A 230,686-nucleotide genomic window follows, 5' to 3' on the forward strand; every position below is an offset into this window, starting at 1 on the left:
ATCCCGAGCGCGGCGGTGTTCTCGGCGATGGTGCGTGAACAGCCCAACCGCAGCCCGATCTCGGCCAGCGCGTTGTTGCCGCAATCGTGGAAATCGCCGTTGCCCAGTTGCACGTCGCGTTCGATCCAGGCCTCCCACAACCCCGCACAGGCGCTCACCTTCCGGTAGGCGGCCCGATTCTCGATGACCGCGTCGGCGGCCAACTCGGCCAACACCACCCGATCCGCCTCGGTGGCCGCCGTCGAAGAACTCCCCCTACCCCACATACCAAGATCATACCCGAACAAACGTTCGAGTGCCATAAGAGAGTTGCCTTGAAAGTTGGCGTCGGTTTTGAAGCGGCCGTACGGCTGGAATTCAACCGCCGAAACTCTTGACATGCCTTCCGTAAGTTGATACTAACGGTAAGTGGCAACTTACGAGGCTGTGTTCGATGCTCTCGGACACACCACTAGGCGGGAGATTCTGGAACTGGTCCGGCGACGACCGTCGTCGGTTCAGGAACTGGCCGACCAACTGCCCATCAGTCGGCCGGCGGTGTCGCAGCACCTGAAGATTCTCGGCGACGCAGGGATCGTGTCAGCAAGTTCCCTGGGAACCCGACGGGTCTACTCGGTCAACAAAGGCGGCTTCGAGGTGTTGCGGCAGTGGCTCGACATCATGTGGCGCGATGCGTTGGATTCCTTCGTTTCGTTTGCCGATAGTTATCCCGAGGAAGGTGTGAAATGACAACGACTGCAACGGATGTTCGACGCGGGGTCACCGTATCCGGTTCACCCGAGCGAGCATTCGATCTGTTCACCAATCACATGGCGCAGTGGTGGCCCGCGGATCATCACCTCGCCCAATCGCCAGTCACCGCAATGACTGTGGAACCACGGGTCGGCGGCCGGATCTTCGACACCTGCGCGGACGGCACTGAAAGCGCATGGGGGCAGGTCACCGACTGGAATCCGCCGTCGGGCTTTGCATTTGCGTGGATGATCACCGCTGACTGGCAACTCGAGAGCGACGTAGAGAAGGCATCGCGGGTCTCGGTGACATTCACTGCGGAAGACGGTCGAACCAGAGTTACGCTGGTGCACAACGAGTTTTGGCGCCTCCGCGACGGTGGCGGCGCCATGGCCGCGGCCGTCGGTGATGCAAGCGGGTGGGGAAAGGGCCTAGAGCTCTTTGCCGAATACGCGGATCAGCGTGACGGTTGATCGCGCGGGGTCCCCCACATGTTCCGGATGAGTACCCACAGCTGTTCTTCATCCGGTTCCACCCCGGCTCGCAGTTGTGCTGCGCCCCGGGCGTCGCCGGCGCGCAGCACCGCCGCCGTTGCCGACACGAGCAGTTCACGATCGCAGCGCACGGTGATGAGCCCGATCTTCACGCCGTTATCCACAAAGTCGTTAATCCAGACCAGAAATGCGCCCTGTTCGCGCAACAGAAAGGCAGGGTTGATCAGCGCTAGATCGTTCGGGTTTTCCGCCACGTGCCGGCGCAGCTGATCGCCAACGGCGGCTAGCGCAGACCAGTACTCGGCGGCGGTCTCGACGGGCTGCCAGGTGCCGAGAACGCTACCGAGCCGAGACCCGACGTCGTCGAGCACCGTGTTGAGCAAATCCTCCCGACCGTCGAAGTAGTTGTACGCGGACGTCTTCGAGATGCCGGCCGCAGCGATGATCTGGTTGTAAGAGGCGTGGTCGACGCCCTCTTCGGCGAAGAAGCGGGTAGCCACATCGAGGATTCGCCGCCGCTCAGCGTCGGGTAGGCGGGTGAATCTCGGTAGCGGCACAATTGCCATCCTAGCAATTGTTGACTATTCGTGCGTACTATAGGTGTGTACTGCTGGTACACGTCGGCCGACGGAAGAGGTGATGACATGCAGCGCCTAACGGACCTTGTCATTGAAACCAAGGCGCTGCAGAAACGCTTCGGCGATTTTGTCGCGCTCGACGGGCTTGATTTATCGGTTTCCGCCGGAGAGGTGCATGGCTTTCTGGGGCCGAACGGCGCGGGCAAGTCGACAACGATCCGCATCCTGTTGGGGTTGGTGCGTGCGACCGCCGGCACGGCCAGAGTCTTCGGAGCCGACCCGTGGACAGCTCCCAGCGGCCTTCGCACGCGAATCGGCTATGTGCCAGGCGATGTCTCGCTGTGGCCTCGATTGACCGGTGGCGAGTGCCTCGATGTTCTTGCGGCTGTGCACGGTGGGGCGAATCCCCGCCGTCGTAAGACGCTGCTCGAAAGGTTCGATCTGGATCCGACGAAGCTCAGCCAGGACTATTCGAAGGGCAACCGGCAAAAGGTCGCTTTAGTAGCGGCTTTCGCGACCGACAGCGAATTGCTCGTTCTCGATGAACCAACATCAGGCCTCGACCCACTGATGGAGCAGGTATTTCAGGACGTTGTTCGTGAACGCGCCGACGAAGGCGTCACCGTCTTGCTGTCCAGCCACATCCTCGCCGAGGTGGAGGCGCTGGCTGACCGGGTCAGCATTATCCGGAGCGGCCGCACGGTATCCACGGGAACACTGGCCGAATTGCGGCGGCATTCCGCGACGCGGGTTCACGCGGTGACTGATCGGGAACCGATCGGTTTGGCCGCCATGCACGGTGTCGACGCCGTCCACGTTCAGCCGCACAACGGCGCGCATTCGGTTGCTTTCCACGTTGATTCGGCCGCTGTGCCGGATGCCTTCGCGGCGCTGCAAGCGGCCGGACTGGTATCTGTGACGGCGCAGCCGCCCAGTCTTGACGAGGTCTTTCTGCACAATTACGAGCGCGCGGGGGCGAGCGCATGAACGGATTCGCCACCATGTTTTCGGTGTCTTGGCGGACCAACCGTCGCGTGCTGTTGGCCTGGATCATCGGACTGTCCGCCGCCTTCGTCGCTAGCGCGTGGTCACTGCACGGTCTCTACGACACACCCGACAAACTCGCGACATACGCCAAGGCCACTGCCGCTGGTAGCGCGCTGTACGCGATCAATGGCCGCCCACACGGGCTAACCACTATCGGCGGTGTGATCGCCTACGAATTCGGATTCATGAGTGCAATTGCCTTTCCGCTCATGGGAATTCATTTGATGGTCCGAATGACTCGGGGCGAGGAACGGGCCGGTCGGCTCGACTTGCTTCGTGCCGGAGACATTGGCCGATCGGCCCCCGCCGCGGCGGCGCTGACCCTCGTCACCGCCGCCTTCTCCGTCATTGCTGGGACGATGGTGCTCACCCTCTCTGCTTTGCACGTCGGTTGGCCGGCGGCCGCTCTGTATCCGATATCGCTTGCGGTGCTTGGCTGGTGGTTCGCGGCGCTCACCGCAATGGGTGCACAGTGCGTGGCGGCTCCGAGGATGGTGACCGGAATTGGGTTGGGCGCACTGGTGGGCGCGTTCCTGCTGCGTGGCATCGGTGCTGTTCGTCACGATGGCACCGTCTGGTTTTCCCCGATTGGTTGGGCGGAACAGACCACGCCATATGACGGCCCGCGCTGGTGGCCGCTATTGCTCGCGGTCCTGACCGGCGCCCTGTTCATCGCCGCGATGGTGCGGCTCGTTGCCAGGCGCGATGTGGGCCAGGGACTGTTTGCCAGCCGTCGCGGCCGTGCCCACGCGTCGCAAGCAATCCTGAATCCCGTCGGCTTGGCCGTACGCCAGCACCGCGGTCCGATCATCGCGTGGTGCGTCGTCACCGCCCTGGTAGCGGTTTCGTTCGGCGCCCTCACCCAGGGTGTGCAGTCGATGATGTCCGACAACGACACCCTGCAACAGGTATTCGGCACCGGCGCGAGTTCGGCCGACGCATACCTGGCCTTCACGATCGCGTTGCTGGCGTTGATGTGCGCGGCGTTCGGGGTACAGGCGGTCGGCAGTGTCGCCGACGAAGAAGGGGCCGGCCGACTCGAGTCGTTGCTAACGGGCAACGTTTCGCGATCTCGTTGGCTACGTGCGCAGGTCCTGGTGATCGGCTGCGGCCTGGTGGTGGTCGCGCTCGTCGGCGGCCTGGCGCTGGGGGTCAGCGACGCGATCGCGACGACGGACTCCGGTGCCGTCGGACGCCTGTTGTGGTCGACGCTGGCCTATGTCCCCGCCGCGGCGAGCGTACCGGCGCTCGGCGTGGTGGCCTACTGTGGCCGCGCTAGATACGTATCGGCCGGTTGGATGGCCTTCATTTTCGTCGCGGTGGTCGCGACGCTCGGCGATGCGCTGCAGTTGCCCCAATGGGTGCGCGACGTATCGCCGCTCACCTGGATCGGGAGGGTGCCGGGCGCCACGGTGGAATTGACGGGTGTTGTCGGGGCTGCGGTGTTGACGCTGGTGTTCGCCGCGCTGGCGACGGTCGCCTTCACCCGTCGCGACGTGAGCACGGGGTCATCTGGCCTGCTGCACCGCGGCAGGTTGCGAGTCGATCATGCGATGGCATAGGACGGAGGTATGGCTGACGGCACCGAGGAGAGCACGCTCACTGTTGTCCTGGCGTTCGTCGCCAACTTCCTCATCGCGGCCGCCAAATCGGTGGCTGCGGTAATCACCGGCTCCGCGTCGATGGTCGCCGAAGCCGCACATTCCTGGGCGGACACCGGCAACGAGGTCCTGTTGGTCGTCGCCAACCGGCGTTCTCGGCGACCCGCAGACGCTCGCCACCCCCTCGGCTTCGGTCGCGAGGCATACGTCTGGTCCATGTTCGCCGCGCTCGGACTGTTCGCACTCGGTGCTGGGGTTTCGGTCACTCACGGCATTCAGGAATTGATGCATCCGGAGCCGTCGTCTGACTTCTTCGTTGCCTACATCGTTCTCGGTGTCTCGTTCGTGCTCGAGGCCGTGTCGTTTCGGCAAGCGGCCACCCAACTGCACGCGGAGGCGCACGAGGTCGACCGGACGCTGCTCGAGCACGCGCTGCGGACGTCGGATCCCACGACGCGTGCGGTGTTCGCCGAGGACGCTGCCGCGCTGATCGGCCTCGTTCTGGCCTTTCTGGGGATCTTGCTGCATCAGTTGCTGGATTCCCCGGTACCCGACGCTCTCGGTTCCATCGCGGTCGGAGTTTTGCTCGCTGTGGTGGCGATCATCCTGATCGACCGCAATCGGCGCTTTCTCATCGGCGAAGAGGCGTCGTCAACGCTGCGGACCGCCACGATCGCGACGCTTCTCGACTTTCCCGAGGTGGAACGGGTCACATTTCTGCGGATGGAGTATCTGGGTCCGCGCCAGGTGTACCTCGCCGCTGCCGTGGATCTGGTCGGCGATTTCGCCGAGTCCCGCATCGCCGAGACGCTGCACGAGTTACAGGAGCGATTGGAAGCCAGCCCGCGGATTGTGCGCGCCATGCTGAGCCTGTCCCGCGCCGGGCAACCGAGCATTGTCGGCTGATCACCAACCTATTTCGGCTGATATTCGGTGACCGCAGTCACAAAAAGTCTGTGACGCGGACAACGAATAGCAACAAATTTGCTTGCAATAGCAAGCAGGCAGATAGCGGGCTTGACCAGGTATTTTACACCCAACATTCAGGATAATTAGTTTTGCTAGTGGTTGCCGCCACAGTGCGCAAACCTCCAGATATGGCTCCAGAAATTTTAGAATTGATGCAGTTCGAAGGCCGAACAGAGACGGCCAGCGTAATGCAAATCGAACACGAGTGAATATCAACAAATTGATTCTCGTGTAAATCCAACAAGAACCTTTGATTTGCATATCGTCGCGCACATCGCGGCGGCACGGCGCTGGTCGTACGAGGAAAGAAAGGGTTCGACCCCATGAGCGCCATCGTCACCACCATCAAGCGCACCGCCACTGTCGCTGCTGCCGCTGCCGCGGTCACCGCCGGCTACGGCGCCCTCAGCGGTACCGCGTCGGCCGCCACCGTCCAGCAGTGGGACCAGGTCGCGCAATGTGAGTCGGGTGGTAACTGGTCCATCAACACCGGCAACGGCTACTACGGCGGCCTGCAGTTCTCGCAGAGCACCTGGGCGGCCAACGGTGGCACCGGCCTCGCGAGCCAGGCGTCGAAGGAAGAGCAGATCCGCGTCGGCGAGCGCGTCCTGCACAGCCAGGGCAAGGGTGCCTGGCCGGTGTGTGGCCACGGGCTGAGCAGCGACGCCGACCCGCAGTTTGCCCCGGCCCCCGCGCCGGCGCCGGTCGACCCCAACCTGCTCGCCGTCATGAACGTGAGCAACCAGCTCGACAAGGTCGCCACCGACCACGGCGTCCCCGTCGATGTATCGGGCATGGTGGCCAACGCGACCAAGCACTGATCACCCCGCTTTACGTGCCCGGCTTCCCAAGAGGGAGCCGGGCACGCGGCGTTTCACCTCGGTACCGTCAGGTGGTGCGCGACGTTCTGGTCGAGACCCCGACCGGCTCGCTGGCTGTCCGCGACTACGGCGGTGCCGGTCCACAGGTGTTGCTGCTGCACGGCGCCGGCCACAATCTGGAGATTTGGCGTCACGTCATCGAGGCGATCGACGGTGCCGCCCGGGTCGTCGCAGTGGATCTTCGCGGACACGGTCAGTCCTGTGTCGACGCGTCGTTCACATTGGCCGATCTGGCCGACGATGTGCACCGGGTGTGCACCGCGCTGCGAATGGACTCGCCAATTCTGGTCGGTCATTCGCTCGGCGGATGGGCCGCGCTAGCCGCCGCGTCGGGCGCCGATATCACTGCCTTGGTGGTCGTCGAAGGCCCCGTGGTGGCGATGCGGAAGCTGTATGAAGCGCTCGACCTGCCGCCCGGCTACGGCCTCGATGAACTTTCCACGAATGAATTCCACGGTGACGACGCGGCGTGGCGGAAACGCGTGGATAAGTTGAGCGAACCCGGCTCGGTGGGTCGAGCGGTTCTGGAACGGGCCTGCCTGCGCGGATCGGACGGATTGCTGCACTCCCACCCGCTGACGGACGAATTGCTCGCCGCGCAGCGCTGCACGTGGCAGCTCGATCCGGCCGTCGCCTACCAGCATGTCGATGCACCGATCAGGCTGGTGCTGGGCACCGAGGTGGACGTGCCACGGCCGCGGCGGTACGCGAAATTGCGCCGCGCGGCGCTCGATGACTTCGACCGTGTGCAGGTCACCTGGCTTCCCGGCGGGCATCACCTCCCGGTCGACTGCCCGCAGGCGGTCGCCGATGTGGTGCGGTCGACGTTTCCCGGCTGACCAACCCGGGAAAGCGACCCAGCGGAGGTGATCGAATGACCCACCAACGCGTGGTCATCGTCGGCAGCGGATTCGCCGGGTTCGAATGCGCCCGGCGGCTGAGCCGGATCGTCCGGAAGTCGGGGGCGGACGTGAAAATCACCCTCGTCACGCCGCACGACTACATGTTGTATACGCCGCTGCTACCGGACGTCGCCGGCGGGCTGATGGACCCGCGATTCGTGGCGATCCCGCTGATCAACGCGATGCCTGAGGTGGAATTGTGCATCGGCGCTGCCACGGACGTCGACTTCGACGCACACACCGTGCACGTCGACATGGTCGGCTGTGATCCGCAAGAGCTGGCGTGGGATCGACTGGTGCTGACACCGGGATCGGTTACCCGCCTCTTCGACATCCCCGGGCTGGCCCAGCACGCCCGCGGCTTGAAGACCGTCGCCGAGGGCCTGTACCTGCGGGAGAAGTTCCTGCGACAGCTCGAACTTGCCGATATCGAATCGGACGCCGAGGCTCGCGCCGCTCGCCGCACAGTGGTGGTCGTGGGTGCTTCCTATGCGGGGACCGAACTGGTGGCCCAATTGCGTGCGATGGCCGATACCTATGCCCATCGGCGCGGGTTTTCGCCCGACGAGATCCGGTTCGTGCTACTCGACACCTCCAAACGCGTCATGCCGGAGGTCGGCGAAAAGCTGAGCGACAAGGTGCTCGACGTACTGCGCGGCCGGGGCGTCGACGTGCGCCTGGAAACGTCGCTCGAGGAGCTCTCCGACGATCACGTCGTTTTGACCGATGGAACCGTTGTGCCCACGCACACCGTGGCATGGGTCACCGGGGTAACCGGCGCACCGATGCTGGAAAAGTTGGGCCTGCCCATGGAAAAGGGCCGCCTGCGAGTCAACGCGGACCTCAGCGTGCCCGGCCAGTTGGGCGTCTTTGCAGGTGGCGACGCGGCTGCTGTTCCGGACGTCACCAAGCCCGGCTCTATCACCCCGCCGACCGCCCAGCACGCCACCCGGCAGGGCAAGACGTTGGCCCGCAACGTCGCCGCGAGCCTCGGCATCGGGCGGGCCAAGAACTACAAGCATCGCGACCTCGGCCTGGTCGTCGACCTGGGCCCGCGATTCGCGGTGGCCAACCCGCTCGGCGTCCACCTGTCCGGTCGCACGGCGAAGGCGGTGACGCGGCTGTACCACGTTTATGCGGTGCCGCGAGCCACCAATCGATGGGCTATCGCGATGACCTATCTGACCAACCTGGCCGCGCCGCGGCCGCTCACCATGCTCGGCCTGGTCGAGGAGAACGAGGCCAACTTTGCCGCCAGCGAGGGAATCCCGACCGTGGGACGCTAGTATCCGCCAACCTCCGATGACGAGACGCTAGCTGCGGGCGAGGGCACCGACCTTCGCTGCCGCCGCTCGGCCATCCACCAAGCCCTTTTCGAAGAACGCCACGCGCTGGGATTCGTCGAACGCCGAAAGCGGCGGGATGGGCCGTTCGGGTCGCAGGAGTTCGGTGCGCACCCCGCGGTCCTCCAGATCGTCGAGTTCGCGGGCGGTGGCCCGATCGGAGAATCGGCCGGCCCAGTCGTCGCCCCCGAGCGGACTGATGACCAGCACCGAATCAATGTCTTCGGGCAGCAGGTCTGCGCTCGTCGGCGACCACAGGCCGCCGTCGACGTAGCTGCTTGCGCCGATGGTCACCGCCGGGAAGATGCCGGGCACCGCGCACGAGGACGCGACGACGGGCAGTAAATCCACGGCGTCGTCGACGGACCACAGTCTCCGTTCGCCGGTCCCGGCGTCGATCGAGACGATGCGCAGTTTCGGCGACCAGTCGAGCGGACCGATGATGTCGGCAAACATGCCCAGCCACGCTTCTTCGGTCATGGTCAACGAGCGGGCGGCAATCTCCGCGATGGCCGCGGCCGCCGTGGGATCCATGAACTGGATCGGGCTCCAGCGGGTGAGCACCTGGAGGTTGGCCATCGCGCTGCCCTTGGTCATGGGCTGACCCGACATCCGCAGCGGCGACTGCTCGCCTGCGATGTAGCCCTTCAGCGACGAAGGATCGGGACCGGACAGCAGCAGGCTGCCGACGATCGAGCCCGCCGACGTGCCGAGGACTATGTCGGAGTCCCGCAGGTTTACGCCTGCCTCGTGCAGACCGATGACGACGCCGCACTCCCAGGCCAAGCCGGTCAGACCGCCGCCGGCCAGGATGAGACCGAACGGCATCAGCCGTTGAGCCGCTGCTTGAGCGCCTCGAACTCATCGCGGATGCCGGTCGGCAATTTGTCCCCGATGAACTCGAACCACTCTTCGATGAGCGGGATTTCTTTCTTCCATTCTTCGACGTCGACCTTCAGCGACGCGTCGACGTCATCGCGATCCACGTTCAGACCGTCGAGGTCGAGGTGCTCCGCGGTGGGCACATTGCCGATGGCGGTGACCTCGGCGTCGGCCTTGCCCTCGATGCGGTTGACGATCCATTCCAGAACCCGCGAGTTCTCGCCGAAGCCCGGCCACAGGAATCGGCCGTCGCTGCCACGGCGGAACCAGTTGACGTAGAAGATCTTCGGCAACTTCTCCGCATCCGCATTCTTGCCGAGGTTGATCCAGTGGTTGATGTAGTCGCCGACGTGATAGCCCATGAATGGCAGCATGGCCATTGGGTCGCGGCGCACCGTGCCGACCTTGCCCTCGGCGGCGGCGGTCTGCTCAGAGCTCATCGTCGCGCCCATGAAAACGCCGTGCTGCCAGTTCAGCGACTCGGTGACCAGCGGGACCGTGGTCTTGCGGCGACCGCCGAAGAGGATCGCCGAGATGGGCACGCCCTGCGGGTCGTCCCACTCGGGAGCGAGGATCGGGCACTGCGACATCGGCGTGCAGTAACGCGAATTCGGGTGCGCTGCTTTGGTGTCCGTCTCGCGCAGGACCCAGTCGTTGCCCTTCCAATCGATCAGGTGATCGGGCTCGCCCTCGAGGCCCTCCCACCACACGTCGTTGTCGTCGGTGAGCGCGACGTTGGTGAAGACAGTGTTGCCCGCTGCGATCGTCTTCATCGCGTTGGGGTTCGATGACCAGTTGGTGCCGGGGGCGACACCGAAGAACCCGTACTCCGGGTTCACCGCGTAGAGGCGGCCGTCCTTGCCGAAGCGCATCCAGGCGATGTCATCACCGAGCGTCTCGGCCCGCCATCCCGGGACGGTCGGCTGGAGCATGGCCAGGTTGGTCTTGCCGCAGGCGCTCGGGAAGGCCGCGGCAATGTAGTAGTTCTTGTTCTCCGGCGAGATCAGCTTGAGGATCAGCATGTGCTCGGCGAGCCAGCCCTCGTCGTGGGCCATGGCCGAGGCGATGCGCAGTGCGTAGCACTTTTTGCCCAGCAGCGCGTTGCCGCCGTAGCCGGAACCGAAGGACCAGATCTCGCGGTCTTCCGGGAAGTGGGTGATGTACTTCGTGTCGTTGCACGGCCACGGCACATCTTGCTGGCCCGGTTCCAGCGGCGCCCCCACGGAGTGCAGCGCCTTCACGAAAGGCCGGTCGGTGCCCAACTTGTCCAGGGCAGCCTTGCCCATACGGGTCATCACGCGCATGGAGACGACCACATAGGGCGAGTCGGTGATCTCGACGCCCAGCTTCGGGTCCTCGGCACCGAGTGGTCCCATGCAGAACGGCACCACATACATCGTGCGGCCGCGCATCGACCCACGGAATAGCTCCGTCAGGGTCTGGCGCATCTCGGTCGGATCCATCCAGTTGTTGGTCGGACCGGCGTCGGATTCCTGCCGAGAACAGATGAACGTGCGCGACTCGACGCGTGCGACGTCCGAGGGGTCCGACAGCGCCAGGAACGAGTTCGGCTTCTTGCGCTCGTCAAGTTTGCGGAAGGTGCCCGCCTCGACCAGTTCTGCGGTCAGTCGGTCCCACTCGGCGTCCGATCCGTCGGCCCAGACCACCTGGTCCGGCTCGGTGAGTTCGGCCACTTCGCGCACCCAAGCCAACAACTCGGCGTGCTGCGTCGGTGGCGTGTCGGACGCCCCCGCCCCACGGGATTCACTGTTTCCGCTTTGACCTGAAATGGTCGCTGAGGTCATCAAACTCTCCTGGCTGGGGCCGAATCGTTACATAGCGTGGCCTGCACCTACGATTCGATTTCCCCCTGGTTTGGCCGGGGGTTTACCCACACCTGCCGCAGGCGAAACCGATGCAGCGGATGCGGACACCGGGGTTCCTTAGACCTAGAGGTTAACTCTGTGCTACGGGACCTTGGCGTTCGGGGCGAGTGCACTCACCCCGCTAGGTGCACGCCGAGCTATTTATCCAGCCTACCGTGGTCCGATTGGACCCAGTGGCCGACGCCATCCGCCTCGCCGCGCAGCTCCCAGGCAGCGAACTCGCCGCTGCCACTCAACAGCGTCACATGATCGACGACCTCGTCGTGGTCGAGATCGGTTGCCACGATCAAGCCGCCGTGCGAGTCCATCGTCAGCGTGTCGAGAACGCCGTCGCCGTCGATGTCCTGGATCGGATTGTGCAGTGCCACCGCGCCGAGATCGTCGAGCGACGAATGGGCGTCGAGGGCCGCGAGTTCGGGTAGCGCAAACTCGTTCGACGTCACCATGTTGACGGCTCCTCTCCGCGACCTATTGCTTAACCCTTCTGACGCGCCAACGCCGCGATCGGTTCCGTAAGAATCTGCAGATCTCGTTCGCAAACGGCCAACCGGCCGGCGCGTTTCGCCGCGATCTCGCGCAAGCGCCCGTCGAGCGCCGCGAGCCGTGCGTCAATGCGCTCGGAGTTGCGGGCGGTGATTTCCCGCAGACGCGCGGTCAACTGCGCTTCTGTCTCGACGACCAGCGCCTGCACGCGATGCTCGAGGTCCGCCTTCGCCGTGACGAGAGTGTCGGCCGCCCATTGCTGCACGTGCGCCCGGTCGGCCAGCTGCGCGCGTGAGCGGGCCAGCCACCACGCCGCGAAACCGCCGAGTGCCAGCGAGACCGGGATGGTTGCAATGTCGAGTGCTGGGATCATCGACAACGGCGACACCACCAGCCGGCTGACACCGACCCCGGCCGAGGCGCCGAACGCCACCATGACGCGGTCCTCGATTCCGCGGTGCCGCGGTTGCGGTGCGTCCAGGGCGAGCGCTTCGACGGGCTCGGGCAACCGGAGGTCGGCGGCAATCTCATCGAGTGCCGCGACCTGTTGCAAGCGGCGCACCGCCGCCTCCTCGACGGTCGTCGTCAGCTCGGTGATCGTCTCTTGCAGCCGTCGGGGATATGCCCTCAGTGCCCGCCGATTCGCGCGGGCAATCTCGGCCCGGCTTGCCGTGTGTGCCGCGCGGACGCGATTTCCGATGTCGTGGGTCAGCTCGCCGCGGGCTAGCTGGAGCTGCGCTCGTAGTCCCGCGATGGCGTCCGCTCGCGCACCGTCACGACCGGCCAGCACGGCGGCGCGCTCGGCGCGGAGCGCCTGTGTTTCCTCGTCGCGCTGGGCCGCCGCCATCGCGGCCCGGATTCGCTCGCGGGTCCGCGCGATGAGTGCTTCTTCCGCCACCTGCAGACGACTATCCCGAGTCTCGCCGGTCTGTTCACGCAGCTCCTGCGCGATGGCGTCGAGAAGTTCGCGTATACCGCTGTGCGCCAGCACCCGATCCGAGTGCGTGTTCGCGAGTTGTCGCGCGGTGCGGGCCAGCCGGGCGGACACCGGCCACAGTCGTGCGTCCGGGTCAACCTGCGTTCGCAGGATTTCCAGGTTTCGCGCGGCGACCGCACGCCAATCGCGATGCGCATCGATCTTGTTCATTGCATAGAGCACTGGGCCGCGGATGTTCTCCGCCGCCCGCAGCGTGTCGCGGCCGATCGGCGCGGCGGCATCAACAAGTAACACGAATACGGCGGCCTCGACCGGCGACGTTGCCCAGTCCAATTCGGGTGCAAGCAATCTCAATTCGTGCTCGAGTTCCGTCTTGCCGACGCCGCCTGGGCCGGCAATGTGGACCGCCAGTGTTGCGGGGTTGCGAACCCAAGCGCGCTGCAGCCCGTCGAGTCCTTCCGGATCCCAGCGCTGTACGACCGCCTCGACTTCTGCTGGGAGCGGTCGCGTTTCACCCATGGCATGCCTGGAGAATCCGACTGCCGGCGGCGCTGCGCAGGAACTCTTCGATGTCGTCGCGGCAATCACCACGTGCGGCGAGCCGGGCCAATTCGTCGAGGAGCGTCTGCGCCCGCCGCTGCGCATTGCGCCGTAGCTGCCCGGCGAGTGCAGCGCGCGCCGCTGGAACGCCACTTGCGCCGTGCATGACTAGGAGCAGTGCGTCCGCATCCAGCGTCGGCTCACGGCGCAGCGTGTCGATCGCGCAGCCAACTCCGAAGAAATCCCAGCGATCGAGCAGGGCTCGTCGAGCCGATGTCGGCACCGCAACGTCGGCATCAACAAAGAGGTCAGGCGAGAGCAGCAGGATCGGGTCGTTGCCGTCAGCGAGCGTGCGAAGAGAGTCCACCTCCGACGGCGTCAACCGTTGCGCCACCGTCGCCGCGGCTGTGCTCGCCACCAAGGGGACCGTCGGCGAACCGGTGCACTCGGCAATCGAATCGGCTCGGGCCGCAGCGGCTGGCCACCCACCAGGTATGGCGTCCGCCTTGTTCAGCACGATCAATACCCGCTCGTGTTCCACCAGAGCCGCCCGGTCCGCCGGTTGGGCGGATTCGGCAAGGACGTAGATGACCAGATCGCCGTCCAGCGCCGGCGCGGCTCCGTCGGGATGATCCGTGGTGGCAATCTCGGCACCGGCACAGTCGAGTGCCCGTGCCACCGACGAACGGCCGACGCCCGCACGCCCGGCGATCTGCACGCGCAGCGGTCGCAGAAAGTCGTCGACGACCGCTGTCGCCGACGAAGCCGATCCGGAATCGTTGCGCTGCAATCGCGTGATGAGCTGCTCGAGCTCGCTAGTCCCCACCGTTTCCCCCTCCGGTGCGGTCATTGTTGCAGGCGAATACTTGGTCGCACGCCACGGCACCAAGCGGCATGCCTCAACAACAATCAGCAGGCCCAGGTGTCACACACGCCCGTTCATGCGTGACAATTGACGGGTGAACGACGCCGATCCAGCCGCTGTCGACGAGCAGCGCCGCGGCTCTCGGCTCCATCCACGCGTCACGAGTTTTCGATCGCGCCGCGGGTCGCTGACCGACGCCCAACAGCAGGCCTGGGACCGGATGTGGCCGCGCATCGGCCGCGATGTCACCGCCCCAGACTTCGGTTCGTTCGCCTCGTGGTTCGGCCGCGATGCACCGCTGATCCTCGAGATCGGCTCCGGCACGGGAACGGCGACGGCAGCGATGGCGCTAGCCGAGCCGCACGTGAACCTCGTCGCCATCGAGGTGTACCGGCCCGGCCTGGCTCAGCTGGTGCAGCACATCGAGCGGGAAGACATCGGCAATATCCGGTTGCTGCGCGGCGACGCGGTGGAAGTGCTGGAGTCCCTGGTGGCTCCGGAATCACTCACCGGCGTGCGCGTATTCTTTCCGGATCCCTGGCCCAAGGCCCGGCACCACAAGCGGCGGCTCCTACAGCCGCCTACCGTGGCGCTCATCGCCGATCGGTTGCGTCCCGGAGGTGTGTTGCACGTCGCTACCGACCATGCGGACTACGCCTCCTACATCCGATCCGTCGGCGACGCTGAACCCCAGCTCACGGCCCTGGACTGGGAGTCGCCGATGACGCACGAGCGGCCGGTGACCAAGTTCGAACGCAAAGCCCACCGGGCGGGTAGCGCCGTCACCGAGCTGATATGGGGGAAGATCGGAGCATGACCCTCAGCGAAGCGCCGCCTGAACCGATGTCCGTCGGCGACGTCCTCGGCGCCCCCAGCGGCGACGGCCGCGACGTGCGCCGAGTGTTGCTGGTGTGGGACGCGCCCAATCTCGACATGGGCCTAGGGGCGATTCTCGGTGGCCGGCCCACGGCCGCGTACCGCCCGCGCTTCGACGCGCTTGGTCGTTGGCTGCTCGCCCGGACTGCAGAGATCTCGGCCGGGGCGAAGGGCCAGATCGAGCCGGAGGCGACGGTGTTCACCAACATCGCCCCCGGCAGCGCCGATGTGGTGCGGCCGTGGGTGGAGGCGCTGCGCAACGTCGGGTTCGCTGTCTTTGCCAAACCCAAGATCGATGAAGACTCCGACGTGGACAGCGACATGCTGGCCCACATACAGTTGCGCGCTCGCGACAACGGTCTGGCCGGCATCATGGTCGCCTCCGCCGACGGGCAGGCATTCCGGCTACCGCTCGAAGACATCGCCGCCACCGGAGTTCCGGTGCAGGTGCTGGGTTTTCGTGAGCACGCCAGCTGGGCGGTCAGCTCGGAGACGCTGGAATTCCTCGACCTCGAAGACATCCCTGGCGTGTTCCGGGAACCGTTGCCCCGGATCAGCCTCGATTCTTTGCCCGACGAGGGCGCGTGGCTGCAGCCGTTCCGGCCGCTATCGGCACTGCTCACAGCCCGTCCGGGAGTGGCTTAGTGTTCACGCGCTGGGGAGGGCTGGTCTACCGGCTGCGCTACACCGTCATTGGCGTGATGGTGGTGTGCTTGCTGGCGCTCGGTGGGTACGGCCTGGGACTGTCGCGCCACTTGAGTCAGAGCGGCTGGGATGATCCGGGCTCGCAGTCATCGCAGGCGGCCCAGCTGCTCGACGCCACCTACGGTCGCGATCACACGGCCGATGTCGTCGCGATCTACACGGCGCCACCGGGCAAAACGGTGGACGATCCGGTGTTCGCGCAGAAGATCAAGGACAACCTCAACAATCTGGTACGGCAGTACCCGGACCAGATCCTCAAGATCAACGGTGGCTATTACAAGACCGACACCGGTCAGCAGTTGACCATCGGCACGGTCGACAAGTCGCACGAGCACGCGATCATGAGCATCGCGATCAAGGGCGACACCGATACCGAGCAAGCGCAGAACTTCACCGATGTCGAGGACGCCTTCAACATCCCGGGCATCAACGTGCAACTGGCCGGACTGCAACCCGTTGCGGGCGGCCTCAACGCCACCATGCAGGCCGACGTGCACCGGATGGAGATTCTGGCGATTCCCGTGGTCGCCATATTGTTGTTCTTCATCTTCGGCGGCATCGTCGCCGCGGCACTGCCGCTGATCATCGGTGGCCTCACGGTGATCGGCGCGTGGGGAATCGTCCGGATCATCACCAACTTCACCGAGGTCAACGCCTTCGTCCTGAGCGTGGTGTCGCTGATCGGGCTCGGTCTGGCCATCGACTACGGCCTCTTCATCGTCAGCCGGTTCCGGGAGGAACTCGCCGAGGGGTACGACACCGCCACCGCGGTGCGTCGCAGCGTGATGACGGCAGGGCGCACCGTGGTGTCGAGCGCGACGATGATCGTCGCCAGCCTCGGCGGCCTGCTGATCTTCCCGCAGGGCTTCCTCAAATCCGTCGCATACGGCGCTATCGCCACGGTTGGCCTGGCCGCGATATGCGCGATCACAATTTTGCCGGCGTTGCTGGGCATCCTCGGCCGCCGCGTCGACGCGCTCGGTCTGAAGTTCTTCCGCAAGACCAAATCGACCGAAGAAATCGAAAACGGATTCTGGGGCAAGCTGACCCGCTGGGTGATGAAGCACCCGCTCAAGGTGACCATTCCGATCGTCATCGGGCTGTTGCTGCTGATCATTCCGGTCAATGCCATCCAGTTCGGCGGGATCAGCGAAAAGTATCTGCCGCCGGATAATTCGACCCGGATGGCGCAGGAAGAGTTCGACAAGCTGTTCCCGAACCAGCGCACCAACCCCATCAAGCTCGTCGTCGAGACGTCGAACACGCTCGATGTCGGCAAGGTGCTCTCGGAAGCGAACAATGCGCCGGGTCTGGTCAGCGGCGGCTTCCAGTTGCCCACCACGCCGACCAAGGACAACCTGTGGGTGCTGCAATCCGGCCTGCAGGACACCGACCACGCCAAACCGACCATCGACTATTTACGCAGCATGCCGGTGCCGGCCGACGCGAAGGTGATGGTCACCGGAACGCCGGCGATTCAGCAGGATTCGATCACGGCGCTGCTCGACCGGATGCCGCTGATGATCGTGATCGTCCTGGCGGTGACCACGATTCTGATGTTCCTCACGTTCGGATCACTGGTCTTGCCCATCAAGGCGGCGTTGATGAGCGCCCTCGGGCTGGGGTCGACACTGGGCATCTTGACCTGGATCTTCGTCGACGGTCATGGCGCCAAGCTGCTGAACTTCACGCCCGGCCCGATCATGTCGCCGGTGTTGGTGCTGATCATCGCGATCATCTATGGTCTCTCGACCGACTACGAGGTCTTCCTGCTGTCCCGGATGGTGGAGGCGCGCACGCTCGGCGCGAGCACCACCGAGGCCGTGCGGGTGGGCACCGCACACACCGGCCGCATCATCACGGCGGCCGCGTTGATCCTGATCGTGGTGACCGGCGCGTTCGGATTCTCCGACCTCGTGATGATGCAGTACATCGCCTACGGCATGATCTCGGCGCTCATCATCGACGCAACCCTGATCCGCATGTTCCTGGTGCCGGCGACCATGAAGTTGCTCGGCGACGACTGCTGGTGGGCGCCCGCGTGGCTCAAGCGATTGCAGGAGAAGCTCGGCCTCGGCGAGCCCATCCTCGAAGACGAGCGAATCCATGGCGAGGTGCCCGACCTCGGGGCGCAATTGCCCACGCAGGCCTTCCCGGTCGGAACGTCCGAGCCACGCACCGAGCCCTTCGGGCGCATTGCCGCACCGTCACGCATCAAGCCGCCGCCGCAGGCGAACCAACCGGCTCCCCCGCGGCCGTCGAGCACGTTCCCGGTTCCGCCGCGCCAGCCCAGCGCCCGGCCGACGCCGCCGGCGGAACCGGAATCCGCTGCGCCGGAAACTGGGCGCGAGGAGATCGCCAATTGGTTGGCGGATCTGCGTCGGCCCAAGGATCGGGTGAGCAATGGCGCTGCCGCGCCGGAGCCGGCCGAGGCCGAGCAGCCGACCGAGGTCGTCCCAGAACATCCGGCCCCGAACGATGCGGAGACCGTCGACGAACGGGGCCGCCACCATCGCAGCGGCGGCGGCCCCGGTCTGACCGTCAGCGAGTTGCTGAAGCGGCAGAATCCGAGCTGACCTTGCGGTCGCCACGGCTCGCCAGCGACCGCGCATAACGGGTGCCGGCAGCCAGCAACAGCAGACCGACGGCCAGAAACGCTCCCGCCCGCAGCAACCCGTCGAGGGTGGCCAGGTCGAACAGGAACAGCTTGGCCACCGCGGCGGCGACCAGCGCCAGCCCTGTCCCGAGCGCGGCATGCGCGTTCGCCGCCGTGCGCTGGCTCCACAACACCATTGCGATGCCGACCAGCATCCACACGATCGTCGCCAGGCAGTGCCCGACCGTGAAGCCATCGGTACCGCCCACCGCGACGCACGCCGCAATGATCGCGGCCGAGGCGGCGTAGAGGCCGGCGATGGCGGCAGGCAGGCAGACCGCCTCGGCGTTCGCCCGGGCCACCAACCCGAGGTGTAGCGCCTGTCGCACGAGCAAAGCCAGGGCGCCGACACCAAGGAGGCTGGCCAGAATCGTGGACACCCCCAGCACGGCTGCCGCACGGTCTGCGGTGACCAACGCGTCGGGAGCGACCGCATCCAGGTAGGCGACCATGCCGCCCAAGGCGAACGCCAGACCCATGAAATACGCGCCCCGAGCACGCTGCTGGAACGAGACGGCAAGGAACGCGACACTCACGGCGAACAGCGCAATCGGCAGTGTCTCGGCGCGAGTCACGACGACGCAGACATTGAGCAACGCCAACCCGGCGACGGCGGCGGCAATCCTGATGTGCGAGGCCAGCTTTGAATACGCGCCCAAACCCAGCATGGCGGCAGCGAGCAGACCCTGCACCGCCACGGTCACCTGGTGGTCCACCAGTACCGGAGATCCCAGCAATGGCAGCGCCGAAATGGCGAGCATCGTGCTTGCCGTGACATCGGTGGCCACCCGGCGAGTGGCGGCAACGCCAGACACGGCGCCGATCGCCGCGACAACAATGCACGCCACCAGCAACGCAACCCGGTGCTCAGTGCCGCCATTGATGAGGTGTTCGCCCAACGCGAGCAGCAGGGCAATGACGACCGGGGCGGTCCGGGCAATGTGCACGTAGGACCAGTCCCGCAGCAACTGCACAGGCGCACAACCGAATTGCAGCACCGCCAGGAACGCGATGAGGGGGATCGTGATCCCGTCGGTGAGCGCCGGTGCCAGGACCGCTACGCCGCACAGCACGAGCACCGCCAGCCACTGCGAGCGCCAGCTCACCGCGAGTGCCATCCCGCACGCGGCGATCGCCAGCGCGATCGCTAGACCGACGGGTGCGGCCAGCCAGCCGTAGAACACAGTCATCGCAACAACATCCAGGTAGCCGCCGGCAAAGCCGGTCGCGGCCATGGCAATTCCACCAACGTTGCCACCGGGCCGAGTGCGCACCCGTTGCCCGATGCAGACCAGCGCCGCGGATAGGGCAGCGCCAGCGCCGACCCGAACCGCGGGCCCGAACAGTCCGGCCTGCGCCGCCAGCACCAGCAGCAACACGACACCGACGAGCGTGACGCCCGCGCCCGCCACAGCCAGCAGGCGGCTGACAACGCCCTCGCGCTGCCACCACGGCGGCCGGCGGACCACCGGTTGGGTGGGCGGCCACGGCCGCGGCGGTACGGGTTGTGGTGCTGGTTGTGGCCAGGCGCCCGGCGGGGGCGGCGCATAGCCGGGCACCGGCGGCGTGTGGCGCAGTTGGTTGCCGAGCATGTTCAACTCGGCACCAATTCCATCCACTCGTCGAGCCAACGCCGCGAGTTCGCCCGACATCCACTCCAACCGGGCGGGATCGATCAACGGTCCACTAGTCATGCCCAAAAGGCTGCCGGGTGACGGCCGACCGCACATGAGTAGTGCTACTCGAGTACGCCCTCGGCAACTACTCGTCATTCACCCCAGCAGGCGGCGAAACGTCGAACCGAAGGGGTACTTGGCGGTGATCGAGCCGAACCGCAAGCGGCCGAAGACAACCAGATGCAGCGGGCCCATCGGCGGCCCGGTGCGAACCCGGTTGTCGGCGCTGGCGCCCATCAAATGCAACGCGTTGAGGTTGACGGTTGCGGCGTCGGGAACGATGAGCGTGATGCCGCTGCAGTAATCGTCAACGATGATTTCGACCACCTGCGTCTGCATCACTGCGGCTGTGAAATCCAGGGTGACGCCGCAGAGCCGGCTGTTGAGGTACAGCCGGGGCGGGACATTCCACGGACCCTTGCGGGTCACGCTGGACAGGCGTCCGCGAATCACGGCGTCGCCGGTGATGTCCGAAACGGGACCGGCCGCGCGTGGCGCTTGCGACCAGGTCTCCGCGGGGCCGTCACCGATCAACCGCATTCCGGGCAGGTCGACGAGTACTGAATTCAGCTCACCGCGGGTCTTGGCGGCCAGCGCAGTGTCCATTCGTTCGGTGAATTCACCAAGCGACAACATGCCCTGGCCCACCGCGCGCTGCAGTAATCCGCCCACGTGCTCACGTTCGGCGTCGGACACTCGCATATCCCGTGCCTGCATGATGAACAGGATAGGAGGTCTACTCCAGTCCCTGCTCGAGCGCGTAGCGCGTGAGTTCCACGCGGTTGGCGAGTTGCAGTTTGCGTAACGTCGCCTGGACGTGGTTCTCCACGGTGCGATGGCTCAGCGACAGCCGGGCAGCAATCTGCTTGGCCGTGAGCCCCTTCGCTACCAACCGCAGCACCTCCGTTTCCCGGTCGGTGAGTGCTGGGCCGGATTCGTTTGGAGTACTAGCCATTCGCCGATATTCGCCGAGCACGAGGCCGGCGAGGCCCGGCGTGAAAACGGCTTGCCCAGCTGCTGTTGCCTGCACGGCGGCGAGGAGTTCTGCCGCCGATGCGCTCTTCACCAGGTAGCCCGTGGCGCCAGCCTTGACCGCTTCGAGGACATCGTCACGCTCGTCCGAGGCCGAGAGCACGAGAACGCGGCTCTCGGGCGAGGCGGCGAGCACCTCTCGAGTCGCGGTGGCGCCGTCGCCGTCGGTCAACCTCATGTCCATGAGCACCACCTGCGGCCGCGTGGCTGCGGCGCGCCGCATCGCGGTGTCGACGCCGTCGGCGGTGGCCACGACGGACATCCCGGCGTCGGCGAGATCTCTGGCCACGCCGTCACGCCACATCGGATGGTCGTCGACGACCATGACGGTGATGGGGCTACTCACTTGCCGCGCCTTTCACGTATTGGTTCGGGGCACTCGCAGTTCCCATTCTGTGCCCCCACCCGGTTCGCTCGTCACGGTTGCCGTGCCGCCGAGCGCGTCGACGCGCCCGATGATCGACTTGGCGATACCGACGCGACCCTGCCCGCGGGCCTCCGCGATCCGCCCGGGAGCCATGCCGACCCCGTCGTCGCGCACGCTCACGATCACCTCGCTGCCCAGATCCTCCAGCAGCACATAGGCTTTCGCCCCGGGACCGGCGTGCAGCTCGACATTCGCCAGCGCCGCGCCGACTGCCGCCGCGATCTCGCCGCCCACCCATCGGCCCACCAGAACAGGCTCTCCTGGGGTCGAGACCACAACCGCCGAACTTGCCTGGCTACGCAGGAGCCCACCCAGGTCGATGGCAGTGTCGGCCATGGCCACGCGCGTGCCCTGCTGGGAGATCAGTCGCCGCAGAGCTACCTCCTGCTCGCCTGCCTTCTCCGCCAGTTCCGCGGCCGCGCCGCCAATGTCATTGCCACGTCGCCGCACATACGCCAGTACTTGCAGGACGCCGTCGTGCACCTCCCGGGCCAGCCGCTCACGCTCGGCGGTCGCGGCGGAAAGCCGGGTGGCGCGCTCGAGCTGGCTGTGCGCGCGGCGCGCGGTGTTGGCGGCCAGTCCGATCGCCAGTCCCACCGAAATCAGGATCGGCGCAGTGGCGTCGGCCCACAGGTCGAACTCGAGACGGCTTCGGACCACGGCGCTGACCGCGGCTATCACGACTCCCGACAATGCGCCCACGAACGGGCCGCCCAGAATTGCCGCGGAGACAACCGCATTGGTCGCCCACAAGGTGGTTGGGAACGTCTGATGGGTGCTGTACCAGTCGTGTTCGGCCACCGCGCGGGTGGCGATCATCAATCCGATGACGACCACTTGATCCGCGGCCACCAAATAGCGATAGGGCAGGAAGTTACGAGTGAATGCCATCGCGCAGGCGCCCGACCAGATGGCCATCACGGCGATAAAGAGCCAACTCAGCCGCGGCCGCGTGTAGTTGCTCACCGCCACGAACTGGTACCCGACGGCGTAGCCGAGAGTGAGCAGCCGAAATACTCCGGCGGCGCGCCAGAGTGGGGCCTGGACGCCGTCAGTCGCGAGTGCCGACCTCACCGCGCGCCTTGTCATTCTCCGGTTCCGGCTCGGGCTCGGGCTCCGGCTCCGGGTTGGGATCGCCCGCCCGTTCGTCTGGGTTATCGGGCTCGGCCGTGTACATCGGTTCGGCGGCCGCCTTTTGCTGCTTGCGGAGGATCTCCTCAGGGTCCTCGGCCAACAGCGAGCGCACCGCCGTGTTTGCCATCGCTACCAGCGGCACCGCGAGCAGACCGCCGGCGATCCCAGCCAAGACGATGCCGGCCGTGATGGACAACACCACGGCGAGGGGATGGATTCGCACGGCGCGGCCGAGGAACAACGGTTGCAGCACATGCCCTTCGAGCTGCATGACCGCCACAATGATGCCGAGCGTGATCAGCGCGGTGATGAAGCCCTTGGTCATGAGCGCGATGAACACGGCGATGAACCCCGTCAGGAAGGCACCGACGATCGGGATGAATGCGCCGATGAAAACCAGCGAAGCCAGCGGCAGTGCCAGCGGCACCCCGAGGATGGCCAGACCGGCACCGATACCGATGGCGTCGACAGCGGCCACGGCGACCGTGGCCCGCACAAAGCCGACCAGCGAACGGAAGGCGGCACGTCCGGCGATCCGCACCCGGCGCCGCGCCGACGTGGGGAAGATCCGGGTGACGAACTCCCAGATCTGCGCGCCGCCATAGAGGAAGAAGATCAGGATGAACAGCGTCAGGAACGCGCCGGTGAACAGTTCGCCGATGGTGGTGGCCGTCGCGATCGCGCCACTGGTGATGGAGTCCTGGTGGGATTGAATCGTTTTCACCAGCGAATCACCCGCGTGGTCGATCTGCTCCTGCTTGAAATGCAAGGGGCCGTGGGTGAGAAAGTCCTTGATTTGGTCGATGCTGTGGGTGAATTGATCGGTCAGCCCGGGCAGGCCGTCGATGAACTGCTGCACCACGAACGTGAGGATGCCGGCGAGCACCCCGATCGATCCGAGGATCGATACGAGCACCGCGAGCGATCGCGGCAACCCATGGCGGTCCAGCCAATCCACCAGCGGCACCAGCAGCGCGGCCGCCAGCAGCGCCAGCGCCAGTGGGATCATCACCGTCCAGAGGCGCAGGATCACGTGCCCCAGGACATACACTCCAGCTGCCAGCACCAACAGGCGCCAAGTCCACTCGGCGCCGACCCGCACCAGCGGATGCACCGAGTCAGCAGCTGACCGATTCGTACTCATTGTCGCGAGCCTAGTGCTCCCGCGCCGATCATCGGACACTGCGAACCGCAGTACCGTTAAATTGTTGGGGTGTCAGCGCCCATGGAAGCCGTCCGACAGACGTTGCACACGCGCTGGCCGCTCTATGTGACCTCGATGCTCGCCGCCAATGGGTTCGGCGCCGTCCTGGTTTATGCGTTCATTCGGCACGGCCTGCCGGTTCCCGAATCGGCGACGCTCGTGCAGGATCGCGACCAGAATCTGATCGCCTTCATGGTCTTGCTGGGCGTCGGTGGCGCGATCAGCCTGGCCTGCTCCGCACTGATGCTCAAACCCGTGGTCCGATGGCAATTGCGCGGCGGTCCGCCGAGCCGGCGCGAGCAGATGGCGACGCTGCATGCGCCGCTGCGGCAAGCGATCGTGCACCTGGTGCTGTGGCTGATCGGTGGCACCACGTTCGCGGCGCTCACCATCTCCGCCACTCCCGAACTTGCTGCGGCCGTTGTCATTACGATCTGCATGGCCGCCATCGTGGTGTTCGGCTTCAGTTACATGCTGGGCGAACGGATTCTGCGTCCGGTTGCGGCAAAAGCGTTGAGCGAGGCCGAGTTCGACCGGACGCTCACGCCGGGCGTCGGCACCCGCATGGCGATGACCTGGGGCCTGGGCACGCTCGCGCCGACCTCGGCGATCGTGCTGCTGTGCGTCACCCAGATTTCGACCGACCTGCAGTTCTCCTCCCGATCGTTGGCCATCGCAATCCTGCTCTTGTGCGGCGTCGTGATCCTGCAGGCCTTCGCCCTGTCCATGCTCACCAGTGCGAGCATTTCCGACCCGATCAGCCAGCTGTCGCGCGCGATCGAACGGGTCCAGGAGGGCGCTGACGACGTCCAGGTCGAAGTGTTCGACGGCAGCGAGATCGGCCGGCTGCAGGTGGGCTTCAACCGCATGATGGAGGAGGCGGCCGAGCGGCGGGTGCTGCAGGAGCTTTTCGGCCAACACGTCGGTGAGGATGTGGCGCGCCGCGCTTTGCAGTTCGGCACCGAACTCGGCGGCGAGACCCGCTTCGTCGCAGTGTTGTTCGTCGACATGGTCGGCTCCACCGCCGCGGCCGCCGAGCGCCCGCCGGCCGAAGTGGTGAGCCTGCTCAACGAGTTCTTCCGGGTGGTGGTCGAGGTGATCGACCGCCATCACGGCTTCGTCAACAAGTTCGTGGGCGACGCGGCCCTGGCGATCTTCGGCGCGCCGCTGGACCGCCCGGACGCGCCGACCGCCGCGCTGGCCGCGGGCCGGGAGTTGCGGGTCGAGCTGGAGAAGGTCGCGGGTCTCGACATCGGCATCGGGGTCTCGGCCGGGCTTGCCGTTGCCGGCAACATCGGCGCCGCCAACCGGTTCGAGTACACCGTGATCGGTGATCCGGTTAACGAGGCATCGCGGCTCACCGAGCTGGCGAAGGACCGGCCGAGCCGGGTGCTCGCGTCGGCGAGCGCACTGTATTTCGCGGATGCCGAGGAACAGGCGCACTGGGAACTCGGTGACGAGGTGCAGTTGCGGGGCCGGCGCCGCAAGACGCACCTGGCCTGGCCCATTCAGGATTAGGGATGGGGCGCAGGCGGTTGGTTAGGCTACAGCCTGTGGCACAGCTTGGAGCGGATCCGCCGGCTGCGCGCGTGCAGCGCCGACGCGGCCGTTTCTGGTGGCTCAAGTGGGTCGCCGGTGCCGCGCTGCTTGCGCTGCTGATCGGCGAAGCGGTCTATCTGTGGCCGCGCCTGCACGAGTCCTGGCGCGCGTTAACCGAGATTCATTGGGGCTGGGTGGCCGCGTGCATTTTTGCGCAGGCTTTTTCGCTGAGCGGCTACGGCCGGATGCAGAAGCAATTGCTGCACGCGGGCGGGGTGTCGGTGAGCCAGCGCCGGTCGGTGTCGGTGATCTATGCGTCGACGGCCATGGCGGTGACGCTGCCCGCCGGTCAGGTGTTTTCGACCGCGTTCACCTACCGCGAGACACGACGCTGGGGGGCCAGCCCGCTGGTTGCGTCGTGGCAGCTGGCCATTTCCGGCGTGATCGCCGCGGCCGGACTCGCGTTGCTCGGCGTGGGCGGCGCTGTGGTGGTCGGCGGCCGGGTGAGCCCGTTTACGCTGATCGTGTCGCTGGGCGGCGTGATAGCGCTGATCTGGGCCATCCGCTATGCGTCGTCGCACCCGAACTCGATCGAATCCGCGGTGCGCTGGGTGTTGCACAGATACAACACGCTACGCAAGAACGCTCCCGAAACCGGCATGGACCGGGTCCGCGAGGTGCTGGATCAGCTCGAGTCCGTCAAGCTCGGCGCCGCCGATGCCGCGTTGTCCGGGGTCTGGGCGTTGATGCATCGGGCCGGCGACGTGGCGTGTCTGGGTTTGGCGTGCATGGCCATCGGCGGTGATCCGACCTGGTCCGGCATCCTGATTTCGTTCGCGGTCGGCAAGGCCGTGGGCACTATTCCGTTGGCTCCGGGCGGCCTGGTGCTGGTCGACGCGACTTTGATTGCGACCCTGACGTCGGCAGCGAGCCTGACCGCGCCGGAGGCGGTGGCCGCCGCCTTCGTCTACCGCGGCGTGAGTTTCATCCTCGTGGCCATCGTCGGGTGGATCGTCTTCCTCTTCCTGTTCCGGCGGCACCAACGCGAGAACCTGAAGTTCGACGTCGAGATGGAACGCCGTGAAGTTGGGCGCAGCGAAAGCGAACGCCGGGCGTCGAAGCGGCTGCGGGGCGAAGGCATCAGCTAGAGACTCCAAATCCCCTGTGCGTGTTTTTTCACCGCCCGCGGTGAAAAAACACGCACAGGCTACGCGAGTGGCTGCTGTGATGCACATCACGAAACCACGGGGAAGCATTCGGACCGCAGTCCGGTTAAGCTAGTTGTAATTGAGACTTCAATTAGATCATCGAAGGAGCAACCACATGGGCGCCAAGACTGCCGTACCGACTCTGACCGCTGGCACATGGGCGATCGACCCCAGCCACTCGCAGATCGGCTTTTCCGTTCGGCACCTGATGGTCAGCAAGGTTCGCGGCCGGTTCACCGACTTCTCCGGCAAGCTCGTCATCGGTGAAGACGGCACCGCGCACGCCGAGGCTGAGATCAAGGTCGACTCGGTGACCACCGACAACGATCAGCGCGACGCGCACCTGCGTACTCACGACTTCTTCGGCGCCGAGGAGTTCCCGACAGCCACTTTCAAGTCCACCGGCTTCCGCGTCGACGGTGAGGACTTCGTCGTCGACGGCGAGTTCACCATCCGCGGCGTGACCCGACCGGTCAGCCTCGAGGTCGAATACCTCGGCACCAGTGCCGGCATGGGCGCCGGCGAGGTTGCCGGCTTCGAAGCGAAGACCGTGGTCAACCGCAAGGACTTCGGCATCACCATCGAGATGCCGATGGAAGGTGGCGGCGTGGTGATCGGTGACAAAATCAACCTGACGCTCGCCGTCGAGGTCGTCAAGCAGAGCTGACCGGACCTGTGAACACCCGCACGACACTGAGGTTGTGCGGGTGTTTTGCGGTTACCGTCAAGGGCGTGAAGAAGCTACTGCCGGCGTTCGCCGTCGACCTCGTCTTGGTGATCATCTTCTGCGCTATCGGTCGGCGCAGTCACGAGGAGGCCAACGCACTTGGTGGACTCGTGCATACGGCATGGCCGTTCGTCGCGGGATTGATCGTCGGCTGGGCAGCGGTCGCCGCGGCCACGCGAGGCGCTTTCGACGGCTCATCCCTGGTGCCAGTAGGTATCGCGGCCTGGGCCGGAACTCTGGTCGGCGGCATGGTCTTGCGCGTGATCAGCGGCCAGGGCACCGCCGTGACTTTCATCATCGTTGCCGGCGTCGTGCTGGCGATTTTCTTGATCGGCTGGCGGATCGCGGCAACCGTTCTGGCGCGACGGCGTGCCGCGACGCGGTAGCCCCTACTTCGCTCGCCACACAGACATAGTTGTCGATCGCGGTCTCTCCAGACCCGAATAGGCTCCCGATATGAGTGAGCAGACCGCGGCACCACCAAAGCCCCGCCAGCGCACCTTCTTCGGCCAACCGTTCGCGTTGGCGAACCTGTTCGGCGTCGAGATGTGGGAGCGGTTCAGCTTCTACGGAATGCAGGGCATCCTCATCTACTACCTATACTACACCGCCGCCCAAGGCGGCCTTGGCATTTCGGAGTCTGCGGCAGCAAGCATCGTGGGCGCCTACGGCGGCACCGTCTACCTTTCGACGATCATCGGCGCCTGGATTTCCGATCGCCTGCTCGGCGCGGAGCGGACGCTGTTCTACAGCGCGGTCCTGATCATGTTCGGCCACATCGCTCTTGCCATCCTGCCCGGCCTGACCGGCGTGGGCGTCGGGCTCGTTCTGGTCGCGGTCGGCAGCGGCGGGCTGAAAGCCAACGCGACGTCCATGGTCGGCGAACTCTACGACCCACCGGACGATGAAGATCCCCACGCGGCCGAGGAACTCGCCAGCCGCCGCGATGCCGGGTTCTCCATCTTCTACATGGGCATCAACCTCGGCGCGTTCGTCGGCCCACTGCTGACCGGCCTAGCCCAGGACAAGATCGGCTTTCACGCCGGATTCGGTTTGGCCGCAATCGGAATGGCGCTGGGGCTGATCCAGTACACCGTTGGCCGCCGATACTTTCGCGGTATCGGTTCGCGCGTGCCCAATCCGCTGCCGGCAGCCGAGCGAATCCGATGGGTACTGATCGCCGCGGTCTCGGTGATTGTCATTGCGGCACTGGTCCTCAGCGGCGTCCTGACCGCGAGCAACCTGTCGAACGTGGTGGTCGGCGCCACGGTCGTCGCCGCCGTCGGGTATTTCGCGGTGATCCTGGCCAGCCGACAGGTGAGCGGCGTGGAGCGCAGCCGCGTCGTCGCGTTCATTCCGACGTTCATTGCCAGCGCGGCGTTCTGGTCGCTGTATCAGCAGCAGTTCACCACGGTGGCGGAGTATTCGGATCAGCGGCTGAACCGCAATGTGTTCGGGTGGGAGTTCCCGGCGTCGTGGGTGCAGTCCATCAACCCGGTGTTCATCATCGTCTTTGCCGGTATTTTCGCCGCGATGTGGACGAAACTCGGTGAGCGCCAGCCCAGTACACCGATCAAGTTCGCCATCGCCAACATCATTATGGGGCTGGCGTTTCTGGCATTCCTGCCGATCTCGGGTGGTGGCGCAAACAGTGCTCCCCTGCTCGCGCTCGTCGGCATTCTGTTGCTGTTCACCTTCGCGGAATTGCTGCTCTCCCCAGTCGGCCTGTCGTTGGCGACGAAACTGGCGCCCAACGCCTTTCAGACGCAGATGGTGGCCCTGTTCTTCCTCTCCGTGGCGCTGGGCACCGCGATGGCCGGCAGCCTCGCCGGCCGCTACAACCCGCACGACGAGGTCCCGTATTTCACCTGGATCGGCCTCGCGTCGGTCGCGGTCGGCGCGGTCACCGCAGCTCTTTCGCCGTGGATCCGCAAGCAGATGGCCGGCGTTCACTAGTGACGCTGGCCCTTCCCTGCGAGTAGGGGTCCTCCCTACGCGCTAGGGTGCGCCAGCGACCGGAACATCCTTGTCACCACTTTCGCTGCCTGGTCGCGGCTGTCGGCGTCCTTGACATAGACGGCGAATGCCAGATCGCCCCGGATCCCGACGAACCAGCGGTCCTTGCCGCTCGCGCTCGAGACGCCGATGACGTCCTGATAGTCGCGCACTGGTTCGGACTCGGGCGCGGACAGCCCGTCGCGGAGCATGGCGCGCAGTCGCTGCGTGACGTCGGCGCGCAAGGGACCGAGGGGCGCGTCGGTGCTGGCCGGCCGGCCCTTTTCGATCATCGGCACGGCGGTGCCGCCACGCGCTATCGATGCGGCCAGCATCGCCAGCCCGAAGGGGCTCACGGTCATCGGCGAATTGTTGTGCGTCGCAGTGAGGCCTTTGCCGCCGCCGGGAACCGCTCCCGTCACTTCGTTGAATCCAGGGATCTTGTAGTCGACACCGACGCCTAGCTTTTCGCCCTCCGCAGCGATGTCGCTGGCGGATACCTTGTCGGGCGTGGTTCCCTTTTCGACCGCCGCCGCGGCCTTGAGCAGGTCGGCATTGGATCCGATCGGATACTGGCCGGTAAACGCGATCGGTCCGATCTCGTCGGCCTGATTGTCCTGCGCCGCCGCCAGCACAGCCCCGGTCGACGGCTGGATCGCGACAACAGCCGACGGCGTCGCCACACTCACCGCGGCGTCTTCGGCCGCCAACTGCAGTTTGGGATCGAGCGTGGACGCGATGTCGGGTCCGGGCGGACCTTGGTAACCGGCCATCTGCCTGGGCGGTGCACCGTTGGGCTGCGTCATCTGCACGGACCAGCCCGCCGTGGCGTCGCGGTTGGCTTGCCACGCATTGCGCAACCCGTCGAGGATCGGCGAATCGATGCGGCGGTCCGTCGTGATCAGGCGAGGCTGCTTTTCCACGACCACGCCGGGGATCGATTCGAGTTCCGGGCCGAGGATGGCGAAATCGTCGTCACGCAGGCTGACGGCCGTGATCGGCTTGCCGCGGGCGACGACGAGTTGCTGCATCAGCGACTGACCGGTGATCAGCGGCGCCACCGGTTCGATCGCCTTGGAGACGGCCGCCGTGGACGTGGCCGGATCCGGCATTCTGGCAGGGTCGAGAGTGATCGCGTTGATGGTCTGTTCGGCCATCATGACGTTGCCGGTGGCGTCGAGCACCCGCGGCGGCGGCGCGTCGGTGCGCACCAACTGCACCGTGCTGCCGTGGCCGAGCCCGGGCATCACGACCGAGGGGTCCCAGGAAATGCGCCAGCCGATAGCGAGCTTGCGAACGCTGCCCTGAACGTCGTAGGACCAGTCCTTGTTTTCCCCGAAGTGCCAGGCGGCGTTGAGGGTGAAGAAACCGGACTGGTCGTCGAGACCGATGAACTGGGAAACCTTGTAATCGAGTGATTGCGGATGCAGCCCGTCGAACATTTGCTGAATCGTTGCGGTCGCTGCGTTCGGATACGAGGTCAGGGATGCTGCCCCGGCCACGTCACGACTGTCGAGCGCCTCGGTGAACTTGTCGACCAGCGCTTCCGGCTCGCTCGGTCGGTCGATCAAACTACATGCGCCCAGTCCGGCGGCCAGAATGGTCGCGGTCCCCAACGCGACCGCGCACCTGGCCTTCGTCCGGCGCGACATCCGATTCCCCACGGCGACATTCTCCAGTCTTGCCACCATCGCAACAAGCACGTTCACGAGGGCGATGCAATCATGACCACGTCGGATGGCGCACCAACACGCCGAGCCATTTCGAGACCGTTATCTGCTCCTCGACGAAGAGTTACCAGCCTGTGCCCCGGCATTTTTCGCGATCGAACCGCAGAACTCCTTGCCCGCGGCCTGCTTTCCAGACCGATCACTGCCACCCCATCGGTAACACCAGCCTCGGAACTGCCGCGGAAAATGCGAGCTGAGTCACACCACTTGTTTGCCGGATCGTTATGGTTACGACGGCGATTCACTATGGATTAGCCCGCAGAAAGTCACCGGCCGCCAAGACGGCAGGCGTCGAGCTCCCGGCATCAGCGATAAAGACCGCAAAAGCCAGATCTCCACGAATCCCGACAAACCATCCGTGCGCGTCATTGCCGGCGCCGGATTCGGCGGTGCCCGTCTTGCCCAAGACATCGGGTATGTCGCGAAGTTGCGTGGCCGTGCCCGCGGTGACCGTTTCCCGCATCATCGTCCGGATCTCCGGCGCGATGCCGGCCGGCAGTGCCGCGGGCAGTGGCTTCGCGGTGGTCGATTGGCCCTGGATCAACGTCGGCATCGGCACCGAGTCGTGCGCGATCGTGGCGGCGACGAGCGCCATGCCGAACGGGGAGGCGGTGACTTTCCCCTGGCCGATGCTGGCCTCCACTCGGGCGGCCGCGGTCGGCGCGTCGGGCACGTTGCCGGTCACCGTTGTCGCGCCCGGAATGGTGTAGTCGGAGCCGAGGCCGAGTTGGCCGGCAGCCTTGGCGAGTGCGTCGGAGGGCAAGTCGACGGCGAGTCGGGCCATCGTCGTGTTGCACGACTTGGCGAACGCGGTGTGCAGCGGTACCTGACCGAGATCGAAGTTGTCGTCGTTGGGGATCGTGCGCCCCTCGATGTCGGCACTGCCGGGGCAGGCCAGCACAGTGTCCGGCGTGACCTTGCCGGCCTCGAGGGCCGCGGTGGAGGTGACGATCTTGAACGTCGACCCGGGCGGATAGAGGCCGGTCAGGGCGATCGGCCCGTGTGCGTCGGCGGCATCGTTCTGGGCGATGGCGACGAGGGCGCCAGTCGACGGCGTGATTGCGACGATCGCGGCCTGTTGCGGCAGCTTGGCGATGGCAGCGCGGGCAGCCTTCATGGACGCGATGTTCAGGGTGGTGGTGATGTCCGGGGTCGGCTTCGGATCCTGGCCGGTCAGCGGCGTCGTCGAACCGTTGGAATGCACGGCCTGCACCGACCATCCGGCGCTGGCCTGGTGTTGGGTCTGCCAGAGATCCGCGAGACCGTTGAGAGTTGGCGAGGCCAGGTCGCGATCGGTGGTCAGCAGCCTACGTTGTTTGCTGAGCGTGACTCCCGGTTGTGCGCGAAGCGCGGCCTCGATGGGCGCGATGTCGTTCTCGCGCAAGGTGACCGCGGTGATGGTCTTGCCGGCTGCGAGTTGGCCGGTAAGCGATGGCGCGGTGATGCTCGGCACCACCGGATTCAACAGCGCCGCAACGGCTGTCGCGTTGGCCTGTGGTGCGAGGTTGACCAGGGTCACTACCTGTTCGGTCATCAGTTGCGCGCCGGTGTTGTCGAGTATCCGGGCAGGCGCGGCATACGTCGAGATGAGCCGCAGCTTGTCCCCGGCACCTAACTGCGGCACGAGAATCGAAGGCGCCCAGGTGATTTTCCAGTTGCCACTGCTCTGCACGGCTTGTGCGGTGCTGGTGAAGCGCCAATTCCGTTGCGGAGTGCCGAGATTCCAGTCCACCGCGAAGCTGACCTTGCCGGTTGGGTCGGCGTGGGCGACCGCGAAGTGCGTTTGCTTGGTCAGCGCGTCGAATGCCTGGCTGATGGTGGTGCGGGAAGCGGCCGGATCGGTCGTCAGGTCCGCGGCGCGCTGGGCGTCACCGCTATTGAGCGCGTCGGCGAATTGCTGGGCGACGGTCTGGGGCTGGTCTTCGCTCTTGATGCAGGAACTCAGCAGCGCAACGAGCAACAGGCAAGCGGCGAGCAGGACGGGAATGCGGCGCGACTTCACCAGACTCGGCACAACTGACGATGATGCCGCAACGCCGGTTCGTTAGGTATTGCGGACTGTTTGTACGTGCGTAATCTTGTAATCATCATTACAACGCAACATGAGGAGTAGCCATGATGTGCGCAACCCGCGGCCGCGGATTCGGACGCCCGGGCGGGTGGCAACAGGCCGATGTGCCCGATGCCTCCGACGCCGCAGACTGGTTCGCCGGCCGGCTGCCGGACGATTGGTTCGCCGGACCCGCGAACGTCGAAGTCGACCGGGAAGAAATCGTCGTCACCGGCGAACTGCCGCAAACCGAAGAATCCTCCGAGTCGAAAACCGCTGGCCGCATCGCGCGGTTCCGCGAATCCACCCGTTCGGCCCGCATGCAGATCGCCGACGAGGCAGAGGCTCGCTACGGCCGAAAGGTCGCTTGGGGTGTGCGGGTCGGGGACTCGACCGTCATGTTCACTCACCTCGCGGTACCGGTGATGACGCGGCTGCGTCAGCCCGAACGCAAGGTCCTCGACACTCTCGTCGACGCGGGCGTAGCCCGCTCCCGCGCCGACGCGTTGGCCTGGACCGTCAAACTGGTGGGCCAGCACACCGAGCAGTGGCTCGACGAACTTCGGGAGGCGATGCGCAAGGTCGACGACCTGCGGGCAGAAGGTCCTGACCTGTAAGCCGGCCGGTGCCGCATGATGTGCTTGTGACAGTACCGCCGCAATCGGCGCATCCACGGCGTCTCCGGGGTTCTGTGAGGAATTTTCCGACGATGCCGACACCGCCGCAACGCTTCCCGCGTGATCGTGCTGTGATCGGCAGCGGTATCGGCGCCTGGCGCGCCCAGCAGCAGCCCAGCCCACAGGTGTCGGTGTCGAGATGGTGGCAGACGCGTCACAGGGGCCGGTTCAGTGGGAGATTGACCCAACTGGGCGCCTGTGGGTCGAGCACCAGATGTTGGGGTTTGAGTTGGGATTCAAGGAGCAGTGCCGGGATCATCATGCCGCGCGGGAAGTTGGCGGCGTAGATGTCCACCCGCAGACGATGCCCGGGTTGCAGCACGGCGTCGGTGGGAACCAGGGCGATGTCGAGGGTGGTTGGCTGGCCGGGAACGACGGGTTGGCGATCCTCGAGAGTCAGCACGTGGAACGGGGCGGTGTAGTCACCGTCAGCGGAACGCTGGCTGCGGCCGTCGTCGACCTTGCGCAGCGACGCGGTCAGTTGCCCGCTGGTCAGGACGCTCGAGTTGCCGTCGGGGGCAACATCATTGAGGGTAGCCGACCAGTATCCGTCGGTGGCGTCGAGGACGGTGTTGAGGTGCACGTTCACCGGGCCGGAGATCAGTGTCGGGGCGGCGACGGGTCTACCGGTGAAGGTCAGGGCGGCGACTTCGGCGGTGCGTGAGTCCTTGTAGCAGGCGTCGATGATCTGCAGGCCGAAGAATCCTGCGGTGCCCTGCACCCCGTCGCGGGAGCAGATGGTGGACAGCCCCGGCGCCGCGGTGAGTGTCGTCCGGTCGGTCGGTGGTGCCGAACCGAGCGAGCCGTCATGGGCGACCGTGCCGGTGGTGCCGCTCGGGTCGGCTGTGAGGTAGTGGCGGGTGTAGGTCATACCGGGGCGTGGGAACCGGTCGGCGGTGGTCCAGTTCCCGCCCTGCTGCCACATGGTGACCGGGCTGTAGCGGTCGATGCCGTTGTCGATGTCCTTGAGCCATTTGTCGAACCAGGCCCGCTGCAGCACGTCCACACGCGGTGGCGCACCGGGTGTGCCCAGGCCGGAGGTGGCATCGAGGTGGTACCAGTCGCCCATGATCAGCTTCTTGCTGCTGGTCGGCAGCGGAATCTCCTGGATGATTCTCGGTTCGGAGTTGGCGAAGATGTCGTGCCAGCCACCGATCACAAATGTCGGTGTGGTGATCCGTTCGGGATGACCGGTGAGACCGGTGCGGAAGTAGCCGTTCGGGTCCAGGTAGCTCTTCAGGTTGGGCGGGATGTTGTCGACGGAGGTGACGGTCAGGGCTTGCAACATCGTGTCGATGAAGGTGATCGGGCTCGCCACCCGGTCGGCCAACCATTTCCAGTCGAACCGTCCGGTCGCGATCGAGGCCAGGTCGGGAATCCACTTGCCGATGTTGATCAGCGCCGCCCACGCCGGGACGAAACCGACATCGAATCCACCGCCGGGTGCGACGGTGTCACGCAGGAGGTCGCTGCCGGGCACGATCGGGAAGATCGCCTGTAGGCCCGGCGCATGGTGCTCGGCCGCCTGTAGCTGGTTGATCGCGGAGTAGGAGATGCCGCTCATGCCTATCCTGCCGTTCGACCACGGCTGCTTGGACGCCCACTGCACGACCTCGACGGTGTCCTGTTGTTCCCGCTCGCCGAACGCCTGCCACACGCCCTGAGAAAATCCGGTTCCGCGCACATCAACGACGATCTGGGTGTAGCCACTGCGGACCAAGTTAGGGTCGGCGGCGAAGGTCCGCCCGACGCCGCCGGACAGAGCCCGGATCTGTTCGCCCAGGCCCGACAGTGGCGTCCCCCGCAGATCGAACAGGTCGAACCGGTTCATCAATGTCACGAGCGCGTCGTAGAGGACAGGGATCGACACCGCCGAGGTGGCCAGCATCGATGCCAATTTCGTGTAGGGCGTCAGATTCACGATCGTCGGCAGCGGGGTCTGCACGATCCGGCCCGCCGCGTCCATCGGCCGGTACACGTTGGCCTTCAGCACGGTGCCGTCGCTCATCGTGATCGGCACGTCCCAGTCGATGTGGACGCCCGGATACTGTTGCGGGCCGTCCTCGGTCGCGGTCCACCGCGCACCGTCGGCCCCGCCGGTCGGATCCGCAGACGCTACCGGGGTCACGCTCATCCCGACCGTCACCGCGGCCGCCACCACCGCCGCAACCATCTGCCATATCCGAATCGACAAATGTGCAGCCATGACCCGGCCCCTTACTCGCTGAAGAAAACATTCGCGTACCCAACTAGTCGGGTACAGTAACGTTTGTCACTGTGGATGGCAATCAGTGGGCGGTGCCATAGCGTGGATCAGCCCCGAATAACGGAGTTCGCCGATGACTGTCGAGACCGCCGAGATGGGTCTTTCCAGTGCCCGCGCACGGTTGCCGCACGGACCGCACCGGCTCACCCGCGCCGAGGTCGCCGAGTCCCAACGTCGCCGGCTGTACAGTGCGATGCTCGAGGCCGTCGCCGAGCGCGGCTACAACGCCGTCACGGTCGCCGATCTCGTTGCCCGAGCGCAGATTTCGCGTCGAACGTTCTACGAGCTGTTCGATTCGAAAGAGGAATGCTTCGCCGCTTCCTTCGAGGTGATCATCAAGATTGTGCCGCGCCGCCTGACCGCAGCGATCCGATCCGCGGGACAACTCGAATGGCGTGACCTCATCCGCGCATCTCTGGCCGCCTACCTCGACTTCCTCGCCAAAGAACCCGCGATCGCCCGCGCACTGCACATCGAAGCTCTCATGGCCGGTCCGTCGCTCGTCGACTACCGCAAGCGCATGATGGCGATCTTCGCCGACCGGATGCGCGACGCCCGCGACATCGCTGTACGACACGGTCAACTGACCGGTCAACTACCCGACGAGGTCTACGCCTTCCTGATCGGCGGTATCGACGACCGCATCCGCGACTGCTTGCAGACCCACGGACCCTCAGCCCTGCCCGCACTCGAACCGTCGCTGACCTCGATCGCCTCGACACTCCTGGCCAACGGAGGCGACCTGAACACGCCATAGGGACTTCGTCGTCGACCAACTGTCGCGCTGCGCGGTTTGTGAACCCAGCGGCTTGTGTGGGCTGGTACGGCCGAGACCGCGTGCATTCGTAGCCGAGCCGGGCTTTTTAACTAGATAGCCCATGCTGGCAATGCCGATTCCTCAATTCCATGAGCCGTACAATGTCTTTACTGGAATGGAGATCTGGTAAAGTGCGTTTGGCCGACAGGCATGCAGTGCCCGGGGAAGGAGAGTGAGGATGGCAGTCGATATCCAGCCACGCGCTTCGGGGGACGACGCCTACGCCAACCGTGCGCAGAACCTACTCAAACGCATGGCGATCGAGGCGACCGTCGAACTCATCCGAACCGTCGGTTGGGCCAACATCCGCATGACCGACATCGCCGCCAAGGTCGGGGTCAGCAAGCCGACCCTCTACAAGCACTTCGGTTCGAAAGACCATCTGGCGAGTGTGTACCTCGACCGCGAGATCGACGGAATGATCGAGGTCGCCGCGGCCGCGCTCAACCGTTACCCGGATGACCCGGAGCGCGCGCTGCGCGAGGGCCTGCGTTCTGTCATCGAGTCGTTCAGCTCCAACCCGGTCCTGCGGTCCATACTCGCCGATGACGCCGCCGCGGCCCTGCTTCCGCTCGTGGCGACGCACGGCCAGCGGCTGCTGCGGCGCGCTGCGGACGCTTTTGCGCCGATCCTCAACAACGCGATCCCCGGGCTCGACCCCGCCGACTCGCGTGCCTTCTCCGACGCGATGGTCCGCATCCTGATCTCCCACGCGGTCCTGCCGTCCTCGTCCGTCGACGACAGTGTCGACCTGATTTTGCGCGTCACCGTCCCCGTCCTGAGAACCCATCGACCGACCAAGTAACCAGCCCCTCAACGCCGAGAGGAACACAATGATCACCCTGCCGAAAATCACCCGCGAGCAGTTCGCGGCCGACCTCGAACCAGCCGCCGACTACGGCTTCTTCGGGCCAGGCTCGGTGACCTGGAAGGTCTGGAGTTACCCGACCTCATACATCCTCGGGTTCGTCCGAGCGGTCACGATCGAGCACCTCGACCCGAACCTGACTGCCGCGGTCGTGGAGTCAGGGGGCGTAAAGTATCGCCCGCACACACGCTACGGCCGGACCCTGCGCTACTTCGCAATGGTCGCATTCGGCGCCACCGAACCGACGGCAAAAGCTGCCGATGTCCTGGTGAAAGTGCACTCCAAGGCGATCGGCACCGACCCGGTCACCCAGCATCGCTACGACGCGAACAAGCCGTCGTCGCAGCTGTGGATCCACATGACCGCCTGGCACTCGATCCTCTACTGCTACGAGAAGTTCGGCCCGGGCCGCCTCTCCCCCGAAGAGGAGGCGCAATTCTGGGAGGAATGCGCCCGCGCCGCCGAACTGCAGACCATCGACCCCGACACCGTGCCCCGCACCCGTGAGGACGTCATCAAGTACTTCGACGATTGGCGCCCCCATCTCTGCGCATCGGAAGCGGCCCGGGACATGGTCGACTTCATCCTGCACCTCGAGGTCGCGCTCCCGCCGGACCTGGCGAAGTGGCAGAAGACCGCGTTCCTGCCGATGTCGCGGTTGATCGCGCTCGGGGTCATCGCCACGTACCCGCAGTACATGCGCGATCTGTTCGGCATCAGCCAGAGCCCGGCTGTCGACCGGCTCATCACGCCGATCATCAAGAACCTGCACACGCTGATCGACCGATCGTTGCCCCTGAAGTTCTGGCTCATGAACTTGCTCGCACCGCAGGCGGTGCCAGTCGCCGCGCCCGCAATCCTCGGCATTCCGGCCGTCAACCCGATCACTATGACCCCGCGCGAGGCCCAGCAGAAATACGGCTTCGACATCCCCAGCGAGGCGCACAAGCGTATGCGCGCCAAACAGTACGACCGTGTCTTCAACAAGGGGCTGGCACCGAGCGACGACGGATTGCTGGAGTCCGAGATCCACATCGGAAACATGAATCCGGCCGAACGCAGCGCCTGAGACCCGAATTCCAGTGCCGCGTCAGCCTAGGGTGTGCCCGCTGTGGGCGCCACGAATACGGAAGTAACGCAACGGTCGGTGCCCTGCCGCCCAGCCTCGCCATCGCGGCTCGTCAGCGAACAGGGGACAGACGTGATGCTCGCCGAAACACGAGGTAGCCGGTGTTGAGTCTGGATGCGCACAACAGCCGGGTGGTGTACGGGAATTCCGCGATCAGGTTGAGTCGCCGCGAGTTCGATGTGTTGGCGCTGCTGGTGCGGCATCGAGGCCGGACTATCGACAAAAACGAAATTCTGCGTCGCGTGTGGGGTGATTATTACGAACCGAACATCGTCGAGGTCTACATCAGCTATCTCCGCCGCAAAATCGATGTGCAGTTGGGAACCGAGTGCATCCACACCGTGCGTGGGATCGGCTACCGATTCAGCGACACCCACCTGCCGCCGGCGCCCTGACATGGCTCGTTGCCGGTACCGTGCGTCGCCGACACACCGCGTGCATCGATGGGGCGCCCGTGGGGGACGCGGCGATGAGCCGAAGTCATCGCTCCACGACATGGTCGCCGTACGCGGTGCCGCGGACCCGTGACCAACTGTGCGCGCCGTACAAGGCATCGGGACCGTAGAGGCGGTCCTGCGGGCGTCGATGATCGTCGAACGCCTCCGCGACGAATACGAAACCGCACGAATGAAGCTGGCGCGACGGCCATCTGCGCACAACAAACGAAAGGTAAGGCTCGCCAAGTGAGCGAACGCATCACCCTTGAAGTCGTCGATGGCATCGCCTATGCGACCCTCAACCGCCCGGACAAGATGAATTCCCTCGACTTCCCGCTCATCGAAGCGCTGGCGTCGGTGCCGGCGAAGATCGCCAAGGACAAGTCGATCCGGGTGGTCATCCTCAAAGGGGCGGGTAAGGCGTTCAGCACAGGAATTGATTTCGCCACGTTCAAGGACACCAAGAAGACCCTCACCAGCTTCGCGAAGCTACCGACCCAGACCACGAACCTGTTCCAGAAGTGCAGCTGGCAGTGGCGGGAGCTGCCGGTTCCGGTGCTCGCGGTGACGCACGGTCATTGTTACGGCGGTGGTATTCAGATCGCTCTCGCGGCCGACTTCCGATTCACCACTCCGGACTGCAAGTTCGCGGTCATGGAAGGCCGTTGGGGGCTGATCCCGGACATGACCGGTTCAGTGACCCTGCGTGAACTCCTGCCCATGGACCTGGCCAAGCGCCTCACGATGACCGCCGAAGTCTTCAACGGAGTCAAGGCCAAGGAATACGGCCTTGTCACAGAGGTCAGCGATGACCCGATGGCGAGCGCGGAGGCGCTCGCCAAGGAGCTCATCCAGCGTTCGCCGGACGCCCTCGCCGCCACGAAAAAGCTCTTCCACCAAACCTGGACCGAGTCGCCGCGCTCGGCGTTCTGGACCGAAACCGTTCTTCAGGCGCGACTACTGACCGGCAAGAACCACCGCATCGCGCGGTCCGCCGGGGCGAAGAAGGAACCGCCGACGTGGGTCACCCGAACTCTCGACTGACCAACGTAGGAGCCGCCAGAAATAACCGATTGAGGAGATGTACCGATGCCTTCTAGACCGCATGTGCCGGATGATGATGTGCTTGTCACAGGTCACGACGCGCTCGCCGCCGAACTCGGTGCAGCACCACCCGCTGGACTGGCCGACTTGCCCGACGCCTACGCACAGCGGTTGGCCGACACCCTGGCAACGGCCCGGAAGTCGCAGGCCGCCGAGCTTGCGGCCGCTACCACCGAGGCGCTCCGGCATGTGCCGCGCCCGCTGCGCGGGACGGTGCGGAAGGTGGTCGGACTGTGAGTTCGCTCGCGACGCGCGCGGAGATAGCCAAGCTCGCCGCACTGCTCGGCACCTCCCCCGAGGACCTTTCCTATCTCGAGCCTTTCGATGCGGTGACGCTGCGAACACTGCGTGAGCAGGCGACCGACCGGCTTTTCGACGCGGACAAAGGCCGCCTCCTCGGCCTGGCCAAGGCGAGCAAGTTGGTGCCCACGGCGTTGACGGCGAAGATCGCGGAGCACGTTTTCGCGCCGGCGCTGGCTGCTCGGGTTGCCGACCTGGTCGAACCGGCGCGCGCCGTGGACATGGCCAAACGGCTGCCGCTGTCGTATCTGGCCGATATGACCCCGCATCTGGATCCGCGGCGGATCGACACGCTACTGGCCAAAATGCCGATCGACCTGATCCGCGGAGTGGCCCGAATTCTGGCCCAGCGCGGCGAATACGTGACCATGGGTCGGTTCGTCGGTCACCTCGACACATCGGCCATCGAGGCAACGATCGACGAATTCAGTGATGAGGACCTGTTGCGCACCGGGTTTGTCATGGAACAGCCCGAAATGTTGCCCGAGATGATCCGGATCCTGCCCGAGGAGCGCCTCCGAGGCGTATTCCGCACGGCCTACGAGCAGCAACTGTGGCCCGAGGCGCTGAACCTGCTGGACTATCTCGACGACGCGACGCGCGGGCACATGGCAGATGTCGCCGCCGGCGAAGAGGATGCGGTGCTCAATGGGATGGTCGCCACCGCGCACGAACAAGGACTGTGGGACGTCGCCCTGCCGGTGGTCCGCTCGATGAACCCGCAATCGCGGCGCAGGTTTGCCGAGCTGTCCAGCTTCGAGGACCCGGAAGTGATCGACCGTGTCGTGCGTACGGCCGCATCCGAGCACCTGTGGGTGGAAATGCTGCCACTCGTGCCGTTGCTGCCGGTGCAGGCTCGGCGCGAAGTCGCCAGGGTGGCGCTCGGCCTCGGGCGCGAGGTTCACGACCGTGTGCTCGCCGACGCCTCCGAGCACGACCTGTGGGCGCCGCTGGTCACCCTCGCCGCGGCGATGGGCGACGACGTGGCGTGGGAAGACCTGCCCTGGGACATCGGCGAAATCGTGGCTGGTCTCGATGAGGCAGAGATGGACACCTTCCTGTCCAACGTTGCCGAGGCGGATCTCTGGGCAGAGGTCCTGGCCGTCGCCGGGCGCGTGCCGGACGAACAGGTCACCCGCATAGCGCGCCAAGCTGTCGCCATGGACGTGGACGCGATCATCAGCCGCGTCGTCGTGGCGGCCGATCGCACGGGTCTGTGGCGGCAGGGACTGGATCTGCTGGCGCGGTTGGACGACGCCACGCTGGAGGAATTGGCCGCGCCCGCCGCGGATCTATCGCCGGACCTGCGCCGGCGGGTCGTTGATGCGGCGACGGAGCTGGGCATGCTGGATCAGCTCGGCGCGGTCGGCGTTGCGCTCGCGGCCGGCGTCACGGATCCCCGAGTGTCGCCGGATCAGTAGTACGGTTTCTCCCGTGGCAGCACACGGACCGATCCTCGTCCTCAACGGGCCGAACCTGAACATGCTCGGCACGCGGCAACCGGACGTCTATGGCCGGGACACTCTCGATGACGTGTTGGAGCTGTGCAGCCGGACTGCTGCTCGGCTAGACCGCGAAGTGGTTGCCTTCCAGTCGAATTCGGAAGGCGAGCTGATCGACCGGATCCATAAGGTGCGCGGATTCGAGTCTGGAATTGTGATCAATCCCGGCGGGTTGACCCACACCTCGGTCGCGCTGCGCGACGCGTTGGTGATTCCTGAGGTGCCGATCATTGAAGTGCATATCAGCAATGTCTATGCGCGCGAAGAATTCCGGCATCATTCGTACGTGTCGCCGATCGCCACGGCGGTGATCTCGGGGCTAGGGATTCACGGCTACGCGGCGGCGATCGAGCATCTGGCGCGGATTACGTAGCGCTGACATCACGGGCGATGCGTTGCCCGATGCCGCGCAACAACTCCGCTGCGTTCGCCATCGACTTCGTCTGGTCTGGCTCTCGCTCCGCGAGCGAGTAGCAGGCATCGAAACCGTACTCTCTCAAGACTCTTGGGTTGAGAGCACACGTTCCAGCGACCGCGATCACGCGCGCGTCGGCGGCCCGGGCGGCTCTGCTCACGCCGAGCGGGGCCTTACCGGCCAGCGTCTGGGAGTCGATGCTGCCTTCGCCGGTGATGACCAGATCGGCGCCGCGGACCCGCTCGGCAAATCCGATGACGTCGAGCACCACGTCGATTCCGGGCCGCATCGCGGCGTTCAAGACCGCTAACCCCGCAAACCCGGTGCCGCCGGCCGCGCCGGCCCCAGGTTGTTCGCGGAGACCTACGCCGACCCCGCCACCCCCCGTGCGTGTTTCTTCACCGCCCGCGGTGAAGAAACACGCACGGGACCCGACGGCCTTCTCGACCACGTCGGCCCAGCGGCGCAGTGCCGATTCGAGCAGCGTGACGTCGGCCGGTGTCGCGCCCTTCTGCGGTGCAAAGACCTTCGCCGCGCCGCGCGGGCCGAGCAGCGGATTGTCTACGTCACAGGCCAAGACGAATTGGGCCCGTCGAACCCCGGGATGCAGGTGCGTCAGGTCTAGCCGGGACACTTTTGCCAATCCGGCGCCCCCGCGCCCGATCGGATGGCCGTTCTCGTCGGTGATCACCGCACCCAGGGCCTGCAGCATTCCAGCACCACCGTCGGTGGACGCGCTCCCGCCGAGGCCGATTATCACCTCGCTGCTCCCGCGGTCCACTGCGTCGACGATGACCTCGCCGAGCCCGAAGGTGCTGGACCCCAACGGCTCTGGTTCGACTAGCGTTGCGAGCCCGACCGCGTTCGCCAGCTCCACGACAGCTCGGCCGCCACGAATCGCGTACTCGGCGGTGGTCGGCAGACCGGTCGCCCCAGACACCCGAACCGGTACGCGCTGCCAGCCCGCGCCGAGCGCCGCCGCGACGGTCCCGTCGCCGCCGTCCGCGACCGGAAGCTCCTCGACCCGCCAATCCGGGCGAACGTCCACGATGCCGCGGGCAAGGGCCGACGCCACTTCCGCCGCGGTGAGTGAGCCCTTGAACTTGTCGGGTGCGATGAGAACCCGTGCGTGTTTCTTCACCGCGGGCGGTGAAGAAACACGCACGGGAGGCGACCGCACCACCGGGAGCGGCCGGCTACCCGAGCAGCCCCTTGGCGATGTGCGTCACCTGCACCTCGTTCGATCCCGCGTAGATCATCAGCGACTTGGCGTCCCGGGCGAGTTGTTCCACCCGATACTCGGCCATGTAGCCGTTGCCGCCGAAGAGCTGCACCGCCTCCATGGCCACCTCGGTGGCCGCGCGCGAGGAGTACAGCTTCATGGCCGACGCTTCGGCCAGCGAGATCGGCTTCCCCGCGGCGGTTCGTTCGATGGCGGAGAACACCATGTTCTGCACGTTGATCCGGGCGATCTCCATCTCGGCCAGCTTCAGCTGGATGAGCTGGAACTTCCCGATCTCCTGGCCCCAGAGCTTGCGGCTCTTGGAGTACTCGATACACAGACGGTGGCATTCGTTGATGATGCCCAATGCGAGCGACGCAATGCCGATGCGCTCGGCGGCAAAATTCTCCCGCGCGCTGGCCTTGCCGTCATTGCGAGCCTGGTCTTCGGTCTCACCGAGCAGCCGGTCGGGCGTCAGTCGCACGTTGTCGAAGAAGAGCTCACCCGTCGGTGAGGAGTTCATCCCCATCTTCTTGAACGGCTTGGATTGGGTCAGCCCCGGCATACCCGAATCGAGCACAAACGCGAGCACCTTGCGGTCTCTTGGATCGGCGGCCGCGTCGTCGTTCAGCTTGGCGTACACGATGATCACGTCGGCGTACGGGCCGTTGGTGATGAAGGTTTTCTGCCCGTTGAGCAGGTAGTCCGCCCCGTCGCGCTTGACTGCGGTCTTCATTCCGCCGAATGCGTCGGACCCGGAGTCCGGCTCGGTAATGGCCCATGCGCCAACCTTCTCGAACGTCACCAGGCCGGGTAGCCAGCGCTTTTTCTGCGCGAGGGTGCCGCGGCTGCGGATGGTTCCCGCGGCCAGGCGGAGGCTCACACCAAGCGAAGCGACCAGGCCCAGGCTCACCCCAGCGAGTTCGCTATTGAGCACCACACCCATCGACCCGGCTCCGCCCAGCATGCCGCCGGACCCCTTCGATGACTCACCGGATTCCTCCGCGGCCAGCGAGCGCTCCAGTGCCTCCTTCGCCATTGCGTCGATTCCAAAGGTGGCGAACAGTTTCCGGATCAGATCGAACGGCGGTAGCTCGCCGCTTTCGAGTCGGTCCACGTTGGGACGGACTTCTTTGTCGATGAACGTGCGCAGCGCGTCGCGAAACATCAGGTCGGTGTCGGACCACTCGTACATGCAGCCAAATATAGAACAAGTTCTCATTTCGTTATCGCGGTGACGCTCCAGTTGCGGCCCAACCAGGGCTGATTTCGTACCCAAGCGGCGACAACTGGCGCGTCACCGCAACCAGGCGTCGTAGGTAGGCTCAGGTCATGAACACTCGGGTCGAGAAGAAGGCCGAACTCAACCGTTTCGAGGTGTATGTGGACGATCAGCTCGCCGGCCTGGCGGCCTACGAGAACGCAGGTAGTAATCGCGCCTTTACCCACACCGAGATTTATCCGCGGTACGAGGGGCAGGGCTTGGCGAAGGTGCTCATCGCCGCGGCGTTGGACCAGACCCGCGAGGAGAAGTTGGGCGTGCTGCCGTTCTGCCCGTTCGTGCACCGCTTCGTCGGCAAGAACGACGAGTACCTCGCGCTGGTGCCGGAATGGGCGCGTGACCGCCTCGGCCTGCCAGCCGCCTGATCAGTACCGCGCGATGGCGCCGTCAACCGCGGCCTGCAATCGGGTGCGCACCATTCGGGCAATGTCGCCAGGTCGTTCCGGCAACTCGTCGGTGGGCGTGTCGATGAAGAAACTGGCCGAGCGCACCTGTTCGCGAGCCGGTTCGGTGGGCACGCCGGGACCGTAGCTGACGCCGATGAAGACGAACGTCGGTGCCACCCCGAGCTTCATGGCTCGCGCGGTGATGTGGCCGACGCCGCTGCCGACGGCCTGGACCTGCGCCGGGTCGACGTCGTTGCAGGTGCCTTCGGGGAAGATGGCGAGGTCGTCGCCGCGGCGCATCCGCTCGGCGCAGACGTCCATCATTCGCTGGCCGGCGGCGTTAACCTGGCGGATCCCGTAGTTCTTGCCACGGAATACCGGAATCGCGCCCATCATTTCCACGCGCTGGCGCTGCTTGGGATCGATGAACAGCTCGTCCTTGGCCAAGACCCGCACGCGACCGATGGTCGGTCGCAGTGGCGACCGCCAGGCCACTGCCGCCACCGTGTAGGGGTCGCGCTGCGTCAGATGGTTCACGAGGACGACGAGTCGGCGGTCGCTCTTGACCAGTTGCGCCAGTTGTTGCTGGACGCCGTCGGCATAGCTCACGCGGGGTTGATATCGGCGGGCCAGCAGCGCGTAGGCGCTCATCGCGAGTAGCCGATTCTGCTTGTGCTCGAGGTAGTAGTCGTAGACCGCCTCAGCGTTTTCGAGGCTTACCTCCGGTTGGGCCATTCGATAACTGTACGGTGCGCGGTTTAAACCTGGCTACGGACAACGATTTTGCGTTGCGCCCTGGAGTCGGCAATGAAACCTGTTGTAGCACAGCACTATTCTTGGCCGCTGAGCTTGGGCCGTCGCATCTGTCCGCGACGACACTTTCTTGGTATTCCCTCAGCCAAGTTGCGCGCCGCTTGCCCGCGGTGCTCGTACTCTGGTTAGCAGACCCTCGTGTCGTTGACGACGGAGTCGGACCGGGCCGCTTATGCGGGAGGAGGATGCCATGGCTGCGCCTGCTGTGCCGCACATCGACATCCACCGCGGCGGCGACCGCATGAAGACCCGGGTGTCCTGGCTGGATTCGAAGCATTCGTTTTCGTTCGGCGAGCATTACGACCCGGACAACACGCACCACGGCCTCTTGCTGGTCAACAACGACGACATCGTCGCGCCGGGTCGCGGCTTCGATACCCATCCGCATCGCGACATGGAGATCGTCACCTGGGTGCTCGAAGGCAGTCTGGTGCACCAGGACTCGCTCGACCACACCGGCGTGATCTATCCCGGACTGGCCCAGCGGATGAGCGCCGGCACCGGCATTCTGCATTCGGAAAAGAACGACTCGTGGCGCCTGGGCTTACACGGAAATGGGGCCGGGAGCGAGACCGAACCGGTCCACTTCATTCAAATGTGGGTCGTGCCCGATCAACCCGGAACCGATCCCGGTTACCAACAACTCGAAGTCGATGAGGCCCTGCGCGGCGGCAGCCTCGTTCCAATCGCGTCCGGAATGGACAAACACCGCAACGACAGCGCCATATCGATCCGTAATGCCCACGCCGCGTTGCACGTTGCCCGAATGGTCCCGGGCCGCCCCGTCGTTGTCCCCGAGGCGCCCTACGCGCACTTGTTCGTCGCGCGCGGGGTGGTGGACGCCGAAGGCATCGGGCGTCTTTATGCAGGTGATGCTGTCCGCTTGAGCCACTCCGGTGGGCAGCGCCTGATCGCCGAGGCGCCGGCCGAGGTGCTCGTCTGGGAGATGCACGCGCGCCTCGGTGGTCTGCGCTAGCCCACCGGAAGCAGGGCCCCTACTTGCGTCAGGATGCAGCAAGGGGGCCACTGCTTCCAGCAGGTAAGTAAAAGGCCGTCCCCTAAGAGCTATTGCGCCCACTGCTCGCTACCGAGTACTCTATTTCGAGTATTAGGATGTGAGTATGCCGCGCCGGACACTGTCGAACCCACTCGCTTTAGCCGTGCTGAGCTGCCTGTTCGAGCGTCCGATGCACCCGTACGAGGTGTCCACGACACTGAAACGCCGACGCAAGGACGACAGCATCAAGCTCAACTACGGGACGCTGTACTCGGTGGTCGCGTCGCTGGAAAAGCGCGGCTTGATCGTGGCGGAAGGCACCTCGCAGGAGGGCAACCGGCCCCAGCGCACGGTCTACGCCATCACCGCCGACGGCGAGGATCAACTCGTCGACTCCCTGCGCGAATTGCTGTCGACCCCGAGCAAGGAGTATCCGGCGCTGGAGGCCGCACTCTCGCTGATGCCGGTATTGCCACCCGAGGCGGTGGCAACCCTGCTGCAAGACCGTGCCGTACGACTGGCCGGCCAGATCGCGGCCCTGGAAGCAGAGGCGGCCGAGGCGGTCAAGCTGGGACTGCCGCGACTGCTGGCTATCGAAAGCGAATACGCGTTGGCGATACTGCGTGCCGAACGCGAGTTCGTCGACTCCCTGCGCGCGGACATCGAGAGCCGCACGCTCGGCGGCTACGACTTCTGGGCGCGCCTGCACGAACTGCGCGCCGCAGGCGTCACCCCCGGTGACATCCAGGAAAACCCAACCAAGTACTTCGCAAAGGAGGACGTCGACTGGATCGCTCGGGTCAACGAGGCGATTCCAACCCCTGAGTAACGAACGTGGCCCGCGTGCTGCAACACCCGGGCCACGCCCAACCTCGAGTCGACCCGCGAACGGGTCTCGCCACTACAGCGGTTTCTCGAAGCGCACCACCACTGTAGTCGCGGGCACAGCAGTTCGATGGGTGACTCTTTTCCCGCAGCGCCCTGCGCTGCATTCGAAGGAGTGCATTGTGACTACCACCCGCATCGCGGTCGCCTCGGCCCTCGAGGCCGTCGACCTGGTCAAGACCTACCCGACGGGTCGCGGCAAGCCGCCCGTCAAAGCCCTTGCCAGCTTGAGCTTTTCAGTTCAGCCGGGCACCGTTTTCGCGCTGCTCGGGCCCAATGGCGCCGGCAAGTCGACCACCGTCAAGATTCTCACCACGTTGGCGCGACCGGATTCCGGAACGGCCACCGTCGCGGGTTTCGATGTTACGGGCCAACCGGATAAGGTGCGTCGCGCCATCGGCTTCGTAGCCCAGAAGCCGGTCACCGACCCGATGGACACCGGTCGGGAAAACCTGGAACTGGCCGGCCGCATTCACGGGCTCTCTCGCCGCGACGCGCGCGCCCGGGCGACGGAGCTGCTGGACCGCTTCGACCTCGCCGAGGCCGCCGACCGCCTGGTCAAGACGTACTCGGGCGGGATGGCCCGCAAGCTCGACGTCGCGCTCGGGCTCGTGCACAGGCCGCAGGTGCTGTTTCTCGACGAGCCGACAACCGGCCTCGATCCACAGGCACGCACCCAGATGTGGCGCGAAATCGAGCGGCTGGCCGCCCACGAGCGGATGACGATCCTGCTGACCACGCACTACCTCGATGAGGCGGACCGGCTCGCGGCCCGGTTGGCCATCATCGACCGCGGTCGCGTGGTCACCTCCGGCACGCCGGACGAGCTCAAGAGCGAATTGCAAGGCGACACAATTCTTCTCGAATGCCTGCGAGACGAACAGGCGGGTGCCGCACGAAACGCCTTGGGCAGGCTGGACCTCGGTGAGGTCACGGTCGAGGGACGAGTCCTGCGGGCGCGGGCCGGCAGCGGCGCCCGGTTGCTACCAGCCGCCCTCGCGGCGCTCGACAACGCGGGCGTCACGGTTGCGGCGGCAACGGTCGCCCGGCCCTCGCTCGACGACGTCTATCTCAAGCACACCGGCCGCACATTCGCCGCGGCCGGCAACGACACCACCGCTAACGAAGGAATCCCGGCATGACCACCGCATTCATCACCCAGTCCACCCTGCTGACAGCCCGTTCCCTACGCGGAATGCGCAGGGTCCCAGTCTTTCTCGTCATGACGATCATCCAGCCGATCATGTGGCTGTTGCTATTCGGTCAACTGTTCAAATCGGTGGTAGCCATTCCCGGCTTCGACCCGCACGCCGGCGACTACCTCGAGTTCCTCACCCCGGGCGTGGTGATCATGACGGCGCTGTTCGCGTCTGCCTGGGCGGGCACCACCTACGTCCAGGACTCCGAGCGCGGCGTGATGGACCGATTGCTCACCTCACCGGTCAACCGCGGAGCAATGATGGTGTGCACCTTGGCTTATCAGGCGGTGACCACCATCATCCAGACCCTGATCATCTTCGTCATCGCCTACGCCGCGGGCGCCCGCTTCCCGGGCGGCGTGGGCGGGATGTTGCTCACCATCGTTGCGGCGACGCTGCTTTCGCTCATCTTCGCGGCACTGTCCAACGCCGTCGCACTGCTCACCCGGCAGCAGGAGGCGCTGATCGGAATATCTCAGTTGATCACACTGCCGTTGATGTTCCTCAGTTCGGCGGTGATGGACACGTCGCTGTCCCCGTCCTGGGTGCAGACCGCGGCGCGCTACAACCCGGTCGAATGGGCCGTGATCGCATCGCGGTCGGCGCTGCAGTCGGATCCGAACTGGTCGGTGGTCGGGACCCGACTCGCGCTGCTGGCGGTCGTGGCACTAGTCATGGGTGCGCTGTCGACCAGCGCTTTCCGCGTGTATCAGCGCAGCGCATGAGATCTAGGCCAGCATCTTCGCGGCGTACCAGTCCGATTCGTCGCGCACGCCGGGCAGGGCGAAGAAGTATCCGCCGCCGAACGGTTCGACGTAGTCGACCAGCGGTTCACCCTTGAGCCGGGCTTGGATCGTCTCGAACTGCCGCTCGACGTCCTGCTGGAACGCCGTGAAGATGTGACCGGCCGAAATATTGCCGTTGGGGTCGATGCCGAGGTCGTAGTTGTAGGACCGGCGGATCAGCCGCTGGTTGGCCGTTTCGGTGGTTCGGGGATTGGCAAGGCGCATATGCGAATCCAGTGGAATGACCGATCCCTTCGGGTCGGCCGCGAAGTTCGGGGTGTCGAATTCGGCATTGCCGTCCAGTGGGGCGCCGGAGTCGCGGCGGCGGCCGAACATACGCTCCTGCTCGTTGATGGACACTCGGTCCCAGAACTCGACGAGCATCCGGATCAACCGGACCACGTGGTAGGTGCCGCCGATCGCCCAGGCCGGCTCGCGCGGGTCATCGACCCACACCAGACTCGATGCATCTCCGCCGGTCGGGTTTGCAGTGCCGTCCTTGAAGCCCAACAGGTTTCGTCCCGTACCCGTCGGTCGTGACGGTGACGCATATCCCTCGATCTTCCAGCGCAACTGCATCGCACCCCGGGTGTGCCGAGTGATGTCGCGAATCGTGTGGTGAATCGTGTCGGGGCTGTGCGCGCACATCTGCACGAGCAGATCGCCACCCATCCAGGCGGGATCAGGGGTGTCGTCGGGGAATATCGGCATCGGCTTGAGCACGCGCGGCTTGCGGTCGGCCAGCCCGAACCGATCATCGAAAAGGCTGGCGCCGACGCTGACCGTGAGCGTCAACCCATCGGCCGGAATGACCGGCCCGAGCACGTCGTTGTCCGAAGGCGGCTGGGCCACACCGAGATTGGGTGGGGTGCCGCCAGCGGTCAGGAAGCGTGCCCGAGCGGTCAGGGTCTTGAACAACCCGGCCAGGTCTTTGCGGTCGCGCGCAATGACGTCGAAGGCCGCGTAGCAGGAGAACGCCTGCTTGTACGACGGGCCGGGGGTGAGGATGCCGGCCTGGTTGACGCCATGAAAGGGGTAGGAGGGCGGGTTCGCGGATTGTGGGGTGGCAGTGCCGTCAACCTGGGCACCATGCACCAGCGTCGCCCCGGTGATCGCGGCGCCGGACACGCCGACCGCGGCGCCCTTGAGGAAGTTTCTGCGGTTAACGTCCATGTCTTCTCTACTTAAGTTCCTTCGTCGACGGTCGGTGCGGCAGTCAGTGCTGCAGCGGCACCTCGAGCAGGTTGGGAACGGAGGCGAGGGTTTCCAGCACGGCCCCGAGGGCGCCGGTGACCTCTTGCCTCGCGCGCAGCGGCGTCTGCGCCGGGCTCATCCAATCGCCTTGCGGTGAGCGGGTTTTCTGCAGTGCCTCCGCCAGCGTGTCCAGTTGTTGGTTGATCGTGGCGAGCAGGTGCGGGCTCCGAGCGTTGATCAGCGGCGCCAGTTCGGCCAGCACGCTGCGGGTGCCGTCGATGTCGGCGCTGGTCTGCGCGTACGCGGCCCCGGCGCCGAGATCGTCGTTGCCGGAAAGGTGGTCGCGCAGCGCGTCTTCGAGGATCTCGTGGGCGCGGATCGGCAGGTTGGTGGGATCACCGGCTATGTCGGTGCTGGAAAGATTGGCGCTGATTGCCTCGATGTTCTGGCCGAGCTTGTCGAGCACCGGCAGCAACTCCGCCGCCGATTGACCGTGCCACAGGCCGTATTCCACGCGATGCAGGCCCGTGAAGTCCGGGTCATTGACACCGCCGGGCAGCCCATTGGGCAAGCCGTCCACGGCCGTGCCCATGTCGCCGAAGCTGTTGTAGGACGCACCGACCCGTTCCCAGGTCATGGCCGCCGTCAACCAATCCGCTTTGGCCTGATCCGTGTTGCCCGCCGCGACATCGGCTTGCAGTGCACTGACCTGGCCACGCAGCGCCTCGAGCTCGGACCGCGCGTAGTCCTGGTAGGCGTTGTTCGGCGGGGTCAGGTCATCGACGCTGACCGGTTTGACGGCCATTGCCGCGGTGCTGTCGGTGCTGCCCGATACCTGAGCCGCCGCCGACGTCCGGGCCGGTTCACCGGCGAGCATGCACTTGATGGTGTAGGTGCCATCGCTCAGCGTGGCCGTCATGTCGGCGGTGGTCGCCGGGCCGAGGGTTTCGATTTCGGCGACTATCGCGCCGCTGGAATCGACCAGATTGATCTCGCCGGCCTTCGACGAGTGGTTCGTTACCGAAATGGTGCGGGTGCCGGCCTCGACACCGTGCCAGTCGGACGCACAGTCCTTCTCGGTCACCGAGACCGCCAGGTTCTTGCCCGATTTCGACCCGGGCAGCGCGGCAATGACGATCGCGGCAATGGCGATCGGAACGATGACCAGCACCCCGGCGGTGAGCCACAGTCGTTTGCCGGCTCGCTCCTCCCAGCGGGCGAAGGCCGGAACGAGCGGCGCACGCAGGCGGCTGCGCGCCCTTTCCCGGCCGCCGGAAGCCGCGGCTTGGTTTGCGGGGGCGGTTTGCCGGCGGCCGGCGGCAACGAACGCATAGGTGACCACCACCAGGTAGCACGCCCAGGCGGTCACCTGCAGCACCGTCATCCGCACGTTGAGTTCGGTGACGCCGATGATGAGAGTGGCCCACCACGATCCCGCGTCGATGTGCCCACTCAGGTCGAAGGCGACCCAGTTCTGCCCCGGCAGTAACCCGGCACTCTGCAGGTCGCCGAGCCCGTAGGACAGGACGCCGGCCGCGATGATGATCAACAGAATCGCGGTGCGGGAGAAGAACTTCCCCAGGTTCAGCTTGACCGCGCGCCGGTAGAGCAACCAGCACAACGCCACCGCGATCGCGATGCCGATCGTCGCGCCGACAATCGGAGCGATGGTCTGCCCGGACGCCTTGGCCGCGGTCCACAGGAACAGCGTCGTCTCCAGACCTTCGCGCCCGACCGCGAGAAAGGCCGTCAGCGCCAGCGCTCCGGCGCCGACCTGGAGCGCGGCGGCCACCTCGCCGCGAATCCGGCTCGACAGCTGAGCCGAGGTTCGGCGCATCCAGAAGATCATCGCCGTCACCAGCGCGACCGCCAGCACGCTCAGCGTTCCGCCGATGGCTTCCTGCAGCCGACTCGACAGTTCGCTCGTCGAGATCGACAGCACCGCGGCGAAGCTGAACGCGAGCGACAAGGCGCCCAGCACACCCAGCCACACGGGCGCGGCGGAGACGCGGGTATCGCCGTCGGCGGACTTCGCGACGGCGGCCAACAGAATGGTGACGATCAAGCCGGCCTCGAGGCCCTCTCGAAGCCCGATCAGCAGGTTTGGTATCGCATCAGCCCACAGCACTTATTTAAGGTAATCCATACCTAATTCAAGGTGTTAGCCCGAGTGGCGACCAGACGGGAATGTCCGATTTTTCACCAGGTGACTCGGTCGGCGGTCACTGTCCGGTCGGCATACTGGACCAATGACCGCTGAGTTGACTAATCACCAGGCAACCAACTCCGACCGCCACTCCGGTATCGACCTGCGCTTTGTCGACAGCGCGACCAGGGTTCAGGACGACCTGTTCGGCCACGTCAACGGCCGCTGGCTGGCCGATTACGAGATTCCCGCGGACCGTGCGGTCGATGGCGCCTTCCGGACGCTGTATGACCAGGCAGAAGTCGACGTGCAGCGCATTATTCAAGAGGCGCATCAGGCCGACGGTGCGGATGCCCAGCGGATTGCCGATCTATACGAAAGCTTCATGGACGAAGCCGCCGTCGAAGCCGCCGGTCTGGATCCGATTGCCGCCGAACTCGCGGCGATCGCCAACTGCACCGATCGCGACGAACTTGCGGCGGTGCTCGGGCGGCTGCAGCGGGTCGGCGTCGGCGGCGCGGTGGGACATTACGTCGACACCGATGACAAGGACTCGACGCGGTATCTGGTGCACTTCACCCAGTCGGGTCTCGGTCTGCCCGACGAAAGCTATTACCGCGACGACGAATACGCCGAGACTCGCGCGGAGTATGTGCGGCACATGTCGCGGATGTTCGCACTGGCCGGTCTCCCGGATGCCGCGCAGACGGTCTTCGAACTGGAAACCAAACTCGCTGCGCAGCACTGGGACGTGGTGCGCCGCCGCGACGCCGAACTCAGCTACAACCTGCGCACCTTCGACGCCGTGACCGGCGACAACCCCGGTTTCGACTGGCACGGTTGGGCGCGGGCGTTGATGAGCACCGACGACGGCGACCTGGTCGCCCAGCGGCTGGCCGAAGTAGTGGTGCGTCAGCCCAGTTTCCTCGCCGGTTTCGCCGAACTGTGGCGCAGCGAGCCGCTCGACGCCTGGCAGGCATGGGCGCAGTGGCGGGTCGTGCGTTCCCGGGCGCCCTTCCTCACCAAGGCGCTGGTCGCGGAAAACTTCGCGTTCTACGGGACGACGCTGACCGGCGCCGAGGAGAACCGGGAGCGCTGGAAGCGCGGGGTTTCGCTCGTGCAGGATCTGCTCGGCGAGGCCGTCGGAAAGCTCTACGTGCAGCGCCACTTCCCGCCCGAGTCCAAGGACCGCATGGTCGAGCTGGTCGGCAACCTCATGGAGGCTTATCGGCGCAACATCAGTGACCTGGAGTGGATGAGCCCGGCGACCCGCAAGGCGGCGCTGGCCAAGCTGGAGAAGTTCACCCCGAAGATCGGCTATCCGAGCAAGTGGCGGGACTATTCCGGCGTCGACATCTCGGCCAACGACCTGGTGGGCAACTACCGCCGCGGCTACGCGCACGAGTACGACCGCGACCTGGCCAAGCTCGGTGGTCCGGTGGACCGCGACGAATGGTTCATGACCCCGCAAACGGTGAACGCCTACTACAACCCCGGGATGAACGAGATCGTCTTCCCGGCCGCGATTCTGCAGCCGCCGTTCTTCGACCCCAACGCGGATGACGCGGCCAACTACGGCGGCATCGGCGCGGTGATTGGCCACGAGATCGGGCACGGGTTCGACGACCAGGGCGCCAAGTACGACGGCGACGGCAACATGATCGACTGGTGGACGGACGACGACCGCACGGAGTTCGGCAAGCGCACCAAGGCGTTGATCAACCAGTACGCCGAGTTCGAACCGCGCGCATTGCCCGGTCACAAGGTCAACGGCGAGTTCACCATCGGCGAGAACATCGGTGACCTCGGCGGGCTGTCCATCGCGCTGGAGGCCTACAAGATAGCGCTGGACGGCGCGGACGCGCCGGTCCTCGACGACCTGACCGGGTTGCAGCGGGTGTTCTTCGCCTGGGCGCAGATCTGGCGGACCAAGGCCCGCGACGCGGAGGCGATCCGTCGGCTGGCCGTGGACCCGCACTCGCCGCCGGAGTTCCGGTGCAACGGCGTCGTCCGCAACCTCGACAGCTTCCACGAGGCGTTCGGCGTCCGCCCGGGTGACGCGCTGTACCTGGACCCTGCCCAGCGCGTCAGAATCTGGTAGTTCGCCAAAACGCCGCGCGCGACTTTGCGTGTATGCGCGCCCCTCAGGTGGGGCGGCACCGCAAAACCGCGCGCGGCGTTGAAAGCTGAACGTCAGGCGTTCTGGATGGTGACCTGGTCGCCGACCTGAACGTTGTCGAAGTACCACTTCGCGTTGTCTGTGCTCAGGTTGATGCACCCGTGGCTGACGTTGCGGTGGCCCTGGTCATCGACCGACCACGGGGCCGCGTGCACGTACACGCCGTCCCACGTCAAACGGGTGGCGTAGTCGACCTTGACCCGGTAGCCCTGCGGCGAGTTCACCGGCACGCCGTAGGTAGACGAATCCATGATCACCGTCCGGTCCTTCTCCAGCACCGGGAAGGTGCCGTTCGGTGACGCGTGGCCGGGCTTGCCGAGGGAAGCCGGGAAGGTGCGCACCACGTCGTCGCCGACCTTGACGGTGAACGTGTGCGCGGCGGCGTCGGCGACGCCGGTGAAGCTGTTGCTGACGTTGAAGTGCGAGCTGTTGCCGTCGGCGTTCACCGTGACGGAGGTGCCCCGCGGCCAGTAGTCGTTGGGCACCCACTGCAGGAAGCTGTCGTTGACCCACTGGAAGTGGCCGGCGACGTTGTTGGACGAGGTGACCTGGACCGAGTTCTCGGCGGCCGTGCGGTCGGTCACCGGGCCGCGGAAGTGGATGTCGACGGCACGCTTGCCGCCCACGACCTCACCGTTGCCCGGGGCGATGCCGGGTGCCTGGATGTTCGACTGCGGGAACGGCACCACCGGCGGCTGGCCGGCGGGCGGCGCCGGGATGATGGCGGGGACACCAGGGATGTCCGGTCCGCCTGGCCACAGTGGTTCCGCGACTGCGGGCGTTGCCAGCACCATGCCGGCAGCCGCTGCTACGGCGAAACCCAGTGCGGCGCGTCGGATGCGACTTGCTGCCATCAGTACCCCTTGCTCTTCTTGTGGCGGACGGCTCTCCTTGTGGAGAGCTGAGTGCAAACTCCGCCTCTGAGACCATTTCGTAATCTGGCCGCCAATCATTAACACACACTGCGGCGGCCTCAGCCAAACCAGAATGCCCCCCGAATTGATGCTTGGGGGTCGGATGTGACGATTGTCAATATTTGAGCCGGAAATTTGATCTTTGTTCACCCGGCTGTTTGCAGTGACATTACGTCGAGCAGTAGCGGTCGTCGTGACCGGGTCGCAATACCGTGCGGGACGGCCGGTGGGATGGGCCGAACCCGATCAGGAGCGGGCAGGGCAAGCCTGGATTGGCTCAGAATCGTCGCGACGACGATCCGCATCTCGTACTCGGCGAGAGTGGCACCGATACACCTGCGGTGGCCGCCACCAAAGGGCGCGAACTCGAAGGGTGTCGCCCGCTCGGTATCGAATCGGTCCGGATTGAAGGCGGCGGCGTCACTGCCCCACGCCGCGGGGTCGGTATGCAGCAGCGGCAGCGCCACCCCCGCGACGTGGCCTGCGGGGATTCGCTGACCGCGCACCTCGAGTGGTTCGGTCAGCTGGCGCAGCACGATCGGCACCGGCGGGTGCAGCCGCAAGGCTTCGTCGCAGACGGCCCCGAGCAGCGGCAAGTCGGCGAGTTGCGCGGGTTGAACGGAATCGACGTGCTGGTCCAGTTCGCCGCGCACTCGGTCCAACAGCAGCGGGTCGCGATGCAAGCGGTACAACGCCCACCCCACCGCGGTGGCGGTCGTTTCGTGACCGGCAATCAGCAGCGTGACCAACTGTGCGCGCAGTTCCGGACGTGCTGCGCCGGCGGCGAGCAGCGAGCTGGCGATGTCACGACCCGCCGTCGCCGGGCGCCGCTGCGCGAGGTCCGCGTCGAGAAGTCCGTTCAGACTGTCGCGGGCGCGGCAGAATCGATCCCAGCCCGATCGCCCGAAGAACCGCTGGCGCAGTGGAGGTAGGAACATCAGCGGCCCGGTGTAAGCATTCAGCAACTCGCTGACCGCACCAACGTATTCGGCCCGCCGCCGGGCGTCGTCGACGCCGAGTACCGCCTCGAGGATGACCCGCAGCGTGATGGACCGCGCCGCGGCACCGACCTCGACCCGCCCGCCGGGCCGCCACCGTGCGGTCTCCGCACGGGCGGCCGCGGCGATGATGTCGGCGTAACCGCGAATCTGCGCGCGATGAAACGCCGGACCGAGCAACTTGCGCACATGTTGGTGGGCGGCACCGGACAACAGGATCAGTGACGATGAACCGACCAGTGGCGCAATGGGATTCGGAGTGGGCGGTTCGAGCGACTCGAGGGGCGCGCGAAATATCTCCCGCGCGCCATCGGGGTGTCCGGTGAACCAGACCGGCGGCAGCCCGGGGAAGCGCACCCGAAAGGGATCACCGTCGTGGGCGGCGCGCCAGCGCAGATAACCCTCGGGATTGCCAATCGCGGCAACCGTGTGGAGCGCGTTGCGCGCCTGCGTACCGATCACACCTATGCCACGAGACGTCGCGCGTCGTGGTTCAGCTCAGCTCGCCGGCTTCGATCCGAAAGCCGATCTTGAGCGTCACCTGCGTGTGCGCGACACGCCCCTCGACGATGTGCCCGCGCGTTTCGACCACCTCGAACCACTCGAGGCTGCGCACCGTTTCCGCCGCCCGTGCCACGGCGTTCGCGATAGCGGCGTCCGTGCCCTCGCTGGAGGAGCCGACAACTTCGATCACCCGATAGACATGATCACCCATGCCGAGCATCTTCCTCCCTCAGTGCAGTTGCCACACCCCGATCGCGGTGGACAAACACGCCAGTCCGGCCAGCGAATTCCAGGCGAACGCCGCCGGCCCCTGGCAGATCACGCCTTGGTCGGCGTTCGCCACCAAGGACTGCGACGGTCCGAAGGCCAGCGCAAGCGACAGCGCGCCGTTCTCGACCGAAGCGATGGCGACGCTTCCCTTTCCGATTCCCAACGCGGCCGGGAAACCGCCGCGTCCCTGGCTGGCGCCGACGCCGCCGTCGCCGCCGATGCCGAGCGCGTGTGCGCCGAACTCGCCCTTGGCGTAGCCGACCCCGTCGAACGCGAATGCAGCGGCCTGGCCGGTGGCATCCGCCTCCGAACCGCATGCGGACCGGTCAACGATCACTGTCGATTGCTGACCGCTGTTACTCACACATTGCAGCGGTTGGGCGTTCGCGCCACCGGGCGCCACCGCGGCTGCAGTGCACGCGGCCGATGCGCACACCAACATTGCCGCGGTCCGGTTGCCGCCTAGGCGCATGATCCCCCCTCCCCTAGCGGACCAATATGCTCGACAGTACCCGTATTGGGCCCGCCTGAATCCGGGGAAATGAGTGACGAATTCGCGTCAGTTCTTGGCCGCGCGCCTGCGCCTGCTGGCTACTCGGTCGGCTCCCGCTGAACTCACTGCCTGGCCACCGCGCTCGCGGGACGCATAGGATTTCGACAGACGGCCCGCGTACACCGACGATCTGCTACTTCACAGCTGAATCGAGCCACCGATGCGTTTGATGTCCCCAACAGACTCGGTCTTCCTGCTCGGCGAAAGTCGCGAGCATCCCATGCACGTGGGTGGACTGCTGCTGTTCGAGCCGCCGCCCGACGCGGGCCCGGACTATGCACGCATGGTGTACGAGGATGCGCTGGCGCAGACCGAGTCCACTCGGCTGTTTCGCACCCATCCGGCCAATCCCGTTGGCCTGCTGGGAACTGTCGCCTGGACCACGGACAAAGAACTTGACCTCGATTACCACATCCGGCACAACGCCCTGCCGAAGCCGGGCCGCGTGCGGGAGTTGCTCGCACTGGTCTCCCGGATGCACGGCTCACTGCTGGACCGGCATCGGCCACTGTGGGAACTACATGTCATCGAGGGCCTCGAGGACGGCCGAATTGCGCTGTACACCAAGGTGCACCACGCCCTTGTCGACGGCGTCTCGTCGATGCGACTACTGCAGCGCTCGCTCTCGGAGGATCCGGACAAGCGTGACTGTCCCCTGATGTGGTCGCCGAGCGGTCGCCATCGACGCAACGATGTTTCCGTCGACCCGGTCGAGCTACTGCGCTCCGGTGCGGCGATATTGCGCGATGCCGCGGGACTGGCTCCGGTGACCGCGCGCATCGTCAACAAGGCGCTCAACGACAAGGATCTGGTGCGTCCGCTGCAGGCGCCGCACACCATGTTCAACGTCGGTATCGGCGGCGCTCGCCGATTCGCCGCGCAGTCGTGGCCGATCGATCGCTGCCGGTCCGTCGCCCGATCGACCGGCACCAAGCTCAACGACGTGGTGTTGGCGATGTGCGCGGGAGCGCTGCGCGAATACCTCTTGGAACGCAACGCGTTACCGGAAGATCCGCTGATTGCCGCGGTACCGGTGTCGCTGCATTCGCGGCGCAACAGCAACGACGACGGCGACGGCGGCGGAAATGCCGTCAGCGTACTGCTGTGCAACCTTGCGACCGACGTCGCCGATCCCCTCGACCGGCTCGCGGCCATCAACAATTCGATGAACCAGGGCAAGGACATGATGGCCGGGCTGACGCAGTTGCAGGCTACGGCCGTCGGTGCGGCCAGCATTGCCTCGCTCACCCTCGCGCAGCTGCCTGGTCTGGCCGAGCACGCACCGGCGTCGTTCAACCTGTTCATCTCCAACGTGCCGGGTCCCAAGGAGGAGATGTACTACAACGGCGCGCGGCTCGACGGCTTCTACCCGGTGTCCATCGTGCTCGACGGGTTCGCGCTGAACATCACGCTGACCAGCCGAGCCGGATACCTTGACTTCGGCCTGATCGGTTGTCGGCACAGCGTGCCGCACCTGCAACGGCTGCTGACTCATCTCGACGATTCGCTCACGGAGTTGGAGAAGGCCGCCAGTTGACCGCAGAGGCCCGGTTGCGAGGAGAAAGGTGCATGCCATGACCGAGAGTGTCGACATCAAGCCGCGCAGCCGGGATGTCACCGACGGACTCGAAAAGGCCGCCGCCCGAGGCATGTTGCGGGCCGTCGGCATGGGCGACGAGGACTTTGCCAAGCCGCAGGTGGGCGTCGCCTCGTCGTGGAACGAGATAACGCCGTGCAACCTGTCGCTGGACCGGCTCGCAAAGGCCTGCAAGGACGGCGTTTTCGCGGGCGGCGGTTATCCGCTGGAATTCGGGACCATCTCGGTTTCCGACGGCATCGCGATGGGTCATGAGGGCATGCACTTTTCGCTGGTATCGCGCGAGGTCATCGCCGACAGCGTGGAGACCGTCATGCAGGCCGAGCGGCTCGATGGCGCGGTCCTGCTCGCGGGTTGCGACAAGTCGCTGCCCGGAATGCTCATGGCCGCAGCACGTTTGAACCTTGCCAGCGTGTTCCTCTATGCCGGGTCGATTCTGCCCGGGGTCGCCAAGATGCCCGACGGCACGCAACGCGAGGTGACGATCATCGACGCGTTCGAGGCCGTCGGTGCCTGCGCGCGCGGGCTGATCACGCGCGCGGACGTCGACGCGATCGAGCGCGCGATCTGCCCGGGCGAAGGTGCCTGCGGCGGCATGTACACCGCCAACACCATGGCGAGTGCGGCTGAGGCACTGGGCATGTCGTTGCCCGGCAGCGCGGCACCGCCAGCGACCGACCGGCGCCGCGACGGCTATGCGCGACGCAGCGGGCAAGCGGTGGTGGAACTGTTGCGCCGCGGCATCACCGCGCGTGACATCCTCACCAAGGAGGCGTTCGACAACGCGATCGCCGTCGTCATGGCGTTCGGCGGCTCCACCAATGCGGTGCTGCACCTGCTGGCCATCGCCGCCGAAGCCGACGTCAAGCTCTCCCTCGACGACTTCGTCCGCGTCGGCATGAAGGTTCCGCACTTGGCCGACGTGAAGCCGTTCGGCCGCCACGTCATGACCGACGTCGACCGCATCGGCGGCGTGCCGGTGGTGATGAAGGCGCTGCTCGACGCGGGGCTGTTGCACGGCGACGCATTGACCGTCACGGGAGCGACCGTCGCGGAGAACCTGGCGGCCATCGCGCCACCGGATCCGGACGGGAAGGTTTTGCGGGCGATGTCGGCACCGATTCACCCGACCGGTGGGATCACCATTCTGCGCGGCTCGCTGGCCCCGGACGGCGCGGTGGTGAAGTCTGCAGGCTTTGATTCCGATGTATTCACCGGCACGGCAAGGGTTTTCGACCGGGAACGGGCGGCGATGGACGCGCTCGAGGACGGCACCATTACGAGCGGTGATGTCGTCGTCATTCGATACGAGGGGCCGAAGGGGGGTCCGGGGATGCGCGAAATGCTCGCCATCACCGCGGCCATCAAGGGCGCCGGCCTGGGCAAGGATGTCCTGCTGCTCACCGACGGCAGGTTCTCCGGCGGTACAACCGGGCTCTGCGTCGGTCACATCGCGCCCGAGGCGGTCGACGGTGGTCCGATCGCGTTCGTCCGCGACGGTGACACCATCACCCTGGACGTCGCCAACCGAACTCTCGACGTGGATGTGAGCGAACAAGAATTCGCCGCCCGCCGCGAGGGCTGGTCCCCGCTGCCGCCGCGCTATACCCGGGGCGTGCTAGCCAAATACGTCAAGCTCGTCGGCTCGGCCTCGGGCGGCGCAGTCTGCGGTTAGTGGAGATGAAGCGCCGGTGAGGACCCGCAGCGTAGCGAGGACCGGAGCCGGTGCGGAATCGACCGGGCGTGACCGAGCAGCGAGCCATCACAGCAACAAGTAACGCGCGGGGCCTGCTGGCCGCCGCGCGTTACTTGTAGGTGCAGATCGCCGCTGTCAGATCGGGCGGTACCCGGACCCGACCCCGCCGCGGGCATTCATGTCGCCCAGGACTGCGTTGATGTTGGTGCCGACCTCCGGGCCGATGCAGGGGGTGGCCAGGTAGGCATTGACCATGCCCACCAGTGTCGAGCCGATGACCACCGGTGAGCCGGAGTCCCCCTCGACCACACAGACCTGGCTCCAGGTCTCTTGGTTGGTGTTGAAGACGTCGCCCCACACGATTCCGCAGGTGTTGCCGGTGGTGCGGCCTTCCTTGCAGACGACATTGCCGAACTGGGCCGGGTTGCCCATGCCAGTGATGGTCACGTGGCCGACGTGATTGACCGGGATGACAGCTGCAGGGTCGAACCGGATGACCGCATAGTCGAGATCATGGTTGGAGTAGACGAAGCGGCCGACAACCTCGCGGTTGTATTCGGCTTTCACCACCGCACCAGCGTCACCGCAGTGGCCGGCGGTCAGGCCGACAAGATTGCCGGCACCATCGTGGCCGATGGTGGTCAGCGTGCACTCGAATTCGTCGTCGATGATGATGCCCGAGCCTCCGCCGAGGGTTGAAGGTGCAGGCGCGGCCGCGGCGCCGCCCACCCCGACAAGCGCCGACGCTGCACCCACAGCCATGACCATCGTTGCTAGCTTCTTGAACATTTCCCTCCAGACGTCGATCGCACCCTACCAACAAGTTGCGCTTGCTGAAGAACGGTGATCTGAGAGGGCATCTCTGACGGTTCGCCGTTCGTCGTATTTGGTATCGGTGGTGACATTTGGGTGTTTTCCCAGGTACCGCCGATGCCGGAAAATCTGCTGAAGATATCTGTACGAATGACAATGTTGTTTCACCTAGTTTTCGATCGGCAATTCTTCGCGCACCCGCAACTCGCAGAGGAGCTAGCGATGGCAACCCACGACCAGGCGGCGCAAGTCCTTTCCGAACTCGAGCCGCTCCTGCTCGGTGGTCGGTCCCGGCTGAATCGCAACGAGGTTGCCGCCGCGGCCGGCGTACCGCTGGAGCGGGCTGAGAAGCTTTGGATCGCACTGGGTTTCCCGCGGGCTGAAGGCTCCGAGGAACGGCGCTACACCGATGCCGACGCGGAGGCGCTGCGCACGGCGCGACGACTCGTCGAGGAGGGGGTAATCAGTGCGGATCTCGAGGTGGCGGTGACGCGCACGATGGGGCAAGCGATGGCCCGCCTCGCCGAATGGCAGGTCGACGTGGTGGTAGCCAACGTGCTGCGAGACCTCCCGAGCGAGGAGTCGACGCAACGCGATGCCGATGAGGTGCGGCGCCGGATATCGGAAGTCACCGCCGCCGTGCTGCCCGCACTTGAGAGCCTGCAGAACTATGCCTGGCGCCGGCACCTGCTCGCGGCCGCCGATCGGTACTTCGCGAGTCAGGACGATCAAGCCTCAGAACCGAGCAGCCGAACCCTGGTCGTCGGGTTTGCCGACATGGTCGGTTACACCAGCCGTACCCGGCATTTGGCCACCGATGAGCTGACCCGGCTGCTCGAATCGTTCGAGTCGACAGCCACTGAAACGATCACCTCGGGCAAGGGGTGGGTGATCAAGAACGTGGGCGACGAGGTGATGTTTGCCGCCCACGAGCCCGCCGATGCCGCTCGAATCGCCTTGGCGCTGCAGGCCGCGCAGAGCGCGGTCGAAGACGTGCCCGAGCTCCGCGTCGGTCTCGCCTACGGTCCGGTGCTGACCCGATTCGGCGATCTCTACGGCTCCGTCGTCAACATCGCGGCCCGGCTGACCGGCGTCGCCCGGCCCGGGACAATCCTGGTCGACGACCAGCTCGCGGACGCGTTGGCTGACAATCCGGAGCTCTACTTCCGGCACTTGCGCCCGGTACCGGTGCGCGGATTTTCCCGGTTGCACGCGCACGTTCTACGCAGAAAAGGCCAGTAGCCGGGCATAAAAACGAACCGATCGCACGATAAGTTCCCTGAGAACTTTCGGGAAAGTCCGATTAGTACACGGTCCACTCGTATGATCCAACTCACGCGCGGCAGTTCGTCGTGTCCAGGGGCACGGTAGGGTGCCCTGACGCTACACCGCCGCTAGCTAACAGCCGGCGATCAACTTCGAGAGGGGTCGATGCGCGTGCACGCGACGGATAGTCCACCCAAGCAGTCCTCGGTGTCGGCGGCCGCGGCTTGGACGAAGGACTACTGGTCCGATCATCCGAAGCGGTCCATCGAGACGTTCGGTCGCCAGATCACCATGGGCGGACAGGCGATTACGGAACTCGTCGTGGACATCTTCCGACGAAAGTTCCCGTTCAACGAGTTCGTTAAACAGTGCGCCTTCATGAGCAGCGTGGCGGCGGCGCCAACGCTGCTGGTCGCCATCCCGATCGGTGTCATCATCGGCATCCAGGTCGGCGCGATCGTCCAGCAAGTCGGTGCATCGTCGTTCACGGGTGCGGTCAACGGTCTCGGCGTCATCCAGCAAGCGGCGCCGCTGGTGACTTCCCTGATGATCGCCGGTGCCGTCGGGTCGGCCATCTGCGCCGACCTCGGGTCCCGAACCATCCGCGAAGAGATCGACGCGATGAAAGTGATGGGCGTCGACCCGATGCACCGCCTGGTCGCGCCGCGGTTGGCCGCGGCCATGCTGGTCAGCACCCTGCTGTGCGGGTTCGTGGTCTTCGTCGGCTTTATCACCGGCTACATGTTCAACATCTACATGCAGGCCGGCACCCCGGGTGCGTACCTGTCGACGTTCGCGTCCTTCGCGACGGTGTCGGACCTGGTGTGTGCGCTGATCAAGTCGCTGATCTTCGGCTTGCTTGCCGCCATCATCGCCTGCGATACCGGACTCAACACCCGCGGCGGTCCCGGTGGTGTGGCCAACTCGGTCAACTCGGCCGTGGTGAACTCGGCGTTGATGCTGTTCGGTGTCAACCTGATCATCACCCAGGTCTACAACGCGATCTTCCCGGCTCAGGTGGTGTGATGAGTCAGACCTCGACATACGTTCCGCCGCTGCTGCGGCCGTTCCAGGCGCTCAAGAGCATCGGTAACGGACCGAAGAACCTCACGGCCCGCGCGGGCCATCAGGTGTTCTTCTTCTTCCGGGCGCTTGCCGCTATTCCGCTGGCACTCAAGCAGTACCGCAAGGAAGTGCTGCGGCTGATGTCGGACTTCGCGTGGGGCAACGGATCTCTGGTGGTCGGTGGCGGCACGGTGGGAATCATCGTGATTCTCAGTGCCTTTGGCGGCATGACGGTGGGCATCCAGGCCTACACCGGTCTGAACCTCATCAACATGGGTCCCATCACCGGCGCGATCTCGGCGTTTGCGAGCACCCGTGAGCTCGGGCCGATGCTGGCGACGCTGGCATTCGCGGCCCAGGCCGGCTGCCGCATGACCGCACAGCTGGGCTCCATGCGCATCGCAGAGGAGATCGACGCGCTCGAATCGGTGGCCATCCGGCCGATGCCGTACCTGATCAGCACCCGCGTGTTTTCGGCCATGGTCGTCATCGTGCCGCTGTACGCGCTGGGCCTGGCCGTTTCCTACCTGGCCTGCCGATTGACGGTGACGCTGATCAGCGACACCTCCTCGGGCACGTACATGCACTACTTTTACCAATTCCTGATATCGACCGACGTGTTGTGGTCGCTGGCCAAAGCGGTCATCTTCGTCATGCTGACCACCTTCATTCAGTGCTATTACGGCTACTTCGCCGCCGGCGGTCCGGAAGGCGTCGGTGTGGCCGCGGGCCGGGCGATCAAGATGTGCATCATCATCGTCGTCTTCGCCGACCTGTTCATGACGCTGGCGATCTGGGGCATCAACCCAGGCATCCGGATCTCGGGGTGAGAGGCCAACAATGATTATCGATCCGAGTGGGCGCGGACCGACGATGAAGCAGTTGGTCATCGCCGGAATCGCGTTGTTCGTGGTGGTCGGGGTGGCGCTGTGGCTGTTGGGGCTGCGCTACACCGGGCATTTCCGCAGCGACATTCCGGTGACCGCGCGGCTGACCACCACCGGTGACGGTCTGCCCAAGGACTCCGACGTCAAATTCCGTGGCGTGCTGGTCGGCAGCGTCAAGGACGTCAAGGTGACGGCTAACGGCGAGGTGCAGGACGTCGGCCTCGAGATCAAGCCGCAGTATATCGACAGCATTCCGTCCACGGTGACCGCACGGGTGGTGCCCAGCAACATCTTCGCCGTCACCTCGGTGGAATTGCTCGACAACGGTCCCGGTCCGTCGCTGCACGAGGGCTCGATCATTCAAGAGGACCACAGCAAAGGCACTGTCGCACTGCAGGACACCTTGACGGCACTGCGCAACGTCATCACCGCGATCGACCCGATCCGGCTCGGCCGCGTGCTCGGTACCTTGGCCGACGCGCTCGACCCGAGCGTGCGCGTGCCCGGATCCTCGATCGTCCGGCTGGACCGGTGGCTGACGTCGGTCGATGCAGCGATACCCGATCTCGGAACGTATCTCGGCAACTTCGGTACCGCGTTCCAGGCGCTCAATCAGTCGGCCCCGGAATTGGTTGACTCACTGAGTCAGTCGGTGATCTCGGGCGCGACTATCGCGGCCAAGCGTGGCCAGTTGGCCAACCTGTTGTTCGACGGCTCGTTGACACTGGACTCGACAAACAACCTGTTCGCGCGAAACCCCAACTCCGGCAAGGAAGTTGTGCAGGGACTCGACCCGATGTTCAATGGTCTGGCCAACGACCCGGAGGCAATCGCGCAAACCGTTCCGGCGCTGCAGACCGCCCTCAACAACCTGGGCACCGCGTTCCGGTGGGGCCCGAGCAACAAGGTCTCGCTGTCGATCGATCTGAGCTTCACGCCGTTCCAGCAGTATTCGGCCGCTGATTGCCCCCGTTACGGCAACATGACCGGACCAAGCTGCGCGACGGCGCCGCCGACGGGTTCGTTCGGCGTGTTTCCGCCGGGATTGCTGCCGCGTCGCCTCGACTCGGCCGGACCGGCGCCGGTGAGTGTGCCGACCATCCCGCCGGTGAGCATTCCGGGCCTACCGCCGCTTCCGGGCATACCCGCACAGGGCCCGCCGGCCCACCCCGGACCGGCACCGGCTCCGGCTCCCAAGCCGTTCGCCGGGACTCCGCTGGAGGGCCTGGTGCCGTCGATACCTGGGCTGCAGCACCCGGCGGCGGCCAAGATCGAGCCGGGGTCCTACCTGGGTCGCGACGCGGTCGCCGCGATCGTCGGAGGTAAGCCCGAGTTCTTGCAGTTCGTGCTGCTCGACAATGCGGTCGCGGGGGGCTCGGTGCAGGTCCGGGACACCACTCCGGCTAATGACGCCCCGGGCGAGTCCGCAGCGATGCAGGAAGGCGGGAACTGACGCCGATGAGTATCAAGAAGCCGCTGATCGGATTCACCCTTTTTGCGATCGTCTCGATCCTGGTGACCTGGGTCGTGTGGTCGACCCTGGAACGCTCCGTCGAGGGTGGCACCAACGACTATTCGGCAACTTTCTCAAATGTCTTGGGCCTCAAGAACGGTGACGACGTGCGCATCGCCGGTGTGCGCGTCGGACGGGTCCAAAAGGTGGAGCTCGACGACAAGAACAATGCGAAGGTCGATTTCGTCGTTCAGAACGACCAGCATCTCTACCGAAACACCCAGGCGCAGATCCTTTATCAGAACCTGATCGGTCAGCGCTTCCTGGCGCTGGAACCGGGCAAGGGTGGCGATAGCAGCCCGCTCCCGGCCGGCAGTTCGATCCCGCTCTCGCAGACCCAGCCGTCCTTCGACGTTTCTGCGTTGCTCGGTGGTTTGCAACCGCTGTTCAGCGTGCTGCAGCCGGACCAGATCAACTCGTTGTCAGCCACGTTCATTCAGGCGCTGCAGGGCGACGGGGTGTCGCTGAGCGCGTTCGTAACCCAGGCGGCCGCGCTGGCCGAGACGTTCGGCCAGCGTGACGTGCTGATCGGCGACGTGATCGACAACCTTAACGGCGTAGTCAATGGGCTGGCCAAGCGCAGCGACGATCTGGACACTTTGATTACCCAGACGCGCTCGTTGATGTCGGGCCTCTACGCTCAGGGCAAGCTGCTGGAGAATTCGACCGAACGGGTGGCCAATGCGGCCGACGCCCTTGTCGACATGATGGGCAAGATCAAGCCGACGCTGAAACGCGCCCAGGATTCCACAACCCAGGCGATCGACCTGCTGGTCGCCACTGGTCCGGCACTGGACCAGGCCGCACTCGATCTGCCGCGGGCCGGCGTCGACCTTTCGCGAGTCACCGGCCAGGGCGCGTATCTGAACATCTACCCCTGCTCGCTCGACATATCGCTGTGGAATGTGTTGTTCCCACGAGGGTTGTTCAGCCAAATCGGAGGAAACTCGCACACGGAGGTCTGTCGATAATGGCTCGCAGAATTCCCCGGCCGAACTTTCACGGCAATCGATATTTCTGGCTCGGAATTATCGGCGGCATTGTCATCATCCTGCTGTTGGTCGGTTCCAGCCTGTTCAAGACTGCTGGCATCGGCAAGCAGTCGGTGACCGCCGAGTTCGAGCAGGCCGCCGGAATGCGCGTCGGCGATAAGGTCAGGGTGGCCGGTGTCGAGGTGGGCAAGGTCAGTGGCGCCAAGATCGACGGCGACCACATCGACGCGACGCTGAGCGTCGACAAGAAGTTGAAGTTCGGGCCGGACGCGCACGCAGCGATCAAGATTTCGACAATCCTCGGATTGCATTACGTGGAGCTGCAGCCCGGCGACGGTTCCGGCCTGCCCGGGGATCGAATCCCGTTGTCCAACACCTCGGTTCCGTTCAGCCTGTCGAAGGTCGTCATCGATCCGAAGTTCCCGCATCAGTGGAGTCGGGTCGAGGACATCAACACCGAGCAGTTGGCGCAGGCGCTGAATGTCCTCAACGAGCAGTTCGGCGACTCGCCGACCATGGTTCCGCAGGCGCTCGACAGTGTCGGCGCGCTGGCGAAGGTGATCGACAAGCGCCACGATCAGGTGCAACAGCTGCTGCAGAACCTGGACTCGGTGACCAAGGTGCTCAGTGACAACCGCAATGGACTGATGCTGATCATCAACCAGGGTGGTGCGATCACCAAGGCGGTGCAGGATCGCGGTCAACTGGTCCAGGGCTTGCTCAACAACGTCGGAACGCTGTCGCGCCAGTTGAAGGACATGGGAATCGACAACAACGGTCAGTTGGGTCCGTTGATCACCCAACTCGACACGATTTCGCAGGGGCTGGAAAAGAACCGCGACAACTTGAACAACATGCTGCAGGTGTTGCCGCCGACGGTGCGCCAGCTGACCAATGGCTTTGGCAACGGCCCGTACCTCGACGGCTATCTGCCGTGGTTGTTCCCGGATAACTGGCTGTGCTTTGCCAACGTCGTGAAGGGGTGCCAGGGATGAGTGCGCGACGATTGCGCCAGGTCGCCGGCGTGTGCGTGCTCGCCACTGTCGTGGCGGGATGCTCGTCGGGCAGTGGGCCGTTTAGCAACGCCACGACGGTCACCGCCGACTTCGAAAATGTTGCGGGCATGTACGAGGGCAACTCGGTGGACGTGCTCGGTCTGCCGGTCGGAAAGATCGACAAGATCACGCCAAAGGGCAGCTACGTCGAGGTGCAGATGTCCTTCGACAGCGGCACGAAGGTGCCGGCTGACGTGATTGCGGCCGAGGTGTCGCCGTCGGTGATTACGGACCGGCACATCGAACTGACACCCGCCTACTCGGGCAAAGGCCCGACGCTCGCCAACGGCGATCACATTCCGCTGGAACGCACCCGCACCCCGGTGGAATTGGACGAGGTACTCAAGACCGTCGACCAGATCGCCCAAACGCTCAAGGGCTCCAAGGAAGACGGCCCGCTGGCGGCGCGCATCGCGTCGAAGATTCTGGCGGACGGCAACGGCGAGAAGCTGCAGCAGACCATCAAGGCGCTGTCGGATTCGCTCAAGATCGGGTTGGACAACCGCGGTCCGGTGGCGCACGCGATTGTGCGGCTCAACGAGGTCACGCAATTGCTCGCCGACAACGACCAGTCCACACGGGAATTGAGCTACAGCCTGACCCGGGTCTCCACCATGCTGGCCGACCAGGCACCCGGCCTGCAAGCGGTGCTCGATCAGCTCACCGCGTTCCTCAACAACACCTCGACCGTGCTGGGCAGCCACCAAGGCGAGCTCAGCGATGCGCTGACGCGGCTCGGTTCGACGACGGATCTGTTGAAGCAGAACGCCCGCCAGCTCAAAGAACTCGTGGACGTGTTGCCGTTGATGGGTCAGAACATCGCGAACGCGGTCGTTCCGCAGACCCACGAGTTGCGAACGCACGTGCTGACCGACAAGTCGTTGCTCGACAACGAGACGATCAGCCTGTTCTGTGAGCGGGTGCAGCTGCGTGCCGATGGATGTCGGACCGGAAAGATCCAGGACATGGGCCCGGACTTCGGGCTTACCGCCGCGATGTTGGGACTGACCAAATGAATCTCAGGCGAATTCATGCGGTTTCCGCGCTAGTGGTTGTGGCAGGCCTCGGGTTGACCGGCTGTGGGGTGAACGCGCAGAACCTGCCGTTGCCCAAGCCGGGAGTGCCGAGCGATTCCTACACCTTGCACGTGATTTTCAAGAGCGCGCTCAACCTGCCTACCAGCGCGAAGGTCAAGGTCGCTGGTGCTGATGTGGGTGCTGTCACCGACATCACCACCAAGAACTTCCAGGCCGACGTCACCGTCAAGATCCAGAAAAACGTCCAGCTCCCCGACGGGACCACCGCCGAGCTGCGGCAGGCCACCCCGCTCGGTGACGTCTTCGTGTCGATGAACATGCCGCAGCGCAAGCCCGGCGACCACCTTCTGCAGGACGGCGACACGATCGGGATCAATCAGACGACGGCGGGCGCCACCGTCGAACAGGTGATGACGGCCGCTTCGACGCTGATCAACGGTGGTGTGCTGACCCAGGCCGCCAACATCGCCGATCAGTTGAGCTCCATGGTCACCGGGCACGGTCCGGTCCTGTCGCACCTGATCGTCGAGATGACCGGGGTAATCAAGAGCCTCAACGACCGCACCGACCAGCTCGACCTGTCGCTCAACCAGCTCGACGCCATCCTGGGTACGGTCAACGATCGCAAGACCGAACTGGCCAGCGTCGCCAACACGTTGCCGCAGGAAGTCGGTGCGATCGGCGAGAACAACCAGGCCATCGGTGCGCTGCTGGCCCGGCTGGCGGTCACCAGCGATGCGCTCGGAGACTTCTCCCGTACCACCGGCCAGAACCTCGATGACATGCTGTCCGGCGTCGATAAGTTGATGTCCGGCATTGCGCGGTGGGGCAACAGCCTCGGCGGTGCCATGGACGCGTTGCACAGGGTGCTTCCTGGCCTGGATTCCTCCACCAAAGGCAGCTCGTTGGCTGCGCTGCTGACCCTCCAGTACCTCAGCATCGGGGCTCTCAGCGACCCCAGCGGTAGCCGGCTACCCAATGGATCCGACGTGACGGGGCTGGTCGTGAGCATGACCGAAGTGCTCCAGCACATCTATGGCCGGATTACGGGAGGTCACCGATGAGGGGCATCTTCAGGCACAAGACGCTGCTGTCGAGCCTCGGCCTCGTCTTGATGCTGCTGCTGGGCACCGGCTACATCTTGGTCAAGGTCACCCGTATCAATCCGCTGCGCTCGACCTACCACGTCACGGTGGACCTCGATCGATCCGGCGGCTTGCAGCCGAACAATGACGTGACCTACCGCGGCTACCGCGTCGGCAAGGTCGATTCGATGGGGTTCACCGACAAGGGCGTTTACGCCAAGGTCGAGATCAACTCCAACTACAAGATCCCGAAGCAGGGAATCGTTGCGGTGCAGGCGTTGTCGGCGGCCGGTGAGCAGTACATCGACTTTCGGCCGGAAACCGACCAGGGGCCGTACCTGACCGATGGCTCGGTCATCCCGTACAGCCCGGCGAAGATCAAGACGCCGGTGCCGATGTCGGAGGTGCTCGACAGCACGACGCACCTGATCAACGAGATCGACCCGAAGCGCTATTCGATGATGGTCGACCAACTCGACATTGCGCTCGCTGGCGGTCCCGTGCAGTTGCGCACGCTGATGCAGGGCGCCAGTATCGCGATCGCTGGCCTGGACACGTACCTGCCGCAGACCACCAGCCTGATCTCGAATCTCGGCACGATCATGGAAACCACCACCAACGCGCAGCCGGACTTGGGCACGTTGACGCGGAATTCGAAGGTGATCTTCGACCAGCTCAATAAGGCAAACGCCGAGTTGGCCAAATTCCTCGACTCCAGCCCGGGGTTGGTCAGCACTCTCGGTGGAACGGTCGACAAGATCAGTGATCCGGCGACGAAACTGTTGGGCAACTTCGTCGCGATCGCCAAGGCCGGTCAACTTCGCACCCCCGCCATGACCGCGCTGTTCCCGGCACTGCGCGACGGCATCGCCGGACTCGGCACCACCATCCGAGAGGGCGACGTCAAGATCCTGGGCGACATCTGGGTGCAGCCGTTCTGCGACTACGCCTCGACGCCGACCGACCCGACGCAACCCTCACCGACCACCAGCATCCGCGTCTACAACTACTGCCAGACCGGGATCCCCGGGCTGCAGATTCGCGGCGCGGCGAACGCACCGCGGCCGCCGGGTGACGACACCGCTGGCCCGCCGCCGGGCGCAAACCCGAACGCGGTATCCCCACCGCTGCCGGGACAGTGATGTCGGGAATGGCGACGTCCGAAAACACGAGGTACGGGATTATTAGGTACCAGCGACGACGTGTCCTCCGATAGGGCACCGCAGCGTCGGTTCGCTCCAGCGGGCATACTCGCTGGAGCGAACTGCTGCACTATCCGGGTGCGGTAGCACCGTAAATCGGGTGCGGATCCGCACCGTGTCCACAAATGGAAAGCCTGAGAATCTTCGATGTTTGGCAAGAAGGAAAATCCGGACCGCGAGCCTTCGAAAGACAAGTCGGCCGCCGAGGCGGCTGGCGAGTCGGGCAAGGAACCGGTGACCGACGCGACGGACGCGGCGGCAAAGCCGGAGCCGGCCGCAGCTGAGACCGCAGGTGAAACGGCTGGCGTCAGCCCGGGCGCTCCCGATCCCGAAGTTCCGGCGGAGGAGCCGGAGACCGCCGAGGCGGAGACGTCTCGCAAGCGGTCGCCGCTGCTGAAGTTGATCGCGGCGGGCGTGGCCGGCGTTGTCTTCGTTGCCGCTGTGGTTATCGCGATTCTCGCGTCCTGGAACTGGAAGAAGCTGCACGACGAGAAGCAGGACGGTCAGGCGGCCAGTGCGACCGCGTGCGAGTACGCAAAGAAGCTCGCCACCTACGACTACAACAACCTCGACGCGTTCTTCAAAGGCATCCTGACCGGTGTGACGGGCGAGGCCAAGCAGCGTTTCGACGAGACCAGCAAGAGCGAGGATCTGAAGAACTTCCTCAAGCAGGCCCAGGTCAAATCGCAGGTCGATGACACCGAGTGCGGCGTGAAGTCGGTCGACGGCGACAACGTGACGGTCGTCATCTCCATCACTGGCAAGCAGGGCAGCCTCGGTACCCAGGGCCAGATGGTGCCTCGCCAGATCGGCGTGCTCGCCACCCTGCAGAAGGTCGACGGGCAGTGGCTCGTCAGCAAGCTCGACGCGCCCTTCTTGCAGCAGTAGGCAAGCTTTAGAAAAGCGTCATCGCCGCCGACTCGGTACCGGCTTCGGTCGGGCCCGGCTCGGCGGCGATCGTTTCGGCGGCGGTGATTGTCTCGGCCGCGGTGATTGTCTGAGTGGTTGCGGTCAGGTCGGCGGCCGCGGCCCGCGCGGCGTCTCCTGCGAGTGCGTCGGCTTGCTCGTTGAAGTAGTTGCCCACGTGCCCACGCACCCAACGGAATCGAACCGGGCCGCTCCGCTTGGAAATGGCGTCATCGATCTCGCGGATGAGTTCCAGATTGCGCACGGGCGCACCACCAGCTGTTCGCCAGCCGCGCTTCTTCCAGCCGGCCAGCCACTCCGACGAGCACTTGATCGCATACTGCGAGTCACTCTCGATGAGGAGTGGCTCGGTACCGGGATGCGCAATCAGGGCGGCCAGAATCGCGCGAAGTTCGGCGATCTGGTTGGTGCCGGTTGCTGCGCCGGCGCTCGCGCTTGACCCGGTGTGGTTGACCCAGGCCCAGCCGATCGGGCCGCCGGGGTTACGCAGGCAGGAACCGTCGGTGCTGACCATGATCACGATCATCGACACTACCGATCGAGGCCGACAAAACTGATTCAGCCGCGCGGGCCCACTATTAGCTGGCCAGCACTTCCTGCGACGGCGCTGGCTTGCGGTGCAGCTCGAGTGTCTTGGAACCAAGCGCCGGGTCGGTGACGGTGACGATCACGCCGTCTCGATCGACGTCGAATTCACTGACGACTTCGGTGTTCGGATCGTCTCCGGTCGACGGTCCTACTCCACGCAACCAGTTCGAGATTCGGTCGAGAAGATTTGTCGCAAGTTGCATGTCGTAGACACGGCCGGGCACAACGGCCGACTCGGTCCTGCGAATCGTCTCCGTGACGTTCGCCGGCACGCTCTCGACGAGTTTCTGCTGGACCGGAGCGTCGGCTGAGGTCGACGCCGCGGGCGCGACGGCATGTTTGGTTCCGTCCAGTTGCGGGGTGGCGGCGTGGACCTGTCGCGGCGGGCGTAGGTCGAACGTAAAGGTCTGGTCCGGCGCGGGGCGCCCGAGGTCGGAAAGCACGATCGACGCAGCCGCAGCCGTCAGCGCCATGCTCGCCACGCTGGCGAGCGCAACCGCAGTGTTCCGGATGCGCGACACGTTTCCTTCCTTTCTCTCGGGGGCGAGGGTCATTACCAAAGGTACGGATATTTCGTGGCGGTTTGCTATTCCCAATCACTGAACGAGACGAGCATCACGCCCCCGGGGCAAGTGGCCTGCCGGCGCAACTAAACGAACGAAACTTCGCCTGAGAGACGGATTCCCGTCGATGAGGGCGAGTCTTGTTCGATCCGTACCGGCCGCCGCCGAAGCCGACCGAAATTAACAAGCACGCACGCTTGATTTTTTCTAACGACGGTGTGATGCTGGTCGCTGACGCCGAAGCAGACGTAGCTGTCGGCATCCGCAGCGGGGCTTTCCGAGGAGATGTAGTGGCGGATCTCGATTCGATACTTGACGACCTGAATGACGAATGCGCGGACCTTGACCGCCTGGTTGCAGGCATTCCCGCGGCCGAGTGGGGCGGGAAAACCCCGGCGGAGGGCTGGACGATTGCGCATCAAATCGCCCACCTGATGTGGACCGATCGAGTGTCGACGCTGTCTGCGACAGATCCGGCGGCATTCGCCGACGTGGTCAAACAGGCTTGGCAAAACCCAACCGGATTCGTCGATGAAGCCGCGAACGAACTGGCGCAGACGCCGCCCGATCGATTGCTCAGCGATTGGCGCCGGGCGCGTCAAGACCTGATCAACGCACTGCGCAACGTCGAACCCGGCCGCAAGTTGGACTGGTTCGGCCCCCCAATGAGTCCCGCGTCGATGGCCACGGCTCGAATCATGGAGACCTGGGCGCACGGCCAGGACGTCGCCGACGCGCTCGGGAAGCAACGGCAGCCGAGCGACCGCATCCGGCACGTCGCTCACATCGGCGTCCGGACCCGCAACTTCGCCTACAGCGTGCACAACCTGACTCCGCCGGCCGAGGAATTTCGCGTCGAACTAACCGCGCCGAGCGGCGAAATCTGGACTTGGGGGCCGGCGGACGCCAACCAACGGATCACCGGCCCGGCGCTGGACTTTTGTCTGCTGGTCACCCAACGCCGTCATCCCGACGACCTCGCCATTGTGGCGGAGGGGTCGGACGCAGCCCAATGGCTGACCATCGCCCAGGCCTTTGCGGGCGCACCGGGAACCGGCCGGGCGCCAGGGCAATTCACCAACACAGGCCGCGATGAGGAGGTGGCACACCAGTGACCAGGCTTGCCGCCGACCCGGACGTCATCCGGATCGGCAACTGTTCAGGGTTCTACGGAGACCGCATCAACGCGATGCGCGAAATGCTCGAGGGCGGCCAACTCGATGTGCTCACCGGCGATTACCTCGCCGAGCTGACCATGCTGATTTTGGGTCGCGACCGGATGAAGGACCCGAACCTCGGGTACGCCAAAACCTTTGTCCGCCAGATGGAAGACTGCATGGGACTGGCGCTGGACCGCGGGGTGCAGATCGTGGTCAACGCGGGTGGACTCAACCCCGCCGGGCTTGCCGCTCGGCTGCGGGAGGTCGCGGACAAGTTGGGCCTCGACGCGGCGATCGCCCACGTGGAGGGCGACGACCTCACCGCCCGCGCCGCCGACCTTGGGCTGGGCAATGCGTTGTGCGCCAATGCCTATCTCGGCGCGTGGGGAATCGTGGAATGCCTCAACGCTGGCGCAGATATCGTGGTGACCGGTCGGGTGACCGATGCGTCGGTGATCGTGGCGCCTGCCGCCGCGCATTTCGACTGGGGACGTACAGATTATGACGCCCTCGCCGGTGCAGTTGTCGCCGGACACATCATCGAATGCGGCACCCAGGCGACCGGCGGTAACTTCTCGTTCTTCACCGAAATTCCGGACCTGACGCGTCCGGGTTTCCCGATTGCCGAAATTCGGCGCGATGGCGCCAGTGTGATCACCAAGCACGAAAACACCGGCGGCGCTGTCACTGTCGATACGGTGCAAGCGCAGATCATGTACGAGATTCAGGGCGCGCGCTACGCCGGACCGGACGTCACGGCACGCATCGACTCCTTCGAACTCGTCCAGGTCGGACCCGATCGGGTCGAGGTGCGCGGCGTCGTCGGCGAACCGCCGCCACCACAACTCAAAGTGTCACTGAACACCCTCGGCGGCTTCCGCAACGAGATGGAGTTCATCCTCACCGGTCTCGACATCGAGGCCAAAGCCGAACTCGCCCAGAAACAATTGGAGTCGTGGCTGCCCGTGCGGCCCGCCGAGCTGGACTGGACTCTCGCGCGGCTCGACCGTCCGGACGCCGAAACCGAAGAGCAGGCCAGCGCTCTGCTGCGGTGCGTGGTTCGCGACTCCGACCCGAACAAGGTCGGTCGCGCATTCTCCAACGTCGCAGTGGAGTTGGCGTTGGCCAGCTACCCGGGGTGCAGCTTCACATCGATGCCCGGCAACGGGTCACCGTATGGAATCTTCACCCCCGGTTACGTCGACGCGTCGGAGGTGCCGCACGTGGCGGTCCTGCCGGACGGCACCCGCGTGGACATCGAGCAGGTCACGGATACCGCTGCGCTGGAAGAGGTGCCCGCGCCGCCGCTGCCAGAACCGTTGCCAGCCGGTGAGACTCTTCGGGTGCCGTTGGGCACCATCGCGCTGGCCCGCAGCGGCGACAAGGGCGGCAACGCCAACATCGGCGTGTGGGTCCGCACCGACGAGCAATGGCGTTGGCTGGTGAACACTTTGACCGTCGACGAGGTCAAACGTTTACTACCGGAAACGGCGCCGCTGACCGTGACCCGCCACGTGCTGCCGAAGCTGCGGGCCGTCAATTTCATCATCGAAGGACTGCTCGGTAAAGGCGTTGCCTACCAAGCTCGCTTCGATCCGCAGGCCAAGGGTCTCGCAGAGTGGTTGCGGTCCCGTCACATCGACATTCCAACGGAGCTGCTGCCATGAGTGTGTGGGACACCCCCGAACGAAAAGAACTGCGCACCACCGTTCGACGCTTCGTCGAGCGGGAGATCTTGCCCGAGCTCGACACCTGGGAGCGGGTCGGCGAACTGCCCCGCGAACTACACAAAAAAGCGGGTGCGCTGGGACTGTTGGGCATCCAGTACCCGGAATCGGCCGGCGGTGCCGGTGGTGACGGCATCGATGCGGTGATCGTCTGCGAGGAGATGCACCAGGCCGGTGCCTCCGGTGGCCTGTTCGCGTCGCTGTTCACCTGCGGAATTTCCGTGCCGCACATCATCGCATCGGGCAACACCGACCATATCGACCGTTGGGTGAAGCCGACGCTCGCCGGCGAGAAGATCGGATCGCTGGCCATCACCGAGCCTGGCGGCGGCTCCGACGTCGGGCACCTCACCACCAGCGCGCGCCGCGACGGTGACCATTACATCGTCAACGGCGCCAAGACCTTCATCACGTCGGGTACCCGCGCGGACTTCGTGGTTACTGCCGTGCGCACGGGTGGCCCGGGCGCTGGCGGCGTTTCACTGTTGGTGGTGGAGAAGGGCACGCCCGGTTTCACTGTCGCCCGCAAGCTCGACAAGATGGGCTGGTTGGCCTCGGACACCGCCGAGCTTTCCTACCAAGACGTTCGGGTTCCGGTGGAGAACCTGGTCGGCGCAGAGAACACCGGCTTCTACCAGATCGCGCAGGCGTTCGTCAGCGAGCGGGTCGGCCTTGCCGCCCAGGCTTATTCGAGTGCGCAGCGATGCCTCGACTTGACCGTGCAGTGGTGCCGGGACCGGGAAACGTTCGGGCGGCCGCTGATCAGCCGACAATCCGTGCAGAACACGCTGACCGAAATGGCGCGCCGGATCGACGTGGCCCGGGTGTACACCCGCCACCTCGCCGAACGCGCCGCGGCCGGTGAGACGGACCTGATCGCCGAGGTCTGCTTCGCCAAGAACACGGCCGTCGAGGCCGGCGAGTGGGTCGCAAACCAGGCTGTCCAGTTGTTCGGCGGCATGGGCTACATGCGCGAGTCCGAGGTCGAACGTCAGTACCGGGACATGCGGATCATCGGAATCGGCGGCGGCACAACAGAAATTCTGACCGCCTTGGCGGCCAAGCGATTGGGCTTCCAGTCATGACCCCTCAGTGGCGAGCCGGTGGTTATCGAGACCACCACTCGACATCCGCCCCGATAACCACCCGCTCATCGGCAGGAGCATTGTGAGCACGATACGTTCAACCCTCGATCCAGCTACACCTGAATACCAGCAGGCCGCTGAAGCCATGACCGCCAAGCTGACGGAGGTCGAGGCCGAGTTCGCCAAGGCGATCGCCGGTGGCGGACCCGACAAGGTCGCCCGACACCGCAAGCGCGGCAAGATGACCGCGCGCGAGCGGATCGAACTCCTCATCGACGAGGACTCACCGTTTCTCGAGCTCTGCCCACTCGCCGCGTGGGGCAGCGACTTCCACGTCGGCGCGAGCACTATTGCCGGCATCGGCGTGGTCGAGGGCGTCGAGTGCATGATTGTGGCACCCGACCCCACCGTCAAGGGCGGCACCTCCAACCCGTGGACGCTGCGAAAGACGCTGCGCATCAACGACATCGTCCGCGAGAACCGGTTGCCGGTGATCTCACTGGTCGAGTCTGGCGGTGCGGACCTGCCCACCCAGAAGGAAGTCTTCGTTCCCGGCGGCGCCCTCTTCCGCGACCTCACCCAGGCGTCGGCAGCCGGAATCCCCACCATCGCGCTGGTATTCGGCAACTCGACCGCGGGCGGCGCCTACATCCCGGGCATGTCCGATCACGTCGTCATGATCAAGGAACGCTCCAAGGTGTTCCTCGGCGGGCCGCCGCTGGTGAAGATGGCCACGGGCGAGGAATCCGACGACGAATCATTGGGCGGTGCCGAAATGCACGCGCGCACGTCCGGTCTCGCCGACTACTTCGCCCAAGACGAGCAGGACGCAATCCGCGTCGGCCGCGCGATTGTGAAGCGGCTGAACTGGCGCAAGCAGGGCCCGGCCCCACGGGCCGAAGTGATCGACCCGCTCTACGATTCGGAAGAACTTCTCGGCATCGTGCCGACCGACCTGAAGATTCCGTTCGACCCGCGCGAGGTCATCGCCCGGATCGTCGACGGCAGCGACTTCGACGAATTCAAGCCGCTCTACGGCAGCAGCCTGGTCACCGGCTGGGCCGAACTGCACGGTTATCCCATCGGCATCCTCGCGAATGCCCGCGGCGTGCTCTTCTCCGAGGAATCGCAGAAGGCCACCCAGTTCATCCAGCTGGCCAACCAGACGAATACGCCACTGTTGTTCCTGCACAACACCACCGGTTACATGGTCGGCAAGGAGTACGAACAGGGCGGCATCATCAAGCACGGCGCGATGATGATCAACGCGGTGTCGAACTCCAAGGTGCCGCACATCTCGGTGCTCATGGGCGCGTCCTACGGTGCCGGCCACTACGGCATGTGCGGCCGGGCGTTCAACCCGCGCTTCGTGTTTGCGTGGCCTAGTGCCAAATCGGCGGTCATGGGCGGTGCCCAACTCGCCGGCGTCATCTCGATCGTGAGCCGGGCCGCTGCGGAAGCTCGGGGCCAGGCGTTCGACGAGCAGGCCGACGCTGGCATCCGCGCGATGGTCGAGGCGCAAATCGAGGCCGAGTCGCTGCCCATGTTCATGTCCGGTCGCATCTATGACGACGGCGTGATCGATCCCCGCGACACCAGAACGGTATTGGGAATGTGCCTGTCGGCCATCCACAATGCCCCGATCAAGGGCGCCGACCGCTTCGGCGTCTTCCGGATGTGAGGCCGGCTATGACGACGATCACTTCTGTTCTCGTGGCCAACCGCGGCGAAATCGCGCGCCGAGTGTTCGCCACCTGCCGCCGCATGGGCATTTCCACCGTCGCAGTGTTCTCCGACGCGGATGCGCAGGCGCCGCACGTCGCCGAGGCCGACGCCGCGATCCGGCTGCCCGGCAACACGCCCGCCGAGACCTATCTGCGTGGCGACGTGATCATCGCCGCCGCGCAGGCCGCTGGTGCCGACGCCATTCACCCTGGCTACGGGTTCCTCTCGGAGAACGCCGAATTCGCCAAGGCGGTGCAGGCGGCGGGGCTGACCTGGATCGGCCCACCGGTCGCCGCCATCGAGCAGATGGGCTCGAAGGTCGAGTCCAAGAAACTCATGGATGCCGCCGGGGTGCCCGTTCTCGCCGAACTGGATCCCGCAGAGGTCACCGAGGCGCACCTGCCCGTGCTGATCAAGGCGTCGGCCGGCGGCGGCGGTCGCGGCATGCGGGTGGTGCGCGAGCTCGACCAACTCACCGACCAAATTGCTGCGGCCCGCCGCGAGGCCGAGTCGGCATTCGGTGACCCGACTGTGTTCTGCGAGCGCTACCTGGAAACCGGACGCCACATCGAGGTCCAGGTGATGGCCGACACCCACGGCAATGTCTGGTCGGTGGGCGAGCGCGAGTGCTCCATTCAGCGTCGCCACCAGAAGGTGGTCGAAGAGGCTCCGTCGCCGCTGGTCGAACGCATTCCCGGGATGCGGGAGCGGCTCTTCGAGGCCGCGCGGTTGGCCGCCGACGCCATCGGCTACGAAGGCGCCGGAACAGTGGAATTCCTGGCGGATGAAAAGGGCGACTTCTTCTTCCTGGAGATGAACACCCGCCTGCAGGTCGAGCACCCCGTCACCGAGTGCACCACCGGACTCGACCTGGTGCGGCTGCAATTGCAGGTGGCGCAGGGCCGTCGGTTGCCGGTGGAGCAGCCGCCGTTGCGCGGCCACTCGATAGAGGTCCGGCTCTACGCCGAAGACCCAGCGCACGACTGGCAACCGCAGAGCGGCATTGTCGAGCACATCGAGATCCCGCAGACTGCCGCGGAATTCACGCTTCTCGAAGAAGCCGGGATTCGGTTGGACAGCGGCGTGGTCGACGGTTCGGTCGTCGGCGTGCACTACGACCCGATGCTGGCCAAGGTCATCTCCTTCGCTGAGACCCGTGACGAGGCCGCGTTTCTGCTGGCCTCGGCATTGAGCCGAGCCAAGATTCACGGCCTGGTCACCAACCGTGACCTGCTCGTGCGGGTGCTGCGCCACCCGGCGTTCATCGCGGGCGACACCGACACCGCCTTTTTTGCCACGCACGGCTTGGACAAGCTCTCAGCACCCCTGGTCACCGAAGCTGACGAGGAACTATCCATTGTTGCCGCAGCGCTGGCGGACTCGGCGGCCAACCGGGCATCGGCCCGCGTCGACGCGGGCCTGCCGAGTGGATGGCGCAACATGCCGTCGCAGTCGCAGGTCAAGTCGTACGAAAGCCGAACCAGCGGTACCCACGAGATCAAGTACCGGGCGACGAGAACCGGCTACGTGATCGAAGGCCACGAGGGGCTGACGGTCGTCACCGTTGAACCGGATCGGGTGGTCCTGGCCGTGCCCGGCGAGAACGGTCTGGTGCAGCGACAGTTCAGCGTGGCGCGCTACGGCGACCTGGTGTGCATCGACTCCGCGCTCGGTCCGGTGGCCGTGCGGCGATTGCCAAGGTTCATCGACCCGACCGAGCAGGTCGCGGCCGGATCACTGTTGGCACCGATGCCCGGCAGCGTGATTCGCCTAGGCGCAGCGATCGGTGACCAGGTCACCGCCGGCCAGCCGATCCTGTGGCTGGAGGCGATGAAGATGGAGCACACGATCGCCGCCCCCGCTGACGGACGGTTGAGCGAACTCAATGTAACCGTGGGACAGCAGGTCGAGGTTGGTTTCGTGCTGGCCGTCGTGGAATCCGAAGAGACGCAGGAGAATCAGGAATGAGTTTTATCGAAACCGCCGAGCAGAAGGAACTGCGCGCTGCGGTGGCGGCGCTGGCGGACAAGTACAACTACCGCGACTACGTCCTGCCCAAGGCCCGCGCCAACGAGCCGCTGTCCGAATTGTGGGACGAGGCAGGAAAACTGGGCTTCCTCGGTGTGAACCTGCCTGAGCAGTACGGTGGCGGCGGCGCCGGGATCTACGAGCTCGCCCTGGTGCAGGAAGAGATGGCCGCGCACGGCGCCGCGCTGCTCTTGGTGGTGGTGTCACCGGCGATCTGCGGCACGATCATCGCCAAGTACGGCACCGATGCGCAGAAGGACAAGTGGCTAACCCGGCTGGCTGACGGCTCGGCCAAGATGGCCTTCGGCATCACCGAGCCCGATGCCGGGTCCAACTCACACCAGATCACCACCACGGCGCGCCGCGACGGCGAAGACTGGATTCTCAACGGCCGCAAGGTGTTCATCTCCGGCGTCGACCAAGCGGATGCGGTGCTGATCGTGGCCCGCACCGAGGATGCCAAGACCGGAAAGCTCAAGCCGGCGCTGTTCATCGTGCCCACCGACACCCCGGGTTTCATCGCGCAGCCGATGGAGATGGACATCATCGAGCCCGACCACCAGTTCACGCTCTTCTTCGACGACATGCGGCTGCCCGCGGAGGCGTTGGTAGGCAAGGAGGATGCCGCGCTGGCACAGTTGTTCGCCGGACTCAACCCGGAGCGCATCCTGGGCGCAGCCATGGCGGTGGGCATGGGTCGCTACGCGATCGACCGGGCCGTCGAGTACGCCAACGAGCGTCAGGTCTGGAAGACCACCATCGGTGCGCACCAGGGTATTTCGCATCCGTTGGCGCAGGTGAAGATCGAGCTCGAGCTGGCCAAGCTGATGATGCAGAAGGCTGCGGTGCTCTACGACAGCGGCGATGAGTTCGGCGCGGCCGAGGCGGCCAACATGGCGAAATATGCTGCGGCCGAGGCGAGTATCAAGGCGTTGGACCAGGCGATTCAGACCCATGGCGGCGCCGGCCTGACCAAGGAGTATGGTCTCGCGTCGATGCTGGCGGCGGCCCGGATCGCGCGCGTGGCCCCGGTGAGCCGGGAAATGGTGCTGAATTTCGTTGCCCAGCACAGCCTCGGGCTGCCAAAGTCGTACTGAGGTGAGCATGAGTACTACCGAAGCGCTGGTCCAATACCAGGTCGAACAAGGTATCGCGACGATCACCCTCGACTCGCCGCACAACCGCAACGCAATTTCCTCCCGCATGCTGGCTGAGCTGCAGCAGGGCTTCCACGACGCGACCGAAGACACCGCAGTGCGTGCGATCGTGTTGACGCACACCGGCAATACGTTCTGCGCGGGGGCCGATCTCAGCGAGGCGGCCAATTCCGATCCCGAGACCGCGGCCAACGAACGCACCCGCGCGGTGATCGGCCTGCTGCGCGGCATCCTCGAGCTCCCCAAGCCGGTGATCGCGCAGATCGACGGCAACGTCCGCGCGGGCGGGATGGGCATAGTCGGAGCCTGTGACATCGTCGTCGCCGGCCCCAGCAGTACGTTTGCGCTCACCGAGGCACGGGTCGGGGTGGCGCCGTTCATGATTTCGCTGACCGTGTTGCCGCGGCTGACCTCGCGCGCGGCGAGTCGCTACTACCTGACCGGCGAGAAGTTCGACGCGGCAACCGCGGTGGAGCTCGGTTTCGTGACGATTGCCGCCGACGATCCGGCCGCCGAGGTGGCGCGACTGTGCGGTGAACTGCGTAAGGGCTCGCCGCAGGGTCTGCGAGAATCAAAGCGATTGGTCAATGCGGCGATGCTCGAAGAGTTCGACCGGTCCGCAACCGAACTTGCCGATCGCTCGGCCCGCTTCTTCGGCACCGAAGAGGCGCGCGAAGGCATCATCGCCTTCCTCCAGCGCCGCCCGCCGAGCTGGGCCCAGTAGAAAGGTGAGTGACGTGACCGCGTCGGTTCGCGAACCCAAGCAGGATCGCAGTCGCGTCACTCGCCAGCGTCTGCTCGAGGCGACCATCGATTGTCTGGCCGAGATCGGCTGGAGCGCAACGACGGTGGCGGTGGTCGCCGAACGCGCCGGTGTTTCACGTGGAGCGGCGCAGCATCACTTCCCCACCCGCGAGGATCTGATCACGGCGGCACTGGAGTTCATGTTCGACAGCCGGATCCTGTATGCGCTCGACGAGACGCGGTCCCTGGGCGACAACCTTTCCGGACCGGCCCGGACCGAGGCGGTGGTGGCGGGGTTGGTCGATTCCTACACCAGCACGTTTTTCAAGGCGGCGCTGCAGGTGTGGACCGCGGCCGCCGCCGATCCGACATTGCGGGAGCGAATCGTTCCGCTGGAGGCGAAGTTTGGTCGGGTCGCGCACCGAGTGACGGCCAAGGCGCTGGGCGTGGAGAAATCGGACAGAGCTGCCAATCAGTTGGTGCAGGCCACGCTCGACCTGGCCCGCGGACTGGGTCTGGCCGACGTGTTGACCGATGACTCGGCGCGGCGGAACCAAATCGTGAAACAGTGGGCGGCGACCCTGCACGAGGCACTTTACGCATCAAAGGAGTGACGATGAGCAGCGTGCCGATGGATCTCGGATCGTGGATCGCTCGCCGCGCGGCGGCGAGCCCGCACCGCCCGGCGATCGCGTTCGATGGCGAAACGGCGACCTACGGCGAAGTGCTCGACCGCGTCGACAGACTAGCCGCGGCATTAGCAACCGGCGGGGTGAAACCCGGGGACCGGGTGGGCTATCTCGGTCTCAACCATCCCGACTTCCTGGTGACGCTGTTTGCCGCGGCGCGGGCCGGCGCGATCTTCGTGCCCCTCAACTTTCGGCTCACCGGTGAGGAACTGAGCTACATCCTCACCGATGCCGGCGTGCACACGCTGATCGCGGATGCCGACCATACGGCGGTGATCGACCAGATCCGCGGCGACGTCGGCCTCGCGCGCACCTTCGCGCTGACGCCGACACCCGGTTGGGAGACGCTCGACGACGTGATCGCGGCACAGGCGCCCATCGACCAACCGCAGCACCCGCAAGCGGATGACGTCGCAGTCATCATGTACACCTCAGGCACCACGGGCCGGCCCAAGGGCGCCATGCTCACCCACGGAAACCTGTTCTGGAACAACGTCAATGCGCTGTTGTCCTTCGACATCAGCCAGAGCGACGTCTCGCTCGTGTGCGCGCCGCTCTTCCACATCGGTGGCCTGAACGTGACCACGCTGCTGACCCTGCAAAAGGGCGGACAGATCGTCTTGATGCGGGCCTTCGACCCGGCTAAGGCACTGGAGCTGATTGCCACCCATCGGGTCACCACCATGTTCGGTGTCCCGGCGATGTTCCTGTTCATGAGCCAGGTACCGACCTTCGCCGACACCAACCTGGCCAGCGTGCGCTACTTCATCTGTGGCGGCGCTCCGGTCCCGGAGGCGTTGATCACGCTGTACGGCGAGCGTGGCATTCCATTCGCGCAGGGCTACGGCCTTACCGAGACGGCGCCGCTGGCGCTGGTGGTGCGCACCGACGAGGCGGCCGAGCGGATTGGTGCCGCCGGCCACCACGTGCTGCCGCTGTCGGACGTGCGCCTCGTCGACGCGGACAACAATCCGGTCGGCCCCGGCGGTCGCGGCGAGATCTGTGTGCGCGGACCGCAGGTGATGAAGGGCTACTGGAACAACCCGGATGCGACCGCCGCGGCCATCGACCCCGAGGGCTGGTTCCACACCGGCGACGTCGGCCGCATGGACGACGACGGCTTCGTCTACGTGGTCGACCGGGTCAAGGACATGATCATCACCGGCGGTGAGAATGTCTACCCGGCCGAGGTGGAAAGTGCCTTGTATCAGCATCCGGCCATCGCGGAGGTCGCCGTGTTCGGGCTGCCGCACGAGAAGTGGGGCGAAGCCGTCACTGCGGTGGCCGCGCTGAAGCCGAATACCAGCCTCACCCTCGACGAGCTGCGGGAATTCGCTCGTGAGCGGCTGGCCGGCTACAAGATTCCACTGCGCCTCGAGATCGTCGACGCTCTCCCGCGCAATCCGGCCGGCAAGATCCTGAAGTATCAGCTGCGCGAAGAGTTCGGCGGTTAAGTTCGCGTCTTATGTGGCCGGTTCGCGTCCCGGGCGTGGGGAGCCAACGGTGTAGCCGGGTAGCGAATGCGCGGCCGCCAACGGGGCATACTCACCGCATGGCCCGCGGCGAACACCCGCAACGCACACCGTTTTATGGTGCGCTGATGATGGTCGCGGCATGGATCAGCTCCGGCCTGGCCACGGCGTACGACGCCCCGGCGGCCGTTCGCTACACCATCTACGGCATCTCGGTGCCGGTCGTGGCGATCGGCTTCTTGATGACCTTCCGTGACCTTTCTTGATCCGTTCACAGGAAGTTGACAGGCTGGGCACAGGTCCACGACGCTTCCGGCGTCGATACTCGTCGCCGTGACTGTGACGACCATAGAACCGCCGATCACCGACCCGAGCGGTCAAGAACCAGTTGACCAGCCTCGGTTCTGCGGGCTTTCCCAGCGGGCGTGGGAGCGCATCGGCCTGATCGTGCTGCTGGCGGGCACTGCGTTCGCCTACCTGTGGAACATCACTATCAACGGGATGGGCAACACCTTCTACGCCGGCGCCGCGTGGGCCGGCTCGAAGAACTGGGAGGCGTTGCTCTTCGGTTCGGTGGACACCGGAAACTTCATCACTGTCGACAAGCCGCCGGTGTCGCAATGGGTGATGGGCTTGTCCGGCCAGATCTTCGGCTTCAGCAGCGCGAGCATGCTCGTTCCGCAAGCGCTCATGGCCGTCGCTGCCGTCGCCCTCCTCTACGGCGCGGTCAGCCGGGTCAGCAGTCGAGGTGCTGGCCTGCTCGCCGGGACGGTGTTGGCTGTCATGCCGGTGGCCGCGCTGATGTTCCGGTTCAACAACCCCGACGCGGTCATGGTGCTGCTCATGATGGCCGGCGCCTACTGCACGATTCGCGCGTTACAGAAGGCCAGTCCGGCCTGGTTCGCGCTGGCCGGCGTGGCCCTGGGATTCGCTTTTTTGGCGAAGATGCTCGAAGGCTTGATGGTGTTGCCGGCGCTCGGCATCGCCTACCTGATCGTTGCTCCCACGACGTTGCGCAAGCGGATTCTGCACTCGGCGGGCGCATTGGCCGCGTTGGTCGTTTCGTCAGGCTGGTATGTCCTGCTGACCATTTTGTGGCCGGCATCGTCGCGCCCATACATGGCCGGTTCGACGGACAACAGCTTCATGAACCTGGTGCTGGGTTACAACGGGTTCGCGCGCATCCTCGGCCGTAACCACGGCATGCCCGGCGGCGGCCACGGAATGCCGGAGAACTTCCACCTGCCCAAGGGTTTCGAGCTTCCGCATCACGCCGGACACGGCGGATTCGGTGCGGGCGCCACGGGCGTGAGCCGTCTGTTCAACGGCGAGATTGGCTTCGAGATCAGCTGGCTGCTACCGGCGGCACTGCTGTCGTTCGTGTTGGTGCTCATCGCCCGCGGTCGTAGTCCACGCACTGACCTGGTTCGCGGTGCCGCGATCGTTTTCGGACTGTGGCTGCTGGTCGACGGCGCGGTCTTCAGCTACATGAACGGCATGTTCCATGCCTACTACTCGTTGGCCGTTGCCCCGGCGATCGCCGGTCTGGTTGGCCTCGGTGTGCACGAGATGTGGTCGGCGCGCGATCGTGCGCTGGGCCGCTACGGCAGCGCCGCGCTCGTGCTGGCCGCGGGTGTCTGGGGATTCGTGCTGCTGCAGCGAAATTCGGGCTGGTTCCCATGGTTGCGCTGGGTCATTCTCGTGGTCACGATTCTGGCCGCGGTGGCTCTTGCGGTGTCGAGCATGCGCCGATTCTCGGTCGGGTTCATGGCGCTTGGTCTGGTGGCCGGGCTGGCCGGTTCGACTGCGTACGCGGTGGCCACGCTCGGACAACCGCACACGGGTGGCAGCCCGTCGGTGGGTCCGGCGGATTCGGACGCCGGTATGCGGGCGTTCGCGGCCTTCTTCGGCGAGGGCTCGCACAATCCCGCCCTCGACGCGATGCTTGGTGCGACGCACACCAAGTGGTCGGCCGCCATCGACCGGTCATCGTCGGCTGCGGCGCTCGAGCTGTCCAGCGACACCGCCGTCATGGCCATCGGCGGGTTCATGAACGACCCGGTGCCGACGCTGGCGCAGTTCCAGGACTACGTCCGCAACCACGAGGTCACCTACTACATCGTGCAGGCGCGACCCAACCTCCCGGGCATGCCGCAGCCTGGCAAGCCCGCGAAGGGCGACGCGCGCGGCGGCGAAAACTTCAGCGCGATGCTGGACCGGTTCGGCGGGCATCAGGACATCGCGGACTGGGTGGCCGCGCACTTCACGCCGACCACGGTGGGCAGCGCGACCGTGTACGACCTGACGAAGTACCACTGACTGACACCCGTCACCCCCAACCCCCTGTGCGTGAATTTTCACCGCCCGCGGTGAAAATTCACGCACAGGGCACGGGGCCCCAACGGCCCATCAGGCGGTCCGGCGCGTCAGGGGTGCCACCACCCTGGCGGTAAACGCCTTTTCGATCAGCGCGGCGACGTCGACGTGCCGCAGCGCCACGATGTCGGGTCGCGTGAGGACGGAGTTGACGTAGTCGGCGATCTTTTCCGCGGCGAAAACGCTGACGTTGCCGAACTTGTCGAGCACCCACGAGGGCAGGTCGGTCGGCAACAGATTCGCCGTGACGTCGGCCGGTAGCAATGGTTCGACCTCGATAAACAACCCGCATGGCGCTTCCGGCAGGAGCTTGAGCCGGACTGGCAGGTGCACCAGCAGCGTGAAGCGGGTCATTGCGCCCGCGATACCGAGCTGGACGCGCAGCCGCACGGTCGCGGACATCTCGATGTCCCAAGTCGGATCCTCGGCGGGCGCGGTGGCGATGGATTCGATGACAGCGACCGCGCTCACCGTGCCAAGACCGACGGGCCCGATCGCCAGCGGCCCGACTTGGATGCGGTCGCCGATCACCTGAGCCAGGGCGCTGCCGATGCGCTCCGGTGCCGCCGCCGCGATCAAGACCCGCGACACGAACTCGGAATGCGTAATCGCCTGCGCCGGCGGCGGTGTCACGACGTGCGGCATCGCAACCTGCGGCATCGCAACCCGGCCTGCGCTCATCTGCACTACCTCCGCGCTGCGATTACCCACGGGCACAACGGACAAACCCGTCGGTCACCGCCACGCGAGCCGGCGATGCAACCAGCTGACGACGATTGTCACGCCGACAATTGCCCAGGCCGCCAGCGCAACACACAGGAACACCAACGACACCGTGGACAAAAACGGCAGATCGAGCTCGCGTGCGCTGTTTCGCGTTGTCACCGAATACATTCCGAGCGGAAAGACCGCCGACCACCAGGCGGTGTCGATGCGGGTGGTCCAGTGGTGATCGCGCATATACAGAATTTCCCCGACAATCAGGACGGGAATCCAGGCCGTGGCCACGACCAATGTCACCACCGTGACCGCCTTGATGACGTCTGTGAGTGTCGCTGCCGCGCTGGCTGATTCGAGCGCGAAGACGAACTTGTCACCAGCGAGGGTGGCAATGGCCAGCCCGCCCATGAGAATCCACGCGTCCGGGGTGAAAAGCGCGGGAATGGAACCCTCTCGCCAGACCCGCCATAGGATCAGCGACACCACCACGATGTAGGCCAGAAGCGCCAACAGCCAAGCCGCGCCCGCTATCGCGAGCACGAAGGTGACCGAAGTGTCCGAATACAGGTCGCTCGCAGTGATACACAGCCCCGCAGTGGCCACGGTGGCGAGCAGCCAAGCGCCGCGGGCGCGATGGCGCAGGTAGGTGTGTGAGTGCCGGTGCACCGCACGAATGAGCATGACCGCCAGCACGATCCAGGCAAGACCGGCGACGACGAGCACCGCGGCCACCCATGCCGATTCGTGCGGCCAGCGCGCACCGAGAACCGCACACGCGGCGACGAACGTCAGCGCCCGCAGGTCGTTGGCCGGCATTCGCCGGCTGCCACTGAAGGGCGCCCGTCCGCGTGAGACGCGCAGCAGACCCGCAACCACGAGCCCAGCGAAGGCCGCGACCGCAATCGCGGTCAACACCTGATCGAGGGTCCGCCAATCCTGGTCGCGGGCAGCAATTGCCACGATCCCAGACGCCATCACCACCGCAAACGAGTCGGGCGGAAGGTCTGGGATGGGCAACCGAAGCGAGCGCATCGTGGTTGACGATAGCCACGGATGCGCTCGCGCTCGGTGAAATCAGCTACCGTGCCCTGCGGTTTGCTTGCGTGACATGCGGTCCCGCAGCCGGTTCAGCAGCGTCCCGCCACGTGTCTGCGTCCCGCCGCGTGCATCCGTCCCGCCGCGTGTGTCCGTCCCGCCTTGCGTCGCGGCAGTATCGCGCGCGGACGCCGGTTCGTCGGCGCGGTGGGTAGCCGTCGGCGGGGCCACCCGTTCACCGCCCGCCGCAGGTGCGGCAGCCGCGGCTGTGCTGGGGCCCGCTACCGGTGCCTCGCCCGGATGCGCGTGGCGCACTGGCTCGGCAACTGCGGACTCGTGCCGCGCCACCGGTCCACGACGGGCAACGGCCGGCTCCACGGTCTGGGCGTAGGCAAGGTCGCGCACGCTGCGCACCGACATCCGACCAAGGACGAACGCCGACAAGAAGATGATCGCCGCACCCAAACCGGTGAAGTAGCTGATGATCAGCAGCGCGGTCTTCCACGCGCCGGTGGCCACCGGATCACCGATGGAGCCAAGTCCACCGATCGGCCCCGCGAAGGTGTATCCGATCACGAACCACGCCCCCGAAGCGGCTGCAAGCCAGCCCGCGAAGTGTGCGACCGCGCGGTTGGCGGTTTGCAACAGAATCAGGCCGGCAAAGAACGTCACCGCACCGGGCAGAACTTCGAGCCAGCCGCGCGCCGACGTCCAAGTCCATGCGACATCGGGCGTATATGCCCAATGCACCAGTGGTCCGATGAACGGAATGAGCGCACCCCAAATACCAAGCAGAACGAGCAAGAACCCACTTACCGCGCCGCGGCTACGAGGAATGCGCACCATACCGCCGCGCGGGCGTCCTTGCCGATGGACATCAACCATGACGATCCTCCAACGGTGTCCCTCCCCGGGGCTTTTGCCATCCGGGGTATGAGATCGGAGTACCCACAACGCGTATGAGGTAACGGCATGGGTTTATTGGATTGCTCGCTGCGATGCTCAGTAAGGTCTCCGCTCGGATCCGATTGCTCGCTGCGACCTGCGCTCCGCTCCTCGCTCCGCTGCGATGCTCACGAAGGTCTCCGCTCGGCCCGATTAGGAAGCTTCACTAGCGGGTAGGTGCTCGGTGTGAGCGAGCCCGTAGCCAAACAGTTGATCGCCGATCACTTGGTTTCCGGTGAGCCGGAACCCGGCAATGAAATCGCTATCCGCGTCGATCAGACGCTGACGCAGGACGCCACCGGGACGCTGGTGATGCAGGAACTCGAGGCCATCGGCCTCGACCGCGTCAAGACCGAGGTGAGCGTCCAGTACGTCGACCACAACTTGCTGCAGGCTGACGAGAAAAACGCCGAAGACCACGCCTTCCTGCGGTCCGCGTGCCGTCGGTACGGGCTGTGGTTCTCCAAGCCCGGTAACGGCGTTTCGCACCCGACTCACATGAAACACTTCGGCAAACCGGGCAAGACGCTGATCGGCTCCGACTCGCACACGTGCGCCGGCGGTTCGCTGGGCATGCTGGCGATCGGTGTCGGCGGCCTTGAAGTGGCCATGGCCATCGCCGGTGAACCGCTCTATCTGCGGATGCCAGAGATCTGGGGCATCAACCTGGTCGGCGAGTTGCCGCCGTGGGTATCGGCCAAGGACGTCATCCTGGAAATGCTGCGCAGGCACGGCGTCAAGGGCGGACTCAACCGGATCATCGAATACCACGGTCCCGGTCTGGCCGGACTGACCGCGATGGACCGCCACGTCATCGCCAACATGGGCGCCGAGTTGGGTGCCACGGCAACGGTTTTCCCGGCCGACGATGCGGTGCGCGAGTTCCTGCAACAGCAGGACCGAGCCGACGACTTCCGTGAGCTTGTGGCCGACGACGACGCCGAGTACGACATCACCGACGAGATCGACCTATCCGAACTCGTACCGCTGATCGCGAAACCGTCCTCACCTGGGAACGTGGTTCCGGTGAGCGAGGTGGAAGGCACGCCGGTCAGTCAAGTGGTCATCGGCTCATCGGCCAACCCCGGTCTACGGGACTTCGCGATCGCGGCCGCGATGGTGAAGGGCCGGCAAACAGTCGATTCGGTGAGCTTCGACATCAACCCGAGTTGCCGGGAGATCTTCGCGGACCTCACCAAGATGGGCGCCACCTTCGACCTGATCTCGGCGGGCGCGCGCATCCACCAGTCGGGGTGCATGGGCTGTATCGGGATGGGACAGGCGCCCGCGTCGGACACGAATTCACTGCGGACGATGCCGCGTAACTTCCCCGGCCGCAGCGGCACCAGGGAAGACTCGGTGTGGTTGTGCTCGCCCGAAACCGCTACTGCCGCAGCGCTTACCGGCACGATCATCGATCCCCGCCACCTCGGGGAGAAGCTGAGCATGGACTACCCGAGCCTGCAACTGCCCAGCCAGCCCACAATCGACACCGACATGCTCACCGCACCGTTGCCGCAGGAAGAGGCCGAGAAGGAAGAACTGGTCAAGGGCCCCAACATCTCCGCGTTGCCGGACTTCGAACCGCTGCCCGACCGCATAGAGGCGCCGGTGCTGCTCAAGCTCGGCGACAACATCTCCACCGACGAGATCTCACCTGCGGGGGCGCGGGCGCTGCCGTTCCGCTCGAACATCCCCAAGCTCGCCGAGTTCACCTTCACTCAGGTCAACGAGGACTACCCGCAGCGTGCGAAGGACCTGAAGGACGCCGGCGGCCACATCGTGGTGGCGGGCGACAACTATGGCCAGGGATCCTCGCGCGAGCATGCGGCCATCACGCCGCGCTACCTCGGGCTAAACGCCGTGATCGCCAAGTCGTTCGCCCGAATTCACTGGCAGAACCTCGCGAACTTCGGCATCCTCGCGCTCGAATTCACCAACGACGAGGACTATGACGACATCGACGAAGGTGACACCCTGGTCCTCGAAGGATTGCGCGAGTCACTCCCCGGCGGTCCGGATCTGCAGGTGCACAATTCGGACAAGGACCACTCCTATGCTGTACGGCATCGGCTATCTGATCGACAGGTCGAGGCCGTGCTCGCGGGCGGCCGGATTCCGGTGCTCGCCCGCAAGCAGGATGAGGACGGTGACGACTAGCGCGGGGAGGTTTCGGTGCTACCGACCGGCAAATGTGCGCTGGTCACCGGCGCATCCAGCGGTATCGGCGCCGAGGTAGCCGCCCAACTCGCTAGTCGTGGCGCTTACGTGCTGGTGCACGGTCGCGATCCGGACCGCACCCGCGAGGTTGCCGACCGGATCGGTGGCGCGGCCGTCGCCGCGGACCTCGCGGATCCGGGCGGCCGTCAGCAGCTCGTCGAGCAAGTGCGTGAGGTGTGCGGCGCCGTCGACATCCTGGTCAACAATGCCGGGGTCGGCTGGGCAGGCCCGCTCACCGATATGCCGGTCGAGCGCATCCGGCATATCGTCGAAGTGAACCTGTTGGCGCCCATGGAGCTGACCCGGATGTTGCTACCCGACATGATTCGGCGGGTTCAGACCCACATTTGCTTCGTCACTTCGGTGGCGGGGCGTACCGGCGTGGCCGGGGAAGCCGCGTACGCAGCGACCAAGGCCGGCGTGGACGCGTTCGCGGAAAGCCTGCGCGCCGAGGCGGCCGGGACCGGATTGCGAGTCGGCGTGGTGGTGCCGGGCGTCGTGGACACCGCCTTCTTCGCTGCGCGCGGGCGACCGTATGACCGCGAGCGACCGCGTCCGATTCCGGCCGACGCCGTCGCCCGCGCGGTCGTCCGGCAGATCGAAACCGGGCGCGCCGAGGCCTGGGCGCCGCGCTGGCTACGGGTCGCCCCAACTGTCCGGGCACTGGCGCCGAGCGCCTACCGGCGGCTCACCGACCGCTTCGGGCAGTCGATTCGGCTCGGCGACGCGGAGGCCCGTAAGGTGCCGCCGTGATCATCGTCATCGGGCTGAGCGTGCTCGCCGCGTTCCTGTTCGCGGCGGCGGCGTACTTGCAGCAGCGCGCGGCTCGTGCGGTGGTCGCCGTAGACCCGTCGGCGGCGTGGGTGCCGGGGATCGGTGGTTTGGTGCGGCGGCTGCTGCGCAGCACAACCTGGCTGCGCGGTTGGCTGACCAACCTGTGCGGCTTCCTGACGCAGGCGGGCGCGCTGCATCTGGGGTCGGTGGCCGTGGTGCAGCCGCTGATGTCGACGCAGCTGTTGTTTTCGCTCCCGTTTGCTGCGGCGGAACAACGCCGACGGCCGAGCCGGCGGGACTGGCTCGCCGCGCTGGCCGTCTCCGGCGGTCTCGCGCTGCTGCTCACCACGCAGGGCGCCGCGCCATTCGCAGGCGATCCCCGGCGCGATCGCATCATCCTGTCGGTCGCCTCGGCCGCGGTGCTGGTCGTCATCCTGGCGCTGATCAGCACTCGTTTCGCCATCCAGACCGCCGCACACCTGGTGGCGATCGCCGCGGGCTTGTGCTTTGCGATGAGTGCCGTCTTCATGAAGCTGACCATGACCGACCTGGTGGACCGCGGGATCGGCGCCACCGCCACCGACTGGCCGGGGTATTTGTTGGCTGCCTCCACGTTGACCGGTTTGTTGCTCGAACAGGCCGCATTCGCCGGTGGGCCACTGCCGTGGGCAATCGCGGCGATGAGCGTGACCAACCCGGTCGCGAGCTACATCATCGGAATGCTGGCGTTCGACGTGAAAATTCCCACGGATCCGGGATCTCTTGCGGGCATGGTCGGGGCACTGACGTTGATAGCGGTAGGTGTTGCGGGACTGTCACATTCGATGCTCGCCCTGTCCTTCTACGCCAGCGGTGATCACAAAATTGACACAACTTCACCCGCGATAAATGCGCCGAGAGCGCCTATCATCTAGTTCAACCGCCGTCGCCTAATGCAGATCCCTGGTAGCTAATGCTTATTGAGAACCAACCGCGAGTAATCGAAATCCCACATCTCCCGGCGGCCGCAAAGCACAGCCTGCGGCTACTTCTGGAAACGGTTCTGGTTCCGACGGCCTTGCTCTACGCGTGCCTGCACACCGTTGGGGCTTTTTGGGGATTTGTCGCGATTATCGGTTGGTGCGTAGCAACTTTGGCGGTCCGCTGGGTCACCGAGCGCCGCCTGCCCGGCACCTTGGTCTTGGCATTCGGAATTGTTGTCGCACGGTCTTGCACGGCAATGGCTTTATCGAGTGTTTACATTTATTTGCTGCAGCCGGTGGTCGGTTCGGCAGTAATGGCCGCGCTGTTCCTCGGTAGTGCCGCCGTGGGCCGGCCCATCACGCTCAAGCTCGCCCAGGACTTTGTGACGTTGCCCGCCACCTTGATTCATGATCGAAAAGTCCGGCGTTTGTTCGCGCAAATCTGCGTGCTCTGGGGTTGCTCGCGCCTGCTCGACGCCGGCATGAGCCTCGGCGTGCTGCACTGGGGCGTCGACGCCGGTCTGTTGTCGCGCGGTGTGCTCAGCGGCCTGCTGACCGGTCTGACGATCTGCGTCTGCGCCTACTTCGGCTGGACCCGGCTGCACCGCAATCACGGCGTCGTGTTCCGCCGCGCGACGATCTGACCACGCGAGCCGCCAGCAACCCGCCGCGTCAGGCCGAGCCTGATCACACCGGCTGTGTTATGACGGAATGGTGGGTGCCAACACTGCGCTAGCCCAACCAAACCACGTCCAGCCGACGTCTGCGGCGACGCAACCAAAGCTGGTGCTGTGGCGGGACGTGCTCGTTGCGCTCGTGGTGTTCGGGTTCTACGCCGTGGTCCAGACGCTGGGTGGCGCGGTCCGCCGCGCCCAGGCCGATCAGCACGCGGCCGACCTCATCGGCATCGAACGCACGCTGCACATCGACATCGAGCGCAGCCTCAACGATTGGCTGGCCGGTCGGGGCTGGCTCGCCACGGCCGCCAATTACGAGTACGCGTTCACCTACATCGCCAGCGCGCTGATCCTGCTCGTGTACCTGTACACCCGCCGACCCGACGCGTATCCACGAGCGCGCGACTCGCTGCTGCTGCTCAACGTGCTCGGCATCGCCTGCTTCGCCCTGTATCCGGTGACCCCGCCGCGAATGCTGGAAAACTTGGGTTACGTCGACACGGTCAGCAACGGGCACACCTGGGGGTCGTGGGGCTCGCCGATGGTGGCCCACGCCAATCAGCTCGCCGCGATGCCGTCGCTGCATGTGGCCTGGGCACTGTGGGTCAGTGTGGTGCTGGCCCGGATTGCCGGCGGTCTGCTGTTTCAATTCATCAGTGCGATTCACGTGCTGCTCACCTGCTACGTCATCATCGCGACCGGCAACCACTTCGTCCTCGACGCCGTCGGTGCGGTTGTCTTTGTCGCGGTGAGCGTGTGGATCGTCGATCGCTGGTACGACTGGCGGGCGTCGTCGGCGTCGGCCATCTCGCCGGCCGACGCCTTCTTTCTCTACGTCGAGGACACCGGCGCACCGCAGCACGTCGGCGGCATGGTCGTGCTACGCCACCACGATCCGAACTCCGGGCCGACGCTGGCCGCGGTCCGCGAACTGGTTCGCAACGAGCTCAGCGCGCTGCCGCGGTTTCGGCAGCGGGTGGAGTTTCGTTCCCGCTGGCGCCGACCGCGTTGGGTCGGTATCGACGAGATCGACTGGGATTGGCACGTCATCGAACGCGATGTCGGTCCGCAGGCCGGCAACCCGGGGTTGAGCGCGGTCGTGGCCGAGCTGGCCGCGCAGCCGATGCCGCGCGACCGGCCGCTGTGGCGGATTGTGTTGGTGCACGGAATTGCGCCGGGACAGTCGGGCTTTCTGTTCCTCGTGCACCATGCGGTCGCCGACGGCATCGGCACGGTGCTGCAGTCGATGCGACTGCTGCGGCCGCGCATCACGCTGGGCGCGCCGTCGGAACCCGGGCCACCTCACGGTCGGCTGGCCATGGCAGCGCGAGCGCTGAAATTGGACACCGCAGCGCGAGCGCTGAAATTGGACACCGCGACCCGGGCCCTGAAAATCGCCGCGGCGGTCGCCGTGGGCATCGGCCAACTCGCCACCGACGGCAGTCCAGCACGGCGGCTGCCGGCAAGTTCCCGACTGCGAGACTTTGCCGTGTCCCCGCTGGAACTGGCGCGGTTGCGGGCTGTCGCTCGCGCTCATCAGGTCGGCGTCACCGACGTGTTGATCTGCCTGGCGGTCACCGCGGCTGTGTCCGTGCAGCCGCGCCTGCCCGAGTTGGTCGGCGGGACCATCCGCATCGCGATTCCGCGCATGGTGCGCGCGGCGACGAGCGAAGCGGAGGGAAACTTCACCGCGGCGGTGATGATCGATGTCGAGCTTCGTGATGAGCGAATCGAGGATCGGCTGCGGCGGATCCACTCCTCCGCCAGGCAACTGCAGTCCCCGACCCGCGCTCTCGCGGCGAGGTTCGTGATGGCGCAAGGCCAACGAATTCTGCCCGAGCCCGCCAAGCGGTGGTTCGCGCAAACCGTCTACGGCGCGAGCACCTTCCATGCGATCGTGTCCAACATGCCCGGCCCGAACCAGCAGTTGACGCTGGTCGAGGAGCCGATGGACCAGGTGTATCCGATCCTGCCGCTGGCCCCTGGCGCACCCTTGGTGGCAGGTGCATTGAGCTGGAACGGTGTCCTCGGTGTCGGTGTGGCGGCCGACCCGGTGTTGCTCGATGCGGCGAAGGTCGCGTCCGAAATCGAATGCGCGCTCACCGAGTTGGAGGCCACCACCGGTGATTGGTCAGGGAGCTCCCCATTCGAGCGCGAGGAACAGGCGGGCGCGGAATCGCGCTGAGTCGAGGTCGGCGCCGAACAGTTCGCGTAGTTGGTTAATGCGGTAGCGCACGGTCTGCGGATGAATGTGCAGGTCGTTGGCGATGGCTTGGCGGTCGCCCATGTGCCGCAACCAGGCCGCCAGGGTCTCGATCAAGCGCTCGCGCGCGCCCTCGGTCAGATGCTCGAGCGGGGCGAGCACCTGTTCGCGCAGCAGGCCGAGCAGGCGCTCGTCGCGGTTGGCGATGATGGTGTCGAGGTGGTCGCCGGTGAACACCGGATTCTCGGGAATGATGCCGCGCTGATGCAGGTGCATGGCCAGCGCAGCAAGTCCCATGCTCGCCGGCAACAAACGCAGCGGTACGGTGTTGCCGACCACGGCGCCAACCCCGGCCAGTCGTCGCCGTAACCGTTCGCGCTGGCCCGGAGCCCCGGCGTCGGGAACAATCATCCCGTAGCACTCGGGCCGGCGAATCGGCAGACAGGACATGTCCAGCAGGTCCAGGGCGCGGCAGGCGTCCGGATCGTCCACCTCGACGATGACGACGGCCGCCGCCTTCGGGAGCCGCCAGCCCGCGCTCTCGGCCGCAGCCCGGATCTGCACGTCATCCGCCCGGTCCGACAGCAGCAACTGGGCAAGTTGTTCGCGCTGGTGTTCGCGCGCCGCGCTGGCAGTGGCCTGCTCATGGACGTAGCCGCGTGCAGTGTTGGCCGAGAACTGGTCGACGAACATGAAGACCGCCTCGGCCAGCGACGCCAGGATGTGCGGCGCAAGCTCGAGTTCGAGCGCCGTTGCCGAAACGTGATGCCATGCGGCCCGCGCGCCAACCTGATAGGCAGCCAACAACTCCGAGAGTTCCCGGCCCTCCTGGAACTGTCGACGGCCGATCTCCTCGAGTACCACCTCGGCCTGGGAATCGCTGTCGGCGGACTCCGGCGCCGCGGCGACGCCATAGTGCGCGATATCGACCAAACGCCGGATGAAGACTGTTGCCGCATAACGAATCTCCGGGTGATCGCCGTCTAGAAATTCGGCAAAATCTGGGTAATCGATCGCCAAATGTTGGCGGACTTCAGCCAGGATGAGCGGCATCCGCTGTTCGAGCGCCCAGCCAAGATCATCGAGAGTCCGAAGATTCGGATCACGCGCGACTGTCACATCGGTGGTAATACCCACGAACCTAGCACTCCAAGCGATGAATTTGTCTGTCGCTGATAATTTTACGGCCCGGAAATCACTCCGTACCGAGCAGATTTATCCTCCAGGGTCGGGTGACCATCGGGTATGGCGATCGTGCGGGTCCCAGCCCATCACTCGTGTCCGCCGCAGCCCGCAGTGGCGGCGGCGGGTGGACAGTTCCGCGACCGCGAAAGCGGTGAGAATTTCCCCGTTGCGCTCCGGATGCTGCCGTCGGCGCGGCGGCGAGATCTACAGGCGGTGTACGCGGTGGCCCGGTTGATCGACGAAACCGGTGACACCGCACTCGGTGGACTGACGCCGACGCAACGCAGCGACTCCTTGATTGCCTTGCGCGAAGATCTCGCTCGGGTATGGACCGGTTCGCCGACGCATCCGGTACTGGCCGCGCTGGTGCCGACCGTCCGAGATCGAGGGTTGCAGCCCGAACCTTTCGAGCAGCTCATCGAGGCGAACCTGCGCGACCAGCGCATCACTCGTTACCAAACCTTCCCCGAATTACTCGACTACTGCCGGTTGTCCGCGAATCCTGTTGGACGCCTTGTCCTGGACATCTTCGGGCAGTCGACTCCCGACGCGGTACAACTTTCGGATCGGGTCTGCACCGCGTTGCAGTTGCTCGAGCATTGGCAGGACGTGAGCGAGGACTGGCACAGCGGCCGGATCTATCTGCCGAGTGAGGATCTCGACCGATACGGGGTGAATGAGGCTGCCCTGGGCGAGCATTCAGCGAATCCTGCGCTGCGTGAGTTGATGCAATTCGAAATAGCTCGAGCATCGGAGCTCTTGGACTCTGGCGCCGCGATCACCAGGCAGCTGACCGGGTGGGCCCGATTGGCCGTCGAGGGTTATGTGTGCGGCGGCCGAGCGACGGTTCGCGCGTTGCAGCGTACCGGCGGCGATGTGTTGGCTTGCGAAGCGCGACCGCGGAAAACGGATCTTTTACGGGCATGGGTGCAGCTGCGTCTGCGCGAGACGCGAGGTGGGCGATGAGCATCATCGACAGTTCCGAAATCGGTCCCGCCTATGTGGAGTGCGAGCGAATCACCCGCGAGCAAGCCAAGAACTTCTTCTACGGAATCAGACTGTTGCCGCCGCCCAAGCGCGGAGCGCTGAGCGCGGTCTACGCCTTGGCCCGCCGGATCGACGACATCGGCGACGGCGACCTGCCGGCCGCGCGCAAGGTGGCCGAGCTCGAGCGAACCCGCAAGGCATTGCAGCAGTTGGTCGACAACTCCGACCCGGTCCTCGCCGCGGTCGGCGACGCCGCCCGGCGCTTCCCCATTCCGCTGTCGGCGTTCGACGAACTCATCGACGGCGTCAGCATGGACGTGACCGGGGCCACCTATGAAGACTTTCCGCAGCTGGTGCGGTACTGCCGGTGCGTTGCCGGTTCGATCGGCCGGCTGTGCCTGGCGATCTTCTCCGGCACGTCCGACCCGACTGCGGCTACCTACGCCGACCAGCTCGGCATCGCCCTGCAGCAGACGAACATCCTGCGTGACGTCCGCGAGGACCTGAGCAACGGCCGGATCTATCTGCCCCGCGCCGAGCTGGCGCAGTATGGCGTCGATTTGATGCTCGACCCCGACGGCAATCTGGCCGACCCGAACGCCCGGCTGGCGGCGCTGCTGCGCCACGCAACCGCGCGTGCGGAGGACTGGTACTGCCTCGGCCTGCGGCTGCTCCCACTCTTGGACCGACGCAGTGCCGCGTGCTGTGCGGCGATGGCCGGCATCTATCGCCATCTGAACCGGCGGATCGGGTCAAACCCGGTTCTCGTGTACGACCGGCGGCTGTCGCTGTCGGCGTGGGAGAAGAGCCGGGTAGCCGCGCGGGCGCTGGCGGGAGGCTCCGCATGAGCGGTCACCGACAGCGTGTCGCAGTGGTCGGTGGCGGACTGGCCGGCATCACCGCTGCGCTGCACGCCGCCGACGCGGGGTTCACGGTGGAACTCTTCGAATCCACCCCCAGGCTCGGCGGACTCACCCATTCGTTCAAACGCGGCGAGCGCTGGGTCGACAACGGCCAGCACGTGTTTCTGCGCTGCTGCACCAGGTATCGGGCGCTGTTGAACCGCCTCGACGTCGCGCACCTGGTGCGACTGCAACCTCGGTTGGACATCACCGTGCGCGACGGCGACCGGGTGGGCCGGCTCAACCGATCGGTGCTGCCGGCGCCACTGCACCTGGCGACGGCCCTGGCCCGGTATCCGTGGCTGTCGATGCAGCAAACGGCGCTGTTGGCGCGCGCGGCACTGCTGCTGCGCAACGTGGATGCCGACGATCCGCGCAACGATGCCCAGACCTTCGGCGCCTGGCTGCGGCGGCACGGGCAGCGGCCAGGCACGATCGACGCGGTCTGGGACCTGATCGGTATCGCCACGTTGAACTGCCGCGCCGAAGACGCTTCACTGGCCGCCGCTGCCACGGTGTTCCAGCTCGGTTTGCTCAGTGACCGCACAGCAGCGGATATCGGGTGGTCCACCGTCCCGCTGCAGCGACTGCACGGTGATGCCGCGACCGCCGCACTGGAGTCCGCCGGCGTGACCATTCAGCTCCGGAACAAGGTTCGCAGCCTTGCTCGCGAAGGCGAGGGGTGGCTGCTCGGCAATGGTGGTGCAAGTGGGGCACAGCGCTACGACGCGGTAGTGCTTGCCGTGCCGCCCGACGCCGCCGAGCAGCTTCTCCCGTCGGGCGCGGTATCGCTGTCGTCCGGCTGGGCGGCGGGGCTCGGTTGCGCGCCGATCGTGAACGTGCATGCCGTTTTTGACCGGCCGGTACTCGACGAACCCTTTGTCGCGACCGTTGGCAGTCCGGCGCAATGGATTTTCGACCGCACCGAAATTGCCGGTGAAAAGCGCGGCCAATACCTGGCTGTTTCGGTTTCGGCCGCCGGGGAATTCGTGGGCATGACCAATGCGCAACTGCGGCAATTGTTTCTGCCGGAATTGTCCAGAATTTTGCCGCGGGCGCGTTCGGCCACGGTGCTCGATTTCTTCGTCACGCGCGAGCGCTGTGCCACGTTTCGGCCGGTCCCCGGGACGGCCGCCCTGCGCCCGCAGGCGCGAACGGCGTTGCCAGGGCTCTACCTTGCGGGCGCATGGACGGCAACCGGATGGCCCGCGACGATGGAAAGCGCTGTGCGAAGCGGAGAATCGGCCGCGGCGGCGCTTGTTGAGGAGTGGGGCGGCACCTCGATGGGGCGCCGACGGATTCGAGAGGTGGCACTATCGTGACCGCAACCTTGTCCAGCATCGAAATGGGTACCGGAGCGGTACTCGACACCTTGCATGACGCGGTGGGCAGGCTTGATCCCCAGCTACGGCGGATCGTCGGCTATCACTTTGGCTGGTGCGACGAGAACGGTCAGCGAACGGAGGCCAATGGCGGCAAGGGCATTCGTGCTCGGATGACGCTGCTGGCCGCGGCCGCGGCAGGTGGCGATCCGGTGGCTGCCGCGCCGGGTGCAGCGGCCATCGAACTGGTGCACAACTTCTCGCTCGTGCATGACGATCTCATGGATCGCGACACGATGCGCAGACACCGCCGAACGGTGTGGTCGCTGTGGGGCGACACGGCAGCGATCCTGGCCGGCGACGCGATGCTGTCACTCGCCCACGAAATACTTGCCGAACACCCTGTTGGTCACGCGGACTCGGCTCAACTGTTGCTCGCGCGCACCACCCGTGAGCTGATTCGCGGCCAGATACTCGACGTCGCGTTCGAATCCCGCTCCGACGTCACGGCCGCCGAGTGCTTGGACATGGCCGCAGCGAAGACCGCGGCGCTGCTGTCGGCCGCTGCCGCCATGGGCGGGGTGTATGCCGCCGCATCACCGGAAGTTGTTGCTGCACTGTCGAACTTCGGCCGCCACGTCGGTGTCGCCTTCCAGATCATCGATGACCTGCTCGGCATCTGGGGAGACCCGCACGTCACCGGCAAGCCGGTGTACTCCGACCTGCGCTCCCGCAAGAAGACGCTGCCGATCACCTGGGTGATCGAGCATGGCGGCGAGCACGGGCAACGGGTGCAGCGCTGGCTGACCGACGGGCACGATCCGACCGAGCCGGACCTGCGGGCCACAGCCGAATTGGTCGAGGCCGGCGGCGGCCGCGACTGGGCGCGCCGAGCGGCCCGCCGGGAGGCCGAACGCGCCGCGCAGGCGCTCGATGCCATCCCCGAACTCCGCTTGCGCGCAAGCGAACTCATCGTCCTTGCAGATCGACTTGTAGACCGGGAGGCATAGTGAGCCAGCCACAACTCGCCGACAGCGACGGTGACACTGGTCGCGCCGCAGCAGCACGCGACGGTGACACTGATCGCGCCGCAGCAGCACGCGATCGTGCTGTCGAGTTCTTGCGGGGGCTGCAGGACCCGGAGGGCTGGTGGAAGGGTGAGCTGGCCACCAACGTCACCATGGACGCCGAAGACCTGCTACTGCGTGAGTTTCTCGGCATCGGCTCCCCGCAGGTGCTGGAGGAAGCATCGCGCTGGATCAGGTCGCAGCAGCGCGCCGACGGCACCTGGGCGACCTTCGAGGGCGGTCCGGCCGATCTGTCGACCACTGTCGAAGCATGGGTCGCACTCCGTTTGGCCGGCGATGACCCGGCCGAGCCGCACATGGTCTCGGCCGCGCAATTCGTGCGCCGCGCGGGCGGCGTGGAGAACAGCCGAGTGTTCACGCGAATCTGGTTGTCGTTGTTTGGGCTGTGGTCCTGGGACGAGGTGCCGAGCCTGCCCCCGGAGCTTATCTATCTGCCAAAGTGGTTCCCGCTCAACATCTACGACTGGGGTTGCTGGGCGCGCCAGACCGTGGTCCCGCTGACGATCGTCTCCACCATCCGCCCGGTGCATCCGGTGTCGTTCGGCATCCGCGAACTGCACGCCGGCTCCGGTGGCGCACGCAAAGGCGGCTTCCTGCCGGACATTTCGATATCCGGAATCTTCCGGCAGATCGACCGTGGGCTGCACCTGTATTCGCGAGTGCCGGTACATCCAATGCGCGGAATTGCGTTGCGACAGTGTGCGGAATGGATCGTCGCCCGCCAGGAAGCCGACGGCGGCTGGGGTGGCATTCAGCCGCCCTGGGTCTATTCGCTCATTGCCCTCAAGCTCATGGGATATCCGCTCGACCATCCGGTGATGCGCGCCGGCATCGATGGCTTGGACGGCTTCACGATTCGTGAGTCGACGCCGCAGGGCACCGTCCGCCGGCTGGAAGCATGCCAATCTCCGGTGTGGGACACGGCCCTGGCGCTCTACGGATTGCTCGAGGCCGACCTCGATACCGACGATCCCATGATCGTGCGATCCACCGACTGGCTGCTTACCCAACAGATCGACGCGCCTGGCGACTGGTGCGTGCGGCGGCCGGACGTACCATCGGGCGGCTGGGCATTCGAATTCGCCAACATCAATTATCCAGATACCGACGACACCGCGATCGTGGTGCTTGCGTTGCAGCGGTTGGGATTCCGTCCCGACTGCAAGGAGGCCGTGGACCGCGCCGTCGAGTGGGTTATCGGCATGCAGTCCCGCGACGGCGGGTGGGGTGCGTTCGATGCGGATAACACTCGCGCGCTGGCCACCAAGCTGCCGTTCTGCGACTTCGGCGCGGTGATCGATCCACCGTCGGCTGACGTCACCGCACACGTGGTGGAAATGCTGGCGGCGGTGGGCCTGGCCAAGGATGTCAGTTGTCGACGCGGCGTGGACTGGCTACTGCGACATCAGGAGCCCGACGGTTCGTGGTTCGGGCGCTGGGGCGCCAATCACGTGTACGGCACGGGCGCGGTGCTGCCGGCACTGACCGCCAGTGGAATGGCCCCGGATGCCGAGCCCATTCGGCGGGCCGTGCGCTGGCTGGTCGAGCACCAGAACTCCGACGGTGGTTGGGGCGAAGATCTGCGCTCCTACCGGGATCCGCGGTGGATCGGGGTAGGCGCGTCGACGGCGTCGCAAACCTCCTGGGCGCTGCTGGCCTTGCTGGCCGCTCGCGAAGATGGACCCGCCGTGCAGAACGGCATTCGCTGGCTCATCGAGCAGCAACGCGACGACGGCGGTTGGGACGAAGATCTGTTTACCGGCACGGGATTTCCCGGCGATTTCTACATCAATTATCACCTGTATCGGCAGGTTTTTCCGATCTGGGCCTTCAACCGCTACCTGGAGAGGATGCAATCATGACCGGGGTTGTGTGTACTCCGCTGCGTAGCGAATGGGCAGCGCTGCACGGTCACATCACCGCGCCCCTGCTACGGACCGGCCGCGGACCGAGTAGTTGGCGCAATTCCTTTGCCAGTCCGGTGCTGGTTGCCGGAGTCGCTGGCGCCCTGGACAATTCGCTGCATCCGGGCGATCTGGTGGTGGCCACCGAGACCCGGGCGGCGGCGATAGGCAGCCCAGTTCGGTTGGCTCCCTTGCTGTACGGTGCGGCAAAGCGACGCGGCCTGCCGGTGCGACGCGGCCCGATCGTTTCCGACTACCGGGTGGCCCACGGTGCGCGTCGCGACGCACTCGCGGTCACCGGTGCGATCGCCGTGGACACCGAGTCGGCGTTTCTTGCGGCCCATGCGCCGCACGGCAAGACGGCGGTCTTGCGGACGATCGTCGACACTCCCACGGCGCCCTTGTTGCGGCCGGCGACCATGGCGAACGGCATCCACGCGCTGCGCACGCTGCGCGCGGCCGCGCCCATCATCGATGACTGGGCCCGGGCCACCGGGGATCGGGAAATCATTCTGGCCGCGCCCCGTTCCTTCTGCGCGGGTGTGGAACGGGCCATCGACATCGTGGAGCACGCGTTGAGCAAGCACGGCGCCCCCGTGTACGTGCGGCGCCAGATCGTGCACAACTCGCACGTGGTCAACGGCTTACAGCGGCGGGGCGCCGTCTTTGTCGGCGAGGTCGACGAGGTGCCCGAGGGCAGCGTGCTGGTGCTGGCCGCCCACGGCGTCGATCCGCAGGTCCGCGTCGACGCGGCCGAGCGGTCGCTGCGGGTCATCGATGCCACCTGCCCGCTGGTCGCCAAGGTGCACACCGAGGTTCGGCGGTTCGCCGACCAGGGCAACACGGTGCTGGTCATCGGTCACGCCGAACACGAGGAGGTGGTCGGCACCCGAGGGGAAGCGCCCGGCCAGGTAATAGTTATCGCCAACGTCGAAGAGGCCGAGCAGGTTTCGGTGCCGGACCCGCGGCACGTCGCCTACGTCACCCAGACCACCCTGGCCGTCGACGAGGCCGAGCAGATCGCCGCGGTCCTGCGCAAGAGATTCCCCCTGATCATCGCGCCGCGCACCGACGACATCTGTTATGCCACCACCAATCGTCAACACGCGGTGCGCGAGGTGGCGCGCGACTGTGACCTGATGCTGGTGCTCGGTTCGGAAAACTCGTCCAATTCGCGGAGATTGGCCGAGGTCGCCGAGGACTGCGGCGTGGAATCGCACCTGGTCGACGACTGCGGGTCGGTTGACTTGGCGTGGCTGCATGGCAAGAGCCGCATTGGAATTACCGCCGGCGCATCCGCGCCGCCGGCGTTGGTGGAAGAGCTTATCGCCGCGCTCTCCGGGCTGGGGCAAGTCCATGTCCGCGAGCAACGCGTGGCCGAAGAACGCATTCGTTTCATGATGCCCCGGGAGGTGAGTTGAGTGGCAATGCCACTTCATCAGTCAATTCGTCTTGGCACCTACCTTGCCAAGCAAAAGCTGTTGCGACGCGAGAAGTTTCCCATTCTCGTCGAGCTGGAACCGCTGTTCGCCTGCAACCTGAAATGCGCCGGGTGCGGAAAGATTCAGCATCCGCACACGCTGCTCAAGCAGCGGATGCCGGTGGAGCAGGCGGTCGGCGCGATCGAGGAATGCGGTGCGCCCATGGTGTCCATCGCCGGGGGCGAACCGTTGATGCACCCGCAGATCGATGAGATCGTCCGCCAGTTGCTGGACCGCGGCAAGATCGTGTTCTTGTGCACCAATGCGGTGTTGCTGCCCAAGCACATTCACAAGTTCACTCCGCACCGGAACTTCTCCTGGATGGTGCACCTCGACGGTCTGCGCGAGCGGCACGACGCGTCGGTGTGCAAGGACGGCGTGTTCGATCAAGCGGTTGCCGCGATCAAACAGGCCCAGGCCGCCGGGTTCCGGGTGATGACCAACACCACCTTCTTCGATATGGACAGCCCGCAGGACGTTATCGACATCCTCGACTACCTCAACGACGATCTGGGTGTCGACAACATGCAGATCTCGCCCGGATATGCCTATGAGAAAGCCCCGGACCAGGAGCACTGGCTCGGCGTGGATCAGACGCGGGAGTTGTTCCGCAAGGCGTTCGCGGACGGCCGGCGCAAGAAGTGGCGGCTCAACCACTCACCGTTGTTCCTCGACTTCCTCGAAGGCAAGGTCGACTTCAAGTGCACGGCGTGGGCTATCCCGTCGTACTCACTCAAGGGCTGGCAGCGGCCCTGCTACCTGCTCGACGACGGATACGCCAAGACGTACAAGGAACTGATCGAGGACACGGACTGGAACGCCTTCGGTCGTGGAAATGACCCACGCTGCGCAAACTGCATGGCGCACTGCGGATATGAGCCCACGGCAGTGGTGGCGACGCTCGGATCGCTACGGGAGACCATCAGGGCAGCGGTCGGGTCCTAGGACTTCATCACCAACCGCGAGATCGCGTCGGTGGCCTCCTTGATCTTGGCTTCGGCCTCGGGGCCACCGGCAACCGCCGCATCGACGACGCAGTGGCTGATGTGGTCTTCGAGCAACCCCATCGCAACGGCCTGCAGAGCCTTGGTCATCGCTGAGACCTGCGTCAGGATGTCGATGCAGTACTTCTCTTCCTCGACCATTCGCTGCAAGCCGCGCGCCTGACCCTCGATACGCCGGAGCCGCTTGAGGTAGTCGTCCTTTGCGCTGATATAGCCGTGGCTGTGGGTCATTGCCGCTCCTGACCAGTGAGATCCTCCGTCAAGCATACCCGCACCCGGTACCCGTGACGGCCCTGTCTTCCCGCGTTTGGGACCACTCTTCGGTTAGAGTACGGCTCGAGATGGCCGGAAATTGGTGGGGTAGACGGGCTATGGTGGCGCTGGTCTGCGCCGGTTTGCTCGCTGGATGCGCGCGCTCCGCGGCGTCCGAAGGTGCCTCCCCGCGCCCGGCTGCGGCACCTGCGCCCGCACCGCTGCTGCTGCCCGGCGGAGGCACGCAGGTATTTCCGAAATTTCGGGTCGTCGCCTACTACGGCACCGCCGGCGGACCTGGGATGGGTGTGCTCGGCTCCCAGCCGCCCGATCAGATTGCCGATCGCCTCAGCCAGGCGGCCGCCGCGTTCGCGACGCCCGGGCGTCCGGTGCAGCCGGCGATGGAGTTGATAGCCACCATCGCCGATCGGGCACCCGGCCCGGATGGTTCATACTCGCACAGCATTAACCCAGCTGTGGCCTGGGACTACTTGAAGGCCGCCCGGGCGCACCGGCAGTTGCTCATTCTCGATCTGCAGCCCGGCTATCGGGACTTTCTCGCACAGGCTCGGGAATGGGAACCGCTGTTGGCGCAGCCCGACGTGAGTCTCGCGCTGGATCCGGAGTGGCGAATGTCGGCGGGCGGTGTCCCCGGGATGCAGATCGGTCAGGTGTCTGCGGCCGAGGTGAACACCGTCAGCGCCTGGTTGTCCGGATTGGTACGCACGCACCACTTGCCGCAGAAACTGTTTGTGCTGCATGAATTTACGCCTGACATGATCACGGACATTGCCGCGGTGGCGGCCCATGCCGAGCTGGCGGACGTTCAGCAGCTCGATGGATTCGGCAGCTCGGCGGTCAAGATCGCCAAGTACCGGGATCTAGGGCGTCCGCAGCAATTCCACCTCGGATTCAAGCTTTTCTACACCGATGACATCGGGCTGTTGCCGCCGCCGGCGGTTTTGGGGCTGGCGCCTCCGCCCGATTACGTCAGCTATCAGTGATCCTGTCGCATTGACGTGGGCATTCGGGGTACTCGCCCGTTATGTCCACTGAGCGCTTTCCAGAACCCGGTTCGTCACCCGATCTCGAGCCCGGCGGTGGGGTTGCGCCCGGCGCGACGCCGCCCGAGAGTCCGCAGACGGCGGGGCTGTCCGCGTCCGAGCCGCGGACTCGGCACAACTTCCCGCCCACCGGCGGCTTCGCTCTCGTGCTGTCGGTGCTGCTGGCCGTGATCTTCGTCGCGGTGATTATCGCGCTGATAGTGACGCTGGCTTGAGTTAACGTCGCTGGAGTGATCCCTTCGTTCGTCGACTGGTCCTGGTGTGCCGAGCGCGCCGATGAACTTGTCCTCGCGGATGTCCGCTGGTACTTCGACAAGCCGGGACTTTCCGCATACGAATCGGGACACATTCCCGGCGCGGTGTTCATCGATCTCGACCGAGATCTCGCTGGAGCGGCGGGAGGTGTAGCAGGACGGCATCCACTACCGGAGCCCGACGTGTTTGCGGATGCAATGGGTCGCGCGGGAATCGATGGTCGAAAGCCCTTGGTCGCCTATGACGATGCTGGTGGCGTCATCGCAGCGCGATTGGTCTGGATGCTACGGGTCCTCGGCCACGACGCTGCGTTGCTCGACGGCGGATTGCAGTCGTACCCAGGCGCTTTGGAAACGGCGGCGCCGATGGTTGAGCCCGTCGCATTTTCGGCGTGTCCATGGCCGCCGGATGTCGTTGCCTCGATCGACGACGTCGCCGCCTTCGGTGGCGTTTTGCTCGACGCGCGGCCACGCGATCGGTTTCACGGCCTGGGTGCTGATGTCGATCCCCGCCGCGGTCATATCCCCGGAGCTGTCAGCGTGCCGTGCCGGGAGAACCTCGACCCGTCCGGGCGGCTGCGGCCTCGCGACGAGTTGCGCGCAATATTCGAGGCTGCGGGCGTCGACGGCGAGCGCGCAGTCATCTCTTATTGCGGGTCCGGGGTCACTGCCTGCCATAACCTGCTTGCTCTGGAGCATGCGGGGCTCGGGTCAGGGAAGTTGTTTCCCGGTTCATGGAGCGGCTGGAGCGCCGACCCGCGGCGGCCGATCGAATAGCTGGCCTCGAATGAGGCGGTGTATCGTTGGTGTATGACACGCACCAATATCGACATCGACGACTCGGCGTGTGAAACGATCATGCACCGCTACCACCTCGCCACTAAGCGTGAAGCGGTCAACTTCGCGCTGCGAACCGTCGCTGCCGAAGCCCTCGATGTCGACCAGGCCCGTCGCCTGCGCGGGTCAGGGTGGGACGCGGACCTCGACGAGCTACGGACCAGTCGCGTCGGATGATTCTGGTAGACACCTCTGCCTGGGTGGAATTTCTGCGGGATACCGGAAGCCCGGTATGTCTTCGCGTCGATGAACTTCTCACCGCCGAAATCGCGACGTGCCATCCGGTTCGCATGGAGTTGCTGGCAGGTGCACGCAACGACCGACACCTTCAAGACCTGCGCGGACTGTTGGCGCGTGCCGCGTTACTCGCTACGCTGCCCACCGACTATGAAGATGCCGCAGCGCTCTATCGCGCGTGTCGCCGAAAGGGCGAAACGGTCCGCAAGTTGATCGATTGCCTCATCGCTGCGCACGCGATCCGGTCGGACGTGCCGATCCTGCATGCAGACGCGGATTTCGACGTCCTCGCCCGGCATACCGAGCTCGTGATCGACAAGGCATCGAGCGGCGAATAATGACGGCCAGTTTCGGCCTCGCCGAAGTCGGTAAGGGCTCGGCATCGGTGAATCGAGGTCTATGTGCTCAGGCTCCAGTTACGGCCGAAAAGGCGCGCAGATTGTCTCGGATGACCGCGACTGGAGCGCCACCGCAATCGCTCACAGTGAACAGGCTCACGGAACAATCGGGCACAACCGGGGGTTGAGTAGGTGACGCTCAACTTCGAAAGGTTGAACCTGTGACCGAATCACTGCACTTACCAGTGCTTTTTCTGACCGACCCGGTGGTTCTGCCGGGAATGGTGGTGCCGATCGAACTCGACGAATCCGCGCAGGCCGCCATCGACGCCGCCAAAGCCGGCAGCGACAGCAAGGTGCTGATCGCGCCACGGCTCGAGCAGGGCTACGCCTCTTACGGCGTGATCGCCGAGATCGAGCAGGTCGGACGTATGCGCGGCGGCACACCCGCGGCAGTGCTGAAGGCCATCCAGCGCGCCAAGATCGGCCACGGCGTGACCGGCCCGGGCGCCGCGCTATGGGTCGAGACCGAACCTGTGGAAACCCTCGCTGCCGATGGACGGACCACCGAGCTTGCGGCCGAATACAAGAAGCTTGTGGTTGCCGTGCTGCAGCGTCGCGAGGCCTGGCAGATCATCGACGCAATGAACCGGCTCACCGACCCGTCCGCAATTGCGGACACGGCCGGCTATGCGCCGTACCTGACCGACGACCAGAAGCGCACACTGCTGCAAACTCCCGACGTCGCCGAACGGTTAACCCTGCTCATCGACTGGACCAAGGCCTACATCGCCGAGGCCGAGGTCACCGAGAAGATCAGCGAAGACGTGCGCGAAGGTCTGGAGAAGACCCAGCGCGAGTTCTACCTGCGCCAGCAACTCAACGCCATCCGCAAGGAGTTGGGTGAGGGTGAGCCCGAGGGAGCCGAGGACTATCGCGGCCGCGTCGAGGCCGCTGACCTGCCCGACGCTGTCCGGGAGGCAGCGCTACGCGAGGTCGGGCGGCTCGAGCGGGCCAGCGATCAAAGCCCGGAATCTGGGTGGATCCGGACCTGGCTCGACACGGTCCTGGAATTGCCCTGGACCGCGAAGACCACCGACAACACCGACGTCAAGGCTGCCCGCGCGGTTCTGGATGCCGACCACCACGGCCTCGATGAGGTCAAGGACCGGATGGTCGAGTACCTAGCCGTTCGTGCGCGGCGCGCCCAACGCGGTCTGGAAGTCGTGGGCGGTCGCGGTTCGGGTGCCGTCATGGTGCTGGTTGGCCCGCCCGGTGTCGGCAAGACGTCGCTGGGTGAAAGCGTCGCGCGGGCGTTGGGCCGCAAGTTCGTTCGCGTCGCCCTCGGTGGCGTGCGCGACGAGGCCGAGATCCGGGGCCACCGCCGTACCTACGTCGGTGCGATGCCGGGCCGGGTTGTGCGAGCCATCAAGGAAGCCGGATCGATGAATCCGGTTGTCTTGCTGGACGAAATCGACAAGGTCGGTTCCGATTACCGCGGCGACCCCGCGGCTGCGTTGCTCGAGGTGCTGGATCCCGCGCAGAACCACACGTTCCGCGATCACTATCTGGACCTGGACCTCGACTTGTCGGACGTGCTGTTCATCGCGACTGCCAATGTGATGGATACGATTCCCGGCCCGCTGCTGGACCGGATGGAGCTCATCACCGTGGACGGCTACACCGAGGATGACAAGGTTGCCATCGCCCGCGACTTCCTGCTGCCGCGGCAGCTCGAACGCGCGGCGCTGACGGTGGACGAGGTCAGCTTGACCGATGAGGCGCTGCGCGAGATGGCGGCCAACTACACGCGCGAGGCCGGCGTCCGCCAGCTCGAACGGTTGATCGCCAAGGCGTTGCGCAAGGCGGCAACGCAATTGGCGGGAGCGGAGCCTGCGGAGCGACCAGACGAGACAGCGATCGTCATCGGGGTCGGCGAGTTGAAGGAGTATCTCGGACGACCGCGGTTCACCCCCGAGTCGGCGGAGCGGACCGCCGTTCCCGGTGTCGCAACGGGTCTGGCCGTCACCGGACTCGGTGGCGACGTGCTCTTCATCGAGGCGAATGCCACCGACGGCGAGCGTGGACTGAAGCTCACCGGGCAACTAGGCGACGTGATGAAGGAGTCGGCGCAGATCGCATTGACCTACGTCCGCTCGCACCTGGCGCAGATTGGTGCCGAAGCCGGCTCGCTGGATCGCGAGATCCACGTGCACGTGCCTGCCGGAGCGGTGCCCAAGGACGGACCATCCGCGGGCGTCACCATGGTGACGGCGCTGGTGTCGTTGGCCTTGGGCCGTAACGTTCGCTCGGATGTGGGCATGACCGGTGAGGTGACGCTGAACGGTCGGGTCTTGCCGATCGGTGGGGTCAAGCAGAAATTGCTTGCGGCCCAGCGTGCGGGCCTGAAGACGGTCTTCATCCCGGCCCGCAACGAACCAGATCTCGACGACGTTCCCGCCGACGTGCTGGACGCTCTGGACGTGCGTCCGGTCAGCGATGTGCGCGAGATTCTCGCCTACGCAATCGAGTCTGCTGACGAAGGAGCAGTTGCCGCGGCGTAATTCCAGTTGAGCGCGTTGTTGTTCAGGACGCGACGGGCGTACCCGCCTGAACAACAACGCGTTCGGTCGGCTCCTCGATAACATCCGGGTCGCGTCGGCGCCCCTCCCACCACCGACAGACCAGAATCGCGATGAGCGTGTAGACCCAGCCCATGGCGATGTCGATGAAGTAGTGCTCGCCGCCGTAAATGAGCGTGAACGCCATAGCCAGCGGATAAAGCACCAATGCCATCCGCGCCCAGCGGTAGCGGACGTAGGGCCACACCGAAATCAGCACAAGCAGCGAAAATGCGGCATGCAGCGACGGCATGGCGGCGACCGGGTTGCTGTGCGCAGAGAGCCACACCGTGCTGGTGTCGAGCGGCACGACGCCGAACCCGAAGCCGGCGACCCGACGCACCGGTTCGATAATCACGGCTCCGGCCGACGCGTACCACGGCGGCGCTGCCGGGAGCAGCACGTAGGTCACCAGACCGAGGTAGGAGAGCACCAACACTCGCCGCATGTACTTGGCCCACACCGCGCGGGACCGCACGTAGAACACCGCGCCCAAGACCCACGGCACCACGAAGTGCGTCGAGTAGACGATTCCGGTGAACACCGTCCACCACGGCGGTTGCCCGCTGGACGGCAGCAGATGCTGCTGCAACCACACCGTCGGTATGGTCCCGTCGAACAGCCACCGTTCCACCGCGGCCGGTGCCTCCACCTGGACCGGCATACCGAGTTCGGCGGCGATTCCGCGCGTGAGGTCGTAGACCACCAGTGCGGCGATGAGCGGCGCCCAGTCGGCGATGACGCGCAGGTGTGCCCGCCACGGCCGATCGATCCGAAAAGCAATGATGCCCGCAACCAGCCAGGCCGCCTGATAGATCCGATCGGACGGCACTCCCCACGTCACGATCGTCACGACCAGCGCCGCAACGTAAGCCACCATGACGAGGTAGCGGACCAAGCGCCGCGTTCGCGACGAGTCTTGGGCGGCTACCTCGCCAGACGTCATCAGGGCAAAATACCCCGAACGTCGGCGTTTTCATCGGCAGGCGAGCCATTGGTCATCGCCGCGACGGCGAATCCTGGTCCGATCGATGCGGAGGCGACCAGGGAGGTGCGGTCGTCGGACCAGCCCCATTTCGTCCCGATGACGCCCGGCAGGTGCGCCGTGCCCCAGTTCTCGGCCGTCCCGTCGGCGGCAACGGGGCTCGCGGTGGCCATCCATCCAAGAATGGGCGAGGCGGGGTCGCTGCGCTCCTTGTCCAGCAGGAAGTTTGCGATGTCTGCGGCGCTGGTCAACGACGTGCCCCAGAATGATCCCCGGCTCGTGTTCGGTAGCTGATATTCAGCCGCGGTGGCGTCGATGGCGTTGGGATACTTATTGTCCAGCGCGCTCGCGGCATCGTTGTCGGACAATTGAATTGCGCGCTGGCTCAATGCGCGATCCGACGCTGAGCCGTCGCCGTGGCGCAGGACGTAGTCGACCAGATACAGCTTGATGATCGACAGCGCGGGGCGCGGTTGATTCGAATTGGCCGTGCCGGAGTCGGTTCCGGGAACCAATGAGACAAAAGCGAAGGACGTCCGCGAATTCATCGCAACCGGATGGACCGGCAGTGGTGCGGCGGACGCGACCGCGTTCACCGTCAGTCCGGTCGCCATCACCAGCAAACTCGCCGCCGGAACCAAAAGAATTCGCATCAATTTTCTCCGCACTCACTCGAGACAAGTGAGAGCAAGTATGTGCGGCGATGATCAAGAATTGCTCTCGTGACGCTGGCGGTTAGCTGTGAATCGCTGGCAATACCGCCGACATCATGCGATGACTGCGCAGCAGGGCACGCGCCCGCTCCTCGGTAGGGCGGCCGAGTTCATGCAAGACCTCATCGGCGTCGGTGCTGGTCACTGTCCACCCATGGTCGGCGAACCACTCCGGCGGGTCGCTTCGTCCCTCATTGGAATATCGCAAGCTGCTGACGTCGAGCTGTATCCCGAACCTGTCCAACGTCCGGGCGCGCTCCGCGCTGAATTGCCTTGCTGCGGTTTCGGCGTCGGCGGTCGCGTAGTTTGCGGCAAATCTACTGTTGCAGGCACTGAGCGCAACGACATTGTCGAAGAGCCGGTCCTGGTCCGCTGCGGGCAGGTAACCCAACAATCCTTCCGCGAGCCAGCTGGTCGGTCGGTGTGGATCGAAACCGCGGGCTACTAGGGCGGTCGGCCAGTCGTGGCGCAGATCGATCCCCACATGTCGACAGTCGGCCTTGGCGACAACGGAATTCGCACTGAGAGTGGCGGCCTTGAACTCCAGCATCTGCGGCTGGTCGATTTCAAATATCGTGGTGCCGACGGGCCAGTCCATGCGGTACGCGCGCGTATCGAGCCCGGAGGCAAGAATGACGATCTGCCCGATATCGGCGGCCATGGAGTCCTGAAAGTAGCTGTCGAAATAGCAGGTTCGCGCGACCATGAAGCCTCCGCCAGCCCACTGCCGCGCGGTTTCGCCGGGCATCTCGGCGATCATGGTGTCGGCCTGGTCGAGGAGCCGGGCCCACCGCTTGTCGGCCGCCCGTACCAGCATTTCCGCGTACGGATCGTGGAACAACGCATCGGGTCGACGGCTGGCGAGGGCGCGCATGGTGGCGACCGCGGTCGCGGTGGCGCCGACGCTCGTGGTGACGTCCCAGGTGTCGTTCTCGGTCCGGCCGTTGCTGTCCATGGCTCAAGCTAACTCCGGCGAGTCAAATGGCCAGTACTTGCGGTCGAATCGCTTAGGCTTTGGTGAGCTTTGTTAAGTGGCTGACGTGCGGGGACGATATCCATGGAACTACGGCGTTGGGCAAGTCGGACAACCGCTGCGGCAAGCACCTGCGGCGCCCTCATTGCTCTTGTGGTGGGCGGCGGTGCCGCGGGCGCGGACATCGCGGGTGCATCTCGAAGCATCGCGACTCCGGACGGGCAAGTGACGGTGAACCTTTCGGGGATAACGGTGACGAAAGTCCCCCCGCTCACCGGAGACCCGGTCGGCACGGAAGGCTTTGTCACGGCCGCCGCTCAGGGCACTGTCACCGGCGGGCACGCAATCACGGGTGGCCACCTCGAGACCGGCTTTCAGGTCGCGTGTGCCCTCGACGTGAGCGACGGGGTGAACCTAGGGCTCGGCAGTTCCTTCGGCCCCTCGATCGGTTACGGCTGGGACGGCGGCCAATCGATCTGGAACGGCGGCCCGAACTTCTCCATCGGCGGCTCGGTGGGACCGACCATCGGCATCACCCTGAAACCAGGCACCATCGTCGAAGTCGTGCTGGGCAAGAAGGATGTAAGCGGCACCGTTGCGTCGGCGAGCTACGACCAGGCGCATCTGCACGCCGACGGGTGCGCGGGGCAAGTGATGGTGCGTCCGTACGCGGTTTACACCGCTTCCACCGCGACCGCGGATCACACGGTCGCGACGTATGCCGACCCGCAACCGCTGTAGCTCGCGTGGTTCCCAGCTTATTGCCAGCTTGCCCGCAGGCTGGTCGCAGCGCGAGGCCCGATCGTTAGTGCCATGACGAGCTTGCTGGACACCGCTGCGGATCGCTTCCGCCCCATCGATGCCGCCGCCACCGGGATCTCGCTGCGCACAGCGACCGTCGAGGTGGTGATCCCCGTGTACAACGAGGAAGACGACCTCGAGCGTTGTGTGCGACGCCTGCACGGGTACCTGTCAGCGACGGTCCCGTACCGGTGGCGAATCACCGTCGCGGACAACGCCAGCACCGACTCGACTCTTGATGTGGCACAGCGCCTTACGCGTGAATTCGACAACGTCGCGGTTCGTCACCTCGACCTGAAGGGCCGCGGCCGCGCGCTCAAGACGGTGTGGCTGGAGTCCGACGCCGACGTGGTCGCATACATGGATGTGGACCTGTCCACCGACCTGGCCGCGTTCATGCCGCTGATCGCGCCGCTGTTTTCCGGGCACTCCGACGTGGCGATCGGTTCCCGTCTGGCCCGCTCGTCCCGGGTGGTGCGGGGCGCGAAGCGCGAGTTCATCTCCCGCAGCTACAACCGGATTCTGCGCACCTCGCTGCACGCTCGCTTCTCCGATGCGCAGTGTGGTTTCAAGGCGCTGCGCACCGACGTCGCCCGCCGGATTCTGCCGCTGGTCGAGGACACCGGCTGGTTCTTCGACACCGAATTGTTGGTGCTGGCCGAACGCGCCGGCCTGCGCATTCATGAGGTGCCGGTGGACTGGGTCGATGACCCGAACAGCAGCGTCGACATCATCGACACCGCGATCAAGGACCTGCAGGGCTGCTGGCGAGTCGGCCGGGCGCTGGCCACCGGTGCGCTGCCGATGGCTGAGCTGCGGGCCAGCCTCGGTCGCGAACCGGAGGTCGCTGGCGTGCCGACCGGGATGGTCGGTCAGCTTGTCCGGTTCGGCGCGATCGGCATCATCTGCACGCTCGCCTACGCGGTGCTCTACCTCGCGTTGCATGCCCCGCTCGGCGCTCAGGGTGCCAACGTCGCCGCGCTCGTCATCACCGCGGTGTTCAATGTGGCCGCCAACCGGACCTTTACCTTCGGTGTCCGCGGCCGCGACGGCATGGCCAAGCAGAACGCGCAAGGCCTCGCGGTTGTCGGGCTCGGTATCGCGTTGACCAGCGGGTCGCTCTGGCTGCTGCACCAGCTGCTGCCCACCGCGTCCAATCATCTCGAGTTAGCGGTGCTGATCGTGGCGAACCTCGTGGTCACTGTGAGCCGCTTCGTCGCCTTCCGCTGGGTCTTCACGCACGCCCCGACACGATGAGGACCGCCCTCCGACTGATCAAGGAATACTTCGCCGCCGCTCCCGCGTCGCTGGTATACCTGTTCACCATTCTGGTGACCTGGTGGACGCTGCGCGGGGCCGACGAAAAGATCAGTCATCGGGTGATCGTGGACGCGTCGACCAACCTGCACAACATGCGCAAAGAACCGTTGCAGGTGCTGGTCGCGTCGGCGTTTTGGATGGACCAGGGCAGTAACCCGATCCCGGTGATCATCGAGTTCCTCGTCATCATGGTCGCCGCCGAGCGCTGGCTCGGGACGCTGCGCTGGATCGCTACGTTCGCGCTCGGACACATCGGCGCCACCTTGATCACGGTGACGGGCATCGCCTATGCCGTGTCGCATCACTACATCGACGCGCGCTCGCTCATCCACACGTCCGATGTCGGCTACAGCTACGGCTTCATGGCGCTGACCGCGATGCTCACCTACCGATTCCGGGGACTCTTCCGATTCGCTTGGGCGGCAGGGCTGATCGTGATCCTCGCGATCGCCGCATGGCGCGGCCAGACGTTCACCGACTACGGCCACCTCACTGCGGCTGCTCTTGGATTCGTGGCCTACCCGGCCGCGCACCTGGTAGCGAAGGGCTGGCGCCGCACCAGGTTCAGTCGCCGGCGTTCCGCCGCCGCTCGGCCTCGCGCTGACGCGCCTCCTCCTGCCGCTGCGCCTCGCGACGCTGCGCCGCAGCCCGCTCCCGGAGAGCCTGCAGAAATGCCTCGTCGTCCTCAGGATTCTGCGCCACCTGACGACCTGGACGGTCGTACTCCGAGAACCGGGTATTTGACGCAAGCCGAGACGGGCCAATCGGACGACCAGCAAACAACCACAGCAGCGACCCGAGCAGCGGCATCAGGATAATCACCAGCACCCAGCCGATCTTCGGCAGATTTCGGATCGCCGCGTCCGGGGCCATCAGTGCGTCCACGAGGCAGTACACCCATAAGACGACCGTGACCAGCATGAGTAGCGCGTACGGCACGGCGACCCCCCGTCTCAACTGAGTATTTGCGTCACATTACCGCAGCATTACTCCCGTCGAGGGCGGGAAAGGTCTGCTCGATAATCGCGAGCAGCGTGTCGTTGAGCAGCTGTTCGGCCTGTTCGCGGGTCAGGCTGCCGCGTCGAATCCATTCCCGCCCAGCGGCTTTCACCATGCCACCGTAGGCGCGGACCGCTGCGAGCGCCGCCGGTCGTGGGGCGGGAGTGCCGAGTAGGTCGAGGACGTGCTCGGCGGCAGCTGTGTCTGCGTCATCGAGAATCGCCTGCACCTCAGGGTCGTCGCCCACGCCTTCGGCACCCATCACCGCCACCCAGGTTTTGCCGTGCCGCTCGATCACGTCGAGCAGCCATCGGACGCTGTGGGCTGCCCGCTCGCGTACGGAACCGTCGGGGATCGTCAGCGACCGGGGCGGGATCGTGGTCATTTGCCGAACCACGGCCAGGTACAGGTCGCGCTTGGTGCCGAAATAGTGGTTGATCAGCCCGCGAGCCACCCCCGCCTCGCGGGCGAGGTCTGTGGTGGACACCGCTGCGTAAGGCCGTTCGCCGAACATGCGGATGGCGCAGCTCAGGATCTGTTCCCGGCGTTTGTCGGGTTCGAGCCGGCGGCGCGGAGAAGGCGGGCGGGTCACGTCGATGGATCCTTTACAGCGTGCGGGCGATGAGTTCCTTCATGATCTCGTTCGAGCCCGCCAGGATGCGCAGCACCCGCGCGCCGGTGTACAGCTGCGCTATCGGATATTCGGTCATGTATCCGTATCCGCCGAACAACTGCAGGCACCGGTCCACCACCACGCCGAGTTGATCGGTGAGCCAGTACTTGCTCATTGCCGCCGCGGCGACATCGAGTTCGCCGGCGAGGTGACGCTGGATGCAGTCGTCGAGGAAGGTCCGGCTGACCCGGGCGATGGTGGCGCACTCGGCCAGCTCGAACTTGGTGTTCTGCAACGCGAACAGCGGTTTGCCGAAAGCCTCACGGCCCTTGGTGTATTCGACGGTCAGCTCGACGGCGCGTTCCATCATGGCCACCGCCATCACGGCGGTCACGAGCCGCTCTTGGGCGAGCAGCTGCATCATTTGGTAGAAGCCCTGGCCTTCGGCCTCGCCGAGGAGGTTCGTGGCGGGCACTCGCAACCCATCGAAGAACAACTCAGCGGTGTCCTGGCCCTTGCCGCCGATCTTGGACAGGATCCGCCCGCGCCGGAAGCCAGGTGTGTCGTCACCCACCTCGGCGACGATCAGCGAGACGCCGGCGGCGCCCTTGGTCGGATCGGTCTTGACCGCGAGAATGATTGCGTCGCAGAGCCACCCGTTGCTGATGAAGATCTTCGAGCCGGTGATGACGTACTCGTCGCCCTCCCGGACCGCGCGCGTCTTGATGTTCTGCAGGTCCGAGCCGGTGCCCGGTTCGGTCATGCCGATGGACAGAACGTACTCGCCGCTCGCGGCCTTCGGCAGGATCCGCCGCTTCAGTTCTTCGGAGCCGAAGTGATGAATGTAGGGCGCGATGATCGCACTGTGCACTGGGGTGCCCATCGCGCCGTCGCCCGCGTAGCACTGCTCCTCGATGATCGCCGCCTCGTGCGCGAAGGTGCCGCCACCGCCGCCGTACTCCTCGGGTATAGCGGCGCAGAGCAGGCCGAGCTCGCCAGCGCGTCGGTAGAGCTCGCGGTCAGGGTGGCCCTGTGCAACGTACTTTTCCTCGTTCGGCACAACCTCTTTGGTGAAGAAGTTGCGCGCCAATTCGCGGACGGCTTCGGTTTCGTCGTCACTCCACGGCGCTCGGGATCGTCGCGACATGGTTCCTCCCTCGATGCACGGACTGCCTGTGCATGAGCGTGACACCTTATTGGCAGGATGTCAATAAGGTGTCACGAGAGGGATCGGACCTACGCCGCAACCGGATGAAGCTTCCGACGCGCCGCCGGGACCTTCCATGCGTCGAGCACCGCACGCAGCGCCGGCTGCTCTGCTGCCAGCTCTGCCCACAGGGCTCGCGGGTCAGCCCAGTCCTCGGCGACGCGATCGAGCTTCGCTTCGTAGTGGACATTCCAGCGATGCTGCAACGCGAGCAGGACCCCGCTGAGCCCGCCGAAGAGGCGGTCGACGTCCGGAAGGTCGGCGAACAGCATGGGATCGGCGGGGTTCGCGGCCGCCCGCGTCAGCACGGTTTCGATGATGTCGTTGCGAGCGTGCACGTCTTGCCAAGTCATTTCTCTTTCCCCTCTCGCGGGACCGGCTTCGGGTCGGCCGGTGATTGACTTCGACGCTACGGAGCGCGGCCAGGCATTTCGCCGTGCCGCGGACGGGACTTCCGGCTCCTACCGTGGGTGGATACTGCAACCTCTCGCAGGACGATGTGGGACGCGAGACCACGACCTAGGGTGGTGTGGTGAGCATCGGTGAGCGCTATGCGTCGGCGACCGACAGCGCCGCCGAAGTCGGGGCGCGACTGGTCGCCCGCAAGCGCCTGCACTTTGTGCGCGTCGCGGATTATGTTCAGCGACGGCTGAGCAACCTGCCACACAACTATCCACCGATCATCCCGCTGGTTTCCGACATCTCACTGCTGACGGTGACGGTCGTCGCGCTCGTGCAACGGGACGCGTTCATTCCCCCGCGCTGGCCGCTGCTGGCGGGGTTCATCGCAATAGCCCCGATCCTGTGGGTATTCGCTTTCGACTACAAGCCGTCCGAGCGCACGGCTCCGCTCGTCCTCGCGGCGGGCGCCATCGTGAGCACCGGTCTGCTGCTGCTCGAGCCGAGACCTGCCGATGCCGCGCCGTTCATCATGATGATCGTCGTCGGTGAGGTGGCCGCGACCGCGACCCTGCGGATAGGCATCTGCGTCGCGGCGGCCACGGCGGTCGTGCTGGCGGTACCCACGGCGATGGGCCGGCTCGACAACGCTCCCGTCTACCTGATGCTCATCCCGCTCGGTTGGTGCGTCGGATTCATGCTGCAGACGCAGATGCGCCTGTTGGAGCGGGAACGCGAGAGCCAGCAGCAGCGCGCCGAACAGGCGGCCAGCGACGAGCGGCGCCGGATCGCCCGCGAGGTGCATGACGTTGTCGCACATTCATTGAGCGTGACGTTGCTGCACCTGACCGGTGCGCGCCGGGCGCTGCAGGAAGACAACGACGTCAATGAAGCGGTCGAGGCGCTCATAGACGCCGAACGGCTTGGCCGCCAAGCAATGTCGGACATCCGCCGCACGGTCGGACTGCTCGACGACAGCCGGGGCAAGACCACCCCGGAGCCGGGTCTGGGCGACCTCGATGATCTGGTGGCCGGCTTCATCCGTGCGGGACTGCGCCTCGACTTCACGATGCACGGTGATGCCGATCGAGTATCAGCCAGCATCGGTTTGGCGCTGTATCGCATTGCCCAGGAGAGCCTGGCCAACATCGCCAAGCACGCACCGGGCGCAAAAGCGGAACTTGAAGTGACGGTGCGCGATACAAAGGTAACCGTGACAGCCACCAATACGACGGCAAAGGACCAGCTCGTGGGCCAGGGTGGCTCCGGCCTTATCGGTATGCGGCAGCGCGCCGAACTGCTCGGCGGGAACTTCAGCGCCGGGCCCAGTCCGGAGGGATGGTCCGTGCGAGCGGAGATTCCGCTTGCCGCACAGGCTGACTCGGCCGGGTGTTGGTTCCAGATATGACTGTGCTTCCAGTTACGGTCCTTCCCTCCGCTCCTCGCTTCGTTCCTCGACCTTCCCGCCCCGCCGCCCGCTGCTCCGCTGCGGTACTCGCTGCGATGCTCAGAAAGGACCTCCACTCTTGACCGTAATCAGAGTGCTGTTGGTCGATGATCAGGAACTGGTGCGCTCCGGGCTGCGCCGGATCCTGCGTCGCAAGGACGGCTTCGACATCGTCGCCGAGTGTGCCGACGGCTCGGAAGTCCTCGCCGCGGTGACTAGTTCCCGGCCCGACGTCATTGTCATGGACCTGCGAATGAAGCGTGTGGACGGCATCGAGGCCACCCGCCGTGTCCGGGCCGCCGGTGCGCACCCGCCGGTGCTGGTGCTCACTACCTTCGATGACGACGAGTTGCTCTCCGGCGCGTTGCGTGCGGGCGCGGCGGGTTTCATCCTGAAGGACTCGCCGGCCGAGGAACTTATTCGCGCCGTCCGTACGGTCGCCGGTGGCGACGCCTGCCTCGACCCGGCCGTGACCGCCCGCGTGCTCACGGCATACCGGGACGCCCCCGCGTCGGTTCCCGCCGCGGCCGTCGACGAACTCACCGCCCGTGAACGCGACGTCCTCGCGTTGATCGGGCGCGGATTGAGCAATTCCGAGATCGCGGCGGAGCTGTTCATCTCGGAGGTCACCGTGAAAAGCCACGTCGGGCATATCTTCGGCAAGCTCGGACTGCGGGATCGGGCGGCGGCCATTGTGTACGCATTCGATCACGCGATCGTCGCGCCGAGACTGCGCGACAGCTAGCGGCCGCCATCTACACTGCGCTGCACGGGCGGTCGCCGACCGCCGGCAAGTGGAGGGAAGACGAACTCATGGCCGAGCAGCCCGCTGAACTGACCGCGTCGATCACGATCGATGCCACGCCCGCGCAGGTGTGGAGCGTGCTATCCGACGTCACCCGGATGCCGGAGTTCAGCCCGGAGCTGCAGAAGGTGATCCGCCTTGGCGCGGCCAAAGACGGCATCCGGCAAGGGACGCGCTTTATCGGGCTCAACCGCCGGCAATGGCTGTGGTGGCCGACGACGTCGAAGGTGGTGCGTTTCGAACCCGAGCGTGAGATCGCCTGGAAGACCCAAGAAAGCGGCGCCACCTGGAGTTACCGGCTGGCACCGACTTCCGGCGGCACCGAGGTGACGTCGCGCCGGGAATTGCCTGCCTACACCATCGGCTCCAAGCTGATGACGCCGTTGATGGGCGGTGCCGCCAACCACGACACCGAACTTGGCGAAGGCATGCGGGTAACCCTCGAACGGATAAGGACGGTCATCGAGGGCCCGGCCGGTAAGTAGGCTGTCCTGCCGTGAGCACAACTTTTTCTGCGATGGTCGCCCGCGAGAACGACGGGGCCGTGACGCTGACGCCGGAAACCGTGGACGAGTCCTTTCTGCCCGATGGCACGGTCACCATCCGGGTGACCCACTCGAGCGTCAATTACAAGGACGCGTTGGCGGTGACGCCGAAGGGCGGCGTCGTCCGCGAGTATCCGATCGTGCCGGGTATCGACTTGGCCGGTGAAGTTGTGTCCTCGGACAACCACGACTTCGAGCCGGGCGACACCGTCCTCGCGCACGGCTACGACATCGGCACCGGTCGCCACGGTGGGTACGCCGAATTCGCTCGCGTGCCCGCCAAATACGTTGTCCCACTGTCGCATATGACCCCGCATGACGCCGCCGCGATCGGCACTGCCGGATTCACGGCCGCAATGAGTGTCGAGGCGCTGCTGGACCGGGGCATCAGTCCCGACGACGGCCCGGTCCTGGTAACCGGTGCCAGCGGCGGCGTCGGCAGCACGAGCGTCGACCTGTTAGCCGCCGCCGGATTCGAGGTGGTCGCCTCCACCGGAAAACCGGAGGCGGAGGAGCTTTTGCTGGCCCTCGGCGCCTCCCGGGTGATCGGTCGAGTTCCCGAGGACCCCGAGGCCAAAATTCGTCCGCTGGGCAAGGCCGAATGGGCGGCCGCAGTCGACTGCGTCGGCGGCAAGACCCTCGCGTACGTGCTGAGCACTTTGAAATACGGCGGTGCGGTGGCCGCGAGCGGACTGACCGGTGGCGCGGGGCTCAATACGACCGTGATGCCGTTCATCCTGCGTGGCGCGGGACTACTCGGTATCGATTCCGTTCAGCTGGACATCGAGACGCGCCGCGAGCTGTGGGACCGGCTGAATACGGAGTTGCGCCCCCGCCACCTCGACAAGCTCACCCATGATGTCGACATCAAAGATGTGACCTCGGTGATCGACCAAGTGCGGCAGGGGCGCTACACCGGACGCGCTGTCGTGCGCGTCAGCGGGGGGTTCTAGTTACGGCGTCGGCGTAACCGGTGTGGTCGACGCGCCGGACGGCGGCGTAGCCGGCCCGTTCTGGTTCGTCCCGTTCTGACCAGGCCCGTTCTGGTTCGTCCCGTTCTGGCCGGGTCCGTTCTGGTTTTGACCCGGTCCGCGGTGATGACGCATCGAACCCGGTCCATTGCCCGGGCCGAAGCCGCCGCCCGGACCCCACTCCTGGCCGCCGCGGTGGTGCATCTGGCCGTGATGCCCGTGGTGGTGTCCGTGATGACCGCCGCCACCGCCGTACACCGCATAGCCGACGCCGAAACCGGCACCGAAGAGCACAACCACGGCCGCGATGGCGGCAACGATCCGGCCGGCGCGGGTGCCCGTGACCGGTGCGACGAACCTGTCCCGGAACGAGCGTTTAGGCGGCGGGGCGGCCGCCGGCGTTTGACCGACGATTTCGGTGGGCCGTTCGTCGGGATTGTGCGGTCCCTCAGTCATGTCTGAATCCTTCTATTAGTCGGGTATCTGACTACCAACCCAAAGTAAGCAGCCCGTCTGAGCATCGGGTGCGGCGCTGCTGCGAAGTCACTGTGAACTCCCCGCGCGTGTGTGACGGGTCATAGCGGGCGCACATGTCACGCCCACGGTCAACCAATTCTGCGCCTGCACGGTGGAGTTCGTCGCCCCGGTGAGCGGGGCCGACCCGCGGGTCTCGCGGACGGAGGCCAACACAACAGGAGAAGATCGAATGGGCTCGAAACTGAAGAAGTCTGTTGCCGCTGCCGGGCTGACCTTGGCATTGTTCGGGGTGGGGGCCGGTGTCGCGAGCGCCGATCCGGCTCCCGGACAGCACAATCCAGCGCCTGCGCAGAACCAGCACCCCGATCAGCGACAGGGGCCGCAACGTCAAAATCCCGCTCCTGCGCCGCAGCAGCAGAGCCCGCATGGATTCTGGTTCTTCAACCAGTGGGTACCGCTGCCGTAGCGAACCCTTACCGACGAGACAGGCCGTGCGTGATTTTCCACCGCCCGCGGTGGAAAATCACGCACGGGGGGTGGGGGTCGTGGGCACCGACCGCTGTTCGGGGCCGGAGTACTCGGCAAGCGGGCGGATCAATGCATTCGCCCCCAACTGCTCGATGATGTGCGCGGTCCACCCGGTGACTCTGCTGGACACGAAGATCGGCGTGAACTCCTCGATGTCGAACCCCATCAGGTAATAGGCAGGGCCGGCAGGGAAATCGAGGTTGGGCTTGAGCCCGGTCTCGGCCTCCATCGCGGTCTCCAGGGCGGAATAGATCTCGAGCCACTTGTCGCCGTCCGTCGCCGCCGCCACGGCGTCGAGCGCGGATTTCATTGTGGGAACGCGGGAATCGCCGTGCTTGTACACCCGGTGCCCAAAACCCATCACCTTGTCGTGGGCGTCCAGCTTGCCGCGCAGCCACTCGTCGACGTTTGCGGCGTCGCCGATGTCCAGCATGTCGCGCATCACCGCCTCGTTGGCGCCGCCGTGCAGCGGACCCTTCAGCGCGCCGATGGCGGCGGTGACCGCGCTGTAAATGTCCGACATGGTGGAGGCGACGACACGTGCCGCGAAGGTCGAAGCGTTGAAGCTGTGCTCCGCGTAGAGAATGAGTGACACCTGAAATGCCTTGGTGAGCTTAGGATCCGCGGCACCGAAGCACATGGTGAGGAAGTTCTCGGCGAACCCCAACTGGTCACTAGGCGGGATCAGGTCTTGTCCCCGACGGCGCCGCAGATCCGCGGCTATCACGGTCGGTATGACGGCGGTGATGCGTAACGCCTTGGCAAGGTTGGCATCTCGCGAGTTGTCGTTCTCGTTCGGATCTGTCGCGCCGAGGTAGCTGACCGCTGTGCGTAAAACGTCCATGGGATCGCAGTTCTCGGGAAGGCTCGTCACCATCGAGAGCAGGGCATCATCTGCCCGACGTAAACCGCGCTCGCGGTCGGTGAACGCCGAAAGCTCGCTCGCGGAAGGCAGTTCGCCATACCACAGTAAGTAGGCAACCTCCTCGAAGCTGCAGGACTCGGCCAGCTCGCCGACCGGATATCCGCGATAGATGAGCGAGTTGGTATCGGAGACAACGTCGGAGATGGCGGTGGTGTCGACGAAGACGCCGTCGAGGCCCTTCTTTATATCGGTCATTGCCGGTCCTGTTCCAGTGCAAAGTTGTAGATGCCGGAATCGAATTCGTTGTAGTTGGCGTATCCGAGCAGCTCGTAGAGCTCGGTTCGGTGCTGCATGCGGTCCAGGAGGGCCGATTGGGTGCCGGTGTCAGCGATTTCGCGCAATCCCTGTTCGACGGCGAACATGGCCAGCCGCAGCGTCGTGACCGGATAGATGACCACGTTGTAGCCGAGGTTCTGCAGTTGCACGGCGGACAGCAGTTTGGACTTGCCGAACTCGGTCATGTTGGCCAACAACGGGATCGACACGGCGGCGCGGAAGCGCTCGAACTCGGATTCATCAACCAGCGCCTCGGTGAAAATCAGGTCCGCCCCGGCGTCGACGTAGGCTTTCGCCCGGTCGATGGCGGCGTCGAGCCCCTCGATGGCGCGGGCGTCGGTGCGTGCGCAGATGACGAAGTCGGGATCGCGGCGAGCCGAGACCGCGGCGCGCACGCGCTTGACCATCTCCTCCGTGTCGACGACCGCCTTGCCGTCGAGGTGACCGCAACGCTTCGGATTGACCTGGTCCTCGAGGTGCATTCCGGCCAGTCCCGCGTCTTCGAGCATCGTGACCGTCCGCGCAGCGCTCATCGGCTCACCGAATCCCGTGTCGGCATCGAGCAGCGTGGGTAGGTCAGTGACCCGGGCGATCTGGCCGCCACGTTCGGTGACCTCGGACAAGGTGGTCAGGCCGATGTCAGGCAGGCCGAGGTCGGCCGACAATGCCGCTCCGGAAACGTAGACCCCGTCGAAGCCCATGCGTTGCACCAGCATTGCCACCAGCGGCGAGAACGCTCCGGGGAGCCGCTGGATTGTGCCCGAGGAGAGTCCAGCACGAAACGCCGTGCGCTTGTCATGGGCCGGTGTCGGTGCGGCGATCACGCGCGACATCTAGAACAACCCCTTTCCGACGGTCGGGGCGCCGGCGAGGAACTCCTCGGACACCGTGAACGTCAATTGGTCCAGCTGGCCGGGGCCAAGATCGGCGGTCGCGGCTGCTGCGTCGAGAAAGCGCTGTTGCTCGGCGTCCTCGATCACCCCCTCGGCGAGGGTGTGGAACTTGGCGATGTAGTCCTCGCGCGCAAACGGTTTGGCACCTAACGGGTGCGCGTCGGCGACCGCTAGTTCGTCGACGATCACGTCCCCGTTTTGCATGGTGATCTCGGCACGGGCGCCGAACGCCTTTTCGGCCGGATCCGTCGAGTGATAGCGCCGGGTCCACTCGGGATCTTCGGCCGTGGAGATCTTGCGCCACAGCTCGACGGTGTCCGGGCGCGCCGCGCGCTCCGGCGCGTAGGAGCGCTCGTGGTGCCAGTCGCCGTCCTGCAATGCGACCGCGAAGATGTACATCACCGAGTGATCGAGCGTCTCCCGGCTGGCGTGCGGGTCGAACTTCTGCGGATCGCCCGAGCCGGTGCCGATCACATAGTGGGTGTGATGGCTGGTGTGCAGCACGATGGATTCGATCTGATCCAAGTCCGGTATGCGCGAGCGCATCCGACGGGCCAGATCGATGGGCGCCTGACTCTGATACTCCGCGGAATGAGCCTTCGTGTAGCTGTCCAGAATCGCGCGCTTGGGCTCGCCCGGTCCGGGCAGCGGGATGACGTATTCGGCATCGGGTCCGCTGAGCAGCCAGGCGATGACCCCGTCCTCGCCCTCCCAGATCGGTGCGGGCGAGGTCTCTCCCCGCATGGCCCGGTCGACCGCTTCCACAGCCATCTTTCCCGCGAAGGCCGGCGCGTAGGCCTTCCAGCTCGAGATCAGGCCCTTGCGCGATTGGCGGGTCGCTGTCGTGGTGTGCAGCGCTTGCCCGACGGCCTGATAGATGGTTTCGGTGTCGAGCTTCAGCAGCGTGCCGATCCCGGCCGCGGCGGAGGGGCCGAGGTGGGCGACATGGTCGATCTTGTGCTCGTGCAGACACATCCCCGTCGCCAGATCGATCTGGATCTCGTAGGCGGTGGCCAGCCCGCGGATCAGGTCCGCGCCTGAACGCTCGGCATGTTGGGCCACCGCCAGGACCGGCGGAATGTTGTCTCCCGGATGCGAGTACTCCGCGGCCAGAAACGTGTCGTGAAAGTCCAGTTCGCGCACGGCCACGCCGTTGGCCCAGGCTGCCCACTCGGGCGAGAACCGCTCCGCCCGCGACAGGCCGAACACCGTCGACCCTGGCGAGAACGGGTGCCGCATGGCCTGCGCGCGGGCACTGGTGACCGGTCGCCGGACCAACGCAGCGGCTGCCACGGCCGCGTCGTCGATGATCCGGTTGACCACCATCTCCGCGGTGTCGTCGGGCACCGCCACGGGATCTGCCGCGACTTCGGCGATCTTTGCCGCCAGGTGCTCGGACTGTGGAAAGTCCTCGGCGGAGCGATGCGTTCGCACGGTGTGGGCCTGCATGCTCCGGGGATTACCGATGCGCGCGGATTCGCAAACGTATCGTTGACTGATGGCGCCGCGACCCGGTTTCGATGTGCGGGCGTTGCGCGCGCAGTTGCGCGGCGAGGTCGATGATTCGCCCCGGCGGCGAGCCGAATACTCCTCGGACGCCTCGAATTATCGAGTGCCCCCGGCCGCTGTCGTCTTCCCCCGAAGCGACGACGACGTGGTTGCGGCCGTCCAGTTCGCCGCCGAAAACGGCATCCCGGTGACTCCGCGCGGTGGCGGAACGTCAGTCGCCGGCAACGCTATTGGTCCGGGATTGGTGCTCGACTTCAGCCGTCACCGCAACGCGATCATCGACCTCGACCCGCAGGCGCGCACGGCCGTTGTCCAGCCGGGGGTGGTGCTCAGCGACCTGCAGCAGGCCGCGAGCGCGTACGGCCTGCGCTTCGGGCCAGATCCCTCGACTCAGAACCGCTGCACCCTCGGCGGCATGATCGGCAACAATGCTTGCGGTCCGCGGGCGCTGGCGTGGGGGCGTACCGCGGACAACGTGCGTGAGGTGGTGATTCTCGACGGTCGCGGTACGCGCCGCACGCTCGCGGACGATCTCGATGTTGTCGCCGGGCTGCCGCAGTTCGTTGCGGCAAACCTCGCGCTGATTCGCACCCATCTCGGTACGTTCGATCGTCAAGCATCGGGATATGCACTGGAGCGCTTGCTGCCCGAACGTGGTGAGCGGGTGGCCCGCGCATTCGTCGGCACCGAGGGAACCTGTGGAGTGCTGCTCTCGGCCGCAGTGGAATTGGTGCCCATCCCCGAAGTCACCGCCGTAGTTGCCCTGGGTTATCCGGAAATGGCGACCGCCGCCGAAGACGCCCAGGAACTGCTCTCGGAACGACCCTCGGCGCTCGAAGGCCTCGACGCTCGACTGGTGGAAGTGCTTCGCGCGCACCGTAAGCCGGTTCCAGACTTGCCGCGAGGCACCGGCTGGCTGTTCATCGAGGTTGCCGGAGATTCCGGGGCCGCCGCCCGTGCCGCCGCGGAACGACTGTGCCGCAAGGCGCAAGCACTGGATCACCGGATCGTCGACGATCGGCGCGAGGCCGCCGCGCTGTGGAAGATCCGGGCCGACGGCGCCGGACTCGCAGGCCGCACCTTGGACGGCGAACCGGCGTGGCCCGGTTGGGAAGATGCTGCGGTACCCCCGGCGCGGCTCGCGGACTACCTCCGCGGTTTCGACGAGTTGATGCGCGACTACGGGCTCCACGGTCCGATGTACGGTCACTTCGGCGACGGCTGTGTGCACGTGCGGCTGGACTTGCCGATCAAGCAGGCGCCGCACCGATTTCGGGCATTTTTGCTCGACGCGGCCCGATTGGTCGCCGAACACGGTGGCTCGCTCAGCGGGGAACACGGTGACGGCCGCGCGCGCTCCGAGCTGTTGCCTATCATCTACTCACCGCAGGTGCTGGCCGCGTTCGCCAACTTCAAGGCGCTTTTCGACCCGGACAACGTGCTCAATCCCGGAGTGCTCGTCGATCCGCTGCCCATCGACCGAGACCTACGCCTGCCACAGGCACCCCGGCTCACCGTGCGTGGGATGGCGCTGCCGCATGATCGAGGCGACCTCAGCATGGCCGCCCATCGCTGCGTTGGCGTCGGAAAGTGTCGCGCCACAGGTGGATTCATGTGCCCGTCGTATCAGGCCACCCGTGATGATAAGGACAGCACCCGCGGCCGGGCCCGAGTGCTGCAGGAAATGGCCAACGGCCAACTGGTGACAGATGGTTTCGACGACCCCGCCGTCGCGCAGTCACTCGACCTGTGCCTGTCCTGCAAGGCCTGCGCGTCGGACTGCCCGGCCGGGGTGGACATGGCCACCTACAAATCCGAGGTGCTCTACCGCCGCTACCGGCGGCGGCTGCGTCCGATGAATCACTATGTGCTCGGCCAGCTTCCGCGCTGGCTGCGGCTGGGATCGAAAACGCCTCGGCTGGTCAACGCGCTGTCGCGTCGACCGTTGCTGCGACGGTGGGGCTTGGCCGCTGCCGGCATCGACTCTCGGCGGAAAGTTCCAGCGCTCGCTCGTGAGTCGTTCCGGGCCTGGTGGCATCATCGGCCCGCGGCGGCCGCCGAACCCTCGGTGCTACTGTGGATCGACAGCTTCACCAACGCGTTTTCCCCCGAAATAGCTGTTGCCGCCGTCGAATTGCTCGAATCTGCCGGATACGGCGTGCGGATCGTCGCCGATCCGGTGTGCTGCGGGCTCACGTGGATCACCACCGGCCAGCTGGACGGCGCCCGAAAGCGACTGAGCAAGACCGTCGAAGCGTTGGCGGAGCACGCGCTTGCCGGGGGATTGATAGTCGGGTTGGAGTCCTCGTGCACCGCCGTGTTGCGTTCGGATCTCGTCGAGCTGTTGCCTGAAGATCCACGAGCCGTGGCGGTCTCGGCCGCGGTACGTACGCTCGCGGAAGTTTTGGCCGACGCCCCACGGTGGCGACCGCCGCGCCTGGATGGTCGGCGGTTGGTGGTGCAGCCGCATTGTCATCAGCACGCCGTGCTCGGCTTCGATGCGGACCGCCGGCTACTGGCGCAGACCGGCGCAAACGTCACCTACATCGAAGGATGTTGCGGACTCGCCGGAAATTTCGGCATGGAACGCGGCCACTATGAAGTGTCGGTGGCGGTTGCCGAGAACGGCATCCTCGCCGCCTTGCGTGATGCGCCGGACGCCGTGCTGGTCGCTGATGGGTTCTCCTGTCGCACTCAGGCCGACCAGCTTGCTGGTCGGCCTGGAGTGCACTTGGCGCAGTTGTTGCGCGAAGCTACGCGCGAAACGTGACTGCCGCGATTAGCTCCCGAAGGGCAGCGTGCCCGGAGCGATGGCGTATCCGCTGCTACCAGCGGGCAGCAAGCCGAGGAAGAAGTTCAAGATCGCGGTGATCATGCAGTTGCCTTTCATAACCGGGGCCCCGACCCGTTCTAACAATTTCAAGGTACAAGCTACCGAGCGGATGGCCCGGTTGGCGATTTCGATTGCAGTACGAATCGGGCGAGCAGAATGAATGCATGAGCAATCTGGAGGCAAAGACCGCCGTCCTTACGTGTCAGGAATCCGGTGCCGACGACGCTTCGGTGGAGGTGTTGACCGCCCGCGATGTGCCGCTCGGCGGGATCCGGGCGATGAACGTTCGACGGACACTTCCGCAGCGCGCCCGGTCGCTGATTGGCGCGTGGTGCTTTGCCGATCATTACGGCCCGGATGATGTCGCCGAGACCGGCGGTATGCGCGTCCCGCCGCACCCGCACACCGGATTGCAGACCGTGAGCTGGCTTTTCTCCGGAGAGATCGAGCATCGGGACAGCCTCGGCACGCACGAGATGGTCCGGCCGGGCGAGCTGAACCTGATGACCGCTGGACACGGGATCGCGCACAGCGAGGTCTCGACCGAGGCAACAAAGATCTTGCACGGCATGCAATTGTGGGTGGCACTGCCCGAGGGCGCGCGCGATACGGCGCCGGCGTTCGAGCACTATGCGCCGTCGGTAAAGAACATTGCGGGCGGGCGTGTCAGTGTGTTCTTGGGCACACTTGCCGGTGAAACCTCACCGGTTCGGACATTCAGCCCTTTGTTGGGCGCCGAGATCAGCCTCGACCCGAACGCCACCATGGACCTCGAGGTGGATGCCGAATTCGAGCACGGCGCCATCGTCGACGCCGGGCCGGTGGAGGTCTGCGGGACGCGCATCGAGCGCGCGGAACTTGGGTTCCTCGGTCCCGGCCGGACCACACTGCGGTTGCGCAACCTCAGCGATGACCGTGCCCGGCTCGTCCTGCTCGGCGGTGCGCCGTTCGGCGAGAAGATCGTGATGTGGTGGAACTTCGTCGGTCGCAACACCGACGAGATCGCCGCGTCACGACGGCAGTGGCAGGCCGAGATCGGTGACGGCGCGACCGACGAACGGCAGTTCGGCGCTGTTCCCGGCTACGAGGGCGGTCCGATTCCGGCCCCGGTGCTGCCGAACCTCCCGTTGAAGCCGCGCGGGTGAGCGTCGCGCAAGCGTGCGAGCGCAGCCTCGAAACCGCCGTTCCGGTCAATCTGGCGCTAACCCTTGCGCCGCTGCGTCGCGGACGGGCCGACCCATGTCACCAGGTTGCCCGCGACGGCGCCATCTGGCGCACGTCACGGATGCCCTCGGGTGCGGTGACGTATCGGCTGTCGCAGGCAGGCCGTACGCGCGTCAATGCCCATACCTGGGGTGTCGGCGCGGCGGAGTTTCTCGACCAGCTACCGGCAATGCTGTGCCTCGACGAGGACATCACCGATTTCACGCCGACGCACCCGAAAATCGCTGACGCACATCGCCGTTTCCCCGATCTGCGCATGCTGCGAACCGGCCGGGTGCTAGAGGCGCTGGTGCCCGCGATTCTGGAGCAGAAGGTGCACGGCATCGCGGCGCGAGCGTCGTGGCGAGAATTGGTGCGCCGCTTCGGAGATCCGGCACCAGGGCCAGCCCCCGCGGGGATGCGGGTGCCACCCACCGCGGAACAGTGGCGGCGCGTTCCGTCGTGGGTGTTCCACCGCGCCAACGTGGATCCACGCCGCGCCAAGACGATCGTGGCTGCCGCCGCGGTGGCGGATCGGCTAGAGGAGGTGGCCGTCGGAACCGATGCCGAGCGGCTACTCCGGACGATTCCCGGGGTGGGCGTGTGGACCGCCGCGGAGGTGGCGCAACGGGCATTGGGCAGCTCGGATGCGTTGTCAGTCGGGGATTTTCACCTGGCCGCGATGATGGGCTGGACGCTCGTCGGGAGTCCGTTCGACGACGCGGCGATGGTGGAGTATCTGGAACCGCTCCGGCCGCATCGGTACCGGGCGGTGCGATTGTTGGAGGTCAGCGGGCACGCGGTCAAGCCGCGCTTCGGCCCCCGCACCGCCGTCACCGACCACCGCGGGCATTAAACGGAAATCTTGCTATACACACGTGCATACACACCTTCTGACCGTCGTTTGCGTCCGAGGTTGTACACATCATGTACACACCTCGCGGCGGGTGTGTGGGGCTGCGCTTGTACACACTGATGTACACACCTCGCGGCGGGTGTGTGGGTCCTGCCGCTGTATGCAGCTGTGGGCAGGGTCGACGGGTGTGGATTCGCGTCAAGAAACTATTCAGAAACCGCCAATGACCGGCGCGGACTCTTAACGCATCGGATCAACCGATCCGGGCCAAACCTCAAGGAGTCCCACGCCATGACCGCTCACCGCTTCGCCACCGTCGTCCGCGCCTCCGTCCTTTCCGCCGCGATCGGCGCCTCGATCTTTGCCGCAGCTGGTATGGCCAACGCCGACCCGACGTACAACACCGACCAGAATGTCAGCGCCGACCAGACGGACCAGGCGTTCGTTGCGGACCTGCAGGAACACGGCATTCAGATCACCGACACCCAAGCGACCGCGCACAACATCAATCTGATGTGCCAGGAGCTCGGTCAGGGCACGTCCGCCGTCAGCATCGTGGAACAGTTCAACGAGGCCAACCCGGGCCTCACCACCGACCAGGCGGCGTACTTCGTTGTCGCGGCGGTGCACACGTACTGCCCGGAGAATGCCTCGGCATTGCAGAGCTGACGCCGTAATCCGCCCCGTGCGTGAAATTCCACCGCCCGCGGTGGAATTTCACGCACGGGCGATGCCTATTCGACCACCAACCGTGCGATCGCGCGCACCGGCAACGTGAGCCAGTCCGGTCGGTGCCGCGCCTCGTAGACGGCCTCGTAGATCGCCTTGTCCAACTCGTAGGCCCGCAGCAAGGCGGACTGGTCCCGCGGATCGCTTCCGGTGACCGACGTGTAGCCGTCGCAGAACGCGGACGCGTTTCGGTGCGCCCACTCGGCGGCACGGAACGCCCGCTGCGACGTGTTCGTCTTCGCTGACTCGCCAAGCAGGTGGTGGCCGGCGTAGTCGAACGAGCGCAGCATGCCAGCGACATCGCGCAGCGGGCTGTCCGGCGTGCGCCGCTGCGCGACCGTCTTCAACGGCTCGCCCTCGAAGTCGATGAGCAGCCACCGCCACGGCGTGCGGAGCACCTGACCGAGGTGGAGGTCGCCGTGGATCCGTTGGACCACCGTGGGACCGGAATCGGCGGCAGCCTCGAACACGCGCAGTACGGCGTCGCGCTGCTCGGCAACGCCGTCGATCATTTTCGCGGCGGCGTCGAGGCGCTCCCGCATGCCGGGCAGCGGCCCGTCCCCGGCTGGGCGCACGCTGGTGCCGAAGTAGTCCGCTAACTCGGCGTGCACGTGCGCGACGGCGACCCCGAGACGCTCAGCCTCACCGGCGAAGTCGCTGCCGAGCTCATCGGCGTGCAAATCGGCCTCGGCAAACAGGTCACGCACGCTGATCAGCGCCATGTTCCAGCCGTCGGCGGAATTGGCGATGTACTCCTGCGCCATCGCCAACGTCGTCGGTTCGCCGGACACATCGGCTTCCACCCAGCCGAGCAACGGTGCGACGTTTTCACTGCCCACCTCGCTGAGTGCGCGGTGAATCTCCACGTCGGGATTGATCCCCGGATCGGGCTTGCGAAACATCTTGAGCAGCAGGGATTCATCGAAAACGACAGAGGTGTTCGACTGTTCGCCGCCGAGCGGCCGGCCCGGTCCCGGCTTGATCGCGTCGCCTTCGAGTGTCCGGAAGCGAAGCGGGCCAATGGTTTCGGAGCTGGCCAGCGCCCTTGCATACCTCGCACAGACATGCGGGTCGTGCAAACCGTCGTAGGCAAACGCGCGCTCGGCAACCGCTGGCAGTGCCCAGGGCAGCAGCGATTCGGCCGGCTGCGCGCGGTAGCCCAGCGGGATCTGATATTGCTGGTCGGCGCCGACGTCGAACGACACGGTCACCAACAGATGCTCGGCAACTAGTCGCTCGGACTCGAGCACCGGTACCCGCAGCGGAATATCGACCCCGGTGATAGCGCGTTCCCGGGCCGAGAACCAGCGCTGTTCGGGAAGCCACTCGCGCAGCTGGTCGCTGAGTTCGGAGGAGGTCGGCAACACGAGCGTCATCGGTGCACCGCCGCCTCTGCCTCGCTGCTGATTGGAAGCCCGCGCGCCGTGCCCTCATCGGCGGGATCCGGCTGCAACGCAAACCAGTAAAAGCCGTGGCCGGGCAGCGTCACCATGTACCCCTCGGTGGTGATCTTCGGAAACGGTATGGAACCGGTGAGTTCCACCGGGATCCGCCCGGCAAACACGGAAAGGTCGATGATCACTGCCTGCGGGAAGCGGGAAAGGTTGTTCACGCACAGAATCACGTCGCTGGCGCGGCGCTCGGCCGGTGACGGCGCCAGCTCGCGCAGGTACGTCAGCACCGCCGGGTTGCTGTTTCCCAATTCGGTGAAGGTGCCGAGCCCGAACGCCGGGTGCTGCTTGCGCACCTGGATCATCCGCCGCGTCCAGTGCAGCAGCGTGTTGGTCACGTTGAGCTGAGCCTCGACGTTGACGGCCTGGTAGCCGTAGGTCGGGTCCATGATGACCGGCAGATACATCCGGCCCGGGTCGCTGCGGGAGAACCCTGCGTTGCGGTCCGGGGTCCACTGCATCGGGGTGCGCACGGAGTCGCGGTCGCCCAGCCAGATGTTGTCGCCCATGCCGATCTCGTCGCCGTAGTACAGCATCGGTGATCCCGGGAGGCTCAGTAGCAGCGCCGTGAACAACTCCAGTTGGGTGCGGTCGTCGTCGAGCAGCGGCGCCAACCGTCGGCGGATGCCGATGTTCGCCTTCATCCGCGGATCCTTGGCGTACTCGGTGTACATGTAGTCGCGCTCTTCGTCGGTGACCATTTCCAGGGTCAGTTCATCGTGATTGCGCAGGAAGATCGCCCATTGCGCGGTGCTGGGGATCGGTGGCGTCTGGGCCAGAATTTCCGAGATCGGGAACCGGTTCTGGCGCCGGACCGCCATGAAAATCCTTGGCATCAACGGGAAGTGGAACGCCATGTGGCACTCGTCGCCGCGATCTGACTCGCCGAAATACTCCACCACGTCCGCGGGCCACTGGTTGGCCTCGGCGAGCAGGACACGCCCGGGATACTCGTCGTCGACCACCTTGCGGCACCGTTTGAGGAAGGCGTGGGTCTCAGCCAGGTTTTCGCAATTGGTGCCTTCGCGTTCGAACAAATACGGCACCGCGTCCAGCCGAAATCCGTCGATGCCCAGGTCGAGCCAGAAGCGCAGCACGTCGATCATCGCGTCCTGCACTTCCGGATTGTCGTAGTTCAAATCCGGCTGATGGGAAAAGAAGCGATGCCAATAGTATTGGCCACGAACGGGATCCCAGGTCCAGTTGGAATTCTCGGTGTCCACGAAGATGATTCGCGCGTCGCTGTAGCCCGTGTCGTCGTCGGACCAGACGTAGTAGTCGCCGTAGGGACCGTCGGGATCCGAGCGGGATTCCTGAAACCACAGGTGGGTGTCCGACGTGTGGTTCATGACCAGGTCGGTAATGATCCGGATGCCGCGCCGGTGTGCCTCGTCGAGGAGCACGACGAAGTCGTCGACGGTGCCGAATTCCGGTAGCACCGTGCGGAAGTCGCGGATGTCGTAGCCGCCGTCGCGCAGTGGCGAGTCGTAGAACGGCGGCAGCCACAGGCAGTCAACGCCGAGCCAGGCCAGGTAGTCCAGCTTTTCGGTGAGGCCGCGCAAGTCCCCGACGCCATCGTTGTTCGAGTCGTTGAAGGCGCGCACCAGTACCTCGTAGAAGACCGCCTTCTTGAACCACTGATCATCGACGCGCAGTGGTTTTGCGTGGGCAAAGTCGCCCGATTGGGACTCGACGAGGTGTCCGTCAGGCAGGTGTGCGGGTGGAAAATCCGGACGTGCAGCGGGTTTCGGTGCGGACAGGGGTGCTGGTGGACGGCGCTGCTCGCGCTCGTGACCAGTCGGCATGGGCAACCTCGGGGTCGGGTTCGAGGAGTCGTGGATTGGCCCTTCCGACACTATCCCGTTCTGGCTCGTTCGCCCACAGCCTCGAGGTCACCCGCCAGTTGTCGTCCGACTGCAGTCGATCGACTGCAGTGCGTTGACAATGTGCGGGTGACCTCGAGGGGCAGGTGAGGTCAGTGCACGGCGATGGCCGGCATCTCACCCTCGGGCGCGGTTTCTGCCGGCCGCTTCCGCGGCAGGAAGAAGGCCGGAATGATCGTCAGGGCGATCAGCACGACCGCCACGATGAACGTGTGGCCGAACGCGCTGCCCGCCTGCGCGAATCCGGTGTCGAGCGCGCCGGGCGGGAGCTTTCCGGCAATGCTCGGATCGTTGCGCGACGCGATGGCCGGACCAGCGAAGTCGTGGCTCTTGATCAGGTTGGTCAGAATCACCGACATCGTGGCGGTACCGATGGAGCCGCCGGTCTGGTTGATGATGTTCATCAGCGTCGATCCGCGCGCCACCTCCTGATGAGTCAGCGTCTGCAGCGCTGCGGTCATGATCGGCATCATCGTGGCGCCCATGCCGAGGCCCATGACGAAGAGCGCGCCGAGCAGCACCGCGTAGGACGTATCCGCGCCGACCTGGGTGAACACCGCCATGCCGATGCCGATGAGCGTGATGCCGAACAGCACGATCTTTCCAGGGCCGATCTTGTCGACCAGCTTGCCGGCGACCGGCATGGTCAGCATGGCGCCGAGACCCTGCGGGGCGACCATCAGTCCGGCGTGCAGTGTGCTCTGTCCGCGCACCTGCAGGAAGTAGCTGGGTATCAGCAGCCCGGCACCGAAGAACGCAATCGCGAACAGCGTCATGGTGATGACCGCGACCGTGAGGTTGCGGTTGCGGAACAGGTGCAGGTCGATGAGCGGATGGACGGTGCGCAGCGCGTGGAAGACGAACGACACCATGAGCACCAGGCCGATCGCGGCCGGAACCAAGACCCGGGCCGAGGCGATCGTGCCCATTTCCGGAATCGAGGAGACGCCGAACAGGAACAGCGCCAAGCCGGGCGACAGCAGCAGCATGCCCAGGAAGTCGAACGATTCCGACGGCGACGGGTCATCGCTGGGCAGGAGCGTGATCGCGGCGATAAGCGCGACGATGCCGATCGGAACGTTGATGAGGAAGATCCAGTGCCAACTCGCGGACTCGATCAACCAGCCGCCGAGGATCGGGCCGCTGATCGGGCCGAGCAGCATGGGCACCCCGAGGACGGCCATGACGCGGCCGACTCGCTGCGGACCTGCAGCGTGGGTCATGATCGTCATGCCCAGCGGCATGAGCATGCCGCCGCCGAGGCCCTGGATGACGCGGAAGCCGATCAATGACTCGATGTCCCAGGCCGTACTGCACAGCACCGACCCGAGCACGAACAACACCAGCGCCAGAATGTAGAGCCGCTTGGTGCCGAACCGGTCTGCCGCCCACCCGGTCAGCGGGATCACTGTTGCCAGCGCGAGGGTGTAGCCGGTCATCGCCCAGGCGGCGATCGCGTATGTGGTGTGGAATTCCGATTGGAAGGTCGGGATCGCGACACTGACGACCGTCATGTCGAGAATCGACATGATCGCGCCCAGCACGACGACGCCGGCGATCTTGAACACCGCGGCGTCGAGCTTGTCGTCCGGCCCGACCGAACCGTCGGACGTCAGCTCGCCCTCTTCGCGGGTATGTGGAGGAGTAGTCACCGCTTAAGCGTGGCAGGTTATGGCGCGACACGCCAACGGAATTTTGCCCCGAACGCCAGGTTCGGGCCGCGGAGCGCTTCGCGGAGCACCGGCGGCGGCCGGCGGGGGATGATCCGGACTTTTCGGCCGATTAGGGCTAGCTTTTATAGCAGAAGCATTCAATAATATCCATATCGACACACGTCGATGATCCAATCGTGATTAACGCTTCGGGAATCGGGGTAGACCGAAGAAATGGATCGCGCGGTTAAGCACCAGCCACCCAAGTGGGGCTTTGTGCTGTTGGGCGGCGACTGGGTCGAGTGGCTCATCGTGGGTTTGCTGACGATGGTGGCCACGCTGGGCGTCGGATTGCTCACCGCATCCGTAGTCGGCGCACTTTTCGCGGGCGTCCTGATTTTTCTCGTGTCAGCGACGGTGGTTGCTGTCCTGTGATTGGCGCGTGATTGCGCGCGCCTCAGCAGCTCAGCGGCGAAACAGCTTGTTGCCCAGCCACACCAGCGGGTCGTAGCGGCGGTCGACCACCCGTTCCTTCATGGGGATCAACGCGTTGTCGGTGATCTTGATGTTCTCCGGGCACACCTCGGTGCAGCACTTGGTGATATTGCAGAAGCCCAGTCCGTGTTCTTCCTGAGCGGCGTCGCGCCGATCGGCCACGTCCAGCGGATGCATCTCCAACTCAGCGATGCGCATGAGGTAGCGCGGCCCGGCGAAGGCCTGCTTGTTGTCTTCGTGGTCACGCACCACGTGGCAGGTGTTCTGGCACAGGAAGCATTCGATGCACTTGCGGAACTCTTGGGAGCGGTTCACGTCCTCCTGCTGCATCCGGTACTCACCGGGCTTCAGGTCCGGCGGCGGTGTGAAGGACTGGATCTCGCGGGCCTTGGTGTAGTTGAAGCTGACGTCGGTGACGAGGTCCCGGATCACCGGGAATGTGCGCAGCGGCGTCACGGTAATGACCTCGTCCTCCGCGAACGTCGACATGCGGGTCATGCACATCAGCCGAGGACGACCATTTACCTCCGCCGAGCAGGATCCACACTTGCCGGCCTTGCAATTCCACCGCACAGCCAGGTCGGGCGCTTGCGTCGCCTGCAGGCGGTGGATGATGTCGAGCACTACCTCGCCGTCCATTGCCTCGACGGTGTAGTCCTGCAGTCCGCCACCGTCGATGTCGCCGCGCCAGACGCGAAACTTGGCGTCGTAACCCATGGTCTACGCCTTCCTGCCGGGATGGTCCGCGAGTTCTCGGTCGGTGTAGTACTTTTCCAGCTCGCCGATCTCGAAGGTCTCCAGCAGATCCGGCCGCATGGGGACCTGCTCCTCTTCGGTGACCCGCACGGTCGGCACCAACTCGTCATCGCCGCCGTCGACCGAGCACACCAGCAGCTTGTGCCGCCATTCGGCTTCCATGGACGGGTAGTCGTCGCGGGTGTGGCCGCCGCGGCTTTCGGTGCGCATCAGCGCGGCCATCGCCACGCATTCGCTGACCAGCAGCATGTTGCGCAGGTCGAGCGCGAGGTGCCAGCCGGGGTTGAACTGGCGGTGACCCTCGACGGTGACGTGCTTCATCCGCTCGCGCAACTCGGCGAGCTTTTCCAGGGCCTGCTCCATCTCGTCGTGCTTGCGGATGATGCCGACCAGCTCGTTCATCGTGTCCTGCAGGTCCATGTGCAGGGTGTACGGGTTCTCGGCCGCGCCGTCGGACGGCGGGTTGAACGGCGCCAACGCTTTTCGTGCCGCAGCGTCGATCGCCGACTGCTCGACCCGCGGCCGGTTCTGCAGGTCCGCGACGTACTCAGCGGCGCCGAGCCCGGCGCGGCGCCCGAACACCAACAGGTCCGAGAGTGAATTGCCGCCGAGGCGGTTGGAGCCGTGCATGCCGCCCGAGCACTCGCCGGCGGCGAACAGGCCCGGCACCTTCGCCGCGCCGGTGTCCGGGTCCACCTCGATGCCGCCCATCACGTAGTGACAGGTGGGGCCGACCTCCATCGGCTCCTTGGTGATGTCGACGTCCGCGAGCTCCTTGAACTGGTGTTGCATCGACGGCAGGCGTCGGAGAATCTCGTCGGCAGGCATCCGGGAGGCGATGTCGAGGTACACCCCGCCGTGCGGTGAGCCGCGCCCCTCCTTGACCTCGGAGTTGATCGCCCGGGCCACCTCGTCACGCGGTAGCAGGTCGGGCGTGCGTCGGGCCGAGTCGTTGTCCTTGAGCCATTGGTCGGCTTCCTCTTCCGACTCCGCGTACTGGCCTTTGAAGACCGGCGGGATGTAGTCGAACATGAACCGCTTGCCCTCGGAGTTCTTCAGCACGCCGCCGTCGCCGCGGACGCCCTCGGTGACGAGGATGCCCTTCACGCTCGGCGGCCAGACCATGCCGGTCGGGTGGAACTGGACGAACTCCATATTGATCAGCGTCGCGCCGGCCCGCAGCGCCAGCGCATGTCCGTCGCCGGTGTACTCCCACGAATTGGAGGTCACCTTGAAGGACTTGCCGATGCCGCCGGTCGCCAGCACGATCGCCGGCGCCTCGAACAACACGAAGCGTCCGGTCTCGCGGTAGTAGCCGAACGCGCCGGCGATGCGGTCACCGTCTTTGATCAGTTCGGTGATGGTGCACTCGGCGAACACCCGGATGCGGGACTCGTAGTCGCCGGTCGCGGCAAAGTCTTCCTGCTGCAGCGAGACGATCTTCTGCTGCATTGTGCGGATGAGTTCCAGCCCGGTGCGGTCACCGACGTGCGCGAGTCGCGGGTAGGTATGGCCACCGAAGTTGCGCTGGCTAATCCGGCCGTCCTTAGTGCGGTCGAACAAGGCGCCGTAGGTCTCGAGCTCCCACACCCGGTCGGGCGCTTCCTTGGCATGCAGCTCGGCCATGCGCCAGTTGTTGAGGAACTTGCCGCCGCGCATCGTGTCGCCGAAGTGCGTCTGCCAGTTGTCCTTCGAGTTCACGTTGCCCATCGACGCGGCGCAACCGCCCTCGGCCATCACCGTATGGGCCTTGCCGAACAGCGATTTGCACACGACCGCCACCGAGAAGCCGCGCTCGCGGGCCTCGATGACGGCGCGCAGCCCCGCGCCGCCCGCACCGACGACCACGACGTCGAAGGAATGCCGTTCTACTTCCGTCATTGACTACCTAGCTCCCAACGTAGGAGGTTGCTTCACGTGCGCTTCGGGTTTTAACCGACGATGCGCGGGTCGGCGATGGTTCCGCTGGCCACCAGCATCACGTAGAAATCCGCGATCATCAGGGTGGCCAAGGTGGTCCACGCCAACTGCATGTGCCGGGTGTTCAGCTTGGAGATCTGCGTCCACGCCCAGTAGCGGATCGGATGCTTGGAGAAGTGCTTCAGGCGCCCGCCGGTGATGTGCCGGCAGGAATGGCAGGAGATGGTGTACGCCCACAGCAGAATCACGTTGATCCACAGGATGATGTTGCCCAGCCCGAACCCGAAACCGCCGCCCGGCGACTGCATCGCCACCACCGCGTCGTAGGTGTTGATCCCAGAAATGATCACCGCGATATAGAAGAAGTAGCGGTGCACGTTCTGGATGATCAACGGCAACCGCGTCTCGCCGCTGTAGGTCCGGTGTGGCTCGGCCACCGCGCACGCGGGCGGGGACAGCCACACCGACCGGTAGTAGGCCTTGCGGTAGTAGTAGCAGGTCAGCCGGAACAGCAGCAGGAACGGCAGCGAGATGACCGCCAACGGAATCCACATCGGCAGATCCGGGAACGGCGTGCCGAGGTGGGTCGAACCCTCGACACACGAGGTGCTCAGGCACGGCGAATAGAACGGCGACAGGTAGTGATAGTCGGAGACGTAATACGCCGATCGGATGAATACCCGTGTCGTCGCGTAGACAACAAAAATCGCCAGTCCAACAGTGGTGGCCAGTGGTGGCACCCACCACCTGTCGGTTCGCAGGGTGCGGACGGCGAGCTTGGCTCGAGTGGGCGCGAAGACGCCTGTTCCGCTTGGCTTTACGGTGGCCGGGGCGCTCACTTCGTCCGCTCGCGCGAGTGGAAGCCGAGGCCCTCGTCTTGGGCGCCCATCCACGCGGATTCATCGGACCGGCTGTCCGGCACGTAGATCACGTCGCGGGCCTGGCGCGGCACCTGCGGGGGTGGGGACTCGGCCAACTCGCTGGCGTCGATGTCGAGGCGTTCGACGTCGTTCTCCAAGCGGCGAATCGCACTCGCATCGCCATACGCGGCCCGCAAGTTATTCACGGACTGGCGAAGCGCTGCGATGGTCTGGCGTAGTTCGTTGATTTCGGTGGTTGACATCAAATACCTCCGACCAGAACTTCTCTGTGATCATCGCCACACTACGTGAAGTTCGCGAAGCCGCACAGGTTCTTCGCCTGTCGAAACGTCGGAAGGGTGGTGTGGTGCGTGTCACACCTGTGTCTTGCGGGACACCCGCACCCGATCGGCACCGTTCGCGCCCGACCCCGGTCGCTCGCGGCGCCTCGAGTCTTCGGGGGACACCCGGTCGGACGTGTCAGCTTGCGGCGGCGAGTTCGTAAGACGAGGCCAGCTCGTTGCTGACCCGGCTCACCAGGGCCGCGATGGAGCGGGCGACCTCGGCAGCCCGCTCCAGAATCAGGCTGTGACCGGCGCCGTCCAGGCAAACCAGCTCGGCCCCTGAGACCCGCTGCGCGATTGCCACCGAGTGCTGAAACGGGGTCATGAAGTCTGCCGAGCCGCCGATGACCAGGGTCGGAATGCACGACAGCGACGCCAGCGTGGCCGACTCGTCGAACGAGCGGAACGAGGCCAGGAAGCTCGACATCGTGACCACCGACGTCTCGTTGAGCATGGCGGTGGCGAACGCGACCATCGCCGGGCTGACGCGACGGTTGCCGAACCCGGCGTTGCGAACGATCGGTGCGCAGATCGTGCGGCCCATCCGCTTGGACGCGTGCAGGACGCCGGGCGCCCACCGGACTGCGGCGTTCAGCACGGCCACCGTGGGCCGGCGCAGGAACTTGCCGAACCCAGCCTCGGTGATCCCGCTGGCCGCGGTGGCGAGCAGGCCGATACCGACGATGCGTGAGCCGATCTGCTCCGGGTGCTGGCGGGCATAGACCATCGCCGTCATGGCGCCCATCGAGTGTCCGACCAGGACCACCGGTCCGGTCGGCACCACTGTCCGGAGCACGACGTCGAGGTCGTGGCCGAGCTGATCGATGGTGTAGCTGTGGACCGGTCCGCTGCCCGAGTTGCCGTGACCGCGGTGGTCATAGAACACCATGCGGGTATCCGTGCCAAACGTTGTGCCCAGGTGCTCGCGCAGATAATCGAACGACTCGGAGCGCAAGCAGTGGCCGTGCACGAAAACTATCGTCAACGGCGCCGACGGGCTGCCGTATTCGGTGACGGCGAGCGGCACGCCGTCGTCGGCGGCGACTGTGCTGCGGCGAGGAGCGGGCGCGGGGAACGCGGTGTGGCAACCGGTTTCAATTGCCCGAAGTGCCGTCATGTCCGCCCCCTTCGCTGCTCGATCCTCTGCCTGCATGTCGTTGGGAGAGTAAGGACCGTTACGTCAAACTTCGGTCACGACACCGGCTCGACACGATTGCGGGTCGAAAATTCGCCCATCTACGCAGATCCGTAGACAGTGGTAGAGACGGCTACCAATGGCTAGCAATTACGACCGAACTGCTGCGCGCAGCTTCACCCGCGCCCCGATACGCAACACCGCATTCCCGTAGATGACTCCGGAAAGCCAGATGAGCAGCGGAATCGCGCCGATCACCAGCACCACCGACAGGACCATCTCCCACACCGGGACGCCGCCCATGGCCAGCCGCATCGGCATGAGGGTGGGGGCGAACACCGGAATCACCGACAGCACCTCGCACAGCGTGCTTCCGGGATCGGACGGCAGTATCGAAATGCCCAGAACGTAGCCACCTATGACCGGCAGCAGCACCGGCATCACCACCCCGGCAGCGTCTTCCTGACGCGAGACCAGTGCACCCGCCGCAGCGCACACGAAGGCATACAGGAAGTAGCCGAGCAGGTACCACGCAATGAGCCAGACGACGATTCCGGCCGCAGCGGAGGCGGAGATGCTCAGCACGCCGAGGCCGGTTGCCAGGCCGATCCCCACCGCGCCATAGATGGCCATCTGGATCAGGCCCACAACCCCAATGCCCAGCACCTTGCCGGTCATCAACTGCCAGGGCCGAAGCGACGCGAGCAGCACTTCCACGACGCGGCTCGACTTTTCCTCGATCACGCCTTGGGCGACCCGCTGGCCCTGAATGAACAGCGAGAGGTAGATCAAGACCCCGGCGATGCTGCCCAGCACGATGCGGGCCGTGTCGTAATGCTTCGGCGGCGAAAGCGCTTCGACCGACACGCGGGCCGCCTGCACCGCCTCGTTGACCGTGGCGGGATTTCCGCCGAGCGCGGTGATCTGCTGGTCGAGCGCCCGACTGCGGGCGAGCAGATTGAGCACGGTGTGCAATTTGTCGTTGAGGCTGGTCTTGACGACGACGTGTAGCTGCCCGTTTTGCGTAAGTAGCAGCGCGTCGAGCGAGCCGTCGCGAACCTTGGCGCGACCAGTGGTTGCGTCGTCGACCGGCTGGGTTTGGATCGGCTGGCCCAACGCCGCGGCGCTGGATTGCAGCGGTGCGGCCAACGACGATTCTCCGGCGGTCAGCCCGACGGTGGCGTGGTTGTCGTTGTGGCCGGCGACGAACTTGAACACCACTACCGCGACGACGATGGCCAGCGCAACGACCGCCGTCAGAATGCGAAAGCCTTTGGAGCGCAGCGTCGTCGTGATTTCCCGCGTCGCGACGAGCCCAACGGTCTCAACGGTGCGATTCATGCCGCATCTTCTCCCTTCTCGCTTACCACGTCACGAAACAGATCGGCCAGCGTCGGCAGTTGGCGGGTGAACTGGCGCACGGGGCCGGTAGCCAGTGCGGCGTGCAACACGGCCTGGTCATCGGCGCCGGCGTCCAATTGCAGCAGTGTCGGGCGCGCCGACCCGTCAGGTTCATCGATGACGGTCACGCCCGGTAGGGCCCGGGCCCAGCCATTACGCGCCTGAGGTGCGTCCACGAGTAACTGCCGGTTACCGCGCTCACGTAGTTCGCCGACCCCGCCGCACGCGACGATCCGCCCCTCCGACACGATCCCGACCCGGTCGCACAGGCTCTGCACCAAGTCCAACTGGTGGCTCGAAAACACCACCGGAACCCCCTCGGCAGCCTTGCTGCGCAGCACGTCGCTCATCACGTCGACCGCGACCGGGTCCAGTCCGGAGAACGGCTCGTCGAGGACGAGGACGTCAGGGTCGTGAATCAGTGCCGCCGCCAGTTGTACCCGCTGCTGGTTGCCGAGGCTGAGCTTCTGTAGTTCGTCGTCGCGACGGCCGGCCACCCCGAGCCGCTCGGTCCATCGCGCCACCGCGTCGCGCGCTTGGGTAGCCGAAAGCCCGTGAATGCGAGCGAAGTACGTGAGCTGCTCGCCCACCTTCATACGGGGGTAGAGGCCGCGCTCTTCCGGCATGTAGCCGATGCGCCTACGGACCTGCAGGCCGATGGGTCTGCCGTTGAACCGCACATCGCCGGCGTCCGCGGCGAGCACACCGAGTGCGATGCGCATGGTCGTCGTCTTGCCGGCGCCGTTGCTGCCGACGAATCCGAACAGTTCACCGGGCCGGATGTCGAACGTCATTCCTCGCAACGCGATGACGTCGCCGAATCGCTTGTGTAGTCCGTCGATTTCGAGGGTCGCCTTATTTGTGCCCATCGCCTCTTTCTACTGCACCCGAGCGCGGCGACCGGTTATTCAGCTCTCTACCGAACTCTACGAAAGAGGCAAGATTGCGATAGAGAGTCCAATCAAGCCGTTAGCTCCTTGGCTGGCGAGGTCTGCAACCAGCGCACGAGCTGGTCGTAGACGGCCTCATTGTTGAGCAGCGTGAAGTGATTGGCGCCCGGCAGATGCATGCCGTCTTCATCTCGGAAGCCGATGCGTCGGGAGCGGCTGCGACCGGATGCGCTCGGCACCATGACGAGGCCGTCGCCGATGAGTCGACCCAGCGGGTTCCGTGGGCTGCGTGCGATACAGGCAGTGACGAAGAAGTGCAGCGCCCCGTCGAGCAGCGGCACCTCCTGAGTGGCCACCCGACGCAGCGAGTCGATGTCCAGATCTGTCCAGTCGGCGTCGACAAGCGAACCCTGGCGCAGGTCGCGAATGCCCGCGCTGCGCCGGCGTAGCAATCGGCCGAAGGGGCGCGTCTCGGGTAGCCGCACCAGCGCGGCGCTGCCGTAGTGCACGATTCGCTCGAGCGGCGCGCCGGTATGCGGCGAACCGAGCGAAACGACGTGGGTGACCTTGCGTACCCACGGTTGCCGTTCACCGCTCGCCCGATAGCAAGCGCTGCGCACCACCAGCCCGCCCATGGAATGTCCAACCAGCGCAAGGCTTTCCACGTCGACCGGCCATTCGCGAACGAGCTTGGTCAGCAGGTCGGCGAGCTCGGCGCCATTGTGCGAAATATGGCGGCCGCTGTTGTACCGGATCTGTACGCACGTCGCTCCGATGTCGCCCGGCAGCCGTTCGGCGTAGCTGGGCCGCCCGCCGATGCGCCAGGCGTGTTCGGTTTCCATGAGGCCGTGCAGGAAGATGACGATCCGGCCCGTCGCGTTCGGATACGTGGCGGCCAGCGCGGTCTTTTCGATGGCGACCGCAGCGCCGTTGTGTCGCACGGTCATTGGGCTGGCGAGCATCGAACCTTCGGCGTCGAGCGCATCGCCGCGCAGGCCCTGCAGCACGCCCAGCAGCGCCGCGCCGCGAACCGTCTCCGACGGCGCGACCTCGAGCGGCACGTCGACCGTTCGGCCGGCTGCCTCACCCATTGTGCGAGCGGTGACGCCGACGGCCCGGTAGATGCCGGTGGAAATGATGTCGTGCGTGGTCTGCACCGGTTTGGTGGCTTTGCCGAGACCGGCGAATCGGAGCCCGGTGAATACCCGGCCGGACACCGCGTGGTGGACCTTCGCTATTCCGTCTACAGACCCGGCGAGCTCCTCCAAGGCTAGCTTGGCCATGGCCCGCGTCTCGGACCTGCGCAAGTTCTGTTCCCGCATGTCGGTGAGTGTACGAGTGTGCACTCAGCCTGTCGAGACATGTGTCGGCCTAACAATTTTGTTTGGTATCCCGTAATCTAAGTAAACGGGAGGCGGAAGATGGCTGTGAGTACCGCAGTTCGACCGGCGATAAACCGGGTTCGGACGGGTTCTGTACTGCTTGGGCCGGCCTTCGTCGCCGCCGTCGCCTATGTTGACCCCGGAAACGTGGCATCGAACGTCAGCGCGGGCGCTCAGTTCGGCTACCTGCTGGTCTGGGTGATCGTGGTCGCCAATGTCATGGCGGGCCTAGTTCAGTACCTATCCGCCAAGCTTGGGCTGGTCACCGGGATGACGCTCCCAGAGGCGGTCCGGACCCGAACCGGGCGCGGCACCCGCCTCGCGTACTGGGGTCAGGCCGAACTCGTCGCCATGGCCACCGACCTTGCCGAAGTGGTGGGCGGCGCGATCGCGTTGTATCTGCTGTTCGACCTGCCCATGCTGATCGGCGGGCTCATCACCGGCGCCGTCTCGATGGCGTTACTGCTCGTGCAGGACCGTCGCGGCCAACGCCAGTTCGAGCGGGCGATCACCGGACTGCTCGGCGTGATCGCTGTCGGCTTCCTGGCCAGCGTGTTCGTTGATCCGCCGTCCGTACCCCACACCATCGGCGGGTTGATCCCGCGGTTTCACGGCGCCGAAAGCGTGCTGCTCGCGGCGGCCATGCTGGGCGCAACCGTGATGCCGCATGCCGTGTACCTGCATTCCGGGCTCGCCCGGGACCGGCACGGACACCCCGAAGCTGGCGCGCCGCGGCGACGCCTGCTGCGGGCCACCCGGCTCGACGTCATGCTGGCGATGCTGCTGGCCGGAGCGGTCAACCTGGCGATGCTGCTGCTAGCGGCCAACACACTGCGCGGGCAAGGGATCACCTCGATCGAGGGCGCGCACGCTGCGGTGGGCGCCAGCCTGGGTTCGGTGGTCGCGCTGTTGTTCGCCCTGGGCCTGTTGGCCTCCGGATTCGCCTCCACATCGGTGGGCGCGTATGCGGGCGCGATGATCATGCAGGGTCTGCTGGGTCAGCGCATTCCGCTGCTGCTGCGACGGTTGATCACGCTGGTTCCGGCCATCGCGATTCTGGGGCTGGGCGTCGACCCGACGCGGGCACTTGTGGTCTCCCAAGTCGTGCTTTCGTTCGGGATTCCATTCGCGCTGGTGCCACTGGTTCGGTTGACCAGCGACCGGATCTTCATGGGCGCCGACGTCAACCACCGCGTCACCAGCGCGCTGGCGTGGCTGGTCGCCGGGCTGATCATCCTGCTGAACGGGGCGCTGATCTACCTGACCGTGGCGGGCTAGCCGGCGGGGGACGCAGCAGCCTCAGTCAGCCTGCGAGCGCAGATACCGACCGAAGTGCGGGACCGTGAACCCGATGGTCCCGCGCTCGGCCGAATAGATGAGCCCCTTCTTGATGAGCCCGTCGCGGGCGGGGGACAGCGACGCCGGTTTGCGGCCGAGTTCGGCGGCCACCGCGCTGGTTGCCACAGGCCCGTCGTCGCCGGACAGATCGGCCATTGCCCGCATGTATTCGCGCTCGGCCGGGGTGGCCCGCTCGTACCGTGAACCGAAGAACCCGACGGCGAGTTCCTCTTCGGCCGTGGGCGCGGCGACGTAGACGTCTTCGCACGTGATCGGGCTCTGCGCGGCGAGGTCCCAGGTCGCCTTGCCGTAGGCCTGCACGAAGTAGGGGTAGCCGTCGGCCTTGGCGTACAGCGCATCCAGGGCGTCGTCCGTGAACTTCACGTCTTCCCGCTCGGCCGGTGCGATGAGCGCGAGATCGGCAGCCTCACGATCCAGTCGGTCGATGCGGTGATAGCTGAACAGGCGCTCCGAGTAACTCTTCGACGCGGACAGCACGGCCGGTAGGTGCGGCAGACCGGCACCGACGACGATCAGCGGCGCGGCGTCCTGGCTCAGCTCGTGGCAGGCACCGCAGATGGCCGACACGTCGGCGGGTCCGAGGTCCTGCATCTCGTCTATGAAGATCGCCATCCCGACGCCTACGTCGCGCGCCAGCGACGATGCCTCGAGCAACAGTTCGACCAGGTCGATCTCGATGTCGCCCGAGTCGGCCCGCCCGGCCACCGCGGGCACGTCGATGCCCGGTTGCCAGCGCTCCCGCATACCCTTGTCCGCGGTCGCGCGCAGTGCGAAGGCCTTGAGAATTCCGAGGAAGTCGTCGACCCGTTCCGGATTGCGGTGCGCCGAGGCGATGGCCCGCACCGCCATGTGCAGCGCCGAAGCCAGCGGCCGGCGCAGCTCCTGGTCCGGGCGGGCCTCGATCTTTCCGGTACCCCATCCGCGCGAAATCGCCGCGGAACGAAGCTGATTCAGCAGAACGGTTTTGCCGACACCACGCAGACCGGTCAGCATGACGCTGCGCTCGGGACGACTGCGCGCGATGCGCTCGAGCACCACGTCGAACGCATTCAACTGCCTGTCACGTCCGGCAAGTTCCGGCGGACGCTGACCGGCGCCCGGGGCGTACGGATTGCGCACTGGATCCATGGGAGTCGAAGGTAGCTGGGCCAATTGGAAAATCTCGGGTCATCTAGGGCGTGTCCTAGATGCCGCTAGCAATTGTTATCTTGGGCCGGCATCGAACCGCCGCTACTGTGCGAACGAAAGTTCGCGTGATAGACGGGATTCCGTCGGCCGCGCGAAGTTTCGTCGGCGCAGTTGCGCGGAATCTCTACGGGCATGTCGCGAACCTCATCGGGCTTGAGCTTGTCCGCGGCCGGGCCTGTTTGCCCGGCCGTTATCACTCCGCGATCTTTCAGTGATCAAGACGAGTTCCGCAGCGGCGCCGACACGTGTTAGATGGAATTAGGCGTAGCGGCGGTGTCATTCGGGGATGCGAAATGATGGATCCGGTCGTAGTGCGTTCGCCGAAGAGTCATGCGCTGGTTCGTCCGCAAGGCGAACCGGAGCGTCGCGACTCCGCCGGCGATCGAGTTCCGTTGCGTCAATTGCTCGCCATCGCGACGCTGACGCCCGCGCAGGCGGCACTGCTGATCAGCGACCTGCTCGATCGGCTAACGGATGCCCAGCAGCGCGGACGCTTTCCGGTCCGGCTGCGGGACCGCGCCGTGATGGTTTCGTCTACCGGTGAATTGACGGTCGACAATATCGGTGGCGAGACCCCGTGGCTCAATGTCGACGACGCGGCCAGAATTGTGCGGTTGATTGCCGACAACGCCCGACTAGCGGTCGGATCACACGACGCTCAGGCTGCCGCACACCTCGACAAACTCGACGAATCCCTTGTCGAACCAACGGATCTGCCGGATCTCTCCCGCAGGGTGCGGCAGTCGATCGGTCCAATCCTGGACGCGAGCGATCACGACCGGGTTCGTGGCACCCGCACGGAAATCGGCGAACTTGTCGCCGTGATCACCGGCGACAGCCCAGCCACTACCGAACTCGACGAGCCACAGTTGCCCATCGAGGTGCACGCGAGCGCGGACTCTCTCACGCCCGCGGATTGGCCGCTGCCGCGCACGAACCCGTGGCATCGCAGGCGGCGGCTGGCATCGATGCGGCGGCGGATCCTCGTCGTGGCCGTGATTGTGGTGCTGATCGGGGCAGCCGTTGCGGCACCGCGAGTATTCGCGCAGCTCAAGCGGGGCTGGCAGGCGGTTATCGCGCCGACGGAACCCATCTCGAACCAGCTGAGTCCGGTGTCGCCGCCGCCGGAACCACCCACTCAGGGACCGAGCGCGCCGAGTCCGGCACCGGCTAGCGCTGGGCCTATCAATGCGGTGTCAGCCACCTTGGCCGACGGCCCCTGCGCTCCCGGCCAACCGTGCACGATTCGCGTGGACGTCAAGATTGATCCGGCGCCCAAGCAACGCCCGGTGAGTTGGGAATTGCGCGCTTACGACCAGTGCTCGAAGGCGGTCATGACGGTGGGTCGGTTAACCGTGCCGGTGCCGGCGGGAGCCCCGCAGATATACGGCGTCACCAGGGTGGCGATGCCGCCGGGTAAGGCGTTCGCGGTCGTGGCCGTGACCGGGAACCCGGCCGCAGCCGCATCCGCGCCATTGTTAGTCCCCGGACCCAATGTGGCTTGCTGAGACACGGTGACCCACCAATGACGTTGACACACAAAAGAGAATTCGATCCCTGGATCGTCGTCGCCGCGATAGTCCTGGTCATTCTCGGTGTGCTGAACATGGTCGCGCTGGGCATGTTCAGCTACGCCACGCGGCAGGCCTGCTTCGCCGGTCTGGGCATCGTGGTGATGCTCGCGCTGTCCCGCTTGCGTATCAGTGACATCCGCAGGTTCGGCTGGGTGCTTCTCGGGGTGTCGACTGTGTTGCTGCTCGCTGTCCCGGTCATCGGCGTGGCGGCCAAGGGCGCCCAGCGCTGGCTGGACTTGGGGGCGTTCACCATTCAGCCCTCTGACCTGGCCGAGCTCGCGCTCATTCTGGCGCTGGCCAACGTGCTGGCCGGCGGCTACACGTTGAGCAGGCTCGCGATCGCGTTGTCCATAGCGGCCGTGCCGGTCATTCTCGTTCTGCTGCAACCGAATTTGTCCACCGCCATTCTGCTGGCGGCCGTTGCGGCACTCATGTTGATCCTGGCGCGGGTGCCGCTGCTTCCGCTGGCACCCTTGTTCGCCGCTGCGATCGCCGCGCTACCGCTGGCCGTCCTGGTATTGCGGCCCTATCAGCTCGACAGGCTGCACGTCTTCCTGTCCAATAAGTCCGACCAGAGCGGATCGGGATGGGCTGCGCTGCAGGCGAATATAGCCATCGGTAGCGGTGGGCTGTGGGGGATGGCCGGTGATCCGACGTATCGGCTGCGGGGGAGCTACGTCCCCGAGCCCGAGCATGATCTGGCCTTCGCCAGCCTGATCTATGGCTGGGGTCTCTTTGCCGGGCTCGCCGTTGTCGCCGCCATCTTGATTATCGTCTGGCGGTGTGTCGTCGCGGCCCGCATGGCGCGAACTCGCGGGACGGCGCTGATTGCCGCGGGTGTGGGAGCGCTGTTCGGTCTGGAAGCAACGGTGTCGATCGGCGTCAACCTGTCGCTGATTCCGCATACCGGCCAGCCGATCCCGTTGTTCAGTTACGGCGGGACGACCGCGGTGATGCACCTGGTCGCGCTTGGTCTGGTCCTAGCCGTGCGGCGGGACGGAGTCGAGTTACCGCTGTGGGCGCCGCCGCGGAAGCGACGCCGGTTGCCGCGCGGAGTATCGGTGGGCGCGCTGGCCGTCACGGCATCGCTGCTCGCCATGTCCGTATTCGCCTGGCAGCTTCAGGATTCGCGTGGGGCGAAGCTGCGCGCCATGGGCTTGGAGCAGATGACCCGATGTATCCGGCTTCCCGCCGAGCGTGGGCAGATCCTCGACGACCAGGGGGTGCCGCTGGCGGTCAATGTGCCCGAGTATTCGGTCTCCGCGGTTGCGGGGATGTTCGACGCCGCCGACTCGGCAACCGACGCGAAATTGGCTGGGCTCCTGCGAATTCCGACTGATGAGCTGAGCAAGCGGCTGCACGACAGCGGTGGCGAGATCAATGCCATCCTGGGTCGGGTCGATGCTGATCAGGCGCGCGGCATCATCGACGCGCATTTACCCGGCGTGCTCGTCGTGCCCACCGGTCGGCGGTTTTACCCGCAAGGGTCGGCGCTCGGCCCGGTGCTCGGCTACGTCGGCGTCGCGGACCGCGGCGACATGCAGCGGTGGCCCAACCTGGCGCTTGGATCGCGGGTCGGCAAGGCCGGTCTCGAGCGCCAGTACGACGCTTTGCTGCGCGGTATCGACGGCAAGCAGTGCGTCTACGTCGATCCGGCGGGGCACCCGCGGGGCGCCGCCGAACGGGTCGATCCGATTCGCGGATACGACTTGCGCCTGCATCTCGACCTCGGACTGCAGCAGTTGGCCGACCAAGTAGTCGCCGATGTCGTGCACTCGAGCGGCGGCGACATGGGCGGCGCGGTGGTGATGGACGTGCGGACCGGTGCCGTGCTCGCACTGGCCAGCGTGCCCGGCTTCGACAACAACGTTTACGGCCCGCCCCCGGACCTCGTTGCGCTCGCGGCGCAAAGCAACACGCCGGGAGCCATGCTGAACCACGACACGCAGACGGCGTCGCCGCCGGGATCGACGTTCAAGCTGGTGATGGCCGCCGCGAACGCCGAGTACGGGGTGCTCTCACCTGACGCGGTGGTGCCGACCGGCGCGGCATTCACCTACGGCGGGCAGACGTACCGAAATTGGGAAGCGATGGGCCCGCACAATCTCATGCAGGCCATCCAGTGGTCCGACAACGTCTACTTCTACAAGTTGGCGTTGATGCTCGGTCCGGAGCGCATTGCCGCGGTGGCACATCAACTTGGCGTGGGCGAGCCGTCGGGCATCGACTTGCCGGGCGAGATCTCGGGCTTCCTGGGCACGCCGGAGAATATCGCCGACATTGGCGCCACCTGGTATCCGGGCTCGACGGTGATCATGGGCATCGGCCAGGGCGCAGTGGCGACCACGCCAATTCAGGTGGCGCGCTGGACTTCTGGGGTCGCCACGGGCGCTATGGTGACGCCGCAACTCGCCGCGTCGTACGGCAACGCCACGGATACGATCGATATCCCGACCGCACCGCCGCAGCCGCTGCCCTTCGCCGACAAGCTCGGCCCCGTCAGGGAGGGCATGCGATTGTCTGCCTCGGCAGGAACCGGTGGACAGCTGGCAACGTTGCGCGTGCCCGCCGGATCCAAGACCGGAACTGCCGAAGATCCTTCGGCCCCAGGTCAACACCTGGACGCATGGTTCACCGCGGTAGCTCCGTACGGAGCGCCGGACATCGTGGTCACCGCCTATGTTCGCGGCGGCGGCGGTTCCACGTCGGCGGGACCCATCATCGTCAAGCTGATGGAGCGTTACTTCGCCCGGCCACCGGCCCCGCCGAGCCGCTGAATCAGTTGCTGTAGGCCGCCACGACCTCTGGGTGGGACAGGCATGCGGTGGCACCTTCGGCGACGCACGTGAGTGGCCGGTCGGCCGTCTTGACCGGAAGGCCGAACGCGTCCTCGAGGAGTTGACTCACGCCGCGCAGCATCGAGCCGCCGCCAACGACGAGCAGACCCTCGGCCATGACATCGCCAATTGCTTGCGCTGGAAGGTCTTCCAGGCACGCGGTGAGTGTCTGCACGATCGCCGTGGTGGTCGGCCGCAAGGCATCCACAATTTCATCGGTATCCAGCGTTACCAGTCGAGCCCGACCGGTCACCGCGTCACGGCCTTCGACCACCAGCGAGTGGCCCTCCGTGGTTCCCGGCGAACCGACCTTCGCCCGTTCGGCCGTGAGTTCGCCGACGACAATCTTGTGCTCGGTGCGCAGGTATTGATACAGCGCGTCGGTCAACTCGTCGCCGGCCAGGCGGCAGCTGCGGTGCGACAGTATTCCGCCGAAGCACAGCGCCGTGACTTCCGAAGTGCCGCCGCCGATGTCGACAATCAAGTGGGCACGCGACTCCATCGGATTGATGCCGCAGCCGAGGGCCCCGGCGACCGGTTCCGGTATCAGCCCCACTTTGCGCAGTCCGGCCTCGTGCCCGACCTCGATCAGCGCGCGCCGTTCCAGCGGGGTGGCGCCGGCCGGCACCGCAATGACGCCCTTGGGTCGCAGGCCGTACCAGCGCCGTGGCGCAACGCGTTTCACCACTGCGGAGACAAAGGCCTGGGCGGACTCCAGGTCTACGATCACGCCGTCGCGCATTGGGCGCACGGCGCTGATTCCGATCGGCGTTCGACCCACGATGTCACGCGCGGCCTTGCCGATGGCTACCGCCTTGGTGGGGTCCTTATCTCGCACCAACATGACCGACGGCTCGTTGAGGACGATGCCGTCGTCAACGGTGCCGACCACTGTATTGGCGGTGCCGAGATCAATGCCCACGCCTTTTGCGCGAATGCCTTTTGCGCGGTTACCTCTTGAACGAATGCCGCTCACATCGACCCCTTTGAACCGAGTGCAGCAGGGATATCTCGATGGTACGCAACGGCCCTGCCCAGTGGAAGGTCTTGGCAAGTATCAAGATCTATAAGAAATGGGCTAGAGCCCAAAAGAATTCATAACTGTGCCGGTTGTGCCGGTTTGGGCGCGGGTGCGGGCGGATCCAGACGCAGGTGCCGCCACCAACAGACGATGTAGATGAGCATTGCTATGACCAGTGAGGCAATGACCCAGAGCACGATGACGATGTCGATCCAGCTGCCAAAGGGCGGCGACCCAGGCAATGCGTTGCGCAGCGGCACGACCGCGAAAAGCATGGCCGCGTACCAAGTCGTCATGGGGGGCTGGAACTTTCGCTTTCCTCGCAGGGTCTGAATGGCCACCACCATCCCCAGTGTGGCGATAACTAACAGCACGGCAACCACGACAGCCGAGAGCGCGATGGTCGCCTCGGAACGGTGCAGGGTCAACGATTCCATCGCCAGCGCGTGGTGCTGTCCGGTCTTCTTCACGTCCACGCTCCAGCCGGGAATGTTGCCGACTATCTGGGTCTGTTCCAATTTGATCGGTTGCGGTGCGCCGCCGATGAGCAACCCGGCGGAGATGGTGCCGGTGTGGTAGCTGTCGAAGGGCCATTGCTCGAGGTTGCCGCTGAGCGTGAGCGGCACGGTCACAGTGCCCGGCGTGATGCCGCGACTGAAGGTGCGCCGGATTGGCGTGGTGCCCGAGGTGACAATTGCCGTGACGTCTTGCTGCAGCGTGCCGTCTGCCGGATTCAGCAGTGCGGCGGCGGGAAACAGCGTCAGATTGGTATTGAGCACCTGGTAGTTCGGTTCGATCCCCTGGACCTCGATCCGCACCCGCGTCTGCGATGTGGTGACGTCGTCTGTTGCCGTGATTTCCGAACTGACGTTGAACGCGTACAGTGCGACCGTCGAGAGATACACACAGATTGCCGCGACAACGAGGCCGACGATCCCGAGCGTTTTCATGCGCCGTGCGAATACATGTGAGTCCCCGATTCCCAAGTATTTTCAGCCTAAATACACAGTAAAGGGCCGGATTCACTCGGCTGTCAATGAATTGCGCACTCGACGCATCGATTTGAGTGCCCGTTCGCGGTCGTCGCCCATGCCGACAAGCAGATCGAGGGTGAGCGGTCCGACGATCTGAGTCAGACCGTGGTCGGAATGCCCAAAGAAGCCAGCCATTTCCAGCAGCGCGGACCCGTGCATGACGCTCCAGAACCGCCCGGCAACGATGTATTCGTTGTCGGGCCGAATGCGGCCCTCGGCCATCATCCGACGTACCACGTCGAGCAGCACCTCAAACGAGGGCTCGCGGGGATGTTCGCTGCTCGGACTGCCGGTGGTCGTTATATCGGCGCGCTGTGACTCGAAGATCTGCGGCGAGGCGAGCCCGAACATCAACCGGTATCGGTTCGGGTTGGCCAGGGCGTAACGGCGGTAGGCGTAACCGGTGGCGAGTAGGTCGGCAACCGGATCGCCGGTGTGCGCGACCTCGGCCAGGCAGTCGGTGAATCTGGCGAAAGCCTCCGCGGCGATCGCGGCGAGCAGGCCCGTCATCCCGCCGAAGTGCGTGTACACGGCCATGGTGGAAAGTCCGGTTGCCGCCGCGACCTTGCGGGCCTGCAGCGCCTCCGGCCCGTCCTCCTCGAGCAGTCGTAGGCCGGCCTCGACTAGTCGCTCCCGGGCCGTCGGGTTTGTCGCCATGTCCTTTTCACTGTCGTCTTGTCATTGCCATCCACACATAACCATGTTATACCTAGCATATAACCGTGTTATGCATGGAGGTCCTGATGCTCAATCCCTATCTGCAAGGCGGTTTCGCGCCGATCCACGAGGAATTCACGCTCACCGATCTCGAGGTCACCGGCGCCATTCCCGACTATCTCGACGGACGCTACCTCCGCAACGGACCCAACCCGGTGGGTGAAATCGATCCCGACCTGTACCACTGGTTCCTCGGCGACGGCATGGTCCATGGCGTTCGCATTCGCGACGGTAAGGCCGAGTGGTACCGCAACCGGTGGGTGCGCAGTCCAGGGGTCTGCGCGGCGCTCGGTGAACCGCCGAGGCCGGACCGGGCCAATGCCGGGCCATTGTCGTTCGCGGCGAACACGAACGTCATCGGCCATGCTGGCAGGACATTTGCCATCATCGAGGGCGGGGCCACGCCGTACGAACTCACCGACGAACTCGACACCGTCGGCAGCTGTGACTTCGACGGAACACTGCACGGTGGCTACACGGCGCATCCGAAGCGCGATCCGGAAACCGGCGAGCTGCATGCGGTTTCGTACGCCTTCAATCGCGGTAAGTCGGTGCAGTACTCCGTAATCGGCACCGACGGCCGGGCCCGGCGGACAGTGGACGTCGATGTCACCGGCAGTCCGATGATGCACGACTTTTCCCTCACCGAAAAGCATGTTGTCTTCTACGACCTCCCGGTCACCTTCGACGCTCGCCAGGCCGTTCCGATGAACGTGCCACGGGCGATGCGCACGCCGGCGCGGTTGGTGATGTCCGCGTTGCTCGGACGCGTCCGCATACCGGACCCGATCGCCGCACGACTGCCGCGCGATCCCAGCGACCGGCGCATGCCCTACCGCTGGAACCCCCACTACCCGGCGCGTGTCGGCGTAATGCCAAGGGACGGTGGGAATGACGACGTGCGCTGGTTCGACGTCGAGCCGTGCTACGTCTTCCATCCGATGAACGCCTACGACGAGGGCGACACAATCGTGCTCGACGTCGTCCGGCACCCGAAGATGTTCGACACCGAATTACGCGGCCCCGACGAGGGAACGCCCACACTGGACCGCTGGACGATCGACCTGGCAGACGGCAAGGTGCGCGAGTCGCGGATCGATGATCGCGGACAAGAGTTTCCGCGCGTGGACGAGCGGCTGGTGGGTAAGCGGCACCGCTTCGGGTATGCACCGGCGGTCGGCCCGCAGGCGGGGGCCACCGATGTCCTGCTCAAGCACGACCTGGTCGCCGGAACCACCCGAACCCGTGGTTTGGGTAAGGGAAAGCAGCTGGGGGAGTTCGTGTTTCATCCGGCGTCCGCGGACGCCGCCGAAGACGAGGGCGTGCTGATGGGTTACGTCTACGACGCCACCACCGATCGCAGCGACCTGACCATTCTCGACGCCGCTACCCTGGAAACTGTTGCCACTATTGGCATCCCGCACCGGATCCCGGCCGGCTTTCACGGCAACTGGGTGCCGACCGGGCAGTAGCCCTCAAAGCCCTCAGTTCACAGTGGCGTGCATCAGGTAGACGTTGTAGTCGGACCAGGTGCTCATCGTGAAATAGAGGTCCCGGCCGTGTGACCACGGGTGGATGAAGCCGCCGTACAGCTCCGGGTACTGCATCGCACTGACCATCGGCGCTTCGCCGGACCAGGCGCCCTGCGGCGAATTCGCCTCACGCAGCACGATTGCGGCCTTGGCAGTGTCGAGGTAGCTCATCTGCCACATGTTGCGGTCGCTGTCGTAACGCACCGAGAGCTCACCGGCAGGGCCGTGCACGATGGTGCTGGCCTCGGTGTACCCGCCCACTGGTGTCCAGGCGCCGTTTTCCCAGTATTGGTAGGCAGACTTGTTGAGCACCTGGTCCTTTGGCACTCGGGCGACCCCGACGTCGCCGAGTCGAGTGTTGGGCGTGCCGAACATGTAGACGTAATCACCGTGGGGCACCATCGCTGCCACCTGGAACTTGGTGACGCCGAAGATGTTGTCCCACTGTGCATACGGATCCTTGACCCAGGTCTGGCCGTGGTCGTCGGAGTAGGCGATGCCGCCGTGGTTGGTATAGAAGGTGCCGGGGATGCTGTTCCAGGTGCGAATCGACATGTAGCTCATGTACTGCCGATTGCCGATCGCGAAACCCGAAGTCGGAATGGTCGTTATTTCGATGTTGTCCAGCTTGCGGCTGCCGAGCAGCTCGGCGGCATGGCAGCGACTGTCTTGCACCATTCGGTCGAAAGTCATGCCGTCGGAAAGGTTTTTGTCGGTGCTGAAGGCGAGAACGTTGCTGCGCCAGTCCTCCCCGAATCCACCGGGCGGGTGGAAGCCCTTGCCGACGGTGTCGCCGAAGGCGACGGCTACCTCGCCCGGCGCGCTTTGCCACATGATGCCCAGGTCGGTTCCGTTGACCTGCCAACGTTTGTCGGTGCGATTGATCGAGTGGGCGCCGGTTTCCTTGGCCACCTCGGTGGCCGGACTGACGTGCGGTGTCGCCGGGGCGGCCGCCACGGGCGCCGGATCACGCGGCGGTTGCGCCTGGGCCGGTGGCGGCGGCAGCTTCGGCGGGTCCGGGTTGGGCACCGGAATGCCGAACCAAAACGGCTTGGGGCTGAGGATAAATTTCGGCAGATCGCTCGACAGCCCGCCCGATTGGGCCGGCTCGTCGGTCAGATCAGGGCACGGATCGTCGCACGGGTTGGCGGGCAGCGTCGGGTTCGCGATCCGCGTCGGGTTCGGCGTGGCCGGGACTGGATAAGGCACGACGGTGACCGCGGGATAGGGAACTATGACCTCTTGTGTTGTGCCGATCAGCGGCGCATGCGTCGGAGAAGGTTCGGTGCTGCACGGGGCCGCCCCGACCGGCGTTGGTGCGTTCGCATCCGCCCGTGCGTGCGGTTCGGCGGCATACGCAGCCACACCCGCCCCGAAAACGAGCGCAGAAATCGCAGCCGCCAGTCGTTTCGACACCGGTCCTCCAGTTGCGGCGCGCCCAGCATGCGAGTTTGGACGCGGGTGCGCCGGCTATTCGGGCCAAATAATCGGACCTAAAGAGAAGTCCCCTGCTTTTGCTGGGAGGAACATAACATCGCCCTACCGGCTCGGGGCTCCCAACACCCGAAGCTGGATCGAAGTCAGCCGTGGGAGGTAACCGTGTCCGGTCGCGTCTTCATCGACAAGCAGACCCCCGTCGTGTTCAAGGCGCTCAGCTCGATGGCACAGGAGGTACGTGCCGCCGCCGAGTCGGTGGGTTTGCCGCGGAAGACGATGGAGTTGGTCAACGTCCGAGTTTCCCAACTCAACCGCTGTCTGTTCTGCCTGAACCTGCACAGCCGTCTCCTCCTCGAGGCTGGCGACACTTCGCAGCGGTTGGCGGTGCTGCCGGTCTGGGAGGAGTCGGACCTGTTCGACGACAAGGAGCGCGCTGCCTTGGCCCTTGCTGAGGCAGTGACCCGGGTGACCGACACGCACCTGAGCGACGCCGAGTACGCGGCGGCTGCCCGACACCTGAGCCCCGACGAAATATCGGTCCTCGCGTGGGCCGCTATCGCCATCAATGCTTTCAATCGGGTCTCGATAATCAGCAAGCATCCGGTCAAAAGTGGGTGGCCGAGCACCCCGGAATAGCTCCGAAACGACGCCCATAGCATCCCCCGATCGGCGACTCGCCACGGGGCTGGGTAGACAACGGGGTGTGCTGTGCGTAACCTTTCCGTGACCTTGCAATGAAATTGTCGTACCGACGCTGTTGCGGCAGCGCAAGGCAACCGCTTAATCGGCGCACCAGACGGATGCGCTGAGCCGGGGACCCAACCCACCTGGGGTGAATCACCTCGCGCCCGTTTTTAGGGTGCGAGGAGTAGGGCTGTGCTTCCGAGCCCGAACCCGACAGCTAACTCGGTCAGCGGACAGACGGAGGAAGAAGGAAAGGTCAATCTGTGGGAAAGCACAGACTGCAACGCGAGTCGAATTTGCGACCAGTGGTCCGAGGCGCGCTCATCGCTGGCGCGGTTACGGCCGGAACCGTAGCCCTGCCTAGTGCACCAGCTTTGGCAGCCACCATCAACATCCCGGGGCTCGGCGACGTGAACGTTCCCGATCTGCCCGCCCCGCCGCCGCCTGCAGGGATCTCGCTCCCACAGCTTCCGTCCCTTCCCAAGCTTCCAGATCTGCAATTGCCCCCGCCGCCCAGCGGACTACCCGGTATCCCTGCGGTTCCAAACTTCCAATCCAACGTCGTCGGCGAGCGCGCGCTGCAGGCCGCCGAGTCGAAGGTCGGCGCCCAGTACGTCTGGGGCGGTAGCGGTCCGTACGTCTTCGACTGCTCTGGCCTGGTGCAATGGGCCTACCGGCAGGCCGGTGTGCAGTTGCCGCGGACCTCGTTCGCGCAGGCCCAGGTCGGCCAGGCGGTGTCGAAGGCCGACCTCGAGCCGGGCGACATCGTGATCTTCGATGGCGGCGGGCACGCCGCGCTCTACGCAGGCAACGGTCAGATCGTGCACGCCTCGACCTCGGGGCAACCGGTGAAGTACGCGCCGCTGAACTCGATGGCCTTCTACGCCGCCCGTCGCGTTACGTAGTCCGCTTTGCGGTTACTCCCGGGGTCGTGACCGAACGTACCGACACCGCCCGAGTCGATGCCTGGACTTGGGCGGTTCGGCTTTTCAAGACCCGGGCTCTCGCCGCGAAGGCGTGCCGGGCCGGACACGTCCGCGTCAACGGTGCGCCAGCAAAGCCAGCGCAACTGGTCCATCGCGGTGATCAAATACGGCTTCGTATCGATGGACGCGAGCGCATCGTCACCGTCGAAGAGCCGATTTTCAAGCGCGTCGGAGCGGCGGTCGCCGTGCAGTGCTACACCGATCACAGCCCGCCGCCGCCCTCGCGTGAAGTTGCCGCCTCGATGCCGATTCGTGACCGAGGCGCCGGCCGGCCGACAAAACGTGACCGTCGCGAGATCGAGCGACTGATGGGCCGCACGCAGTAGCCGTCCTACTCCAGTAGGAGCTGCAACCTCCGCCCGCAGGGTGATGCACACGCTCGCCCGCCGCGGCTACCGTGGCCGTAACCAGGCACGTCGAACCGGGGTGAAGACGCGATGCGCAGTCAGCTTCGATGGGGCGCCCAGCATGGACTGGTGCGCGGTTATCTGCGGGTCCGGGCGCGTAGGGGAGACCCGTTCGCTCAGTTCATGATGGGGACGCTCCCGCCATCGCAACTGCCCGATCTGGCGGCGGACTTTCGGGCCCGGGGCCCGCTCGTGCGGACCCCGCGCGCCTGGGTGTCGGTGGACTATGAGGTATGTCGGTCGGTCCTGCGGGACAACCGGTTCGGAACCATGGCACCAGAGGCGCTCAACCTGCCGTGGCCTGCCAGCGCCCTGCTGCGTGCCGCTGATCTACAGTTGCCGAGCCCGGCCGAACCACCGTCGATGCTCATGGTCGATCCGCCTGAGCATACGAGGCTGCGGCGCTCGGTGTCGCGCGCCTTCACCCCGCGCGCGATAGCCAGGCTCTCCGAGCGCGTGCGCCAGGTGACCAACGAACTGCTCGACGAGTTGGCCGCCCGACCGGCCGCGGACCTCATCGCGGATTTCGCTGCGCGGCTGCCCGTGGCAATCATCGCCGAGATGCTCGGTGTCCCGGCGGATGTGCGGCCCAAGTTGCTCGGCTGGGGCAACGCCGGTGCAGCACTGCTGGACGCGGGGATCTCCTGGCCGGCCTACCGGGCCGCAATCGCGGGCCTGCGCGAAGCCGAGCGGTCCATCACCGAGCACATTGCCGACCTTCGCCGCGCGCCCGGCGACGATATCTTGAGCGATCTGGTTACGTCCGGCGACCTCACCGATTATGAACTTGTCGCCACCGCAATGCTTTTGGCCGGGGCTGGCTTCGAAACCACGGTCAACCTCATCGGTAATGGAGCGGTGCTGCTGTGTCGGCACCGTGCTCAGCTGGACCGGCTCCGTGACGATCCGCAATTGTGGCCCAACGCTATTGAGGAGATGCTGCGATTCGACAGCCCGGTGCAGCGGACTGCGCGTACCACTTGTGAGCCAGTCGAATTGGCGGGTCACGCGTTGCCCCCGCGGCGCACGGTTGTGCTGTGGCTGGGTCAGGCGAACCGGGACCCGCGGGTGTTCGACAATCCCGACGAATTCGATGTCGGCCGGAAAAACGCCAAGGACCACTTGGCATTCGGCAGCGGGGTGCATGCCTGCCTGGGCGCGAGCCTGGCCCGGATGGAGGGCACCTTCGCCCTGCAGGGTCTGTTCGAACGGTTTCCCGGGCTACGCCTGGACGGCGAACCGACGCCTCGCAGCCTGATCACTTTGCATGGCTACCAGCGGGTTCCAGTGCAGCTCGGTCGTCTTGCTCTTCACGAATGACGCGGTTGACGATGCGTTCCAGCGCGGCGTCGACGCGTTGGGAGTCCTCCATGCTGGCCGGGTGGGCGGGTAGCCAATCCGACAGCCGATCGAGGAGCCAGTCTCGCCAGGCGTTCGAAATAGCTTGTGCCTGATCGATTCCCGCATCGGTCAACGACAGTCGACCGCCCGCGCGGCGGAGGTAGCCGGCCGCGGCCAAGCCGTCGAAGAAGGACGTCAGGACGCCTGGCGGGATACCGATGCGACGTTCGATATCGGACTGCGCAACGGCGCTACCGTAGACAGCGCCGAGCACGTGCACCTGCATGAGACCCCACGCGCCCGCGGCATCGAGCGCGCTTCCGGACCGCGCGAGAATCTGCTCGCCGGCTTGGCCCGCCTCGTTGCGCAAGATCCGGCCGATCACGGTCTCGACCTGGGTGTCGGAGTCCGATCCCTCGGGCATGGCGAACCCACCGCCCGGCGCCCGGGCCGTTTCGGCTGCTGTGCCACGCAACTTCACTTGCGGCAGGAACAGCGCCAACACAAAGCCCACGATCGCTACGGGGATGGCGAACAGGAACATGTGATGCAACGCCTCGGCGTATGCGGTGACGATCGGTGCCCGTGCCGCATCCGGCAGCGCTTGCACGCCTTGCGGTGTCGCGACCGAACTCGGTGGCACTCGCGCGCTCAATAATGCGGCGGGCAGTTTGTCATCGAGTTGGTTGGCGTAGATGGTGCCCATGACGCTCGCGCCGAACGAGCTACCGAGGGTACGGAAGAATGTGACGCCGGATGTGGCCGAACCGAGGTCTCGGAAGTCGGCGGTGTTCTGCACGATCAGCGTAAGGATCTGCATAATCAGCCCGATTCCCGCGCCGAGCACGAACATGTAGAGCGATTCCAGCCAAATCGAGGTGAACTGATCCATCCGCGACAGCAGATAGAGCCCTAAGGCCATCAAAGCCGAACCGACGATGGGGAATTCGCGGTAGCGGCCGGTCTTGCCCACGACGTTGCCGCTGGCCACGGCGGTCAGCAGCAGGCCGAGCACCATGGGCAGCGTGCGCACTCCGGACACCGTCGCAGACGCGCCGCCGACGTACTGCAGGAATGTCGGCAGGAAGGTGATGGAGCCGAGCATCGCGAAACCGACGATGAAGCTCAGCACGGAGGCCATGGCAAAAACTGGGTTGCGGAACAGTCGCATCGGCAGGATGGGCTCCTCCGCGCGAAGCTCGACGAGCACGAAAATCGCCAGCGCCACAACCGAACCCACGAACAGACCGACAATTGTCGTAGAGCCCCAGGGGTATTCGGTGCCGCCCCACGCGGTCGCCAGGGTCAGGCCTGTGGCGCCGAGGCCCACGAACAGGACACCGAGGTAGTCGATCCGCGGCCGCGAAGTACCACGCAGGCCGGGGATGGTGCTGGCCGCCATCACGACGACCACGATCGCAATGGGCACGTTCACGTAGAACGCCCAGCGCCACGAGAGGTGGTCGGTGAACAGCCCGCCCAACAGCGGTCCGATCACGGTGGTCACACCGAAGACCGCTCCGAGCGCGCCCTGGTATCGGCCGCGTTCGCGCAGTGGGATCGCTTCGCCGATCAGCGCGGTCGCGGTGACGGTGAGTGCGCCGCCGCCGATTCCCTGCACCGCGCGGGCCGCGATGAGGGTGTGCATGTCGGTGGCTAGCCCGCAGAAGAAGGACCCGACGATGAAGACGATCACCGCAACCTGGAAGACCCGCTTGCGGCCGAACAGGTCGCCGAACTTGCCGGCGAGCACGGTCGCGACCGTCTCGGCCAGCATGTAGGCGGTGACCACCCAGCTCATGTGCCCGGCACCGCCGAGGTCGCCGACGATGGTCGGCAGCGCGGTGGAGACGATGGTCTGATCCAGCGCGGCCAGCAGCATGCCGAGCATCACCGTGCTGAACACCAGGTTCATTTGGGTGCGTGACGGCGCGACGTCTTGATCCGCCCGGACAACCGGGGGCGCAACCTCAACCTGGCTCACCAGCGACCTCCTGCAGTGGGAGTCGGTCCTGCCCGTGCGTGATTTTTCACCGCCCGCGGTGAAAAATCACGCACAGGCCGCTCTTGCGGTGTCGCGAGCTTACCGATTCGGCGGTCGGAAATTGGCTGTGCCGTCGATATCCTTTTGTGGGGGATAACCTGAATTGTTGGTAGCCGTAGGAAACGGGGGTCATGGTGCGCGCAGTCCTGACCCTGATCCGGCAGTGGTGGACCGAACCGATAGATCCGGCCTGGTTTCGCAACTACCTGGAGACCCGGTCACTCGGCATAATCGTCCGAATCCTCATCGGGGTGTGCACAGGCCTGATCGTCGCCGTCGCCGTCGCTGCGCAATTCTCGCCCGCCGGACCGCATGGCATTCTGGCCCGATCGGTGTCGACCGCCGTCTCGGCGGCCGGCCTGCTGTGGATGCTGCGGTGGTTCTGCGGGCCATGGCCATCGGCCTGGTTGTCGCGCGCATTTGTCGTTTTCGCGGATGCCGCCATTGTTGCAGCGTGCCTCGTGGATACGAACTCGATCAGCGCGATGGCCGGACTCAGCCTGCTCGCGATTCCGGGAACGTACGTCATTTTGTTCCACAGCCCGCGAATGCTGGTCGCGCATCTGGTCTGGTCGTTTGCTGCCGTCGGGGTGATCGCCTATCGGATGGCTTTCATCGATTCCGATCTGGCTCTTGCGGCGGCAAAGACCCTGGTTTTCGTGGTTGCTGTGGGTGTGGTGCCGGTGCTGGTGTCGTTCGGGTTCTGGATGATCAGGGCCGACGCTGCGGAGTCGATGTTGGATCCGATGACCAAGCTGGCCAATCGGCGCGGCATCGAGACCGGGATCGTGCGCATCGTCAGCGCTCGCTCGGATGACCGGTTCGTGCAAAACCTGGCGCTGGTATCGATCGATCTGGACAAGTTCAAGCAAATCAATGACCTGTACGGGCACGCGGTCGGGGATGACGTGCTGATTCGCACCGGAGCCCGGATCAGCGAGGTGGTTCGCGCCAACACGGTGGTGGGTCGGCTTGGTGGCGAAGAGTTTGTGGTTATTGCCGAGATTCAGCCGGCTGATGTGCCGGCCTTCGCACAGCGCATCAGCGCGGCGATCTGTCGGGCCGACGACGTGCCGCCGGTGACCGCCAGTCTTGGTGTCGCGATGATCCAACTCGTCGGTTATCTGGGCGGGCCCGATACCCGTGAGGTCGCCGACCGGATTCTGGCCCGTGCCGACGCGGCGATGTATCGCGCCAAGCGAGCCGGCGGCAATCGCATCGAAATCGAGGGATCCGTGGAGACATTCGTCTCCGGAAATTCTCGTCGCCGCGTTGACCCGTTGGGCCGCGACATCCGGTCTACTGCGTGAGTTGCTTGGTTCTCAACTGCCGTCCGCCGGAACCGCGGGAAGCCCTTCGCTGGAGCGCAGCTTTTCCGCCAGCGCCGTCAAGAGGTTTTGCGATTCTTCGGATAGATCGAAGGCACGCACGCTGAGTTGGCGCAGCCAATAACCCTCGAGTTGGGTGAGCAGCGTCAGGTCCCGTTCGATCCGGTTCGCATAGATGTCATCGAAGAAGTAGTCGGGCTTGACCTTGAAGAATCGCGCCAGCGCGTGGACCGTCTCCTTCGACGGGTTGGTCCGCTGGCCCGAGCGCAGCTGGGACAAATAGGGCTTGGAGATTGGGTGGCCGGCCGCCGTGAGCGCGGCAGCGACCTCCGCGTTGGTATGTGGTCTGCGTCCCGGTGGATGAACGGTCTCGAACAATTGGTTCAACCGTGCCGTGAAATCTGTCATCGCGGATTGACCACATCCCTTTCCGAACGCGCGTTGACCGGATGGCTGCGCCTGACAACGTGGGCATCCCGCGTGCCGCCAAGGTGCCGTCCGATCCGGTTTGCGCAGAATTGCACCCACGCATAGCTGAGCGTTTGCTGATTTTATGGACCGAATCCGGTCACGAGCAATCCTCATCCCGGGTGATTAGCAGGGTGAATTAGCGTTGCGCGCTACCGGGCGGATGCGCAAGTGGCGGTGTAGCTCCGGCGCGTTGTCAATGATCACAAACCCTTGGGCCCTGCGGCTGCATTTTGAGTCAATAAATTCGCTAACTGATTGCTAACACTTCAGTTAGCGGGTGCGATGGGAGTAGTGTGCGGCACCTCTCGGGGTTGCTAGTTGTGGACCAAGGGGGGTGAATGAACAGCGAGTATTCGACGGCTCCGGTAAACCGGGCCGGCGCAATAATGCGGCGCCCCCGGCTGTTCCGTCAGCTTGGATCACCCGCGCGGTTGACGTTGGTGCGCGGGCCTCGGCAATCAGGAAAGACCGCGCTGATCACGTCGTGGCTCGAAAAAACCGGGGACCGGGCAATATGGTTGCCGCGGCCCCCGGTCAACACCACGGCCGAGGAGTACTGGCGGGCCGCGCTCGCACAGATCGACCGCGATCACCAGGCCAGCACCGGTCAGTCACCGTTTTCCGCGGTTGTCGATGCGCTCGGCGCGTTGGACGTTCCCGTGGTGTTGGTTGCCGAACACCTCGACGCCGTCGATGCGGTGGCCGCCGATCAGGTCATCGAACTTCTGCAACAGTGCCCGCTTGTTTTTGTCGTGGTCGAAAAGCGAGTGCCCGTTTTCACGCGGTCGCAGCTATTACAGGTCGATTACTCGGAGGTCGATGCCGAGGATCTGCGATTCACGCGTGCAGAAACCGAGGAGCTGCACCGAATGTTTGGCGTCGGCATTTCCCCCGCAGCGTGTGGGCGGTTATGCCGATTCGTTCTGGGTGAGGTTGCTCCGACGATGCTGGCAGTGCAGACGGCAAAGCGAATCGGATTTCCGGTGATCGATGAACTCGGCATCGTGCGACCGGAGTATTCGAGCCAGCTGGTCCGCCTGGCGGAAGAAACGCTGGCAGGTGAAGACATGGCCGAGTGGCGAGATTTTGTGCTGACCACCGCGCCGGCGCTCACGGTCGACGCTGATACCGCTCGAATGCTCGGCATCCCCGATCCGGAACCCGCCCTGGTCGCACTTGAGGCGCTGGGCGTGCTCGAGCGACGTCGTCGCGACGATGCTTTGCGGTACCCGGCCGGATTGCGATTTGGATTGCTTGCGCTCGCGCGGCGGGACGCGAACGGCTCGGGCACCGAGTTGCTCAATGAGCTGGCTCGACGCCGTCTCGCCGCGGGTGATCCGTCTTCGGCGATGCGCTATGCCGCGGATGCCGGAAACTGGCAGCTCGTAGGCGAAATTATCGAGTCGAACGTGGTTCGCGTCATCGAAGATGATTTGGACGAGGCGCACCGTGTGCTGCAATCGTTTCCGGCTGCCCAGCGCGGCCGGTTTCCATTGGTACAGGTCACGCGCACTCTGCTAACTGGTCTCGGGGAAGTCTCTGCTCCGCCTGTCGAATTCCCGGAATCCACCGATGAGTTGATCCACATCGGCCGCGGACCAGAGGCGATGAAACTTGCTACCCGCGGGGTGGCGTACTCGATCGCGCTGCGACGGCGCGGCCAGTATCAGGAGGCCGCGGCGACAGCACGACGCCTCGAGGTAATCCTCGACGCCATGGAGGCGGCCGACGGCATCGGCGCCGAACGACGGATCGCGCTGTTCCGCCAGCAACTGGCCAGTACGCTGCTGCTGGCCGGTGACGTCGATGACGCGGCGTTGCTCTTTCAGCAGGCATTTCAAAATGGTGCGAGTCACCTGCGACGGGTCACGGCTGGGTCGGTCGCGCTCGCGCGGGCACTTCAAGGTGACATGATTCGGTCCCGTCATTGGCTGGAGTCGGCCAGTCAAGCGCCGCGTCCCAGCGGTATCTGGGGGATGCTTTTCGACTGCCGGAGCAGTGCGCACAGGTGATCGCGCAGCTCGAGCGTTTCGACGTTCATGCGGCCGGTTCCTTGCTCGAGGCGTTGGGCGAGCCCGCCCATCATCAAGAGCGGTGGGCCATCGTCGCCTATGTGCGCGGCCTGTGGTCGCTGCTGCGAGGCGACGTGCACGAGGCGTTGAGCTGGGAGGCGCGACTGGTTGCTGAGCATGCGCATTTCAATTCGCCGGACTCGTTGGGCTATTCGCTGATTACGGCGGTACAGGTGGACCTCGAATTGGCGGCAGGATCGGCCAACGCTGCACTTGCGCGGGTCGCGACTGTGAACGCTGCGAGTGACCCGATCTTGCTGGTGGCGCGGGCGCGGGCTGAACTGCTGACCGGTAATCCGCAGGCGGCGTTGACATTGGTCAGCGCGATCGCCTGGTCGCCGAGCGTGTATCCGCGGGTACGGATCGATGCCTTGCTCATCGTCGCTGCCGCTCAGCTGGCTTTCGGTCAGGACACTGAGGCGGTCACATCGTGGCGCGTCGCGTGCGCGCTGGCGGCTTCTTCTGGATGCTATTTGCCATTCGTGTTTATCGACGCGGACCAACGGCAACGTCTTGGTGCCCTTTCTGGCGAAGCGCCGTCGGCAGTCCCGGCCGGGCTCGCGGTCTTTTCGCAGAGCTCCCTGCCGGTCGTCCGTCTGACAGCGCGCGAGGCGGAAATTCTGCGGCTGCTCGATGAGGGAATGAGCACCAAGGAAATATCCACGCTGTTGTATATTTCGGTGAATACCGTGAAATCGCAGCTGCGAAATCTCTATCGAAAACTCGGCGTGCAAAGTCGAGAAGATGCGGTGGCGGAGGCAAAGAGACTGCAATTGCTTTCGGAGTAAGCGGCGGCGGCAAAGATGCAGAATTGATCGCGGACGTTCCTCGATGCAAATCGGGACACGTGCGTGGCCGTGTGCGCAGCCACCGGGATGCCGGCAGTCGGGCCTGTACAACTGGATGTCCAGTCTCCCAAGCGCATTCGATCGGAAAACTAACCGGTGCGGCTTCTTTCGGCGCGGGAAATCGTCGGCACCCAGGGCGAGAAAGACGGAGTACTTTCAGGTATTTTCATTGCTTTCACGCAGCGGCGCGAGGGTGAAAATCTGGGTGAATTCATTGCTCGACAGCAATTTCGATTGCTCGGCTACTGTATGTTCTGCAATGCGTATGTAGCGGAAGTTTAAATTACGGGGTGGCATTGGTTGAATGTGGGCATCGAGTCGGCTGCGATGTGGTTGTTGTCGCCAATTTTCAAGCAGATGTCGACCGGTTCGGCGAAGCTTTCATACGCAGGGTCTTCACCGCTCGTGAATTGGAGTCCTGCCGCGGCGCTTCGCGGTACCCGCGCCTCGCGGCACGATTCGCCGCTAAGGAGGCGGTTGCAAAGGTGCTCCGGCCCCACGCAACCGAAGCGCTGTCCTGGACGGACATCGAAGTACTTCGCGCGCCGTGGGGCGGCGTCGAGGTCGAGTTGTATCGCACTGCGGCCGATCTCGCACGTCGGCAGCGGCTAAGCACATTCGACGTATCTATTTCGCACGAAGAAACCATTGCGTTCGCGGTCGTGTCCGCGCACGCATCCAACGGCGTCGGTGGAGGCGACTGAGATGTCTTTGACTGAGGAAATGATCCGCAAGGTGCTCGAGCGGAACGGTCGATTGCTCACGCCAGCGACTGAGCTCGCTGCCGATGCGGATCTGTACCGAGCCGGATTGTCCTCGCAAGCCTCCGTTTCCGTGATGCTCGCTCTCGAGGAGTCCTTCGACATCGAGTTCCCCGACCAATTGCTCCGAAAGAGCACGTTTGCCAGCATCGACGCGATTCGTGCGGCACTTACCGAGTTGGGTGTCGAATGAGCGAGACCCTGACGACCGCGCCGACACTCGAACAGCAGGCACGTGAAATAGCCGATGAGATTGCCGCACAGTTCGCAGACGATGTCGATCGGCAGGCGCGCTTTCCGGTCGAGGCGATCGATGCCCTGAGATCTGCCGGGCTGCTGGCGATGGCGTTGCCAGTTGGCGACGGCGGGGCGAGCGCAAGCATGTCGGAGCTGTGCGATGTCGCGAGGATGCTCGGACAGCGTTGTGCGGCTACGGCAATGATCTTTGCGATGCACCAGTCCCAGATTGTGTCGCTGGTCCGGCATGGCGGTGAACCGGTGCGGGGCTTCCTGCAAGAGATCGGCACAAAGGGGCTGTTGATTGCGTCAGCTACCACCGAAATCGGCATCGGCGGAGACATCCGCACCAGCAGTTGCGCGGTGGAACCAGCGGGTGACCGCGTCTTTCTCGCCAAGACCGCGCCAGTCATCTCATACGGTGAGCACTCGGACGCCATTCTCGTCACTGCAAGACGGTCGCCAGACAGCGCCCCTACCGATCAGGTGCTCGTCGTGTGCCGGCGCACGGACACAGTCCTCACTCAACTGAGCGAGTGGAACACCCTTGGCTTGCGGGGAACCTGCAGCCCCGGATTCAAGCTGACGGCGGATGTCCCGGCCGAGATGGTCATCGGTGACCCCTACGCCAACATCTCAGCACAAACGATGTTGCCCGCCTCGCACTGTCTGTGGAGCGCTGTGTGGCTCGGTATCGCCGAGGGTGCGCTGGAGAAGGCGCAGCGCTTTGCCCGGCGGGCGGCTCGCAAAGATCCGGGCACAGTAACGCCGGCGGCGCTTCGCCTTGCCGAGGCGTTTGCATTGCATCAGCAGTTCGCCGATCTGGTGACCAGATCTGCGCGGCGGTACGAAGAGCGGGCGTTTGCCGGCAGCGCCAGCGACGGTGACATCGGATATTCGCTGGCCATGAACAACCTGAAGGTGACCGCGTCGCAGTTGGTCGTAGACGTTGTCGCCAAAGCGCTCCTGATCTGTGGAATCTCGGGCTATCGCGAGGATTCCGAATTCAGCCTCGGAAGGTCGCTTCGCGATGCTTACGGGGCGTCATTGATGGTGAACAACGATCGGATCATGGCCAACTCGGCGCAGCTGTCCGTTGTCGCAGGCGGCCTATCGTGACGACGGAAGTTGTTGGCGCCGCGTACGAGTCGTTTCGAACGGAACTCGTGGACGCCGGTCTCCTCCTACCGACCGCGGTGCCGGGTCTCTATGGGCGGTCCGAGGCCTTCGAGGACATCGTCGAGGCAGTGGATGCGCTCATCTCACGGGTAGCGCCGCCAACCGCGACGAAAGTGCGGTTTCCACCCGTCTACCCGCGAGCGTCCTTCGAACGCACCGACTACATCGTGTCGTTTCCCAACTTGACCGGCACGGTGCACAGCTTCGATGGCACCGATAGCGAGCACCGGGCTTTGCTGGCAGCGAGATCCGCTGGCCAGCAATGGGATCAGTGGCTGCATCCCGGAGAGACCTGCCTGGTGTCGGCGGCCTGTCATCCGGTGTACGAAACGCTTCCCCGGGATTTGAGCCAAGCCGGCGTCCTGTTCGATGTTCACGGATATTGCTTCCGGCATGAGCCGTCGCCGGACCCCTTGCGAATGCAGGCCTTTCGTATGCGGGAGTTCGTCCGCGTTGGCACGGCCGTTCAGGCCACCGCGCATCGCGAGGAGTGGATCGATACCGCGCGAAACGTGTTGTGCACTCTCGATCTCGAGCCGAAGGTGGTCGGCGCGAACGATCCGTTCTTTGGTCGTGCGGGTCGAATGCTGGCTGTCAATCAGCGTGATGCCGGACTGAAAACTGAACTCGTGGTCGACCTGTACGACGGGTTGAACGAGGGCACCGCGCTGGCATCCTGCAATTATCACGAAGACCACTTCGGTGTCGGGTTTGGTATTCGCACTCCGCAGGGAACCGATGCGCACTCATCGTGCGTCGGCTTCGGCCTGGAACGTATTGCGCTGGCATTGATTCGGAGCCGTGGGTTGAACACCTCACGCTGGATTGACGATGTGCGACGACTGGTGCCGGCGTGACCGTACGACTGATCAATGTTGACCCGGACGACTATCGGGCTCATCCAATTCATGGCGACGGCCGCATCTGGCCGGAAACCAACTGCTACGTCGATCTGTGGGTCGAGGTACTGCATTCACTCGGGATGGATCCGTTGCCGGTGTTGGCCCCGGCCTTGGCTGCAGACTTCGATGGCCGGCAGTGGAAGTTCCTTAAGGTGCAGCCGGAGGACTTGTTCGATCTCTACGGCATCGAGGTCGGCGAGATGAACGTGTGGAAGCCGGTCCTCGAGCACATTTCGGACAATTGCGAGGCAGGCATCCTGTCCACCGTGGAGGTTGACGGATATTGGCTTCCGGATACCAGCGGCACCAGCTATCGACGTGAACACACGAAGACGACTGTCGTTCCGAACTACGTAGATACCGGGCGGCGGGTGCTCGAGTATTTTCACAATGGCGGTTACTACCGGTTGGTCGATGCCGATTTCGATGGGTTGTTCGGCGCGTTCTCGCGAGCCATGCCACCGTACGTCGAGCAGGTATTCCTGGGCCGCGGCAAGCCCGGGGCCAACTACGACGTGGGAATAGCGCTGGCACACAAGTATTTGGAGCGCCGGCCCAAAGAGAACCCCGTCGCGGAGATGGGTGCCTTTGTCATCGATCAAATCCCGTGGTTGGCCAGCGAGGGCATCGACGTCTTTCACGACTGGTCGTTCGGAACCCTGCGACAGTGCGGGGCGACAGCTGAGATTGCCGCGGACTTCATGCGTTATCTGGACGCGAGGGGCGTCAGCGACGCGGACCATGCGGCACGGGCATTCGACAGCGTGGCGGGTGCGCTCAAGGCAATCCAATTCCAAGTCGCTCGCGCGGCAAACGGGCGCGGTGCGTCGTCACTCCCCGACGCGTTCGATCATGCTGCGCAGGCGTGGAGCGCCGCGTTCTTTCACACCACGTGCGCATTGTCGCTAATCTGAGCAGCAATGGACTTGATCACCGACGCCCAGTGGTACTGCTGCGCAACCGCACCAGATTCGGTCACGAAGCCAGGCGACCTGCCGGCGCGTGATGACGACGCATGGTTTGCCGCCACTGTGCCCGGTACCGTCGCCCAAAGCGTCGGCACCGACGTAGACGTCGACGCGTTCGACTGGTGGTTCGTCACCGACGTGCGGCGAATTGGGATCGGCCCGTGGCACTTGCAATGCGACGGACTGGCGACGGTCGCGGAGATTTGGCTCGATGACACGCTTCTCGCGAGCTCGGAGTCGATGTTTATCCCGCTCAATCTCGAAATAGACCATCTGCGAGCCGAATTCCGGATCAGCATCCGATTTCGATCGATGGGCGAGCTGGTCGCTACGCGACACCCACGGGGGCGCTGGCGCAGTGGTTTGCTGCCAAACCAAGCATGGCGCTGGTTCCGGACGACTCTCATCGGCCGGGCCGCGTTTCTTTCCCGGCTGCCGGCCCCGGCCGGACCGTGGCGGCCAATGCACCTGCTGGATTCTGGCTCACCAGTTGTCGTCAGCCGCAACGTCAAAGCTGAACTCCGCGGCAATACGGGAACAGTGCGAATCGAAGTTGCGTGGCGGGGCCTTGATCCAGCGCTGGATCGAGTGAAATATGTTGTTGCTGGAATCGAGACGGACGCAGTGTTGACGGTCGCGAGCAGCGGCGAAGTCATTGCGAAGGCCACAGTGCACGTCGAGAATCCGCGGCTGTGGTGGCCGCATACCCACGGCAATCCAGATGTGTATGGGATCGAGGCTCAGATCGGTGCGCAGAAAGTCGACCTGGGGCTGTGCGGATTTCGCGAACTTTCGATAGATCGCCGTGACGGTCGATTCGCGTTGTCCGTGAACGGAGTCGAGATCTTCTGCCGTGGGGCGTGCTGGGTACCTGTCGACCCAGTCGGATTCGGCGACACCGAGGAGCTTCGACGGACTCTCGAGCTGGTCCGTGACGGCGGCATGAACATGGTTCGGGTCACTGGAACCATGGTGTACGAGTCGCCGGCCTTCTGGCAGGCCTGTGCCGAATTGGGAATCATGGTGTGGCAGGACGCAATGCTGGCAACGTTAGACCCGCCGGAGGACCCGAGCTTTCTGGCTGCTGTGGAATCCGAAATGCGCGCGCTGTTGATGGGCATTAGCGGAAACCCGGCATTGGCGGTCTTGAGCGGAGGCAGCGAAACCGAGCAGCAGCCAGCATATTTGGGTCTCGGGCCATTCCGGATCTCGGCGATACATGAAACGATTCCGGCGGCCGCCGCTGATCTCGCGCCCGACGTGCCCTACGTCAGTTCGTCACCCGCATCGCAGAATGAATCCGGCTTCTTGCCAACGTACCTGCGCAGCGAAGTTTCGCACTACTTCGGCGTCGGTGCTTATGAGCGGCCGCTGACGGACGTTCGCACCGCCGGTGTGCGGTTTGCTACCGAATGCCTAGCCTTCGCAACGCCGCCGAGCGTTGACATGGTCGATCGAGTCTTCGGTGGGTCGTATGTTGCTGGCCACCATCCGGTTTGGAAGGCGGCGGCGCCGCGAGACCGCGGCGCATCCTGGGACTTCGAGGACACCCGCGACTTCTACGTGCGCACCGTGTTTGGCGTCGATCCGGCCGAGGTGCGTCGGAGTGATCCCGATCGGTATCTCGACCTTGGCCGTGCTGCGATCATCGAAGCCATGGTGTCCTGCTACAAGTATTGGCGGCGAACCGATTCCGGGTGCGACGGGGCGCTCGTGTTGGCCCTACGGGACTTCGAGCCGGGGGCAGGGTGGGGGCTGCTGGACAGCGAGGGTCGTCCGAAGGCGCCGTGGTATCCGCTTTCACGCGTGCTTCAGCCAGTGGCAGTGACGGTTTCAGATGATGGGTTGAACGGGATTCGTGTCGACATGTTCAACGACACTGGCTCTGACGTCGAGGCGGAGTTGATTGTCGAGTTGTACGCGGTCGGCACGGATGTGCCGACAATCGTCCGCCGCGAGGTTTCTCTGCCGCCGCGATCAGCCACAACCACCACGCTCGATGCGCTGCTGGGGCGGTTCGTCGATGTCGGGCATGCGTACAGGTTCGGTCCGCGTGGGTATGAAGCGGTCCGGGTGGCTTTGGTACGGGATGGTGTGCCTGTTGCCGAAGATGTTCAGCTCGTGAGTCTCTACCAGCCGCATCGGGAGGACATCGGCCTTACCGCGACTGTTCGCCAGTCAGCAAGCGGCGCGTGGCAGATGCAGGTTCTTGCTCACCGAACTGCTCGTTATGTCGCGATCGATGTGGAGGGCTACGAGCCTTCCGATGATTGGTTTCATTTGCCTGCTGGCGCGGTGAAGACCGTCGCGCTACGGCAGAGAGGTGATTGCAAAAATGTCCCGTCCGGAACCGTGCGGGCGCAGAATTCCTTCGCGGTGCCAGTTGGTCGTGCGTAGTCTGGGTAATCAGTTTCGCCCGGCCACTTGTGACGAGCCAGGCCTCCTCACAAGTTGGAGACCACTTCACGCATCTTTATCCGAAATTGCTTCTCGGAAAAGGCTTCTGCGTGGCGACGTATTTCGGTGTCATTGAACTCGGCCGGCCGAAAGCCACGCATCGCTGCCGCGAATCGGTCGACAACCGCTTCATCCTCGCCGGGTTCGATCAGTATTCCTGACACATCGGGGATGACGGTGTCGAGCGATCCACCTGCGCCGAGCGCGATCACCGGGGTGCCGCAGGCCATTGCCTCGACCGGCACAATCCCGAAGTCTTCCACCCCCGGCATGATTAGCGCACGCGCCTTTTGCTGCAGCCCAACCAGCTCAGCGTCGGAGACTCTGCCCAAGAATGTGGTTTCCGGACCGGCGATCGCCTTGCACTGCGCCGCAGATCGGCCATCACCTGCAACGACGAGCCGCACACCCGCTCGCCGAGCAGCCCGCACGGCAAGATCAGCACGCTTATAGGGAACGAGCCTGCCGGCGAGGAGAAAGAAATCTTCCTTGGCCGCCGGCCCAATGGGCACAAACCGGTCCGTGTTTACTGGCGGATGAACGACAACGGAGCTTCTGCCCCACCACTTTTCGATCCGTCGAGCGACCTCGCGGGAATTGGCCACGATCGCCGTCACCTTCCCAGCGGCGAGGCTCTCGGTGCGAACCGTCTGACGAGCGAGCGCAGACAACGCTGCACGACCTACGCGACTCGAGGTCTCGCCGCGGCGCATTGCTGGATCCCATGCCCATCGTGCAGGGGAGTGCACATAAGCGATCGTCGGAACCATCGCAGCGCTCGCGGCCGCGAGGGCGAGGGCGTGATGGCTGATGATCACTGCATCGGCGTCTCCGAAATCCAGCGCCCGTAAGTTTCTTGGCACCAGGGGCAACAGTGGCGCGTGGGATTGTCGGCCGGTCGCTCTGTGCAAGCGATCCAACGCCGTCACCCGCATGCGGCCTTCGAGCGCCGGAGGAATGGCGGTGGGGTCGGCGAACGGGACATAAACGGTGGCTTCCGGCCACTCCATGGCCAACTGTTGAACCACGTTTTCCGCGCCGCCGCGTTCGGTCCATCGCTCGTGAACGATTGCCACTCTCGACAATGTCAGTTCCTCCTCAATGCCGGGAGTCGTTATCGCACGACGAATGGAGCACACGAACGTCGCAAATAGCACTCATGGGTTGTCGCGTTAGTTTGTCTACCGCGCCGTTCCAGATGCTCCGCGGTTCGATCACATGATACCGTCGAATATCTTTGCAGGTGGACGCAGGAAGATTTCGAGAATTCGCCTTCAAGGCGAGGGTGAAAGCATAGGCGAAATTTGCGACAGTCCTCCGTCCAGCATGTGGTCAACAACCATTTTGGGTGAGCGCCCGCAGCCATCCGCCAGTCTGATAGGCCCACGCGAAGAGTAATTCAGAAATACCGCGAGTCTGGGGGTACGTCGCCAGCTGTATTTGTCCAGTAAAGCAGCGACCGACGATGTATCGCGCACGATACAAGTGGTCTGTCGAAGTCACCAAGATGATGCTGCGCCAGCCGCGTTCCGCGGCGACAGTACGTATTTCTTGCGCTTCCCCACGAGTGGTCCAAGGAACAGGCAGAAAGCAGGTAATTGAGACACGCGCCGGTGTATCGCAGATTCGTGTCATCACCGGGTCTCGGGGGCCTGCAGAGTTAGAGATCAATACCTGGGGAGCAAGACCTTCTTCGGCGAGTTGGATGCCATAGCGAAATCTCTCGTAAGTCGCGCCGCCGAGTACGACGACCGCGTCTGCAGGCTGTAGCGGCTTGCTCGTGTTCGGGTCGACGTAAACATTGCGGATCAGCGCACCTGTTGCCGCTACGAGGAACGCTATCGTAATGCATGCCCAAAGCTTAATCCCCCTGCTAGCCAGCAGAGTTCGGGCAGGACGCTTACGTATCACCTTGACGGATCCGTTCCCAGCGGCAGGGCCACGAAGGCGCCGTCGGGTCCGATGATGGTCGCGGCGGTAGCGTCGGAGGTGACCGGCGTGTGTCTCGGAATCGGCATCAGCACACTATCGCCGGATTTGTCGTGACGCCGGGTCGCCTTGCCAGTCGAGCGAACAGGGCTGTGTGTCCTTTGTCTCGATTGTGTCGATGAGTATTAATAGCGAGCATGGCACGCAATGGCGTCCTACGCTCAAGTGCGGTCACTCAAAGATGTGCCTCCGGCATGGACTGGCGCGCGGAAGTAGAAACTTCTGCACTTTCTTGCTTACACCAGCTGAGCACTTCGCTTCGAACAGCGGCGCGTACCGCCGGATGATATGCGGTGTGATCGCCAGCATCGGTGCGAATTACCCGTAGTGGCGCGTCGAGACGTTGCAGGCTTTCTGGTCCACGCTGTGTTCGGAACCAATCTGCGTCGAAAGGGGCAAGGATTACCGAGACCCGGATGCCCTTTTGCAGCAACGGGCGAAGTAGAACTTCCGGCACTTGGGTAACGCCAAATCTTCCTAACCACAACCAGCTCCGGTACGGCATGTACTTGGATAAGAACGATTTGAAGCGTCCGCGGAAAGACCGCTGGAATGCAGGATCGGTGCGAAGCAGCCCGAAGTCTGCCGGTAACATTTGATCGTTGTCGGCGCAATCGTGCTTGTTTCGCCACGACCAGAGAATCACATTGATCAGCACGACTGCCGACGCTTTCGCTGTTCTGCCCAACTGCGCCGAAAACCACGAACCGGAGCACACCCCCGCAGCAAGCAAATTCGATGGTGGCGCCGCGGCGGCAGCCGCGTCGAACGCGTCTTCAATCGCCTCGGCGGAGTAGATGGCTGTCGATTCGTCCAGTTTCACCTTCGCGGTCTCGCCCACCCCGCGCCTGTCGAAGCGGACGGCACAGGCACCGGCGGCGGCAGCAAGGCGAGACAGGGTCACCCATTCTCGATTGGGGCCATGGTGGGTGTCGTTGGCAGTGCCAAAGAAGAGGGCTGTGCGAGTCGTCCGGTCGATGGTGTCGTCGGCAGGCTGCGACCGGATCGCAAACAGGCGGTTGGGTCCCAGGAATTCGATGCGCTCGATGACAGTTATTCCTCGGCCCTCTTCGAACACCGCCTGTTCGACGTACCGCGGGTCAATCGGCATTGTGTCGGTCGGTGTCACGCGGTCGAGCCAGCTGGCGAGTGTCTGAATCGCTTCGCCGGGAATCCGCACGACGTACCCACACGGCTGGACAAACTCAACCATTCCGTCGACCTCGAGATGCTCTGCTGCCGTGGCCTCACAGAAGTGCGCCAGGTGTGGGTCGCGGCGACCACGACGGGGGGCGACCAGCCAGCGTGTGGCAATGGGCGCGTCGGTCGGCGACAAACGAAGCTCGGCTAATTTCTTTGCGGCTGTGTCCGCATAGCTTGTGCCGATCAGTGCAACTGTGTCGGGATCTTCGACTACTTCCTCGATCGCGGTGTCGGTGGTTCGCGCGCCGTTCGCAGAATCGTTGTGATGGGCGTTTACCGTCATGGAATACAAGGCGCGTTGTTCTCGTACGAACGCCCGGCCGTTGCTGATCGGGTCCCAGAGGATGACTGGACCCAACGGGATGGCGATCTGCCCTGCGATCAGAGCTCCAGCTCGTAGTGCGATCACTGCGGGCCGATGCGGTGAGAGATCCTGCAAGTAGGCGAGGGCCTCGTTGACGCTGTCCAGCCAACGCTCAGCGATATCCTCGCGCACCGAGTCGAGAGCGGAGTCGCCGGTGCCGTAGTAATCGAACCTCAACGCGGCAAACCCGCGTGCGGCGAGTGTCTCGGCGAGCATTCGGAGACCGCGCACACTGTCGAATTGCTCCTTGGCCAGCGGTGAGCATATTAGGACCGTGCCCCGCACCAGCCTTGACGCTGGGTGATGGAGAACACCAAATACTGGTCGGCCCGGTGGTCCGAAGTAGGTCGGCCGTTCGCAGGTGGCTTCGAGAATAGAACCTCCAGGTGTCTCTGGAATATTGCTGGGAAGTGGCGTATCAATCATGTGGGCCACCCACCGATTGACGAGCGGCGTTGGCAAGCATGTTGTGGAGCCGCCGCTTGTGGGTGAAGGCAACAAGCGTCCGGGGCGCATCACCGTTTGTTAGCGCGCCCGAGGTATGTCTGCGGTCGAAGCCGTAGTCGCTGCGGATCGATTCCGCGGACCGCACACCGAGTGCGATAACTGACAGTTTTACGGCCGAGCCGATCCGGGCGTCGCTACCTGGGGACAGACCGTCGATGAGGACGTAATCGTATATAGAAGTGGCCCGGGCGATAATCGATTCCATTCTGCTGAAGGCCAGCAGATCTGGCAGGTCGGCGCGCTGGATGCCAGCGCCGATCACCTGCACACCCTGAGGCTTCCCTGGATCCGCGGTGGCTACCGCAGCCGCCTGGCCGTCGTTACCGGTGTACGTAAGAGGTGCGTTCGTTCGTCGGCGATGGCTGCCGCCACCGTTGCTGAGCGGGATGAGGGCGATGTCTTGGCCCCCGCGAATGTATTCGGACATGCCCGGCCGGTCGGTGAGACCGGCCTCCTCAGTGAGACCTGCACCGGAGGTACGTGCATCCAGTACCAGCACCGATGCACCGGTGGCCGCGATGCTTTTTGCCAGTTCACGAGTTATCGGCCAGGTATTGACGTCGAGGCTCATCACCGCCACGGCCCGGCGAGAGCCGGCGCGTGCGTCGGAGACGGCGGCGCGGAGCGCACGTGGATCGTCTGCCGGTACCACCGCGACGCCGACTGCTTTTGCGAGCTGGGACTCGCTACGCACGCGGGAGTCGAATCGAATGAGCGCATAGGCCGCCGCGGCTCCGAGCACAAATCCAGCCGCCAGTCCGGCGAGGACGAATTTCGTGCTGCTGGACGCCGAGGAGACGGGCGGGGTCGCGTTGCTCACGGGAAGCAGACGCGACCACACCGGCACACCGGGCGCCGGTGTTTCCAGTGTGTTGACGAGTTTTTGCAATTGACGGGTGGTCTCGGCCGCCAGGTCACTCGCCAAGCGAGGGTTGGATGCCGTGGCGGTAACATTCAACAGCAGTGTGCCGGGCGGAAACGTCACCGAGAGGTCTTTCGCGATTTCCGCCGGTGTCATGTTCAAATCCAGCGCCTGGGCGACGCTCGTGGCGACTTCTGGGGTCGTCGCCAGCGCGGCGTACGAGGCGATGCGGCTGTGGGCGGCCTGGATTGCGTCGTTGGCATCGCCACCGGAAGTGCCGCTGTTGTTCACCACCACATACAGTTGTGCTGTCGAAGAGTATGTGACCGGCCGCGATGAACCGTAGGCCCAGCCACAGATAGCGCCGAGAACCGCCATCGCCGCGACGACCCACCAGACCCGCCGCAATATGCCGGCTATGTCAGACATGTGCATTCTCTAACACCACTCTTTCTGTGGTCGACGGTGTTTGCGGGCGAGCCGCACGGGCGCGATGCGCGCGAAAAGACCGGTATTGGGCAACGGCGAGCGCGACGATGGCGGCAACCACCATCTGCTGCAGCGTCTTGCCGACCGTTTCGCTGATTCCGAGCACACCACGCTCGAACAGTGGCGGCAGTTCGACGAAGGCAAGCCCGAGTAGGTAGATGTGACGCGACCGCAGGCAGCGAGCCACCAGGAAAATCATGGCCAACACCACGAACGACTCAGCGAAAACGCCTGCGTAACCGGCGACGAGATAGCCCTCGTTGAAGTGACCTTCCGCCAGCGACACCGTTACCTGGCTCATGTCGACGGAGCTACCGCGAACGTTCGTAGCCCATTCCACGCCCGAGGGATATTTAGTGACCCCTAGTTGCGAGGGGATCAGATCGATCACGGCACGATGCGCAAGCTCGGCGGGGCTGATCCACGGTCTGCCATTCATGTAGTAGACGTCGGTGGCGGCCTCGAAGAGGTCGAAGCGGCGAAAGATGCTGAGGAAGGGGCGAACCCCCGGCGGATATTCCAGGTCGGCGGAGGCTGCTTGCATGGCTGCTTGAGCGGTCAGGGTGCCAACCTTGAAAGACTGTAGCCAGCTGAACATTGCGCCGACCGCAACCCCGCCGACGACGATGCCGGCAGCCCGGGCACGGGATATGCCGCTTGCGCCGATACGAATGATGACCGCCAGCACCGTGCCCAGGAACGGTGTTTTGGATTGCTCAACGATGCCCCACACGAGCTCGATGAGCATCAACCCGCCGATGACCGAAAAAAGCACAAAATTCGAACTGTGCCGATAGTAAAGGATCAGCCCCAATGCGCCGAAAGTGCCGAGGGTGGTGAAGATTTCCAGATAGGGATTGGTGCTAGTGACGTCGCCGGCCTTACCAATATCACCGGTCGCGAACATCGCTATCTGTGCCAGCACGCCGCCGACGAGCAGCACTGCGAACGCTCGTATGGTGTTGGATGACTGTTCTGGTAGTTGTGACGGAGGCGCCGGCAGGAGGCGCTGCCACAGAACGAAAACTGCGACGAGTGCGACATATATCCACATCGAGGTAGCGATGGGTGCGAGCACGTGAGCGACACCGTAGTCGTAACCGATGGAGGCCAACCGCGGGTCGGCAATCGAGTCCCCAAAGCTGGGTTGCGGCGTCACCTTGAGGAGCAAGATCGGCCGGCCGATGAAGGAGATACTCCAGCACACCGTCTGCACCACCAGCAGAATCCGGGGAATGCCCCGCGCGGTCAGGCTCAGTCCGAGCAACACCGCCAACGGAATGGCGGTGTGAACAACTTGGAGGTAACCGGGCGACATCAGACGACGCTCGCCAGAATCTGCTCGGCACGGTGCCGATATGTATGCCCGCCGGTGGTGATGGCGCGATGGCCACGTTCGGCGACCGCGCGGGCAGTTGCCGGATCCGCGGCGCACCGGTCCAGGATGTCCTTCAGTTCGTCCGGTGTGTCGAAAAGGAAGGCTTCTTTTTCGTCAGTCAGCAACTCGGCGTGTTCGATGGTGCGAGGGCCCACAAAGAGCCCTCCAGCGGCCGGAACTTCAAATGTCCGGCAGGTGTGCGTGTCTCGGTTATCCGAATTGAGCAAGACCAGATTGGCGAGTATTGGTGCGATTGCCACCGACAGCGCTTCGCCATACTGTGCGCCCGCAGTGTGAGCGCCGCTGGTTTTGAGCGCGGCATGCCTACGCCAACCGGGCCCGGCAACGTAGAAGGCATCGCCATACCGGTGGGCGAGTTCGGTCACCAACTCCACACGGTCGGGTCGCAAGACTCCGACAAAGCCTGCGGTGAATGTGTGCGCGGTGCGCCGTGCGACGGGGTGGTGCCAGGCGGGATCGAACGCGCTGAGCACAAAGACGGCGTGTCGGGCGCCGCGTGCGCGGAGCTCGGATACGTTGTGAGCCTTGGTCGTAACGATTGCATCCCAGCATTGCTCGGCTGCCAAGTACTCCGGTGTTGTGTTGTACGGATTGGACACGTCATCGGCGCTGTAGTGAATCTTCAGGGCCGACGGAAGTTCGAACAGGCGCGCCTGATCGAGAAAGATCGACTTGTAGCAGAAGAGAAGGTCCGGGCGCATTGTGGCAGCTGCCGTCGAAAGTCGTTGGTGGACGGCCTCGATGGTTCGAGCATGTCGCTTGCCGGTCGCTTTGGCATACATCCACGGCGGCGTGCCGCGCTTGGGCAGCGTAACCGCGGTGGTGTCGATGACGACGACGTCGTGACCGGCCAGCCGGAAACCATCGGCGAGCGAACGCGCGTTGCTGCCGTACCAGTCGTCGCCGACGAACAGGATCTTCATGCGGCGACCGTTTCCTGAGATGCCTCGGCCCGGGTCTGCAGATATCGCACTCGCCCGAGATAAAACAGTGCAACCGTGCTCTCGGCGGTGACGATCGCGACCACGAGAGTCATCGCGCTGTGGTTCTGTAAGGCGATTGCAAACGCCGTGAAGGTGATGGTTGCGCCGATGCCGGCACCGTAGATGGCTCCGCGGGTGTCCTGGTAGACCGGAAGGATGGCGGTAGAGATGAATGACGCGGCCGCCATGCCGGGCAGTACCCACACTTCGACGCGCATGATGACGATTGCGCCATCGAAGTCCTGTCCGAAGAGGACGGGTACCACCCATGGCGCCAGCATCCACATCACCGCGGCGGCGGCTGCTCCGATGCTGGCCACAATGCCTACCATCCGAAACGCCCCTCGCAGGTCGTCGAACCGCGCCATCCGTGGCAGCATGCTCCAACCGATGCCATCGAGAAGGGATCCTGCGGCCTGCACGGGTCGATCACTGGCGCTAAACAGGCCCATGGAGGTGGGCGAGAGCGCTGGTGAGAACACCGTGGCAGCCGCCTGCTCGTAGGTGTTTTCCAACATGCGCGCTGTCAGAATCGGTGCACCCAACCGCAACAGCCGCCATTGTCGATGCGGGCGGTGGGGCCTGCCGTAGTCGCGAATCGTGATCAACCATGACCAGAGGACCGGGATGAGCGATGACCCGAGCAGGCAGAACATTGCTGTGTAGGGGCTGCGGACGAGTGGCAACAACGCGAACAGCGCGACGAGGTAAGCCAGCCGGCCGGCCGACTGGATGCCTACGAGCGTGCCAAACCGGTTCTGGCCCACCAAGACCCAATCATCGCCGGCCGAACTGACGCCCCCGGCGAGCAGTCCGAGCGTCAACAGGGGTACATGTGCGGGCAGGACAGAGTGGGTGAACGCGGTGAGCCCGGTAGCCAGAAACAAGGCGGCGAGCGCGGTCAGTATCGCCGCTCGCACCGCCGCATAGTTGCCACGCAACTGCGGCAGCCCCGGTTTGTCGACTCGCGCGGCCAAGTAGGGCGTGATGCCCATGTCGGTCACGAGAGATCCGACGAAGTAGGCCGACATCGACACAGCCAGCAGACCCATTCCGTGGGGCCCGAGTATGCGGGCGGTGAACGGCAGAGTCACCAGCGCCACGGCGTATTGGCCGTACTTGCCGAAGGATACGAATCCGACGTCACGAATGACCGCAAGCCGGGAGGTTGCACTTGTCCTCACGGAACCATCGACCTGATTTCGGGAGTAGCTGATCGCAGTACGGCCAGCGCCGATTCTGCACTTGCCGCGAGGCTGAAGGCTTTGGCTCGGTCCATAGCGCGCGCGGCGATAGCGAGACGAAGCTCATGGTCGGCGACCAGATCATCGATCGCCCTCGCGAGTTCACCGGGTCGGTTGGGCGCGACGAGCACACCGTCGACGCCATTAGTCACGATTTCGGTCGGCCCACCGAGATCGGTGGCGATGACCGCGCAGCCAACCGCCATCGCCTCCACCACGACCTGACCGAACGGTTCGGTGAGCCGCGTGTATTGAATGACGATGTCGGCGTCCGCCATAGCTGTCAGTGGCCGCGGCTGGTGCCCTACGAATGTCACTCGATTGCTCAGACCTAACTCTTCTGTGAGCGCGCGAAGCCGCGCGCCGTATTGCTCTTCGCCAAAATGAGATCCGCCAATGAAGGTCACTTCAGCCGCAGTGCGAGTCTGCGCCAGCGCCTCGAGGACGAGGTCCTGCCCCTTCCATTCGGTGAGGCGACCGACCATTGCGATGCGCACAAGATCCGCAGGTCGCTGGGGCTTCGGATCCGGCACCGTAGTGAGGTCGACGCCCGGATAGGCCACTGTGACCGGCTTCCACAGTGTCCAGAGTGTGCGGCGGGTCCCTTGGCTGTTGGCTATGAACGCGTGCGCCACGACCAGCCCGAGAAATCGAATGAGCGGTGCCAGCCACCCGAAGTACTCGCGGCTGATGCGGTCGTGCACTTGCCAAACCAACGGAATACGGGCGCGGCGGCTAGCGATCGTGCCCATCAGCAGCGCCTTCGTCGACTCGGCGATTACGACCGACGACTTCGTCTCGCGGAGTACTCCCCCGACAGTCCAACCCGCCGCCAGCATGGCGAATGCCCCACGAACAATCGGCATCACGGAGCCGTCTCTAGTCACCGAGCGGCTGTCGAAGCACACCGGTGACACAGTGACCTCGACGCCACCTTCCTGCAGGAGGTCGGTGAGGGGCCCTGGTGCTGTCAGTACCGCCGCCGTGCGGTAACCCTGCTGCGCCAGCGCACACGCGAGCCGGGTAAAGGCCAGCTCGGCTCCCGAGGGAGCGCCGGTATGGCTCAGAAAGGTGATTGCGCCGCCGCGTATAGATTTCACCCGCGCACCTCGTGATACAGCGCGGCGTGTCGATCCGCGCACGCCGACCAGGAAAAGTTCTCCGCGTGTGCCCGGCAACGTGCAACATCTGGTCGATCACCTTGCAGCGCACCGACGAGCCTTTCGGCGAGCATCGCGGGATTTTCCGGAGGTACGACGAGGTCATGTGCGAGGTCGTGTACCGAGTCGGGTAGACCACCGACATCGGTCACGACTGGCGCGCGACCTGCCGCCAGTGATTCGAGCGCGATCAGTCCGAACCCTTCCAGACTGCGTGTCGGCACAACGGTCACCGTTGCCGCGCGGTAGGCCTCGGTAAGTTCGGCGTCGCTAGCTTGCCCACACAGTTTTACCGAGTGTTCGATTCCCAACCCAGCTACGTGCGCGGAAAGTTCGCCAGCAATCGAACCAGTCCCAATGATGTCCAGTTGGGCGTCCGGCACGTCGGCTAGCACCGCCGGCCAAGCATCCAGGAGCACATCCAAGCCCATACGGCGTTCGAGGCGCCGGACACACAGCACTCGCGGCGGCCCATCGGGTATCGCTGAAGGTTCGAAACGAGTCAGGTCGACACCGGGTGGAATGACGGAAACGGCCTCAGGGTGCACGCGATAGCGTTCGACCAGCAGTGCTTTGAAGGCCCTCGACAGCACGACGAACCGCTCCGATCGGCGATACCTGGCTTGTTCGACAAAACGCTGCACGGCGACCGTTGGTTTGTTCTTTCCGGCCGCGGCACTTTCCAACGACCATGGGCCATGAAAGTGGGTCACGACGCTTGCCCCTCGTGGGGCGCCGCGACCATACAGGGCATAGTGCCGGTCGACGATTGCGGTATCGGCTGGCGGTGCCGATCGTGAGGAACGGACCCGGCTGATCGTTCCTCTGTCGAAACTTCCCCATGACTGCCCACCTGGGTCGGCGACACCGAAAGCTGCGGCAGTGGCGCTGATGTCGGGGCGACGCTGCAACGCGGCAAAAAGATCGCTGAAGTATCGGGTCGATCCACCTCTGTCGGTGCCGAACCAGGCGGAACCAACCATATGCACACGAATTGGGTCGACCGACGACGCGGTGAGAGCAATGCGTTCCGGTTTTGCCGCGTGAGATGCTTTGGCTTGCAGGCGAGTCGGCTGATGCCGCATCGATGTAGTCATTGCATTACTCCGTCAGTCGCGGCGCGGGTTCGTATCGTCGCGATTGCATCGAGAATTGCCTCGATGCTGGCGAAGGTCGACTTGCGCAGCAGCGAATCGGGAAAGTGCAGGTCTAGAGCCTCCTCAATCGCCATCATCACGTTCACGCTTGCGTGCGAGGACAACCCCAGGTCGTAAAGGTCAGCGGTGCGGTCGATCGTTGCTGCGGGAGCGCTCAACTGGGCACAGCTGTCCAGGCATGCTTCGACGGCGTGCAGGTCGACTATCTGCGGTGTTGTCATGAGAATCCACCTCGGGGGTGTTGCTCCCGAGCACAGTGCTGCTGCTTGTCCATATGCCGTCCTTCCTCGAAGTCTTCGAAGGTCAGTTGGATGGCGACAACTACTGCGATCGCAATATCGGGCTGATGCGATAACGAGAGGCTGGTTGCTGCAATTCGTCGTTGACGAGCCAGCTTCGCCGAGTGTCCGTGAAACCGCAGATCTACCGCTCCGAAAGGATGGCGAACAACTTCGATGGAAGTCCACGGAAGCATGTCGCCTGCTGGTCGTAGCACTTTTACCGCGGCCTCTTTGGCGGCCCATCGTGCAGCGAATCGCTGAGCTTGGTGTGTGCTTCCGGCACAGTCTGCTCTCTCGTTGTCGGTAAAGATCCGACCCAGATAGCGGTCACCGAACCGTTCGATGCTGGCTGCAACTTCTGAAACGGAAATTACATCGCATCCCACCTTGACCGTCTGGTTCATCCTGCGAACACCCACCTTGGACGCGACCAGATTTGCCAGTGCTCGATGACCCGAGTACCGATTTGCTCGTAAGTGTGCCGCCCGGCGTCCGTGGCGAGTCCGAGCAGCACCGTCGGGCCGTGTTGTTGCGCCGCGAGATGCACGGTCGCGCCCATGAGACGTGCGGCCAGTCCCCGCCGCATCCGCGCCGGGTCAGTAGCCATTGCCCATCCGGTGATCACCGATCCGTTCCTGCATGTCACAAACGTGCTGACAAGCTGGCCCTCATCGAAAAGTCCAGTAAAGAGCGCATTTTCGTCGTTCATAACCGTGGCGGAGTAGATCGTCGCCGCCAGTTCCTCAGGCACCGCGAACGCAGCCGCGGCAATCTCCCGTGCTCTGGGTAGATCGGCCGGAACCAATTGACGGACAGCGCGGTCCGGCGCGCCGTTGTTACTCAGCATCATCAACGGCAAGGTGCGTAGACAAACCCAATTCGCATCTGCCAGAGTCTGCGCGCCGCCCAGGCCTGCGCCGGCGAGCATCACCAACGTTGGATCTTTCGAAGCGAGAACAGTGTCAATGACTAGGGTCGTGAGTTCGGCAGCCGGCTGGTCGTGGACCAGCGCGAGGTTATAGTCGGGCAGCAGACTTCCCGCCGACGCAATCCAGTATGCGTCTTGCACATGGTGCAACCGCTGCGCCCAAACTCCCGCGCTGACGCCGAACGCGGTTCTGTAGGAACGTATCTCGGCCTCGGAATCCGCATGGCTGAGGGTTGTCACGACGCGTCCTTTGTTGTGGCAGTTCGGTTGCTGTGTGGACACTCGTCCATGAAGGTCGGTGGCGCGAGGTTCACATCACATCGAAAATCGGGATAGCGCGCCGCCGCCGTCACCTGGCGCGGCCCTCGCCGGCTTGTCACATCGGTGACGCCCGGCCCCGCCCGCCGTTGTGCATGCGCCGATCACGTCTAAGTCTCGACATTGTCATTTGAAATCTGGCCCTCGTATCTGTCGGTCGGAAGCCTTTGGCACGACGCTCACGTAGCTGGCAGCCGATTCCCGACGCGGCGACCGTCAAAACGCTAGCAAACATCTCACCCTCGTCGTTACGCTTCTGTCAACCCGGCAGGGCCAGGTTTTTCAGAAACGCGCGAATCGCCTCAAAAGTACTGGTGCCGTTCGTGTTTAGCGACGCTCGGGATGGGCGCCGATTCACCCTAGAATTAACCCTGTGATTCACGTCACATCGAGTAACAAGTCGCGAGTATTCGGCTCGCAAATGTGCAGCTAAGAAGCGGTTCGGCGGATTAGCCGCAGTTCGCAAGCCTGAAGTCGGCGAGGTTGACACTGGCCGGACCTGAAGTATGTTTTCGCTACGGGTGACTACGAGCCGCGAATCGGGGGGTCGGAACTGCCGGCGCTCCGCGTCAGCAGGAATGGGCCCGGCTTGTGCGTTTGTGTGCGGACAAGAGATTGGCCAGATCTCATCGAAAGACACGGGCGCCACGCGCTGTCGTATCGCCAACGACAGAAGAAGGGACGCGGACAGTCAGCAATGCACGAATTTGCGACCCGCCTGAACAGGCTATTCGATATGGCTCAACCCGTCGGACGAAAACCGATCACCAACTCCGAAGTGGTCAAAGCGCTCGCTGCGAGTGGCCACCACATATCGAACCCGTATCTATCGCAACTTCGGTCGGGCCAGCGAACCAACCCCTCGGAAGCGACGATCACCGCGCTGGCCCGATTTTTCAAGGTAAGGCCCGACTACTTCTTCGACGATGAGTATGCCGACACCACAGAACACGACTTGCGCCTGGTGAACCAATTAAAGAACCGCGCGTTGCGTCAACTCGCTGTCCTCGCCTTTGATCTGTCCGAAGAATCTAGACACATGCTGGGAGCGTTGGCTGAGAAGCTTCGACAAACAGAAGGACTCATTCCGGATCGATTCGCAACGCCGAGATCTGCGACCCGGCACCAGGGCGCTTTTCGCGACCCGCGATCGCGCGACGCCGTGCGGTGAACATGGCAGCGAGAAATCGTTACGCCAGCGCTGACCGCTCAGCCAAGAACGGTTCCGCGGATAATTACCTCGACACACCAGGCGTTCTGGACGCGACCGCGTTGCATGCTTGCCGATGGCACCCTTTGTCACGATCACTCCTCATTTCACCCCCATCCATTTCAATCCCGGCGCATCCTCGGGTTAGCGTCTGGTTACGACGCCCATCGGCTCTCGCTGTGCCGCGCCAATATGGCGGCGCTCTGTCGATGTGGCGTTGTCATACTGCAGGTCAATGGGTCAATAACGACTCTCGTCGCCGATTAGACACGGGCAGGCATTCTAGGGCTGTGTCGTCGAGGGATACGGAGACAGAATGAGTGCGGGGCGACGCCGCGATAAAAGGATTGGCCGTCGAGCTTTTGTCACTGGGACAGCAGCGGCCGCGGTGGGCACCGCCACGGTTGTGACCGAAATGCTCAGCCATTGGCCCGCGGACGAAACAGAAGTCGAGTTGGTTTCCAGCGCGTCGGACAATGCGTTGCCGCTGGATTACGTGAACGTCAGAGCCTCGCCATTCCACGCCGTAGGCGATGGGCAAGCTGATGACACCGCAGCCATTGCAAACGCATACGCGTCAGCGGAGAGCAATCGTCGGCCACTTTATTTCCCAGCCGGTGTATACAAGGTTACCTCGTTACCATCGATCGCGAGCTACATGACCGTCCTTGGCGGCGGCGAGGACCTGAGCACTATCCTTTACCAGGGCACCGGAACTCTGCTGACCTTGTCGAACGCCCAGCGTGTGGCCTTCAAGAAGATCGGCTTCTGGCTAACTGGGGCCAGCGGGACGATCGTCTCGCTGGACCAGTGCTTCCGCTGTTCGTTCGACTCAGTGGTTTTCAGAGGGCAACACGTAGACACCTCGGCATACTTGAACCAGACCGGCGTCATCCTGACCGGGAATACCGGCGGTACGACGTTCATAAACTGTGACTTCACCAATCTGGGTATCGGCCTGCAAACATCGTGCATTCAAAACTACATCACAAACTCCAAGTTCAATAGCAACAATGTGAGCATTCTTGGAACTAGTAACAATTTTAATGCCGGATTGGCGATCCAGAACACCGATTTCGTATCTACCGCAAGGGTGACTGATAAGCACATCTACATCGACGGCAAGGCCAACAACTGGTGGCTGACGAACGTCTGGTTTGAGGGCGCCCGTTCCGCGATTGTGGTCGGTGAAGCCAGTGTGGGCGGACCATCCCAGTTCGGCATGGTGAACTGCCAAGTGGCGGCCACCAAATTCGGACTAGACCTCCAATACTGCCGGCAACCGTACCTGGCCAATGTCATCTTCTATCCCGATAGTGGTGGTTCGTCACCAACCTTCTTGCGGATCAATCCACAGACAGTCCCGCAAGGCTCAGCGATTAACCTCATCAACACCGCGGAATACGACTTTCCACTGTCAACATTTCCGTCGGGCTGGAATGTCATCGGTCGCGCAATAACGGTCAACGCAAACGGGCCGATTGTCTTGTCGCCGAACGGTCATGCCTGGCAACTAAAGGTCAGTAACACGGGCGCGCTGACAGCTGCCGACCTCGGTGTGATCTGAGCTGTGAGAAGTTTCGTTGCGCCGCAAAGCTTAAGCATCCATCTCAGTAGTTGAAGGTCGAACACAATGCATCGGTTGAGCGAGTCAACAGCCACAATCCCACGCCGACGCTTGAGTTCACTTCAGGTCGGCCGCGGCTTGGCGGCGCTTGCGGTTGTAGCGTTCCATGTAAATGACACAATGGCGAAGAGTAAGTATTTTGGACACGGTCCAGCAGGGATTTTTCGTGCGGGAGACTCCGGAGTTAACTACTTCTTCGTACTGAGCGGATTCGTAATTCTGATCGCGCATTGGTCCGACTTTCAAAAGGGTGACGCGGTATCGTTGTTCGCTTGGAAGCGATTTAGACGAATTTATCCTCTGCTTTGGTTCGTTCTGGTCTGCTTATGTGCACTATTTATTGTTGTCCCATCCCTAAGGTCAGACGCACAAGTTGGATTCGGTGCCGTGGTCTCGGCATTTCTCACACTGCCCGCGAAGCATGAGGTGTTTCTCTTCGTGGAGTGGACGCTGCGGCATGAGTTGCTGTTCTACATCGCATTCGCAATCGCCTTGTGGAGACTCCGTGTCGGCGTGTTGATTGCAATTATTTGGACGACGCTTTCGGTGGTACAAATGGTGACCGACTGGCCGTATCCAGCGAGTTTCTTCCTCACGCCGTTTCACTTCCTGTTTGCGTTTGGCATGATCGCTGCAATAGCTTACATAAGAAATATTCACGTCGCTCCTGTGTCAATTCTTATCACAGGAGCTGTTGGTTTCGCGGCTTGCTGGCTTCTCGTGGTATTCGCTGATATCCCTAGCGGTTCGGCGTCAATAATCATCGGGAGAGGCGTAGGTGCCGTTCTCATCGTTTATGGTAGTGCTGTCCTAGAATCGCGGGGTGCGCTGAAGTTCCCGCGTAGCCTCCTAGTCCTCGGTGATGCCTCCTATGCTTTATACTTGGTGCATTTCCCGGTTGTTTCTGTGCTAACGAAGATTGCGTTTTATGTTCATCAACGAATCGCTTATCCGCCGGTGTTGGCCGTTCCGATCATGATTACGATTGCGACCGTGGTCGGTGTTGGTGCTCATTTCTCAATCGAGAAACCGATGTTGAGTCGACTAAATGGTAGACCTTGGCGAGCGTCGCGACGGGTTGCCTCCAAGCGACAATGTGAGCTAGCGCATACCTCTTGCAGCAGCACCAATCCAGAGCACCGCGGATGATGGAGCAATCAAGTCGCGAGCGAGAGGAAGCGGTGCGCCAGGAGTCTCTCGAAGGCGATTGCGACGAGCGGGAGCAGAGCCGCACATCCCGCGCAGCGGTAGGAATAGGCGCAGTTGGAGTGGGCGCAGTGCTCGCCGGAGTGTTCCTAACCAGCAGCGGGCAAAGTCCGGATACCGCAGATCGATCACTGCCGCTAGGATGCGTGAACGCCAAATCCGATCCCTTCAAAGCGGTCGGTGACAGTAACGCCGACGACACCAACGCTCTCGCAAAGGCCTACGCTGCGGCAGCAGGCACTGGGCGCCCGCTTTACTTACCGCCTGGCGTTTACCGGGTCACTAGGCTTCCGAAGTTTGCGAGCCACGCAACGGTGTCGGGGGCGGGCGCAGATCTCACCACTGTCTTATATGAGGGCGATGAGACACTGTTGGCATTAGCCAATGTCGATGGAGTGTCAATTCAGAACTTGGGCTTATGGGTGACAGGTACTACCGGTACCGCTATCGAATTAGTGGACGCGACGCGCTGTGCGTTTGATTCGGTACGGGTGCGCGGCCAGCACGACGCGGACACGCCATTTCGGAGCCAGACCGGTATTGTGCTCGCCGGCCGCACGATCGGTACCTCGTTCATTAATTGCGATATTGACAACTGTGGTATCGGAGCGCGGATATCCAGCCCGTTCAATTCGTTCACTGAGTCGAAGTTTTCCACAAATTACACCAGCATTTGGTGTCAGGATGGCTCGATCGGAGCGGGCCTGGCGATCTCGAACTCGGAGTTCGTCTCGAAGGCGCCCGCAACCGACTGCCACCTTCGCATCGAGGGCGACGCCGGTAGGTGGTCATTGACGAACGTCTGGTTCGAGGGTGCCCAGTCGGCGATTGTGGTAGGGCAATCTGGCGGCAATGGACCCTTACAATTCGGAATGACTAACTGCTTCGTTTCCGGCACCGGTGCCGGGCTTGACATCCAGTCTTGCCGGCACCCTTATCTGGCCAATGTGATTTTTGCTCTCGACCTAAACGGTTTGGCTGATTCGATGCTACGGATCGATCCGGCGAACGCTCCTGCCGGAATCGCCATCAACCTGGTCAACAGCGTGGTGAGAGAGTTTCCAGTGAAGACATTTCCTGCAGGTTGGACGATATACGGGAACGGCGGCGTTATTGAGGCCGGTGGGCCGACTATCCAGGGTGCGGATGGCCGTACGTGGCGAATTACTGTCTCCGACCGGGGAGAAGTTGGAGTCACCCCTGCCGGGTGACGGCATGGCTTTGTCTAAGACGCTTACCGGCGTACGCGGAGATCGTTCTGGGCGAACCTGGTCATCGATCTCAGTAGTTGCGAACGCCAAGTAGCAACTCCGCATTGCTCCGGCGGATCCTCCCGTTGTTCACCATGATCGGTGCAGAGAGGGCGTCGCGGATGATGCGGCTCATGCTGTCGGGGGAGTCGAGCCGATAACCCGAGATCCCGCAGATGGTGGCAGCTCCGATGACGATCTCAATGAGGGCCTGCGATTGGCTGAGCTTAACGGTGTCCATCCGGACCGACTCCCGTCGAGTTGGCGGTCGCACGTCGACCAACGGGCCAAAATCGTGGATCGATGACTGCACACTGTCGCGCATGGCCTGCAACGTGACCACCAGATCGGCAAGAGCCAATGCGGAGTCGGGCGTTTCACCGATCTGCTTGCGGGCTTGGCGAGAAACCACCTTCTGGGCCCGGAGAAAGGCGCTTTCGGCGATGCCGAGCCAAGCCGAGCCGCGCAGGATGTTGGCGACTGGAACGTACGTACAGGCCTGCACAGCTGCAGTGTCGGGCAGGATCTGATCAGTCGAGCCGGACGCGCTGATATGGAAGGCGTTGCTGCAGGTTCCGCGAAGTCCAAAGGTGTCCCATGGGCCGATCTCCCGAAGCTCGAGGGCCGGCGGAAAACACAGCACGGCAACTTGGTCACCTGGAACGCTTTCGGGCGTTCGGCGGGCTGCGACCACGAGGCAGTCGGCGTAGCGGCCGAATGAGACGGTGGCAGCCTCCTTCTCCAATCGGAACTGCTCACCATTGGTCTCAACCGCGCATATGCTCCAGCCCCCACCGCCGACGCCGACCTCGCTTCCGGCATTGGCCAGCAGAAGGCGATCGCGGGCGATCCTGCTTACGAAATCCCGCATCCACTCCGTTTCACCGTGGCGCACGAGCGACGCCACTTCGATACTGTGCATCGCCAGCACCATCGCGGTCGACGCGCACGAATGGGCAAGCACGCGGACTGCATGCGAGATGTCGGTCAAAGAGGCGCCAAGGCCACCAAGGTCTTTGGGCACCAGTGCGCCAAGTAGTCCGGCCTCTCGAATGGCCGTGACGGCTTCGATCGGAAATCTGGCGTCGCGGTCCACTCCATCGGCCGCAGGCCCGGCGATGTCGCGACTGATCTCCTCGGCGATTGAACTGACCGATTGCACCCGAACCTCCATTTGCTGCCCGACGATGAAGATACTGCGGTGCACCCTTGGTGCGGCAAATCGTGTACGCGATGGTGCGAAACCCGCTAGCTGGTATTTCTAGACCGCTTGCCGCAATCCGGCGGTCTGCGCGGAACCGTTGTGCTTGGCAAATGTTTGCTGTCAGCAAATGTTTAGCATTTGCTAGCTAACTCGCGTTTCGAAGTCCGTGGAGTGGGTAGGCGATCGGTGATGGCTTTGAAATACGGTGCGTTGCTTGCCTTTCTATAGTCACTACGAGGCACGCATCACCCGAAAGTTCACCCTGTGATCCAGATCACACTATTGCCGCCGCTATACCAGTAACGGATGGCAAATATGCAGTTAAACGCACTATTCGAGCCTATTTTGTCCGACATTGAGTCGTGCCTGAGGTGCTTGGCCATGGTTAGACGCACAGGTAGGTTTCGGCAGGTAGGGCGAGGCGAGTGGGTCGGGGGGCCCTGGAAATCAGCAACGGCAGTCGCGCTGCATCTGAAGGTTGTGGCCGGCGCTGCCGAGGAATGACAGTCCCCCTTCGAGCCGAGGACCGCAGAATGACCACATCGGTGGAGTCGCGCCGCAGGCGTCCGACCCGTCGCCAGCGTCGAGCCGCCGCCCGAGCGGGAGCTGGCACGGACGCGCGTGGCGTACAGCCAAGTCTTGTCGAAATCATTCCTGCGCCGGTGGATCCGGCGCCGGGCCCAGTGGAGACTCTTGCGGCTGAGCTGATCCCGGTCGAGCCAGTCACGACAGTGCCCGGTGTGGTCGCCGGTTCCAGCGCTCGAATCGCGCGTTGGATGTCGGTCGCGGTGATGCCTGCATTGGAGGGCATTGCCGCCGCGGGGTGCGTGCTTGTGCTGTGTCGGGGTTTGTCGGCGGCACTAGTTGTCGGGGTGGCGGTCGCCATTGGCGTGCGGCTCGGCGAACGGGGTCGGCGTCGGTTGACGCTGTCAGCGCTCGATGACGTACCGGTCGTCGGGGTGGTGGCCACAGTGGCGACGGTCTGCGGGTATGCCGTAGCAAGGTTCGGTGCGCCGGTGACTGTGGCGCTGACCGCCGCGGCAGCGGTGTTCGTGTCGATGCTCGTGACGCGGTCGCTCTTCTACGCAGTCCTTCGCAGGATGCGTCGCTCGCCGCGTTTCCGGTCACGGACGCTTGTGGTCGGTGGTGGCGAGGTCGCCGCCGCGCTGAGCAAGGCGATCCTCGAGAATCCTGAGTTCGGCCTGGAACCCGTCGTCATGATCGACGACCGCCCGGTCAGCGGCGCAGCCTCGGGCCCCGTGCCGGTCGGACCTGTACAGCCCCTGCGCGAGATCATCGACCGCGACAACATCGACGTCGTGATCGTGGCTTTCTCCAACACCGCCGACCGTGCGGTGGTCTCGGCGCTACGCGAATGCGATCGCACCCGCTGCGAGATCTACATTGTGCCAAGATTTTTCGAGTACCTATCCATGACCGGCAACATGGACCGCATCCGTGCTGTGCCGCTGATGCTGGTGCGCCGCGACGTGCACCGCTCGCTGCAATGGCGGGTCAAACTGGCCGCGAGTCGGCTGTCCGCCCTTACCGCGCTTGCTCTGCTGGCCCCTTTGCTCGGCCTGATCGCGCTGGCCGTTTGGATCGATGATCGTTCTGCGCCGGTACTGTTCCGGCAGACTCGCGTTGGCATGCACGGCCACGAATTCACCATCTTCAAATTTCGGACCATGCGACCTGCGAACGAGCATGAATCGCAAACGAACTGGAACATCAGCGCCGACTCCCGCGTCAGCCGGCTGGGCAAAATTCTGCGTAAGAGTTCGCTCGACGAGCTTCCTCAACTGTGGAACATTGCCCGCGGCGACATCACTCTGGTAGGTCCCCGCCCCGAGCGTCCACACTTTGTCGATCATTTCGAATCAACCATCCCCGGCTACAGCCACCGGCACCGAATTCCCGCTGGGCTCACCGGTTGGGCCGCCATCCACGGCTTGCGCGGGGACACGTCGATTCAAGATCGTGCGCTCCATGACAATTTTTACATTGAAAACTGGAGCCTGTGGCTCGACTTCAAAATCATCATCCGCACCGTGGGCGCGCTTATCACCCGGCCGGGGAGCTGACCTAGGTAACACCGTGCGCCGGCGGAATGCGCCAAAGTGTGTGCCGCCATTCCGGGCTTTCCGCTGACGAGCGGCGCTGCCCCCGGCCGGTTCCGTATGCAGTTGCCGTCAATTACACCGCGCCGGCAGCATCCACCGAGCGTCGTGGTGTGATGCGGACGCGGGTAGGAAGGCTACCGATTCGTCTTCTTGCGCCGGTGTTTTATCCAAACTGCCTTACGTGAAATGACGCTATGTCAAACTACGTGGTGGCGCGCCGCCTCAGGTGTTGCTGAATCGCTTCGCTAGCTCGGACCGCACAAGGGATGGGACCGTCGGCGCATAGCGACGCAGGTACGTTTCAATCCAACTGCGATCCGAGCTGAGGAAGGGGAAATCGCTGCTTACCATCTGTCGGATGGCGATGAGCGGTCGAGGAGACTGCAGTGGCCGAAAGTCGGAATTCCAGAGTCCAGGTTCGCTACAGGTTGGGTAGAACTGCCCGATCATCATTCCCTCGCGGACGAAGTCCGGCTTGAGAGTTCGCTGGATCGTGTCGATAACCTCGTAGTCCGTTACATCAGGAAAGGCGAGAATGATCGCTTTCAAGATTGCATCTCTGCCGTCCGTGGGCTCGAGTTCCTCGAAGGTTGCCAACAAATCGCGAACCTCTAATTTGACGTCCAAAACGTCAGGGTTTTCCCCATGCAACGTCGAGTACCACAGGAAACCTCTTTCGATCGATGACTGCACGAACGGGCACACCGGCCCAGATCTACCTAGATTTGCATTCGGTTGGGCCAGGAAGTTTTCGACCCAATCGCGGATTTCGGCCAGGCAGGGATCGGCAGGTTGGGCTGAGGCGGCCTTATCGAACAGCGGTGACAGTTGTCCGATCAGGGTCCGCACGGTATATCCTTCGCATTCGATGTCAGATTCTGCGCAATTCTACAAGATAGCGGTGTTGGTTGTTGAACAATTGTGACCTTCCGTGCTTAGCGGTCATGTATGAGCCGGATTCCATCTCGATCCTTGACCTTGCGGTAAAGGCGCGTAATCAATGCCGACTGGCGTGGATCGTGGACGGAACTGCCGGTGAGACCGTTGGCGCGAAACGGGCACTGCAGCGCTTCGGCGAAGTTGTGGACGCAGCAAAAGATCCGATTGACATTGTTGCTGACAAACTGGTCGCGCTAGGTGTGAAAGGTGTGACAACGTTTGCAGACGCCCAGATTGTCCGCGCGGCGGAGATCGCACGGCGCCTCGGCATCCCCGGTAACTCACCTGAAGTCGCAGTTCGACTGGTCGACAAGGTAGCTCAGCGTGATGCGCTGCGTTCGAGTGGTGTGCCGGTCCCAGCGTATTGCGGGATCGGAGCTACTGATTCGGTCGACGAAATGCGGTCCAAACTCGCGAAAGTCCCATTTCCAGCAGTAGTCAAACCGGCAGTGGGGAACGGTGGCCGCGACACTGTCTATTCGCGGATCGCCGATCAAGCATTGTCGTACATAAATGACCAAAGAGACTCCGGGAATAATCGACGCTGGATTGTCGAACAATTGATTGGCGAATACCCTGCGGCGCAACCTGGAGGCTTCGGCGATTACGTGTCAGTCGAGTTGGTGGTCGGACGGGGAAACGTGTACCCTGTCACCGTTACTGGCCGAATGCCCTTGGTCGATCCATTTCGAGAGACCGGCGCATTCATTCCTGCCGCCGTTTCACGAGACAAGCAGGATTCGATTATTGAAATGGCTGTGGCGGCCGCCAAAGCAATCGGGGTCGAGACCGGGTGTCTCCACACTGAAATTAAGCTCACGAGCGAAGGCCCCCGAATCATCGAAGTCAACGGGCGCGTGCCCGGTGGCGGGATTGCGAGCCTCGTGCACGAGCAATCAGGCGTTGATTTGATTGACTGTGCGATAAAAGTCGCTCTCGGGAAGGAGCCGGTGCTTGGGGCAGCACCGGCTAGTGCAGGTATTAGTTATCACTTTGCCCTGCAACCGCCGATCGACAAGCGGGTCAGCTTGGTTCCTGATTACGCCGAACGGCTATATGGAATTGACGGCGTCGAGCGGCTCGACGTGCGAGCCCTGGAAGAACTTGTCTCGAGAGCTGACGGGTCGTATCGCTATCTCCTGATGATGAAGGGTAGGGCTAGAGATCACCGCGCGCTGCTAGACGCATACGATCTGATGCACCGCGTCCTCGCCTGTGACGGTCCCTGTTAGCAGCTGATGGCATCATCCCAACTCTTGCACTCGGAAGGGCTGTAAGCCTCCGCTGCGACGACACGCCGTGTTGCGAGCGAAATCGAAACTGTCCGTTTGAATTCCGGTGGCCTCGAACGGTTGACTGACCTCCCGCATCCGAGGCGGCTACCCTTCCCGAAATGCTTTATGTTCCGCAAGAGCGTTGAGTGGAAGTCGCGGTGTCGGGGGTGGCATTGGTCGAGTCCAAGCATCAAATTCGCTGCGGGGTGGTTATCGTTGGCGACTTTGAAGTAGATGTCGACCAATTCGGTGATGCGTTCATACACAGGGTCCTCGTGGGCGAGGAGCTGGAGCGCTGCCGTGCGCCAACATCTACCTCGTCCCGGCGCTAGGTTCGCGGTCAAGGAGGCGATCGCAAAAGGTCGGTCGGCATGCTGGCGAGTGCGGTGCAGTGTCGGACGAAGATCGCATTCCTTTTGAGTAGAAGTTGGTATCAATTCGAGCTGAGCCGTACGGCGGTCCTGCTTGCTGACGGCAGAAGCCGAAACGCTTCCAACGTTCCTTTTGCTGTTCACGCACGCATTAGCCGCTAATCGACTCAGGAGCGTCATGCAGAGATCAAGTCGGGGAACCCATTCAAGCGTTCTGGCGAGACGAACTTTGTTCCGCGGGTCGGTTGCTGCCGGCCTCGGCGGGCTCGCCGCGTCGGCATTTATGCAATCCGATCAAGTTGAGCCCGGTGGTCGCACTGAGGAAACATCGTCGGTTGCGCCTAATCTTCGCGAGGCGGCATATGCGGGGCCGTCGTATTTGCTAAACGTGCGCGATTATGGCGCGGCCGGTGACGGGGTTACCGATGACTCATCTGCATTCGCGCAAGTAGTCGCCGCCGCGTACGCAGCCCGAACGACAATGCCATTATCACTGGATCGAGACCAGGTCGGGTCGATCAACATTATTGTCCCGCCGGGAAACTATCTGGTGAAGTCGCCAACGGCGCTGATCAGCAGCACCATGTCGAGCAAGGTGCAGGGAGTCACCTTCACCGGATACGGCAACAGTATCTCGAATATCATCTTTCAACCGGCGACGGCCGGCGTGATGGCGCAGAACGACTTCTGGCTGAAGGTGAACTTCCAGTATCTGGGTTTCTACGCCGCCACCGCCGGGTGCACCTTCCTTCTGTCATCGACAACGCATTCCGCGCAGCGCTACATGTTTCAAAACTGTTACTTTCAAGGATTCAAATATGCATTGGACCTGCAAGGTACAGACAACAACAGCGAGTTCTTTTTCGAGAACTGTCACGCGCAGTGCATCGAAGCCGACGGCGCCTTCTTTCACGTGGGCGCGACGAACACCTCTGATCAATTCCTGAACTATTGGTTCTACGGTTGCACTCACTGGCTCAGCTCGGCCCCGTTCATCGACGTGGCCCAAGGCGGGCACTTCCATATCTTCGGCTTGGACGTCTCCGCGTGGGCCCACGACCTGACGTCGCCGCAATTTCTGTTCAACCTGCGCGGCTCCAACCATGCGTCGGGTGTGTGCAGTTTTCAAGCGGAAGGAGTCCGCGTTGAGGGCCAGAATTCCAACGCCGGTCTTCTCTACTCCGAATGGAACTACGGCAGTGTGTCATTCACGAACGCCGACTTCTCCTCGCAAGCGCCGTACTACACCTACAACAATCTGATCAGCATTTCCTACCTGAACTCGGCTGGACCTTCCTATACCTTCTCGAATTGCGTTCTTGCGGGTGGAGTTCTGGTCGCGTTCGCGATAAATGACTATGAATTCCAGCACGAAATTTTGTTCGACAGTTGTACCTGGCTTCAGAAACCGAGCCCTTCCGACGTGGTGCTGTACAACACGTCGCAGGCGGGAGGCAACATCCGGCAACTTCCGCCGGTGGAATTTCGCCGGTGTCGGGGAACGGTGAACACGAACGCCATCGACGCGGGAGGAGCGGCAGTATGGGATGCCCGCATCGGATACAACGGCGACCTCATCCAGACGCTCACCTACCGAGAGGTCAGTATCCGCGATCCTTATGGTGTTCCCGCTGGCTCATCAACTGTTTGCATTATTCTGCCCGTCGGCGCGCTAATCACGTCCATCGAGACAATGTCACCGGCGGGCGCCGTCACATCCACCGCAGTGGGATGGGAGTGGATTATCGCCACCACGGAATCCACGCCGACGACTGTCGGATCCGTCGCCGTACCGGGGCCAGCTAACGCTGGATGGCGAGTCGAGACGACACTCGCGACTCCCTTCCTATGCGACACCAAACTCCGAGCAACACTGAAGATTACCGCCACAAATGTTGATCAAAACAATGGTGCTGCGCTCTTGCTAATCAAGGGGTTCTGGTGACATTCTCTCCGCCGGTTCATCTCGACCCCCAGGCCGGTAGACGGCTGCGCTGAGACGACCCAATTGGATTCCAATTCGATATCCGAATCGGCACAGCGTCAATAATTCGCGTTAACTTCTGGCAATCTAAGGATCTCTCGCACCACCGATAACCAGAAGGATTTCGATGTCCTCACGGAGCGTTCGAACTGTCGCATTCTGCGCGGTAGTCATGATGTCCCTGACAATGACGGCGTTACTAACCAGGACTGCTTCCGCTCACGCAGGAGCGCTGCATTTCGCCAGCCAATCACTCCTTGCGCAGCCGGTCGGAGTAGCTACGGTCGAGACGCAGTTCCCCGGAGCGAACCTTGCCCAAGACATGGCGGCGATTGCGCAAACTGGGGGCAATGTTGTCAGAATTCCAGTCAAGTGGAACTTGGTTCAGGCGTGGCAAAAGAGCTATTTCGACTGGAGCGTGGTAGACACTGCAGTTCAGGCTGCGGTAAACAATCGACTACTGATCATCCTCAATCTCAACGGCCCTGCCCCGGGTTGGGCGTTGAAGCCGGGCGCCGACCCAAATGCGAACGGTAATGCACCTGCGAACCCCAGTGACTTCGGCGATTTCGCGCAAGCTGTAGCGTTGCGATACGCGAAGTACACGAGCATGTATGAGATCTGGAACGAGCCGAACCTGTCTCACTATCTCATTCCGCCAACACCGAGCGCATACTTGCCTCTGTTGCAGGCCGCGTATACATCGATCCGTAGTGTTGGAATTTGGAATGAGCCGATCATTACCGGAGGAACGTCCAGCTCGCGCGCGGAGACGCGGGATATCGACTTCATCACGGGCTTGTACGATCTTGGCGGCCAGCAATATTTCGATGGAATCGGCGTACATCCCTACACGTTCCCGTATCCGCTGACAGGCGACCCTCGATACGGCGATGGTGGCGGAGCGGCGGTGCTCCAGTTGGCGCGAAATCTCATGGTCGCAAGGGGCGACGGCGCGAAGAAGCTGTGGATTACCGAGTACGGACAACCCACCGGCAACACCGACGTCTCGGTGACCGAAGAGCAACAAGCTCAGATTCTGGTGGACGCAATCAATACCTGCAACGGCGTGCCGTGGATCGGCGCCGTTCTTATATTCAACAGTCGCGACCTCGCCGTAGATTCGTCGGTGCCCGACGATAACTTCGGGCTCTATCACAACGACTACTCGCCTAAGCAAGCAGTCGCAGCTATTCGCGCGAAGCTGGCTTCTTTTGGCTGACGCGAACACATGATCGATATTCTCTGAGGGCGAATCCACAGAACTACGTTTCGGCTACCTATCCTGAAACGACCGCGGTATTCTATTTTGGCGGATAGCAGTCCGACAGAGGTATTCGCCGGCGCCGCCTCGTAATGGGGCATGTCAAGAAATCGTGATCTGTTGGACTGGCGAACGGCGAGTTGAATCGGGGGGAGGGCTAGTGCGGCCAGACGAATCCGGTTCCGAAACCGACCGATCCGGGAACCATACGCGCCGTACCGGGCTCCGTGGCCCTCGCGTTATCCGTTTCAAAAGTAGCGTCGATGCGCAGTTGCAAAGTTTGAACAAGTTGGACAACTGGCATGCCCTGCTGGGATGGTCAGCAGATGTCGCGATCATTGCGGTTGCCGTCGTCGCGGTGCACTATTTGGGCTGGTGGAGCTATCCGCTCGCCGTCATTGTCATTGGCACCCGACAGCGCGCGCTGCTGAATCTTCGACATTGGAGCGCGCACCGCATTGCCGCAAAGAATTCGACGCTCAACCTTGTCATCGGTACCGTGCTGTCGGCTTATCCGATTCTCGGTCGTCACTACGGATTCAAGCGCTCACATGTTGCCACGCACCATCCGAGATTGGGGGACGCGGATCTAGATCCGGACCTGCGAAGATTTATAGCCGACGGCGTCTACGATGGCGGCGATCGTAAGCAACTCACTAGGCGTCTGCTGATCCGACCGCTGTTGTGCCTCCCGATATGGGCGGAGCGCGTTCGAGGCTGGGGCCAGAAATACCGCAACCGAAAGGGCTCGGGCGAGGCCGTCACGTTGCCGGCTCCCGTCAACAGAAATTTATACTGGGAGCGGCGTATGCGGTTGGACCGCATGGCATTCTTGTGCTTCTGGTCAATCGTTGCCGGCACTCTCGTGCTCACTGGAAATTTCGAACAGTTTGTGTTGTTCTGGCTCGTCCCGTACGCGACTGCATTTCCGGTCATCGGATGGTTTATTGAACTCTCCGAGCACACCCCGATGATGATGACGACTAAGTCCGAGCTTCATATGACGCGAAATAAGCATTCGCGCGGCATCGAAAAGTTTCTCACCGGAATTCACGCCGATCAGTATCACCTCGATCATCACCTCGATCCGCGCACCCCGTACTGGAACCTGCCAAAAGCCCATATCATTCGCCGACAGGATCCCAGCTACGCTGAAGTGGACGATACCTTTGGGGGCCTATTTACACGCGGGCCAAATGGTCAACCTGCCGCAATATCGCAAGTGATCGACGGGCTTGTCGAACTAGCCCCGGTACTTCCTGCACCTTCGCCTGGCGTTGCCGCAGGATAATTCGCGGCTCGCGAGCTAGCGTCCCCGGTGTCGACCGGACCCTGGCCGGATGCGGTAGATGACGGCGATCGACATGGACAGTGAGCTTATTGCCAGGCCGACTGCAACGCCGACAGCCTCCCTGGAAAGGAATGCGATCGCCGAGCAGAGGGTGATCGATGTGATGCAGTACGCGAGTCGCGCGCCCAGCAGTTCACTGCTCTTTCCTTGAGACTTGAGGAAACTGGCGACGACGAGAAGCCACGCGGCTCCCACGTATTCGATAGCGATAATCGGCATCACATTGCGCGCCGCATCCCACGAGTCGCCGAGGACCAAGCTGCCGATCGATGGTGGCGCCAGCCAAAGAGCCAATCCAAAAACCAGCAGCGTGACCGACGCCAGTACGCCGATATTGCACAGTTTGCGCCACACCTGTTCTGGAGACAGTCCCGCGCGGACCGATTCCGGAACGATGACAAGTGGCAGCGCGCTCATCAGAATCGCGAATGGCGCAAGCACCGTAGAGGATCCGCGGAGCGCGGCGGCCGCTGACATGCCAATCGCTGCGGTCGCGATCGAAACCACGATGATCACGTTGACTTGTTCCAGGCCCGCTTCGATCCCGTACCGTAACCGGTGCAGGTACTCCTCTTTCCACCATGCGAACAGGCCGTTGACCCGGGGCTTCGTATGGAACGCGAATGCGAGACCGATAGCGCAGACTGCAGCCAACAATGCCCACACAAGGACAGCGGTAGCCGGCCCAAACAAATGCTTCGACTGCCAGGTGACCAGGAGCATCACGAAGCTGCCAACCGTCCAAACGGTGTCCCAGGTGAGCGCGAGGTGCGGCCGCGCAGCGGTAATCACCGAATAGCGCAGCGCGTCAGTGGCGAGGATGAACGGGATCGCCACGGCGAAGGCGTATCCAATCGTTGCCTCGCCGAGAAGGATGCCGGTCGCCACCGCGCCCCCTGAAACGATCAGGCCGAACAGCAGCGCGGAACTGAGCGCGCGGCTAGCCGCGGAGCGGATCTCATCGTCGGTGTCGCCCGCCATGAGCATTAGCGGAGTTCCGAGCGAACCCCGCGCACAGCCCATCGCCGCCGCTGAAATCGCGAAAAGCAAACTCGCGGCGCCGAACTCGTTGACCGTCGCGACGCGCGCAACGGCAAGAACGATCAAGCCGTTACTTGCGCTCGACATGACCTGGTCGAGGGTGCTTGTCAGCGCTGTACTGCGAGAGGTCCGGGTGGTGGTCACGCGCACCGCCCCACGATGTCGAGATAGGTCTCTTCCAGACGGGCCGAGATTCCATTCATCGTCATCGTCTCGCGGACGACGCGCTGGCCGGATAACCCTGCGTTGCCTGCGTCGACCGGATTGTCCAGCAAGTCGGCAACCGCGTTGATGAGGCTGTCGGTGTCGTGCCCGACGACCCGTCCGCTCCCAGTCTGGCGGATCACCGGCGCAAGTCCGCAGCTTTCCGTGACAACGACGGGACGTGCAACCGACATCGCTTCAAGCACGGACATGCCCGACGGCTCATCAACCGATGGAAGGACATAGATGGTTGCGCGGGCCAGGCGCTCTACCGCGCGTTCGGGAGATATTGGGCCCTCCCACCGGATGCGCCCCCCGAATGCAGATTCATTGATGAGTGCTGTTACCTCCGCCCCTGAACCTTCATCGGGTCCGACCAACGCAAACCGCGCGTCGAACCCGCGCCGCAGCAGCTCAATAGCCATTTCGACGAACACTTCGGGGCGTTTTCGGGGATGCAGCCGTGCAAGGAACAGAACCTCCGGGGGTCCATGAGGGATCTGCGGAGGCGAAGGATAGGCGGGAACACCGTTGGGCAGCAGAGTCACACGCAGCGGGCCGCCAACAACGTTGCGCAGGTCCTCGGCTTCATGTTCTGTCAGGGCGAAAACAGCGCTCGCTGCGGCCAACGTCGGTTTGGTCCACCACCGGTCGAGCGGTCGTGCGAGGAGTTTGTCGGTGGCGTCGATCATCCCGTGTGGTTGGAGCACCACGGGTACACCACGGCGCTGCGCTAGTCGTGCCGCCGGCAGCGTCACCAAGTCTCGAGCAATGTGAACATGAAGCAGGTCGTAGTCAGTCGCCGCTCGATTCAGCCAGCGAATCATGCCCTGGCCATATCGACCCGCGAACCCGGTGCCGGGGATGAGTGTTTTGTGGCGGAACAGACGCACCGGGACTGCGTCTATTGCCTGCGGCAGCGGTTGGTAGCCGGATGCCGCTGCAGCAACGGTGATCTCGTGACCACGGTCGCGTAGCGCATTTGCCTGGTTGAACGCGACCCGTAGCGGCCCGCCATAGGCGCAGTCAGGCGAGGCGAGCGTGACAACGTGTAGGACCCGCATCAGCGGCCACCAACAACGGCTCGTGGTGCCACCATGAGCGTGTCTGAGGGCACGTCGTCAGTTATTAGCGCCGTCGCGCCGATAACCGATCGGTCCCCGACCTTCACGCCACGCAAGAGCGTGGCGCGGGTGGCGATCCAGACGCCATCGCCGATAGTTATTGGCGCGTTGTCGAATTCGAATGTCGGCGAGTGGCGGTCGTGGCTTCCCGTGCACAGCAGGACCGACTGCGAGATGCATACGTTGTCGCCCACAGTGACTGGTTCGAGATTGAGGATCCAGGTGTCCTCACCGATCCAGCTATCTTGTCCGACAACCAGTTTCCACGGCCAGTGAATCCTGACTCGATGTCGAATAAGTGTGCCGCGGCCGATCGATGCGCCGAATGCTTCAAGGATCCACAAGCGAAGCCGCAACGGGCACCACCATCGCGTAACGACAGCACCGGACACGACGAGCCACAGGATCTGCACGACGACGCCGCGCCCCTTGTCGTATCCGCGGCCGGTGAATCCGGCCAGGGACCGGTTGACATGAGTCATTGGCGAACCACACTGCCCAGCGAGACAACAGCATTCATCGGTGACACAGCTGCGCCCGATCGCCGAACAGAGGGGTGTCGATCCATGGTCGTCCCGCGTGTGCCAGGGCCTCGACGTCGGCGTCGACCATGATCGCGGACAGCTCCCTGGCATGCACCCTGGGCTTCCAGCCGAGGTTCGCTTCGGCCTTGCTGGCATCGCCGATCAGAGCGTCGACCTCTGTGGGTCGCAGGTACCGGTCATCGAAGCGCACGTAGCGTTCCCAATCAAGCCCCACCCGCTCGAAGGCGCTGGCAAGAAAGTCTCGCACCGAGTACTCGGTGCCTGTTGCGAGCACATAGTCGTCCGGTTGGTCGACTTGCAGCATGCGCCACATTCCTTCGACGTATTCCGGGGCGTATCCCCAGTCTCGGATCGCGTCGATGTTGCCTAGGTATAGGTGGGATTGCAGACCGGCGTTGATGCGCGCGACGGCGCGAGTAATTTTGCGGGTAACGAACGTTTCGCCCCGGCGGGGAGACTCATGATTGAACAAGATGCCGTTGACGGCAAAGATGTCGTAGGCCTCGCGGTAGTTCCGGGTTGCCCAGTAGGAATAGACCTTCGCCACCCCATACGGGGAGCGGGGATAGAACGGGGTGCTTTCGTTTTGCGGGGGCGGATTGGACCCGAACATTTCCGAACTCGACGCTTGATAGAAGCGGCATCGAAGTCCCGACAGCCGGATTGCTTCGAGCAGTCGGATCGATCCCAGCCCGGTCGTATCCCCGGTGTATTCGGGTTCATCGAAACTTACGCGCACGTGTGATTGCGCCGCGAGGTTATAAACCTCGTCCGGTTCGATGGAAGTCAGCAGTGTAGTGAGGCGACCGCTGTCTGTCAGATCTCCGTAGTGCAAGAACAGATGGGCGTTGGATTCATGTGGGTCGGCGTAGAGGTGGTCAATACGCGCCGTGTTGAACGACGAGGCGCGCCGGACGATGCCGTGAACCTCGTAACCCTTGTCGAGCAGAAGCTCGGCCAGATAGGAACCGTCCTGCCCAGTGATTCCCGTGATCAATGCGCGTTTGGTCACTGATGGAAGGTTCCTTTCGATGCTTGGGCGGCCGAATTGCGTTGGAAGGTGAGCCGCGTCAGTAAGGTCTCAAAGCGGTCGATGGCATGGTTCGCAGACAGGACCGTGGCGCTGTACTGTCGCCCGGCACGAGCGAGCGTGTCGCGGAGCGCTCCATTGGCGGCCAGTCGTGTGAGGGTGTCGAGTAACGCGCGTGGATCGTCGGGCGGTACGACCATCCCGGCGCCGGTTGCAGCAAGTTCATAGGCAGTCGTGCTGCATGCCTCAGTTGCGGCGACGACGGGGTTTCCGGTGGTGAAGTAGGAAGTCAGCTTGCTCGGCATCGACATGGCGCCCACCCCGGGCCTGTCATTGACAAGCAGAATGTCGGCTGCCGCCATGGCGGAGCGGAAGTCATCGGTTGGGAGCGGACGGATGAACTGCAGCGTCGGTATACCGGCGCCAAGTTGCTCCAGGTGCGAGCGTTGATTGCCGTCCCCCAGCAGAACGAAACGAACGTTGGCATGGCTTGCTGCCGCCAACTGGGCGGTAGCAACAACGTTTTCCAAACCTTGCTTTACGCCCATATTGCCGGCATGAAGGACGATCAATTCGTCGTTCCGCCATCCGAAACGGGATCGGGTGGCGTTGCGGTCGGAGAGTTCCGTCGGCCGCAGGTGCGTCCAGTTCCGGATCACCTCCACTGCGTCGGCGCGGACTCCCAAATTGTTGACAATGTGGCTCTTGAACGAATCATGGATTGCGACGACTGCGTCGGAGTTTCGAAGGATTTGCCCCTCCAGCGCACCTGTTAGGCGAGCCGGGCGCCCGGACAGAAAGCCGGTTTCGACCACGCCGAGGCTGTACAGATCTTGGACCCAGGTCACCACAGGGGCATGCCGACGGCGGTATTTGGTGCGGCCCACACAAAGCCCGGTAGGCAACAAGCCCGGCACCGGGCACACCAGAACGTCGTGGCTGGGCCACCGTGTGACGGCGACGCGGCCGCCGAAGCTAGCCTCCATGCGGATGCGTCCGCGTCCGGTCGGTGGGGTCGGGATATGGTGGCGCAATCGCGATACAGGTACCGAGTCGATGAATTCTCGACGGTGGACTTCCCGGTCCTCATAACCGGGCGCGAGCCGCCATTGGGGGTAATGGGGAAGGCCGGTCAACACGCGAACCTGATGGCCACGATCGCTCAATCCGGTAGCTAGCCCTGCGGTGTATGGCGCATTCCCGGTGATTTCCGGGGCGTAATTCAGCGCCACGATCAGAACCCGAAGCCGCCTTCTTGGATTTCCGTGGGCTGTATGCGCCTGCGACCCTAGCTCGCTGCTCGCCAACTCTGCTTCACGCGTTCGTGTCATCGAGATTTTTGCCCCGGCCGAATCTAGATCCATGGGGGCAGCAACCTTTCAGCGTCTGATCCTGAACCACAAAATGGCTCTATTTGTGCAGCCGGTCGACTGTAATAAACACATGTGTTTCCTCCGAGCATATCAAGTAAATACCCACCCAATCGTCGAAAGATACGATGTGACGGTGTGATTTTGGGGGTGAATCGTGGACCGGGGAAGCCAAAGCGAGCGATTGCTACGGATGATGAAAAATTTAATCACTAAGGTACGAAGAGTATCGTTCGAAAGTCTGCGGGGAATTACAGCAATCTATTGGCAACATCGGCATCGCCTTATTGCGACGAATGGTATGGGAACGGTGTTCGAACTAGCGCGAAGTTTCGTCGTGTGGTGCCATTGGAACGTCGACCGTGAGTTCCGTTGTGATGCTCGATTTGCGGGCAAACCACGACTGCGGCCCAGTGTCCATGTCGCCGATGCGGCGAGCCGGGCTACCGCCGTAGAGCCCAGGTAATAGCTCGGTCTTCGACCGAGTCAGCATCGAATTGGCGCCGAGAATTGACATCGGCGGCAGGCACGCTCCCTTGAGCATGACACAATTCGTCATGACTGCCGACCGCGCGCCGATCATCACCACACCGGCGGTCTGCACATTGCGGTCCAAGGCGATTTCGTGGGTCAAGATCGTGGTGTGGTGGCCGGCGATAACGGCGAATTCCTGCACGTGTAGCTTGCCCGAGCAGTCGAAGTAGTGTCGGCTGGTAACGGATGAACCGCGGTCGAGGATCGCGCACCCGGCGTTCGGATCTGCGACCCGGTAGCCGGGGTGCGCGGAAAAGGTGTTCCATGACCCGATCGTCACTTCTTCTCCGATGTCGAAAAGCCGCATCCCGCGGAGAACGTTTCCTGGACTTATCGCGGCCCGTTCGCCGACTACGACATGTTCGACACCGAGCGCAAGAGTCGGTCCGATACGCGCAGAAGCCGCAATGTCATGTCCGAACAAGCGCAAGAGCCGGTTCTTCACACTGCTGGCCGGCAGTAACCACGCGATCAGGTGAAACAGTTCTCTCACGGTGAGTCTTCTTTCTTCAGCCGGTCCGGTGTTGGTGATTTGTGATGGTCAGTTCGCCCAAATTGCCTCGACGCTGGCAGGCGCGAGACCTGGCCGCGCCTCGTAAAGTTCCCAGCAGGCCACCGGCCCCGACCAGGCGGCAATACTCGGATCGGAAATGACCTGGCGCTGCCCGTCCGGCAGCATGATGGTCGCGGTAGCGCCCTCGCGGCTGATGTCGAAGACCTCCGGAGTGCCGAAGGCCGCAGCCTTGTATGTGCCCGATTTAAGGACGCGTTGGCCGGTGCCCGCTTCCCATACCCCGATAGACCAGGTACCCGGACCAGCAACGAAATGGACTCCGGCGTTGGGGCTGTTCGTGTCATGTCCGTCGACTCCCAGCTTCAGTGGCGACTGCCAGATCACGAAAGCCACACTGCCGGAATATGGTGCGAATGTGACTGTGCCGCCGAGCCTCTCGACGGGATGGGCAAGCGTCGCTTCCAGGTAGCTGGCAGAGTCTTTGACCAGCGGGTTCCCGTGGGAGAGTTTTCCGTCTTTGATTGAGAGCGGCGCCGAGTTATCCCCCTTCTCGACGGTGCTCAGCGTGTTCTGCCCCAGTTTCGCTGGTACGGGACCCGGTGCCACGTCGGCGAAGTTGACGTCGACGGCATGGGGTCCCGAAGGCTCAGAGACTGCGCCGACCAGCGACGAGTCGGCAATGGTCAGGTTCTGCTGCCGGTGTGCTATCACCACGATTCCGGCAACGATGACGATCGCGCCCGCGAGGAGCAGGCCAATCGTCCACCGCGTTGGTTTCCCGATCACGATGCCCAGGCTTTCGTGAATGCTGCCGGAGCTTCGCCCGGGTGCAACTCGTACAGTTCCCAGCAAGCGGCGTCGCCGATCCACTGACCGACGCGCGGGTCGGATGCGGTGCGAACTTCACCGTCGGGCAATCGGACGGTCAGGGTATCGCCGGACCGGTCGACCTCGAAGGTGCGAGGAGCGGCGAAGTCGCCGGGCGCTCGATAGTCGCCATAGAGCAGGCCGATCTCCCCGCCGCGGGTGGCGTCGAAAAGGCTGAGCTTCCACGATGTCGCTCCGGCGACGAAGTGAATGGCGCCCTTTGGCGGCGCGTTGTGACCGCGGCGGGCCTGCGCGAGCGAGTACTGCCACACCACCAAGGCGATGCTGCCGGATGGTCGCTGAAAAACCGCGGTCGCGCCGATGCGGGTTACCGGCGCCGCGAGCATCGTTTCCAGATAGCTCGCTGCGTTGTCGCCGATCGGCGCACCGTGAACCAGTCGCCCGGAAGCAATCGACGCTGGTTTCGCGCTGTGCCCGGCTTCGATCGTGGCCACCGGAACCCCACCGATGGAACCCGGCACATCGCCGTCAGGCAAGTGCGCGAAGTCGAAAGAGACTTCCGAGGGTGCCGACGTGGCCTGCGATGCCGCGGCAGGCTGCACGATCGATCCATTATCGGCGACGGTGCCAGGCGGCTGCCCACCGGGCACGGTCGGTTCAGGCTGTGGGGGCAAAGACGAGCAATTGTTTGGCGCGGGCTTTCCTGCAAGCCGGTCCAGCAGCCACGATCCGGCCAGTGCGGCACCAGAAACCGTACTGGTTTGCTCGTTTTGCATCACCAACTGGAGCGTGTCGCCGAGCTTGCATGCTTCCTGCGCACCCTTGCGGACCCACGCAGGTTGGACTGTCGCCCCATCGGAAAGATCTGCGAGCACGAGCATGGGACCGCTGCCGCGGCTTCGTGGACCGGCCAGGTCCGCGAGTGCCGACTTAAGGCGTTCTTGGTCTTGTGTAGTCGCGGGCGCGCTGTCGTCGCGCTTAAGCTGAGCGGCTCGTTGCGAGCGCTCATCGACGAGTGGTCCGTGACAGGACAGCCACATGTCTGGATTCGCCATCAGCGGCCCGTGTAAAAATGCTGCCGGGTTGAGGTCTGGGTGGGTGACGGCAACGCCCGCCAAAGTCATTGGTAATAACGCCTGTTGGACCTGATTGAGCCAGCCGGCCGCTGCCAGGTTGGCTAGACCTGACACGTCGATTGTGGGCGACATCGATGCCGAACCGAGGAAATCGAGGCCCTTGCCGTAGTCGCTGGCGAGTTCGTTCGCTGACCATGCTGCCTGTCCGCCTTCCGATACGCCGAAGGCCACCCACCGCGTCGAGGCAGTCGAGACCACGTGGCGCGCGGCACGGACAGCATCAATCATGTTGAAGCCCTCCGTGATTGGCTCGAGATACGGATGCTTCCCGGTCGGGCCAAGTCCTTCGTAATCGGTGAGCGCGACGACGAATCCGAGCTTGATCAATGATGCGACGACGAGGTCGTATCCGAGCAGGTCCGGATAGAGCGACGGACCACAGTTGTTGGAAACCCCGGTCGTGCCGTGTCCGTACGCAATGATCGGCCATCCTCCAGGTGGCGGAGGGCCAGCGGGCACGAACACCGCGCCGGTGACGACCCGACTGTCGCCGTCGATGCCCGACGCCGAACGGTAGGCGATCCGGTGCTCCGTGGCGCCGGATTTGCGCAACGGGTCGGACAAATCCGTCGCTGGTTCGTCCTTGACCACTTCACCGCGCTGGTCGGCGACGGATTGGGAAATTGCCGGCACCGTCGCGCGGTGCGGGGGAGCCTCACTCGCTTCGGTGGAGGCTGCGCACCCCGCGCACGCGAGCGACACGACAGTCGCCGCAGCAAGGTAGTTCCACCTCACATCAAGCACCCTTCTTCCCACCGTTGCTCACCCCTGCGATTCGGCCACGTACTGCAGATCTTGGACGTACGGTCGCGCGACCACCGGGTACGGCGAAGTGAATGCCAGCACCGGGTGTCCAGCACGACTGACCACCGCATCAACACGAATGTCAGCGGTGAGCGGCTGCGGCAACGCGACGAGGCAGAGTCCGACGCCCGCGGGGACGGAACAGGTTTGCGTGCGGTCCCCGGCACGCACCGTCACCTCCGCGGGTGCGCGCAAAAATGTCAGGGCCTCGGCGGTGTCACGTGGCGGGCTACTCCCGGCTCGCAAGGTCATCGGGCTGACGGTCGGATAGGTCGGTTCGGTCGCGACCAGTTGGGTGCGATGGGTGAGAACGACCCGATCGTGGATGGACTGCGGTGCCAGACCGGTTTTGAACAGCCCTGCATAGTAGTTGCAGATCTGTAGAAAGCTGTCACCGTGTTTGACTGACGGGGCGAAGGCGGTGCCCTCGCTGTAGTCGTTCCACGTGACCATCAGCGCCCAGTCGGCCTTGGAGTCGATGGCGATCAACCACGTGTTGCGAAGGTTCTGGGTGTTCTCGGCCTCGTCGTATACGGCTTGGTTAGGGCGTTCGTCCTGCACCGAAATCGGCTGCATCCAGATCTTTCCGAGCTGTTGAACCTTTCGGACACGTTCCGAGGGCGCCCCGATAACCGGATTGAATGCCGGGTTTCGCCCGCCCCATTCCGACATGCCGTAGGAAATGGCTGCGAAGCTGTCGATGTAGGGGAGCGGGTTGAGAAACAGCGGAACCAGCGCCACCGGGGTGTGGAACGTCTCGCGCATGATGTCGAGAAACGTTTTCCACCACGTCGCGTCGTGACGTTCCGCCATCACCGGCGAGACCACAAGCCGGCCGTCATCGAGACGAAATGCGGCCGGCTGGCCGGCGAGATACGCAATCTCGGCGGCTAACTGTGTCGGAGTGAGCTGGGCCATCTCTCCACTCATGTCGGGTTGCAACATGATCTTGAATGTGGGCGATACGGCTGCTGCCGCGTCGAGGAGCAGTTGCGGCACCGCCGAGACCCACTGCGGGTCGGTATGCGGCGTCAAGATGTCAATACCGAAGCCATCGATCCCGTAACGCGCCGCGGTAGCGACCTCGTCGCGCAAATCGGCTGCGCGCCAGTTTCCGGAACGTGGCTCGCGCGGAATCGGCCGGTCGCGAAGCAATCCGCCATATGCGGCATGCTTTCCGTTCTCCCCGAAAGGATTTAGGTATTGGGTGGCGTAGTAGTCCGATGCTGGCGGGGCATTATCCAGTGAGACCGGGTACGGCGGAAAGTAGTGCGCGAACACCAGTCGAGGTTTCGCAGGTACCGAGCGACCAGCTGGCATGGACTGGCCGAACGTGGTGGCAACGCTGATGGCGATCAGCACCACCAGAAATCTGCGAAGCATAACCATGTCGCGCAACTGTCCGATTCTGCTATCGAGACAAATACATTGACGATCCGACAGCACCATTTGAGGATGGATTGGGTCCGGTACGCCTGCGACGACCCATCGGTTGGCTGCCGTGCGTTGACTCCCACCGCCGAAGGAGCCAGATCAGCGTCGCCCCGGACACGATGCCGATAGCTACTCCTACTCCGATATCGATCAGCGGTTGTGGCGACGACGGAGCAGACGGAGCGTGCGCACGCTCGACGACGGAAACCACCATGTTCGACCGGTCGGTCTGCGGCGCCGTTTCGAGTTTGCTCACGTACTGGCTGAAGTTGGTCGCGTATGAGTCGGCGATCGCGGCTGCTTGCGTCGCGGAGCGGTCGCTTACCGACACCTGTACGACGACCGTCTTGGGCAGTTGCTTTGCCGACACCTCTTTGACCAAGTCGTCTGGCGACATCTTCAGCGACAGGTCATCGATCACCTTGGCAGCGAGGTCGGTGGTGGTTACGAGTTGGACGTACGTGGCGGCGCGTTGCTGAGAGAACAAGTCCCCCTGGTACGCGCCTGTCGAGTCGCTGCTCGATGGGGAACCCAAGAACAACAACGTTGAGGCCGTATATGTGTTGGGTGCGACGAGCCAGAAGACGAGCCCGCCGAGGGCGCCGAGGATCGCTGTGGCAATCAGGATCCAGGCAGGTTTCGTTTGTGCGGCCAGTTTCATCGGCTGGTGCTCCTGTCGGGCTCTGTAGAGCGGGATTCGGTACTCGCGCGGTTTCCGTTTGTTGTCGACGTGACCGGTTGTCGCGCGCTAAGGCCGGTGCTTGCGGCAGCTAGGGAGACTCCGAACAGCAGACCCACTGCGGCGCCAATGATGAGGTTGAATGCCACATGCGGTTCGGCGAGAGTTCGCGGTGTCGTGGCTGGGCTGATGACAACGGGCTCAACAGTTGGAATCAGCGACCCACGCGGGGTCTCGATTGCGCGTATCTCGCTGGCCAACTCGGCACTGACGCCGTCCGCAAGTTCTCGAGCGCGCGATGGTGATCGGTTCTGCACGTTGATGTCCAGCAGTACCGTGTCGGGGATCAGATGCACAGAGGTGTTCGCGGCGAGATCGCGCGGGTCCATCGGTATCTTCGTGTTGCCGATCACTCTGGCGGCCACCGCCTCGCTCGAGGCCAACCGCGCATAGCTGCGCGCGCGCTGTTGGGCGAACTCGTCGGCATGGTAAGGGCTCGTTTCAGCGGTATCCGCCGTCGTGACGTTGTTCCACCCTGGAGTGCGCAAAAAGACGCGTGCGGTCGATTCGAACATCGGTGTTTGCATGAGTGAGAAGCCAATGCCGGCCACGAGTCCCGCCATGAGGCAGACCAACACCAAGCGCCACTTGCGCCGCAGCACGTACGCGAATGTCTCAATGTCCATTGGACACCTGCTCCTCGACCTGTTTCAGAAAGCCGGTGTCGCGAAGGTCGCGCACTATCCGCTCGGCGATAAACCGGGCCCCGTAAAGACTGGGATGAATCGGGGAAGCTTCGTTGGTCAAAGTGCTTATATCGATGCCGCGATACCAGCCCTCGGCGACAGGATCGATGAGTGTGACGCCCTCAGCGGCGGCAAGGCGCGTGTATCCGTCCCTGATCTGTGGGTAAGTGAAATAGGGTATCGACGACAGATACGAAGGCACGATTGCCGCTAGTTTCGCAGTGGGCCACAAGGACTTGACCTTCGCTATGTACGCCGCGATTGCCGGCAGCACCCGATCCGCTGGATAACCCAGATCGTTACGTCCGGCGTCGATAATTACGGCGTCTACGGAAAAGATCTCTTTGTCTTCGTCGAGACGGTCGATCGCACGGTTGGAATCAGTGCGGAAGGCGCGCCCATCGCTAATGAATCCGGTGGCGCCTTGCGCATCGACATCGCAGTTCCAGCCGATCGTCCGACAAACGATGTAGGAGTAGCCGTCGTGCGTTCCCAGTCCTGCTCCGGCGGTGAAACTGTCTCCGACGAACAAGACCGACGGGGCGGTAGAAATCTCCAAAGGCGCTGGTTGTGGTGCAGACTTGGCGGCATTCTGAATTGGCGGAACAGACATTCGTTCATGCAGGAAGAATCCGCCGACCACTGCGCAAACCACGAGCACAGCCAAGGCGATCATCCCGCGCGAGCTGCGCCGGGGGCCGGATTGCTCTGTAAAGGCGTATCTATGCGACACTGGCGACCCCCCTTTTCCAGCGCGTGACAAAGAGCGCACAAGCCACAATCACCGTCAAATACGACATCGCCTGGAGCAGCGAGCCGCGCAGCAGAATGATCAAATAAAAGGGAAGAATGCACGCGAGGACAGAGGGCGCCCGAGTTCGATCAAGCGTCAATTCGATTCGTTTGTCTTGTACACGAGTGACGATACCCAGCGCAAACATTCCCAGCACTAATGCCAGCCAGCGACCATTGATATACAGTTCGGTCCATAGCGGGGCTGACAAATTCTGAAACGTATATCCGCGACTATCGGCAAGGAGAATCCCGGTGTCGTTGGGCTTGTCGGGCCATACGCGTCGCGGCACCCAGAAAAACAGTACGCCCAACGCTTGCTTACCGTCGGTGGGCCCGTTGCGCTCAACATAGAGCACGGTGTTGTTTATTTGGTCGAATGCGTCGTAGTCCGCGGAGGTCAGCGTTTCCATGGGACCTCCGCTCTTGAACTGCGCGTCGCTCGTATACCGAAATGCGTCGGCGAGCGGAAACACCACAATCAATGCGGCGATCGCCAGCACCGCGACGACCCGAAATCGTTGGCGGGTGGCGAAGAGTCCGAGCACGGCTGCTACCGCTAGCGCTGTTGTGCCGAAGAGGTAACGCGCGCTTGAGATCGGGTTGAGCATGATCGCAAGGGTGATGGCGCAAGCGATCAGCACGCCCAATATGAGCCAGTCGTGTTTGGAACGGTCGTGCCAGATTTTCGCCAAGGCGACAAAGGCTACGAGCACCGCCATTGTGGAAAGCGCCGTCACGATTCCATAGGTGGACATTTCCGGCCAAACGGCAGTCGTTGCCTGGAGTCGGGCTTGGCGGTTGGACACCATCGCCTTGAGCCCTACCTTCGCGGCGAAATAGGTGTCGAAGGCTATGGCCAGCGAAGCAAGTACGAGAGTCCGTCGACGATCGAGGCCGCGCACAACCCGCCGCCTCGGTCGGTTCCACCAGCGGGCAGTTCCGGCAATCATGCCGAGCGCAAAGGCCGCAAGCCCGACGAGGACGATCACCATCGCGGGTCCGTTGAGCCAGGGGTCGATGTTCGGCGTCGTGTCGGGGTATTGCTGCATCCGCAGCTGCACGAGCGGTGCGACCCCGAGGAAGACGTAGACGAAGACCCAGAACGACATTTCGATCAGCCGGCGTCGTCCTTCCCCGACAATCCACGCATAACGGCAACCGGCAATGGCTATGACAACGAGAGCGCCAATCCACGTGTGATCTTGTGGTGCCGGAGTGAAGCGGATGAATATCGCGGGCAGTATCGCGACGAGAATTACCCCTACCCACACGGCGATCAGTGGGCCGGTTAAGGCGTTGCGGTCCGTCGACGTGCCGGTCGGGACACCCCGGCTGGCCGCTATCGCCGTGCCGATCATTTGTAGCCGCTATCGTCGGGGAACTCTGACCGGGTGCTCGACACGGTTTCTGCCGCGGATGCATAGGCGTCGATGGCTGATCGTCGCTTCTGCCCGAAGGGCCTAGAGCGCGCGATTGGCATCAGGAGTTCACTCCATTTTCGTGGTCGAACAGCCGTCGAATCCATCTAAGGGCGTCGCGTGCCCTCCAGATTTGGCTGTCGCGAAGGACGCTTCGTCGCGAGCGTAGCAAACGTTTGGCGTCGCTGGCTAACTCTGGTTTACCGTATACGCAGAGTATGGGGTGAATGTTGTAATTTGGTGAGAACGTAAGCGCTGCTGTGCGATTCAGGCATGCTTACGTAACGAGAATCACCCTAGAGTTCACCCTAGGAATCCACTCGTCGTTGTGCTAATGCGCATTCCACCGCTGATAGCAATCACTTAGCTAAACAAGGCAGGGGCATACGTTGCTCGATGGCAAGCCAACGGAGGCGGCAAGTTGAGGCGAGCAGTGGACATATATTGCGCTCACCCGCGCCCATGTGCACCACTCATTCGCGCCTGCAATAAACTGCTTGCCCAAACCCAGTTGTATTACTGTGCAGTTGATCTTGCCGTCAGCGCCCGCTTCGACCATCGCGACGGCAGCGAATCGGGGTGAACTTGATCGATGCCGCGCACCAACTCTCGGGGCGCCGACAGCGCCGACAGCCTCGACGCTGAAGCGGAGCCAATCTCGCGCTGGAGCCGGGCGTGGCGCTTACTCCACGCTCATGCCGAAATCTGCCGCCCGGACACCGTTTTCTACGCCGGTCTTGTCGCCCTTGCGGGCGCGGGAGTCGCCGAGTCCACCGCTGCCAATTGGCGACTCGTCATAGCGTGGATAGTCCCGACCTTCGCCTGGGTAGCGTCAATGTACGGCGGCGACTTTTTCGACCGCGAACTCGATGCGCAGGCGAAGCCATCCCGACCGATCCCCAGCGGCCGCATTGCCAGTCGTACCGCCTTCGCATGTGCGGCGGGATTGGTCAGCACCGGATTCGTTCTCACCGCGGTAGTCAACTACCGGGCTTTGGTGGTGGCATTGATTGCCGCCGTATCGGGCATCGCATATGCCAAGGTGCTCAAAGCCAGAGGGCTGGCTGGCAACGTGGCGCACAGCGTGCCGACAGTCGCAGCCTTCATCTTCGGCGCAATGGCGGTGCATCCGACGCCGACCCACCCGATCGCCATCGTCACCATCGCGGTGATGCTCGGAATTCACGATTGCGGGTCAAACCTGCTTGGCGCGCTCGGTGACCGCGATGGCGACCGAGCTAGTGACTGCGCTACGTACCCCGCCGTGCACGGCGACGCTGCGACCGTGCGGGTCCTTGCCGCGATCTTCGCGTTGTGGGCAGTTCTGGCGCTGCTGGTGCCGTTTGTTCTGCCAACCGAATTCCATGCCGCCTACTATGGCGCCGGAGTGGCCGTAGCGCTGGCGCTTGTCGCCACCAGCCTGTTGATCGTGGTGCGCAGTGCACGACCGATCTCGAAGCGTTCTTGCCGGCGAGCTCACGAGGTGCTTGTCGTCGAGCGACTCGTCCTGCCGTCGGCACTACTCGTCGCCTCCGGTCATTACGTGATCTTCGCCGCCGTGGCTGTGCCATCGCTTGTCGCCACGGTCCTCGCGACGGTTCTCATGCGCGAACGACGCAGTTGGTGACGAGCGGCGCGGATTGCTGGTCCACCCGTAATTTCACCCCTTTGCGTGCGTCTTTTGGGCCGCCGCACTCAATAGAGTGAACGCGACGATCACCGAATGCCCTTTCGGGTGATGGTTATAGGCGAGGCATCTCCGGTTCACCCCCCGACGAACCGGAGGTGCCCCGCTTTTTTGTCGGCAGTTTTTTGTCGGCAGTGTGCGAGGACCCTTGGTCGGTAGCTGACCGCTCCGCAACCACGCCAGTCGCGAGTTGGTGAAATCGAGGGTGAATTTGCGCAAATCGGACAAAACCTGTCGCGTGGACCGTTTTTGACCTGTTTAGTTGACCAGGGGTCGGGTCAAAAAGGCGTCGCGCGTTTAGTGCGATGCGCACCAAGGGGGCTCAATTGACCATGCAGCAGCGCGCAGCGCTTCCGCGTGCCCGACTGTTCGACATCTTGGACTCAGAGCGACTCGTCGTTGTGCGTGGCGCACGAGGGTCCGGGAAGTCTGCCCTGATCACCTCGTGGATCGAGCACGGAGGTGCGAAAGGTCGCGTGGTCTGCCGGATGCGGCCGCCGGCGCCGAACACGACCGCCGACGAGTACTGGTCCGCGTTAATCGACAAATTGCGCCGCAGCGGAGTAATCCTGTCGGCAACTGACACGACAGGTGACGGCAGCGCGTTCGCCACCCTGATCCGGACACTTGCCCAGATCGACGTGGACGTATTGCTCGTCGCTGAGCACCCTACGCGGCTCGACGCTGTTGAGATCGCCGGGCAATTTGCGCAACTGGCCACCGACTGCCCGCGGGTTCATGCGGTGATAGAGACCTGGCACGTGCTGTATGGGTATGTCCAGCTGCTCACCGAAGGTATTGCGGAAATCGGCCCGCACGACCTGCGATTCACGTGTGACGAGGTCGCTGAGCTGTTCGCCAACTATGGGTTCCAGCTAACCCCCGAGGTCGTCCGTTCGCTGCGGCACACCCTGGGCGGCGAAGCCTTCGCGACCGACCTTGCGCTGCTTATGTCGAAACGACTGGGCTATGCAGCAGTGGACGAATTCGGCGATGCGGCACCCGAACTCGTTGCCGTACTTATCGACACTGTCGAGCAATTGCTGTCTCGCTCCAGCGTGACGGCCTGGCGCGCGGCGATCCTGGCGACCGCCCCCGCGCGCAAACTCACGAATGAAACGGCGGCAGTACTGGGAGTCACCGACGCCGAGGAACTTTTCGAAACCCTGGAGCGTCAGGGACTGCTGCAGCGGACGTCTAGTGATCTGGCGTGGGAATACCCGGCGGCGCTGCGGTTCGGGCTGCTCGAGCTCGAGCGGCGCAACGACCCCTCGCTTGGCAAGCAAGCCTTGATCCGCCTTGCGGAGCACAGCCTGGCCGCCGACGATCCCACCGCGGCTCTGCATTACGCCGTCGATGCCCGCGCCTGGAAGCGTGCTGGCCGGATACTTTTCGCTCACTATGCGCGCATTGTCGATGAGGATCTCGGCGGGCTCTTTCGGGCCGTCTGCATGTTCCCGCGCTCGGAACTGGCTCGATTCCCCTTGGTGCGTGCGGCCAGGTTCGCACTGACGACGTGTAATGAATCCGCGATCCACTCGGTCGAGTTGCCAGAGTCTTTCGAGGATCTGGCGGCTCTGGGCGCAAGCCAGGACGTAGCCGAAACGGTGACGATGGCGATAACCGAAGCTGTCGCATTGCGTCGCAGCGCCAAGTTCGCGGAGGCCGTCGCATTGAGTCGGCGTATCGAGCCCATCCTCTACGGCGCCCGGGACGCCGGCAACGAGGATGTGGCGCGCCGCGCGCCGCTGATCTACCTGCAAACGGCGGTGACCTACCAATTGACCGGCGAATTGGCCGACGCGACGTCGGACTTCCAAGTGGCATTCCGGGACGGACACCAATTCGTCCGGCGCCAGGCGGCCGGTGGGATTGCTCTGAACTGGGCGCTGTGTGGCGACGCCCGCCGGGTGCGCAAGTGGCTCGACGTAGAGAACGCGCAACCGTTCCAGGACGGCGAGTTCGGCGATTTCATGCGCGTTGCCGGGCGGTGTGCTGCGGTGTTATATCACCTCGATCAGTTCGACTTTGTGACCGCTGATGCCCTCCTGCAGGGGCTCGGCGGACCGGCTTTCCATGACGAGCTGTGGGCGTTCATCGCCTATGCGCGCTGCCAGGCATCGCTGGTGACCGGTCGCGTGGACGAGCCGCTGAGCTGGGTGACCCGCACGATAGCGGAGCACCGCGCGCACTTCGCCCAGTCGCCCTTTGCCGACGACCTGCTCACCGCAGTGCAGGCTGAGCTGGAACTTGCGGCCGGGCAAGCTAATTCGGCGGACGTGCGGATCAACGCAACGACGTCGAAGCACCCAGTGGTCGTGGCGGCGCGCGCCCGCACCCAGTTGCTTACCGGGCGGCCCGAGGATGCGATCGCCACGGTGACCGAAATAGATTGGCCAGCTTCCGGTTACGTGCGAGCGCATATCGATGGCCTGCTGATCAAGGCGGCAGCTCATCTCGATCTGGGAGACAAGCCGCACGCGGTGGCCAGCTGGCGGCAGGCATGTTTCCTTGCGGAGCACTCGGATTGCCAATTGCCCTTCGCCTTCATGGCGCTGGATCGCCGGACCCTCTTAGCGGAGGCCGCGGACATGCCAGGCCCGGCGGTGCCCGCCGGATCCGATATCTTTCCGGCGGCAGCACCTTTCGTTCGACTGTCGGTGCGGGAACGGGAAGTTTTGCGGCTGTTGGCCGAAGGAGCTGCTGCGCACCAGATCGCCAGAAAGCTCTTTGTCTCGGAGAACACGATCAAGACGCAGCGGCGCAGTATTTACAAAAAGCTCAACGCAGCGAACCGGAGCCAAGCCGTCTCGACCGCTCAGGAACTGCGCCTACTGGCATAGGACGAGCTACCCGAGCTATGAGACCTGCATGTCCGCATGGTCGAGTAGGTGCAACCGCGCCGCCTGTGCGAGCGCTTGTTCTCGGGTATTGACGCCGAGTTTTCGGTACAGGCTTCGCAACTGAGTCTTGACGGTGTTGGGCGAGACGAACTGGTTCTTCGCTATCGCGGTGAGGGTCAAACCTTGCGAAATAAACTGCAGCAGTTCACTTTCGCGCGGCGTCAGCCGCACCACCGCGAGGCTTCCCGCAGGAAATACCGGCGGCTGCAGCGCGGCAAGCGCGGGCGCGGAAACCCCGGTCAATTCGCTGAGCCGATCTCGGTGGGCACTGCCGAGCAGAGCGAACGGCAGATAGCAGCCGCATCGCTCCGCGATCCGGCAGGCCGTGCGCCAACATTGGGTCGCCGCATCGTCGTCGCCACCGCTGACGTGAGCGGCGGCTTCGATAAGCATCGCGTCGATGCGTACTCGCGCACATGTCTCTTCGCTGTGCGTGGCTCCCGACGCTGCGGCGAGCGCTGCGTCGGGACGTCCGGTGAGTAGCTCGGTTCGGGCGCGAGCTACGAGAAGTGCTGGGCCACTGCGGGCTTGGACATTGTCGAGGACTGCCACGGCGGCGTTGGCATCTCCGGCGGCGAGGTGCAGGTCTACACGCACCGCAGTGATCAGGCGATGCCCCAGGGACTCCGGGACGTAGTAGTGGCGGTGCTGCTGAATCATGGTGTCGAGCCAGTCCAGACCCTCGGTGGGCTCGCCGCACAGCAGGGACCACAGCGCTCTGACGTAGGCCATGAGCGCCCACCGCTCTTCCCGAAATTCCGGCTCACCGAGGTTGTCGAGAACCTGCCTCGCCGCGTCGAGGTCGAATCGTTCGAGGTGACACAACGCTTGCGCGCAGTCGCCCGGCAGCCGCATCGAGGTGCCCCACCGCCCGGGCGGATGAGCCTGGTCGGCCCCGGCGCGCAACCATTGAACGGTGCGCGGCATATCGCCTTGTAACGCCCAGTTGAGCGCCAACACACCCGCGGACTTGCGACGTACAGCGCTGCTCCCGGACCGGAACGCATAGAGCAATTGCGTTGCCGCGCTGCTGTAGCGTCCGGCAAGTTGGAAAGTCGTGGCCAGCGTCAGCCGCAACATCGAGCGCTGCGCGTCGAGATGCGGCTTGTTCATCTCGAACACGTCATCCAAGATCCGGTGGATTCGCTCGGCTAGTTCTACCGCCTCCCCGTAGTAGCCCAACCGCCGCAGCCCCAGCGCTCTGATCGTCGCCCGGGTCGCGATCGACATGGCTTCCTCGCTCGTGGCGATGGCCGCCAAATCGGCGTCGGTGGTGGGCAAATCGGCGACAACCAAAGGCATTTCGCCGAGACCGATCAGACTCGAGCGCGCCGCCTGAACCACCGGAAACGATTCACGGTGCTCGTCCGGAAAAGCCTGCAAGACCCGTACCGCACCCGCGAGGTCCTCGTCGATGATGCGCGCGAAGTGTTTCTCGAAAATTTCTCCGACGACCGTCCAGTTCTCCGCATCGCAGGCATACAGCGTCGCCTCGGTCGCGTTGTCTTCCGCGAGCGCGCTTGCGGCGAGGGCGTCGAGCGTCTCCGCGACATCGTCGTCGAGTTCGCGACGCGCGATCTGCAGCAGGCCCATACGCAGGGCCGCTGGGTACTCCACCAGGCTGTCGCGAGATCGGCGTTGCAGCAGGCCTAGCTGTTCCAGCGCCGGCGGAACGGTGTCAGGATTGATGGTGCGCAGGGGCGCCCATTCGAGGACCACTTTCCGCCACGGGGAAACGTCGTTCCGATCCAGGACCGCCTCGGCCGTCGCTGACAATCGGGCAAGGTATTCAGGAACCGGCCCGCCGCGCAGATCGACCACCGGGTAGCCGAGCTGTTTGGCCAGGCGAGCCGCGAGCACCGTCGGCGCGACCTCGCCATTAATCAACCGGTGCAACCGTTCAGCTGCTTCGGAACCGAGTTCGATACCGACCGTGCGGTGCACGGCGATAATTTCTTCCACGGTGAAACACAGTTGCTCCGGACCGATTTCGACGTGACCGTCGACGGCCGCCAACTCGACTGCGTCGAAGATTGCCGCGCGGGTTTCCACGATCACCGACAACTCGGAACAACGCCTCAGCAACTCGAGCAGGCGCGCACCGACCGCCGGGGCGTCCACACAGTTGCCGAGTTGGTCGAGCACCATAACGAGATCACCGTCGATTGCCGACGCGGCTTCGTCCACACTGAACGACGCATCCTGCGGTGATCCAGTGCCGCGGAGCCCGCGCAACACGGTGTTCAGATATTCCGCGGCGCTGCAGCCGAAGACGGGCTCCGGGATCCGCACCACCCGCGTGCGTGGCTCGAGGCGCGCGATCCACGCATCGATCACGGTGGACTTGCCCGACCCCTCCGGTCCACGCACTACGGCCAAACGGACACCGTCGTTGAACTCGTCGAGGAACCTGCTCCTGAACACGGCACTCTGGTCGATGCCGAGGGGCATACGTCGTGTTAGTAGAGGCTGATGCCGGAAGTTGCGTCCGTTTTCCGCCGGGGTGTGCAGTGAGCTATGACTGTCGCCTGTCAAGGCACTCACCCCAAACGATCGCCGGTGCAAACCGCGCTTTCGCATTACGGCAAGCATTCGACGCGACACCAACGCAAACCTTCATGCAATACCTGTCTGTCCCCGGAGGGGACGCGTAAACATTTTTAACCGAATTCACCCGCTAAGTAATCCTTCTGCGAGTGGTTGAAAATATTGCACTCCACAACTGTCCGAATTGTGTTGAGCAATCGGCCTGTCGCCGCGCATTGGACGCCCGCCGCCGTTATGTGCAGGCTGAAGCACATGAACGCGCCTCTTCCGCTCGCGGGCGTCACCGTCGTGACGCTGGAACAAGCAGTCGCAGCTCCGATGGCGACTCGACACCTGGCCGACCTGGGAGCCCGCGTCATCAAAATCGAACGGATCGGCGAGGGCGATTTCGCGCGCAATTATGACCACGCCGTGCATGGCCTGGCCACCCATTTCGTCTGGCTCAACCGGGGCAAGGAATCAGTGGCGCTCGACCTGAAGTCGGCCAGTGGGCTGCAGGTGGCGCATCGGTTGATTTCTCACGCTGACGTTTTCGTGCAGAACTCCGCACCTGGAGCTGCCGAGCGACTTGGCCTGGACCCGGAGCAGTTGCACGAGAAGAATCCGCGGCTCGTGATCGCCAGCATCTCCGGTTACGGCACCGCGGGCCCGCTGCGTGACCGGAAGGCCTACGACATGCTCATCCAGGCCGAGTCCGG

At 64.3% G+C, this 230,686-nt stretch carries 202 protein-coding genes, 1 pseudogene and 1 riboswitch (1 of these 204 cut by a window edge); of the genes and pseudogenes, 114 read left to right on the forward strand and 89 right to left on the reverse strand.

Features of this window, described 5'->3' with window-relative positions:
- Positions 1-266 (reverse strand): hypothetical protein (locus tag FOS14_RS07370; RefSeq protein ID WP_143769655.1); only part of this gene is annotated, 266 nt, incomplete at its 3' end.
- A 142-nt stretch (positions 267-408) separates the two neighbouring features.
- Between FOS14_RS07370 and FOS14_RS07375 the strand changes: the two genes are divergently transcribed.
- Together FOS14_RS07375 and FOS14_RS07385 are read left to right on the forward strand one after the other, a co-directional pair.
- Positions 409-729 carry a helix-turn-helix transcriptional regulator gene (locus FOS14_RS07375; protein WP_143769656.1) on the forward strand — a complete coding sequence of 107 codons (321 nt, stop codon included), beginning with the start codon at positions 409-411 and terminating at the stop codon, positions 727-729.
- On the forward strand, positions 726-1,205 hold the full coding sequence (locus FOS14_RS07385) for an SRPBCC domain-containing protein (RefSeq protein ID WP_143769657.1): 480 nt from the start codon (positions 726-728) through the stop codon (positions 1,203-1,205). Before FOS14_RS07375 ends, FOS14_RS07385 begins: the two co-directional genes overlap by 4 nt.
- On the opposite strand, the gene FOS14_RS07390 is transcribed toward FOS14_RS07385, so the two are convergent.
- Entirely contained in the window at positions 1,190-1,792 is a 603-nt protein-coding gene (locus tag FOS14_RS07390; RefSeq protein ID WP_143769658.1) for a TetR/AcrR family transcriptional regulator, read from the reverse strand. The genes FOS14_RS07385 and FOS14_RS07390 overlap by 16 nt on opposite strands.
- Before the next feature lie 78 nt (positions 1,793-1,870).
- Here FOS14_RS07390 and FOS14_RS07395 point away from each other — a divergent pair, with 78 nt between their 5' ends.
- From FOS14_RS07395 to FOS14_RS07420, 6 genes are all read left to right on the forward strand, one after another.
- On the forward strand, positions 1,871-2,791 hold the full coding sequence (locus FOS14_RS07395; RefSeq protein ID WP_143769659.1) for an ABC transporter ATP-binding protein: 921 nt from the start codon (positions 1,871-1,873) through the stop codon (positions 2,789-2,791).
- Positions 2,788-4,413: an ABC transporter permease gene (locus FOS14_RS07400; RefSeq protein ID WP_143769660.1), complete on the forward strand. Its 1,626-nt coding sequence runs from the start codon at positions 2,788-2,790 to the stop codon at positions 4,411-4,413. Before FOS14_RS07395 ends, FOS14_RS07400 begins: the two co-directional genes overlap by 4 nt.
- 9 nt (positions 4,414-4,422) lie before the next feature.
- The gene (locus FOS14_RS07405) at positions 4,423-5,358 is read left to right on the forward strand and encodes a cation diffusion facilitator family transporter (RefSeq protein WP_143769661.1); all 936 of its coding nucleotides are present in this window, start codon (positions 4,423-4,425) and stop codon (positions 5,356-5,358) included.
- A gap of 386 nt (positions 5,359-5,744) precedes the next feature.
- On the forward strand, positions 5,745-6,242 hold the full coding sequence (locus tag FOS14_RS07410; protein ID WP_143769662.1) for a transglycosylase family protein: 498 nt from the start codon (positions 5,745-5,747) through the stop codon (positions 6,240-6,242).
- A 74-nt stretch (positions 6,243-6,316) separates the two neighbouring features.
- The gene (locus FOS14_RS07415) at positions 6,317-7,141 is read left to right on the forward strand and encodes an alpha/beta fold hydrolase (RefSeq protein WP_185981661.1); all 825 of its coding nucleotides are present in this window, start codon (positions 6,317-6,319) and stop codon (positions 7,139-7,141) included.
- 35 nt (positions 7,142-7,176) lie between these two features.
- Positions 7,177-8,490 carry an NAD(P)/FAD-dependent oxidoreductase gene (locus FOS14_RS07420; RefSeq protein ID WP_143769664.1) on the forward strand — a complete coding sequence of 438 codons (1,314 nt, stop codon included), beginning with the start codon at positions 7,177-7,179 and terminating at the stop codon, positions 8,488-8,490.
- Between the two features lie 27 nt (positions 8,491-8,517).
- Here the strand turns inward: FOS14_RS07420 and FOS14_RS07425 are convergent, their stop codons facing one another.
- From FOS14_RS07425 to FOS14_RS07445, 5 genes are all read right to left on the reverse strand, one after another.
- Positions 8,518-9,375 (reverse strand): patatin-like phospholipase family protein, encoded by an 858-nt coding sequence (locus FOS14_RS07425; RefSeq protein ID WP_143769665.1) that lies wholly within the window; start codon positions 9,373-9,375, stop codon positions 8,518-8,520.
- Positions 9,375-11,234, reverse strand: coding sequence for a phosphoenolpyruvate carboxykinase (GTP) (locus tag FOS14_RS07430; protein WP_143769666.1), 1,860 nt, complete (start codon positions 11,232-11,234; stop codon positions 9,375-9,377). The genes FOS14_RS07425 and FOS14_RS07430 overlap by 1 nt, the downstream gene beginning before the upstream one ends.
- 218 nt (positions 11,235-11,452) lie before the next feature.
- On the reverse strand, positions 11,453-11,761 hold the full coding sequence (locus FOS14_RS07435; protein WP_143769667.1) for a DUF6802 family protein: 309 nt from the start codon (positions 11,759-11,761) through the stop codon (positions 11,453-11,455).
- 29 nt (positions 11,762-11,790) lie between these two features.
- Positions 11,791-13,254 carry a hypothetical protein gene (locus tag FOS14_RS07440; protein WP_143769668.1) on the reverse strand — a complete coding sequence of 488 codons (1,464 nt, stop codon included), beginning with the start codon at positions 13,252-13,254 and terminating at the stop codon, positions 11,791-11,793.
- Complete coding sequence (locus FOS14_RS07445) at positions 13,247-14,125, reverse strand: hypothetical protein (RefSeq protein ID WP_143769669.1); 879 nt, start codon at positions 14,123-14,125, stop codon at positions 13,247-13,249. The genes FOS14_RS07440 and FOS14_RS07445 overlap by 8 nt, the downstream gene beginning before the upstream one ends.
- Before the next feature lie 109 nt (positions 14,126-14,234).
- On the opposite strand from FOS14_RS07445, the gene trmB reads away from it, so the two are divergent.
- The 3 genes from trmB to FOS14_RS07460 are packed head-to-tail and all read left to right on the forward strand — an operon-like array spanning position 14,235 to position 18,297.
- Complete coding sequence (gene trmB / locus FOS14_RS07450) at positions 14,235-14,957, forward strand: tRNA (guanosine(46)-N7)-methyltransferase TrmB (protein WP_143769670.1); 723 nt, start codon at positions 14,235-14,237, stop codon at positions 14,955-14,957.
- Complete coding sequence (locus tag FOS14_RS07455) at positions 14,954-15,661, forward strand: NYN domain-containing protein (protein WP_370512188.1); 708 nt, start codon at positions 14,954-14,956, stop codon at positions 15,659-15,661. The genes trmB and FOS14_RS07455 overlap by 4 nt, the downstream gene beginning before the upstream one ends.
- Positions 15,661-18,297 carry an MMPL family transporter gene (locus tag FOS14_RS07460; protein WP_143769671.1) on the forward strand — a complete coding sequence of 879 codons (2,637 nt, stop codon included), beginning with the start codon at positions 15,661-15,663 and terminating at the stop codon, positions 18,295-18,297. The genes FOS14_RS07455 and FOS14_RS07460 overlap by 1 nt, the downstream gene beginning before the upstream one ends.
- Here the strand turns inward: FOS14_RS07460 and FOS14_RS07465 are convergent.
- The 5 genes from FOS14_RS07465 to FOS14_RS07485 form a co-directional block, all read right to left on the reverse strand.
- Positions 18,263-20,071 (reverse strand): DUF2339 domain-containing protein, encoded by a 1,809-nt coding sequence (locus FOS14_RS07465; RefSeq protein ID WP_185981662.1) that lies wholly within the window; start codon positions 20,069-20,071, stop codon positions 18,263-18,265. The two genes, FOS14_RS07460 and FOS14_RS07465, sit on opposite strands and share 35 nt — an antisense overlap.
- A gap of 78 nt (positions 20,072-20,149) precedes the next feature.
- A complete protein-coding gene (locus FOS14_RS07470; RefSeq protein ID WP_143769673.1) occupies positions 20,150-20,770 on the reverse strand; it encodes a DUF1707 domain-containing protein in 621 nt (206 codons plus the stop codon).
- A gap of 19 nt (positions 20,771-20,789) precedes the next feature.
- Complete coding sequence (locus FOS14_RS07475; protein WP_143769884.1) at positions 20,790-21,410, reverse strand: response regulator transcription factor; 621 nt, start codon at positions 21,408-21,410, stop codon at positions 20,790-20,792.
- A 33-nt stretch (positions 21,411-21,443) separates the two neighbouring features.
- The gene (macS, locus tag FOS14_RS07480; RefSeq protein ID WP_143769674.1) at positions 21,444-22,601 is read right to left on the reverse strand and encodes a MacS family sensor histidine kinase; all 1,158 of its coding nucleotides are present in this window, start codon (positions 22,599-22,601) and stop codon (positions 21,444-21,446) included.
- Positions 22,564-23,790 (reverse strand): AI-2E family transporter, encoded by a 1,227-nt coding sequence (locus FOS14_RS07485; RefSeq protein ID WP_143769675.1) that lies wholly within the window; start codon positions 23,788-23,790, stop codon positions 22,564-22,566. The genes macS and FOS14_RS07485 overlap by 38 nt, the downstream gene beginning before the upstream one ends.
- An 81-nt stretch (positions 23,791-23,871) precedes the next feature.
- Between FOS14_RS07485 and FOS14_RS07490 the strand changes: the two genes are divergently transcribed.
- The 5 genes from FOS14_RS07490 to FOS14_RS07510 all read left to right on the forward strand — a co-directional run bounded on the left by FOS14_RS07490 (position 23,872) and on the right by FOS14_RS07510 (position 29,280).
- Positions 23,872-25,368 (forward strand): adenylate/guanylate cyclase domain-containing protein, encoded by a 1,497-nt coding sequence (locus FOS14_RS07490; protein ID WP_185981663.1) that lies wholly within the window; start codon positions 23,872-23,874, stop codon positions 25,366-25,368.
- Between the two features lie 35 nt (positions 25,369-25,403).
- Positions 25,404-26,537, forward strand: a complete 1,134-nt coding sequence (locus FOS14_RS07495; RefSeq protein ID WP_255450146.1) for a YbhN family protein — start codon at positions 25,404-25,406, stop codon at positions 26,535-26,537.
- Between the two features lie 175 nt (positions 26,538-26,712).
- Positions 26,713-27,264 (forward strand): YceI family protein, encoded by a 552-nt coding sequence (locus tag FOS14_RS07500; RefSeq protein ID WP_143769677.1) that lies wholly within the window; start codon positions 26,713-26,715, stop codon positions 27,262-27,264.
- 65 nt (positions 27,265-27,329) lie between these two features.
- The gene (locus tag FOS14_RS07505; RefSeq protein WP_143769678.1) at positions 27,330-27,710 is read left to right on the forward strand and encodes a DUF3054 domain-containing protein; all 381 of its coding nucleotides are present in this window, start codon (positions 27,330-27,332) and stop codon (positions 27,708-27,710) included.
- A gap of 70 nt (positions 27,711-27,780) precedes the next feature.
- Positions 27,781-29,280 carry a peptide MFS transporter gene (locus FOS14_RS07510; protein ID WP_143769679.1) on the forward strand — a complete coding sequence of 500 codons (1,500 nt, stop codon included), beginning with the start codon at positions 27,781-27,783 and terminating at the stop codon, positions 29,278-29,280.
- Positions 29,281-29,315: 35 nt separating this feature from the next.
- Here the strand turns inward: FOS14_RS07510 and FOS14_RS07515 are convergent, their stop codons facing one another.
- Together FOS14_RS07515 and FOS14_RS07520 are read right to left on the reverse strand one after the other, a co-directional pair.
- Entirely contained in the window at positions 29,316-30,971 is a 1,656-nt protein-coding gene (locus FOS14_RS07515; protein ID WP_143769886.1) for an NTF2-like N-terminal transpeptidase domain-containing protein, read from the reverse strand.
- 322 nt (positions 30,972-31,293) lie between these two features.
- Entirely contained in the window at positions 31,294-33,063 is a 1,770-nt protein-coding gene (locus FOS14_RS07520) for a penicillin-binding transpeptidase domain-containing protein (protein ID WP_143769680.1), read from the reverse strand.
- A 101-nt stretch (positions 33,064-33,164) separates the two neighbouring features.
- Between FOS14_RS07520 and FOS14_RS07525 the strand changes: the two genes are divergently transcribed.
- The gene (locus FOS14_RS07525) at positions 33,165-33,716 is read left to right on the forward strand and encodes a hypothetical protein (RefSeq protein WP_143769681.1); all 552 of its coding nucleotides are present in this window, start codon (positions 33,165-33,167) and stop codon (positions 33,714-33,716) included.
- 214 nt (positions 33,717-33,930) lie between these two features.
- Here the strand turns inward: FOS14_RS07525 and FOS14_RS07530 are convergent, their stop codons facing one another.
- Positions 33,931-35,982: a CocE/NonD family hydrolase gene (locus tag FOS14_RS07530; protein WP_143769682.1), complete on the reverse strand. Its 2,052-nt coding sequence runs from the start codon at positions 35,980-35,982 to the stop codon at positions 33,931-33,933.
- 133 nt (positions 35,983-36,115) lie between these two features.
- On the opposite strand from FOS14_RS07530, the gene FOS14_RS07535 reads away from it, so the two are divergent.
- The 8 genes from FOS14_RS07535 to aroQ all read left to right on the forward strand — a co-directional run bounded on the left by FOS14_RS07535 (position 36,116) and on the right by aroQ (position 42,572).
- Entirely contained in the window at positions 36,116-36,799 is a 684-nt protein-coding gene (locus FOS14_RS07535; protein ID WP_143769683.1) for a TetR/AcrR family transcriptional regulator, read from the forward strand.
- A gap of 238 nt (positions 36,800-37,037) precedes the next feature.
- On the forward strand, positions 37,038-37,664 hold the full coding sequence (locus tag FOS14_RS07540; protein WP_143769684.1) for a TetR/AcrR family transcriptional regulator: 627 nt from the start codon (positions 37,038-37,040) through the stop codon (positions 37,662-37,664).
- Between the two features lie 28 nt (positions 37,665-37,692).
- Positions 37,693-38,796, forward strand: a complete 1,104-nt coding sequence (locus FOS14_RS07545; RefSeq protein ID WP_143769685.1) for an oxygenase MpaB family protein — start codon at positions 37,693-37,695, stop codon at positions 38,794-38,796.
- A gap of 161 nt (positions 38,797-38,957) precedes the next feature.
- The gene (locus FOS14_RS07550) at positions 38,958-39,251 is read left to right on the forward strand and encodes a winged helix-turn-helix domain-containing protein (protein ID WP_143769686.1); all 294 of its coding nucleotides are present in this window, start codon (positions 38,958-38,960) and stop codon (positions 39,249-39,251) included.
- Positions 39,252-39,539: 288 nt separating this feature from the next.
- Positions 39,540-40,337, forward strand: a complete 798-nt coding sequence (locus FOS14_RS07555; protein WP_143769687.1) for a crotonase/enoyl-CoA hydratase family protein — start codon at positions 39,540-39,542, stop codon at positions 40,335-40,337.
- A gap of 45 nt (positions 40,338-40,382) precedes the next feature.
- On the forward strand, positions 40,383-40,634 hold the full coding sequence (locus tag FOS14_RS07560; RefSeq protein WP_143769688.1) for a hypothetical protein: 252 nt from the start codon (positions 40,383-40,385) through the stop codon (positions 40,632-40,634).
- A complete protein-coding gene (locus tag FOS14_RS07565; RefSeq protein WP_143769689.1) occupies positions 40,631-42,118 on the forward strand; it encodes a hypothetical protein in 1,488 nt (495 codons plus the stop codon). The genes FOS14_RS07560 and FOS14_RS07565 overlap by 4 nt, the downstream gene beginning before the upstream one ends.
- Before the next feature lie 13 nt (positions 42,119-42,131).
- Positions 42,132-42,572: a type II 3-dehydroquinate dehydratase gene (aroQ, locus tag FOS14_RS07570; RefSeq protein ID WP_255450147.1), complete on the forward strand. Its 441-nt coding sequence runs from the start codon at positions 42,132-42,134 to the stop codon at positions 42,570-42,572.
- Here the strand turns inward: aroQ and FOS14_RS07575 are convergent.
- Entirely contained in the window at positions 42,565-43,755 is a 1,191-nt protein-coding gene (locus tag FOS14_RS07575; protein WP_143769691.1) for a glycerate kinase, read from the reverse strand. The genes aroQ and FOS14_RS07575 overlap by 8 nt on opposite strands.
- 55 nt (positions 43,756-43,810) lie before the next feature.
- Entirely contained in the window at positions 43,811-45,031 is a 1,221-nt protein-coding gene (locus FOS14_RS07580) for an acyl-CoA dehydrogenase family protein (RefSeq protein WP_143769692.1), read from the reverse strand.
- Between the two features lie 137 nt (positions 45,032-45,168).
- Here FOS14_RS07580 and FOS14_RS07585 point away from each other — a divergent pair, with 137 nt between their 5' ends.
- Complete coding sequence (locus tag FOS14_RS07585) at positions 45,169-45,483, forward strand: GNAT family N-acetyltransferase (protein WP_143769693.1); 315 nt, start codon at positions 45,169-45,171, stop codon at positions 45,481-45,483.
- Here the strand turns inward: FOS14_RS07585 and FOS14_RS07590 are convergent, their stop codons facing one another.
- Entirely contained in the window at positions 45,484-46,239 is a 756-nt protein-coding gene (locus tag FOS14_RS07590) for a 1-acyl-sn-glycerol-3-phosphate acyltransferase (RefSeq protein ID WP_143769694.1), read from the reverse strand.
- Between the two features lie 268 nt (positions 46,240-46,507).
- On the opposite strand from FOS14_RS07590, the gene FOS14_RS07595 reads away from it, so the two are divergent.
- From FOS14_RS07595 to FOS14_RS07610, 4 genes are all read left to right on the forward strand, one after another.
- Positions 46,508-47,293, forward strand: a complete 786-nt coding sequence (locus tag FOS14_RS07595; RefSeq protein WP_143769695.1) for a pirin-like bicupin family protein — start codon at positions 46,508-46,510, stop codon at positions 47,291-47,293.
- Between the two features lie 145 nt (positions 47,294-47,438).
- A complete protein-coding gene (locus tag FOS14_RS07600; RefSeq protein WP_143769696.1) occupies positions 47,439-48,143 on the forward strand; it encodes a PadR family transcriptional regulator in 705 nt (234 codons plus the stop codon).
- A gap of 178 nt (positions 48,144-48,321) precedes the next feature.
- Positions 48,322-49,341, forward strand: a complete 1,020-nt coding sequence (locus FOS14_RS07605; RefSeq protein WP_255450148.1) for an ATP-binding cassette domain-containing protein — start codon at positions 48,322-48,324, stop codon at positions 49,339-49,341.
- On the forward strand, positions 49,338-50,123 hold the full coding sequence (locus FOS14_RS07610) for an ABC transporter permease (RefSeq protein ID WP_143769697.1): 786 nt from the start codon (positions 49,338-49,340) through the stop codon (positions 50,121-50,123). Before FOS14_RS07605 ends, FOS14_RS07610 begins: the two co-directional genes overlap by 4 nt.
- Positions 50,124-50,126: 3 nt before the next feature.
- Here the strand turns inward: FOS14_RS07610 and FOS14_RS07615 are convergent, their stop codons facing one another.
- A complete protein-coding gene (locus FOS14_RS07615) occupies positions 50,127-51,356 on the reverse strand; it encodes a Dyp-type peroxidase (RefSeq protein ID WP_143769698.1) in 1,230 nt (409 codons plus the stop codon).
- Between the two features lie 43 nt (positions 51,357-51,399).
- The gene (gene efeU, locus FOS14_RS07620) at positions 51,400-53,505 is read right to left on the reverse strand and encodes an iron uptake transporter permease EfeU (RefSeq protein WP_143769699.1); all 2,106 of its coding nucleotides are present in this window, start codon (positions 53,503-53,505) and stop codon (positions 51,400-51,402) included.
- Positions 53,506-53,626: 121 nt separating this feature from the next.
- Between efeU and FOS14_RS07625 the strand changes: the two genes are divergently transcribed.
- Entirely contained in the window at positions 53,627-55,624 is a 1,998-nt protein-coding gene (locus FOS14_RS07625; protein WP_143769700.1) for a M13 family metallopeptidase, read from the forward strand.
- Positions 55,625-55,716: 92 nt separating this feature from the next.
- On the opposite strand, the gene FOS14_RS07630 is transcribed toward FOS14_RS07625, so the two are convergent.
- From FOS14_RS07630 to FOS14_RS07645, 4 genes are all read right to left on the reverse strand, one after another.
- On the reverse strand, positions 55,717-56,556 hold the full coding sequence (locus tag FOS14_RS07630; protein WP_143769701.1) for a L,D-transpeptidase: 840 nt from the start codon (positions 56,554-56,556) through the stop codon (positions 55,717-55,719).
- Positions 56,557-56,762: 206 nt separating this feature from the next.
- Positions 56,763-58,076 (reverse strand): cytochrome P450, encoded by a 1,314-nt coding sequence (locus FOS14_RS07635; protein ID WP_255450149.1) that lies wholly within the window; start codon positions 58,074-58,076, stop codon positions 56,763-56,765.
- A 31-nt stretch (positions 58,077-58,107) separates the two neighbouring features.
- A complete protein-coding gene (locus FOS14_RS07640; protein ID WP_143769702.1) occupies positions 58,108-58,329 on the reverse strand; it encodes a dodecin in 222 nt (73 codons plus the stop codon).
- Positions 58,330-58,347: 18 nt separating this feature from the next.
- Positions 58,348-58,860, reverse strand: coding sequence for a DUF6764 family protein (locus tag FOS14_RS07645; RefSeq protein WP_143769703.1), 513 nt, complete (start codon positions 58,858-58,860; stop codon positions 58,348-58,350).
- Between the two features lie 241 nt (positions 58,861-59,101).
- Between FOS14_RS07645 and FOS14_RS07650 the strand changes: the two genes are divergently transcribed.
- Both FOS14_RS07650 and ilvD read left to right on the forward strand, forming a co-directional pair.
- Positions 59,102-60,478, forward strand: a complete 1,377-nt coding sequence (locus tag FOS14_RS07650) for a wax ester/triacylglycerol synthase family O-acyltransferase (protein ID WP_143769704.1) — start codon at positions 59,102-59,104, stop codon at positions 60,476-60,478.
- 37 nt (positions 60,479-60,515) lie between these two features.
- Entirely contained in the window at positions 60,516-62,213 is a 1,698-nt protein-coding gene (gene ilvD / locus FOS14_RS07655) for a dihydroxy-acid dehydratase (protein ID WP_143769705.1), read from the forward strand.
- Between the two features lie 156 nt (positions 62,214-62,369).
- On the opposite strand, the gene FOS14_RS07660 is transcribed toward ilvD, so the two are convergent.
- Positions 62,370-63,023 carry a S1 family peptidase gene (locus FOS14_RS07660; RefSeq protein WP_143769706.1) on the reverse strand — a complete coding sequence of 218 codons (654 nt, stop codon included), beginning with the start codon at positions 63,021-63,023 and terminating at the stop codon, positions 62,370-62,372.
- A 246-nt stretch (positions 63,024-63,269) separates the two neighbouring features.
- On the opposite strand from FOS14_RS07660, the gene FOS14_RS07665 reads away from it, so the two are divergent.
- The 10 genes from FOS14_RS07665 (at position 63,270) to FOS14_RS07710 (ending at position 74,037) form a co-directional block, all read left to right on the forward strand.
- Positions 63,270-64,289 carry an adenylate/guanylate cyclase domain-containing protein gene (locus tag FOS14_RS07665; protein ID WP_143769707.1) on the forward strand — a complete coding sequence of 340 codons (1,020 nt, stop codon included), beginning with the start codon at positions 63,270-63,272 and terminating at the stop codon, positions 64,287-64,289.
- A gap of 189 nt (positions 64,290-64,478) precedes the next feature.
- On the forward strand, positions 64,479-65,339 hold the full coding sequence (locus FOS14_RS07670) for an ABC transporter permease (RefSeq protein WP_143769708.1): 861 nt from the start codon (positions 64,479-64,481) through the stop codon (positions 65,337-65,339).
- The gene (locus FOS14_RS07675) at positions 65,339-66,208 is read left to right on the forward strand and encodes an ABC transporter permease (RefSeq protein ID WP_143769709.1); all 870 of its coding nucleotides are present in this window, start codon (positions 65,339-65,341) and stop codon (positions 66,206-66,208) included. Before FOS14_RS07670 ends, FOS14_RS07675 begins: the two co-directional genes overlap by 1 nt.
- Before the next feature lie 10 nt (positions 66,209-66,218).
- The gene (locus tag FOS14_RS07680; protein WP_143769710.1) at positions 66,219-67,718 is read left to right on the forward strand and encodes an MlaD family protein; all 1,500 of its coding nucleotides are present in this window, start codon (positions 66,219-66,221) and stop codon (positions 67,716-67,718) included.
- Positions 67,719-67,723: 5 nt separating this feature from the next.
- Positions 67,724-68,749, forward strand: coding sequence for an MCE family protein (locus tag FOS14_RS07685; protein WP_143769711.1), 1,026 nt, complete (start codon positions 67,724-67,726; stop codon positions 68,747-68,749).
- Positions 68,749-69,765 carry an MCE family protein gene (locus tag FOS14_RS07690; RefSeq protein ID WP_143769712.1) on the forward strand — a complete coding sequence of 339 codons (1,017 nt, stop codon included), beginning with the start codon at positions 68,749-68,751 and terminating at the stop codon, positions 69,763-69,765. Before FOS14_RS07685 ends, FOS14_RS07690 begins: the two co-directional genes overlap by 1 nt.
- Entirely contained in the window at positions 69,762-70,841 is a 1,080-nt protein-coding gene (locus FOS14_RS07695) for an MCE family protein (protein WP_143769713.1), read from the forward strand. The genes FOS14_RS07690 and FOS14_RS07695 overlap by 4 nt, the downstream gene beginning before the upstream one ends.
- Complete coding sequence (locus FOS14_RS07700) at positions 70,838-71,926, forward strand: MCE family protein (protein WP_185981664.1); 1,089 nt, start codon at positions 70,838-70,840, stop codon at positions 71,924-71,926. The genes FOS14_RS07695 and FOS14_RS07700 overlap by 4 nt, the downstream gene beginning before the upstream one ends.
- Positions 71,923-73,089 (forward strand): MlaD family protein, encoded by a 1,167-nt coding sequence (locus tag FOS14_RS07705; RefSeq protein ID WP_143769715.1) that lies wholly within the window; start codon positions 71,923-71,925, stop codon positions 73,087-73,089. Before FOS14_RS07700 ends, FOS14_RS07705 begins: the two co-directional genes overlap by 4 nt.
- Before the next feature lie 207 nt (positions 73,090-73,296).
- Positions 73,297-74,037 (forward strand): hypothetical protein, encoded by a 741-nt coding sequence (locus FOS14_RS07710; protein ID WP_143769716.1) that lies wholly within the window; start codon positions 73,297-73,299, stop codon positions 74,035-74,037.
- Positions 74,038-74,044: 7 nt separating this feature from the next.
- Here the strand turns inward: FOS14_RS07710 and FOS14_RS07715 are convergent, their stop codons facing one another.
- Together FOS14_RS07715 and FOS14_RS07720 are read right to left on the reverse strand one after the other, a co-directional pair.
- Complete coding sequence (locus FOS14_RS07715) at positions 74,045-74,596, reverse strand: ribonuclease H (RefSeq protein ID WP_143769717.1); 552 nt, start codon at positions 74,594-74,596, stop codon at positions 74,045-74,047.
- Positions 74,597-74,654: 58 nt separating this feature from the next.
- Positions 74,655-75,185, reverse strand: a complete 531-nt coding sequence (locus FOS14_RS07720) for a hypothetical protein (RefSeq protein WP_143769718.1) — start codon at positions 75,183-75,185, stop codon at positions 74,655-74,657.
- Between the two features lie 332 nt (positions 75,186-75,517).
- Between FOS14_RS07720 and FOS14_RS07725 the strand changes: the two genes are divergently transcribed.
- From FOS14_RS07725 to FOS14_RS07775, 11 genes are all read left to right on the forward strand, one after another.
- Positions 75,518-76,342, forward strand: coding sequence for a TIGR03084 family metal-binding protein (locus FOS14_RS07725; protein WP_185981665.1), 825 nt, complete (start codon positions 75,518-75,520; stop codon positions 76,340-76,342).
- Positions 76,339-78,054: an acyclic terpene utilization AtuA family protein gene (locus FOS14_RS07730; RefSeq protein ID WP_143769720.1), complete on the forward strand. Its 1,716-nt coding sequence runs from the start codon at positions 76,339-76,341 to the stop codon at positions 78,052-78,054. The genes FOS14_RS07725 and FOS14_RS07730 overlap by 4 nt, the downstream gene beginning before the upstream one ends.
- Positions 78,051-79,199, forward strand: coding sequence for an acyl-CoA dehydrogenase family protein (locus FOS14_RS07735; RefSeq protein WP_143769721.1), 1,149 nt, complete (start codon positions 78,051-78,053; stop codon positions 79,197-79,199). Before FOS14_RS07730 ends, FOS14_RS07735 begins: the two co-directional genes overlap by 4 nt.
- An 82-nt stretch (positions 79,200-79,281) precedes the next feature.
- On the forward strand, positions 79,282-80,880 hold the full coding sequence (locus FOS14_RS07740; protein WP_143769722.1) for an acyl-CoA carboxylase subunit beta: 1,599 nt from the start codon (positions 79,282-79,284) through the stop codon (positions 80,878-80,880).
- Between the two features lie 8 nt (positions 80,881-80,888).
- Positions 80,889-82,892: a biotin carboxylase N-terminal domain-containing protein gene (locus FOS14_RS07745; protein ID WP_143769723.1), complete on the forward strand. Its 2,004-nt coding sequence runs from the start codon at positions 80,889-80,891 to the stop codon at positions 82,890-82,892.
- Complete coding sequence (locus FOS14_RS07750) at positions 82,889-84,049, forward strand: acyl-CoA dehydrogenase family protein (RefSeq protein WP_143769724.1); 1,161 nt, start codon at positions 82,889-82,891, stop codon at positions 84,047-84,049. Before FOS14_RS07745 ends, FOS14_RS07750 begins: the two co-directional genes overlap by 4 nt.
- A 7-nt stretch (positions 84,050-84,056) precedes the next feature.
- Positions 84,057-84,833 (forward strand): enoyl-CoA hydratase family protein, encoded by a 777-nt coding sequence (locus FOS14_RS07755; RefSeq protein ID WP_143769725.1) that lies wholly within the window; start codon positions 84,057-84,059, stop codon positions 84,831-84,833.
- A 13-nt stretch (positions 84,834-84,846) separates the two neighbouring features.
- Positions 84,847-85,467: a TetR/AcrR family transcriptional regulator gene (locus FOS14_RS07760; protein WP_143769726.1), complete on the forward strand. Its 621-nt coding sequence runs from the start codon at positions 84,847-84,849 to the stop codon at positions 85,465-85,467.
- A gap of 2 nt (positions 85,468-85,469) precedes the next feature.
- Entirely contained in the window at positions 85,470-86,996 is a 1,527-nt protein-coding gene (locus FOS14_RS07765; protein WP_143769727.1) for a long-chain fatty acid--CoA ligase, read from the forward strand.
- 98 nt (positions 86,997-87,094) lie between these two features.
- Positions 87,095-87,280 (forward strand): hypothetical protein, encoded by a 186-nt coding sequence (locus tag FOS14_RS07770; RefSeq protein ID WP_143769728.1) that lies wholly within the window; start codon positions 87,095-87,097, stop codon positions 87,278-87,280.
- Positions 87,281-87,347: 67 nt separating this feature from the next.
- Complete coding sequence (locus FOS14_RS07775; RefSeq protein ID WP_255450150.1) at positions 87,348-89,333, forward strand: glycosyltransferase family 39 protein; 1,986 nt, start codon at positions 87,348-87,350, stop codon at positions 89,331-89,333.
- 90 nt (positions 89,334-89,423) lie between these two features.
- Here FOS14_RS07775 and FOS14_RS07780 read toward each other — a convergent pair whose 3' ends face one another.
- From FOS14_RS07780 to FOS14_RS07790, 3 genes are read right to left on the reverse strand one after another with little or no spacing between them, the layout of a single operon-like run.
- Positions 89,424-90,071, reverse strand: a complete 648-nt coding sequence (locus FOS14_RS07780) for a hypothetical protein (protein ID WP_143769729.1) — start codon at positions 90,069-90,071, stop codon at positions 89,424-89,426.
- A gap of 54 nt (positions 90,072-90,125) precedes the next feature.
- Positions 90,126-91,142: a tellurite resistance/C4-dicarboxylate transporter family protein gene (locus FOS14_RS07785; RefSeq protein WP_143769730.1), complete on the reverse strand. Its 1,017-nt coding sequence runs from the start codon at positions 91,140-91,142 to the stop codon at positions 90,126-90,128.
- Positions 91,143-91,184: 42 nt separating this feature from the next.
- Complete coding sequence (locus FOS14_RS07790; protein ID WP_143769731.1) at positions 91,185-92,030, reverse strand: hypothetical protein; 846 nt, start codon at positions 92,028-92,030, stop codon at positions 91,185-91,187.
- A gap of 246 nt (positions 92,031-92,276) precedes the next feature.
- Between FOS14_RS07790 and FOS14_RS07795 the strand changes: the two genes are divergently transcribed.
- From FOS14_RS07795 to FOS14_RS07815, 5 genes are all read left to right on the forward strand, one after another.
- A complete protein-coding gene (locus FOS14_RS07795; protein ID WP_143769732.1) occupies positions 92,277-94,250 on the forward strand; it encodes an aconitate hydratase in 1,974 nt (657 codons plus the stop codon).
- A 15-nt stretch (positions 94,251-94,265) separates the two neighbouring features.
- A complete protein-coding gene (locus FOS14_RS07800) occupies positions 94,266-95,063 on the forward strand; it encodes an SDR family oxidoreductase (protein WP_143769733.1) in 798 nt (265 codons plus the stop codon).
- Positions 95,060-95,998 (forward strand): DMT family transporter, encoded by a 939-nt coding sequence (locus tag FOS14_RS07805; protein WP_143769734.1) that lies wholly within the window; start codon positions 95,060-95,062, stop codon positions 95,996-95,998. Before FOS14_RS07800 ends, FOS14_RS07805 begins: the two co-directional genes overlap by 4 nt.
- Positions 95,999-96,360: 362 nt before the next feature.
- On the forward strand, positions 96,361-96,690 hold the full coding sequence (locus FOS14_RS07810; RefSeq protein ID WP_143769735.1) for a hypothetical protein: 330 nt from the start codon (positions 96,361-96,363) through the stop codon (positions 96,688-96,690).
- A 67-nt stretch (positions 96,691-96,757) separates the two neighbouring features.
- Positions 96,758-98,908 carry a phosphatase PAP2 family protein gene (locus FOS14_RS07815; RefSeq protein WP_143769736.1) on the forward strand — a complete coding sequence of 717 codons (2,151 nt, stop codon included), beginning with the start codon at positions 96,758-96,760 and terminating at the stop codon, positions 98,906-98,908.
- On the opposite strand, the gene FOS14_RS07820 is transcribed toward FOS14_RS07815, so the two are convergent.
- The gene (locus FOS14_RS07820) at positions 98,855-100,063 is read right to left on the reverse strand and encodes a CdaR family transcriptional regulator (protein WP_221936672.1); all 1,209 of its coding nucleotides are present in this window, start codon (positions 100,061-100,063) and stop codon (positions 98,855-98,857) included. The two genes, FOS14_RS07815 and FOS14_RS07820, sit on opposite strands and share 54 nt — an antisense overlap.
- Positions 100,064-100,171: 108 nt before the next feature.
- On the opposite strand from FOS14_RS07820, the gene hpnC reads away from it, so the two are divergent.
- Genes hpnC through hpnH form a run of 7 tightly spaced genes read left to right on the forward strand, consistent with a single transcriptional unit; the run spans position 100,172 to position 108,740 of the window.
- Complete coding sequence (gene hpnC, locus FOS14_RS07825) at positions 100,172-101,077, forward strand: squalene synthase HpnC (RefSeq protein ID WP_143769737.1); 906 nt, start codon at positions 100,172-100,174, stop codon at positions 101,075-101,077.
- A complete protein-coding gene (gene hpnD / locus FOS14_RS07830) occupies positions 101,074-101,946 on the forward strand; it encodes a presqualene diphosphate synthase HpnD (protein ID WP_143769738.1) in 873 nt (290 codons plus the stop codon). The genes hpnC and hpnD overlap by 4 nt, the downstream gene beginning before the upstream one ends.
- Positions 101,943-103,322, forward strand: coding sequence for a hydroxysqualene dehydroxylase HpnE (gene hpnE / locus FOS14_RS07835; protein WP_143769739.1), 1,380 nt, complete (start codon positions 101,943-101,945; stop codon positions 103,320-103,322). The genes hpnD and hpnE overlap by 4 nt, the downstream gene beginning before the upstream one ends.
- Positions 103,319-104,332, forward strand: coding sequence for a polyprenyl synthetase family protein (locus FOS14_RS07840; RefSeq protein ID WP_143769740.1), 1,014 nt, complete (start codon positions 103,319-103,321; stop codon positions 104,330-104,332). The genes hpnE and FOS14_RS07840 overlap by 4 nt, the downstream gene beginning before the upstream one ends.
- Positions 104,332-106,272: a squalene--hopene cyclase gene (gene shc / locus FOS14_RS07845; RefSeq protein ID WP_143769741.1), complete on the forward strand. Its 1,941-nt coding sequence runs from the start codon at positions 104,332-104,334 to the stop codon at positions 106,270-106,272. The genes FOS14_RS07840 and shc overlap by 1 nt, the downstream gene beginning before the upstream one ends.
- Positions 106,269-107,735, forward strand: coding sequence for a 4-hydroxy-3-methylbut-2-enyl diphosphate reductase (ispH, locus tag FOS14_RS07850; protein ID WP_143769742.1), 1,467 nt, complete (start codon positions 106,269-106,271; stop codon positions 107,733-107,735). The genes shc and ispH overlap by 4 nt, the downstream gene beginning before the upstream one ends.
- 6 nt (positions 107,736-107,741) lie before the next feature.
- Complete coding sequence (gene hpnH, locus FOS14_RS07855) at positions 107,742-108,740, forward strand: adenosyl-hopene transferase HpnH (protein ID WP_255450170.1); 999 nt, start codon at positions 107,742-107,744, stop codon at positions 108,738-108,740.
- Here the strand turns inward: hpnH and FOS14_RS07860 are convergent.
- A complete protein-coding gene (locus FOS14_RS07860) occupies positions 108,737-109,030 on the reverse strand; it encodes a metal-sensitive transcriptional regulator (protein WP_143769744.1) in 294 nt (97 codons plus the stop codon). The genes hpnH and FOS14_RS07860 overlap by 4 nt on opposite strands.
- A gap of 140 nt (positions 109,031-109,170) precedes the next feature.
- Here FOS14_RS07860 and FOS14_RS07865 point away from each other — a divergent pair, with 140 nt between their 5' ends.
- The 6 genes from FOS14_RS07865 (at position 109,171) to lon (ending at position 114,345) form a co-directional block, all read left to right on the forward strand.
- Positions 109,171-110,055: a hypothetical protein gene (locus tag FOS14_RS07865; RefSeq protein WP_143769745.1), complete on the forward strand. Its 885-nt coding sequence runs from the start codon at positions 109,171-109,173 to the stop codon at positions 110,053-110,055.
- Positions 110,056-110,096: 41 nt separating this feature from the next.
- Positions 110,097-110,330, forward strand: coding sequence for a DUF6480 family protein (locus FOS14_RS07870; protein WP_143769746.1), 234 nt, complete (start codon positions 110,097-110,099; stop codon positions 110,328-110,330).
- Positions 110,331-110,345: 15 nt separating this feature from the next.
- Positions 110,346-111,146: a sulfurtransferase gene (locus FOS14_RS07875; RefSeq protein ID WP_143769747.1), complete on the forward strand. Its 801-nt coding sequence runs from the start codon at positions 110,346-110,348 to the stop codon at positions 111,144-111,146.
- A 33-nt stretch (positions 111,147-111,179) separates the two neighbouring features.
- The gene (locus FOS14_RS07880; RefSeq protein WP_143769748.1) at positions 111,180-111,383 is read left to right on the forward strand and encodes a type II toxin-antitoxin system VapB family antitoxin; all 204 of its coding nucleotides are present in this window, start codon (positions 111,180-111,182) and stop codon (positions 111,381-111,383) included.
- Positions 111,380-111,781 carry a PIN domain nuclease gene (locus FOS14_RS07885; RefSeq protein ID WP_143769749.1) on the forward strand — a complete coding sequence of 134 codons (402 nt, stop codon included), beginning with the start codon at positions 111,380-111,382 and terminating at the stop codon, positions 111,779-111,781. Before FOS14_RS07880 ends, FOS14_RS07885 begins: the two co-directional genes overlap by 4 nt.
- Positions 111,782-112,002: 221 nt before the next feature.
- Complete coding sequence (gene lon, locus FOS14_RS07890; protein WP_143769750.1) at positions 112,003-114,345, forward strand: endopeptidase La; 2,343 nt, start codon at positions 112,003-112,005, stop codon at positions 114,343-114,345.
- Between the two features lie 22 nt (positions 114,346-114,367).
- On the opposite strand, the gene FOS14_RS07895 is transcribed toward lon, so the two are convergent.
- From FOS14_RS07895 to FOS14_RS07905, 3 genes are all read right to left on the reverse strand, one after another.
- Positions 114,368-115,348 carry a phosphatase PAP2 family protein gene (locus FOS14_RS07895; protein WP_143769751.1) on the reverse strand — a complete coding sequence of 327 codons (981 nt, stop codon included), beginning with the start codon at positions 115,346-115,348 and terminating at the stop codon, positions 114,368-114,370.
- Entirely contained in the window at positions 115,348-116,040 is a 693-nt protein-coding gene (locus FOS14_RS07900) for a hypothetical protein (RefSeq protein ID WP_143769752.1), read from the reverse strand. Before FOS14_RS07900 ends, FOS14_RS07895 begins: the two co-directional genes overlap by 1 nt.
- Positions 116,041-116,122: 82 nt before the next feature.
- Positions 116,123-117,055, reverse strand: a complete 933-nt coding sequence (locus tag FOS14_RS07905) for an SAM-dependent methyltransferase (RefSeq protein WP_143769753.1) — start codon at positions 117,053-117,055, stop codon at positions 116,123-116,125.
- A 102-nt stretch (positions 117,056-117,157) separates the two neighbouring features.
- Here FOS14_RS07905 and FOS14_RS07910 point away from each other — a divergent pair, with 102 nt between their 5' ends.
- The 3 genes from FOS14_RS07910 (at position 117,158) to FOS14_RS25445 (ending at position 120,012) form a co-directional block, all read left to right on the forward strand.
- Positions 117,158-117,814, forward strand: coding sequence for an MspA family porin (locus tag FOS14_RS07910; protein WP_143769754.1), 657 nt, complete (start codon positions 117,158-117,160; stop codon positions 117,812-117,814).
- Between the two features lie 72 nt (positions 117,815-117,886).
- The gene (locus FOS14_RS07915; RefSeq protein WP_143769755.1) at positions 117,887-119,131 is read left to right on the forward strand and encodes a bifunctional glycosyltransferase family 2/GtrA family protein; all 1,245 of its coding nucleotides are present in this window, start codon (positions 117,887-117,889) and stop codon (positions 119,129-119,131) included.
- Positions 119,128-120,012: a rhomboid-like protein gene (locus FOS14_RS25445; RefSeq protein WP_370512189.1), complete on the forward strand. Its 885-nt coding sequence runs from the start codon at positions 119,128-119,130 to the stop codon at positions 120,010-120,012. Before FOS14_RS07915 ends, FOS14_RS25445 begins: the two co-directional genes overlap by 4 nt.
- Positions 120,013-120,022: 10 nt before the next feature.
- Here FOS14_RS25445 and FOS14_RS25450 read toward each other — a convergent pair.
- From FOS14_RS25450 to FOS14_RS07940, 4 genes and pseudogenes are all read right to left on the reverse strand, one after another.
- Positions 120,023-120,115: pseudogene (locus tag FOS14_RS25450) on the reverse strand (hypothetical protein); the annotation flags it as partial.
- A gap of 49 nt (positions 120,116-120,164) precedes the next feature.
- Positions 120,165-120,785: a TetR/AcrR family transcriptional regulator gene (locus tag FOS14_RS07930; RefSeq protein WP_255450152.1), complete on the reverse strand. Its 621-nt coding sequence runs from the start codon at positions 120,783-120,785 to the stop codon at positions 120,165-120,167.
- Positions 120,786-120,798: 13 nt separating this feature from the next.
- Entirely contained in the window at positions 120,799-121,953 is a 1,155-nt protein-coding gene (locus tag FOS14_RS07935; RefSeq protein WP_143769758.1) for an acyl-CoA dehydrogenase family protein, read from the reverse strand.
- Positions 121,954-122,042: 89 nt separating this feature from the next.
- Positions 122,043-122,366: a hypothetical protein gene (locus FOS14_RS07940; RefSeq protein ID WP_143769759.1), complete on the reverse strand. Its 324-nt coding sequence runs from the start codon at positions 122,364-122,366 to the stop codon at positions 122,043-122,045.
- A gap of 179 nt (positions 122,367-122,545) precedes the next feature.
- Here FOS14_RS07940 and FOS14_RS07945 point away from each other — a divergent pair, with 179 nt between their 5' ends.
- From FOS14_RS07945 to FOS14_RS07960, 4 genes are all read left to right on the forward strand, one after another.
- On the forward strand, positions 122,546-123,820 hold the full coding sequence (locus tag FOS14_RS07945) for a sensor histidine kinase (RefSeq protein ID WP_255450153.1): 1,275 nt from the start codon (positions 122,546-122,548) through the stop codon (positions 123,818-123,820).
- A 127-nt stretch (positions 123,821-123,947) separates the two neighbouring features.
- Positions 123,948-124,604 (forward strand): response regulator transcription factor, encoded by a 657-nt coding sequence (locus tag FOS14_RS07950; protein WP_185981694.1) that lies wholly within the window; start codon positions 123,948-123,950, stop codon positions 124,602-124,604.
- 68 nt (positions 124,605-124,672) lie between these two features.
- A complete protein-coding gene (locus FOS14_RS07955) occupies positions 124,673-125,149 on the forward strand; it encodes an SRPBCC family protein (protein WP_143769761.1) in 477 nt (158 codons plus the stop codon).
- A gap of 32 nt (positions 125,150-125,181) precedes the next feature.
- Positions 125,182-126,162, forward strand: a complete 981-nt coding sequence (locus FOS14_RS07960; RefSeq protein ID WP_143769893.1) for an acryloyl-CoA reductase — start codon at positions 125,182-125,184, stop codon at positions 126,160-126,162.
- Here the strand turns inward: FOS14_RS07960 and FOS14_RS07965 are convergent, their stop codons facing one another.
- Positions 126,163-126,636 (reverse strand): hypothetical protein, encoded by a 474-nt coding sequence (locus FOS14_RS07965; protein WP_143769762.1) that lies wholly within the window; start codon positions 126,634-126,636, stop codon positions 126,163-126,165. It abuts the gene before it with no gap.
- A gap of 250 nt (positions 126,637-126,886) precedes the next feature.
- On the opposite strand from FOS14_RS07965, the gene FOS14_RS07970 reads away from it, so the two are divergent.
- Positions 126,887-127,123: a hypothetical protein gene (locus FOS14_RS07970; protein WP_143769763.1), complete on the forward strand. Its 237-nt coding sequence runs from the start codon at positions 126,887-126,889 to the stop codon at positions 127,121-127,123.
- Positions 127,124-127,180: 57 nt separating this feature from the next.
- Here the strand turns inward: FOS14_RS07970 and FOS14_RS07975 are convergent, their stop codons facing one another.
- The 3 genes from FOS14_RS07975 to prpD are packed head-to-tail and all read right to left on the reverse strand — an operon-like array spanning position 127,181 to position 130,728.
- The gene (locus FOS14_RS07975; protein WP_143769764.1) at positions 127,181-128,305 is read right to left on the reverse strand and encodes a bifunctional 2-methylcitrate synthase/citrate synthase; all 1,125 of its coding nucleotides are present in this window, start codon (positions 128,303-128,305) and stop codon (positions 127,181-127,183) included.
- Positions 128,302-129,219, reverse strand: a complete 918-nt coding sequence (prpB, locus tag FOS14_RS07980) for a methylisocitrate lyase (RefSeq protein ID WP_143769765.1) — start codon at positions 129,217-129,219, stop codon at positions 128,302-128,304. The genes FOS14_RS07975 and prpB overlap by 4 nt, the downstream gene beginning before the upstream one ends.
- A complete protein-coding gene (gene prpD / locus FOS14_RS07985) occupies positions 129,220-130,728 on the reverse strand; it encodes a 2-methylcitrate dehydratase PrpD (RefSeq protein ID WP_143769766.1) in 1,509 nt (502 codons plus the stop codon).
- A gap of 49 nt (positions 130,729-130,777) precedes the next feature.
- Here prpD and FOS14_RS07990 point away from each other — a divergent pair, with 49 nt between their 5' ends.
- The 4 genes from FOS14_RS07990 (at position 130,778) to FOS14_RS08005 (ending at position 136,349) form a co-directional block, all read left to right on the forward strand.
- A complete protein-coding gene (locus FOS14_RS07990) occupies positions 130,778-133,558 on the forward strand; it encodes an FAD-binding and (Fe-S)-binding domain-containing protein (RefSeq protein WP_143769767.1) in 2,781 nt (926 codons plus the stop codon).
- A gap of 227 nt (positions 133,559-133,785) precedes the next feature.
- Positions 133,786-134,766 carry a pirin family protein gene (locus FOS14_RS07995; RefSeq protein ID WP_143769768.1) on the forward strand — a complete coding sequence of 327 codons (981 nt, stop codon included), beginning with the start codon at positions 133,786-133,788 and terminating at the stop codon, positions 134,764-134,766.
- Complete coding sequence (locus FOS14_RS08000; protein WP_143769769.1) at positions 134,763-135,680, forward strand: DNA-3-methyladenine glycosylase; 918 nt, start codon at positions 134,763-134,765, stop codon at positions 135,678-135,680. Before FOS14_RS07995 ends, FOS14_RS08000 begins: the two co-directional genes overlap by 4 nt.
- A 291-nt stretch (positions 135,681-135,971) precedes the next feature.
- Positions 135,972-136,349, forward strand: a complete 378-nt coding sequence (locus tag FOS14_RS08005) for a DUF732 domain-containing protein (RefSeq protein ID WP_143769770.1) — start codon at positions 135,972-135,974, stop codon at positions 136,347-136,349.
- 65 nt (positions 136,350-136,414) lie between these two features.
- Here FOS14_RS08005 and FOS14_RS08010 read toward each other — a convergent pair whose 3' ends face one another.
- From FOS14_RS08010 to FOS14_RS08020, 3 genes are all read right to left on the reverse strand, one after another.
- The gene (locus FOS14_RS08010; protein ID WP_143769771.1) at positions 136,415-137,785 is read right to left on the reverse strand and encodes a hypothetical protein; all 1,371 of its coding nucleotides are present in this window, start codon (positions 137,783-137,785) and stop codon (positions 136,415-136,417) included.
- The gene (gene treS / locus FOS14_RS08015; RefSeq protein WP_143769772.1) at positions 137,782-139,665 is read right to left on the reverse strand and encodes a maltose alpha-D-glucosyltransferase; all 1,884 of its coding nucleotides are present in this window, start codon (positions 139,663-139,665) and stop codon (positions 137,782-137,784) included. The genes FOS14_RS08010 and treS overlap by 4 nt, the downstream gene beginning before the upstream one ends.
- Positions 139,666-139,835: 170 nt before the next feature.
- Positions 139,836-141,359: a DHA2 family efflux MFS transporter permease subunit gene (locus FOS14_RS08020; protein ID WP_255450172.1), complete on the reverse strand. Its 1,524-nt coding sequence runs from the start codon at positions 141,357-141,359 to the stop codon at positions 139,836-139,838.
- A gap of 270 nt (positions 141,360-141,629) precedes the next feature.
- Between FOS14_RS08020 and FOS14_RS08025 the strand changes: the two genes are divergently transcribed.
- Complete coding sequence (locus FOS14_RS08025; protein ID WP_143769773.1) at positions 141,630-141,830, forward strand: hypothetical protein; 201 nt, start codon at positions 141,630-141,632, stop codon at positions 141,828-141,830.
- Positions 141,831-141,860: 30 nt separating this feature from the next.
- On the opposite strand, the gene FOS14_RS08030 is transcribed toward FOS14_RS08025, so the two are convergent.
- The 8 genes from FOS14_RS08030 to FOS14_RS08065 form a co-directional block, all read right to left on the reverse strand.
- The gene (locus FOS14_RS08030) at positions 141,861-142,607 is read right to left on the reverse strand and encodes a succinate dehydrogenase/fumarate reductase iron-sulfur subunit (protein WP_143769774.1); all 747 of its coding nucleotides are present in this window, start codon (positions 142,605-142,607) and stop codon (positions 141,861-141,863) included.
- A gap of 3 nt (positions 142,608-142,610) precedes the next feature.
- Positions 142,611-144,527: a fumarate reductase/succinate dehydrogenase flavoprotein subunit gene (locus tag FOS14_RS08035; RefSeq protein ID WP_143769775.1), complete on the reverse strand. Its 1,917-nt coding sequence runs from the start codon at positions 144,525-144,527 to the stop codon at positions 142,611-142,613.
- Positions 144,528-144,577: 50 nt separating this feature from the next.
- Positions 144,578-145,405: a hypothetical protein gene (locus tag FOS14_RS08040; protein WP_143769776.1), complete on the reverse strand. Its 828-nt coding sequence runs from the start codon at positions 145,403-145,405 to the stop codon at positions 144,578-144,580.
- Positions 145,402-145,689, reverse strand: a complete 288-nt coding sequence (locus tag FOS14_RS08045; RefSeq protein ID WP_143769777.1) for a hypothetical protein — start codon at positions 145,687-145,689, stop codon at positions 145,402-145,404. Before FOS14_RS08045 ends, FOS14_RS08040 begins: the two co-directional genes overlap by 4 nt.
- Before the next feature lie 217 nt (positions 145,690-145,906).
- Positions 145,907-146,887: an alpha/beta fold hydrolase gene (locus FOS14_RS08050; RefSeq protein WP_143769778.1), complete on the reverse strand. Its 981-nt coding sequence runs from the start codon at positions 146,885-146,887 to the stop codon at positions 145,907-145,909.
- 168 nt (positions 146,888-147,055) lie between these two features.
- Positions 147,056-148,246 carry an ABC transporter permease gene (locus FOS14_RS08055; RefSeq protein ID WP_143769779.1) on the reverse strand — a complete coding sequence of 397 codons (1,191 nt, stop codon included), beginning with the start codon at positions 148,244-148,246 and terminating at the stop codon, positions 147,056-147,058.
- The gene (locus FOS14_RS08060) at positions 148,243-149,175 is read right to left on the reverse strand and encodes an ABC transporter ATP-binding protein (protein ID WP_143769780.1); all 933 of its coding nucleotides are present in this window, start codon (positions 149,173-149,175) and stop codon (positions 148,243-148,245) included. Before FOS14_RS08060 ends, FOS14_RS08055 begins: the two co-directional genes overlap by 4 nt.
- Before the next feature lie 92 nt (positions 149,176-149,267).
- The gene (locus tag FOS14_RS08065) at positions 149,268-150,518 is read right to left on the reverse strand and encodes an alpha/beta fold hydrolase (protein ID WP_143769781.1); all 1,251 of its coding nucleotides are present in this window, start codon (positions 150,516-150,518) and stop codon (positions 149,268-149,270) included.
- Between the two features lie 99 nt (positions 150,519-150,617).
- On the opposite strand from FOS14_RS08065, the gene FOS14_RS08070 reads away from it, so the two are divergent.
- Positions 150,618-151,856, forward strand: a complete 1,239-nt coding sequence (locus FOS14_RS08070) for an Nramp family divalent metal transporter (RefSeq protein ID WP_185981668.1) — start codon at positions 150,618-150,620, stop codon at positions 151,854-151,856.
- 21 nt (positions 151,857-151,877) lie between these two features.
- Here the strand turns inward: FOS14_RS08070 and FOS14_RS08075 are convergent, their stop codons facing one another.
- Positions 151,878-153,065 (reverse strand): ATP-binding protein, encoded by a 1,188-nt coding sequence (locus FOS14_RS08075; protein ID WP_143769782.1) that lies wholly within the window; start codon positions 153,063-153,065, stop codon positions 151,878-151,880.
- Positions 153,066-153,418: 353 nt separating this feature from the next.
- Here FOS14_RS08075 and FOS14_RS08080 point away from each other — a divergent pair, with 353 nt between their 5' ends.
- Together FOS14_RS08080 and FOS14_RS08085 are read left to right on the forward strand one after the other, a co-directional pair.
- Positions 153,419-154,633 (forward strand): hypothetical protein, encoded by a 1,215-nt coding sequence (locus FOS14_RS08080; protein ID WP_143769783.1) that lies wholly within the window; start codon positions 153,419-153,421, stop codon positions 154,631-154,633.
- 17 nt (positions 154,634-154,650) lie between these two features.
- Positions 154,651-157,476 (forward strand): FtsW/RodA/SpoVE family cell cycle protein, encoded by a 2,826-nt coding sequence (locus FOS14_RS08085; protein ID WP_143769784.1) that lies wholly within the window; start codon positions 154,651-154,653, stop codon positions 157,474-157,476.
- Position 157,477: 1 nt separating this feature from the next.
- Here the strand turns inward: FOS14_RS08085 and FOS14_RS08090 are convergent, their stop codons facing one another.
- From FOS14_RS08090 to FOS14_RS08100, 3 genes are all read right to left on the reverse strand, one after another.
- On the reverse strand, positions 157,478-158,512 hold the full coding sequence (locus FOS14_RS08090) for a rod shape-determining protein (protein WP_255450155.1): 1,035 nt from the start codon (positions 158,510-158,512) through the stop codon (positions 157,478-157,480).
- A gap of 119 nt (positions 158,513-158,631) precedes the next feature.
- On the reverse strand, positions 158,632-159,507 hold the full coding sequence (locus tag FOS14_RS08095; protein ID WP_143769785.1) for a DUF4436 family protein: 876 nt from the start codon (positions 159,505-159,507) through the stop codon (positions 158,632-158,634).
- 72 nt (positions 159,508-159,579) lie between these two features.
- Complete coding sequence (locus FOS14_RS08100; protein ID WP_143769786.1) at positions 159,580-160,248, reverse strand: TetR/AcrR family transcriptional regulator; 669 nt, start codon at positions 160,246-160,248, stop codon at positions 159,580-159,582.
- A gap of 86 nt (positions 160,249-160,334) precedes the next feature.
- Here FOS14_RS08100 and FOS14_RS08105 point away from each other — a divergent pair, with 86 nt between their 5' ends.
- Positions 160,335-161,780: a carotenoid oxygenase family protein gene (locus tag FOS14_RS08105; protein ID WP_143769897.1), complete on the forward strand. Its 1,446-nt coding sequence runs from the start codon at positions 160,335-160,337 to the stop codon at positions 161,778-161,780.
- A 12-nt stretch (positions 161,781-161,792) separates the two neighbouring features.
- Here the strand turns inward: FOS14_RS08105 and FOS14_RS08110 are convergent, their stop codons facing one another.
- Entirely contained in the window at positions 161,793-163,256 is a 1,464-nt protein-coding gene (locus FOS14_RS08110) for a DUF4185 domain-containing protein (protein WP_143769787.1), read from the reverse strand.
- A gap of 183 nt (positions 163,257-163,439) precedes the next feature.
- On the opposite strand from FOS14_RS08110, the gene FOS14_RS08115 reads away from it, so the two are divergent.
- The 4 genes from FOS14_RS08115 (at position 163,440) to FOS14_RS08130 (ending at position 166,674) form a co-directional block, all read left to right on the forward strand.
- Positions 163,440-163,913: a carboxymuconolactone decarboxylase family protein gene (locus FOS14_RS08115; RefSeq protein WP_255450156.1), complete on the forward strand. Its 474-nt coding sequence runs from the start codon at positions 163,440-163,442 to the stop codon at positions 163,911-163,913.
- A gap of 131 nt (positions 163,914-164,044) precedes the next feature.
- Positions 164,045-164,209, forward strand: a riboswitch (cyclic di-AMP (ydaO/yuaA leader).
- Positions 164,210-164,224: 15 nt separating this feature from the next.
- On the forward strand, positions 164,225-164,866 hold the full coding sequence (locus tag FOS14_RS08120) for a C40 family peptidase (RefSeq protein WP_143769788.1): 642 nt from the start codon (positions 164,225-164,227) through the stop codon (positions 164,864-164,866).
- A gap of 26 nt (positions 164,867-164,892) precedes the next feature.
- Positions 164,893-165,273: an RNA-binding S4 domain-containing protein gene (locus tag FOS14_RS08125; RefSeq protein WP_143769789.1), complete on the forward strand. Its 381-nt coding sequence runs from the start codon at positions 164,893-164,895 to the stop codon at positions 165,271-165,273.
- Between the two features lie 111 nt (positions 165,274-165,384).
- Positions 165,385-166,674, forward strand: coding sequence for a cytochrome P450 (locus FOS14_RS08130; RefSeq protein WP_143769790.1), 1,290 nt, complete (start codon positions 165,385-165,387; stop codon positions 166,672-166,674).
- On the opposite strand, the gene FOS14_RS08135 is transcribed toward FOS14_RS08130, so the two are convergent.
- Positions 166,613-168,610, reverse strand: coding sequence for an MDR family MFS transporter (locus FOS14_RS08135; protein ID WP_143769899.1), 1,998 nt, complete (start codon positions 168,608-168,610; stop codon positions 166,613-166,615). The genes FOS14_RS08130 and FOS14_RS08135 overlap by 62 nt on opposite strands.
- A gap of 260 nt (positions 168,611-168,870) precedes the next feature.
- On the opposite strand from FOS14_RS08135, the gene FOS14_RS08140 reads away from it, so the two are divergent.
- On the forward strand, positions 168,871-170,049 hold the full coding sequence (locus tag FOS14_RS08140; protein ID WP_143769791.1) for a diguanylate cyclase: 1,179 nt from the start codon (positions 168,871-168,873) through the stop codon (positions 170,047-170,049).
- 12 nt (positions 170,050-170,061) lie between these two features.
- Here FOS14_RS08140 and FOS14_RS08145 read toward each other — a convergent pair whose 3' ends face one another.
- Positions 170,062-170,475, reverse strand: coding sequence for a helix-turn-helix domain-containing protein (locus tag FOS14_RS08145; protein ID WP_143769792.1), 414 nt, complete (start codon positions 170,473-170,475; stop codon positions 170,062-170,064).
- 401 nt (positions 170,476-170,876) lie between these two features.
- Here FOS14_RS08145 and FOS14_RS08150 point away from each other — a divergent pair, with 401 nt between their 5' ends.
- The 8 genes from FOS14_RS08150 (at position 170,877) to FOS14_RS08185 (ending at position 179,902) form a co-directional block, all read left to right on the forward strand.
- Positions 170,877-172,550, forward strand: a complete 1,674-nt coding sequence (locus FOS14_RS08150; protein WP_143769793.1) for a hypothetical protein — start codon at positions 170,877-170,879, stop codon at positions 172,548-172,550.
- Entirely contained in the window at positions 172,547-173,398 is an 852-nt protein-coding gene (locus tag FOS14_RS08155; RefSeq protein WP_185981669.1) for a helix-turn-helix transcriptional regulator, read from the forward strand. Before FOS14_RS08150 ends, FOS14_RS08155 begins: the two co-directional genes overlap by 4 nt.
- 350 nt (positions 173,399-173,748) lie before the next feature.
- Positions 173,749-174,162, forward strand: coding sequence for a holo-ACP synthase (gene acpS, locus FOS14_RS08160; RefSeq protein ID WP_143769795.1), 414 nt, complete (start codon positions 173,749-173,751; stop codon positions 174,160-174,162).
- A 7-nt stretch (positions 174,163-174,169) separates the two neighbouring features.
- Positions 174,170-174,412 (forward strand): acyl carrier protein, encoded by a 243-nt coding sequence (locus FOS14_RS08165; protein ID WP_143769900.1) that lies wholly within the window; start codon positions 174,170-174,172, stop codon positions 174,410-174,412.
- Complete coding sequence (locus FOS14_RS08170) at positions 174,409-175,575, forward strand: acyl-CoA dehydrogenase family protein (protein ID WP_143769796.1); 1,167 nt, start codon at positions 174,409-174,411, stop codon at positions 175,573-175,575. Before FOS14_RS08165 ends, FOS14_RS08170 begins: the two co-directional genes overlap by 4 nt.
- Complete coding sequence (locus FOS14_RS08175) at positions 175,572-176,492, forward strand: amino acid--[acyl-carrier-protein] ligase (protein ID WP_255450157.1); 921 nt, start codon at positions 175,572-175,574, stop codon at positions 176,490-176,492. Before FOS14_RS08170 ends, FOS14_RS08175 begins: the two co-directional genes overlap by 4 nt.
- Positions 176,489-177,451 carry a DUF1839 family protein gene (locus FOS14_RS08180; protein WP_143769798.1) on the forward strand — a complete coding sequence of 321 codons (963 nt, stop codon included), beginning with the start codon at positions 176,489-176,491 and terminating at the stop codon, positions 177,449-177,451. Before FOS14_RS08175 ends, FOS14_RS08180 begins: the two co-directional genes overlap by 4 nt.
- 6 nt (positions 177,452-177,457) lie before the next feature.
- On the forward strand, positions 177,458-179,902 hold the full coding sequence (locus FOS14_RS08185; protein ID WP_143769799.1) for a glycosyl hydrolase: 2,445 nt from the start codon (positions 177,458-177,460) through the stop codon (positions 179,900-179,902).
- Positions 179,903-179,949: 47 nt separating this feature from the next.
- Here the strand turns inward: FOS14_RS08185 and FOS14_RS08190 are convergent, their stop codons facing one another.
- The 12 genes from FOS14_RS08190 to FOS14_RS08245 all read right to left on the reverse strand — a co-directional run bounded on the left by FOS14_RS08190 (position 179,950) and on the right by FOS14_RS08245 (position 192,768).
- Positions 179,950-181,053, reverse strand: coding sequence for a glycosyltransferase (locus tag FOS14_RS08190; RefSeq protein ID WP_143769901.1), 1,104 nt, complete (start codon positions 181,051-181,053; stop codon positions 179,950-179,952).
- Positions 181,054-181,294: 241 nt separating this feature from the next.
- Positions 181,295-181,873, reverse strand: a complete 579-nt coding sequence (locus FOS14_RS08195) for a YdcF family protein (RefSeq protein WP_255450159.1) — start codon at positions 181,871-181,873, stop codon at positions 181,295-181,297.
- Between the two features lie 253 nt (positions 181,874-182,126).
- Positions 182,127-183,734, reverse strand: coding sequence for a hypothetical protein (locus tag FOS14_RS08200; RefSeq protein ID WP_143769800.1), 1,608 nt, complete (start codon positions 183,732-183,734; stop codon positions 182,127-182,129).
- A gap of 202 nt (positions 183,735-183,936) precedes the next feature.
- A complete protein-coding gene (locus tag FOS14_RS08205; RefSeq protein ID WP_185981670.1) occupies positions 183,937-185,316 on the reverse strand; it encodes a Wzz/FepE/Etk N-terminal domain-containing protein in 1,380 nt (459 codons plus the stop codon).
- On the reverse strand, positions 185,309-186,319 hold the full coding sequence (locus FOS14_RS08210) for a hypothetical protein (RefSeq protein WP_143769802.1): 1,011 nt from the start codon (positions 186,317-186,319) through the stop codon (positions 185,309-185,311). Before FOS14_RS08210 ends, FOS14_RS08205 begins: the two co-directional genes overlap by 8 nt.
- Positions 186,320-186,693: 374 nt before the next feature.
- Positions 186,694-187,698, reverse strand: coding sequence for a glycosyltransferase (locus FOS14_RS08215; protein ID WP_143769803.1), 1,005 nt, complete (start codon positions 187,696-187,698; stop codon positions 186,694-186,696).
- Entirely contained in the window at positions 187,695-188,942 is a 1,248-nt protein-coding gene (locus FOS14_RS08220; RefSeq protein WP_255450160.1) for a lipopolysaccharide biosynthesis protein, read from the reverse strand. Before FOS14_RS08220 ends, FOS14_RS08215 begins: the two co-directional genes overlap by 4 nt.
- The gene (locus tag FOS14_RS08225) at positions 188,939-190,102 is read right to left on the reverse strand and encodes a glycosyltransferase family 4 protein (protein ID WP_255450161.1); all 1,164 of its coding nucleotides are present in this window, start codon (positions 190,100-190,102) and stop codon (positions 188,939-188,941) included. Before FOS14_RS08225 ends, FOS14_RS08220 begins: the two co-directional genes overlap by 4 nt.
- A complete protein-coding gene (locus FOS14_RS08230) occupies positions 190,099-191,259 on the reverse strand; it encodes a glycosyltransferase family 4 protein (RefSeq protein WP_370512190.1) in 1,161 nt (386 codons plus the stop codon). Before FOS14_RS08230 ends, FOS14_RS08225 begins: the two co-directional genes overlap by 4 nt.
- The gene (locus FOS14_RS08235) at positions 191,256-191,540 is read right to left on the reverse strand and encodes an acyl carrier protein (RefSeq protein ID WP_143769804.1); all 285 of its coding nucleotides are present in this window, start codon (positions 191,538-191,540) and stop codon (positions 191,256-191,258) included. Before FOS14_RS08235 ends, FOS14_RS08230 begins: the two co-directional genes overlap by 4 nt.
- The gene (locus FOS14_RS08240; RefSeq protein WP_143769805.1) at positions 191,537-192,004 is read right to left on the reverse strand and encodes a holo-ACP synthase; all 468 of its coding nucleotides are present in this window, start codon (positions 192,002-192,004) and stop codon (positions 191,537-191,539) included. Before FOS14_RS08240 ends, FOS14_RS08235 begins: the two co-directional genes overlap by 4 nt.
- The gene (locus FOS14_RS08245; protein WP_143769806.1) at positions 192,001-192,768 is read right to left on the reverse strand and encodes a hypothetical protein; all 768 of its coding nucleotides are present in this window, start codon (positions 192,766-192,768) and stop codon (positions 192,001-192,003) included. The genes FOS14_RS08240 and FOS14_RS08245 overlap by 4 nt, the downstream gene beginning before the upstream one ends.
- 775 nt (positions 192,769-193,543) lie before the next feature.
- Between FOS14_RS08245 and FOS14_RS08250 the strand changes: the two genes are divergently transcribed.
- The 4 genes from FOS14_RS08250 (at position 193,544) to FOS14_RS08265 (ending at position 198,100) form a co-directional block, all read left to right on the forward strand.
- Positions 193,544-194,017 (forward strand): helix-turn-helix domain-containing protein, encoded by a 474-nt coding sequence (locus tag FOS14_RS08250; RefSeq protein ID WP_143769807.1) that lies wholly within the window; start codon positions 193,544-193,546, stop codon positions 194,015-194,017.
- 355 nt (positions 194,018-194,372) lie between these two features.
- The gene (locus tag FOS14_RS08255; RefSeq protein ID WP_143769808.1) at positions 194,373-195,623 is read left to right on the forward strand and encodes a glycosyl hydrolase family 28-related protein; all 1,251 of its coding nucleotides are present in this window, start codon (positions 194,373-194,375) and stop codon (positions 195,621-195,623) included.
- Positions 195,624-195,698: 75 nt separating this feature from the next.
- Positions 195,699-196,832 carry an acyltransferase gene (locus FOS14_RS08260; RefSeq protein WP_185981671.1) on the forward strand — a complete coding sequence of 378 codons (1,134 nt, stop codon included), beginning with the start codon at positions 195,699-195,701 and terminating at the stop codon, positions 196,830-196,832.
- A gap of 203 nt (positions 196,833-197,035) precedes the next feature.
- On the forward strand, positions 197,036-198,100 hold the full coding sequence (locus tag FOS14_RS08265) for a glycosyl hydrolase family 28-related protein (RefSeq protein WP_185981672.1): 1,065 nt from the start codon (positions 197,036-197,038) through the stop codon (positions 198,098-198,100).
- Between the two features lie 70 nt (positions 198,101-198,170).
- Here FOS14_RS08265 and FOS14_RS08270 read toward each other — a convergent pair whose 3' ends face one another.
- On the reverse strand, positions 198,171-199,313 hold the full coding sequence (locus FOS14_RS08270; RefSeq protein ID WP_255450174.1) for an acyl-CoA dehydrogenase family protein: 1,143 nt from the start codon (positions 199,311-199,313) through the stop codon (positions 198,171-198,173).
- 821 nt (positions 199,314-200,134) lie between these two features.
- Between FOS14_RS08270 and FOS14_RS08275 the strand changes: the two genes are divergently transcribed.
- Complete coding sequence (locus FOS14_RS08275; protein WP_255450175.1) at positions 200,135-201,427, forward strand: exopolysaccharide biosynthesis polyprenyl glycosylphosphotransferase; 1,293 nt, start codon at positions 200,135-200,137, stop codon at positions 201,425-201,427.
- A gap of 261 nt (positions 201,428-201,688) precedes the next feature.
- Here the strand turns inward: FOS14_RS08275 and FOS14_RS08280 are convergent, their stop codons facing one another.
- Entirely contained in the window at positions 201,689-202,315 is a 627-nt protein-coding gene (locus tag FOS14_RS08280) for a DUF6875 domain-containing protein (protein WP_143769813.1), read from the reverse strand.
- Positions 202,316-202,410: 95 nt separating this feature from the next.
- Between FOS14_RS08280 and FOS14_RS08285 the strand changes: the two genes are divergently transcribed.
- The 4 genes from FOS14_RS08285 (at position 202,411) to FOS14_RS08300 (ending at position 208,589) form a co-directional block, all read left to right on the forward strand.
- A complete protein-coding gene (locus FOS14_RS08285) occupies positions 202,411-203,637 on the forward strand; it encodes an acetyl-CoA carboxylase biotin carboxylase subunit family protein (RefSeq protein ID WP_143769814.1) in 1,227 nt (408 codons plus the stop codon).
- 507 nt (positions 203,638-204,144) lie between these two features.
- Positions 204,145-205,995: a glycosyl hydrolase family 28-related protein gene (locus FOS14_RS08290; protein WP_143769815.1), complete on the forward strand. Its 1,851-nt coding sequence runs from the start codon at positions 204,145-204,147 to the stop codon at positions 205,993-205,995.
- A 211-nt stretch (positions 205,996-206,206) separates the two neighbouring features.
- Entirely contained in the window at positions 206,207-207,256 is a 1,050-nt protein-coding gene (locus FOS14_RS08295) for a cellulase family glycosylhydrolase (protein WP_255450162.1), read from the forward strand.
- 322 nt (positions 207,257-207,578) lie between these two features.
- Positions 207,579-208,589: a fatty acid desaturase family protein gene (locus tag FOS14_RS08300; protein ID WP_221936673.1), complete on the forward strand. Its 1,011-nt coding sequence runs from the start codon at positions 207,579-207,581 to the stop codon at positions 208,587-208,589.
- 15 nt (positions 208,590-208,604) lie between these two features.
- Here FOS14_RS08300 and FOS14_RS08305 read toward each other — a convergent pair whose 3' ends face one another.
- The 13 genes from FOS14_RS08305 to FOS14_RS08365 all read right to left on the reverse strand — a co-directional run bounded on the left by FOS14_RS08305 (position 208,605) and on the right by FOS14_RS08365 (position 222,791).
- Entirely contained in the window at positions 208,605-209,834 is a 1,230-nt protein-coding gene (locus FOS14_RS08305; RefSeq protein WP_185981675.1) for a hypothetical protein, read from the reverse strand.
- A complete protein-coding gene (locus FOS14_RS08310; protein ID WP_143769818.1) occupies positions 209,831-210,958 on the reverse strand; it encodes a glycosyltransferase in 1,128 nt (375 codons plus the stop codon). Before FOS14_RS08310 ends, FOS14_RS08305 begins: the two co-directional genes overlap by 4 nt.
- The gene (locus tag FOS14_RS08315) at positions 210,958-211,500 is read right to left on the reverse strand and encodes a DapH/DapD/GlmU-related protein (protein WP_143769819.1); all 543 of its coding nucleotides are present in this window, start codon (positions 211,498-211,500) and stop codon (positions 210,958-210,960) included. The genes FOS14_RS08310 and FOS14_RS08315 overlap by 1 nt, the downstream gene beginning before the upstream one ends.
- Before the next feature lie 34 nt (positions 211,501-211,534).
- Positions 211,535-212,575 carry a GDP-mannose 4,6-dehydratase gene (gene gmd, locus FOS14_RS08320; protein WP_143769820.1) on the reverse strand — a complete coding sequence of 347 codons (1,041 nt, stop codon included), beginning with the start codon at positions 212,573-212,575 and terminating at the stop codon, positions 211,535-211,537.
- Positions 212,572-213,957, reverse strand: a complete 1,386-nt coding sequence (locus FOS14_RS08325) for a glycosyltransferase (protein ID WP_143769821.1) — start codon at positions 213,955-213,957, stop codon at positions 212,572-212,574. The genes gmd and FOS14_RS08325 overlap by 4 nt, the downstream gene beginning before the upstream one ends.
- 325 nt (positions 213,958-214,282) lie before the next feature.
- Positions 214,283-214,990: a hypothetical protein gene (locus FOS14_RS08330; RefSeq protein ID WP_143769822.1), complete on the reverse strand. Its 708-nt coding sequence runs from the start codon at positions 214,988-214,990 to the stop codon at positions 214,283-214,285.
- A gap of 48 nt (positions 214,991-215,038) precedes the next feature.
- The gene (locus FOS14_RS08335; RefSeq protein ID WP_143769823.1) at positions 215,039-215,797 is read right to left on the reverse strand and encodes a hypothetical protein; all 759 of its coding nucleotides are present in this window, start codon (positions 215,795-215,797) and stop codon (positions 215,039-215,041) included.
- The gene (locus FOS14_RS08340; protein ID WP_185981677.1) at positions 215,794-217,710 is read right to left on the reverse strand and encodes a lipase family protein; all 1,917 of its coding nucleotides are present in this window, start codon (positions 217,708-217,710) and stop codon (positions 215,794-215,796) included. Before FOS14_RS08340 ends, FOS14_RS08335 begins: the two co-directional genes overlap by 4 nt.
- A gap of 27 nt (positions 217,711-217,737) precedes the next feature.
- Positions 217,738-219,168 (reverse strand): glycoside hydrolase family 71 protein, encoded by a 1,431-nt coding sequence (locus FOS14_RS08345; RefSeq protein ID WP_255450178.1) that lies wholly within the window; start codon positions 219,166-219,168, stop codon positions 217,738-217,740.
- Between the two features lie 22 nt (positions 219,169-219,190).
- Entirely contained in the window at positions 219,191-219,874 is a 684-nt protein-coding gene (locus FOS14_RS08350) for a YveK family protein (protein ID WP_143769826.1), read from the reverse strand.
- Entirely contained in the window at positions 219,871-220,578 is a 708-nt protein-coding gene (locus tag FOS14_RS08355) for a YveK family protein (protein WP_143769827.1), read from the reverse strand. Before FOS14_RS08355 ends, FOS14_RS08350 begins: the two co-directional genes overlap by 4 nt.
- Complete coding sequence (locus FOS14_RS08360) at positions 220,568-221,299, reverse strand: SGNH/GDSL hydrolase family protein (protein ID WP_255450179.1); 732 nt, start codon at positions 221,297-221,299, stop codon at positions 220,568-220,570. Before FOS14_RS08360 ends, FOS14_RS08355 begins: the two co-directional genes overlap by 11 nt.
- A 61-nt stretch (positions 221,300-221,360) precedes the next feature.
- Positions 221,361-222,791, reverse strand: coding sequence for an oligosaccharide repeat unit polymerase (locus tag FOS14_RS08365; protein WP_143769829.1), 1,431 nt, complete (start codon positions 222,789-222,791; stop codon positions 221,361-221,363).
- A 652-nt stretch (positions 222,792-223,443) separates the two neighbouring features.
- Between FOS14_RS08365 and FOS14_RS08370 the strand changes: the two genes are divergently transcribed.
- Both FOS14_RS08370 and FOS14_RS08375 read left to right on the forward strand, forming a co-directional pair.
- Positions 223,444-224,478: a UbiA family prenyltransferase gene (locus FOS14_RS08370; protein WP_143769830.1), complete on the forward strand. Its 1,035-nt coding sequence runs from the start codon at positions 223,444-223,446 to the stop codon at positions 224,476-224,478.
- A 392-nt stretch (positions 224,479-224,870) separates the two neighbouring features.
- A complete protein-coding gene (locus FOS14_RS08375; RefSeq protein ID WP_221936674.1) occupies positions 224,871-227,381 on the forward strand; it encodes a LuxR C-terminal-related transcriptional regulator in 2,511 nt (836 codons plus the stop codon).
- Positions 227,382-227,396: 15 nt separating this feature from the next.
- On the opposite strand, the gene FOS14_RS08380 is transcribed toward FOS14_RS08375, so the two are convergent.
- Positions 227,397-229,892 carry a LuxR C-terminal-related transcriptional regulator gene (locus tag FOS14_RS08380; protein ID WP_185981681.1) on the reverse strand — a complete coding sequence of 832 codons (2,496 nt, stop codon included), beginning with the start codon at positions 229,890-229,892 and terminating at the stop codon, positions 227,397-227,399.
- A gap of 348 nt (positions 229,893-230,240) precedes the next feature.
- On the opposite strand from FOS14_RS08380, the gene FOS14_RS08385 reads away from it, so the two are divergent.
- Positions 230,241-230,686: the beginning of a CaiB/BaiF CoA-transferase family protein gene (locus tag FOS14_RS08385; protein ID WP_255450163.1), read on the forward strand. It continues 751 nt past the right edge of the window; the window shows 446 of its 1,197 coding nt (coding positions 1-446); its start codon is at positions 230,241-230,243; its stop codon lies off the right edge, out of view.

Source organism: Skermania sp. ID1734, from assembly GCF_007489285.1.
Classification (GTDB): domain Bacteria; phylum Actinomycetota; class Actinomycetes; order Mycobacteriales; family Mycobacteriaceae; genus ID1734.

Coding starts and splice junctions, on each gene's coding strand:
- FOS14_RS07385 (WP_143769657.1), top strand. CDS start 726: ATGACAACGACTGCAACGGATGTTCGACGCGGGGTCACCGTATCCGGT.
- FOS14_RS07390 (WP_143769658.1), bottom strand. CDS start 1,792: ATGGCAATTGTGCCGCTACCGAGATTCACCCGCCTACCCGACGCTGAG.
- FOS14_RS07395 (WP_143769659.1), top strand. CDS start 1,871: ATGCAGCGCCTAACGGACCTTGTCATTGAAACCAAGGCGCTGCAGAAA.
- FOS14_RS07400 (WP_143769660.1), top strand. CDS start 2,788: ATGAACGGATTCGCCACCATGTTTTCGGTGTCTTGGCGGACCAACCGT.
- FOS14_RS07405 (WP_143769661.1), top strand. CDS start 4,423: ATGGCTGACGGCACCGAGGAGAGCACGCTCACTGTTGTCCTGGCGTTC.
- FOS14_RS07410 (WP_143769662.1), top strand. CDS start 5,745: ATGAGCGCCATCGTCACCACCATCAAGCGCACCGCCACTGTCGCTGCT.
- FOS14_RS07420 (WP_143769664.1), top strand. CDS start 7,177: ATGACCCACCAACGCGTGGTCATCGTCGGCAGCGGATTCGCCGGGTTC.
- FOS14_RS07425 (WP_143769665.1), bottom strand. CDS start 9,375: ATGCCGTTCGGTCTCATCCTGGCCGGCGGCGGTCTGACCGGCTTGGCC.
- FOS14_RS07430 (WP_143769666.1), bottom strand. CDS start 11,234: ATGACCTCAGCGACCATTTCAGGTCAAAGCGGAAACAGTGAATCCCGT.
- FOS14_RS07435 (WP_143769667.1), bottom strand. CDS start 11,761: ATGGTGACGTCGAACGAGTTTGCGCTACCCGAACTCGCGGCCCTCGAC.
- FOS14_RS07440 (WP_143769668.1), bottom strand. CDS start 13,254: ATGGGTGAAACGCGACCGCTCCCAGCAGAAGTCGAGGCGGTCGTACAG.
- FOS14_RS07445 (WP_143769669.1), bottom strand. CDS start 14,125: ATGACCGCACCGGAGGGGGAAACGGTGGGGACTAGCGAGCTCGAGCAG.
- FOS14_RS07455 (WP_370512188.1), top strand. CDS start 14,954: ATGACCCTCAGCGAAGCGCCGCCTGAACCGATGTCCGTCGGCGACGTC.
- FOS14_RS07465 (WP_185981662.1), bottom strand. CDS start 20,071: ATGACTAGTGGACCGTTGATCGATCCCGCCCGGTTGGAGTGGATGTCG.
- FOS14_RS07470 (WP_143769673.1), bottom strand. CDS start 20,770: ATGCAGGCACGGGATATGCGAGTGTCCGACGCCGAACGTGAGCACGTG.
- FOS14_RS07475 (WP_143769884.1), bottom strand. CDS start 21,410: ATGGTCGTCGACGACCATCCGATGTGGCGTGACGGCGTGGCCAGAGAT.
- macS (WP_143769674.1), bottom strand. CDS start 22,601: ATGACAAGGCGCGCGGTGAGGTCGGCACTCGCGACTGACGGCGTCCAG.
- FOS14_RS07485 (WP_143769675.1), bottom strand. CDS start 23,790: ATGAGTACGAATCGGTCAGCTGCTGACTCGGTGCATCCGCTGGTGCGG.
- FOS14_RS07490 (WP_185981663.1), top strand. CDS start 23,872: ATGGAAGCCGTCCGACAGACGTTGCACACGCGCTGGCCGCTCTATGTG.
- FOS14_RS07500 (WP_143769677.1), top strand. CDS start 26,713: ATGGGCGCCAAGACTGCCGTACCGACTCTGACCGCTGGCACATGGGCG.
- FOS14_RS07510 (WP_143769679.1), top strand. CDS start 27,781: ATGAGTGAGCAGACCGCGGCACCACCAAAGCCCCGCCAGCGCACCTTC.
- FOS14_RS07515 (WP_143769886.1), bottom strand. CDS start 30,971: ATGTCGCGCCGGACGAAGGCCAGGTGCGCGGTCGCGTTGGGGACCGCG.
- FOS14_RS07525 (WP_143769681.1), top strand. CDS start 33,165: ATGATGTGCGCAACCCGCGGCCGCGGATTCGGACGCCCGGGCGGGTGG.
- FOS14_RS07530 (WP_143769682.1), bottom strand. CDS start 35,982: ATGGCTGCACATTTGTCGATTCGGATATGGCAGATGGTTGCGGCGGTG.
- FOS14_RS07535 (WP_143769683.1), top strand. CDS start 36,116: ATGACTGTCGAGACCGCCGAGATGGGTCTTTCCAGTGCCCGCGCACGG.
- FOS14_RS07540 (WP_143769684.1), top strand. CDS start 37,038: ATGGCAGTCGATATCCAGCCACGCGCTTCGGGGGACGACGCCTACGCC.
- FOS14_RS07545 (WP_143769685.1), top strand. CDS start 37,693: ATGATCACCCTGCCGAAAATCACCCGCGAGCAGTTCGCGGCCGACCTC.
- FOS14_RS07560 (WP_143769688.1), top strand. CDS start 40,383: ATGCCTTCTAGACCGCATGTGCCGGATGATGATGTGCTTGTCACAGGT.
- FOS14_RS07580 (WP_143769692.1), bottom strand. CDS start 45,031: ATGTACGAGTGGTCCGACACCGACCTGATGTTTCGCGACGCGCTGCGC.
- FOS14_RS07585 (WP_143769693.1), top strand. CDS start 45,169: ATGAACACTCGGGTCGAGAAGAAGGCCGAACTCAACCGTTTCGAGGTG.
- FOS14_RS07590 (WP_143769694.1), bottom strand. CDS start 46,239: ATGGCCCAACCGGAGGTAAGCCTCGAAAACGCTGAGGCGGTCTACGAC.
- FOS14_RS07595 (WP_143769695.1), top strand. CDS start 46,508: ATGGCTGCGCCTGCTGTGCCGCACATCGACATCCACCGCGGCGGCGAC.
- FOS14_RS07600 (WP_143769696.1), top strand. CDS start 47,439: ATGCCGCGCCGGACACTGTCGAACCCACTCGCTTTAGCCGTGCTGAGC.
- FOS14_RS07610 (WP_143769697.1), top strand. CDS start 49,338: ATGACCACCGCATTCATCACCCAGTCCACCCTGCTGACAGCCCGTTCC.
- FOS14_RS07615 (WP_143769698.1), bottom strand. CDS start 51,356: ATGGACGTTAACCGCAGAAACTTCCTCAAGGGCGCCGCGGTCGGCGTG.
- FOS14_RS07625 (WP_143769700.1), top strand. CDS start 53,627: ATGACCGCTGAGTTGACTAATCACCAGGCAACCAACTCCGACCGCCAC.
- FOS14_RS07630 (WP_143769701.1), bottom strand. CDS start 56,556: ATGGCAGCAAGTCGCATCCGACGCGCCGCACTGGGTTTCGCCGTAGCA.
- FOS14_RS07640 (WP_143769702.1), bottom strand. CDS start 58,329: ATGGGTGATCATGTCTATCGGGTGATCGAAGTTGTCGGCTCCTCCAGC.
- FOS14_RS07645 (WP_143769703.1), bottom strand. CDS start 58,860: ATGCGCCTAGGCGGCAACCGGACCGCGGCAATGTTGGTGTGCGCATCG.
- FOS14_RS07650 (WP_143769704.1), top strand. CDS start 59,102: ATGCGTTTGATGTCCCCAACAGACTCGGTCTTCCTGCTCGGCGAAAGT.
- ilvD (WP_143769705.1), top strand. CDS start 60,516: ATGACCGAGAGTGTCGACATCAAGCCGCGCAGCCGGGATGTCACCGAC.
- FOS14_RS07660 (WP_143769706.1), bottom strand. CDS start 63,023: ATGTTCAAGAAGCTAGCAACGATGGTCATGGCTGTGGGTGCAGCGTCG.
- FOS14_RS07665 (WP_143769707.1), top strand. CDS start 63,270: ATGGCAACCCACGACCAGGCGGCGCAAGTCCTTTCCGAACTCGAGCCG.
- FOS14_RS07670 (WP_143769708.1), top strand. CDS start 64,479: ATGCGCGTGCACGCGACGGATAGTCCACCCAAGCAGTCCTCGGTGTCG.
- FOS14_RS07675 (WP_143769709.1), top strand. CDS start 65,339: ATGAGTCAGACCTCGACATACGTTCCGCCGCTGCTGCGGCCGTTCCAG.
- FOS14_RS07680 (WP_143769710.1), top strand. CDS start 66,219: ATGATTATCGATCCGAGTGGGCGCGGACCGACGATGAAGCAGTTGGTC.
- FOS14_RS07685 (WP_143769711.1), top strand. CDS start 67,724: ATGAGTATCAAGAAGCCGCTGATCGGATTCACCCTTTTTGCGATCGTC.
- FOS14_RS07690 (WP_143769712.1), top strand. CDS start 68,749: ATGGCTCGCAGAATTCCCCGGCCGAACTTTCACGGCAATCGATATTTC.
- FOS14_RS07695 (WP_143769713.1), top strand. CDS start 69,762: ATGAGTGCGCGACGATTGCGCCAGGTCGCCGGCGTGTGCGTGCTCGCC.
- FOS14_RS07700 (WP_185981664.1), top strand. CDS start 70,838: ATGAATCTCAGGCGAATTCATGCGGTTTCCGCGCTAGTGGTTGTGGCA.
- FOS14_RS07705 (WP_143769715.1), top strand. CDS start 71,923: ATGAGGGGCATCTTCAGGCACAAGACGCTGCTGTCGAGCCTCGGCCTC.
- FOS14_RS07710 (WP_143769716.1), top strand. CDS start 73,297: ATGTTTGGCAAGAAGGAAAATCCGGACCGCGAGCCTTCGAAAGACAAG.
- FOS14_RS07735 (WP_143769721.1), top strand. CDS start 78,051: ATGAGTGTGTGGGACACCCCCGAACGAAAAGAACTGCGCACCACCGTT.
- FOS14_RS07745 (WP_143769723.1), top strand. CDS start 80,889: ATGACGACGATCACTTCTGTTCTCGTGGCCAACCGCGGCGAAATCGCG.
- FOS14_RS07750 (WP_143769724.1), top strand. CDS start 82,889: ATGAGTTTTATCGAAACCGCCGAGCAGAAGGAACTGCGCGCTGCGGTG.
- FOS14_RS07755 (WP_143769725.1), top strand. CDS start 84,057: ATGAGTACTACCGAAGCGCTGGTCCAATACCAGGTCGAACAAGGTATC.
- FOS14_RS07765 (WP_143769727.1), top strand. CDS start 85,470: ATGAGCAGCGTGCCGATGGATCTCGGATCGTGGATCGCTCGCCGCGCG.
- FOS14_RS07770 (WP_143769728.1), top strand. CDS start 87,095: ATGGCCCGCGGCGAACACCCGCAACGCACACCGTTTTATGGTGCGCTG.
- FOS14_RS07780 (WP_143769729.1), bottom strand. CDS start 90,071: ATGAGCGCAGGCCGGGTTGCGATGCCGCAGGTTGCGATGCCGCACGTC.
- FOS14_RS07785 (WP_143769730.1), bottom strand. CDS start 91,142: ATGCGCTCGCTTCGGTTGCCCATCCCAGACCTTCCGCCCGACTCGTTT.
- FOS14_RS07790 (WP_143769731.1), bottom strand. CDS start 92,030: ATGGTTGATGTCCATCGGCAAGGACGCCCGCGCGGCGGTATGGTGCGC.
- FOS14_RS07810 (WP_143769735.1), top strand. CDS start 96,361: ATGGCCGCGCTGTTCCTCGGTAGTGCCGCCGTGGGCCGGCCCATCACG.
- FOS14_RS07815 (WP_143769736.1), top strand. CDS start 96,758: ATGGTGGGTGCCAACACTGCGCTAGCCCAACCAAACCACGTCCAGCCG.
- hpnC (WP_143769737.1), top strand. CDS start 100,172: ATGGCGATCGTGCGGGTCCCAGCCCATCACTCGTGTCCGCCGCAGCCC.
- hpnD (WP_143769738.1), top strand. CDS start 101,074: ATGAGCATCATCGACAGTTCCGAAATCGGTCCCGCCTATGTGGAGTGC.
- hpnE (WP_143769739.1), top strand. CDS start 101,943: ATGAGCGGTCACCGACAGCGTGTCGCAGTGGTCGGTGGCGGACTGGCC.
- ispH (WP_143769742.1), top strand. CDS start 106,269: ATGACCGGGGTTGTGTGTACTCCGCTGCGTAGCGAATGGGCAGCGCTG.
- hpnH (WP_255450170.1), top strand. CDS start 107,742: ATGCCACTTCATCAGTCAATTCGTCTTGGCACCTACCTTGCCAAGCAA.
- FOS14_RS07860 (WP_143769744.1), bottom strand. CDS start 109,030: ATGACCCACAGCCACGGCTATATCAGCGCAAAGGACGACTACCTCAAG.
- FOS14_RS07865 (WP_143769745.1), top strand. CDS start 109,171: ATGGTGGCGCTGGTCTGCGCCGGTTTGCTCGCTGGATGCGCGCGCTCC.
- FOS14_RS07870 (WP_143769746.1), top strand. CDS start 110,097: ATGTCCACTGAGCGCTTTCCAGAACCCGGTTCGTCACCCGATCTCGAG.
- FOS14_RS07880 (WP_143769748.1), top strand. CDS start 111,180: ATGACACGCACCAATATCGACATCGACGACTCGGCGTGTGAAACGATC.
- FOS14_RS07885 (WP_143769749.1), top strand. CDS start 111,380: ATGATTCTGGTAGACACCTCTGCCTGGGTGGAATTTCTGCGGGATACC.
- FOS14_RS07895 (WP_143769751.1), bottom strand. CDS start 115,348: ATGACGTCTGGCGAGGTAGCCGCCCAAGACTCGTCGCGAACGCGGCGC.
- FOS14_RS07900 (WP_143769752.1), bottom strand. CDS start 116,040: ATGCGAATTCTTTTGGTTCCGGCGGCGAGTTTGCTGGTGATGGCGACC.
- FOS14_RS07905 (WP_143769753.1), bottom strand. CDS start 117,055: ATGGACAGCAACGGCCGGACCGAGAACGACACCTGGGACGTCACCACG.
- FOS14_RS07910 (WP_143769754.1), top strand. CDS start 117,158: ATGGAACTACGGCGTTGGGCAAGTCGGACAACCGCTGCGGCAAGCACC.
- FOS14_RS07915 (WP_143769755.1), top strand. CDS start 117,887: ATGACGAGCTTGCTGGACACCGCTGCGGATCGCTTCCGCCCCATCGAT.
- FOS14_RS25445 (WP_370512189.1), top strand. CDS start 119,128: ATGAGGACCGCCCTCCGACTGATCAAGGAATACTTCGCCGCCGCTCCC.
- FOS14_RS07935 (WP_143769758.1), bottom strand. CDS start 121,953: ATGTCGCGACGATCCCGAGCGCCGTGGAGTGACGACGAAACCGAAGCC.
- FOS14_RS07940 (WP_143769759.1), bottom strand. CDS start 122,366: ATGACTTGGCAAGACGTGCACGCTCGCAACGACATCATCGAAACCGTG.
- FOS14_RS07955 (WP_143769761.1), top strand. CDS start 124,673: ATGGCCGAGCAGCCCGCTGAACTGACCGCGTCGATCACGATCGATGCC.
- FOS14_RS07960 (WP_143769893.1), top strand. CDS start 125,182: ATGGTCGCCCGCGAGAACGACGGGGCCGTGACGCTGACGCCGGAAACC.
- FOS14_RS07965 (WP_143769762.1), bottom strand. CDS start 126,636: ATGACTGAGGGACCGCACAATCCCGACGAACGGCCCACCGAAATCGTC.
- FOS14_RS07970 (WP_143769763.1), top strand. CDS start 126,887: ATGGGCTCGAAACTGAAGAAGTCTGTTGCCGCTGCCGGGCTGACCTTG.
- FOS14_RS07975 (WP_143769764.1), bottom strand. CDS start 128,305: ATGACCGATATAAAGAAGGGCCTCGACGGCGTCTTCGTCGACACCACC.
- prpB (WP_143769765.1), bottom strand. CDS start 129,219: ATGTCGCGCGTGATCGCCGCACCGACACCGGCCCATGACAAGCGCACG.
- prpD (WP_143769766.1), bottom strand. CDS start 130,728: ATGCAGGCCCACACCGTGCGAACGCATCGCTCCGCCGAGGACTTTCCA.
- FOS14_RS07990 (WP_143769767.1), top strand. CDS start 130,778: ATGGCGCCGCGACCCGGTTTCGATGTGCGGGCGTTGCGCGCGCAGTTG.
- FOS14_RS07995 (WP_143769768.1), top strand. CDS start 133,786: ATGAGCAATCTGGAGGCAAAGACCGCCGTCCTTACGTGTCAGGAATCC.
- FOS14_RS08005 (WP_143769770.1), top strand. CDS start 135,972: ATGACCGCTCACCGCTTCGCCACCGTCGTCCGCGCCTCCGTCCTTTCC.
- FOS14_RS08010 (WP_143769771.1), bottom strand. CDS start 137,785: ATGACGCTCGTGTTGCCGACCTCCTCCGAACTCAGCGACCAGCTGCGC.
- treS (WP_143769772.1), bottom strand. CDS start 139,665: ATGCCGACTGGTCACGAGCGCGAGCAGCGCCGTCCACCAGCACCCCTG.
- FOS14_RS08025 (WP_143769773.1), top strand. CDS start 141,630: ATGGATCGCGCGGTTAAGCACCAGCCACCCAAGTGGGGCTTTGTGCTG.
- FOS14_RS08030 (WP_143769774.1), bottom strand. CDS start 142,607: ATGGGTTACGACGCCAAGTTTCGCGTCTGGCGCGGCGACATCGACGGT.
- FOS14_RS08035 (WP_143769775.1), bottom strand. CDS start 144,527: ATGACGGAAGTAGAACGGCATTCCTTCGACGTCGTGGTCGTCGGTGCG.
- FOS14_RS08045 (WP_143769777.1), bottom strand. CDS start 145,689: ATGTCAACCACCGAAATCAACGAACTACGCCAGACCATCGCAGCGCTT.
- FOS14_RS08050 (WP_143769778.1), bottom strand. CDS start 146,887: ATGACGGCACTTCGGGCAATTGAAACCGGTTGCCACACCGCGTTCCCC.
- FOS14_RS08055 (WP_143769779.1), bottom strand. CDS start 148,246: ATGAATCGCACCGTTGAGACCGTTGGGCTCGTCGCGACGCGGGAAATC.
- FOS14_RS08060 (WP_143769780.1), bottom strand. CDS start 149,175: ATGGGCACAAATAAGGCGACCCTCGAAATCGACGGACTACACAAGCGA.
- FOS14_RS08065 (WP_143769781.1), bottom strand. CDS start 150,518: ATGCGGGAACAGAACTTGCGCAGGTCCGAGACGCGGGCCATGGCCAAG.
- FOS14_RS08070 (WP_185981668.1), top strand. CDS start 150,618: ATGGCTGTGAGTACCGCAGTTCGACCGGCGATAAACCGGGTTCGGACG.
- FOS14_RS08075 (WP_143769782.1), bottom strand. CDS start 153,065: ATGGATCCAGTGCGCAATCCGTACGCCCCGGGCGCCGGTCAGCGTCCG.
- FOS14_RS08080 (WP_143769783.1), top strand. CDS start 153,419: ATGATGGATCCGGTCGTAGTGCGTTCGCCGAAGAGTCATGCGCTGGTT.
- FOS14_RS08085 (WP_143769784.1), top strand. CDS start 154,651: ATGACGTTGACACACAAAAGAGAATTCGATCCCTGGATCGTCGTCGCC.
- FOS14_RS08095 (WP_143769785.1), bottom strand. CDS start 159,507: ATGAAAACGCTCGGGATCGTCGGCCTCGTTGTCGCGGCAATCTGTGTG.
- FOS14_RS08100 (WP_143769786.1), bottom strand. CDS start 160,248: ATGGCGACAAACCCGACGGCCCGGGAGCGACTAGTCGAGGCCGGCCTA.
- FOS14_RS08105 (WP_143769897.1), top strand. CDS start 160,335: ATGCTCAATCCCTATCTGCAAGGCGGTTTCGCGCCGATCCACGAGGAA.
- FOS14_RS08130 (WP_143769790.1), top strand. CDS start 165,385: ATGCGCAGTCAGCTTCGATGGGGCGCCCAGCATGGACTGGTGCGCGGT.
- FOS14_RS08135 (WP_143769899.1), bottom strand. CDS start 168,610: ATGAACCTGGTGTTCAGCACGGTGATGCTCGGCATGCTGCTGGCCGCG.
- FOS14_RS08140 (WP_143769791.1), top strand. CDS start 168,871: ATGGTGCGCGCAGTCCTGACCCTGATCCGGCAGTGGTGGACCGAACCG.
- FOS14_RS08145 (WP_143769792.1), bottom strand. CDS start 170,475: ATGACAGATTTCACGGCACGGTTGAACCAATTGTTCGAGACCGTTCAT.
- FOS14_RS08150 (WP_143769793.1), top strand. CDS start 170,877: ATGAACAGCGAGTATTCGACGGCTCCGGTAAACCGGGCCGGCGCAATA.
- FOS14_RS08170 (WP_143769796.1), top strand. CDS start 174,409: ATGAGCGAGACCCTGACGACCGCGCCGACACTCGAACAGCAGGCACGT.
- FOS14_RS08185 (WP_143769799.1), top strand. CDS start 177,458: ATGGACTTGATCACCGACGCCCAGTGGTACTGCTGCGCAACCGCACCA.
- FOS14_RS08200 (WP_143769800.1), bottom strand. CDS start 183,734: ATGCTCGCCGAGACACTCGCCGCACGCGGGTTTGCCGCGTTGAGGTTC.
- FOS14_RS08205 (WP_185981670.1), bottom strand. CDS start 185,316: ATGTCTGACATAGCCGGCATATTGCGGCGGGTCTGGTGGGTCGTCGCG.
- FOS14_RS08215 (WP_143769803.1), bottom strand. CDS start 187,698: ATGAAGATCCTGTTCGTCGGCGACGACTGGTACGGCAGCAACGCGCGT.
- FOS14_RS08230 (WP_370512190.1), bottom strand. CDS start 191,259: ATGACTACATCGATGCGGCATCAGCCGACTCGCCTGCAAGCCAAAGCA.
- FOS14_RS08235 (WP_143769804.1), bottom strand. CDS start 191,540: ATGACAACACCGCAGATAGTCGACCTGCACGCCGTCGAAGCATGCCTG.
- FOS14_RS08240 (WP_143769805.1), bottom strand. CDS start 192,004: ATGAACCAGACGGTCAAGGTGGGATGCGATGTAATTTCCGTTTCAGAA.
- FOS14_RS08250 (WP_143769807.1), top strand. CDS start 193,544: ATGCACGAATTTGCGACCCGCCTGAACAGGCTATTCGATATGGCTCAA.
- FOS14_RS08255 (WP_143769808.1), top strand. CDS start 194,373: ATGAGTGCGGGGCGACGCCGCGATAAAAGGATTGGCCGTCGAGCTTTT.
- FOS14_RS08270 (WP_255450174.1), bottom strand. CDS start 199,313: ATGGAGGTTCGGGTGCAATCGGTCAGTTCAATCGCCGAGGAGATCAGT.
- FOS14_RS08275 (WP_255450175.1), top strand. CDS start 200,135: ATGCCTGCATTGGAGGGCATTGCCGCCGCGGGGTGCGTGCTTGTGCTG.
- FOS14_RS08285 (WP_143769814.1), top strand. CDS start 202,411: ATGTATGAGCCGGATTCCATCTCGATCCTTGACCTTGCGGTAAAGGCG.
- FOS14_RS08295 (WP_255450162.1), top strand. CDS start 206,207: ATGATGTCCCTGACAATGACGGCGTTACTAACCAGGACTGCTTCCGCT.
- FOS14_RS08310 (WP_143769818.1), bottom strand. CDS start 210,958: ATGCGGGTCCTACACGTTGTCACGCTCGCCTCGCCTGACTGCGCCTAT.
- FOS14_RS08315 (WP_143769819.1), bottom strand. CDS start 211,500: ATGACTCATGTCAACCGGTCCCTGGCCGGATTCACCGGCCGCGGATAC.
- FOS14_RS08325 (WP_143769821.1), bottom strand. CDS start 213,957: ATGGATCTAGATTCGGCCGGGGCAAAAATCTCGATGACACGAACGCGT.
- FOS14_RS08345 (WP_255450178.1), bottom strand. CDS start 219,168: ATGGTTATGCTTCGCAGATTTCTGGTGGTGCTGATCGCCATCAGCGTT.
- FOS14_RS08350 (WP_143769826.1), bottom strand. CDS start 219,874: ATGAAACTGGCCGCACAAACGAAACCTGCCTGGATCCTGATTGCCACA.
- FOS14_RS08355 (WP_143769827.1), bottom strand. CDS start 220,578: ATGGACATTGAGACATTCGCGTACGTGCTGCGGCGCAAGTGGCGCTTG.
- FOS14_RS08365 (WP_143769829.1), bottom strand. CDS start 222,791: ATGATCGGCACGGCGATAGCGGCCAGCCGGGGTGTCCCGACCGGCACG.
- FOS14_RS08370 (WP_143769830.1), top strand. CDS start 223,444: ATGCCGCGCACCAACTCTCGGGGCGCCGACAGCGCCGACAGCCTCGAC.
- FOS14_RS08375 (WP_221936674.1), top strand. CDS start 224,871: ATGCAGCAGCGCGCAGCGCTTCCGCGTGCCCGACTGTTCGACATCTTG.
- FOS14_RS08380 (WP_185981681.1), bottom strand. CDS start 229,892: ATGCCCCTCGGCATCGACCAGAGTGCCGTGTTCAGGAGCAGGTTCCTC.